Below are 219,456 nucleotides of genomic sequence, written 5' to 3'. Positions count from 1 at the left end.
CTTGAAGACTCGGTCGAAATACTCGAAGAGGGCAAATCAAACGACCTTGGCACCATCGTTGTCAGAGGGGACAACGTGGTGATCATTTCACCACCTCCAAAGTAGTTGCAGGGGTCGAGTTTGAGAAATGACGAAGGGCACTACTTCAATGGGCAAGTTCACCCGCAAAAAGACCCACATACGCTGCAGAAGGTGTGGTCACAACTCGTACCACAAGCGGGGCAAGAGATGCGCCAAGTGCGGCTACCCTGATCCTAGAATGCGCAAGTACGATTGGATTAAGCGGCAGGTTATTTGATACAAACGGAAAGCTTTTCTTTTAGCATCACCAAAGGCAATCCATCATAATGTCCGCGGAAATCGCCATTATCGCTGGCTCGTCTGTCGCAGGCGCGATATCGGCTGCATTCATTGAAAAGCTATCTCGTTTGTGGGGTGGCGACAAAAAGAAGCCCAGACCAACAAACGCCGTCAGGGCGGAGCTGCTCTCACTCTTGTTTGAGAAGAACCTTGCTGCGGAAGCGATAACCCGCGTCTATGAGGCATCACAAGAAGGCAGGATAGACCGGCTAGAGCGCGATAGACTATTGTTGAAATACAAGCAGCAGCTTGATTCCCTCAACCAAAAAATCGCTATTGTGCAGCCGGTAGCTGACTTTGCTGATATAACAGAACTTCGGAACAACCTTGTTTCACTGCTTGAAAACAAAATCTCTGCGCTGGATCAGAAACTGATGCAAATGAAACCTGGCATATCTCCTCCTGATGTCATTGATGCAAGGGTACAAAAGATAATCGCCGAGACTTCAAAGGTCCAGACGACTCCTGTAGATCAAAAGCCCTTCAAGGCAGAGGAAAAGAGCATCGATCAGCTGCAAAAGGAAATAGTGCAAGCGCTCCAGCGGCTTGAGCAAGTGGAGATAGACAAGGACTAGGTTACAATCGTTAGCGCTTTTGGGAACACCTGAAAAGTCGCCGGCAGAATGCCGATCGGCTCGCCGTCTACCGTGACTGTCACTTCTCTCTCCATCGACTTTATCAACACTTTCTTTGCCTTCGAATACAGTATGTTGTCTTCGCCAGCATAATTGCCTGCCTTGATGTTGGCCATCTCGTCAAGCATCTTCAAGCTGCCAGAATCCTTCAATACCAGAAGATCAAGCAGGCCATCAGACATGCTGGCCTCAGGCGCAGCCATAAAGCCGCCACCTAAGAATTTTCCATTCGCAACCACTGCCATAGTCATGTTTGTAGACTTTTTGCGCCCATCTATGAACAGGTCGCACGCATTGCTCTCATACGACGGCACAGTGCTGATTATGGCTGCCGCCGTTGATACAATCCTGCTCTTTATCTTGCTCCTTACCTTCTTGGACCTGTCAATAATTTCTGCCCCGACGCCTATTTCTGCCGCATTTAGAAAAATCCGCGGCCGGAGACGAAAGCCATTGTCAGGATTTGTCGCCGAGATTGCTATTACATCTATTTTTGTAGGATTGCCTCCAACAAAATTCTGGCAGCACTCTACCACGCCGGCTGGAAGTCCGAGCGACTTGACAAGCACATTCCTTGTGCCGCACGGCACAACACCCATTATAGCGTCTGGGTTTATCAGCCTTAATTTGTGGCCGCGCACCCCTGTTGTGTCTTCAAAAAAGCCGTTTGCAACCTCGTTTATTGTACCGTCGCCTCCGATGGCGATTACCTTGTCAAACCCTTTGCGAAGCATGTCTCTTGCAAGGACTGTCCCGTCGCCTGATTTCTTACTAAAGGCAACTTTTATCCTGCCTCCAAAAATTTTCTCCATCTTTGCATACAACTCGTCCCAGTTCTTGCCTGTCAGCCCGCTGCACGAGTTTGGATTGACGATCAGGGCGGTGTCAAATGCCCTTTGCTTGGCGCGCACTTGCACGCCGATATTCTTCAACAATGGAATATATGAAAAACATCACTCATAAGGGTATTGAAAAAATAGAGAGAGAAGGAGATTTACTTCTTTAGCCCCTGAGTGGTTGGAATTCCTTCCATCATGCCCTGCAGCGAGTTAGTGATATTGAGAAAGTGCAAACCCTTCTGTGTGGTCTTGTATGTCTGTTCACCCTTGTCGTATGCCAGCAATCCATTTTCTTCAAGCACTGTAAGGTACTCTTTCAGCTGGGCGTACGATAAGAACGCTTTGTACATTATCTTGGTCTTTGTAACGCCGCCAGTAGCCGACTCCAGAATTCGCGAAGCGATTTCGGTCCTACTTCTATATTTCATTCTTCTTATTCTTTCTAGGAGCCTCGGTCTATATAAGAAACCCGTGGGTAATCTACAGTAAGATTATTCAGTCTATGACTTATACATATAGAAAAGCAAAATAGTGCGTAAAAATCCACTCTAGTTGTTTGGTTGCACGAATTATTGATGGCAAAGTTGTATCGGCAGATGTCAAGGCTAGGGTGAAAAAAGCGGTAGAGCAGCTGAAAGACAACGGCGTCCAGCCGTGCCTTGCTACCGTGCTAGTGGGAGACGATCCTGCTTCTGCGACGTACGTTGGGAGCAAGCAGAGCGACGCCAAGGAGGTTGGCATCGCCACAAGGGACCACCGGCTTACATCCACCTTCAAGCAGAGTGAGCTGGTAGAGCTGATGCAGCTGCTGAACAATGACCATGAAGTTCATGGCATACTGGTGCAACTGCCGCTACCTAAGCACATTGACGAGTTTGAGGTAATTGCTGCACTGAGCCCGTTCAAGGATGTGGACGGCCTGACTCCCTATAACGCCGGCATGCTCCAGAGTGGCATGGGGGTCTTGAAGCCATGCACGCCTTCTGGCATCATTGAGCTCTTGGATTACTACAAGATAGACATAACCGGCATGGACGCGGTCGTAGTTAACCGCAGTAACCTAGTAGGCAAGCCCCTTGCGCTCTTGCTTCTAGAGCGCAATGCGACCGTGACAATATGCCACTCAAAGACCAAAGACCTGAATGCAAAACTGCACAATGCGGATCTGGTGGTGACTGCCGTCGGCAACCGCCAGCGCTTTACACTTACCGGTGACATGATAAAGGAAGGCGCGATCGTAATCGATGTCGGGATAGCCCGGCTCAACAACAAGCTGGTCGGAGATGCCGACTTTGAATCCGTGAAGCAAAAAGCGTCATGGGTGACTCCTGTCCCCGGCGGTGTAGGGCTCATGACGCGGGCGATGCTACTGAAGAACACGGTGACTGCCGCCTCTATTTCCAAAGAGATGAGCAGATAGCTGACAGGAAAGAAAGACGTCCGGCAGCAGATGCTTGAAAAACGCAACAGGCTTGATGCGCAGGAGATTGTAGAACGCAGCAAGCGCGTCCAGGAATTTTTGATAAACAGCAAGGAGTTCCAGTCAGCCAAGGTCGTAGGCGCGTACTATGCCTTTGGCTCTGAAGTAAGGACAGATCTTGTGATAGAGCAGACAAAAGCACTTGGGAAAAAGGTCGCGCTGCCAAGCGTCGAAGGCGAAAACCTCACATTCTACGAGCTGTCGTCGGGCAAGTACCTTGTTAAGGGCAGGTTTGGCATAATGGAACCCCTGCCTTATGGACCTGTGGACAGGATGGACTTGTTGGTTGTCCCCGGCATCGCGTTTGACAGGAAAGGCTACCGGCTTGGCTACGGCAAGGGCTACTATGACAAGTTCTTGGCCAAGAGAAAGGTGGTGTTCTCCATCGGGCTTGCCTACTCTTTCCAGCTGCTTGATAACAATCTTCCATTAGGCGAGCACGACAAGAGGCTGGACGCGATAGCCACCGAAGATCGCATCATTTACGTCTAGCGCACGATGGCTCTTCTTGCAATATCTGTCCTGTAATAGTGGCCGTTTTCTCCCCACCGTATCTTGCGAACGGCCGAGTACGCGTTTTCGATCGCCTGCCTTGCATTCTGCCCGAGTGCAGTCACGCCCAGAACACGGCCGCCGTTTGTCACTATCCTGTTCTGTGAATCCCTTGCAGTGCCTGCATGGAAGATCATAATGTCATTGCCAAATTTAGAGTCGAGACCCTCGATCACTTCGCCCTTATTGTAGCTGCCGGGGTAACCACGGGAGGCCATAACCACACACACCGCTGTCTGGTCCTTCCATTGGATCGGAGGCATCGAGCCGAGCCGCCCGTCGACAGCCGCGTCTACATATTCATACAGATCGGACTCCATCCGCATCATGATGGGTTGACACTCAGGATCGCCCATTCTTGCATTGAACTCGAGCACATGCGGGTTGCCATTTTGGTCGACCATTATGCCTGCGTAGAGGAATCCCTTGAACGGGGTGCCGCGCTTTTTCATGATGCTTGTCACTGGTTCCATCACCCGCTTTACAATCTTGTCATAAAGATCGTTATCGACTACTGGCGCCGGGGAATAGGCGCCCATGCCGCCGGTATTGGGGCCCTTGTCGCCATCAGAGACCCGCTTGTGGTCCTGGCTTGAGGCAAGGGACATTATCGTCATGCCATCGCAGAGCGCAATGAATGATGCCTCTTCGCCGGACAACCGTTCCTCGATCACAATCCTGCTGCCTGCAGCCCCGAACTCTTTTTTGGTCATCATGCTGTCGATTGCCGCAATCGCTTGATCGGCATTGTCGCACACCACCACCCCCTTGCCGGCTGCAAGCCCGTCGGCCTTGACTACCAGTGGCTTACTCTGTTTTGAGACATAGTCCTTGGCCTTATGTGCATCTGTAAAAATGGCAAATTCCGCGGTCGGGATGCCTGCTTCGCGCATAAGCTCTTTGGCAAATGCCTTGCTTGCTTCGAGCATGGCGGCCTGCCTTGTAGGACCGAAAATGCGTAGGTCTTCTTTTTCAAAGGCGTCAACGATACCAAGCGACAGCGGCTCCTCCGGACCCACGATAGTGAGCAGCTTCTTGCTCCTCTGCTTCTTGGCAAACGACACCAACTTGTCGATGTCATTCTGCTTGATATCTAGATTTTCAAAAGTGCCGCCGTTGCCAGGTGCGAAATAGATCTTATCTACATGCCTACTTTGCGAGATCTTCCAGCCGATGGCGTGTTCCCTGCCGCCTGAGCCGACGATAAGAACGTTCACAATGCTGTAAAAACAGTCGGATAATAAATTGTTTGATTAAGTTTCACTTACTTTTTTCGTGTCCCCTTTTAAGCGATATGCGTGTCTACTTTGCATGGGCTCGGAAGCTGACGCGGGACGCGCCCGCAGAGGACTTGCATCTGCCAACGAAGAAACAAGACAAAGAGTTGCTAGGAAAGGCGGCATTGCGCCGCACCAGAAAAGGGGGCTTGCAGCAGCAAACCCGGAAACAAGGATGCGAGTGGCCAAGGCGGGCGGCGAGGCGCGGGCCCAAGACAGGGAAGGGCTCTCTGTCGCCGGAAGGCGCGGGGGCGAAGTCGTGAAGGAGCGCTACGGCTCTGACTTTTACCGTGAGATCGGCGAAAAGGGAGGAGGCGCGGTGAAAGAGCGCTACGGGACCGAGTTTTACAGCGAGATTGGCAAGCGCGGGGGCGAGACTGTCAAGCAAGAGCGCGGCGCCGAATACTACTCTACTATCGGAAGAAAGGGCGGCGAGGCCCGGACGGTCGCGGAAAAGCCTGAGGAAGTACAGACTACCACAGACACGACTGGCGTGTCAACTGCGGCCTAGCAGGTTGACGTTGTCTTCAGCTATTGCCTGCAGGTACCCTACGTATTCAGAGTCGGCAAACTTGATTGTCGTAAACCGGTTCTCTTCTATCGCTTTTCTTACACTCTTCAAGTGGTAGCACTCGTCGCCGCCTGATAGGGTTGTAAAGTAAAAGTCCTTGCAGGAACAAAAGCCGAGATCCGGGTCTGTCCAGTACTCGTTATCCTTGCCGACCACTATCCATAGCCTCTTGCCGCTTGGCAGAAAGAGCATCTGCTTGACGCTGCCAGACGCCAGCGCGTCGTCGATCCGCGACACTGATTTATTTGCCCTTTGTGAGTATATAAAAAGCGTGAAGATACGGCCGCTCCACCCGCACGCCGCGCTGTTGCTGGAAGAAGATGATGATCGCAAATATGTGGCGGTGTCGGACCTGCACATCGGGCTAGAAGCCGAGCTTCTGGAGAAAGGGGTGACGATGCCAAGCCTAGCGTCGGGAATGGTAAGTGAGCTGTTGGAGCTGGTGGAGCGGGAGCATGTTAATGGTGTGGTGCTCCTGGGCGACATCAAGCACACTGTCGGGTCGATAAGCAAGCAAGAGTGGGACGAGATACCGGCGTTCTTAAAGCGGCTGGCGGCAAAGGCGGACGTCTACCTTGTGCCGGGCAACCACGACAGCAACATCCGGCACCTTGTGCCTACAAGCGTGAATGTGGTGAGCGCCAAGGGCATGACGCTTGGCGGCGACACACTCCTTGTGCATGGCCACTCGATGCCGTCGGACATCCGGTCAAACGTGGGCAGGATAGTGATGGGGCACGTGCACCCTGTCTTTGTAAAGAAGGGAAGCGTGATAAACGGCCAACGGGTCTGGATATACATACAGGGCAGGAAGGAAGCGCTCTTTCCTTCACAGGAAGGAACGATCGAGGTCGTGGTGGTACCCAGCTTTAATCCTCATTTGTACGCTACAGAGGAAAGATGGTATCACAAGCCGATATCCCCCATTATTACAAGGGTAGTGGAGGCCGGGGTCGAGAAGTGCATTGTCGCGACGCTGGACGGGTCGGTGGTAGGCGATGTTGATGTGCTGCCACACATATTGTAGGTGTTGGGGGGTGTGCGCGTTTCCAGTGGAGCATATGGAAAAATGCAGTAGCATGTAGCATTTTACGCACAAAAAATGCTACAATTTACGAAATGTGCTTCCATTGAAAAAATGGTGCATTTTCGAAATGTGTGCGTTTCTAGTTCAAGAATAATGCGGAATAATTCTTTCATATACTCTGGAATATTTTTATTCCATCTTTTACGCTTGCATCTGGAATAATATTCCAATTTCGGAATAATGAGCACAAGCTGGAATATTCCAAGCAGAAAATTATTTTATCTTGTTAGCTGCATTGATCTGCCGCTGGTTGATATTGAGTAATAATGACATTTTGTATTTTATTATTAAAGAACTAATTTGGGATTGAACTTGCACAATCTTTAGTATCTAGAACCTCGCAAATCCAGAAATACGAGCGTGAAAAGTGTCAATTCTGGACGCATGGCCGTCCAGAATTGTGTCCAGTAGTGAAAAAGACTCCTGACCCAAAATGTGGAGCTTTGCCTTTTTCAGTACTAATAGCGAATTGGTTCACAGCATTCAGATATAGAGCATAACACCCGAAACCCATATCTGACATATGCAGCATGGAATGTCATGTCCAAAGCCGATCTTTACCAGAGGCTGGATAGAGTGTCCGAAATAACACTCACCGTTAAAGGTAGAAAATCAGGCAGAGATATCCATAGGCCAGTCTGGTTTGTGCATGAAGGCAACACTCTATATTTGCTTCCAGTTCAAGGCACCGACACCAACTGGTACAAGAACTTCCAAGTCAATCCAACATTGAAGATTTCTGCAAATGGCGCAGAAACAACTGTCAGAGGTAAACCAATAACAGACAGTGATAGGGTTGACTATGTCGTAAGCAAATTCAAGTCCAAATATGGTGAAGGTGACGTGAAAAAGTATTATCCGAAAACTGATGTAGCCGTTGAAGTCCCGCTCTGACAAACCTTTCTAGGAAGTGACGTATGACCCGATGACTTTCTTATATGGCCGGGGCTTTCCTTGTCTTCCTGTTTTGGCATAAATTGTAAAATATAGTTCCAATATGTGCCCAGAAGTGTCTCGTTTATTGCGTTGAAATGATTCAAAGCCTATTGGGCTTTGTTAATTGTGCTGTATGACTTGCCAGCGTCTTTTAGATATAGTATGTAGTCGATGATAGAGTCACGCATCTCTTTGTTTATCTGGCCTGGATTGATTGGTCTGTCCGGGCTTGATAGTTTCTTATGTGCGACAAAGGCTTTGAGGGCCTTGTCATAGGCTTTGCAGTATCAGGAGATTTGTGTTCAAGGGCTTTGAGGAATTTTTGGTATGGTGTTAGTCCGTCGATAGTAGTTGTCAAATTGAATGATTATTCTTTTTGCAAGTGAGCTTTAGGCTTTTAGTAGCGACGTGGCATGGTTAAAGAACTTGGGCGACGGTCATTGAAACACTCGGAATCGACAAGCACATGAATGCTAGTCATAACATAGCTTGCACTACGTATGGAAATGGTATCTCATCATTCTGGCGGAATATAGCGTATCAGTCTATATGCACGATAGCAAAGGAATCCTATTGTACTCCACTCTGCAACACTCCATAAGATTACGATCACATTCCAGGTTGATATTGGCACAGGAATCGTAAAATGCTCCCCAAAAATCCAAAGGAATGTGAGAATAGTCGGAAAGTTCATTATTATTGAAATCACACTGAGGTCTGGATTATACCAAGTACTAGCAGAAACCCATATTACGCCAGCCGCAAATCCGTAGACTGCGAAAGGTATCAGAAGCCATTCATTTCCATACATTAGCATATAACGAATGGAGTTTGAAGGTTGTTTCTGCAAAGTCCAGTTTACCTAGGTTGAGGGAAGTTAAATAAGAGTATGCTTGGTCAGATTATCAAGCGCGGAAATATTCGCAGGTCTGTAGCCATTCAACAGGGGAGTCCTCATGAGCTTTTTGCCATGACCCTCTAGTCGCTTGGTTCTTTGTAAGGCGAGCTTTGAGGATTTGGTTCCATCGGGTTGTTCTAATACTAGGTTTATCTAGCAAAAATTGAAAATCATTAATCATGTCAGTCAAAATCAAAATCTTTGTTTTGATTGCAATGCTTTGTCTTTTACCAACCCTTACATATTCATCTGCCTACGCTCGATTAGGACCAACAGATGATAATAACGTCAGTGCTATTGCCACACCTGAGCAGCTAGAGGAATGCAAAACCTTGGGTATAAGTCCTGAAAAATGCTCAGACATTGAAATTCTAAAGCATCGCTGTCTAGATGGACCCAATTCCCCATGCAGCATGGGACGCCCACCATTACCACCTAAACTAGCTCCTTTCATCCTGTCCATTCTCACAGGATATGGAATAGCATTAGTGACAGGGGTTTATGCTGTAAGAAAAATAAGAAAGGTGAGGAAAAAGGCGACCACAGAATAATAATCAGTCACAAATGGATTCTCTGTCCTATCGAAGATCAGGCCATTTCCATTAAATGGCGTAATCTCTCAATTGTTCCCAATGGTAGCCACAACTATCAAAAGCGTAATGGTTGTAGATGACGCAAAGATGTTGTCACTGCGACTGTTTTGAGCCTGCAGCGGACGGGCTTTAGGGTCCATTCGTTTACTGATCCGCTTGAGGCCATCAATCACATTGCCAAAGATGGTTGTAAAGATTGTGAATTGCTAGTACCAGATATCAGAATGCTAGGAATGGATGGGTTTGAGCTCGTCAGAAGGGTCAAGATGCTGCGGCCGGAAATGAATGTAGTCATGATGATGGCTTTTGAAGTGAACAAGAGAGAATTTGAACAGGTGTTTCCTTCAACACCAGTTGAGAACGTGTTGAGCAAACCGTTTGTGCCGCACCTGCTTGCATAACTGGTAAAGTCAGCTTATAGAGAAGAGGCCAAGCAGAAAACCTAGAAGTGTCTATTTCATTGTCTTGCCAAATTGAACGATTGTTCTATTTGAAAATTGAGCTTTGAACATTTTGTAAAAATGTAAGTGGCATGGCGCGGCCTTAAGAAGACCTTGTTTTTTGCTACATTTGATTTTAATTCTGCTTGATTTGGTAGATTGGATGAAATGGCGCAGAACCCCTCTTCTTTTGATAAAGAAACACAAAAGGCTAAGAGACAACAGGCCAAAAAGAGTGTTGCAAAGTGGCTAGTTGTTCTAGGAACAGTCCTTGCCATAGTGCTTGCTAGCAGTACTTACCTGCTTGAACCAATACTCTCTAGCCAGCATGTCCGGTATTTGCAAGTCACAGAAGTTGCGATAATTGGTTTCTTTGCCATCCAGCTTATTACAAGTGTCTCTTACAACATCTATGTTCGCGATAGGATATAGGCAATTGCTTGATGATGAGCATGTAAAGGAGGTGCCAATTGTCTCATACCCTTGCAGTATTGCTTGGAAGAATGGGCGTTCACAAAAAGGAGAGAGGTAGGGATATAGGCTATTGGATTTGCCAGTTCTGTACTGGTCTGGCGCAAGAGATAGGCAAGAGGATAGCCTGCAGGTATATCGTTTTGCAAACTATCAAAATCAAGTCGGCGTATTATGAACACAAGTGCATGTTTCATCAAACAAAGAAGGCGAATCCTGAAGGAAAAATTTGGATGTACAGAAGGTTATCATAGACAGACTACTAGTTTCTGGCTTCGATGGAGCTCAGATGCCTAAACTTTAAAGCTCTGAATCATGAACCCTACTACATGACAAAATCAAATCCCTTAAGCTTTAACCTCACTGCTGTTCATAATGATTTGCAGTCCGTTTCAGAACCGCTATCGGCACGGAAATACCGGAGTCACATAGAAACAAGATCAGGAGAGTATACGAAACAACAAATAGCTTTAAAACCTGACCTATAAGAGCAGGTTTATATCTTCATCAGCCCATTTTTAGGCCATGGGCAATGGATCAAAAAGCATGGTTCCAGCACCAAAAAATGGTAGGGCCAGTAGGACTCGAACCCTGAATCAGTTGATTTTATTCTAGTTTTACATAATTTCGGAGCGGCGCAAGCGTCGGCGTATTGCTGCTCAACCATTGCAATGTTTTTGTAAATGAGCTCGCCGCTTCAATAGTAGTCAGCACCGGAATTCCCATCTCCACCGCCTTCCTTCGTATCTGATATTCGTCATACAGCATGCCTACGTACTTCTCTATCGTCGATGTAGCCGGTATATTGATGATAAAGTCGATCTTGCGCTCGTACAGCAGGTCGGCGATGTTGGGCTTTCTGTCCGGCTCGCTTATCTTGTAGACCAGCTGCACATCCTTGAAGTTGTTGTTCTCCATAAACTCTGCTGTGTGCTCTGTCGCCATTATCTTGTAGCCCATCGACGAAATGAGCGACACTATCGGAAGCAGCATCTCCTTGTTCTTCGGCCCTCCGACAGTCACAAGCGCAGACCCAGACAGCGGCAGCGAATACCCTGCCGCCATATACGCCTTTGACAGCGCGTCGTAGAAAGTATTGCCAAAGCACGCAACTTCGCCGGTAGACTGCATCTCTACGCCAAGCACGACGTCCGCGCCTTCCAGCTGCATAAACGAAAACTGTGGCACCTTGATCCCAAACCCTGTCGTCTTGAGCCACAAGTCCTTGGCAGCAGGCGGCAGTTTCCTGCCGGTCATCGCTTTAGCAGCCAAGTTGATCAAATTAAAGCCAACGAACTTGCTCACAAAGGGCATTGACCGGGAAGCCCTCACGTTTGCCTCTATCACCGACACCTCGCCGTTCTTGACCAGGTACTGGATGTTGAACGGCCCTTTGACGTTGAGCGCCTTGCCTATCTTGACCGAGTTGTCGACTATGGTGTCTATGGTCTCCCTCTCTAACCGCCAAGGCGGTATGCTCATCATTGCGTCGCCCGAGTGCACGCCAGCGTTGTCGATGTGCTCAATGACAGAGCCGATAATGACGTCATTGCCGTCAGATACCGCGTCCACTTCGACTTCCGCGGCGTCCTGCAGGAACTTGCTGATGACGACTGGATGATCAGGGCTTACGTTTGTCGCGTCGGTCAAGAATTGCTCTAATTGTTGCTCGCCCCATACCACTTTCATTGCCGCGCCAGATAGCACGTACGACGGCCTGACCAATACGGGAAAGCCTACAGTGTCTGCAAACTCTTTGGCTTCTGTCAGTGATGTGAACTTTCTCCAAGCCGGCTGCTTTATCCCTAATGTGTCAAGCAGTTGCCCGAACTTGGACCTGTCCTCTGCCCTATCAACATCCTCAGCGCTTGTGCCAATTATCTTGATGCCATTCTTTGCCAATTTCGGAGTCAGGTTGTTCGCTGTCTGGCCGCCCACGCACGTCACTACGCCAGTCGGGTTCTCCTTGCCGCAGATGTCGAGCACTCGCTCTAGCGTCAGCTCTTCAAAGTAAAGCCTGTCGCAGATGTCATAGTCGGTCGACACCGTTTCAGGGTTGCAATTAATGACTGAAATCTCTTTGACGCCGTTTTCCTTCAAGCCCCATACCATGTTGACAGTACCCCAGTCAAACTCGACGCTACTTCCAATCCTGTAGGGGCCGGCACCAAGCACTATCATCCTGCTGCTCTTGCCGTTGTTGCTTTCGACCTTGACGTCATCTTCGCTTCCGCCGTACGTCAGGTAGAGGTAGTTTGTTTTCGCGGGCCACTCTGCAGCCAGGGTGTCGATCTGTTTTACAACGGGCTTGATCCCGAACTTCTCGCGGAACGCCCGCACCTGCATCTCGTCAAGGTTCTGGCAGCGTGCAATCTGCCTGTCTGAAAATCCTAACTTTTTCGCCTTCCTGACAAGGTTCTCGTCAAAGGTGGTCTTGCGCAGCTGCGCCTCCATGTCGACGATGTTCTTTATCTTTACCAAGAACCACGGGTCTATGAACGACAGCTGGTAGATCCGCTCGATGGACAGGCCGGCCTTCATGGCCTGGACCACGTGGAAAATTATCTCGTCGTTTGGATGTATGAGCGCCTGCTCTATCCGCTCAATGTCCTCTGGAGCGGGTGGTGGCGGCGAGTTGGCGTTTGCCACAAGACCATCCTTTCCCATGTCGCACATCCTGATCGCCTTTTGCACCACTTCTTCAAACGTCCTGCCGATAGCCATCACTTCGCCTACCGACTTCATGGCGCTTCCGAGCTTGCGTTTGACCAGCTCGAACTTGGAAAAATCCCACCGCGGCATCTTTAATACGACATAATCAAGCGACGGCTCAAAGCATGCTGTTGTAGCTTTGGTTATCCTGTTTATCAGCTCGGGCAGCGTGTATCCTAATCCAATCTTGGCGGCCATGTATGCCAGCGGATATCCGGTAGCCTTGCTCGCAAGGGCTGACGACCTTGACAACCTTGCGTTTATCTCGATAGCGGTATACTCCTCCGACTGCGGGTCAAGGCCAAACTGGATGTTGCATTCCCCGACAATGCCGCAGTAGCTGGTCGCCCTGATCGCCGCAGACCTGAGCATGTGGTACTCATAATTGTTGAGCGTCTGCGACGGCGCGATTACGATGTTGTCGCCGGTGTGCACACGCATCGACAACACGTTTTCCATGTTGCACACGATGACGCTGTTGCCCTTGTAGTCGCGCATCACTTCATATTCGATCTGCTTCCAGTGCCCGACGTATCGCTCTATCAGTATCTGGTGTACCATACTGAGGTTGAGGCCGCGCTGCGCGATCTCTTGTAATTCATATTCATTGTACGCGACTCCGCCTCCCCTGCCACCGAGTGTGTACGCGACCCTGATTATGACTGGGTAGCCGATCTCTTTGGCCGCCTTGAATGCTTCTTGCAGCGAGTTGACTGCATAACTCTGCAGCACCGGCACGTCGCTCTTTATCATCGCGTCCTTGAACTTTTGTCTGTCCTCAGTGATCTCGATCCCATGGATCTGGGTGCCAAGCACGCGCATGCCGTACTTTTCCAAGATGCCCTGCTCGTGCAGCGCGACTCCGCAGTTGAGCGCTGTCTGGCCGCCAAACCCAAGCATGATCGAGTCCGGCTTTTCCATCTGGATCACCTTCTCGACAGTGGCAACGTTGATAGGCACAGGATACACCTTGTCTGCAAAGCGTGTGTCTGTCTGGATCGTGGCGATGTTAGGGTTTATGAGTACGCTCTTGACCCCTTCCTCGGCCAGCGCCTTGAGGCATTGAGAACCGGAGTAGTCGAATTTGCGGCCAGTTTACTGGCTTTCGCCCGCTTCTCCGATTTTTATTGCCCCGCTGCCCAGCACAAGGACTTTCTTTATCGACTCATCTCTTGGCGCCTCTTCTCACCTCTTTCTTTTTCTTCTTTTTCGCCGCTATTTTTGTTGTCTTCTTTTTAGGCCGCGCTTTTGCAGCCTTGGTTGTCGCCGCAGCAGCTACCGCTGGCTCTGGCTTGACTCCATTACCGATAATTTCCTTGAAGCGGTCAAAGACGTACATGCAGTCGTACGGCCCCGGCGACGCCTCGGGGTGGAACTGCACCGCGATTATGGGCTTGCTCTTATGCTCGATGCCCTCCACCGTGTCGTCGTCCGCGTTTTCAAACCACACCTTAAAGCCCGTTTTTCCAAGAGTCTTTGGATCGATGCCGTAGCCGTGGTTCTGGCTCGTGACATAGACCTGGTTGTTGCGCCTGTCAACGCATGGCTTGTTCTGCCCCCTGTGGCCGAACTTTAACTTGTAAGTGTTGGCGCCGCCTGCAAGGGCAAGTATCTGGTTCCCAAGGCAGATCCCAAGAGTCGGCGTAGACTCTTTTATCAATTTGGAAGCGGTCTTGATCGTGTCCGTGCAGACCTTGGGGTCGCCCGGCCCATTGCTTATCACCACACCCTTTGGGTTATACGACATCACCTGCTCGTACGTCGCATCCCATGGCAGCCTGACCACTCTATAGCCTGTGCGAATGATGTTGCGTATAATGCTGTACTTTACTCCAGTGTCAAGCACGACTATGCAGTCCTTGCTCTTGTCGCCGTACTCTTTTGGCTCGCTCGTGGACACTTCGGGCATAAAGTTCAACCCTTCGTATTTCGCGCTGGAAAGTGCCCTTTTCAGCCGCGCCTCATCTATGGCGTTTTCAGACACGACGACTGCGCCCATCATCACCCCATGCACCCGTAGCTTTTTGGTCAGCGCGCGTGTGTCTATGCCATATATGCCAGGAATTTTCTCTTCATACAGCCACTGGTCCAGCGTCCTTGTGCAGCTCCAGTGGCTTGCGATATCTGATAAATCGTGAATGAGCAGCGCCTTGACCTGTATCTTGTCCGATTCGAAGAATTTCGGCAACCCGTACTCGTCCTTGATGTTAAAGCTTGGGACGCCATAGTTGCCGACAAGCGGATAGGTCATGCACAATATCTGGCCCCTGTACGACGGGTCTGTCAGCGTCTCGGTATAGCCGACCATGCCGGTGTTGAACACAACTTCGCCGGCAACCTCTGATGGGTAACCAAAGCCGATGCCGTCAAAAACACTGTCGTCTTCTAAAATCAGCTTGGCCGCATAGCCCGTGTAGGTCTGTTGCAGTGTAGGAATTTTTTGAACCCTCACCAACTGTAAAAGTAAGCAAATTTAAATTTTGCTTTGTGCAACAACAGTAATATCCTTGGGTGACCCAAAGTCGTCATTGCAGAAACAAGATCGATGCACCATCTGCGGATCGCGCTTTGCAGAGAAAAAGTGCTACTACTGTGAAAGCAGGATATGCACTTCGTGCATGGTTCCGGTAGAAGTGTCTGGCTCGACTACAAAATGCCTGACGTGCGACAGGAACAAAGTTAACAGGCTCAGCCTCGTTCAGATGCTAAAGAGGAACTATTACCTCTTCGCCATAATTGTGGCCTTTTGGCTGTTCACTGTCTTTCCAATCCCGTTCCTACACCTTGCAGGCATCGAAGTGGACCCAAGCGCCTTCCAGCCTGTCCTCATTGCCACCGGCGCCATGACCATACCCTTTGTCTTCCTGTTCCTTGCATGGCAGAGGAAGGCACCCAGAGGCTCCTCATAGTGTGGGAGGCCGTTTGGATAATTCGTTAAATAAACAGACAGCCATTGCTATTCTTACTATGAATTACTTTTCTACAAACAAGCTTCAGGCGATAGCCATTATTTCGGCCATCGTCATTTCGGTAGGCACAGGCGCGTTTTTTGCCTTGGGCAGCCCAATTCCAAAGGCGTACAGCCAGACGTCGTCGTCTGCATCGCTGGCATCATCATCCAACCCGACCATCCGAGTCACGGGCGACGCGATGACCAGTCTGATGCCGGACCGGGCGACCCTTGTCATAAATGTCCAGTCGCAGCCTGACGACCTCTCAATGGTTCTAAACGAGCATGCGGACAAGATAGAGGAAATCAAGCAGGCAGTGATGGCAGCCGACGACAGCGCCAAGGTCACGGTGGGCCATCGGAACCTCTCCCCATACTACTCTGGCGGCGGAGTCCCGGCCTCAAACGATGTGACCTTTAACGTGTACGCGTCAGTCGCGATCCAGACCGACATCGACCACCTCTCGGATCTTGTCAGTGCGCTGGCACAAGCCGGCTTTGGGTTTGAAAGCGTATATATCGATCCTGTATACTACAGCCGGCTTGCGCAGGTGGCGGCAAGCACTGACGCCAAAGGGTCGGTGGAATCTGGCGAAAATGTAACTGACGGCGTAAAGAACCCGATAACGATAGGCGTGTCGCTTAACACAAAGCCTGACGTCCTGACAAGCGCAATAGCCGAGTATGAAGCAAAGTACAGGACCTTGCTGTCGATACTAGAAGAGCAGGACATCTCGGAAGATCAGATCAAGCAGAACAACTTTAACATCTATCCACAGTACTATGGATCCAGCCAGACTGCAACGTACCAGGCAAACACACAGATAATTGTCAAGACCGGCGTGGACAACATCCAGACGGTAAGCAGCGCAATAAGGCAGGTCGATGGCGTCTTTGTGGAGAATGTCATCATATCGGTATCTGACGAAGCGATCGACAACGCAAGGCAAGACCTGACCCAACAGGCAATAGCCAACGCGCAGCAAAGGGCTTCTGAAATGGTAGAGCCGCTTGGGCTAGAAGTAAAGGGCATCAAATCTATAGAAGCCGTTGGAAGCCAAGGTCAGAACCCGTACGGAGGCGACGTATTCTACAGGGGAGTCAAGATACTCCAGCCGTACTACTACCAGAGCATAAATGGGGACATCTCTGTTTCTGTCATGGTAGAGTTTGAGATAGGAGAAGAAACGAGCGAGGACTGAGCCCTTCCGGGCCTCTCCTCCATCTTTTCCCATACGTTGCATTCACGTTTGGGTAAAACTTTATTAGAATACTGCCAAGCTGGAAAGTACGCTTATTGCTTTCTGCCAAGCTTGCAATCGACATTATTTTCATAGGGCTAGTGGTGGTCGCCATCTTGATCACGGCCATCGTAGTGGCAAAGGCCATGACCGACAAGTTTTCTATCTACACCAATTCTGCGCAGCAGGCGCAAACCAACAACAACGACAACAACCTTGAAGAATCAGGCGACACAAAAGTGCGCCCCACCTTGCCCCACCTTGACGCCCAACCCAAGCAAGATCAAAGCTTTGAGCTGTCGATAACCGATGCGCAGACTGCCACTGCAAGCCCCACAGACCAGATAGCGGCAAGCATCTACGGGTCATCACCAATCATCCTGCCTATAACTTGGGGCACAGTGGCCGGCACACTGATATGGAGGGGAAAGGTCCGGTCGACTTGGAGCAAGCAGGGCTACGACTACGACACGTTCAAGCTCCTCACAAGGATGCGCGGGAGCCCAATGCGCATTAGGCTGCTCAATGCTATTAACAGCAGCCCAAAGAACAAGCTCCAGCTGGCAAAAGAGCTTGACGTTGATTGGAAGACAATAGACAACCACATCGAAATGCTCTTGCATAGCAGACTCGTTGAAGAAAGGACGGTGGTCGGCACTGCGAGATATTATGCGATAACACACGACGGGATAAAGGTGCTGTCGTTGCTGTCTAACAGCAGCGAGATGACCGACAGTGAAAACTAGTACATCGATTTTGCGACAAGCTCGGTAAACTCGGTTGTCGAGAGCCTACCGCCGATGTCCTTTGTCTTGCTCCCCTTCTTTAGCGCGCCGACTATGGAGTCCTCTATGCGCTTGCCTTCCATGATTACGTCCTTGTCGCCGTGCCTATCGCCGAGCCATTCAAGCATCATCTTTGCCGACAGCAGTATTGACGACGGGTTTGCAGCGTTCTTGCCGGCGATGTCAAAAGCGGCGCCGTGCACCGGCTCGAAAAGAGCAAACGAGTCGCCGATGTTGGCCGCTGGCCCCATGCCAAGCCCGCCGACCACCTGCGCCGCTTCGTCGGACAGGATATCGCCAAAGAGGTTGGTGGTGACAATGACATCAAACTCTTCCGGATTGCGAATAAGGTTCATAGAGCACGCGTCAACATATAGCTCGCTGTACTGTATCTTGGGGTACTTTTTTGCAACCTCTCTGCAGGTGGCTGCAAAGAGCCCATCGCCCTTGCGCAGCACGTTTGCCTTGTGTACCGCGACCACCCTGCGCTTGCTGTTTCGCAAGGTCGCCGTCTTGAACGCGTATTCTGCTATCCTTCTGCTGGCGCGCTCTGAAGTCACCCTGAGGGCCACGACCGTGTTCTCGTCGGCGTTGAACTCCCAGCCAAGGTAGACGTCCTCTGTGTTTTCCCTCACGGTGACGAGGTCGACCTTATCTGAGAGGCTTGGTATGTTCGGGTATGACTTGGCCGGCCTCACGTTTGCATAGAGGTCGAACATGCGCCTCAGAACTATTATCACGTCGGCTGCGCTCTCGCCCACCGGGCCCTTCAGGCACGCCTGCGACTTTTTGATCGTGTCCACCGACGACTCGGGCAGCGCCTTGCCTTGCTTAGCGAGCGCGCTGTCGCCGGCGTCAACTTCGCTTATCGTGAATTTAGTCGAAGAAGACTTGTCGCTTATCGTCTCCAAGATTTTCTTCGCCGCCTCCGCCTGCTCCGGGCCAATGCCATCGCCCCTGATGAGGGAAATGTTGTATCTTGTCAATCACATCAACAACAATCTAGCTTTTAGAATAGAGCACCTTTCTTAGCAGCACTTTGTTGATGGCGTCCATCATCGCCTGTACCGATGCGACGACAATGTCCTCGCCCGCCTTTTTGGCTGACACGATGTTGCCGTCCTTGTCCTCTACCTTGACAGTGACCACTGCCAGCGCGTCAGAGCCGCCTGTGATAGAGTCGAGCATAAAGTCCCTTATCTTGACGTTGGCAACTTCGCCGGCTATCTTTTGTATAGCCTTGAGGGCCGCGTCCACAGGCCCTACGCCCGTGTTAGACGCAATGAGGTCCTTGCCGTCGGCATTCAGCCTTACGACAGCCGTGGGTATGATGTTCATTCCTGTCACAATGTGGAAGTCGTATAGCTTGAACTTTTCTTCAAACTCGGTGCTGCCCATTATCTCGCCCGCTATAGCCAACAGCTCTGATGTCGTTATGGACTTGCCCTTGTCAGCAATATTCTTTTGCTTCTCCACTATCTGCTTGAGCTGCTCGTCTGTCGGCTTGATCCCGAAATCTTCAAGCATCGCCCTGATGCCGTGCGCGCCGGCGTGCTTGCCCGCCTGGAGCCACCTCTTCCTGCCCACAAGCTCGGGAGCTATGGGTTCGTAGGTGAGCGGGTTGTTGATGATGCCGTGGGTGTGGATGCCCGACTCGTGGCCGAACGCATTTTCGCCTATTATCGCCTTGTTAGGCTGGACGATTATGCCCATCGCGTTTGATACGAACTTGGACGTTTCATAGATCAGCTTTGTGTTGATGTTGTGCTTTTTGTTGTAGAGGATCTCAAGTGCCATTACAAACTCTTCAAGTGAGGCGTTGCCCGCCCGCTCTCCAAGCCCGTTTATCGTGACGTGTGCGCATGCGGCGCCTGCGTTGACGCCTGCAATAGCGTTTGCCACAGCAAGCCCAAAGTCATTGTGGCAGTGGACGCTTATCGGGAGGGCAGTGACGCTCTTGACATCCCTGACGATCTCGGCGATATAGTCCGGCGTCCTGTAGCCCACGGTGTCCGGTATGTCGATCCTGTCTGCGCCGGCATCAGTCACCGCCTTGAACACCTTGAGCAGGAACTGCCTATCAGACCTTGTCGCATCCTCTGCCGAGAACTCGACCTGCATACCGTGCTTTTTCGCATATTCTACCGCCTTGACAGCCTTGTCCATCACCTGTTCGGGCGTCATTTTCAGTTTGTACTGCATGTGGATGTCAGAAGTGGCAATGAAGGTGTGGACGTACTTCAAGTCACACTTTATCGCCGCGTTGATATCGGCTTCGGTTGCACGCGCAAGGCCGCATATCTCTGCCTTCAACCCCTGGTTTGCTATTGTCTTTACCGCCTGCATTTCGCCCTGCGAGACTATCGGAAAGCCTGCCTCTATGGCGTCGACCCCAAGCTCGTCGAGCTTGATGGCTATCTGGACTTTTTGATCTGGCGTGACGGTGACGCCGGGCGTCTGCTCGCCGTCCCTGAGGGTAGTATCAAAGATCCTTACTTTATTATTGTCGTTGTTGTTATTGCTGTTGGCCTTGCTCAAAGTTCAACCCCTCTTGGAAGCGCCGAGACCCCTGTCCTTGAAATCTGGGCGATCCCGTAGTGCTCTACCAAATTCTTGAACGCATCTATCTTGTCCGGCGTGCCCGTTATCTCGACTGTTATTGTTTCCTTGCCGATGTCGAGGATGTTGCCGCGAAATATCGTAGCATAGTTGATTATCTCACTCCTTGTCGTCGGGTCGACGGCCTTCATCTTTATCAGAGCAAGCTCGCGGTATACTGTTTTTTCAGTATCGAGCACCTTGACTTCGACAACGTCTATCAATTTCCGTAACTGCTTTACCAGCTGGTCGAGCGTCCGCTCGTCGCTGTTGGTGGTAATCGTCATCCTTGACAAGTCCTTCTGCTCTGTCGAGCCCACGGTGATGCTTTCAATGTTGAAATTGCGGGCGCGGAAGAGGTTGGTCACCCTGAAAAGGACACCGGGCTTGTTCTCCACAAGCGCGCTCACGATGTACCACGATCCGCCTTGAGTAGTAGCAGTAGTAGTTGTTGAAGAAGCCATTTTTCCCCACTTATGCTCCTGTTATCATGTCCTTGAGGCCGGTGCCCGGTGCCACGAACGGGTACACGTCCTCGTCTGGGTCTATCGGGATGTCTATCACAGTAGCAACGTCTGACTTTATCGCAGCCTTAATCGCCTTGTCAAGCTCCTGCATCGATCCCACCCTTATGCCCTGAGCGCCATACGCCTCTGCTATCTTGACATAATCCGGGCAGTTGTGCTGGTGCACGCCACTGTAGCGCCTATTGTAGAACGTGCGCTGCCACTGTGCCACCATACCAAGCATGTAGTTGTTCATGAGGAATACTATGACCGGCAGTTTTTCAAGCACCGACACTGCAAGCGAGTTTTCAGTCATGTTGAACGAGCCGTCGCCGGCAATGTCCACCACCGGGACCTTGGGCGCTGCTGCCTTGGCCCCTATCGATGCCGGGAATCCAAAGCCCATCGTGCCAAGTCCAGTCGAGCTGAAGAATGTGCCGGGCGCTATCACGTCAAAGTGGAGCGAAGCCCACATCTGGCACTGCCCCACCTCTGTGGTCACTATGGCGTTCGCCGGAAGCAATTCGCGGAGCTTTTTGAGCGATTTCTTGGCCGTGATCTCTCTTGGATAGTCCTTGAGGGTCTCGGCGTAATACTGTATGAGCTCTTTCCTGCGCTTGAGCCACGGGTTGTCAGCAGACCTCTTGGATATCTTTTTCGATAGCATCTTTACTAGAGTGCGCAACGACGACTTGACGTCGCCCACCAGCGCCACGTCGACTGACTTGTTCTTGCCGATCTCGGCCGGGTCGATGTCCATGTGGATTATGCTCATGCCCTTGCCAAACTCGTCAAACCGGCCCACCGACCTGTCTGAGAACCTCGCGCCAACCGCCACTATGCAGTCGGCCTCAAGTATTATCTTGTTTGCCTCTGCGTGGCCGTGCATGCCTATCGGCCCCATCGCAAGCGGGTGGTTCTCGGGGAACGCGCCCTTGCCCTTGAACGTTGTTACCACAGGTATCATGAGAAGCTCCGCCAGCGCCTGGAGCTCTGCAAATGCGCCAGAGAGGATCACGCCCCCGCCGGCCATTATTATCGGCCTCTCGGCCTTTACCAGAATGTCAACTGCCTTGCCCATCTCGCTGATGTCTGCGTCTACTGCCGGGCTGTAGCCCCTCACCTTGATGAGGTCTGGGAACTTCATGTCGGCAGTAGCCTGCTGCACATCCTTTGGGATGTCTACAAGAACGGGGCCCGGCCTCCCGCTCTCAGCTATGTAGAATGCTTTTTTGACCATCTCGGGGATCTCGCCAGGAGCCCTTGGCTGGAACGCGTATTTCGTGCACGGGTTTGCAACCCCGATAATGTCAGTTTCTTGGAAGGCGTCCTTGCCTATCATGGCAAGTGGCACTTGGCCGGTCACGGCCACTATGGGAGACGAGTCTGCATAAGCAGTAGCGATTCCTGTAATGAGGTTGGTTGCGCCAGGACCGGAGGTCGCAAAGCACACCCCTGCCTTTCTCTTTATTCTGGCGTAGCCATCGGCCATGTGGGCGGCAGACTGCTCGTGCCTTACCAAGATGTGCCTGAGGTTGGCCCCTACGAGGGCGTCGTATATCGGGAGGTTCGCTCCTCCAGGGAGTCCAAAGACTATGTCTGTGCCCTCCTTCTCAAGGGCCTGAATCAACGCCTTTGCGCCGGTCATTTCAACCAATTTTATTTTTCACCAAATTTTTCCCTCACATGCAAACGCCTGCTTGCTGGACAGGGTTTGCCCTAGGCAAGTTCCAGCAGAACCAGAACATGAACCTTATGTTCGCTGTCAGTCCTAGGCATTTTTGTTAATTTGCAGTGATATAATTTATAAAGATAACGCTTATCGGCAGCATAATTCTAGAAGCTTGCCTGCTCCTGAGCCGATAACCGCACCGATCCTTAGAGGATTTACAAAGACACCTGCGCTACAAAGATCAATTATGAAATCCCATGTTTGCTAAGGTCGGGTCTCTTAAAATACAAGCAACACTCCCATAACGAAATATGAAAATAATTCACGCAACGCCCGGCATGGGAGCGCCAATGAGCGAGGAAGAATTAAAGAACTTCCTGCCGACCAGCAAGCAAAATTGCCGGTTGGCAACTGTAGAGAAAGACGGCGACCCGAATGTGCACCCTGTCTGGTATCCTTACGAGCCACTGCATAACAAGATCTACATAAACAACGATTCAAGGAAGGCTATGAACATAAGGAGAAGAGATGCGGTCTATTTTTGCATCGATGATGAAGCCATGCCAGTAAAAGGCGTGAAAGGAAAGTGAACTGTAAGGATATCTGAGAACCCAAGTTATAACCTACCAATAGTTGAAAAGATAATGACAAAATACCTTGGCGGTATTGATCATCCGACCGCAAGATACATCCTTGATACTGTAAAGAGCGGCAAGTCAGTGCTACTGGAAATCACTCCGACCTTTTTTGCAACATTGGATTTCGGCAAGGGCTGATTGTATCTTGATACAGCGGCGACAGAACAGCAAGAACTATAAAGATTCGTACTTTAGTACCATCACTGACCTGATTGACTGCTACGGATTCCTCTAAAATACGAGACTTGATTTACAAATATTTTCAGCTCGCCAAGACCAAAGAGATTGAAAAGATCGAAGAATTCCTCTACACCAACTTCACAAAATTTGGCGACTCGCCGCCGTACGACCGGCGCGACTTTGAGCGGGCGCTGATGCTCGAGCAGCTGCAGTTCGCAAGCATCTCCGACTATGATTTCAAGATCGAAGATCTAAAGACAGAAGTCATGGGTGGCGGCGACGCAGCTATTGCCACCTTTGTACTGCAGGTCACTGGCATGATCGTCGACGATTACAGCTTCCGCGGCACGTCGATCAACAACAAGTCGCGGGCGACAGTTGTTTTGCATAAAGACAAAAAAGGCCAGTGGAAGATGGTCCACCAGCACCTGTCAAAACTTGCCAGCTAGTCAAACGAGCCTGACTGGCTGACTGCCTTCAAGACCTTGGTTTCTTTTTGGATCGGCTCCTTCTCCTTTTCCTTTAGGAAAATGCCGTATGCTTCCTTGGCATCGACATTCTTGTGCACGATTGCGCGCACTGCCTTTATCATGGCCACAGGGTAGTCTGACTGCCAGATGTTCCTTCCCATGTCCACACCCACCGCGCCATGTGTGATCGAATCATGAGCAAGTTTTAGTGCGTCAGGCTCGGGCAGTTTCTTGCCGCCTGCGATTATCAGGGGAACCGGGCAGCCTTCCACCACCTGCTCAAAGTTTTCGCAATAGTACGTCTTGACAACATGCGCGCCCTGCTCTGCGGCAACCCTGCACGCAAGCCCGAGGTAGCGCGCGTCGCGGCCCATTTCCTTGCCGACTGCCGTGACTGCCAAGACCGGGATCCCATACTTTTCGCCTTCATCAACCAGCTTGGCAAGGTTGGTAAGCGTCTGGTGCTCGTACTTGCTGCCGACAAATATTGAAAGCGCAAGGCACACCACGTTCAGCCTGATCGCCTCTTCAATCGATACCGTGATGGTCTCCTTTGACAGGTCTTCGCCAATGATGCTCGTCCCACCAGAGACACGGAGAACTATTGGCACATCGGTCGTAGGGTCAACTGATGTCCTCAGGACGCCGCGGGTGAGCATGAGCGAGTCGGCATAGGGCAAAAGCGGCTCTATAGTTTTCCTTGGAACCTCGAGGCGCTCTGTCGGTCCGAGAAAGTAGCCGTGGTCAACTGCAAGCATGAGGCAGCGGCCATCCTCTGGTCGGATTATTTTGGATAGCCTGTTTTTCATTCCCCAGTCCATAATATGATCAAGGTCAGACAGGCTATTTTTATTATATATAGTTTAATTGGTTCAATGCATCATATGGCAGGCTGATAGCTAGTTCCTATTTTCGGGAATCTTTACCTTATTATTACCATTAAATCTACGCACTCCAAAGTCGGGTGCTATGTATGGAAGAGCGCGAATACTTCAGAGAACTATGCATGGGGGTTTTACAGGCTGATAGGAACATCCGGTTTGCCGGAGTCATAGACGACACCGGCAAGCTGCTGGTCGGCGAGTACCGGAAGGACATCGAATCGCCTTTGATAAAGGCAAGCCGGTTAAAAGAAAACGTCGTCGACAGCAATGGGATAAGCAATAGCTCACTTGCCGGAATTACCAACGGCACTTTCCTTGCAAGCAGAATGATCTTTGCGCTGAACAAGCAGTTCGAAGGCGACTTGGGCCACCTTAACTACCAGCTGACCGAGTACGGCAAGGTAAAGCTCCTGACAATCGCGCTTTCAAACGAAAACAACTACTACCTCTGTGTTTCAATCGACCCTGTCAAGAACTGCCACCCTGTCGTGCTCAAAGTGCTCAAGAGCATCTAGATGAATGGTTTGTCCAAGACTAACCCGCTCAATTTCTGTTGGCTCCGTGATAGCATAAGGGATATAATTGGGAGCGCAACTTTGAGAGGAGTTTTAATTCTACTACGAAATTCGCCATACTCGTGTATAGATTGTGATAGCGCTTTCAGCTAGTGCAGAAGGCAGTGTAGAGGTCTACATTAAAGCTCATGTACGTCTATTCTGACAGTTTTAAAATCTTAAGTTAACCTGGGACCTCTTTTTTGGCATTTACCTCCCTCAAAGATTGCCCGTATTTCTGGCTGAAAGAGGGGTCGGTTATAGATTTCTATGTCATCAATAAGACCTTGAAAATATGACGACTCGTGTGGAATTGATGAGCCAATTCTTAGCGCGTTGTTGAAGGTCTCAGAATGCGGTACACTGCCCGAGGTGGGGATACTCGACTGCTCGTCTCCATTGACGTACACTTGAATTCCGCTTCCGTTGTAGACTAGTGCTATGTGTGACCATGTGTTTGGTTGAATAATGGTAATAGTATTTTGAGAGCCACCTGACACATCTTGCACAAACCGCACCTGACCGTCCTGCCAGTATTCTAAAGCGTCATAATTCAGATAGCGCGCCCCGAAACTGCCATTGTTCGTATAGTGGTTTGATATCAAGTGCTCGTACCTTGTAGACCACTCCGGATTGAGCCAAAAGTCAACTGTAAAAGTATCGGCGATGTCTGTGGATGGTATCTCGATATAGTCATCGACACCATCGAGCTTAAATGCCTGTCCGCCCCCGCCAACTGCACCCGGGCCAAACGACGCGCCATTTTGCAAAATACCATCGTTATTACTCCATATGTCGCCTGCGCTCCAGTCGCCGGGCCACCAACTGACCAATCCTGGAGGTGGGTCGATGCATGAAGTCTGTGGCGGCGGCCTATTTTGTGGGAGCGTTGTTGGTGTGGTAGTAGTAGTAGGAGGGAGTCATGATGTTCTGAATGAGGCTAATATTTCATTCATTATTGGAATTGCCTCACTAAACGATTCTGGCCTTGCTTGATATAGAAAATCATATACGTTGTTTTGATCTATTGTAATGGTTCTAATTGCGCTGGTATCACCATAAAGTCGATCAGTATACATATAAGCTATAGATATGGGTGGATTGCCATCAATTATAGGACCACCTATTTGATCTGAGAGCTGGATATCCTGTAAATCACTTGTGGTCTCATTGATTATTCCTGCAGCTACGTCAGATAGCGGGGTATCTGGTGATAGATAATAAGATAGGTAGCCCGTTGTATATACATAGATATCAAAGGCATGGTCAAATAAAGCTCTTGGCTCGATATTGATAAACCTAACAGTGTTGTCACCCAAAACTCTATCTCCACGTTCCACTTTGAAGGATACTGTATGCTGCTTATTCCAAGCCTGCTGTTTCTATATGTAGAATAGTCTATGCCTGTTGTACACGATAACCATTTACTATCCATGCATTAGGATAAGCAATAATAAGATAATGACAACACGTGAATCCTTTGAATTATAGTAAAGATTGGCTGAGAGGGTTCTAATTAATAATGGCTTCATGGCTAACTTAATTTTGCAAATATTTTTTTGAATATCTTAAAGGGTTTTGCCCGTACCTAGTTTTTCTTTTGGTATCAGAATGTTCACCTTCAAAAATCAATCTGGACACTATCTTGGACTCAGCTGTCCAGAATTGATGCCCTTTGTGCTCTCTTTTCTATAGCCAAACAGTTCTAGATCTACGAGTTGGCAGTCACGATCACCTTCATGGCGTCCTTGGCCTCGTGCGCGCACTTGACCGCATCGGCGGCCTTGGCGATGTCAAACCGGTGGGTGATAAGCGACGTCATGTCGACCTGCTTTTCTGCGATTATCTTGAGCGCCTCGTTTGTCTCGATCTCTGAAGCGGCGTAGCTTGGGATGATCGATTGTTCGTTTGAATAGAGCTTGCTCATGTCGTATGATATCTGCGAGCCTTTCGGGGGCACGCCAAAGAGCATGATGTTGCCTCCCTTTCGGGTCAGCTCAAACGACTGCAGAAGCGCCTTCATGCTGCCAGTTGCCACAATGCATACGTCAACGCCCCTTCCCTCAGTCGCGGGTCTGATTTTGGCTGCCAGATCCTGATCCGTCATAGGATTGAACGCTTGTACTCCGTACTTTTCTGCAAATTTCAGCCGGAAATCGTTAATATCTATTACAAATATCTTGCGCGCGCCATACGCCTGCGCTAATAGCACGTGCATCAAGCCGGCCGGGCCGGCTCCAATCACCGCGACGTCGTCGCCTTTTTGAAAGTTGCACTTGTTCCACGCCCTGATGCAACACGCAAGCGGCTCCACAAGCGATGCCTCGTCGTAGCTGACGCTGTCTGGCAGCTTTATGAGCCCGCCCCTTGACACGTTCCACTCTGGCACAAGGAACTGCTCTGCAAGGCCGCAGGGAGTGATGTTGCTCGTCTGGTAAGAGGGGCACATCGTGTGGTCGCCGTGCTTGCAGTAGTGGCACGAGTAACACGCAACATGGTGATGAATGAAGACGCGGTCGCCAGGCGCAAAGTCCTTGACGGATTTTCCGACAGCCATGACCTCTCCTGCCGGCTCGTGCCCAAGCCTGCCGGATGTCATGCCGTACTCGCCATAGACCTTTTCAAGGTCGGATCCGCACAGCCCGCAGGCGCGCATTTTTACAAGGACGTCGCCGGCGCTGGCAAGCTCGGGAACCTTGACATCGTCAACTGAAACGGCGCTGTGGCCCTTTACAAAGACTGCCTTCATCTCTTTTTCTCCCTCTGTTTGTGCCTGATATAAACAGTGGTAGGCAGTACTAAGAACCTTTATATAGTAAAAAATAAAAACCATTGTGCACCCTACATGCTACTTCCTTCAGAGATTGAAGCCAAGTCCCTTATTCCTGCAGTAAGGGCAATCCTTGCAAAAAAGTTGATCAAGGAATACTCTCTCAAGGAGGAGGATGTGGCCAAGGTTCTCGGGATCACACAAGCAGCGGTCAGCAACTATGTGAGGGGCACAAGGGGCGACATCGAGCTCATCTCAAAGCTCGAATCGGTCAGGGAGGTCATGCGCATGATAGACGACATCGCCAAAGATCTGTCGACCAACAAGGCATACACGCCAAGCACACTGGCCAAATTTGTGGGGCTGTGCAACTATATGCGCTACACGCTCATCATATGCGACGTGCACCACAGCATCGAGTCAAACATTGACGAAACGATATGCGAGCAGTGCAGGGGCACGCTTGTCCGCGAGCACTAGCATTTTAGCAAACAATCAAAGCTATTAATAATCCTGCACAAGACAGAAATTGTATATATGGCTGAAGGCGGCGGAAAGCAACGGATTAACGGCGAAACAATCACAGGCATTGCGCTTGTGTTCCTGGCCCTCCTGTTCATATGGGCCGGGACAATGAACCCTGTCTGGGCCTCGATTATGCTGGCAGACTATATCATTCTGGCCATAGGCGTGGGGTTCATAATAGTCGGAGTCATTGCCATCAGGAGAACGAATCGCCCTCATTCCGAGCACGCTAGCCACTACTAGTAGTAGTGGTAATAATAATAGGTGGAATGTTTAAAACAGTGGCCGGGTTGATGCAATACCATATGCCTCCTGCTGAAGAAGACGTCTTGGCGCCGTATGTCAACACAAAGGACACCTTTATCGAACTAGCTAGCGAGCAGAGGCTTGCCATAATGTTCCGGCTTAACGAAAAGCGGGCCAAGATATCGCAGCTGTCAAAGGACCTCGGGATAACCATGCAGGAGGTCCACCGCAATGTCAAGCGCCTTCAGGACGCCGGACTGATAGAGAAAGACCCTGAAGGCGTGTTCTCGCTGACGACCTTTGGCAACACGATAATCAAGCAGATCCCGACGCTCAACTACCTTGCAAAGCACAAAGACTACTTTTCAGAGCATGTGCTAGGCGAGCTTCCAATCAAGTTCATCATGAGGCTCGGCGCGCTTGACAAGTGTGAGTTTGTAAAGGGCGTGGTGGCGATACTAGAGCGCTGGAAGGACATTTACCGGCAGGCTGATGAATATATCTATGAGATCGTACCACAGGTGCCCATCGATCTGATCGAGCCGGCGGTCACCCGCGTAAAGGAAAAGGGGGTAAAGTACAGCTACATCTTTCCAAAGGACGTCATCATACCAAAGGGCAGAAAAGAACTTTTGAAAAAGCTTGGTCACAACGAGCTCTTGAACAAGGGTGCCATAGAGCGCAGGATGGTCGAAAGCGTGCAAGTGGCGGTGATCCTGAACGAAAAGCAGGCAGCAGTCCTCTTTCCAACCCAAAAGGGTGAGACTGACATGAACATCATATTCTACAGCTCCGATCCTGTATTCCACGAGTGGTGCCTTGACTACTTCCGCTACCGGTGGTACGGCTCTGAGATCTTTGACGAAAGCAAGCTGAAAGAAATCTAGCTAGCTATAGCTCTACTTCATCCAGTCGATGGGAATGTCCTGGTACACGCCGTTTGGCAGTATGCGCCTTATAGAAATCGGGAGCGCCTTGGCGTCTATCTCTTCCACTGCAAGCATGATCGAGCTCTTGGCCTGTTCGGGCACCTTGATAAGCGGCGGCGCACCAAGCGACAGCTGGAGCGACCGCGAACCGGTTATCCTAGCGCGCTCAAAGCGCGTGAGCCATGGCGGGCCAATGAGCACCTTGTTTCCTTGGGGTTCTATCTCCTTAAGCTCGTACTCGACTTCTGGATAAGTGACAACCTCGTCGGCAGGCCGCGACGACTTTTTCGATGCGATCAATTCCTGCACCTGCTTTCTGGAAGCAGCGCCTTTCTTGTTCTTCTTCAGCGGTCTTGGTGCACTTGCCTTCTTGGTTTTAGCCTTGGCAGTAGTAGCGGGCTTTTTGGGTGCAGCAGATTTTTTTGAAGAATGTTTCACTACCAAGAATAATGGGAAAAATAAATGATATCTAATTAAATGTTTGCCCTAATTCGTTAAAACCTACACTGGGGACTATATTATTCTGACATTATTATGATACAGGATCTTGTATTTATGTTTCGCTGTATGTCCTCATGCCGTCGCGCTTCTTTTCCCTGTACTTGCCGCTGCCTTTTATGCTGCCCTTCCTTGCTGCCTTGGCCAATTTCCTGCGCTCCCTATATGATTTGGCCCTCTTTGCTCTGACCATACGTTATATTCTAATGCAAGGTCATTGCTCTTAAACAGAAAGAAACATTTTCATAATATGCAAAGTGCATCAGCTGTGATATGCAGCAGCCACCGGCCGGGTCGGTTTCCCGGTTCAAGCTGACGATCGAAATAGCCAACAAGGGCTCTGCATCGGCCGAGCTCGTGCGCCACTTGGCCCCGCTCACTTCAAACGCGATACTAAAGGCCTTACCGCTGCAGGACAGGATCCACAGGTACGCGGACAAGTTTGCCTACATCGAGACTGGCCTTGTCATCGGGGCAGAAAAGCAAAAGACACAATTTCGCCGTGGCGACCTTGCATACCTCACGACAAATGGCTCGATATGCGTGTTCTTGCAGGATGCGACCGTCCAGCCCATGAACCCGCTTGGCATAATAACAGGAAATATTGAAGTTGTCGAGTCGAGCCAGCCCGGCGACGTGATGGTTGTAAAAAAAGCCTGAGTTCACTGCTTGACCAGCTGGTAGACCTTGTGGCCACTGTAGCCGCCCACTGCTCTTATCGTGCCCTTTTGCTCAAGTGACTTGATGAATGTGTTGGCGACAGAGATTTTCACTCCAATGTTCCTTGCAAGCGCCTGCGTGGTTATCGACTTCATACCCTGCAAAGCCTTCATGCCTGCTGGCTCCTCAACCATTACGGCGAGCTTTTGCTTCTGCTGGGGCTTTGGCGCCTTCTTCTTTTCCTCAGAAGCCTGCTTGATCTCTGCTCCTCCCGGCCCAACTTGGGCAGTCTTGTCGGAAGAGCCAACCGGCTTTTTCTTGTTACCTCCCATGTCTTTGTTCCCTAGCTTGCAGCCCTTTAATATTCATTCAGATAAACTTTAAGCGCACAGGAAATAGAGCTGGGATACCTTGGACTTTGCGCCCATAGTGGAGACATTTGAGCAGATGGAGCAGACCTCTAGCAGGCTTGCGCTCACCGAATACCTCGTCGCCCTGTTGAGGAAGACGCCTCCTGACATCATCGACAAGGTGACCTACCTCATACAGGGCAAGCTGTACCCCGACTATGAAGGCATTGAGCTGGGGGTGGCAGAAAGAATGGTCATAAGGGCGATAGCGAGCTCATCGGGCAAAGACCAACTGCAGATAGAAAAGTTATACCAAAAGACGGGCGACCTAGGGGATGCGGCCGGCGAGGCAATGAAGTCAAAAAGCCAGTCCACTCTCTTTTCAGAGCCCATGACAGTTGAGCGGGTGTATTCTACATTTGACAGGGTCGCGCGCACCACTGGCCCGGGCTCGCAGGAAACCAAGCTGCGCCTTATAAGCAGCCTGCTCAACGACGCTACTGCTGCAGAAGGCCGCTACATCATAAAATTCGTCATGGGTCAGCTGCGGCTCGGGATAGCGGACTATACCGTGCTTGACGCGCTGGCAGTCGCGTTCACTGGCGACAAGGCAAACAGGCAGGTGCTTGAAAACGCATACAACGTTTCAAGCGACCTTGGCACAGTCGCCAGGCTGCTTGCCACAAAGGGACTTGATGCCGTCAAATCGATCAAGATAACCCTGTTCAAGCCAATTCGGCCGATGCTTGCCGAGCGCATCAGGACCGCGGAAGAAGCACTTGAGCGCATGGAGGGCAAGGCTGCAGTCGAGTACAAGCTGGACGGTGAGCGCGTGCAACTACACAAGGGCAAGCAGAACGTGGAACTATTTTCAAGGAGGCTGGAAAAGATAACCAGCCACTACCCAGACGTTGCTGAAGCCATCAAGTCGATAAAATCCGAAGTGATACTGGAAGGCGAGGTGGTTGCGATAAACGCGGAGACTGGGGATTATCTACCCTTTCAGGAACTGATGCACCGCCGGCGCAAATACGGTGTAGAGGAGGCGATGGAGAACTATCCCGTCGTCATGAACTTTTTTGACGTGTTGTATGTCGACGGAAAGAGCAAGACGGAACTGACCTACATGGAAAGAAGGAAGCTTCTCAAAAAGATAATCGATGCAGTCAAGGATGATAACAAGGTCAGGCTGATAGAGCAGACGATTGCGACCAAGCCGGAAGAGATCGACCGGTTCATGGCGGCTGCGATAGAGGATGGCTGCGAGGGAGTCATGATAAAGCAGTTGTCAAGCACGTACCGGGCAGGCGCAAGGGAGTACGCGTGGGTCAAGCTAAAGCGTGAATACCGCAGCGACCTTGCAGACACACTTGATCTGGTGGTCGTCGGCGCGCTACACGGAAGGGGCAGGCGCACAGGCAAGTACGGCGCGCTCCTCTTGGCTGCATACGACCAAAAGACAGACATGTTCCAGAGCGTCACCAAAGTGGGCACCGGCTTTACGGACGTGCACCTTGAGCAGTTCTACAATGAGCTCGAAAAACACATCATCAACCAGCGTCACGCCCGCGTCCAGACAGGAATGGACATGGATGTGTGGTTTGAGCCCAACATGGTGATCGAGGTAATTGCTTCCGAGATCACGCTCAGCCCGTCGCACGCCGCGGCATTGAATGCACTGAGGCCTGGCTATGGTCTTGCGCTCCGCTTTCCAAAGTTCACTGGGAAAATCCGCGACGACAAAAAGCCGGAGGACGCCACTGCCACCGAGGAGATTGTAGAGATGTACAGGAGGCAGCTGAAGGTGGCCGGGCCGTCATATGCAGCAGAGGCAGAAGGGGAAGAAGGCGGCTAGGGGACCGGATCCCGCCAAATACCAAGATTATCAGGACGACTGCGATTATGGCAGCTATTATCAGGAGGATCAGACTGGATCCCCTCGTACGGCAGTATCTTCTCCATTGCAACAAGCGCGACAGCAGGATGACAAGGACGATTGTAGCGAGAGCACATACACATACACATACACATACACCTTCTCAAAGGGTGCCCGTTTTAATCGACTTGCGCGACATTGTATATGTTAGAAAAAGAAGAAGCATTGCAGACCGCGGGAGTTTGGGGTGTGGGAGAGAAGAAAGTTATGCGGTCTGCAATGGCTTATCTCTAGCACACCTTTTCTATAATTGACTAATAAAAGAAAGCGATGTCTTGTTCAGATAGATTTCATGCATTACTTCCTCTATAAAGAAACTACAGCGCCGTGCCCTTGCCCTCTTTTGCTCCGCCGACCTTTACTGGCTCGGTCGGGTCCTGCTTGTCCAGTGGCTGCTCGATGTTGTCTTCAGCGGTCTTTTTCGAGTCCTTGCTCCTGTCTTCTGGCCTTTCGCTCATGTATACTAGAACCGGCAACATAGATTAAGAAGGCTGCAAATCTGGAAATCATAGATGAAGATTTCAGAGCTGTGCAAAATGGTCGAGGACTCGATCCGCTCTGGCAGGTACCCGCTTGATACTGAGACCCAAAGGAAGCTTGCTCCTACGCTTCAGGTGATAAATAGGTCTGATGGGGAGGACCTAAAGAGAAGCAACAACATCGCTATAGAAACAAGGGTGCAGGACCTATACGTCGTCAGCAACTATGTCCACAACATACAGCACCTGCCCGGCGTCATCGAGCTGGATGTCATTGATTCGTTTAAGATGATATGCCGCAAGCTGGAAAGGCTCGATCATGGCATACAGATAAAGTGATCACGGCCGGTACAGCGAGTCGCCAGACCCTCTCATCCTGTCAAGCTCGCTGTCGATAGCGCCTGCGATCTCGTCGAGCTCTTCCATCCCCTTGAATTTCTGGTACGTCAGCTTTTCAAGCGAAACCAGCAGGCTCTTTGCCGACCTGTACTGCGGCACCTGCGGATCGTCGATCTCTGCGTACAGGCCGATCCCCTGCATGTTGTTCTTTTTCGCATAGCCAAGTATCAGGCCATTAAAGCCGGTTATCATCGACGAGCCGGGCGTGAGTTCTAGCCCAAGCCTTGCTATCTGGTCGGTCAGTTCACGAGAAGTGGTGGTTACAAGCGTCCTTGGGTTCTTGCCATAGTTTCTGTCGGTGTGGAATGCGCCCAGTGTGTAGACGAGCTGCACCGAGTACGACTTGGCAACGTCAATAACGTCCTGACAGAGCTCGTAGAGCTCCTGGTTTGTCTGGGGCTGGCCGACGCCACCGCCAAACACGATGATGCCGTTACCGTAGCGGTACTCCCACTGTTCCTGCTGAAAGTCGATATGGCCCCCCTTGTCCACGACGTAATTTGGGTACGGCGGCGAGACATAACGGAAGCACTTGGTATCGAGGCTTTTATTGATAAAATCAATCGCGATGCTGCCTACATTGCCCATGTCCTGCATGGCTGCAATCATTATCGGCTTGCTGACATCGAGCTCCTCGACCTTGACAAACTCCATGCACTTTCAATTGCATGACCGCGATAAAAAATGTTGATGTCTGTAAAGATTAAAAGCCGGCGTGCATGTTTTTCCATCTACCTTGCCTGAAGAAGAAATGATATCGGACGATCACAGGATTGCTATTGAAGGCTGGAAGGCGCGCAAGGACCAGCTGCACAAACAGCAGCTGTCGGTGATGGAAATAAATGACGAGGCTGAAAAAGTGAACCTTTTATCGCTTTCAAAGCAAAAAGGCGCAAAGTAAGTTGGACGGCAGAATTCTTCGGGTAATATCAAAACTTGACCGGCAGTCAAACATGGAGAGGAGCGGCAAGGCAAGGGTTCCAAGCGGCCAAGAAATGCTGGCAATCACGGCAGACACGGGCATGTTCTTTTCGATACTTCTTAAGGCGATCAAGGCCAAGCGCGTATTAGAAGTTGGCACGTCGGTCGGCTTTTCCACGCTCTGGTTTGCAGACGCCGTTGGCAAGAAAGGCAAAATCGTAACCATTGAAATGGATCCGCTGAAGGTGGCACGTGCAGAGAAAAACTTCAAGCAGGCTGGCATTGAAAAACTGATAGAGATAAAGCAAGGTGTTGCCCTTGACGTGCTGCGCACGCTCAAATGCAGATTTGACTTTGTCCTGCTTGACGCTGACAAGGAAAATATTATCAAGTATTTTGATCTCATCCTGCCACTTGTACGAGTTGGAGGAATAATTGCTGCAGATAACATGCTGTTCCCGCCACATTATCGACCCATGATGAAAAAGTATGCGCGCCACGTACAAAGCAGGCGCAATGTCCAGTCAGTCACAGTGCCAATAGGCATGGGAGAAGAGGTCACGATCAAGCTAGAAGATTAGTGCATTTGATTGGTCTGCAGATAAAACAACAACTAGTAAAGAACTGATGCTATCTGAGCCAAAGTTCAAGGGTTGTGCTGATTTTCTAACAGTAAACAGTTATTTGATCAATTCAATAAAGGCTAACTACGATCCTTTTTACTTGTACAAACTAGCGTAGATCATGGCATCAAAAGACGCAAAATATGACCTCATAATAATCGGTGGCGGAGCGGCGGCCTTTAGCGCAGCTATCAAGGCCGATATGCATAATGTCAAAACTGCTTTGGTGGAGCGCGCTGCTTTGGGAGAAACATGCGTCAATGTAGGCTGTGTTCCAAGTAAGAACCTGCTTGGCACTGCCGAGGTACTGCATTCTGTAAAAGAGCTGCCATATCCCTACATCCTCCCGTGTGACTCTGGCTTTGATTTTGCCAAGACTATATCCGACAAGGATCGCTTGGTCAGGTCTTTACGCAAGCAAAAATATCAAGACGTAGTTTCAGGGTTGAAAAATATAGAGTTAATCAAGGCAAGCGCAGCTTTTGTGTCAAAGAAAAGAATCAGGCTTGACAATGGCAGAACACTTGAAGCTGACAAGTTTATACTCGCTGCAGGGTCTTCGCCATCAGTTCCGCCATTCAAAGGTATAGACGAAGTTGACTATTTAACAAGTAATGAAGCATTATCGCTCAAAGCCGTCTTCAATGATCGTCATTGGCGGCAGGGCTTTGGGCTTGGAATTCGCACAAATGTATGCTAGGTTTGGTACTAAAGTTACTCTGCTACAGCGAAGCGACAGGATAATACCAGATCACGAACCAGAGATTTCAGATGCTTTGAGACATTTGATATCCACGGATGACCGAATTGATATTGTTACAGGCGTACAGGTAGATCAAGTGTACCAGAAAGACGGTTCAAAATATGTTAAAGCGTCAGTGGACACAGGAAAGAAAGTGCTGGTTTTTGAAGCTGAGCAGCTTTTAATGGCAACAGGGAGAAGGCCGAACACTGCTGTTGCATTTGGAAAATGCTGGCATCAAAACAAGAAAAGACGGGGTTGTCATAGTTAATTCAGAAATGCGTACGTCGGCGGAGCACATTTGGGCTGGTGGTGATGTAGTTGGTGAGCCAATGCTTGAGACATTGGCAGCAAAAGCAGGAGCAACTGCTGCCGAAAATGCTCTAGTGGGCAGCCACAAAAAGACAGGCCTGCTCACCGTGCCGTCGGCTATCTTTACCTCGCCCCGTTTGCCTTTGTTGGTCTGACGGAAGAAACTATGATGGCAAAGTACGGCTATTGTTCATGCAGAACTCTGCCAATGACAGAAGTGCCAAAAGCCTTGACAGTAAATGACACGAAAGGCTTGATAAAAATGGCAGTTGACCCAAAGAAAAACAACAGAATAGTCGGCGTGCACATTCTATCGGGTATTGCAGCCAACATGATTCATGAAGCAGTTATGGCTGTAAAATACCGGCTGACAATTGATTTGTGCTAAGAATAACAGAGCTGTAAAGGCTAACCGATGATATGACCGAATTAAACAGCTGGACCTTTGTTTCTGATCTCAGCTATCTCATGCAGCATCCTGTCAAGTTTTCTCTTTTGCCTGATCGCTTTGATCCCCTTCATCATGAGAGGGCTGGTTGCCATGCCGAGGAGCATGCCAACGATCATGTCAAACGAAATTATTCCAAGCATTATTGGCTCCATGCCTATGTTAGGGGTCAGATAGGATAAAAGATTTGTTCCAACTTGCGACGGCAAATGCTGGCTAGCCGCTGACCTGAGGGGCACTTATCGAGCTGCTGGTGACGAGCAGCTTGCCAAGGGATGTGAGCTTGGCCGATATCTTGCCCCTGTCACCCTTTTCCACTTCAAGCAGGCCCAGATCCGCAAGCCCTTTCGAGTCGCGCGAGCCCATCACGTGGTAGCTGAGCAGCGGCTTGCTGTAGCCGGATGCCTGTTCTAGCTGCTCCAAGCTTTCGATCGTCCCGCCCATGCCGTTGATCGCTTTCAGTATCCTTATCTTGGCTTCAGATATTATCTCGTTGTAGCTCAGCTTGAGCACCGGCATGAGGAGCGGCGCGCCCGACGCGTCCATGCCAAACGCCTTGATCCCGTTGATAAATGCAGCAGACAGTGCCGCGCAGCCGATCAGCTTGTCGCCGCAGCTCACGTTCATGAGCACCTGCTGGAACTCGCTTTTGTGGATGTTGATGATTTCACCGACTCTTTCCATAGTGTCCCTGATGACGTTTTCGCGGGCGATGACACTTATCATGACTGGCATCCCAAGGACCGTGCGGAGCTTTCTTGAAAATTCGTCGGCCTTTTGCTTGTCCGAGCTGTAGCATATGAGAACCAGCTTGTGCACCGGAAAGTTCCTGATGCCTGCAGCAATCCCTTCCTGACCCTCGCTTCCGAATGTTGCTATCTGGAGCGTAGTCATTTGCGTCATATCGAGGTGTAGTATCTTTATAATAATAAAATTAGCGTTCAACCGTTCAAGTTTTCCTTTAATAGAAAAATAAGGGGTGATTGAATCACTTGCTCATGTGTTCAAACACTGTTTGCTGGTCAAAGAACGGGCAGTTGACGACGTGCTTGCCCCCCATTGCCGGTTCGAGTGTTATCGATCCGGTGGCCAGTGCTTTGTTGATGTCCGCTTGGGTTTCTAACACGCGCGCCTGAAAGGGATCCTTCCACGTGATGAAGCTTATCTTCCACATTGGGCTATAGTTTGCGTCATCAGGGTTTGCACCGCCGATTCCTGCCTGAAATCCCATTGGGCCGGTTCCGTTGATCCCGTTCATGAACTGGAACAGGTCTACCGCAACCGGGGTTGCCGCCAGCTTTTCGTCTGCAGCCACGAACGGGACGCCCATCATGGTGCCTGGCATTTCTGGCGTCGCGTCAGTCACGATGTAGTAGATGGTCTTGCCATCAGGCCCCCATCCTCTGTGCGCCACGAACGTGACAGTCATGTTTTCAGTGTCGATCCCTGTCACCTGCCCGCCCATGTACGGCGAGTCGTCGCTGATGCTGTCCCTGTCTTCCCTTATTGTAAGCGAGCCTCCGTTCCATTGGATAGCAGGCTGGTTTGCTATCACGCCTGTCTGGTTGATGACAAGGTGCCCCATCTCTTCATGTTCCATTACTTCTTCAACTGATTTGAGCTCTGTAGTAGCCGATTCGTCGGTCCACCTGATCAAGTTGACCTGCTGCAGTGGACTGTATCCTTCGTCTCCCGGCTTTGCGTTTGTCACCGAAAGCTGGAACCCTAGCGGCCCATTCCCTTCGATTCCGTTTTCAAATATGTACACCTGCCCGCGTGCGTCTAGCGGCGTCTGCGCAAGCAGCGGCGCATGGTTTACCTTGAACCCTGTCATGTTTGTCAGCTGAGCCGCAAGGTCTTTGTCTGACACGTCAGTCCCAATGAAAAATATCTCGTTTCCGTTCTCGTACCCCTTGATCAGTGGTATGTCCATGAGCACGCTTGCGCTTGACAGCTTGAGCACAGAGCCCAGTTCCGCGTTTGAAATGTTTTGCAGACTTGTAGTGTTTGCCGGAGTTTGTGTAAAAGATGGAATTGCTACTGCAGTTCCGGCGATGATGATGGTCACGGCAGCGGCTACAAGAATCAGCACTGTCTTGTTTGTCATTGAACAGTCGTCATGTTCATGCAGATAAAAGAAATCTCTCCAATCATTCAAGATTTACTGTAACTGTTGGACCTGTTTGGGCTTTACAATTGTAAAGCCTTGTCCCTATATAAAAGGAGATCCAAGGGATCGGCATGGCAAAGGATCCGGTTTGCGGCATGTTTGTGGAGGAAAAGCCCGACGCCATACAGCACACTGTAGATGGTAGGGAGTACTTTTTCTGCAGCACACAATGCCTGAATGAATTCACTGCTCCAGAGAAGGAGCTCAGAAAGCTAAAGATGGTTACTGCAGCCAGCATCGCCCTTACAATTCCGGTCGTGATTCTGACTTACATCATGTTCCTGCCAATAGAGGTTAATAATTTCATTCTGCTTGCACTTGCAACGCCCATCCAGTTCTGGGCAGGCTGGCGCTTTTACAAAGGGACATGGGACGCGGTCAAGGCAAAGGCCTCCAACATGGACACCCTAATAGCGATAGGCACCACTGCAGCCTACCTCTACAGCACGGTGGTGACGTTCCTGCCAACAGCGTTCCCGTTTGAAGGCGTGTACTTTGAGACTGCCGCCATAATCATCACGCTGATACTCATAGGCAGGCTGCTAGAGACGAGGACGAAGGAAAAGGCATCAAGCGCAGTGAGGAAGCTACTTGACCTGCAGCCGAGGATGGCTCGGATAATCAAAGACGGAAAAGAGGAAGAGGTTCCAGTCGAGCAAGTGCATGAAGGCGACCTATTCGTTGTAAGGCCGGGGGAGAGGATACCGACCGACGGGACGGTAACAGAAGGCATATCGTCTGTCGATGAATCGGCTGTCACGGGCGAATCGATACCTGTGGACAAGTCGGCCGGCTCTGAAATTATTGGGGCAACGATAAACAAGAGCGGCCTGCTAAAGGCCAGAGCCACCAAAGTAGGCCAAGATACGGTCTTGTCGCAGATCATTGCGCTGGTTGAGGAGGCAAGGACCGGCAAGGCACCGATGCAAAAGATGGCCGATCATGTGGCAAAGTACTTTGTCCCTGCCGTGGTGGCGGTAGCAGTCTCTTCGGCGCTGGCATGGTATTTCATAGGCGGCATAGGACTGACGTTTTCGCTCTTGGCGTTTGTGTCAGTCATTATCATTGCGTGCCCGTGCGCCCTTGGGATAGCGACGCCGGCGGCCCTGATGATGGGGGCAGGCAAGGGGGCAGAGAACGGCATCCTATTCAAGGGCGGAGAGCACCTAGAGATGGCAAGAAAGGTGAGGACTGTTGTCTTTGACAAGACCGGCACGCTGACAAAAGGCCAACCAGAAGTCACCGACATCATTACACTGTCAGACGTGGGCGAGCAGGAGCTGCTCAGGCTGGCCGCCATCGCAGAGTCGGGCTCTGAGCACCCGCTTGGACAGGCCGTGGTGAGGAAGGCAAAAGAGCAGGGCATCGTGGTTGCAGGTCCAGAATCGTTTGAAGCCGTTTCGGGGCACGGGCTGAGGGCAGGCTATGCCGGCCACACCATAATGATAGGCAACAGAAAAATGATGGCTGACAGCGGGATGGTAGTGGCAGAGCAAGTCAGTTCTGCCATGGGCAGGCTGGAGATAGAGGGCAAGACTGCCACACTGGTGTCGATAGACGGCAGGCTATCTGGCGTCATTGCCATGGCGGACACTGTCAAGGAAAACGCCCGGGAAGCAATCGATGCCTTGAAGCAGATGGGAATCGAGGTGATAATGCTGACAGGCGACAACGAAAGGACCGCCAAGGCCATAGCGACCAAGCTGGGCATTGACAGGGTCATAGCGCAGGTGCTCCCGCAGCAAAAGGAAGAAGTAATTGCTAAACTAAAATCAGAAGGCAGAGTCGTGGCGATGGTGGGCGATGGGATAAACGATGCCCCCGCGCTTGCAAGGGCTGACCTTGGGATAGCCATAGGCTCCGGGACGGACGTGGCAAAGGAGACTGGTGGGATTATCCTGATAAAGAACGACCTGCGCGACGTGGTATCCGCCTTTGAGCTTGGCAGGAAAACAGTGTCCAAGATAAAGCAGAACCTCTTCTGGGCGTTTGCATACAACACAGGGCTCATACCGGTGGCGGCAGGTGCGCTAGTGCCCTTCTTTGGGGCAGAGATGTATGGGTGGCTCCCGTTCCTGGCGGCAGGTGCGATGGCGATGAGCTCCGTCTCTGTGGTGAGCAATTCGCTATTGCTTGGAAGGTACAGGCCAAGCTTTGCGGCAACAAAACCAAGGAACGAACAGATCTATACAGACAAGGAACTAAAAGAAGTCTATACAGAAGCTAGGTAGCCAGCCTTACAAACTGGTAGCCCGAGTTCTGCAGCCTCTCTTTTATCTCCTCTTTTGTTATCAGCGCAGGGTCGTATTCTACAATGACGCTGTCTGTCATAAAGTTGATTTCTACCTTTTTGATGGCTTGGTTGCCCTTCAGCTGGTTTTCTACTATGGGCTTGCAGGTGGTGCAATACATACCAACCACCTTAAAGCGCGCCTTTTGCGTGCTAGTCATTACAACCTACCACCGGATGTTTGAAAAAATGAAGAGGCAAGTCCATGCACCGGCCCGCTAGTAGCCATACTTTTTAGGATTTGCATCAAACTGGCTCTTGCAGGCTGCCGAGCAGAGATAGATCTTTTTGCCTCCCGATTCTGACACGAACTTGGCCTTCTTCTCGTCCACCATCATGTTGCATACCGGATCTTTGAACATACACACAAGCTAGGGGCTATTGTTAGATAAAGGATATACTTTACAATTGTAAAGTCACTGGGTTTCAGTCATGGCAGTCTTGCGCCTTGCCCTTCCGCGTTCCAGCCAAGCCACAAACCCAATAAGGCCGGTGATGTAAATGAGCGCGGTGCCAGCGTTGACAAGAATGTCAGTCAGCGGCGATTCAAACAAAGTATGGATCCTCAAGTCTCCGTTCTGGATAAGCCTAGTGTAACAAGCTTCTAGATTGGAGTTACGTTTCTGTCCTAACAAATTCCCTGACCGCTTGCGCCTGTTCCCTGTATGCCCTGATCTTATGGGTCGCGCCGTCAGGGCACACGACAGTGACTGTTATAATATTTACTTCTGCGTCAGACGCAAACACTGCAGGCTGCACCTTTTGCACCTTGCAGTTTTTTGCAGGCAGTTCTGCGAGCTGCGCAACAGGGTCGGACATGGCTGGAATTAGTAGGCCGCCAGAGATAAACCTAGTTGAAACTTTATTACCCGTCTGCCCTTTGTGATAGGGGATGGCGACCCTCTCGATGAACGACAAGCTGATCCTCGTGCAGTATGCGATAGACAAGTACGACTCTGAAAACGTGCTGAAGGAAAAACTCAAGGACACCCTGTCGCCAAAGGAGATCGAGCGGGCGATAGACACCCTGATAGGCACACAAAAGGTACGCAGGATAGGCGCAGACGTGCTGCAGAACAACGTCAGCCACACCGGCGAGCTCCCAGAGCTGCCCGACCATCTAAAGCCTATTATCGAGAGCCTCTAATCTTACAGAAAATTCTATCCTATTATTTTATAAGCATCATCCTCCACATTTGTGTCTGCATTGCCTAACGCCGGGGATAGGGGCGCGCCAGACATTATCAGGAGCCCTACAGACGCTCACCAGTTATATGTTGACCTTGTAAACTCGGCTGGCAGCGAGATCATGCTGCTGTTGCCTCCTCCTCTGCCCTCCTCAGACCGGGCGAGCATGCTACATTCAATCTTTCAATCGCTTGAAGATGCCGCCAAGCGCGGCGTGCAGGTGCGGGTGCTAACCACTGCCTCTGTCAAGCTGCTGACTGCAAACACCAACAATGTTGCGGTCAGGTACATCCACCGTGAGGGTAGGGCAGAGATGCAGGAGATTTTGATAGTAGACAGGAAGGCCACATTGGAATATGGAATAATGAGGGACGGGCACGATGCCGTAAGCATCTACTCTTCAAGCCCTTCGGCCGCCATGCCTCTTGTCACGATGTTTGACAACCTCTGGGACCAGGCTGCGGCCTATGAAAAGTTCAGAGAAGCCGACCGCATGAAGGACGAATACATACAGAAGCAGCGGGAGCTGTACGACAAGCTGCGCGAAGCGGACAGGCTGAAAGACGAGTTTATCAACATCGCCGCGCACGAGCTCCGGACGCCCATCATGCCGATTCTTGGAGGGCTTGAGCTGATAGAGTCAAAGCTGGGCAACAACAGCTCGATAAAGGAAGAACTTGCGATCATTAGCCGCAACGCCGAGCGGCTGCTGAAATTGTCGGAGGACATACTGCAGGCAAGCAGGATAGAGACAGGCCGGCTCAGGCTGTACGTCGAGCAGGCGAACCTGAACACGCTGATCTCTGAGGTGATAGCGGATGTGGAGCAGAAATACAGACAGCAGCTCGCCAAGGTGCCTGATATAGAGACCGCTGATATACACTCACTCATCATGCACATCGTAGGCGAGCGGGTTGATAAAGAGGCCAGAAAGCCCATAATATTGTTTGAGCCCGGCGAGCCCATACTCATGGTCGAGTGCGACAGGGGCAAGATCGGAGAGGTGCTGTTCAACATCATCGACAACGCCATGAAGTTCATCGACGAGCGTGAAGGCAGCATCGTCGTTTCCACACACCTTTCTGGATCCAACGTGATAGTCAGCGTGAAGGACAACGGCAGGGGCATTGATCCGTCGATAAAGGACAAGATGTTTCAAAAATTCACGACAAGGTCGGAAAAAGGATCAGGTCTTGGACTGTTCATTGCAAAGAGCATAATAGAGGCCCACGGGGGCACCATATGGGCCGGCAATAACAGTGATGGCAAGGGCGCCACATTTGCATTCAGCCTGCCGGTGCGCTTCCGCCGGTCAGAGCCGCCTACGCCGGACCAGCTGCCGCAGATAACCGACAACCAGAGGACGATAAACCAGCTAAGGCGCGACGCGCTGGAAAAGATAGGCGCCATGAAAACGAGCCTAACAGAGGCTCGTGAAGAAGCCCTGCGCAAGAGGAACGAAGCCTTGGAGCGCTACCAGAAGCAGGTCGAGGAATCGAGGAATCTGATAAGGGCGCGGCAGCAATTCATCAACCAACAGATAAGCTACAAGAGGATGCGCCGCGAAGTGGACAGCAGGATCGAAAAGGGACTCGAAGGTCTCCAGCGCCTGATAGATGGCCTGAGGGAAAATATCATCGGGGACGAGACCATAGAAAAGATAGAGCTCCACCCAACATTGATAGATGCCATCAAGTACGAAGCAGGCAAGGTGACTGAATCTGAATTCTTTAAATCTCTGAGGAGGCAGCTTGCTACAAAATGACGCTCAACATTGCGGTTCATTCATTCAAGGGAGGCACTGGCAAGAGCACGATCACCGCAAACTTGGCCGTGCTGCTTGCGCTTGAAGGCAGGCGCGTCGGGGTGCTTGACCTCGACCTAGCCGGGCCCGGCCTCCACGTGCTCTTTGAAATGACGCCTGACGAGATAAAGCACACCCTTAATGACTATTTGCTGGGCCTGTGCTCTTCAGAGGATATTGCGATAGACCTGACCGAAAAGATGAACTTGAAGCAGGGCAGCCTGGTGTTCGTCCCGGCCAGCTTCAAGGCAGAGGACATCATCAAGGTGCTTTCCAAGGGGTACGAGATCGGGATGTTCCGAGATGCGCTGGCCGTGATCTCGCGCCTGCACCGCCTTGACTACATGATAATAGACACACACCCCGGCATCGAAAAGTCGACGCTCGTGTCGATGGGCATCTGCGACATGAACATCATAATATCGAGGATGGACAGCCAGGACATTTTTGGGACCGGCGTCATGCTCGAAGTCACGCGGGTGCTTGAAAAGCCCCAGATCCTGATCGCAAACATGATACCTCCGGGCGTAGACAAGGAAAAGGTCAGGGCGAGGCTTGAAACGCTTTTTAACGCCAAGGTCATTACGGCGATTCCGTTCTACACCGAGATCCTGCGTGCCCTGTCGTCAGAAGTGTTTGTGCTGAAAAACCCCAATCACGACTTTTCAACAGCACTCCGGCCTGCGATAGAGGCTCTAGAGGTAAAGGCTAATCTGCCATAACAATCTTCTAGTACAAACTACTGTTTTGGCCAGAAGACTTATCTACTCAACTATTCTAGATTCCAAATAGTGAATAATTGAATGTCACAGCAGCAAAGTTTCAGGCCGATTCTCTCTATCTTCGACTTGCTTGACCGCGTGCTTGACAAGGGCCTTGTGATCGACGCGAACCTTTCAGTTTCGCTAGTAGGAATCGAGATACTCGTCGTAAGGGCAAGAATCGTCGTGGCAGGCGTGGACACGTTCCTCCGGTATGCAGCCGCGCTCGGATTGGCCGGACCGCCTGCACTGGTGGCAGCCCAAACATCGACTGGTAAATAACAAAGAAAAAACAGTTGATCGGGTTTGGCCGTCTGCATTGTATGTGGCAAGTATGAGGAAGTAGGCCTGAAAGGTGCGATGGGTAACGGGTGGGTCTTTACAAGGTGCCCTGAATGCCAGCGCGGGACGCCTTTTGACATCGCCGCCATGCACCTTACCAAGTCCATACCGGAGCACTACCTTGAGGGTTTCTGCCCAAAGCACTGGTTTAAGGACAGTGGCATCTGCTCATATTGCAAGATAAGGCGTGGGACGTTGGGGCTAGGTGAAGACCTTGCTTAGCAGCAATCGGCACGAGCTGCCAGCAAGGCAACTGAGCCTTTTCGACTTGCTTGACAGAATTCTTGACAAGGGCGTCGTGATCAACGGCGACATCACCGTCGCCTTTGCTGGCGTCGACCTGCTTTCGCTCAAAGTAAATCTTGTGATAGCGTCGCTTGAAACGGCCAAGCGCTACGGCATAGAGCTGCCGTGGGAAAAGTGGGCAAGGGAAAAGGCTGAGTTGGAAAAGAAAGAGAAAAAGATTGTTGGAGGAGGTGGCAAGAAAGAGCTTGGATACCAGTAGCGTTGATAGCAACAATAACAACAACATTTTGCTTGCACTTGAAAAAAAGCCTGAGGGGCCGGACGCTGAAAAGCTGCAGCACGGCTTGGCAAAGCTGGTGCTAACGCTTGTTCAGACTATGACTGATATCCTTGAGAGGCAGGCTGTCAGAAGGGTCGAATCCGGTACCCTGACAGCCGAGGAGGTGGAGAGGCTCGGGCTTGCGTTTATGCAGATAAGGGAGAGGACAGCCGACATTGCAGACAAGTTTGGAGTCAAGCCTGAGGAGCTTAGCATAAGGTTCCAACAGCAGTCGGAAAACCAAAGGCAGGTGACGATTGTTGACGTGGTTGACAAGCTCATAGATCAGGGGACTGTGATCGCCGGCGATGTGACTCTTGTGGTGGCCGGCGTCGACCTTGCAACCCTACGGCTGCTCGCCACGCTGACCGCAAAGAAATAGTGATGGAGAGATGGTGGACGGCAGATACATCTATTGCATCATAGATTGGGAAGAGAAAAGACCGATCGGCAACTTTGGCAACATCGGCATCGGGGAAAACACTGTCTACACCATCTACTACAAGGACATTGCAGCAGTGGTCAGCACAATCCCGTTCAAACAGATGGAATCTAACTTGAACGACATTGTTGCGCATCAGCGAGTGGTCGAGGCTGCGCGGGAAGCCAATACGGTGCTCCCAGTCAGGTTCGGGGTGATACTGAAAAACGAAGCAGGGATAAAGAAACTCCTTGCCAGCTCGTACAAGGACTACCATGCCAAGCTGACAAGCCTCCGGGGCAAGGACGAGATAGGGATCAAGGTGCTTCTCAACAAGTCGAGCCTGAAAAAGATCAGGGAGCAGGCCGAGCAGTCTTCTGAGGAGATAAGGAAGATAAAGCAAGAGATCTCATCTGCTAAGCCCGGCACGTCATACTTTTTGAAGCTGAGGCTGGAAGACGCCGTAAAAAATGAGACGCTGATGAAGATAGACAAGATGGTTGGCGAGATAAACGACTCGCTTGCAGAGGTGGCAGTCGACAAGCGACTACTGAAAAATGACGTTGCCGAGATCGTGCTAAACGCAGCATACCTTGTAGAAAGGAACAAAATACAGATCTTTGACGCCAAGGTAAAAGAGCTGAGAGAGAGGTTTGAAAAGGAGGGAATAATGACACTGCACCGGAGCGGGCCTTGGGCGCCGTACTCATTCTGTTGATGTGGCATGATACTGGAACTCATTATCATGAAACTGACGCTTGACGCAATATTGCAGCATTGCAATAGCCTAGCCTACGAGCAGGAGGTACGCGAGCAGGCGAGGGTGCTCAAGGCAAGGCTGCTAAAGCTGATGTCAGACTATGAAGCCGGTGTCATCGACCAAAAGATATACTCTACGCAAGAAGCCGAGATCATGGCGAGCCTGAGCAAGCTAACTCAACAGGTAAACAATAAGAGTAAAACCCAGTCGTTCAACACCGGGTTAGGTCTGTGATGATGACGACAGCGGCAGGCTGAATGCAAATGTGGCGCCCTTGCCATCGCTGTTGTTTGTACACCAGATTCTTCCATCATGCGCCTCTATTATGCTTCTTGAGATGAACAACCCAAGGCCGGTCCCCTTGTCCGACTTGCTGGCAAACTTGCTAAAGAGCCGCGGCATAATGTCGCTGTCGATACCACTGCCCGTGTCCTGAACGCTCACAACGGCCTGGCCGTTCTTGTTTTCAGTCGACACCGTAATCGTGCCCCGCTTGGTGAACTTGGCCGCGTTATCAAGCAAGTTTGATATGACCTGAGTTATCCTGCCCCTGTCGGCGTGCACGTAGATATCGGTCGGCTCGTACACGAACTCGATTCTGCCATCAGGCAGCTGGTTCTTGGCATCCTGTATTGCGCCAAGTATCACGTCTTTGAGGTTGAACCTTTCTTTGTCGATCTTGAATGCCTCGCTTTCTATCCTTGTAACATCCAGTATGTCGCTTGTCAGCCGCTGGAGCCGGACAGAGTTGCGGTATATTGCCCTGATCATCTCGTCCCTGTCCTCTGGGCTCATCTGCAGGAGCTCTGCATACCCCAGGATCGCCTGCGTCGGGGTCCGGAGCTCGTGCGCGGCGACATTGATGAATTCCTTTTGCAGCCTATCATGCACCTTGAGCTGCTCGTTGGCAGCGGCGAGGGAATCGTACGATCTCTTTAGTTCGTCGGTCTTTAATTTCAGCTCCGACGTTCTTGCGGCAACCACTCTTTCCAGCCTAGAGTTCCATGCCAGCACAAGCGCCGCTACGCCAATGGCTGCAACTCCAATCACGATCACCATGACGGAGCTAAAGTCCCTCTGTTGGTCTGCCAGAGCTCTGACGTTGTCGGCAAACTGGTGTGGCGTCACCACATAAAGAGTGCCAAACTGCTCACCCCCGATAATTATGGGCTCGTACGCTATGCTGTATGTGGCGTTTCCGACAGTAAAGTCCTGTATGCCCGATTGCCCCTGAAGCGACTCGGTCAGGAACCTGTTAAAAGAATCCTTCAGCCCCGGCAGCAGGAGCGACTGGAATTCTGGGCCAAAAACGTCTTTGCCTATTAACTCGCTTGACTCAGAATATAATATCATGCCGCTTCTGTCTGTCATGCCCACCGAGCTCTGCGTTTCTGGCGACAGCTGGTCCTGGAGCGACATCCCAAAGGTGTCAACCCTTATCCCTGCCACGGCTGCCCCTATGAATTCTCCACTCGTGCCAAGGATTGGATAGGATATGTATATTCTTGTAATGTTGTCATTAGAATCTATGGCGCTGCTGTAGTAAGCGCCGTCCTGCCTGTTCCTTGCTTCAATGAAATACGCTCTCTGGCTCAGGTCCGTTCCCCTGAACTGCTCGTAGGCTGTCTGGTTTATGTTGCTGAGCCATACGATCCTGCCTTCGCCGTCAAGCCACATGTAAAAATTTGTCAGGTTGGCGGTAGAATCCTGAGCAGCATTGAATAGCGCCTGTCCGCGCTCAAATTCGTTGCTCTGCACCGAGCGGGCCTTGGAGATCACTTCGAGATTTGACGTGACAGAATCCAGCCTGTGCACCAGCACGCTTTCAAGGTCGTTCACTTGGATCCTTGCGTTTGACCTGACATTGTCGCTGGCGATCTTTAGTATCTCGTTTGCGGTGAAATTCGAATACTGGAACGATGCCAACGACAGCGACACTGCAATCGCGCCCGTCAAAACCAGCAATGCGATGCTGTTTTTTGAAAATGTCCTCTTGCTGCTCACGTGCAATCATCAACCCCTGTAGACGTAAATAAATTCGACCTTATGCTTCTTTATAGAAGATTTTACTTAATCCTGTTTATATAGAACAGAGTCTTGTGCATAGAATGAAGTAATGGAGAAGCCAACGGTGCTAGTCTGCGATGACGAAGCAGACCTGCTCACCATGTATGCCGCAGCACTGAAAAAACATTACAACGTGCTGACTGCCAGCTCAGGCAGGGCATGCATAGAAAAATACACGGATCACATGCTGCGGAGCAAAAACATCAACGTTGTACTGCTTGATTATCGGCTTGGAGATAGCACTGGCGATGACATTGCCTGCAAGATACGCGATCTGGGCAACGCAAGAACGATCCTGCTGAGCGCGTATGATCTTGAGAGGGAGAAGGTGGATGAGCTAAAGTCAAATAACTGTATCGTGGATATCATGATCAAGCCGGTGAGCATGAGAGTATTGCTGGACAGAGTGCAGAAGGCTCTAAACTGACGCGATGCATTCTGACAGTATTCTTGCTGCAAGCGCGGCAGTCATGCCATTTACGTCATAATCTGGAGTAAGTTCTACGATGTCGATCCCGATGACGTTCCCGCCGCTTATGATGCTGTTAAGCAGGTAGATCAGGTCGATGGCTGCAAGCCCGGCAGGCGAGGGAACTGAAACCCCAGGGGCAGACGCCGGGTCGACACAGTCAAGGTCCACTGAAATGTATGTCTTGGATCCTGCAGTGCGCGTCTTTATCATCTGCGCTATTCTTTTTACCCCAAGCTCGACCACGTCCAGCGGGTTTACGATCTTTAACCCCGCGACCTTTGCATTTTCAATCTCTTCCGGCTCTGCTGCCCTGGTTCCTATCAGCACGCTCTTGCGCAGGTTGAGTGATTGCGCAGAATCAGTCAGTACCGACCCGTAATAGTTCCTTGTGGACGACACAAAGTCGGGATGGGCATCAAAATACAAAAGCGAGAGCTTTTTACCAAGGGCGCCTGACGCGGCATGCAGCGTTTCTGTGGTGAGCGAGTGGTCTCCTCCTATCATTACCGGCAGCTTGCCGCGTGAAACAATGTCTGAAACCATCTTGCGCAGCTCTTGCTTGCTTGCGACGTTTCCTGCATCAAATATGCGCTTGTGCTCAAACGTTCCACGCATTGGGAACGTCGGGATCCGCTTGCCACCGCGCTCGAAAAATTCAGACTCGTTTGAAGCTATCCTCAGAACGTCTGGCGCCCTGCTGGTGCCCTTGCGCTTGGCGTGCGACTTGGACTCGTCAGGTACGCCTATCACGATAATGTCTGCGTCTTCTATCTTGTCCGTATTGGACCGCTGGAGCCGAACCACGCATAGCAATCAGGGGTAGCCTGCTTTTAACCATAGCCTGCTTGTGACCAATAAGATTTTATTGAAAAGAATGCTGCCTACCCTCACCATGTCTACCATGAAGTACATTCAGCTTGAACCACAGGGCGACATTGCAATAGTGAGGATAAACAGGCCGGAGGCGCTGAACGCCATGAACGTCGATGTGATAGCCGAACTTTCAAAGACTATTGACATCCTTGTAGCTGACGAAAGCGTCAAGGTTGTCATTATCACCGGCGCCGGCGAGCGCTCTTTCTGCGCGGGCGCCGACATTTCCTACATGGTCAACATCGAGCCGATGCAGGCGGAACGGTACGCGACTTCAGCTCAGGCTGTGATTAACAAGATAGAACGGCTAGAAAAGCCAGTCATTGCGGCAGTCAATGGCTTTGCGCTTGGTGGAGGCTGCGAGCTTGCGATGGCGTGCGACATACGCATAGCGTCAAGCAACGCCAAAATCGGGCAGCCCGAAGTCACGATAGGCATCCCTCCTGGGTGGGGCGGAACCCAGCGCCTCATGCGGCTTGTGGGGCCGGCAAAGGCAAAGGAGATGATATTCACAGGGAAAATGATAACCGCAGACGAAGCCCACCAGATCGGGCTTGTCAACAAGGTCGTGAGTCTGGGACCTGACGACAAGGTGCCGCCAGAAGTAAAGGGTGATCCTGCCAAGGAGAAGGAAAGGGCCGCCGAAGTGGCAAAAATATTGAACAAGAAGCTGATGGACGAGTGCCTTGCTCTTGCAAAAGAGATAACAAAGAACAGCTTTGTAGCGGTCAAGGTAAGCAAGATGTTGATAAACAGGGGAATGGACTCAGACCTTGAGACGGGGCTGAGGCTGGAGATCTACGGCTGGGCGCTCTGCTTTGCCCACGAAGACCGGCAAAAAATGATGTCTGCATTTCTCAACAAGGGCAAAAAGTAACCGTACTACGCCAGACGGGCGCCACTGCTTGGCCGGCATACAAACGTCCTGCTCTTTACGCCGGCTTCCTCAAACCCTTTTGCCATTGCTGCGGCCACCATGTTTGCATTCTTGCAGGTCTTCAAGAAAGCGATCATTGAAGGTCCTGCCCCGCTTATGGTCACGGCAAGCGCGCCTGCAGACATCGCGTTCTGCTTCACACTGTCATAGCCGGGGATCAGGTGCTTCCTTACAGGCTCGACAATGACATCGTCGATACCCCTTGCTATCATTTCTACGTCCTTTAGCGCAAATCCTGCAACGATTGTGGCCGCGCCGGAAACGTTGTGTACGACGCTCTTGAGCGGCACGTCCTTTGGAAGGATGCTCCTTGCGACTTCGGTCTTTTTTTCAGGCACCTGCATGGAGAGCGGCACGGCCACCACAAGAAAGAGGTCTCTCGGCGGCTCGATCCTGATAAACTGGCCCTTGGATCCGATCACGAACCCTCCAAGCAACGAGGCAGAGACGTTGTCATAATGCTTTATGCCTGCGCTTGCAATCTCGCCTTCTGCCGCATATTCTACAAGCCTGTTCCTATCGATCTTCAAGTTGTAAAGCGCGTTGAATGCTATCGCGGCTGCAGCTGCCGAAGCTGCGCTTGAGCCTATGCCATAGCCGGCCGGCACGCCCTTTGTGACTTGTACCTCGATATCGTCGCCGATATGGAAATCGCGCATCATGCTCTTTACCACCAAGCCGGCAGAGTTGGATTCGGCTACGGCTGGGATCGCCTGATCGCTGCTCTTGATCGTTATTTTTCTATCGCCTGCTGTTGATGATGCCTTTATCACGACCTTGTCTTTGAGCGCGTCCAGCGCAAGGCCAAACACGTCGTAGCCGGGGCCGAGATTTGCAGTGGAGCAAGGCGCAACGGCTGTCCGGGACTTCGCAGCCATCCTAGCCATCCTCTCCAAGATTAAGAGTTCGCGCAAGCGCGGCTGCGAGGTTGATCATGCCATTCATCGTGAGGCTTGAAACCGCGACTAGGCCGGGGGCAAATCCTCCCTTGCTCATACTGCGCGCCAAGTCCTTGCTGAGAAGTGAGTACTCGGCGTCCTTCTCACCTTCAAGTGCATGCTCTAGCGCAGTATGCGAGCCGGCCCAGTCCATGATGTTCTTTAGCTTTTCAATCACAAGGTCGCGCTTTGTAAGTACATTTATCTGCGCGGTCTTTAGCCGCAGCTTGACCGACGAAGCAAGGAGCGATATGGACACAAAGTTGATCGGGGACGAAACGAGCATCCCGTCAAACGCAAATATCGTGGCTTTGTTGTCTGCGTGCATGCTGGCCACAAAATACGGGCCGCTTGCCCGAAATGCAAACAGCTCTATCTGACCAGGCGTGTCGACGATGACATAGTCGGGGTTCAGCTCGTCGATCTCGTTCTGGATCTCGTCGATCTTGGTGGCTATCATGTCGCTTGCCATGACAAGCGAGCCATTGGGGCCGAGGCCATAGCTTTCCATAATGGTGGCAATATCAATATGGTCGCGGACGTCCACGTCAGGGTCGTACGGCAGGCTGGCCGCACCGGGGTCAAGGTTGAGCGCGATCGGGTACGCATTGTTGTCCCTGTACCACTGGATCAGCCTCGACGTCAGGAGCGATTTTCCCGACCCGGCCGTGCCCGTGATGAATATCGCGTTCACTGTCATCAAAGGAGCATGAGGATGGCGTATATCTGCTTTACACTATTATAGTACCGCACCGCATGAAGATTCGTTATATTTGAACTGGCGACTTGTTGCCATCCCTGTGAGCATAGTGCCTTTCATTATACTCTTCCTTACTACCAATGTCTCGCCGCAGGATGTCTTTGCCGTGGGGCTCGTGCCTTTTGCGGCTTCGGCTGCGGCAGAGATCGCCCGGTTCATGCTCCAGGCTGTGCGCTTCAAGTACTTTATCAAGCGCTTCATCGGCTACGATGTCAGTTCCACGGGCAAGACCATATCTGCAAGGCTGGCTGGAGAATTTGTGACACAGACCACCCCGTCATACGTTGGAGGGGAATTCGTCAGGATAGCGTGGCTGTCAAGGAACGGCGTGCCTGCTGGCAAGGCGGCATGGGTGGCAACCATGGAGATAATCGCGGATGTCTTTGTAGGCTCGATGCTTGCATTTATCGCAGGCGCATTTGCGATCTACAAGGGCGGGAGCGTAGCAGGCATCGGGATCATTCTAGTAACGATCCCGACGTTTGCAGTGTGGCTTGCGGTGGTGCTGTTCTCGGCAAAGCGCAACCTGCGCCTACCTTCATTTTCGCAGAGGCTGGCAGAGAAATTCCTTTCAAAAGAGAAAGCCGAGAACCTAGTCAACACCACAAACACTGCCATAGCCGACCTGTGTAAGATGAGCCGGGAAAACTTTAACTCAAAAAAGGCGATCAGGACGTTTGCAATTGGAATGGCGATAACCTTCATGGCGTTCGTCTTCCACGGGCTGTCATTCATGGTGCTGGCAAACACTGCAGAAGACATCGGGTTTTTTGATTCGCTCATGGCTACATCGGCGTCAGTCGCCGTGGCCAGCCTTCCAATAACGATAGGAGGCTCGGGTCTTGCAGAGCTTGGGATCTGGGCCTATATTTCAAACCTCAGCGGGATACCGGAGCTGGGCGACGTGGTGAGTGACCCACGATTGAACGTGATAATCGCATGGCGCATTGCGACATACCACGTGCCGCTTGTCATCATGTGGGTCGCCATAATGCGGCTTGCTTTGGGTAAGGTTTCAACCACGAGCCTAGGTCAGCCGGCTGCCGGGAACAGTCCTGGCAGCAAGCCAGAAGATGGCAATGCGGCAAGATAAAAAAGGGACTACTATGCAGTGATTTATTAGATTTGTAGGCAGGCAGATGACGGCTATATCGTTAGTCTTCCTCGTCACCATCTTCAGACGAGGATGCGGCTGCTGGCAGGTCAGACTCGACATCCATCAGCTGGAGCTCCTGCAGCTCGAAACGGTAGATCGCCTTCATGTCAAGGTCAAACTTGGTCTTGAGTAGCTCAACTACCTTGGCGCTTAGAGGCGCAGTGAACACCTTTACCTTGAACTCGTATACAAAACCCTTCATGAAATCAGATATCTTCATGGACTTCGGAACATCGAGGCCTTCAACGATCGTCCTGCCATCGGGCATCGGCTCGTACACCTGTATGTCGACTTTAAAGTCGCTCTCGTAAATATCGAGGATATATCCTGTCCTTGTAATCGTCTCGGGCTTGCCGAACTGAGCAGACTTTATCTCGTCCTCTGCCCACTTTGGCAGGCCCTCTTCCTGAGAGCCGCCTTCGCTTTTCGCCGCCTTCGTCCTTCCCATTATACCTCTAGCGTGTATGTATTGCATTTAATAGCTTTTCCAATTTAGTTCTATAAGCAGCGAACGCATGTCTACAAAATATTACCACTTGGTTATTCAATTATGACATTTCTATTTAACGCCGTTTCCTTTTGCTAGTTGGCATGACGAGCTTCAGCAGCAACTGGGTAAAGGACAATAAGCCGAATATGTCTGAGAGGATCAAGCAGAACATCGGTCCTCAGCAACCACTGAAACCGAGAATCGAACTTGCAAAGAACAAGATACAAGCACAGAACCAAAAACTAGAGACGATTTTGGAAAAACTACGAAGCAAAGAAAAGTCACTCTTCAATCAAGTAGTTTCCGCTCTTCAGAGACATGACACTCAACATGGCAAGATGCTATCAAATGAGATCGCCCAAGTAAGAAAGACGATCAAAATGATCTCGCAACTAAAGATGGCACTGGAACAGATACAGCTCAGGTTGGAATCCACTATCGACCTTGGAGACGTGATGGTAGCAATAGGTCCGGCGATGGGCGCACTGACGAGAGTAAGGTCAGGACTTGCAGGCGTGATGCCAGAAGTAGACAGGGAACTGGGAGAGATCAACGGAGTGTTCAGCGATATCATGATGAGCGCAGGAAGCATGAGCAACACCTCGTTCGCCTTTGACGCAAGCGGCGAAGAAGTGGACAGGATACTCGCAGAGGCAGGCGCGGTGGCAGAACAGAGAATGACCGACAGCTTTCCAGACGTGCCTATCGGGTCCTCAAGCACCCGCACAGGAACTACTACTACAAGCGAGAACGCACAGTTCTAGAAAGCATCCTCATATCCTTTTTTCCTTTATTTTCATTCTAGCAATTTTCCTAACGACTGGTATACTGCATCCTTGCTTTTTCATGGCCGAATCGATCCTTACATCCCAGAAACTTCTTAGCTTTTCCGGAGGATGGACGCACCTGACAATCTTGCAGCAGACATCTTCCGCAGAGGCAGTGGAACGCCTGCTCCGGGCTGTCGTGGAAAAGCCTGTAGCCGTACGTCGCCTCTTCTCCTCTGGCAAACTATTATGTCAAATCCGCGGCCAAAGTATGTTGGCGTTGCACGAATGGTTAAAGTAGATAATTTCGTCGCAGGGAACAAGGTACGAGCCGTCAGCTTTTGTATATCCGTATTTTTGCACAAAGGCCTTCTCTTCTTCTGCCAGCAAGTCGTCCTTTGAAATCCTCTTGCACTGCTTGCATTCAAAAAAGACTATGGTGCCTTTTGGCACCAGTTCTTTTGCAAAAAGCCCTTTGCCTTTGTCTCTGGTTTCCCCGACTTCAAAAAATCTGGCTAGCATCCATCACACGGTCTTGCTCTTTTGCCTATCTTACCGTAACAGACTTTGCCAAGTTCCTCGGGTAGTCTGGGTCCGCGTTCTTGGCAAGCGCCAGCTGGTAAGCCAGTATCTGCAGCGGTATCACTTCGACTATCGGGTAGTATGCCTCCTCCTTGAGGTGCGGTATCTCGATCCAATAGTCATAGACATCGTCCTTGCGGTCTGAGATGCCAATGACCGTTGCGCCTCTGGCCTTTATTTCGTGCGCGTTTGAAATCGTGTCGTTGAATGTGGCGTCGCGCGGGTTTATCATTATGACAAACGTGTTCTTTTCCATGAGCGCAAGCGGCCCGTGCTTTAGCTCGCCTGCCGCGATGCCTTCAGCATGGACATAGGCAAGCTCTTTGAGCTTGAGCGCGCCTTCAAGTGCGATTGGGTAATGGAGCGATCTGCCAAGCAGGTAAATGTCAGACGCGTCCTTCATCTGCTCTGCAACCTTTATGATGCTTGCTTGGTTGGCGATAATGTTCTCGACCGCCACTGCAAACTCGGCCTTTTCAGTCTCTAGGCAGTTCTTGCATAGCCTGTCTGTGACGTTGTAGATGAGCGCCAACTGGCCTGTAAAGCTCTTTGTTGCTGCAACTCCGATCTCTGGCCCGCAGTTTGTCGACAGATACGCATCGCTTGCCCTTGCAAGCGAAGACGTTGTAACATTAACTATTGAAAGTACATTGGCCCCTTGGTTCTTTGCGAGCCTGACAGAATCCAAAACGTCCGCGGTTTCGCCACTCTGCGAAATCGCTACCAGCACCGAATTGCTGTCCATAGACGCAAGCGCGTACTGCGATTCGCTCGACATCACAGTTTCAGCCCTTATCTTGCCAAAGCGTGCCAGCATATGTTTGAAGATGAGCGCAGAGTGGTAGCTCGTGCCGCTGCCCGTGATATAGATGTCCTTTGCACTAGCAAGGATATTGCAGAACTTTTCCATTGTCGCCTCGTCCTGCCTGCCGGCGTGCACAACAGTCAGCCTCTGGTCGTTTATCTCCTTGAGGGTATAGTGCGCGTACTTGCCCTTGTCGATGTCGCCCAACTCCCACGCCACCTGCGTTATTGGATGCGCGATGGGCCTGCCTTCAAAATCAAAGATCTCTAGTTTTGAATTGTCGACGATGCAAATGTCGCCATTTTCAAGGAATATCGCCTTGTCAGTATACTGCAGAAAGCCCAACACGTCGCTCGAGACAAAGTAGCCGTCGTTTGCGACGCCGATGACAAGCGGCTCTTCGTACCTTGCCCCGCATATGGTGCCGTCCTGAAAGACCGCGACAAAGGCATAGTTGCCCTTGAGCCTCTTACAGGTATCGATCATTGCCTGCTTGATGTTGTTGCCACTGCTAAAGTGGATTTCAAGAAGGTGGGCGATCACTTCACTGTCGGTTTCACTTGCAAAAGTGTGGCCCACCTCGATCAACTCCTGTTTGAGCTCTTTATAATTTTCAATAATGCCATTGTGGACAACTGCAATGTTGTTCTTGCAGGCAGAATGCGGGTGGGCGTTTTTGTCAGTCACTCCGCCGTGCGTGGCCCACCGGGTGTGCCCGATGCCAATCTTGCCGGACATCTGGTCGATGTTCAGGTTTCTGTTAACTTCGATAACCTTGCCCGTGCCCTTGCGAACCAGAATGTTGCCGCTGTCAAACGTGGCGACCCCGACGCTATCATAACCTCTGTATTCCATCCTCTTGAGGCTGTCAACCAGTATTGGGGCGGCAGCGTTCTTGCCTTTGTATCCTATAATCGAGCACATCGAACAAAAGCAGCCCGGTCGTGCTTTTAAGTACTATTGAACTTGGAAAACTACCATTCAATAATATTTTATAATGGTCCATGCACGCTCAACCAAATATAGCTTTGTACCGCTACATAACGTTATATAGTGGTATGCAGGAATTGATAGCTGTTGGAAAAGAAGCTCATTTCAGAAAGCGACGGGCAGGCGTTGGCCAAAAAGATCGTAGTGTTCCGAGACGTGGAGCGGATGCGTGTGCTCTCAAACCCTGTGGCGTGGCGCATAATGGAGCTGCTTTCAAGAGGACCGATGTACCCGGCGCAGGTTGCAAAAGAATTAAAGATCTATGAGCAGAGCGCATATTACTACATACGCAAGCTGGTCAGCATCGGCGCCGTCCAAGAGGTCGGCAGAAACTTTGTCAGGGGAGGAACCGCCCGGCTCTATCAGGCGTCAAGCCCATCGTTTGGGATAGAGATGGACTGGGGCGAAACAAAACTTGGATCGATGCCGGCAGGCGGGCACCCTAGCACTTCAAGATTCTTTGAAAACTTTGTTGCAGGCAGGGAGTTCAAAGGGCTCATTGTGGTGGGCGCGCCCGACCCGCACGGTCCGTACAAGTCCTCTGCAAGGGACGGGCACTATGCGGTGCACCTTGCCTTCTTTCTGGGCCACATCACAAGCGCTGTCCCCTCAGAGTTTGTGGTCAAGCTGGACGTCGATGCCAAGGCAGAAAAGATGCTGACTGGCAACAACCTGATAACGATCGGGGGCCCAGGAACAAATATCTTGACAGCGGAATTCAACCGTTACCTGCCGGTAAGGTTCGACGAGAAGAATTTCTGGTCTGGCCTCATCGACGGATCAGGCAACCGCTACGGCCTTGACAACCATGGCCTGATTGCCAAGATAAAGAACCCGTACGACAGCAACTCGAGCATAGTTGTGGTCGCCGGCGTGCGGTCGGCTGGCACCAAGTCTGCTGTGATTGCGCTTACCAACTACAGCGAAGAGGTGTTAAAAAAGTACAACGGGGAGGACTACTGGGCGCTTGTGGTTCAGGGCTTTGATATGAACTCTGACGGCAAAATAGACCACGTGGACATCGTAAGCGGCCTATGACGCTGACGGCTGCGCTGCAGCGGCGGCGCTTGGCAGCTCGATATGGAGCAGGATCTGCGGCTCTTCTTCTGTCCTGACAAGGTAGCCAGGGATGTTGACCTTGCGGCTGCCTATCGAGACGTGGCCGTGGCTCACCATCTGCCTTGCCTGGTAAGGCGACTTGGTGCCTGACTTTTTCATGACAATCGTCTGCAGCCTGCGCTCAAGCAGGTCCTCGACCTTCAGGTTCAAAATGTCATCAAGGGTCGCTCCCTCTTTTGCAAGACCAAGCCTGTTCAAAAAGTTAAGCAGCCTCTTTTCCTTCTCTGCCCTTGCTTCCGCAGACAGCGCCAAAAGTGCGCGGGCTTGATTCCTGATCCTTGCGACCTCAGTCTGTGCCTTCCATAACTCGCGCTTGTTCCGAAGGCCGTACGAACCCATGATGTAGAGCTCGGCATTCAGCTGGTCTGTGGTCCAGATCATCCTTGGTCTGCGGTATAGTTTCTTTGATTTACGAGGATCTCCCATCTAGCACCACGCACCTCTATTTCTTTGCCTGCTCCTTTGCCGGTGCTGCTTGCTTGGCACCACCACCCGCTGCTGGAGCTGCGCCTGCTGCTGGTTTTGCTGCACCCGCTGCCGAGGCTGCTGCACCAGCCGCTGGCTTGGCACTGCCAGCTGCCGCCGGTGCCGCTGGAGCTGCTGCGCCGGCTGCCGCCGGTGCTGCGCCAGGCATCGCCTTGACCTTCTTTACTCCAACTGCGCCGCCCTTCCTGCCGGTTGTCCTTGTGCGCTGGCCCCTTACTCTCAGGCCAAACATGTGCCTGTAGCCGCGCCAGCTCATCACCATCTTTTCGCGCTCGATATCGTTTGAAGAAGCAAAATCAAGATCAGATGTTATCATGTGGTGGTTCGATCCAGTGTCCATGTTCTTTCTCCGGTTAAGGTACCATGCTGGGACGCCTGCCTTGTCCGGGTGGGCGATCGCCTGCTCGAGCTCGCCAAGCTCGCTATCTGTCAAAAACCCGACACGTTTGTCTGGGTTGATGTTGAGGGTCTGCGTCAAAACCTGAGCAAAATTGTAACCTATGCCTTTAATTTCACTGACAGCAACAATTACTTTCTTGCTGCCCTCAATGTCCTTGCCGGCAATTCTGAGGATATGTTTGTACTCGGATGCGGACAAATTCATTAATCACGAAACAAAATCGGCAATAAAAACCAATCTGGGTACCGCACGCACAAAAGCTGGAATATTTACAACAAAGGCGCCTGCACAAGGGCCTGCAATACCTAATATTGAAAGCTCAGGGCAATTTTATCAAATTTTTTGGTTGTATGGTGCGTTTTGATTCATGTAAAGCATTATAAGCTGATTGTGGGCAGAGACACTGGAAGAATGACTACGAAGAAACAGGCCGGCGTCCAGAAACTTGTCGCGTCAAAAAAGACCGCAGAAGAGCTTGCCATTGAAGAGTACCAGAGGCAGCTGGAACTGGCGATCGAGAACCACTGATTATTTCTAACAATCTTTAAATTTGTGCAGAGACCGCGAAGTCCCGTCTCGAGAATGAGTGCGAAAATAGAGGAAATGGTCCACCGCTCTTATACCACCAAGCCAAAATACACTGAAATTATGCCCGGTGTCCCCGAAGACTACAAGCAGGTAAAGACGCTCGGCGATCTTTTGAAGATAAACTACAAGCATGTCACAGTTGAAGAGCAGATGCGCGGCAACCTTATTGCCAAGTTGAAGAAGGGCGAGCACCCGTACCCAGGCATCATTGGTTATGACGATGATGTCATTCCTGCGGTCAACAGGGCCATTTTATCAGGTCATGATCTCTTGCTTGTCGGCCAGATCGGTCAGGCAAAGACCAAGATCGCAGAGGCCATAGCGAAGAACCTCTTGTCGCCAATCCCAGTTGTGAGGGGGACTGTGACGAATGACATCCCGACCTCGATCCCTGAAGACCAGCTGACCGCCCTTTTGTCAGACTCTGAGGTCGTGCGCACCCAGCCCGAGTTCACCGTTTCGCCAGAGTGCGAAGACATTATCAGATCAAACAAGCTGGAAACAAAGATAGACTGGATAAGCGGCGCGGACAGGTACAAGTACATTCTATCGACACCGGACATTTCCGTTAAAGATCTTGTAGGCCAGATTGATGCCATCAAGATAGCGAAGAAAGGCGTCGAGCTCTATAGCATGGAATCGTATTCCGCCGGCCAGCTGTTGCAGGCAAGGCATGGCATTTTGTGCATCGACGAGCTGCCAGTGCTCGACCCGCGCAAGCAGGTGTCCCTGCTAAGTGTCCTGCAGGAAGGCAAGTTCACCACCGGCGCTTATCCTGCCGTCTTCAAGCCGGATGTCAAGATAATCGCGACGGCAAACCCGATCGACTATACCCACTCGGGCAAGATAATTGAGCCCTTGTTTGACAGGCTCAGGAGCCACGTTGACACCCATTACCCGAGGACTGTGGAAGACGAGATGCTCATAACAGTGCAGGAGTCGAGGATTGCTGACGCCAAGAACGTGATGCTGCCTGTCTTTATCGTAAGGACGATAGCCAAGATAACGCAGATGACACGTGCCCATCACGATGTCAACCACAACAAGGGCGTGAGCGTCAGGATGTCGGTGCATTCGATGGAGATGATGATAGGGGAAGCCGAGCGCACCCGCTCTATCACTTTTGGCGTCAAAGCAATCCCGCGCTTTTGCGACATACACTGCATACACCAGTCAAGCAAGTTCGAGCTTGCAGAGATGGAGGACACGCGGGAGAATAGGAAAAATGTGCTCGATTCGATCATAGAGAGCGCGCTCAAGGAAGTGGCGCTTGAATACATACAAAAGCTTGCCCCAGAGCAACTGATAAAGGTAAAGAACGACTTTGCAAAGAACAAAGCGTTCCAAGTGTCGCAGGCACTGGTTGGCAGCGGCGGCATCAGCAAGAGCCCTGACTATGAATCGCAACTGGCCAAGTTCCCCGGGCTCAAGGCTGCAGTCAACGAGACGATCGGCACTGTAAAGGACGAGCAAAAGCAGCTGGTCGAGAGAGCCAAGCAGCTTGGCATCAGGACTGACAGCATTTTATTTACACCCGATCTGAACGGCGAGTTCACCGCTGCAGTGACCGAAGTAATACTAGAGGGGCTGCGCCACACGCAGCCGCCGATCCTGGATAGAAAGGACAACAGCTATGGACTCGCACAGTAGCGTCCCGGGCAGCAAGAAATTCGTATATTTTCCACTTGACAAAGAGGGGCAAGAGCAAAAGCAGCAGAGCCAGGGCGAGCGCGAGCTTCCACGCGACGTGCTTGACAAACTACTGAAGGCATTGGGCAGGGAAGCGCTCAGGGAAAAGACACCCAGCCTGCAGGAGCTGGAGCAGGCGCTGCAGGGAGCCCTGTTGCAGCAACAAGGGCAAGAATGGGAGCAACAACAGCAGCCCGGCTCGCAGACAGGATCGGAAGGTGAAACGGACAGCGACAATTCCGGCATACCCCTTGTAAGGCAGCTGATGAACAAGGGCTACCTAAAGGACTCGCCCAAGTGGCTCAGCTCAAAGGGATTTAACGAGATAGGCAACAGGATGCTGAGCGACGTGATGAAGGCGCTCAAGGCCGGCGAGTACGGCATGCACGAAACGCGCGACATTGGAAGCGGCTCGCTCGTTCTTGACACCAGCAAAAAGTACGAACCGGGCGACGACATCCGGCTTCTCAACGTGCCCAAGTCACTGTTGAACACCATCCAGCGCATGTCAAAGGATGGGGGCAAGCTAAAGCTGCCGCTGCAGATCGATGTGGAGGACTTTGAAGAGTACGAGACAATGCAGGATGTGCGTGTCGCAGTCGTCTACTGCATCGACCTGAGCTCGACCATGCGCTACTCCTCGATGTACGGCGATATGAGCAGGATAGAGGCCGCAAAGAGGGCGCTCTGGAGTCTCTATCTTTTGAACAGAAAGTTCTTCCCCTCAGACTCAGTCTACATCGTGGGCTTTGGCGCGCTTGCGTCAAAGGTTGCGCCAAACGACATTCCTTACTTAAAGACGTTTGAGCCGGGCTCGGACTTTCTCCACTATACCAACTACCAAGCCGCGTTCAGGCTTGCAAGCAAGATGCTGCAAAAGGACGGCGCGCTGAACAAGAGGATCGTTCTTGTGACAGACGGCCACCCAAGCGCCTGCTTTATCGACGACAAGAGCGAGCAGGACAAGATACTTTCGCAGAGGCCATATTCACATTTTTATACGCCAGACAGGCAGACGCTTGACACTGTCAAGCAGGAAAACAGCATGAATTTGGACATAGCGTCTGGCGAGCTTGTTTACCTGTGCTATCGCTATCGGCAGGTAGACCAGTACATAGGCGAGCGCACGATAGTGGAAGCGAAAAAAGTGCACTCGCAGAACATTGACATTGACACAATAATGGTAAGTGAAGAAGATTCCCTGCTTGGATACGTCAACGAAATGGAAAAGTACGTCAAGGGCAGGTCATACTACATCAACCCTGCAGACATTGACAAGGTGCTACTGACCGACTACCTTAACAATAAGAAGCAGCAGACTATACGGGCGCATTCCCAGTGGTAGAGAACAATCATGGAGAACCTTAATATACAGACGAGAAAGTTGCTTTGCTTAAGTACAACAGAATGCTGATTATCTTTGATGTAGAAGGCGTTTTGCTCAACGCCGAGTACCTTCCAGTTCTGGCACAGGTGATGGGTCCGAAAAAAGAAAAGGAGATCTGGGATATCACTAATGCTGGTATAAGGGGCGAAATCAACTGGGAGGAGGGGCTCAAGCGCAGGGTGCATGCACTGAGGGGCATCAAGTACGAAGACGCCAAGAGACTGGCTGAAGGCCTACCACTGATGCCCGGCGCAAAGGAGCTTTGCTCTGCGCTGAAAAAGGCAGGATGGAAAATGATCGCAGTATCTGGCGGCTTTACGATAATCACTGACAGGCTAAAGACCGATCTCGGGATCGACAAAATATTCTCCAACGAGCTGGTGTTCAAGGACGGCAAGCTTGATGACGTGATAATGCACGTTACGTCCGACAAGGCAGCAGCGGTGAGAGGCACGATAAAGGAATGGGGCATCAGAAAGGAGGACATTGTCGTGGTGGTGGACGGGGCCAACGACTTGAAGCTGTTCGCCCTTGCAGGGTTCACGGTGGGGTTCTGCCCTGTTGACGTAGTAAGGGAGAAAGCCAACGAAACCATTGACAAGCGTGACCTTGGGCTCCTATTGCACCTGCTAAAAAAAAATTTTGGTGAAGCCGTGCTGATAAACGCAGCAAGCAGAAGGCAATAGAGGAAAAAGCCCGATCTGTTTATTATTACAATTCTCCTAAAGTCTAAGAATGTACTAATAGAACATCAAGACGAGAAATCACGAATCATTTCCTCTTTATTATGTTTGACACCTTGTAAATAAGAGATCAGTGGAACTTGTAGTGGTTATTCGAGTAGCACATGGCATAACAATCGCATTATTATGCCGGTATTGAGGAAAGGACCAAAATCTTTTTGGAAACCCTCCGGGAGCAAAGTGGTCAGCCAATCTATACACTACCACCGCGTGAAGCTCGTGCAGTCTTGTCTAAAGCGCAGGCAGGTTCAGTTACAAAGCTTCCTGCAGAAATTGAGAACCGTACATCCCGGAGGTCCAAACGATCAGATATCCATTCAGATTGTCCGACCCCAAGGCAACAAAGAGAAACTTCCTGTTACAATGTACTTCCATGGAGGCGGATGGGTGCTTTGGAGGTTTTGATACTCGTGAAAGATTGGCAAGAGAGCTCGCAAATAAAGCGAATGTGACCATCGTCTTTGTCGACTATATGATGACTCTATCTCCTGAAGCCCACTATCCAATTCCGATAGAAGAAGCCTATGCAGCCACAAAATGGGTCGCGAAAATGGTAGTAATTCCATCAATGTTGATGCGTCGCGTCTAGCCGTCGTCGGGGATAGTGTAGGCGGCAATATGGCTGCTGCAGTAACATTACTTGCCAAAGAGCGTGGAGGACCCAACATCTCCTACCAAGTGTAATTCTATCCTGTTACAAATGCCAATTTCGAGTCCCAGTCGTATAACACATACCAAGAGGGCTACTGGCTTACACGCGAAGCAATGAAATGGTTTTGGAATAACTATGCACCCGATGATGCAATTCGGAAAAACCCCTTGCTTCGCCATTGCAGGCTTCAATCGATCAGCTCAAAGGGCTACCACCGGCACTCGTCATTACTGACGAAAATGATGTATTGCGCGACGAAGGTGAGGATTACTCTCACAAACTTATGCAGGCAGGTGTTACTGTCACAGCAACTCGGTATCTTGGTACCATACATGACTTATAATGTTAAATGCCACAGCTGATACTCCAGCGGCGCCCGGGGCTATAGATCAAGCGTCTGAACTGGTGAAAAAGGAGTTATCGTCGGCTCAACAGTAATAACTCACTAGTCCTGATTTTATCTTCTGCCATGTCGCCTGCAAGCACATCCGTGCAGCTATTTTCAGGAAACGGCATACCTGCTGTTATAATTTAGCTAATCTTCGTGCTGGATTCCCAGAGTTTTAACGTATCGCATAAAAAAGTCATGATCTTCTGTCTTAAGATAGCCCATGATCTCTGTCATGGCTTTCTCGTCAATTTTAATGACTCTTGTTATGTTGTCGTTTTATGCGGCCATCATCTGATATAGCTCAGTCAGTAGTTATAATGATTCTGTTAACTTACCACCGGTTAGATTTCTGTCTGGGATCTGAAGACTGGTTGTGCTAGTATTACCATCATCATTTCGTACGATAGTAAGAGAAGACAAGTGCTTTGTATATAACTAACATACACAACAGCTGATTTGGCGACACTTTGAGATATAATACATGAATCTTATCTGTGAAAAGGCCGAAGGCTAGCAGCAGACCGACCCTTTTTAACTCCCCTCTTTCAATAACAGCTGCCGTTGATACAGGTAATCCCCGTCAGGATTTCTGCAGACATCAAGCCACACGACGAGCTTGACGCCATTATACTTGGAGCGGCAGGACAAGAGATCCAAAATGGGGACGTGCTTGTCGTTGCGCACAAGATAGTGTCAAAGGCAGAAGGGCGTCTGGTCAGCCTTGCAGACGTCAAGCCTTCAGACAAGGCTCTCAGGATGGCAAAAGAGCACGGCAAAGACTCTAGAATAATGGAATTGATACTGAGGGAGTCTGCGCAAATCCTGAGGGCAAAAGATGGCATTATCATATCGGAAACAAAGCATGGCTTTGTGTGCGCAAATGCCGGCGTGGACCAGAGCAATGTGGAAGGCGATTCAGCTGTATTGTTGCCAATCGACCCTGACAGGTCTGCAAGCAGGCTCCGGGACGCAGTAAAGAAAAAAGCAGGAAAAGAAATTGCAGTCGTTATCACCGATACTTTTGGCCGGCCTTTCCGGGAGGGCCAGACTAACATCGCAATTGGAGTCGCTGGCTTGGACCCCATCAAGAGCTACGTCGGGTCGCGCGATATGTACGGCAGGAAGCTCAGGGTGAGCGAGATCGCGGTGGCAGACGAAATGGCATCGGCGGCAGAGCTTGTAATGGGCAAGGCTGAAGGCGTGCCTGTAGCAATAATTCGTGGGTATAAATTTGAAAAATCAGCAAGCTCCTCTGCCAAGGCATTACAGAGGCCAAGAGAGCGGGATCTTTTTAGGTAACAGAATTCGTTATTCTATAATTTTTTCTAGAACAAGGTATCGTGACATATTATTAACGTGTGTTGTCCATACAAAAAGAAGACAGACTTGACATCATCTATTACTACTACAACTTCGAGTATCTTGATAAATCCGCCTGCCAAGAAGCATATATTGTCCTGCTTTTTGACGACGTAAACAACCTTGATGCGTTAGTAGCAGACTATATCAACGAGGGATTGAAGAGAGGGCAATTCTGTGTTTATGCATCTGTTTATCTACGGGATGGTCGCCATCATATGGAAAAGCTCTCTATCTTGATTGACGATTACAAAGAAAATGTGCGTAAAGAAAATTTGCTGGTCGTTGACCTTGCTCCACTGTGCTCTGATTGGAGACGTGGGGCCATTTGAAGAAGCAAAGAAACTATTTGTAGAAAAGGCAAAAGGGCGAGCAGACAAGCATGTGCGCTTTGTAGGCGATGCAACAGGGTTTCTATTCAGGAACTGCATTTTGACGAATGCGCAATGATTGAGGAATGGTGGCAAGAAAAGCCTTTTGAAGGGTCGTACATCTGTCCATTTCAAAAAGCGCTGTTCCAATCTCATCCTCATGCCCGTCATGCAAAACACACGGTTATGGCAACACATGATGTTGTCGTAGACTTGTCTGAAACGCTAACCGGATAAAGCGTACCTGCACCAGAAATCAGCAGCTGCAGCAGAAAACGGGAGCAAACCGGCTCGTGGAGAGGAGGAGCAATGATGAAGAAGACAAGCAACAATAATCTTTTGCATGCATCGGATAGGCAACACCTGATGCTATTGTATGACAATGAAAGCGAGCGCCATGCTGCAGAGATAGCCTGCATCAATGAAGCGTTAAAGCTAGGCGAATACTGCATGTATGCTTCGGTCGATTTGCACGACAGGAACTTTGCATCCAAACTAGCTTCCAAGATCCACGACTATGATAGGCACATCAAAGAAGGCAACCTCTGGCTTGTAGACTTTATGCCTTTCTACGAGTCTGCGCTGAACGCCGACCTGATGCTTTTCAACGAGCTTAAGAAACAGATCGAGGCCAAACTGAAAGGCAGAATTGCCTCTAGAAAAAGCAGCAAGGTGCTGATCGTAGCTGATGCAGCTTGCAACTTAACCAAGCACATGCAGTTTGATGAATGCATTGCATTGGAAAGCTGGTGGCAGGAGACCTACATAGAATGGGCGAGAAGGAATCTCGACATCACCATAATTTGCGCCCACCCATCTCTTGTACTGGAACAGGATTATCACAGCAAAAACCATATATCGCAATCACACTCGCTGACCATTGACCTGCAACAATTCTCAAAACCAATAATAATCGGGAATCGCACAAGAGGTGTTTACAAACCAAAAGCCAGCTCGATCCGCATACTTGTCGCAGAGCCCGAGCCTGATATGCAGACGGTATACAAGGAATATCTTGGCTCGTTGCCTATAGATGCTGTAATTGCGCGGAATGGGAGGGAGTGCCTCGAACGTATCCTGACGCCGGGTAGCAAAGAGCGTTTTGACATGATCATTATCGACAGCCATCTGAAAGACATTAACTGAATAGAAGTAGCAAAGAAAATACTCGAGAAGATGCCTGATCAGGACGTTGTCCTTACAACTACGCATGACCCAGATGCTGTCCGTGCGCATTTGCAGTCTGACCTGTTTGACTCGAGTGCCGCTCCCCACATACTGGTCAAGCCCTTCAGGTTCTCACAGTTGCTTGCGCTGATAAGGCCGTCAGAATCACGACTCAATTAACCCCATCCAATCCCTAACATTTAATATCATGATCCTACAATTTTACCACGTTCGCAGAATATGAGTGCCTCACCTACAACAAAGTCAATTGATGTCAGGGGGCTTTACTGCCCAGAGCCTGTATTCCGCACGAAAATGGAGATCGAGCGGCTCAAGATAGGCGACACCCTCAAGGTGATCGCAGACGACCCCGAGTCCGAGGAGGACATTTCAAGGTGGGTCAACCGCAACGGGCACCAGCTCGTATCGCTCACCAAATCAGACAAGGACCTTGAATTCGTGATAAAGAAGGCGAAATAAGAAAATGACAGCAGTCGCAAGACCAGACATCGTAGAGCGGATCGGGCAGACGCCGCTGGTGGAGCTAAAGTCATTTTCAACCAAGAATGTAAAATTCTTTGCAAAGCTAGAATGGCACAACCCGTTTGGCTCTGTCAAGGACAGAGCTGCGTACTGGATGATAAAGGACGCAGAAAAGCGCGGCGTCCTAAAAAAAGACAAGAGCATCATCATCGAGCCGACGTCTGGCAACACAGGTATTGCACTGACCGGCATTGCAAGCGCTCTTGGCTACAAGGTGGAAATAGTCATCCCAGAAAAGGTGAGCGAAGAAACAAAGAACATCTTGCGCCACTTGGGAGCAACGCTGCATGAAACCTCTGACGACCTGTGCCCGCGCGTGGGCGCCGGCACCGACCAGAGCATCGCGCTGGCAAAGGCAATCTCAAAGCCAAGGCCCGATATCTATTATATGCCAAACCAGTACGAGAATGACGCTAACTTTCTTGCCCACTATGAAAGCACCGGACCCGAGATCTGGAAGCAGACAAATGGCACTGTCACGCATTTCCTGACAGGATGCGGAACCGGGGGTACGATAACCGGTGCTGCCACATACCTGAAGGAAAAGAACAAGAACGTCCACATCATTGCGGTGCAGGCGCAAAAGAACCACCTTTTGCAGGGCCTGCGCAACTTTGAAGAGTCGTCTATGCCAGAGCTGTTCAAGCGCCGCGAAAAAGTTGTCGACGAGTGGATGACTGCAACCAACAAAGACTCATTTGATGCTGTCAGGCAGCTGGTGGAAAAGGAGAGTATGCTGGTAGGCCCGTCGTCAGGCTCTGTCATGACGTCGATGCTAAAGGCTGCCCAGAACCTTAAGAGCGGAGTTATTGTCGGCATTTTCGCTGACGATGGCAGGAAGTTCAAAAGCCTTTACACCCAAGAGAACGTCCTGAGCGAGCAGGAGTACGATCGGGCGCTCAAGAACGCCAAACACATGTCAAAGCTGGCCTATAGCCTATAATTAATTTTCAGTATTATATGTGTAGAAAAGCAATGTCTGCTCGTACAGGGCAGGCAGAGTACATGTCAGAAGTTCCAGACGCAGACATAAATACCGAGCCGGCCATCGAAGGCAGGCCGCTTGATATCCCAGCAGCAACAAGTACAGCAGTTGACAATTCTTATGTCTGGGATGAGATCTTGATATCGCTGATAATAATGGCCGGCACTGTCGCCGTCTACTATATTGTGCGGTATTTCATCAACAGGGCAGCGGAATCGCTAGCCATAGAGAGGGGCCAACTAAAAGGCATCTATTCTATAACAAAATTAATCCTGCTCGTCATAGCAATCACGATAATAATCTTTCAGTTCTCGTCCTTGAGCGGCGTTGCAGCCGGGGCAATCAGCATCGTGGCAGGCACAATCATCTGTTTTTCCTCAAGAAACACCATAAGCAATGCATTGCCGGAATACTGCTCCTTGCATCAAAGCCCTTCAAGATTGGTGACAGGATACGCACATCTGATGATGAACGGTATATCGGCGACGTCATTGAAATCATGATACTGTACACAAAGATCAAAACGATAAGGAACGAGCTTGTGACGATACCGAACCAGACGCTCCTGCAAAGAGAAATAATAAACTACAGCGGGATGGACGTGCTGGCGATATCTGTAGAAATAGCTCTGACCTATGACAATAACTGGACCGCCATGGAAAAGCTCTTGGTAGATTCGGCGGCCGGAACCGACGGGATAATAAAGAGCCGCCGCCTTCTGTCATGCTCAAGAGGTTTGACCAGTATGCCGCGGTCTATGAGCTGAGGGCTTTTACGAACAGGCCCAATGAGCATCTGCAGCTCCAGTCCGAGATCCGAAAGAATGTATATGATGCATTCAAGTGTCGCGGCCTTGACATAACCGTGCCGCAGGCGCAGCTGAACAAGGATGCTGATGCTGCTAAAAGCATGCAGTTCAAAGACAGCCTGACATAGAGGCTAACTACTTCTACTTTTTGATGTGTTTTCTCTCCGACAACCATCTCTCGACGTCAATCGCGGCCATGCAGCCAAAACCTGCCGCGGTCACAGCTTGCCTATACCTGTGGTCATGGACGTCGCCGGCCGCAAATACCCCGTCAACGCTCGTCTTTGTATGTTCCTTCAGGATGACGTAGCCCTTGTCGTCCAGCTCTAGCTGTCCCTTAAAGATCGAGGTGTTAGGCTCATGCCCGATCGCCACGAACAGGCCGCCAGCCTTGATGGTCGTTTCCTTGCCGCTGGCAACGTTCTTGACCATGACAGTTGCGACTTTGCTATCGCCCTTGATGTCATACACGACATTGTTCCAGATGAACTCGATCTTGGGATTCTCCATCGCCTTTTCCTGCAGGATTTTGCTTGCGCGCAGAGTATCGCGCCTGTGCACTATCTTGACGGACTTGCCAAACTTTGTGAGGAATGTTGCCTCTTCAAGAGCCGTGTCGCCCCCGCCCACGACTACAATGTCTTCTCCCTTGAAGAACGGACCATCGCATGTTGCGCAGTACGACACTCCTCTCCCGCTGAACTGCTGCTCTGCCGGGATGCCAAGCTTGCGCGGCGAAGCGCCGGTGCACACAATGACTGCTTCGGCAGTATAGGTTTCAGAATGGGTCGTGATCGTGAACGGCCTTTTCTTAAAGTCGACCTTGATGACTTCGTCATCGACGATTACCCCGCCGAACCTCTCTGCCTGCTGGCGCATGTTCATCATGAGCTCGGGGCCAAAAATGCCATTTGGAAAGCCAGGATAGTTTTCAACTTCACTCGTGGTCATGAGCTGGCCGCCGGGCAGGGTGCCAGATATGATCAGAGTTGAGAGTTTGGCCCTTGAAGTATAGACTCCTGCAGTGTATCCTGCCGGGCCGGAGCCGATTATCAATACGTCGCAATGCTTCCGGTTGCCGCCAGAGCCTGACTCGTTTTCGGACAACAGGGTGACAATTCCATGACCTCTTAATAATCCGTTCGGAATAGCTTCGAACTGCATGAATTGCAAGGAGGTTGTGAACAACACACAAAAATTCTGCGCGCCGATTCATGCAGCTAAAAACTTTCCTTGACCGATCTGTTGTTCTTGTTAAATTTACTAGCCATCTGTCTATGGTGAGCGCAGAGTGCTCCTTTTTCAATCAAATATATCAGTTCTTCCTGCCAGTGGGCGTTGTAGAGCATGCAGCTTTTCTCCTTGCAGAAAAGCTCCCCGTCGGTGACAAAAAAGAACAGCGCCTGCAACGTGTATATCGCGGCGGCTGCAGTCATCATCTTGTCGTCGCCATAGTCTATAAACCTGCCGGCAAAACGCTTTTTCAAATTTGTATCCACCGCCACCCCTCCAAGTTGAGCGAGGTAAAATTCTCTTGGTTTTGCCGGCCCTTCTACAATGCCTGCCGTAGAAATGAGCGAAGGCGAGCCGCAGATAACTGTGCGCGCGTGGTAGCGCCAGTCGTCTTCACTAAAAGTGCATGCCAAAAGGCTGGTGAATATGAGATGCATGTGATCTGCTTCTGCGGCAGAGATCGTCTCTGCAAATATCCTCTGCAGAGCAAAACCGTCGTATATCGGCGGCATCATCGCCGTGTCGCTAGTTTTTTGTCTTGGCTGTTTTTCGAACGGCTGCTTGATGTCCGCTATCCTTGCCAGCTCGATTCTTCGCTCGTCGTACTTGAATGCCGGCCTCACGTCTACTTTGCAGCTTGGAAAGATCTTTGTAATTTCGCCAGCTACTGCCTTGGCGTCAATCGAGACATCATCTGAATAGACATGGATAAAGCGAAAATTCAAACAAGAAAAAAGGAAAGGATGAAGATAAAAGGTTATTACTTGACCTTCAGCTTGGGCGGATTTTTGGCAGTCTATTTTTCTGTTGAAAACTTGTAAATTCTCCTAGCCGTTTCAATTTTTCAACTCTCCCATTATGTTCAATAGTTTATAACTTACAAGAGTATAGATGATCTTATCGGCAACTTCAATGTCATTGGAAAAGATGACCTATTGCACTAAATGCAAAGACACTGTTGTCATTAGCAATGCAAAATACACTCGGCTGGCTAACAACAGAGCTATCATTGAAGGCTTTTGTTCAAGGTGCGGCGATCATCTAATTAAGGCAAGCATCATGCCAAAAAGCTTTACGCTAAAAGTAGGAAGGAAATGAAAAAAGCAGCAAGATAATAAAAGGTCGCGGCTTGGCACCATTTTAAGCTGATGCAGCCGCCGCAGGCACATCTTTTATCTCTAGTCTTGCTAGTATATCTTCCATAGTTTGTTCATCTTCAAGTTCATCTTTCAATAATTTCAACGCCAATTCATAGGTGCCATGATCCTTGTCTTTTGTTGCATTGGCTAAGTCATTGTACAATCCAATTGCCACTCTTTCAAATTCCAATGCCTTTTCAATTGCACTCCTAAGTGAAAGGAATCTTTTCGGTTGAAGTCTTCCAACTCCATTTTCCTGCTCCCATCTAGCGGGATCGTCAGTTGGGTTTGTCCCAAGTTCCATTAGTCTCTCATTCACTTCCTCTGCATGCCCCAGCTCTTCCTTTGCTCTTTCTTCAAAGAAATCCTCAAACAAGACTCCAATGCCCTCAATGTTGTTAGCCACATATTGAAAGTAATGAAATGTTGACATCTCAAAGGCATATGCTTTGTGGAGCATTGCCACAGTACCATCTGCACCTGGTCCAGCTATTTCTAATGATTTTTTTCCCATGCTATGCGTCTGGCATTTTTTGCTTTTTACGCTTATCGATATTTTCTAATAGTTTTACAGTTCATTTTAAAATAATAACATTCTGAGAGCATAGACAGTGATCCGTTCTCGTTCCGACTAGCTATTGGATCTTTATTCCTCAGCGGATGATGTAGTAGTCTGCTCTACAGATGTTTCAACAGATTGTTTTCTTCTAGGAAGCTCTAGACCAATAACACCCATCATAGAATCTCCAATTGGTTCAAAAATTGTTCGAAGAGAGTTTTCGTCATAGAAGCGAGTGATTTCATTCAGCTTTGCTTCAATTTTTTTTTGCTCAATCCTAAGTAATACATATCTTGCAACAAGCGCTTTTACTTCATCCGCTTTATCTTGGGGAATTATATGCTTAGATTCCATATCTTTGATCTATCCTCCTCACTAAGGTGCATCCTTGAGGACAACTATTCCGCCATACTTAAGTTGCACTTCGTTTAAAGCAAACTTCATCTGATCCATGGGATCAAGAATAGCATCAGTATTGTCGCAAATAAAAACAGGCAGCATTAGTTCGGGCTCTTCCAAATCGATTTCTTTCTCAACGATCAACGATCTATCAGTAGTTTGTTTAAACACCCTGGGGTTATTTTGTTCCAATTAGGCTCGCCTAATTAGGACAGACGAATTGTATTTAAACAATTTGAAAATAGAAGTCTGATATTATACTATGCAATGATCTATATTTGCTACTACTACCCGTAAAGAAATAATAGAACAGGAACAAGGCTATTTGCTACAATTGAGAATTATTGCCACAAATAGTGGCATCTGTAGTAACTGCAAACACTACAAGATTGCCTTATTTCCAATATTTAAGGAAGTAAACAAGTATGAATACATATGCCAAGATTGCTTGATGAAGAAGTAGTGATGAACGTCATCAAGCATTTTTTCATCGACATCTGTCATTTTAATTTTTGACAAATTCCCTAGCCATGATAATAGCTTTTGAAAAAGAAATAGAATAATACGTCTCATGACGTATTATTCTAGAGCTTACTTCTAGAGGTTAATTTTGGTGGATTTGACATCTCCTTCAGCTTGCCAAGCGCCACTTCGGCGGCCTTCTTTCCTGACAGAAGCATCGCGCCAAACGTCGGGCCCATCCTTGGCAGGCCGTGCGTCTCGGTGACTGACATGCCAGCCGCTATCAATCCTGGGAAGACCTCGCCGGTATAGTTGACCACTGCGTCCTCGCTTCCTTCAACCCACATCGGATCCATGCCCTTCCACTTGACGTAGCCGCGGTCCATCAGGCGCCTGACTGCTACCGAGTCGTGGCCTGAAGCGTCGATCACAAGCTTGCTTTCCAACGCCACCGGATCGACGCAGGTGATGTTCCTTGGAAGTGCCGACACCGGCATCCAGTTCACCACTACTCCGCTGACGCGCTTGTTCTTTAGCACAAGGTCGTCAAACTTGGTCAGCTGCAAGAATCGCACGCCTGCGTCGCATGCCGCGCTTATGGACTTGCTGCACGCGTTAGGGCCCCATGTGGCGTAAAGCCCCTCACTTATTTTTCTGTACGGCACGCCCAGCTCGTCCCATACCTTTTGAGCCGGCGCCCTTACGGTCACCGGGTTCATCATGTAGCCGCCGACCCAGTACCCTCCGCCGATGTAGTTGTTCTGTTCTATGATAAGCGTCCTGACGCCAGCCTTTGCCAGGTCCCTGCCTGCTGTAAGGCCGGCCGGGCCGGCGCCGATGATTATAACGTCAGAATCGGTATACTCTCTCATGGTCTCGTTGAACATGTCTGCAATGGTTCTCGTGATTTCTTTCTCGCTCACGTCAGCGAATATCTTTGCCATATGAGGTATTGTCTTATGATGGGTATTAATAGATTATCAGCTAGGCGAAAACATGCTGACGAAATTAGCGTAGGCTTCCCTTATCTTGAACTGCTTTGGTGGGTTCTTGAAGCCATAGGCGCTGATCACTTCAGACGCCTTGCTTACTTTGGCCTTCTTGGCTGTTGTTGCTGCCCTGACGACATCCAAAAGCACGTTGCCGGCGTTCGCTCCGTCGCTTGTTCGCAGTGTCAGATCCATAACGATGCTGCTGCCAAGGAACCCTTCGCTTGACATCCAGTAGTAGCTGTTGCGCGAGTCACCCAGAAAATCTGTGTATTCGGTCGTCCCCGCCACCGACTCGAACTTGTAAGGCGCCTCCATGCCTATCGAGCCGGTCTTCATGCCGCGCTTGAGCATCCTGATCCGCTCATCCATCGTGTTCTTTGTCTCTGCGCTCCCGCCTACGTCTAGCTGGTAGCTCTTCTTTATGTGAACGCCGCGCTCTACCATAAAGTCGATCATGCCCTTGTGAAACGCGGTTCCTCCAAACTGGCTCAGAAGGTCGTCACCTGCAAGCACAAGCCTGCTTGATGCAAATTTCTTTGCCAGCGCCGGGTTGGTCGCGATCTTTGCCGGTGTCGCATTGACAAACGATACCCGCGCCGCAAGCGCGGCTTTTGCGTATTCCAGCGATGTCTTGTCCATGCCAGACGAGATGAGGTTTAGGGCAACCTGCGCGCCGGACTTTTTCAACTCTTTTGCAAATTCGTCCGGCGATGTCTTGACCGGCCTTTCGATCTTGTCATTGCTGCTGTCAGCTAAGATGCCGGGGCTGATGGTGATCTTCAAATCCTTTATATCATGATATTTTCTTGTGCTCTCGACCGCTACTTGAGAGAGATTCTTGCCGACCTTGGCCGGGTCGATGTCAAAAGCTGCAACCACCTTAACGTTTGACGGCTTTAGCCCTGCCACCTTCTGGTGCCAGAGCCCGATGGTGTTCTTGCCGTTGCTGTAATAATCAACCCCTTGTACAAAAGTTGCGCCGACGTTGCCAACTCCGATGACGGCGACCATGATATCCCCTGCCATACTAGGCTATGCAATAAAATGTGTAGATTTAATCTTTTGCCGGGGGCTTGGCAACGCCGCTTCCGACGCTGTGGTCGATCTTTGTTATTAGGTCGATGAGATCCGACTTGTGCGCGTTGAGGTATTCTTGGCCTTTGTCCTGCAGCCTTATCTTGTAAAGCCTGAGGTCCCTGTGCGCATCAAAGAACTGCTCCATCATGGCACTTCCGTGCTTTGCAGGGCTGATGAGCTCGTCAAAGTATTGTAGTGTGCTTGCAAGGTCGCCTTTTTCAATTGACTCTTTTGCTTTGCCAAGAACTTCCTTGATATCTTTGAGCTGCTGCACCGGGGCGGAGACCTGCTTGCTGCTGAAAAGCCCTGTGCGCTTGGTCACGCCGACCTTGTCTGCAATCTCCTTTGGAAGCTCATAGTATTCTTCCTTGCCGGTAAAGCTCTTCCTCTCATGCTTTATCACGAGGCCCTTCATGGCAAGGCGCATGAGCGCGTCTTCGATCTCTACTTTGTCCATGCCAGTGACCCAGACTATCTTGCCGACATAGTCGTAACCCTGCCTTATGGACTCGAGCACTACCACTTCGACAATCCTGCGGAAGCCCTCCTCTGCACGCGCATTTTCAAAGTCCCTGTCGCGCACGGCCTTCCGCGCGTTCTGGATGTCTATTTCTATCGAGCGCTTGAGCGCGTCCAGACCCTCGTCCACCTTGCCGCTGAGCGTAAGGTAACATGCCTTGTTATACCATGACATGCCGTCGTTTGGGTTGATGTCGATGGCCTTTTCGCAGCACTCAATGGCCTTTTCATAGTTCTTCATTTTGTAGTAAGCGAGGCCCTTGAGGTTCCATGCCTCGGCGTTATTGACATCAGTCTCTAGCGCCCTGTCGTAAGAGCGGATGGCAACAGTGTATTCACCTAAGTGAAAATGGGCATACCCTCTCTTGATCCACGCGTCGACGTACTGCGAGTCGAGTCTCAGTGCAAGATCAAAGCTCCTGATAGCGTCTAGGAACTTTTCGTTAGACATGTGGTTTAGGCCCTTCTTGTAGAGGTCCCGCTTTTGAAAATCATTGTCGTTATAATCGGGTTCCCTCCTGCCTTCGGAAGGGGCATCATCATCCTTCTTGTCGTCCCTTCCAAACAATCTGCCCATCAATTATAATGTGTCTCGATTCGCAGATAAATAGATTATGATATGTCATGAGGCTTTTATAGCCTGCATGCCATGATCTCTCTGCACACACATATGAGCGAGAGCAAACCCGACAAGATAGAGTTCAAGATGCTTGACTATTCAACGATCGACGGCGACACCGTATCGTTCAAGCTTGAAGACGGCACGATTGTGAAGGTGAAGGTAGGAATAGAGAGGGTCGGAGTGGCCACCAATTACCGGAACCCTGACGGCTCGCTGCACTACGCAGTAAACACTTCTGTCAAGGTATATGTGATCCCGCATGACAAAAGGTTCACGCTGCCAAGAAGCCAAGTGAAAGGCCAAGCGCCGCTGCAGCAGGACGATAGTAGTAGCGGCAAGCGCCCACCGAGCCATTTCGCATAAATCTACTTACATTCCATAATTATAGAGGCTAAATAAACTCCTTTTTTATCTGATGTTGCGCCGGCTTGCGACCATATATGATGGCCAAGCATATAACAGCAATCCTGCTGGCCGCACTCGTTGCCGCTTCCGGCGCTGCCGGGTTGTTTTACTTTGCAGGCGCTCAGGAACAAGCAGAAATCACAGTTGTTGACAATCAACCCCAGCCGGGATCTCAAATTGATGTCGCCGGCAGCAACAACTTGGCTAATTCCGATGTTTCGATTTACTCTATTTCTACAACAGCGACAGTCCAGAACCAGAGCAACCAGACCTTGCCAGAAAGCAACAACATCACTGCAACAACTCAAAACCAGACGGAGGACGATGACAACAACAACCAGACTGCGACAAACGGAGGGGCAAGCGTGCGAGTTGAAGAAGCAGAGGCAGAGCCGGGCGAACCACTTGCAATCAGCGGAGACGGCTTCCAGCCAAATGTGCTCGTTCAGATCTTCATAAACAACGTCCAGATTACAAACATAATAACAAACGTAGAAGGATCTTTTAACACCTTAGTCGTTGTGCCTACGACAGTGACTGCCGGCAGCGCACAAGTGACGGTCAGGACGGAGCAGACTAACATTTTCAAAAATGTGAACATCGTGCAGCCTGACGAACGGGACAAAGAGCCTGCGACTGTGCGCTTTACCTCGGTGTCTGCCACCGACAACGCGCGGGCGCTTAGGGGCGCGCCTGTCGCCGTGTTTGATGCAGGCAGCGACCAGATGGTAGATTCCGGCGAGACTCCTATGAGCCTTGAGCTTGAGGAAGGCACGTACTCTGTGTTCTACTCTGACTTTGGCAGCTTTGATTTCCAGTCTGCACAGCCGGGTAGGTGGACAGACACGCCTGACGGCGGCTCCGGGCTGATAACCGTCAGGGAAGGCAGGAACGCTACGGTGACTGCGATGTACAGCGAACTGCCGTCGCCTCCGCCGCCTCCAAGGGAAACCGTGAACTCGATCACACTTCGAGCGCAGGACACCGACGGAAATGTCCTAAATGGTATGTTTGCCACGGTCTATGACGATAACGGCACCAAGGTAAAACAGGAGTTCACTCAGCTTCAAGTCGGGAACCTTCCCCCGGGTACGTATCGTATATTCTATGCTAACTTTAACGATCTAGTGTTTGTGAGCGCATCGCCGGGCAGCTGGGTCCAGACCCCGTTTGGTGGGACAGGGGTTGTGATCATACCTGACGACGGCAAAGACCACCACGTGGTAGTGACTGCAACGTACGACAGGATGATCACCAATGCACATGAGCAATTCAACATTCGCGCTCCGCTTGACATTGGGGGCGACATATTCACTATAACGTCGAACAAGACGCACCCTGAAGGTCCGTTTATCATGTCCGGCTCATTTGGGCTCAGGGTAACCGACGAAGACCCACTGCGCGCAAGCTTATCAGCACACATTGTGTCTGTAAGGGGAGACTCGAACGAAAATGTGAACTTGCCGTCGCAGAAAAGCAGAGACCATGATACCCTTCAGATAGTAGACCTAGATCCGCAGGTGGCAAGGCCCGTCGGAGCCAACAGCTACATCGTTTCAGGGACTGCAGACCTGCTGCTAAACGGCAACATGTACTCTGACGACGAAAGGATTCAGGTCATGGTGAGGGGAGGCGATGACCTGACGCCGACCAACATCGAAATAGAGTTCCAAGGTGAGCATAACAATTCAGCGGCCCACAGGCTTGAAACGCTGTACGGCGCGGTGACCTCTGGCTTCCAGTAGGATATATCCAAGGCGGGTCCTGCCCGCACCTCAATTTTCATATCAAACTTTAAATCCGCTCTAAAAAGTACGCTTGTTATTGCAAAAACTTGCCCTGATAAAGCTGGGTGGCTCGGTAGTCACGTTCAAGGACAAGCCGCTTGCCGCCAACACTGGCGCTATAGACGGCATCTCGCGGGTTCTGGCACAGCTGAGCACGCCGGCCATAATAGTTCATGGCGGAGGCTCGTTTGGTCACTACTGGTCAGTAAAATATGATATGCACACCAAGCCGGCTGGCTACGACCCGCACGGCGTTTCTGTGGTGCACGAATCCATGATCGCACTCAACCAGATAATCATAAATTCAATGATACGGGCGGGGCTCAACCCCTACGGCATGCCTCCGTCTGTGTTTGCGGCAGGCCACAAACCAGTCGCTGCAAAGATAAAGCAGATCTACACAATGGCAAAGTCAGAGGTGATGCCGGTGACGTTTGGCGATGTCGTGCACATGGAAGGCAATAAATACTCCATACTGTCTGGCGACGCGCTCATGACCATGCTGGCAAAGGTTCTGCGGCCATCAAGGGTGGTCTTTGCGACCAATGTCGATGGAATCTATAAAGACATGGCAAGCAGAGAGCTCATGAGAGAGATAAGGGTGACAACAGGCAGGAAGAAGAGATCGATCGAATTCTCCAAGGCATCAGGTGCCGATGTGACTGGCGGTATGCAGAGAAAGGTCGCAGAAGCATTTAAGATTGCATCCCGCGGAATGGACGTATTGATGGTAAACGGGCTGATGCCAGAGCGCATCGCAGAGGCAGTGGTAGAAGGCACAAGACTGCAGGTGGGTACGGTGGTAAAGGGGAGCAGGAGATAGTAGTAGTTTGCCAGACGCCTCTGATGTGCCTTCAGACATTGAAATTATCAAGCAGCGCAAAAAGGACGGAATAGACATACCGCTCCAGAAAGATGTGCAAGCCAAGACCACCTCGACTTACCTAGAATACGTCAGACTGGTGCACAACGCGTTGCCCGAGCTTGACTATGACGACATCGACACTTCGACAACGTTCCTTGGCAAAAAGTTCTCTGCGCCAATCATTATCGATTCCATGACTGGCGGGACTGACGAAGCCACGGTCATCAACGGCAGGCTGGGCGAGCTTGCGGAAAAATATGGCTTTGGCATGGGGCTTGGAAGCCAGAGGGCCGGCCTCAAGAGCGAAGAGCTTGCTGCCACCTATTCGATAGCAAGAAAGAACGCACCAAATGCATTTCTGATAGCAAACATTGGCGGCGCGCAGCTGGCCAAGGGGCTCACGATAGATGAAGCCAGGAAGATTGTGAAGATGATAAAGGCAAACGCGCTGGTGGTGCACCTGAACCCGCTGCAAGAGCTGGTACAGCCGGAAGGCGAACCGCGCTACAAAGGCGTCCTTGGCAAGATTTCCGACCTTGCAAAGACGATAGATGTGCCGGTGATTGTCAAGGAGGTTGGAGCCGGCATTTCACGGGAAGTTGCGATAAAACTAGAGATGGCAGGCGTTGCCGCAATAAATGTTGCCGGAGCGGGCGGCACCAGCTGGGCCGGCATTGAGAAGATGAGGGCGGAAGCAATGAAGGATGACCTCAAGCGCCATCTTGGCGAGATGTTCTGGGACTGGGGCATACCCACTGCAGCCAGCCTGATAGAGACGCGCAGGGCGGTCAAGCTGCCGCTCATTGCATCCGGTGGCCTGAGAAACGGGCTTGAAGTCGCAAAATGTGTCGCGCTTGGCGCAAGCATGGCGGCCATGGCATACCCGTTCCTCCGAGCTGCGTCGCAGTCGCGTGAAAGCCTGTTTGCATTTGCCGATACGATCCTTGCAGAGCTTAGAAGTACAATGTTTCTTGTTGGTGCCAGAAACATCAATGCACTTGCCAGCTCAAGATATATATTGACAGGAGCGTTAGCACAGGAGGTTAGTAGCCGTACATGAAGGCAAGCAGCATCAAAAGCGAGCTGGAATCTTATGCTTCTACCGTAAACGAATTCCTCCTCCGCTCACTTGAGGGCAAGCCAAAGGAGCTCTATCAGGCATCATCGCACCTGATACGCACAGGCGGCAAGCGTCTCCGGCCGTTCATGGTGATCAAGAGCTGCGAAATGCTTGGAGGCACGGTGAAGAGGGCGCTACCGGCAGCAGCCGCAGTAGAGCTCGTACACAATTTCACTCTGGTACACGACGACATTATGGACAACGACGAGATGCGGCACGGCACTGAAACCGTACACCGCTATTACGGCCTGCCGCTTGCGATACTTGCCGGCGACATTCTGTTTTCAAAGTCATTCCAGCTTATCACGTTTAACGGCAAAAAGGTTGGAATCCCTGAAAGCGACATCACCAACATGGTGGCTCAGCTTTCCCGGGCGTGCACTGAAATCTGCGAGGGTCAGGCTACCGACATTGGATTTGCATCGAGCACCAAGTTTCCTGGCGTGCAGCAGTACATTGACATGATTGAGAAAAAGACTGCAGCGCTCTTTGAAGTGTCGTGCGCGCTAGGCGCACTGTCAGCCCCAAGCCACATCACCCGTGACATCGAGAACCTATCGTCATTTGGCCGCAACATCGGGATCGCGTTTCAGCTGGTTGATGACCTGATAGGCGTAGTGGGCGATCCCAAACTGACGGGCAAGGCAGCCGGCAACGATATCAGGGAGGGAAAAAAGACATATCCCATCCTACTTGCGCTGAACAGCACCAAAGGTGAAAAGCGGGACAAGATCCTGAAAGTGTTTGGAGCAAAGGACAAGGCGTCAAGCTCTGATATCAAGGAGGCAGTCAGGATCATTTCCGATGTTGGGATAGACCAAGACGTAAGAAACGAGGCAAGGAAGTACATGAACGACGCGATAAAGGCAATAGAAGGCTATGGCGACTCTGACGCCAAAAGATCGCTCCAGTTTTCGGCAGATTTTGTAGTTGGCAGGAGTCTGTAGTATCTGTGCAGGTTGATGCGAACACCGAGAAGTTCATCAAAGTTATCGCGCTAAAGAACTCTATCGAGCATGAGGGCAAGGCGCAGGCTGACGCGGTAATCGCCAAGTTCGTCGGCTCAAGGCCAGAGCTTCGGAGTCAGATAAAGGCGCTGATTCCGGAGATCAAGGCGGTGGTGCAAAAAATAAACGCGATGCCGCTGGCGGCCCAAAAGTTGCTGCTAGAAGAGCTTGCGCCGGGAGAAACAGCAGCCGCCAAAAAGCAGGCAGGAGAGCAGCAGCTGCAATTGCCTCCGCTTGAAGGGGCAGTGCAGGGTCAGGTCGTCACACGGTTTCCGCCGGAGCCAAACGGCTACCCTCACATAGGGCATGCAAAGGCGGCAATAATTGACGAAGAGTACGCCCGCATGTATGGAGGCAAGCTGATCCTTCGCTTTGACGACACAAACCCGCTCAAGGAAAAGCTGGAATATTATGACGCCATAGCCGAGGGGCTTGAGTGGCTCGGAGTCAAGCCAGACATTGTCAAGAACACTTCCGACGATATTGACCTCTTACACAGCTACGGTAGGAAACTGATCGAGCTTGACGGCGCGTATGTGTGCACCTGCAGTCAGGACACCATACACGACCTGCGTGCAAAGGGAATTCCATGTGAGTGCAGGCGAGACCTTGCAACCGCGCTTGAAAGAGCGGAGAAAATGTTTGGCGGCTCGTACGACCAGAATGAAGCCATAGTGCGCTTCAAGGGAGACATGGCCGACCAGAATACTGCAATGCGCGACCCAACATTGTTTAGAATAATAGAAGGCGACCATCCAAAGTTGGGCAGCAGGGTGCGCGTCTGGCCGACATACGATTTTGCAGCACCTATAGAGGACAGCATTGATGGGGTGACGCATGCCATGAGGACAAAAGAGTACGAGCTACGCAACGCGTTATACTTTGCAATACTTGAAAGGCTAAAGCTAAGGAAGCCATACCTTATCGAGTTTTCAAGGCTCGAGTTTGAAGGGATGCCAGTTTCAAAGCGAAAGATAAGGCCGCTAATAGACAACGGCACGATAAAGAGCTGGGACGATCCGCGGCTCCCGACGCTTGCCGCCTTTCGCAAAAGGGGATTCATGCCAGAGGCAATACGCAAGTTTGTGCTATCTCTGGGCTTTACACTTGCAGAAACCAAGCCGCCTTTTGAAACGCTCGAAGCGTTCAACAGGAAGATAATTGACCCAATATCTCCAAGGCTGTTTTTCGTGAAAAACCCGATCGAAGTGCATGTGGAGGGCGCCCAAGAGACAGAAGTGGTACTCAAGAACCACCCGACTGACGCCAGTCTCGGGACAAGGAAGGTAAGGGTCAGGGACAGGCTCTACATTGCCGGCGACGACGCAGTCGGTCTCAAGACAGGCGACGAGATCCGGCTCATCGAGCTGTACAACATCAAGATAACCGGCGTCAGCTCGAAGAATGGCGGACGGGCTATAACAGCCAAGGTTGGAGGCGACGAGATTCGCCAGTTGATGCCTAAGATACAGTGGATTGCAAAGAATGATATAGTTGAGTACAAGGTAATGATTCCCAAGGCACTCTATATAGGTGAAGAGTACAACATGAACAGCCTCGAAATTGCGCGGGGTTTTGCAGAATCTTTCGTGTCCGGCCTAAAGCCGGATACACGAGTCCAGTTCGTGAGATTTGGGTTCTGCAGGATCGACGACAATCAAACCGCAATAATGACGCACAGGTAAAATGGCAAAATGAAGGTAGCAAGAATAAGGGACAGCAAGGTAAAGGAGACGTACGGCATTATTTCCGATGACGGCAAGTCCATTGTGACAAAGGCGGAAATACAGCAGCAGACAGGCATACCTGTACCGCCGAACATCAAGGATTTTATGTTCAGGGGATGGCTTGACGAAGTCAGGCAGCACAAGAACAAGCTGAAATACAACCACAAGGTGACCGATGTCGAGCTCTTGGTGCCGATACCAAACCCGCCAAAAATAATCTGCCTTGCATTCAACTATTATGATCATGCCCGCGACGCGGGGCTCACGCCATCGGACGAGCCGGTGATATTCATGAAGCCCCGGACTGCACTTAACGAGCCCTTCAAAGACGTCATATGCCCGTCGTTTGTGACACGCCTTGACTATGAAGCCGAGCTTGCAGTCATAATTGGCAAAGAAACAAAAAAAGTCACAGAGGAAGCTGCACTTGATTATGTCTTTGGCTACATGATCATGCATGATGTTTCTGCCCGGGACATCCAGTTTAAGGACAAGCAGTTCACGCGCGGCAAAGGCATCGATACATTCGCGCCCTGTGGCCCTTGGATAACCACCAAGGACGAGGTGGCGGACCCGCAGAACCTTCAGATAATTACCAAGGTAAACGACGAGATGCGGCAGAACTCGTCCAGCTCGAATATGGTTCTCCCGATAAGGAGGATAATTTCTGCTCTGAGCCGGACCATGACGCTAGAGCCGGGGGACATCATCTCGACAGGCACGCCTGCAGGTGTAGCGATGTCGATGAAAGAGCCCAAATACCTCAAGGACGGCGACGTGGTCGAAATCACGATAGAAAAGCTGGGCACGATCAGAAACCGTATAGTGTTCCAGTAACTTTAAAGCAAGTTTGGTCGCAGCCAAGATCGATTTACTACTTGACAAGGATGGTTTCGGCAAGGACGTTCTTTGCCCGCATGAACGAGGGCCGGAGCGGCTGGATGACAGAAGGGCAGCTGATAAAGGGGTGCAGAGAGTTCTTTGTGTCAAACGGCTACGACCAGCTGGAAGAAAACAAGATCTTTAATCGGGGCGAGCGGATCTTTAACTCGCTTTTGGTAGGCTCCAAGACGGCCGGCGACGACAATGACAAGGAGACCATTGTAGCCTATTTCCAGCCAAGAATGGACCGACACGACACCCGACTGCTGGGCCACCTTGAATCTATGCTCTACGATCTCCTTGACAACTATGAAAACACGAACCTGATGCTGGTCACGGACTCGTTGTCGTACACTCCAATTGTAAAGGTGGAGGAGCTGGGCGTGGCTATTGAGAACCTTATGGATGAGGGAATGTTCCTGCTTTTCCTTAACGAGAGGTCGGGCTATGCGCTCTTTGACGAGTTCCAGAAGCTGACGATGCCGATACCGGTGCCTGACTGATTGACTAGGGCCTTTTGCTCAACCTTGTTATTTCGCGCTCAAGCATCCTTGCATAGTACTCGTACGACTCGGCCAGCTTGCCCCTGACGTTGGCAAGCTGCATCGATAGGTTGAGCGCGTCAAGGCAGGTTTCAAGCGACCGCTCAGTCGCAAAGTTGTTCATGGCCTTGTTGAACTGGGCCATGATCTTTCTCTGCTCGTCGCTGTGCTCGTTTATGGTCTTTGTAAGCTGGTCTATTTCATCGCCCGAGCTTCCAAACCCTCTGTTCTTGAACCAGTCCGCCATATGTGTATGTGCAGAATTGGAGCTAAAATCCCATTAAAACCTGCCTATTATTGTCCTCCATCTGAACGGTTATTGTTACGCACCAACAATTAACAATGTAGTTTTTCACGAATAACGGCAGTAGTAACAGCTGAAACGACGAGTTTCGTCTTTTGACCGAAAATGCAGAAACGAGGAGGCGGCGGGAGCAGCTGCGAGACCAAGATATGTTTTCAGTCATTAAGGAACCTTATACAAAATTAGAGTCAGTAAGTTTGCTTCGCTAAACAAGTGCTTACAAATAGGATTTTTTGACAACTGGCAGATTGAAGGACAGTCATTTGATATTGCATTTAACCTCTACTATGTAATGCAAAAGCATGGCGCAGCCGTCTATACTCTAATAATATATCTTGAGGATGAAGAAGAGACGTTCGCTGGTTCCACTTATCTTTAAGAAAGATGCGATTCATTAGTGTTGATCTGGAGCGTCTTATAAGATAGTTAGGACAAAAATCTCCGATATTACGGTTTTTGCAGCTCTATGCGCATACCTTTAGAATGGTCAAAAATAGGTAACAAATGCTGCAAGGAGTGCCGACCATTGCTAGTCATTAATGGTAAAAATACCAAATCATTGTTTTTTCTGAAGCACACTCGCCAAGACGCATACTTTCATCTAAGGCAATAGGCATCGCGGATTCTATGTTATATCCGCAGCTTGCACATTGCATAGTTGAAGAAGACGCTGGAATTGGTTTAAGGTAAGAGGCGCACCAAAAGCAGCTGTCACAAATCACAAAGTAAACTTTGTCAGAGATTCTCTTTCTTCTGTCCGCTTCTTTCTTCTTGAGAGAATCAGCAATAATGAGAGAAGATTTGGACTCTACTATCTTGAGATTTGAAACATTATCTTGTCTAACTTTTGAGAGAATAACTTCAGCGGCTTGATTACCTATTATTTCGCAAAGGTAGTGTCCAAACTCTTCTTTATATTTTGCGAGTAAAACTGGGTCAAGACCGTATTTATGACGAATGCAATGTAAAATTAGCTTCCTTGATTCTTCTCCATATGGCTTTAGCGCTTCATCAATTGTTGCTATTATATTCTCAGATGAAGATAAGGTAGCACCATTATTATTGTCCAAGACGCCGTTTGCATAGAAATTTTTATCATTAACAAGGAACGTTGATTTTGCGTCATTATCTACGATAACGTCTCTTTTATTGGGGATAATCGACATTTCCTTTTTGCACTAACCTTCTTAATCATTTAAGGATTTGTATGATGTATTCGTATAATAAGAACATGAAAATTTCAACAGTTGCTTCTAACGACAGCTGCTATAACAATTGCCGACAACATATGTGCCCATGCACACACCCTCCGTTGCATATATAGAAACACACACGTTTTTCTTTATTTGGTCATTTCACAGTACGTATTAAACCTTGGTGTTTGAATATGCGTCTGGTGGGCAGGCAAACTAAAAGAAAAGGTTGCTCCTTTGCCATTTGAGTTATTCTCTGCCCATATCCTGCCCCCATGGGCTTCAACTATACTTTTGGAGATAAATAGTCCAAGACCTGTTCCGCTAAGCGACTTCGAAGCAAATTTAGTAAAAAGCCGGGGTAATATCTCAGTATCAATTCCAGTTCCCGTGTCTTTTACACTAACAAGAACGGCATCTTGTTCTTTTTCATCCTTTTTCTTTTCTACGGTGACCAATATGGCTCCTTCCTTGGTAAAGCTGATGGCATTGGTCAAAAGGTTAGAGAGGACTTGAGTTATTCTCGCTTTGTCTCCCTCTACATAAATTTCATTGCCATCACTACTACTACCATCATCTTGGTCACTTTCAAACTGGCAATGTAATTTCACTTTGTCCTTGTCAACGATATGTTCCTTGTAATCATTTACTAGTTGTAAAGTTACTTGTTTGAGGCTAAAGCGCCCCAAATTGAGCTTTAGTGTTTGACTTTCAATCCTTGCAACATCTAGTATATCGCTTGTTAATTGCTGCAGTCTGGCGGCATTTCTTGCAATAATGCTTACACGCTCATTCTCTGGCAATTTTCGCATGAGTGCTTCTGAATTCATCAGTATTGGTTGTATAGGCGTTCTAAGTTCGTGTGCTGCGATATTGATAAATTCACGCTGTATCTTTTCATGAGCTTGGAGCAATTCATATTGTTGACGAATTGTTGCTTCTCTTTCCTTGAGTTTCACATTATACTGGATATTCGAAGATGCAAGCGATAGTACATTTATGGAATAAGCGATGACCTTTAGGATATGGGCTATATTGTGTGCAGTATCAAATGATGCTGCAGAATATGACATTATAATTTGGCTAAATATGTCAACAATCAAAGATAGTATCAAGCCCTTATAGAAAACATCATTTGCCCGGTATGCTCTTTTCTTGTAAAAGAAAAGCAGTGCAATAGAGAACAGTACAATAGCTGGGATTTCATAAGGTCTGTGAAAAAGATCATTGCTAATTGTGACGAATGGAAGAATTGTGAATAAAGATAGTATGAATACTATTGAAGATGTGAATACGAGTAGCAGTATAGCAAAGACAATCGAACGAAGAGAAGGTGAAGGGAAAGAATGAGAAGAGAAGGCACTATCGCTATTGGCATAAGCATTTGACTCTTTCTTTTCCTCAAATGGCGGTAGTGGTAGTACCTGTCTTTTATTATTATGATCATTATGATGGGGACTTGCTGTCCTAGATGTATTTGGTGATGATGGCGGGCGTAGAGAATTATTATATGAATATTTTACTATAGCTATAACCATCATTGCACTTATGAACGTCCTTCCCGCAAACCATGTTTGCGGTATGAAGTGTTGTAGAAATTGGTGGTTTCCTGCAGAGCTAAACGCGACTATGGCATGAAATAAGTCAAAGGAAGTACTGGCGAGAAAGCCTAGTCCAAAAAAGAGATAGAATCTGTCATCAAGTTTGTAAGCCCTCAAAAGACAGTAAAACGCGAATATTGCAGCCAGTACAACAGCAAACATTTCAAAATAAAAGTGATGGACATCTGAGGTCTTCCAAGCATTCAAGTCAAGGGCAAAAATTGCTACGATTGATAGCAAAATAGAAGGTATGATCGTATACTTTAGCAGTATCCTTTTGGTATCAGATGTCGTCATTGTCGTCCTCGTTGTTGTTGTAACGTTCATATCATCAGACATATGTGCATTGTTCACTATCGACTGTGCAGTAATCTTTCACCTTTTCAGAAAGTTCTGCCCTTCTGAAGTGTTCGCAATGCTTCAAGCAGCTTTTGAATGTACTCGTGGGGAGGACTTACCATCTTGAATGCTTCAACATCTACATCCAATTTTCTTAGTTCTTCATAGATTTGGTTGTCTTCAATTGTATCAATCAGTGCTTGTTCGCCAAATGGCTTCTGCATTAGTTCTACAACTTGCTTTAACTCCTTGACAGACTTTTCTAACGTCTCTTTGACATAAGCGGATGCAAAAATTATCCTTTGGCGTGGATTTACAGCAAGAATCTCTCTTGCTACCTCAATTCCATCAATCTTGGGCATCCTATAGTCTAGAACTACTGCATGAAATGGATGTGATGAGAAGATAGGGTCTCCTTCTGATTTAGCTCTTTCAAGCGCATCATGATACCCGATAAGACACTCCTCGCCATCATACGTCAGTACTACCTTGTGACCCCTTTCCTCAAGAGATAATCTATATGTGCGGGCGATATCGAGCTCATCCTCGGCAATTAAAATTCTCATAGGAGTAGTACGGGTATGGGACATATCTCTTCTTACATCCACTTCTGATCTTCTCCTCTTACTGCCATCATTGTCTTTATGGTTTTCTCTATCTGTCTTACTAGTAGCTCTGAAATTATTTTCGCTTGCTGACTTCCAAGCAATCTCTTTAGCCGATCTTCAAATTGTATGGGATTAGAAATGATGGACTGTTCATCCATTTTGTACACGAGCTTGAATGTTTTGAAAATTAGTTTTGAGGTCTCATTTCCAAGCACAGCCTCTATAGCCGATTTGAGCAGTTCTTCTGTTCTATGGCGACGCCACTCTAGGTATTGAGGCTTCTCTCCGTATAAAGAGTATGTGCATTCAGAATCCCGATAATTGAGCTGAGATCAAGTTTGGTGAGCCACTTTGTTGGGTAACAGCAAATCAATTCTATTGGGAGGCTGGCAATCCCTCTATCGACCATCTCTTCAAATTTTAAAAGTTTCGCCTGCTCAAAATCTTCTGTTCTACATATGATAAGTAATCTGTTCTTTGCTTTTGCTTGCTTGATTGTCTTGCAAATAGTTTGATACCATGGATCCATAGATTCTAAATTGATTTGCGCCTTCAATTGTTTTGCAGTTTGAGCATCGATAATTTTCAATATCCCCTTCTCTATAAAATTCTCAGCTTCAATACCTGCATTGACCATTTTTCTTATTACAGAATTTGCATCCGCTTCTGCTGCATAAATGACTGGATGATCCTTTGACAGACTCTCCTTTACTTTTAGGTACAGCATTTCATACCTACTTTCACTATCCGTAATAAGGCAGAGAGAGTGGACATGTGCACACACACGCTTCATGAAATATATCACTATAAAAACGCTATGTACTGTTACAAAATCTTATTGAAGAGGTGAGAAAAATTTACTATAACAATAGCTGTTTAGAGAAAATATGAATTTTTATGCCTTTTATTGTCTGTCTCTGTTGCATCTATATATTCTTGTGACATCGACCTCCATTACAACAATTGTAGCTCTCTATAACTCCTCGCATTTAACCGAAGAGCATTGGAAAAAGCGTCGCAACACCCTGCATTTGCACATCCCGGCTGTTACCAAAATCTCAATTTGGTAGATGATATATATCACAAAAGTGACAGACTGATCAGGCAGCCTTCATCCTGCTTATTCCTTATAAAGTGTTATTGCATTGCATGTTCACCAGCTTTTCCCTAGCTTTGCAGTACACCAGCAGTTCTTGCTCCTAGAGAACCTCTTTCTAAAAGTAAGCACACAAATAATGAGGCAATTCTATCCTACACTTGAGCGATTCAGCGAACTGGACAAAAACTGGATGGTGAGCAAGAGTAAAAAACCATCTCCACTCTTTGTGAAATCAACTATTTTTCGATTCTAAGTAGCTGAAGAATCACAACGCCAAATTCATCCATATCAAGCAAGCTACAACTGTCATTGTAAGCTTACCTGTGTCGCTTGAAAAGTAAAATGCAGCTAGCTATGGGCATTTTTCATTTTTTGTATTTTGACATGGCGATGTCGTCATCATCATCCTATCTAATCGAACAAACAAATGCCGCCAAGACGCCACAAGACTTTGTTAAATGCCATACTGCGGTACAACCATTTGCCTACATCTTACGCAAGAAACAAATCGTGATCTGGGCTGCGGACAAACTTGCTGCGGATAAAACCTTTGCAGAACTTCAGCTGGAATATATCGAGCGAGTACAGGCTTAGGGCTTGATTTGCTTCCATATCTTTTTTGATGGATACTCGAGTAGCCACAAAGGCTCATTACATCTTGCCAACAGACGGAAATGTTCATTAGCCCCAAACTAGCAAATCATATTCAACACTGGTTGTGAATCCTACTAGTTTTTTCGCACTGATGATAGCAACGCAGTTCCTTTCATTGGTACCATTTCAAGCTCATGCATCTGGTTCTACCAATAATGATGATATTGCCTTTGACTTGCAGAAAGCACAGTCTTACATACTATCGCAATACGACCCGTCACTTGGGCTGGTCAGAGAAAACGAGCATATCGAAAAATACTGGCTTTGGTCTGATAACGAGCTTGCTGCCGCTGCGCTAAGAGGCTACACTCCCAACATATCAGAAAACATTACCAAGTCTATACTGAACTACATGGGGGATTACGGTGCGTTCAGGTCAGCGTACGGGGCAATACTGGGAAAGGACACGTCATTTCTAGCTCCGTTAAACAAAAACGTCACTGATAAGGTGTGGTATACTGACTTTTCGACAGGTAATACCGAACTTCAGTGTGCAGACTATGCCGATATTGCATTTCTAAAAGCCATTCATTATTACAAGATTGGCGATTATGCGCAAAGCACCGAGTGCTATCTTGCTGGTCAGAGGATGTTTGATGGCACTGGATTCAAAGACAGGGCTTATGCGGCTGATGATAACCGCTATAGCACATACAAAGTAGCATTATGGAAGATAGCTGCAGAGCTGGCAAGGGGTGGCGACGAGGACGTTATTGTTGCAGGTAAGGCAGATGAAATACTGACAAAGTTGCAGGATGCAGAAACCGGTGGAGTTTACACGCATTACAGGTCAGGTTTTGTGCAGGATAGCCAGACAAATGTCGAAACGACATCGCTGGCTATCTTTGCCTTTGATACTTCGTTGCTCCAACCGAAGCTGGCACCGCCCACGCCCGAGATGCTAGAGGAGTGCAAAGAGCTGGGGATAGAGGAAGAAAAGTGTTCAGAGCAGGCTATAATGACAGAGCAGAGTAGGAGGGTAAATACGCCGTCAGGGACGCAAATAGAGTTACTTGGAAATCCTTCGATGTTGGTAATGTTTGGACTTTTGGCAGCGGGAATTGGAAGCGGTGCGGTTGTGTTTTATGTAAAGTCAAGAAATGCGAAGGAAAAGAGTAGAGGACGAAATCGCTAGGCAGATTGCTTGAGCTGCTTCCACTACTTTCCTTCTCTTCGATAAAGCCCGGATAATTAGCGCAGGTATTATGACAATGGCATTGAGATGTATCCAGAGTGTAAAGCCATCACAGAACTGAGGACCTAGAAGGTGTTAAATCCATGTCAAAGGTAGCACACCATTATCTAAGGTCCGACTGCAAGCAGACTTGCAGAGTCCTACCTGACGGACCGAAACGAAAAGCACTACTGAGCACTGGACTACTACTCTTAGCGGTGCTGCTTTTCTTTTTTCTATACAACACTGTGCTTATAGCTGACCGTATGTTCTCTATTAATGTCAAAGTATATGTCTGCAGTAAACAAGCAAAAGTAGCAGCCAGCGTATATCAAAATTGCGGTCTATTCTTTCCTACTGTATGTCATTGCAGGAATAGCATTGTTTACACCCATCCACGAAATAGGCCATCGTCTAGTCTGCATCTCTGAAGGCTATCAATCAGTCATAGCCTTTGACATCAGAGGGGGACATCAGATGTGCAGTGGCGAAGTTGCTAACCAATTGCTTTACAACTTTGCAGGGGGACTGTCTGAATTGATAGCATCTGTGGGTCTAGTTTTGACAGGACTGTTGCTGCTGAAAAAAAGCGGTCCTGTCAGTGATAGGTTAGCCTTTGCAGTAGACATTGTCATGAAAATAGTAGCAGAGGGCTTTTTGACAGAGATGTATTCACCGGGTGTTTTTGACATTCTAATTACAGCGATTCAACTTGCTAGCCTATTTGGATTCGTAATTTACTTTGCAGAGAAAGACATGGACTGAAAGTCGCAAAGACCAGCTAGCATTCGGTCCTGCTTTTCTAATTTTTTCAATCATGACCATGCAGAGAATTTTTCGTCTGTCGGATATCATAACATGCATTTGCATGTTCTGGACATCGCTCTCAAAAAGTATTAAAATGATAATGTCCGCGGCAACTCAATGAAAAACAATAATAGGACCAAAAAGAGAAACATCGTCAATCGAATTATAGATGACAACGGTGTGAATCTCTTGGTGCATTGGCAGTGTGACATCTGTAATTCTCTAGAATCTTCGAAGAGCTTGGTCACACAAGATAGAGATACATGTATACTAGCGCATAAATGAAAAGAAGCAGGGGGAAAGCTAGATGGTTCTCTTTCCTTTACTTTCTCCTTTTGTAATTATCTGCAATGACATAGGTTATTGCATATAGCGCATTTTGGTCCTGTAGTGTGGACGCATTTGTGGTTTAGTCTTTGCTGATGTTTGTATCTGTTAATCATAATGATATCTCTACAGTCAAACTATGGCATTTTGAACTTATAAAACTGAGTAACAGAGTCAGGGATGGAAGCCCATGCGGAGACAGAAATTAAGCCTGCGCTGCTCCTGACAAGTCCACTTTACCATGCTTAACTTCAATCAAGAATCTTATCCACTTGTCAATCTCGTTGATTTTTGCGTCATCTATCTGTTAAGCATGGTTTTGCACAGGTCCAAACAATGCTTTGTGTTTTTCAATTTCTTTCTTGTATATGCGTAATTGATTATAAGGTCTAGGATTTGCTCTGTAGACATGATAGTAATTAAAATGGAGTCAACCTGACCTAAAAGCATGCATAAAAAGCCAAAGAAGTCAGTCCGTATGTAAGTTGCATTAAATGAGTGAAATGCAAAAACTTTCGGATGAAGCAAGTAATCTCGGTTCGTATTCTAGGTCCGTCCATGAGCAGTGATTTTGGCGGCTTTGCATGTTACGCCTATGTTATCAGAGATAAAGAAGGTCACTTGCCGCATGAAGCATTTGGACTTGCTGAAAAAGCAAATTCACAAGCATCAATAGCTAGCAGTAGTATTGCTACATACACTGCTTTGATAAGGGCTTTACAATGGCTTATCCATCATGGTTATCAAGATGAAATAATTATTGTAAAAAGCAGTTCAAAGTCTGTGGTTTCCCAGCTAGATGAAGCATATCCATCATCACATCAAGTCACGGAAAGCCGAATGCCAAAGAGCGTCATACCGTTACACGAAAAGGCATCTAGGCTAAAATCAAAATTTTACAAAATATCGTTTGAATCAGTCAAAAGCAAAAGTGGCAAACAATCCAGCAGCGACAGTAATGAGGACCCTGCTGATGTAGAAGAAAGGAAGGAGATTGAAGAGCTATTAGTTATGGCATATGTAGAAGCTGAAGAAAAAATTATGAGACAAAATAGGATGCTTGCTGACCAGAACTCACCCTTTGTCACCGTTGCACAGTTAATGAAGTATGATAATAACAAAAAGCAAGTTCAGACTTCATAATTCAAATACCCGCAGACCCTAAGGGCGGGCAAACAAACTCACGTCAAGCCTTTACTTAATTGACTTTCCCTGACCCCAACCACTTTTGATGTCTGCGGGCATTACACATTGCTACACAAAAATACTTTAGCAAAACTTTCAGAGTTTTGATTCTGTCAGTAGTCGCAGTCAATAATGTGACTCTGCCAAGCCTATCTGATGCGTAAAGGCAAAGGAAAACTAAGAAAGTATTTCCAGAGAATCAATCGGTCAAAGTCCACTACAGTCAAAGGCAGGTGTCCCCGCTGCTATCTTGTTGCTAGATTCAAAATGACGGGTGACTTTGCAGACCCGCTTTACATTTGCAAGGTATGTGGTCCAGTATATTAGACTGAATGAATTTGACAGGATAGCACCTGCACCGCTGTTGTAGTCATGACCCAAAGTATCTGTCTCTAGAGCCAATCTTCAGAACTCATTTATCATTACTTTCTCAGCGAAAAGCAGAGTCATGGTAGTGTGTCTAGAGCTTAATGCATGATTCTGTCTCTGACAGTAGTGGACATGAAAGAGTCAGACGGTTAGAGCATTCTCTAATGGCTAATGGCATCATTTACGACAGGCTAGATTTTGATGATGACCTTAATACCTGTCTTATTTTTTTCAATACAAAAAATGTGAGTGCGATAGATATTCCTCCATTGGAAAAAGCAGCGCAAGAAGTCAATGCCGAGCTTTCAGCAGTAATCGATAGCTCAAAGGACCAATTATGTTTCTTTGTAGTTTTTAGGTAGTCGATATAGCACAGTCACAGGTCTAAAGGCGAAAGGCGTCCATTCCGCATTTGAGGACCCTAACTTTCATCTGGAAATTTCCATTCAACTATGAGAAAATTATCTTCCTGCAGACCTGTCATCAAACTAGCTTCAAGCCATCTAGTTTGACCCCTCCTGAATCTTGTCTTTTTTGCAATGTTTGGATTCGATAAATAATGTTCTACCTTCTTTATTCTATACAAGGACATCCTAACATCCTGAATAAGGTTTGGTTTTCTTTTTGGGATTCTTGACATTGGCAAGAGTCTTGGCATGGACAATTGCACAATTCTTATCAATTTTGGACATCGGGTCTATATGAAACGGGCTGTCTAGTGGAACAGATATCTGATGGAATCCAGATGGTGTATCATTCCAATCAACTAGATAGTAAGGTTCTTTCTTTTTCAAATAATAAACTTCCACCCACCTAGCAGACCATCCTGCCTTTACTACCATCTTCATGATAGCTAGCTCTGCAAACATCCAACTGCCATCATATTCGACAATTGGCTTACATCCGAAAGTATTGTAGACGTGCCTACCCGTCCAACGATTGAATGTCAAATTATTAACTAGAGGTATTGAAACTTCTTTACCGCTAGGTAGTGTCAATACTTGGTGTCTGCCATTAGGGATAAAGTCTGCAGGATAGCGCTTAGAACTTGTCTCAATACTGTTGGAGGACATACCATCTGGAAAAATTCCACATATTAATAAATGAAAACAGTAGGTATCGCTTCTGTCGGAAGGATGGGTCAGTTAATAGCAGGGTTATCAGAAAATAACATTGCAATCATTCTAGAAGTCTCTATCGCATTGATTTTCATGCGTTGGGTGCAAATGGAGTTGACGAAGACCGAGCAAATGATCGCCGACGCCGCAGTGATCAAGGCTGTCAAAGAAATCGAGCCAGTCTTAGCTGCAGAGATATAAAAAGTGGTGAAGGAAGCGACCTCGCCTCTCCTGACCCACATCAAAAGCATGCCACCCTGCAGGGTAGGGTGCTAGCCCTCGACCCTGAGTGCGGCTATTGCAAAAAGTTTGCAGACTTGCTCCTTACCGCGTCATGTTCTCAGGCTTGAAGTCGCTGTCCAGCTCTCATCTCATCACTTCTTCGACCATCTTCTTTGCCTCTGCCTTTACCTTATCAGCGATGTAGATGTCAATGTTCTCCAGCTTTTCCTTCAGCTTCTCGTTCTCCTATGCGAGAAGCGTTGTATTATTGATGGTCAGATACGATATCATCTGCACATAGCCCCTGACAGCCTCGTTTCCTTCCAGAATGTAGCCGTCGTCTTTTGGTCGGTAGTAGTTTGTTTTCAAGCCCTTTGACCTGTGACCCTGCAAAAGGCGCATGTAGGTCTCTGAGAGTCCCCAGTCGGTGCAGGTCGTCTCGAAGAACTTGCGAAAGCCGTGATCCAGCTTTCTCGTGCCGAATAGACCCTGCGTATGTGCCGTTCTCCAGGTCTGACGGGATATTTACCCGCAGACCACACCCCTGCAGTATCCTTATCATCATATGGCTTATCATGTTCTCGTTTGCAGGAACCACGTTCTTGACACTGTCCGGCTCCTCGGGGTTGTATGCGTCCCGTATCACCGGGCTGTCAAGCGAAACAGGCTCGCCGTCCCTTATCCTCTGCTCCCAGTATATCTCGATGAGTCGCCTAGTCTCGGGAGTTGTGAACGTGTGATACTCAGTGTCTGCATGCACCCGCACCTTGAAAATGCAGTACCTGTCCAGCCTGGGTGACGTTACAAGATGCCGAAAGTTCAGCCCTACAAAGCCACCACGCCGCATCCCAGATCCTGACATAAGTCCAATGGTCACTTTGCCACGTATCTTGGCAAATTCAAACGCCAGCCGCACCTGGTCGATGTAATACGCTTCGTCGTCGGCAGTGCTGTTGTATTCAGGAGTGACCCTGCCTATGCGCTCCCAGTCGATGTCCTTTCTCTTGTTCTGATTTAACAAAAGTCGGAGGAGTTTTGTGTAGTTGTAGATGCCATTCCCGGTGATAGATGGCGACTTGGCGACCCTTCTCGCAATGAAATTGATAACTTCCTGCTCGATCTTTGATGCCGGGGCTGTCGCAAGGTACTCGTAACTTGTAATCCCGGCGTCCTTCATGAGGTTATGCAGCCCCTTGTGATACAGTTCGAGGGTCTTGACAGTCTTGATCGAGTTCAAAAAGTTGTTGAAAACGACACTGTCAGCTGCACTCGGCAGAGCCTTGTGCTTGAACTTTGTTTTCCATTCATGTCGCACCTTGGCTCCTTCCTGGATGGCAATGTTGATACCCCTATCCTTTGCCGGAGCTCCGGCTGACAAGAGCTGTCTGAGCTCTTACTGGGACTTGCCAACGACCTTGATGTCTTTACCCGTACTGTCAAACCACTGCGTCGCACCCCACATGCGAATTAGCGTATAAAAGCCCGTTGACCGCCAGTTTCGTTACACCGGCTGGCACATCGTCACCTGTGGTATTTAAGAAACATGATTGTTACTTTGCTGATTTGCAGTAGTAACAATGTATTTATTTGCCATTTTCTGAACTTCTCAGGCATATGGTAGTTGACAACAAGGCCAAGATATCATACATCCAGATAATCAAGGAAGACCTTGGCATTTTCCACATTACGCCTGAGAACGGCCCGATCCCTGACTTTAAGGCGGGCCAGTTCGTCACCCTCGGCCTGCACGTCCCAAGTGAGGGCAAGATCATCCGCAGGGCTTATTCCATTGCGTCGCCCCCGGAGCAAAAGAAGCGCTTTGAACTTTACATCCGCTGGGTCCGCAAGCCGGTGCCCGGCAGGCTCACGACAGAGCTATTCAACAAGAAGGAAGGCGACGAGATCCTGTGGGTCAAGCCGACAGGCATTTTCACCATAAACGAAAAGATGCACGACGGCAGGCCAGACAACAGGAGGATGGTGCTTATCGGCGGAGGAACTGGACTTGCGCCTTTTGTGTCATACTCTTTGCACCTGAAGGCCATAGGGAGCAAGCGCGAAATAGTGGTGCTGCACGGCGCCAGCTATGTAGACGAGCTTGGCTACAAGGACCTGCTGACCTCGCTTGAAGAGGAGAGCCTTGACAAGGGAAGAGACAAGTGGAACTTCCGCTACCGCGCAAGCATCAGCAGACCGCAGGAATGGTTCAACAGGACCTGGAACGGCCAGAAGGGTAGGGTCGAGTCGTTCCTAAGGCCAAAGGCCGGCAAGGACTTGTCTCCGCTTGAAGAGCTGGTGGGCGAGAAGGTGACGCCGGAGAACACATCGTTCTACATCTGCGGCTGGCAGGGAACGGTGGATGGTGCGCTGGACTACCTGATCCCGAAGGGCTTTGTCACCGAGCGCAACAAGCGCAAGGATGGAAGCTACGACGTCAAATTCGAATCATACGGCTAGATTTTTTAAAGCCTTATATTTTCGTCAATTAAGCTACACACTAATGAAGTTTGAATTCGAAGAGTTTGCGACTATCGAGGACGTTTTCCTCTATCTTGTCTCTGTCGCGCCATACATGAAGCAGGTGATGCCCATCAGCTCGTACAAGGGCTATGTCTTTTCCATCGTGCCGCTAACCCCGCTTTCAGGCGAAGTCCTGATGATGATATACACAAAGGGCAAGCTTGAGCCGGGTCTCGTAGAGTTTGACGTCTCGACAAAAAAGTTTAGGCCAGTGTCGGCAGTCGAGCGTGCAGACAGGAATTACTTTATCGTCCTAACGCCTAAAGTTGCGACGCTTGCTGACGAAGCGATCAAGGCTATGAAAGGTTAGAGCCGCGGCGACGCTGCTGCCGTCACGGATTTCTTGCGCGAATACCTTTCGACAATGTCTTCTGGAACCTGGCCGTTGAACAGCTCCTTTGATAGGCCGCGGAGGTAGCGCATGATAGCCCACGTGCCTGCCTTGATGAGCGCAGCCATGAACACCTTCATTGCCGGGCCATAGGTCTTGTTCCTGATGATTATCGGTATGATGTCGTTTATCACGCGCAGGTTGTGCTCCCAGCACCTCCAGAATAGCGTGAACTGCGCCTCGTTGAGGTTGCCAAAGTGCATCGAGTTCTTTTCTGAGAAGTCCTGGTAGAGCAGCGGTGCCACAAGGCCTCTCATGTTCGTCTGCTTAAAGTCGTCAATCAGGTCAATCGTGTACTGGGTCTCGTCAGGCGTCTCGTCCGGCCACCCAATTATGAGCGTGAGCGCCGGGAACCAGTTGTTCTGGTTAAGAATCTTGCAGCCTTCTCTTACCACCGCGCCCCATTCCTCTGGCTGGAATGGCTTTGTCTTGACGCCGAGGTGCTTCTTGACCATTCTTGGCGCGACCGTCTCGACTCCAAGGTTGGTTGCAAGCCACCTGCCGCCGGCGACATGCATTTCATTTATCTCTGACATCTTTTTGATAAGGTCGGGAGAAGACGCAACGGCAGAAAGCGTCATGTGGGTCGTGCCTACAAAGCGCGCGCCTGTTGACTTTAGACCGCTCCAGAGGTGGAGAATGGCGTCGGCGTTTGGCACAAAGTCCTTGTTGTCACAGCCATAGAGCAACATTTCGTCTGACTGGAGCCATATCGAGTCAAAGCCATAGTCCAGGTTGAGCTTGGCCTCTTTTTGCAGCCTCTCGAGCGGAAAGTCCTTTTTGGAGCGCTTGTTGACATCGCAAAAGTCGCAGCCGCGTCCGCAGCCGCGCATTGCTTCAATGAGCGAGTTGACAGTTGGCCCCTGCATCATCGGCACGTTCTCGATGTTGCGGACAAACGTGTGCAGTAGCTCTGGTGCATCGCCGGCCTCAAGGTCATGGAACAGGTCAAGCGCAAGCTCGTCAGCCTCTCCAATGACCACCGTGTCAATGCCGTGTATCTTCATCCTGTCGGGCTTGGCAAGCTCCCACGAGCCATTGCCTCCGACGACCACCTTGAAATTATGTTTCTTTTTCAACTGGATAATGGAAGCACACATTTTCTTGAACTTCATGGCGACGTACGACAATTTTTCTGGTGACATTGTAGTCGTCACAGGAGCCATGCCAAGCGGGTCCATCACGTTGATGCCCACAACTTTTGTGTCGGGGCCCACACACTTATCCAGCATCTCTGGATGTGCAAGGAAGACCTCGTCGCGCTTGTACTCCTTCAGCAGCGCACCTTCAATTCTTCTCAGGCCGCACTGCGCGACCTTGACTTCACCGGTGTTCGGGTCGGTCTCGACGCTCGGGCAGAACAGCTTGTCAAAAACAAATTCTGGAACAAGTTCATATGGGCCGCAGGCAATGAAGCCGTAGAGGAAATTGCCCCTGTAGTTTGTCATTAAACTGCGGTCAGCAGTCAAAACTATTCGTTTGCCGCCTGATTCTACCATGCTACGTGTATCAGTTATTCGATGGCATATGGCTATAAATCTATTTCTTACTCTTTAAGACGGTGATTATACGTTTTTCAATTGTCACCAAAAAATCGAAAAAGACATTAACACTTTCTCTAGAGATAACTCTATGACTTAACTTTTAGTGCTTGCAAATGTTTGCAAATTCCTCTCGTTCAAGCACAACGGCATGTGCTAAAGGTGGACACAAGTTTTTGACTGTTTGACGGGGGAAGCTATGGAATTACTTGCGTGATTCTTTCATCTTTCTTCCTCTGCTGCCCTTGCGCCCGAGCTTTGCATTCGCTACTGCATAAGGATTCTTTGCACCACCTTTACGTTTTATCTTGCGTACTGCTCTTTCGAACTTTTTCTCGCTAACTCCCTTCTTTACCCCTCTGGGCATATGTGTTGATACAAAAACATAGCATATTAAAAGAACTGCAGATTGTTCTCTATCTTAGCCGGCGAGTAATGCTTTGTCTCTGCGGTCAGACAGATAAAAGATAAGTAGTGAAATGATGATGTGATATGTGTGATTGATGTTGTCAGAGTCGCATGAAGCTTCGGAGAATGTGTTATATCTGAGCTTCTGTGAGTTAAAGAAGCGACAACGATCTGACAAGAAAGACATCGCATACAGGTGCGAGTAGTATTATTTTTTCTCAGTATTTTCGGCTGGAACTGATCTTGCGGCCGTCACTTAATTTTTGCTGCCCTTTCTGCTTTTTCCATGATATCGCCTGTAACTCCTTCTTTGTCTTCTCTCTCTATTGTTTCTTCTGGATATAGTAGGTCAGAGCGTGGATCAAAGTTTGCTTTCGAAGACATGCTCGAGGCTGCATTGCAAATGAGATAAGGGTTTACCGACAAATTTCTATGTCTTGTAACCAACTTGCAATGCTGTTGTAATGATATTTTTCTCTATTGTATGATTCCCCTAGTATAGGCCCTTTCTATGACCCTTTGACAGTATGAGCTTTAGCTTGGCGTGGTCTAGCATGTTGAGAGCGTCGGCAAGCGTCACCCAGCGAAAGTCAGCGTGCTCCTCAGAGATCCTGACCTCCCTTGTGGGCGTCGTTGCAAAGTAGAATGTGACCTCTTTCTCTGATTTCATCCCGTCGCCCTTGAAATAAGAGTAATTTATCTTGCCAATGTAGGAATGGATATCAAGCTCCTTGATGCCCGTCTCTTCTAGCACTTCGCGGATAAGCGTCTGGATTTCGCTCTCGCCTTTTTCCTTGTGACCCTGAGGAAAGCCCCAAAAGCCTCTCCTGTTCTTCAATAGTAGAAATTCGGAAGAGGCACCACCATCTTCAAGCGAATTCCTGTACTTGATCACTGCACCTATAGATTGTTCAAGAGCCACGTTATACCTACATCAGGAACCAATGGCAATTATAATATTGTTTTTCTGGTCAATGGTCAAACGTATCATTTTAATATCGTTCTACAACCTGAAGTGTGAGGGGCCGGTCGTCTAGTCCGGTAGGATACGGCATTGGCATTGCTGAGGTCGTGGGTTCAAATCCCACCCGGTCCACTCATCTTGTCTTTCTAGCACTGATGTGAACTCCTATTTGCATTCTTGCTAGTCCTCATTGGTTTTGCAAGCTTTTGCTGCATGAGTTCAACGCATCTACTACTGCTATGTTTCAGTTTATTTACTTCTGAAAGTTCTTGATAGCCGGAACGATATCGTTAGATCGAGTATTATTTTCGTCAGGTGCCACGCGAGTCATCAGATCGTAATGCCCGCCGATTCTTGCGTCTTTAAAGGTCTTTGCACTTTCTACATCTGATAATTTCCTGTCAAGTGCAATAACTTGGCTTTCGACACGCGCAAAATTGCGGTTAATCTCGCTTGAGCTCTTTTGGTAGTACAGGCGCGCAAATAACCATGTAGCGATGATACCTGCAAAGAAAAGGGCTATCTCTTCTGGTGTCAATGGCTGTCTGTATGCTTGCTGCATATAAAAGTTCGGCTAATTATTCTTCTAGTAAAATCTTTTCAAATACATGCCTTAGCTACGATACACACGCAAGTTTTTGAGATAATTAGATCAGAGGTATTTGACACTGTAAAATTTTCAGTCAGTATTTGGTAAACTCGCCTACTAACTCTTCCCTGATCTCAAAGGCAACTTTTTTCCTGCAAATGATCTGATACTTCCTGAAAACCGACTTACTTACCGGGTCATATCCGACCTGCACTATCTTTCTGAATGTTTCAAGACCGTGAGTTGCGATTATCGTGCCAATACCTGATTCCTTGCGCTTTATCTGGCTCACAACTTTTGCCGGCAGGTTACGTTTGAAAACCTTGCTGTGAGCCTTGATGAGCACCCTGCCCGCATCGTTCGTGATAATAGATTGCCGGGTGATTGTCCTTGCATTTTCTTTTTGTTCTAGCACCTTGACCCTGATCGTCGAATTGGTCAGTATGCTCAGGACCTGCTCAACCGTCCCTGTTTCTGCCAACAAGATTTTCTGGGCCAGCCCAAGCTGGATGCCCGACCTCGCCTCAAGCTCGGCAATTTTCTGCAGCATAAAACTGCCAAAGTCGCCCTTTCCCAGAATCATGTGCCTGCCAGTGTGTGTATATGTATCCACAGGCATCATGAAAAGATTATCATCCTGTATGCAACCAGTGCCAAGGCGAACGCTATGGTGGCAAGGCTGATGATTTTGAGCCCGTTTTCAAGCTTTTTCGCCTGCTCTGGATTGTTGCCGTTCTGCTTTAGCTTCTTGTAGGGCCGGGACATCCTGATCTCGGCATAGCTGACAAGTCCTGTAAGGCCCGACACTGCCAATGCTAGAATGTTGTTGATTGAATCTGTCTGCATGACGTATCCTGCCAGCGCGGGCAGGGTTCCCCACGATACGGCAAACCAAAAGTTGTTGTGGAAGCGGCCGCCAAACGCTTCAAAGTTGTATGCAAATAAAAAGAACCCCTCGAGTGCCGCAATTACTGCCAAGAGCGGGACAAAGAACGCAATGTAATAGATGCCAATGGCATAGGCCGCTGCCAGAGTGGCCACCATCAGCGCCAGAAGCTGAGCCCTTGTAAAGTAGCTGCCCCACGGCTTTGTCTTTTTTGACCCTAGGCTATCTGCCACGTGCGCAGAGACCCCTAAGGCGAGGGCGTAAATGAGCGCGATCGCGCCGACCCTATCCCAAGCTATTTCGCCGGCAAGCATCGAGCCAATGATCGTGAATGAAATGCACATGCCAGTATAAGGCAGGAACAGCAGGCCCACAAAGACGCGGAACCTTATAGGGCCAAACTTGGGCACAAACCATTCATTGATGCGCGTCTCATTTGCTGCTGTCATGGCTTTTCAGCAGATACTATGGCAGCTGTGCCTGCAGTATAATATTTGCAATCAACATTCTGGAACCCTCTGATATATAGAACGTCTGATGTCTTGTTGACCCAGTCCGAGTTTTTGATTACGCTGTCAAGTTGATCAAAGACCGTCCTCCACGATGTAACGAGCCTTCCTGCTAGCCGCAACACCGCAAAGTGCGCATTCCACAGGCTGCGCATAATGCCACTTGGATAGGTAAAATCATGAAATATTATAATGCCGCCTGGCTTGAGCACCCGCCAGCATTCGTCGATCACCTTCTCGATGTCGACATATTTTGCCAGGTACGACGACGCAACTGCGTCAAATGACTCATTTCTGTAAGGCAAGACTTCGGCCGTGCCCTGTGCAACTGCAGCCATCTGCGGCTTGCGCCTTGAAGCGCGCAGGTACTCAAAGGTAAGGTCGATGCCAACCACGCTTCTGCCTGCGCCCAAAAACATTGATGACAGGACGCCAGTCCCGCAGGCAAGTTCGAGCACAGACTTGCGGCTGCCCACTGCCTTTACGACTTTACGCTTCCACACAGAATCTTGGCCAAAGGTCGCCAGCCGGACGACAGAATCATAACTGCCTGCATTGGCCGGAGTAAAGAACCTCCTTGCGCTTGCGTGGCCTTCATGGACCAACAGCATATAGGTAGTACTGATATAACCATACTTGCTATTATGCATTGAATAAAAGTAAATCAATGGCCTAGCGCCAATATTACTTGGCTTGTATTTCGTAAACTGGCAGCGCAAAGTGTCAGTGGAGGAATTGAACGGTCAGAAAGTGGTGGTAAAGCGGAACAAGCCTACAAAAGAGTTCCATGAATTCCTGCTTATTTATGTGTATTCTTTGATCTCGATGATCCTTATTCATCCCTCGGCACCACCGACGTTTAGCGAGATCATGAGAAATGAGGGCCGCGACATGCGAAAGCAATTGGAAAAAATAGGGATATCGACGCCAAAGCTGATTTCAATTTCAGATATCGACTTGATTGAAGAATACATCGAAGGCGGCAACCTCTATGTTGCCCTTGCTTCGGGCCAGCCTGCTGCGCTGGCTTTTGGAGCCGGATGCCTGACAGGCAGGCTGCATAAGGCCGGCTATGCGTTTGTTGACAACAAGGCACAGAACTACCTCGTCAGGGGCGACTCAGTAGTCAGGACCGACCTCGGGTTCATACAAAAAAGCAGCTCGCATTATGCAAGGAGCATGGACATCGGCTCGTTCCTTGCAAGCGTCATGGATCTGGGCAGGTACCGGGAAATTGAAAAGGCGTTTTTTGACGGGTATGTTTCAGAGTCAGGGTGCAAATTTTCCTATCTTTCGATAATCCTTCGCAACATCATCTCGCTAGGTTTTTCATCCGACAGCAAGATGATGTTCAAGAACATGGTTCTTGACGCTACGATGCTGATAGACGCTTAGATGGGAGGGAGCTCGGCCTTCTTGTCAAAGCCGCCCGAGCCGAACTTGCAGTAAAAGCACTGGTCGGATTGCATGTACGTCAGCTTTTGTATCGATATGGCCCCCAGCTTGAGCGCGACCTTAGTCATGAAGCGGTACTTTAGCGGCATAGATGGTACGACTTCGTTAAAATATACGTCATAGTGATCAGGGCAGAACTTGAGCGTGACCTGAGCCCGCTGCCGGAACTCTGGCGAAACGTCCTTGTTGTTTTCGCTCACGGTTTTTGCAACATTGATCTGTTCCCTGATGTATTCATGCTTTGGGCAGGGGCAGTCCTTGCCACCCGGATGCTTGTAGGCTGGGGTGTTTTTCCAGTCAAAGTCTGGAAAATCCCGTTCAAAATCATCCATCGGCAGCATTTACGTACTCTGATCTTATAAAGATGTGGGACGATTGCAATTGTTGCACCATTGCAAAATGGATGCTCATTACCGATATGCAGGGCTATAGAATAACAAAAAATATATTTTTGATGTTATAACAGTCCGTAAGCGACGTGGTACGAGACAGTGACAGTGGTGGCAGCGCAATATTGACAGCAACAACGGCTAACAACAACCCTGACGATCCCAATCTCAAGACTCTTCTTGATTTCAAAAAGGCGGTTCTGGAAGAGCAAAAGGCAGGCGAGAAGAAGATTGAGGATATAAACAACCAGCTGGAAAGCGTCAAGAAGCAGATAGATGAAGAGAGGATCCAACTGGACGAGCTCAGGTCAAAGCTAAAGCAGGTCAACGAGGAAAAGGACGCCGAATATCCCAAGTTCATGGAGCTTCGCAACAGCCTCATCGAGGCCAAGAACCAGATGAGGAGCCTTGACGACAAGGTCAGCCCTGCGGCGGCCAAGTCCAGAAAGGAACGCAGCGACATGCACAACCTGCAAAAGACGCTTGAGCAGATAGAGCGCGATATACAGACAAAAAAACTGTCAAAAGACGAAGAGCGCAAATTGGTCGCAAGATCCAAGGAGATCGCGACAAAGCTGCACGCACTGAAAATGATGCACAAAAAGGAGGATCAGTATCGTACGATGTCGACGCAGTACGACCAACTGAAGGATCAGGTCAACAGGATTTTCAAGCTAAAGGAGGAATATGGCAATAAGATAGGCAAGCTGAAGGCGAGCCTCGATACCCTGATAAACCAGAGGGAGAGCCTTTATGAAGAGCGCAGAAAGTTCATCCACACTGTGAGGGAGGCCAACGCAAAGCTGGAAATGATAGAGACCCAGCTGAACGCCATTGCGTTCAAGAAATCGCGCATGCAGGCCGCAGAGCACCGGCACAGGAAGCAGAAGGAAATGGACGAGCGGCGCGTGGCAAGGCAGGAGGCAATTCAAGAGCGCGCCAAGAGGGACAAGGAATATCAGGAAAGGTGGAACGCGCTAAAGGAAGCGGCGCTCAAAAAGATGTCAAGCGGCGAAAAGCTGACGTTTGACGAAATGAAGCTGATATTCGGCGACTCGGCCTCTGATTGACTGACTGAGATACGTTTTTGTGCCAGACATATGTACAACTGCTCCAGATGGAAGAAGACAGGATAGAATACACTGGCAAGGTCTACGTCTATAGCAGCGGCATGCCTGCAGACCACGTCCAGCTTGCAAAGGAAAAGCTGGGCGAATACGGCGTCAATGAAGGGGACATTGAGGTTATCGAAGTGCCCGAGGGCGTGCCGGAAGGGTGCATAATGGTTACTGTGTGGCCGCACTACCTATCAGTCGCAAAGGTCAAGCGGGTGAGGCAAGGTTCCATCTACGCACCTCAGCTGTTCAACATCCAGATGTGATCCAAAACATTAAATCTTCTGTACACATACAAGTTCATTGCGGATGCTGACGTTCTTTTGCAAACGTGAACGGCACGGCGACTGCCCCGGCGAGTGGCCAGTGGGCGAAGCGTGTGGGCTGGACCATGACTGCTCGTTTGACATGAAGATGGTCAAGTGCCAGTGCGCGTGCCATAAAGGAAAGTAACCTTTAATTGAGCTTATAGGCCAATCCGATCTTGGATAAAGGCATCAAATGTTAGGTTTCTCCCCATTTCTATCTCAACTTGGCGGCCTGCTTGGTGGCGATGGTTCAGAATTTGATCCTAACAGCCCATGGATGTGGGTATACATCATCTCTATCGCAATAATCCCCTTTTTCATGATGTATGCGCAAAAATTCCAGTCCCGTGTCATTTTGGGAGAAATATCAAAGTCGCTTGTCAAGCTAAAAACAATGAAGGAGGGTGCAAGGAAGGAAGCGGTCGACTACATCAAAACTACTGTAAAGACGACGACATCGCCGTCAAGCGACCCTGCTGCAGGGGTCGACAGGTTTTTGGAATATTTCGCGATAATGCCGGTGGACCTTGACCCAAACGGCATAGTGCGCAAGCTGGACCATATCATGAGGGTCAGGGACGACCGCCTGCGCGCCGAGGTCAGAAAACTGTGCGCTGGCGCAAGTGACCAGGAAGTTTCAAAGATCGAGAACATTCTGGAAGCGGCGACCGCTCTTAACATGATCTACAAGATCGTCAGGCACTTTTACCTGATGGGCAAGCGCACCACCAGCATGTTTGTCCTCGTACAGCTCCAGATGGTGATGCCGCTCCTGCTTGAAGAAGCCGAAGCGCTGCAGAAAGCGATAAATGCATTCAAGCGCGGCCAGCCAATAGGCGACGGCATCGGCCCGATGGTGGTCGGCAAGATGATGCTTGGCAAGGAAAAAAAGCTGGCCGCAAGGGAAACGGTCTATAGCGAAGACGAATACAAGGGAAGGAAACTGTACCTGCTCAAGGCCGAAGGGCCCGCAGGGACCGTGGGAAGGCCAGGCGAAGCGATAACGAGGCTCGCCGGCGACATGGGCATCAAGATAGACGCTATAATTATGATTGACGCGGCGCTCAAGCTTGAAGGCGAAAGGACAGGCGAGGTGGCAGAGGGCATCGGCGCCGCCATAGGAGGCATCGGTGTTGAAAAGTACCAGATAGAGGAGGTGGCCACCAGATTGGACATACCCGTGTATGCAGTCATTGTCAAGCAATCGGTGCAGGACGCGATTACCATCATGCGGAAAGAAATAGCCGACGCGTTTGACAAGGTAACAAATACTGTATATTCTGTCATCGAGGACAAGACATCTGAAGGGCAGTCTGTCATGGTAATAGGCGTTGGAAACACGATGGGGGTCGGGCAGTAAAAAATATGCTGTTTGGCAAGAAAAAAGAGATCAAGCCTGAAATCTACTCGGAAGACACATGTCAGTCGTGCGGCGAGAACACAAAGCGCCAGTTTGAGGAAGGCGATTATGTGTACGGGACTGGATTGCAGTGCAAGAAGTGCTCGTCTTCAAACACGCTTGTCACTGCCATCTATGGCGAGTACCCTCCAGACGACAAAAGCTCTTCTACTAGAGCGTGATGACGTTAACGCCTGACTCGGTTGGGATGAGCGTGTGCTCTGCCTGAGCGACTATTCTACTGTGTCCCTCTACAAGTATAGGGTACGCGTGCACGTTTCTTTTCTTGATCAGGACGTCGACCAGCCGGCGCAGATCTTTTTCATCGTACTTGTCGGTGAGCCACCGCAGGGCAAACGGCAACGTCCGGAACCTGCTCCAGATGAGCTCCAGAAGATTGTCTGCCTCCTTGTCCTTGACAGGCTTTCTTGACGTTATCCCAAAGATGTTTTTGATCTTTCCCTCGTGGACCGCTCCCTGCCCGTCCTTTGTCGTGACAAAGGGCTCTATGGCGTACGCTTCGTTCGGGACCAGCGTAAATGAAGACCCTATGGTCCAGATGTTTGGTATCGACTTGCCCGCATGGATGGTATATTGCTGGAGCGAGTGGCCGCTCAGGTTCTGGATCGGCCTGAGCCCAAACTTTGTTATCGTGCTTTCTATGACCCTTCCAATGTCGCTTGCCTTGGTGTTGGCCCTTGCCATCCGCACGGCCTCTCCAAGCGCCGCCTCGGCGGCCTTGACAAGCGCTTCATACTTTGGGTCATAGCACACGGTGACGGCCGTGTCTGCGATGTAGCCGTCAATATGAACCCCGATGTCTATCTTGAGCACATCGCCCTCCTTCACCACTGTGGCGTCGTTTGGCTCGGCTGTGTAGTGAGCGGCAATCTCATTGAGGCTGGTGTTGACGGGGAAGGCCGGCTGGCCGTTCATACTGCGGATCTGCGCTTCGACCGACTCACAAATCTCAAAAAGGGTCGAGCCCACATGGTACTTTTTGCGGGCACTCTCCCTCACTTCGGCTGCTATCCTGCCGGCCTGAAGATAGCGCTCAACAAAATTCATCCTGTGTTTTTTTGTGCTCATGCTCATTATATAGAGATTGTGCGGCGCAAGGCTGGATCTAAATAATTGTTCGATATACTTTCCACTGGTATAATCTCTACAGTCGTTATAAGCTAGCAGAGTCATTTCATCTATGCCGATGTTGAACCATAAACAAGTGAGCATTATGAAGCTGTTAGAGGAATGCAAAGTCGAGCCCGATCTTGACAGGAAAATCCAGATGCTCTATGCGATAAACTCGATGCTCCCAAAATCACGGCGGCTAAAGATACCGTCGCTTATCACCAACGATTATGTGTACCAGGCACTGTACCGTATAGAGGAAATGCTGCTGGTCGCCTAGCAGCTAGCTAACATTTTTTGCGGATTCAATCAAAGCCGTCGTCGCCGTACACGCCTACCAGTGCATCAAGCTCAAGCGTGGTTATTGGCAGCTGGTCGTCCTGTTCCCAGTAGTCAAACTGCGGCGACATCAGGTACCCCTTTTGCGACTGCATGTGCCCAAGCCCTAGCACGTGTCCCACTTCGTGCACCGCCGAGTTCCTAAAGGCGTACGTGGGAAGGTCGATCTCTGTTTTGCCGTCGCCGTGTAGCACGAACGGCGAAAGGTAGACTCTTGCGTCAAGACCGCTCTCGCCCTCGCTAAACCTCACAGAAGTGTATGCGCCTGACTGGGCGGGATAGTCGGGAAAGTCCTTGTACGTGTCATAGATGTAGAACTTGACATCACATGACACAAGTGCCGCTTCTGACCTAACGTAGCGGGCTGTAAAGCTCCATGCTTCCAGATTGGAGGTGTATTCGCGGAGGGCCTGCCGCCACTTTTGCACGGCAAGCTTTGTCCACACGTAGTACGAGTTGTCAATGCCGTCTTCCTTGTATATGCAGCCCTCTATGGTGCCCTGATCCCAGCTGTACCTTGTCACCGGGACAGAAGTCTCTGTAAAGTCAGTCTGGTCTTCGTAGTACCTGGCCGCCAGAGCAGGAGAAAAATTAAAGGCTGCGACAAGAAACGCCGCTGCCAGTGCAAAAAGCGACAGTTTCCTATACATTTTTTCAAATGATTACTTTTTCGCCCTTGTCAAGCGTAGCGATGTTGAATGCCTGTTCTATTGTGCTTACAAACACCACGCCGTCGCCGTGCTCGCCGGTTCTTGCAGATTCGATCACCGTCTGCACAACCTTGTCGGTCTGTTCGTCCGGAACCACTATCTCAAACTTGACCCTTGGCAAAAGATCATACGCAACGGGCTGGCCGCGCCACTGCAGGTGAAGCTCTCGCTGCTTGCTCCATCCAGATACTGTAGAAATCGTCATGCCCCCGATCCCCATCTGCCTCAGCTTTTCCTTCACTATAGGCATCCTTTCGGCCCTGACAATGGCTTCTACCTTCTTCATTCGGCTAATATTGCGCATCATCACCCATAAATTGTTATTGTCTCCTCCCTCCCCAAACAGAGCTGCTAGAGCCCTTTGGGAGCTGCTATTGAAAAAAATACCGTCTGAACGAGCTTTGGCATTCAGTATGCTATTATCCGGCCAGCAGCTTTCCACATACTGCGCACTTTATGTGGAATTTCGGTAGGGCTATCTTGCGCTCATCAGTAACTTCAATGCACCCTTTCCGCCTTCTCTGCAAAGATGGCAGTACTGTTTTGGCATCAGGTATATTGAGCACCATGGCGAATAAAGAGCATAGGCTGTAAAAATAAAAAATACAACAATACAGGCGCAGCGAGAGAAGCTCAATATAGTTAATTAATTCTATTTTGCATGTCGTCTCTTGTCCGGGCAAGCTCGCAACCTTGTTGACAACAACACATCTTTGACTGCCTTTTGTTATTGAAGAGCAGCAGTTAGTTTTATTAAAAATGCTTTTTAAATTGTTGTGGCGGAGCTAGTATTATAGTTGAGCAACAAGAAATTCGTCCTTGACACCAGCATAATCATTGACGGCGAAATAACAAAGATGCTTGAAGCAGGCGACCTAGAGGAGGGGAGCGAGATCATAATCCCGCTGGCGGTGCTTGATGAGCTCCAGTCGCAGGCGTCAACCAACAAGGAGCACGGCTTTGTGGGCCTTGAAGAAATAAAGAAGATGCGCGAGCTTGCCCTGGCAAAAAGGATAGGGCTCAAGTTTGTGGGCCAACGCCCAGATCTAGACGACATCCGGCTGGCAAAGCATGGCAGGATAGACGCGATAATCAAGGACGTCGCGATGCACGAATCGGCTACGCTCATTACGGCCGATTATGTGCAGGCACTTGTTGCAGAGGCGCAGGGGATAAAGGCGATGCATATACGCGCGCCAACCAAGACGACCGACCTAGAGTTTGAAAAATACTTTGACGACACCACTATGAGCGTGCACCTGAAAGAGGGCACGTTCCCCATGGCAAAGAGGGGCAAGCCCGGCGAGTTCCAGCTTGTGAAGATAGGTGAGGAGAGGAGCACATACGCCCAGCTGTCAAACATAATAAAGGAGGTGTCCGAAGCCAGCAGGGTCACCGGCACAGGCTCTGTCGAAATAAGCCGGAGCGGCGCGACTGTCATCCAGTTTGGCAACTTTAGGATCGCAATAACAAGGCCGCCGTTTTCTGACGGGCTTGAAGTGACAATCGTCCGGCCAATCGTCCGGCTGATTCTTGCAGACTACAATGCAAGCAAAAAACTGATGGAGCGGCTGTCTGGCAAGGCAGAAGGGATCATTATCGCCGGGCCGCCGGGGTCGGGTAAGAGCACGCTTGCAAGCAGTCTGGCGCAGTTTTATTCTGAAAGGGGCAAGATAGTCAAGACATTCGAATCGCCCCGGGATCTTCAGGTGCCCGAAGAGGTGACCCAGTACAGCCCCCTTGAAGGCAGCTTTGAAAAGGCTGTCGACATCCTGCTTTTAGTGAGGCCAGACTATACAATATTTGATGAGGTCAGAAGGCGGCAGGATTTTGAAGTGTTTGCCGACATGAGGCTCGCCGGTGTAGGGATGGTGGGGGTCGTGCACGCAAGCAGCCCTCTTGACGCAATCCAGCGCTTCATGGGCCGCGTAGAGCTTGGCATGATACCGCACATCCTGGACACGATAATCTTTGTCCGTGACGGCGGCATCAAAAAGGTCTATGAACTGAGCCTGACAGTCAAGGTGCCGACTGGCATGACGGAAGAGGATCTGGCAAGGCCGCTGGTCGAAGTGCGCGACTTTGAAACAGGCGCGATAGAATACGAGATCTATACGTTTGGAGAGGAGAACGTGGTGGTGCCAGTGTCCAAGATCGCCGAGGCCGGCGGCCAGCCGGACAGCGGCGTGCGCAAGCTGGCGCAGTCCAAGATAATGGACATCGTGCGCAGGTTCGACCCGCACGCCGAAGTGAACGTCATTTCAGACAACAAGGTGCAGGTGCGGGTAAGCAAGGAAGCCGCGCCCCGGATAATAGGCAAGGGCGGTGCCACCGTTTCAGAACTTGAGGAAATGCTGGGCGTCAAGATAGACATCGAGGCCAAGATCCCGACCCTTGGAAAAGAGATCGAGTTTGACATCAGCGAAACTGGATCATCGGTCAACATCCTGCTTGACGACGACGTAATCGGCCGCACGGTCGACGTCTACGTCGAAGACGAATACATCCTCAGCAGCCAGGTCGGCAAGAAGGCGAGAGTAAAGATAGACAAGCGCAGCGAATCTGGAAGAAAGATAGTGAACGCCATAATCTCCGGCCAGGAAGTAAGAGTGTTCCTCAGCCGGCGTTGAGGCCACCAAGCCCCTGGCTCTTTACAAGCCTGATAAACTCTTCAAGCTTTTTCAGCGTCTCTGGGTGTAGATGGTGCTCGATGCCCTCTGCGTCGCGGTTGGCAGTGTCCTCGTCGACCCCTATTATCCTGAGAAACTCGGCCAGAACCCCGTGCCTGTCATGGATGTTCTTTGCCACCGCCGTCCCTGATTCTGTAAGGCTGATGCCCCTGTACTTTTCATAGTTGACATGACCGCTCTCGTTCAGCCTCTGCAACATCTTGGTGACGCTGGGTGAGCTGACATTGAGATAGCTGGAAATGTCGACCGTGGTGGCGTAGCCCTTCTGGTTAATGAGCTCGTAAATGACTTCGAGATAGTCCTCCATGCGGGTCGTCCTGCCCATCTTTTGCGCATTGTGGGCGTCCCGGATAGACTCGAGGCGGTTTCCATGCTGTGCGTCGGGCCTAGCCTTTACTTTCTTTGCCAATCGCAATAGCTCCGCGGTTCATAGCAATAAAGTTTACAACCGATTAGTAAAGGTATCTTCCTTATTTTTATTGCGCGGTATGTATGTGCATCTTCTTCTACATTGTTTGGAACATTCGAATTGGATTTTTGCCACTGTTGGCATTACATTGCGCGTGACCGGGGGCAATAGGAGGTGTAGAAACATAGAAGATTCATAGAAGGCAAAGCCCGATATCCGAGGACTCCGCCATGCATCGTAAGACCTGCTTTTCAGCCTATGCATATATAGCTGCAAGTGCGGTTAATTACTGACAGCTCTTATTTAGAAAGATACTAGCACTTTAATTTCTAAGCAATTGACACCTGATGATAAGTAGCCATCAAGAGACCACACTTGTCAGGGTGTTGTCAGTAATCGAGAGCTTAGAACAAGGCTTGATAAAACCAAGATTGGATGTTCTACAGAAGCGAATTAACATTGCCTGATCGCATACTGCCTGTCTCATAGCGATCTTTATCGATAAGGGATATATCTATAGAATTTCGAGTAATGAATAGTATTTACTGGATCAGTTCGGTGTCACTTCCCAAGGCAGTAATTTTTCTCGACCGTTATAGAGACCATGCAAAAGAATTCGCAGACCATGCCAAGAGTCTGAGCAAAAACAAGCAAGAAAGCAAGCTATGTGATTTAATCTCTGAAAAGAGCAATTTGCTTTGGTTTGCTTATTACGAAGGAGTGTTGACAAGGCAAGATTTGAAAAAGTTTACGAGCCTTCTGGACATGGAAATGAAGCATTTCTTTTATGGCAACAAGTCCGAGATTTGGGCCGACTTGTTTAACCTCGGTTATTGAGTTAGTTAGCTGGCTAGGTCTTTCTATCAAGTACTCGGGTGAAGCGTCAAAGCAATAAATATTATAATACAGTTAAAAAAATCTTGCAGCATCTTGAGCCTCGTAATGTCAGCCCCGGAACTGCGCCGGATGCTTGGGAACAGGAACCTCCTTCTCGTGGATACGAGGCCATTCTCAAGCTATGCCGATTCGCACATACCCGGCGCGGTCAACATAGACCTCATGCAATTCCACTGGATAGACACGTCAAAGCAGGGCATGGCGCAGTTCAACAAGCAGGCCACGCTTCTGCTCTCAAACATCGGGGTTTCAAAGGACAAGATGGTGGTGTTTTACGATGACGTTTCAGGCTCATCTGCCGCAAGGGGAGTGTGGCTTTTACTGTACTTTTCGCATGACAAGGTTGCAATGCTGGATGGTGGGTTCAACAAGTGGAAGGCAGAAGGGTTCAAGACAGAAACTAAGACCCATCCGTTTGTGCACTCCAACTTTAACGGCAAGCCCGATCCACGCATTCTGGCCGATTTTTCGCACATCAAGTCTGCGATAAAAAAGAAAAAGACAGTCATCATTATCGATGCCCGCTCAAAGGAAGAATACGATGGTTCGGCCGTCAGGGCAGCGCACGCCGGCCATATCCCGACAGCCATCAACATCGACTGGAAAGACAACTTGGAGCAGGACGCCTTCAAGAGCTTGGACAAGCTGGAACAGATGTACAAAATTCCAAAGGACGTCGAAGTGATAACATACTGCCAGGGCGGCTACCGCGCGGCCAACAGCTTTGTCGTGCTAAAGATGCTTGGGTTCAAGAACGCAAGAATGTATCTTGGATCATGGGGCGAGTGGGGCAACAGGCTGGACCTGCCAGTGGAAACATCTAGCCGTAAATAAAGTCAGAGCTTGTCCTGAGCAGTCTTTTGTTGTTCAAAAAGTAGCAACTGGTCATCCTGCGCCTCTGCGCCAGCCTTAGCACCAACAGTTGCATAAAGAAGGTTGATTGCAGCAGCAATTCAATGCCTGTACCTTTGAAATCTACATGAACTGAAGAAAACCCTTCTTGCATAAGCCGATCACTCAGCCGCTTGCCGTCGCTTCCCATCACTATCATCTGGTCGCCATTTTTTGCGCTGAATAAAGGAGAATGGCAAAACTCCTCGGCCTGATATGGCATAGCCTTTGCACCGAAAACTTCGTTGAACTTGAGCGCGCCATAAATCGCGATTGGATGCAGCACGCCATTGCCAAGAATGAAATAGTTACTCTTTTTGGTGCCGATCTCGCCGGCTATTTGTCCTGCCTGCTTTTCTGCATGCCTGTAGATTTTTGTAAGATCTGGCAGCGTCACTTTTGTGACAAGTGAGATGCAGGTGAGCATGCTGGATGTAAAGCTGATGGTTCCTGAGGTAGTGACGCCCGTACTTTTGTATTTCAGCTCTATCGTGCGGTCGCATGCTCTGGCAAGTGGGCTCGCCAGCCTTGCGGTGATTGCAGTAGTGCAAACACCTCGCCTTTTGGCAACCTTGGCTGCAAGTATGTTGGCCTTTGTGCTGCCAGAAATAGAAACGATGTACACGCTGCGGCCACTTGCAACTGACAACGGATTCTGGATCAAATCAGTCGGGTAGCAGCAAATGGCGCGGCCGCCAGAAACATGCTGCGCTACAAGCCCTGCGACGTACGAGTCGCCAGAGCCAACAAACAGGCAATTCTCGTCACGCCGCGGCAGCAGCTCCTGCCTTGACAGGCCTTCCACCTGGCATCCTATCTCTTCCTGCATTGCCTCTATGGCATTCACGATATATCACAAAAATCAGAAGGCCCTTAAAAGTTTGAAAAATTTATGCACCTAGAACTTTTCCTTAGAGATCTTTTTTGCCTTGATATAGTCTACAAAGTAGAACAGGTACGCCCGCTCGTTCACCTTAAGGACCCAAGGGATGAACGACTCAGTCTTGCTGCTCTTCTCGCCTATCTCAAAGCCCGAGTTCTCGATAAGCTTGCGGAAGGACTGGCCGTCGTAGATCTTTTTCGCTGGAGGGTCGCGGTTATAGTCGTATGGGTCGGCAATTATCACGTCGCTGTGCGGCTTGAGCAGCCTGTGCACCGACGCCAGCAGTTTATCATGGTCTACAAGCTCAAGCAGGTTGAGAGCAAGTATCAGGTCAAACTTGCCGGGGTTGAACGGAGCATTGAGCGAGTCTGCAACGCAGAACTCTATGTTTCCACGCTTGCCCTCGTACATCTTTTTTCTGGCTTCTTTGATGAATGAAAATGAAAGATCGATGCCGATTGCAAAGGCGTACTTTTGCGCAAGGAGCATGGTACTGTAGCCCATCGAGCAGGCCATGTCCAGCGCGACCCCGTCCATCTTTGGGTTAATGCCGTGCACGACGCGGTTGTAAACCTCATTGGGCTTTAGGCGCCACCTGAGCGATTTTAGCAACCTGTCCTCTGGCGAGTGGTCGTACTGCGTCCACCTATAGGGAACAAACCAGCTGCCTCCCTCCTCGTACCTGTCGTTTGCGGCAGTGCTTGGCGAGAGTTTCGATCCACTTTTCTTCAGGAACTCCTTCATTTCCTTTGTTTTGCTGTCCAGCAGCCATTTTCCATACATCTGCGACCTGCCTGCAGCATAGGAAGCAAAGTCCTTGACCACTATTGCCACGCCCTGAATTATCGGGTAGGTTGCGTCGCACTCTTTGCACTTTAGGAACCCTTCGGCACACTCATTTGCCCCCTCCATGGCGAGGCTTTCGAGGTTGAGGCGCAGCTGCTTGTCGGTGTGATGCAGGCAGACAAGGTGGTGCGCAAACTGGACCTTCATGCTTGCATATCAGTGGATAACCTCATATAAATATCAGAGAAGTCCGTCTTCGTGCAGTTTATCCAGCAGAGGCGATAAAAAGTCGCGCACTTCTTTTTCGCCCAGCCTTATTGTCGTAACGATACCAAGCGCAATTGAAAGCATATTGCGGTCTTCCCTTGCCGTGTATACCGCCGCGCCGACTATCTTGAACGACTTGGCGTTATCGTGCAGCCACTTTTTCCAGACAATAGTGCGTTCTGCGTTTGCTTCAAGTGACAAAATGACGTAGTCGATATCTAGCCCTTCCTGCTTGTCAAGAAGGTCAAGCTTGACCATGGGGAGCAAAAGTGTCGCTTCCGGGACCTCCGAGTGCGTCTTGTTCAGCTCGTCAATGATTTCATCTTCCTGTTCTTTTGGCTCGATGTCGCCGTACTGCGGAAACAGGTATCCTGCCAGATTGCCGTCCCAGTCGTAAATCTTGTAGAGCGTGTCGTCATATTCCGCCTTCCACTTGCTGCCGCTCTTACCAAACAACTAGCATGATCGTTTTGTCTCCCGGCATATTTGTATATGTAAATAGGTATCGCCAGTGATAGCAGCCAGAAACTGAGACACGGATAATTGATGCTTTATTGACCGTTGACTTAAATTATCCCTGAGGGCTTAACCAATTCATGTCAGAACCACAACCATCACAAGAACAGACATCCCAACAAAAAGAGGGTCCCCATGACACAATATACATTGGCAAAAAGCCGCTGATGACATACGTGACGTCAACGCTGATCCAACTAGCCAACCAACCAACAGTTACAATCAAGGCAAGAGGCCTGAGCATTGGACGGGCAGTCGACGTGTCACAGATCACGCTGAAGAGGATGGAAAGCGCCGGCTACAAGATAGGCGACGTAAGGATAGGCTCCGAGACCGTGCAGTCGGAGGACGGCAGGACAAGGAACGTTTCCACGATTGAAATTGAGATAAAGAAGAGCTAAGCCTGCTGCTTCTTTTACTTTTTCTTATTAGGTTCTATCAAGTCCTCGCTTGATGGGGGTATTTTAGATACTATTCATCATAAATAGTGGTTGGAAATCTGGAAGGTGGTAATCTGCTGCCTGTTTCGACTGACAAAGAGAAAACAGGCATTACTTGATGAGGTTTTTATGCTGCATGGCAAGACATGATAAAGGTCAAGAAGCCTTCTTATATGCAGAAAACCGCAAGATGCATCAAGAGGTTTTTATTCGATGTATATATATATATGCAGCAATGGTGTCAAGAGCTGAGCCAAACGACCCACTCTACCTAAATGAGCAGGTTTTGGCATCGTTGAAACGAATTACAAAAATTTGCCAGATATTTCCTTGACATCAGGATTGCAAAAGGAATTATTATAGGATATTTTTACTGCCTCCGCTGCTGCTGCAAACCAAGCAGAGACCATTGAAGGCAAGATAATAATAATAATAAATGATTCCAAACTCGTCAAGCGTGATGGGCATTACAAGCTCCACCTTTCCGTATCGAAAGAAGTGGAGATTTTAAAACACCCATCCCTCTGTGCCATAATAGCTGTGGACATGGGCAAAAGAGGAAAAAACATTGCGACTGCTGTGCTGATCGCAAGTCTTAGTTCTTCCGAACTTACAAAAGTAGTAGGTAGACAGACCCCAATGTTTATCATGGGTAGAGGGAGAGAGGTAAGAAAGAGGATTGAGACATCACTATGCGTACCTTCGCAAAGTGCTCGGTGAAAAGAAAGAAACTCTGCTCCAGATGATAAGGAAGGTCGGCAATACTGAACAGCGCAAGGTGAATGACATACTCTACACAAGATCAGCAGAGCGAGAGAGAGAGAAAAAGAAAGAGAAAAAGAAAGAGAGAAAGAGAGAGCTGGTCAACATAGCAAAGCAGAACAACACCTGTATATTCTGCTTGGTGACCTAACAGGTATTAGAGACAGGTCAAGAGGTAGAAGGATGAACAGGATAGTTGCAAACATGCCCTTCTTCAAACTGATGCAGTACGTCACGTACAAAGCATCATGGGAAAGCGTACCTGTTCTGACCACGAAAGAATGGTACAGCTCCAAATTTGCCACAGATGCTGCAGTGATAATACGTCAAGGCCACATCAGGGCTTGTTCGTGTGTCATGCCTGTGGTTACTCTTGCAACGCTGACTACAATGGAGCAGTCAATCTTGGAAATAGGTTGATGGGGCACATCTTCATCAACGGCATTGTAGGGTTCCAGTGCGAAAATCGGACAGATTTTTACGATCCGATAAGTCAGGTTGTTCATCAACCGAAGCCTTGACAGAACCTCTTATTATAGCCCTGCATACAATGTAGGCATACATGACCACCGCGGCAATCTACCTTGCGCACCTGAACCCCATGACAAGGGCGCACGAGTCGATAATCTCTATGCTCAAGCAGGAGCACCGCGTCTATGTTTTCCCGGTGCGCTTTATCAAGGACGGGCGCGAGATAAACACAAAGAGCTTTCCGTTTTCGTACGAGCTGCGCAAGTCAATGGTCGAGTCTGTCTTTGGGGATTCCGTGTCGGTGCTTCCTGATTATACCTTCTACGCGCCATACATCAAGTACATGCCGCCGCTCCTATCATCACGTTCGTGGAAACTGCGCAACCAGATAATAGCACAGATAAAAGAAGAAAAATTTGTATCGTACACCGGCGACAAGGCGGAGCGGCTCATGCTAAAGGCATACAGGCTCAATCCGCTCAAGGCCGACAGGCTTGAAATTTCCGCATCGTCGGTCAAGGAAGAACTCTACCGGCAAGCCATCGAAGGCGGCAACGACGAAAAATGGCGCGACAAGGTGCCAGAGCCTGTGGCAGAGATCATAAAGAAGAACTGGGATGTCATTGAAAAGTTTGCCAGAATGGAAGACGGCACAATGAGGAAGGTGGGCATGAAGTTCCCGAAGGAAGGCTACAAGTAGTTACTTTCTTCTTGTTATCAGAAATTCACAATATTTCGAGCCAGTAGCCATGCACTTTGTCTCGATGCAGTTATGACCTTCTCCAAGAAGTCCTTCTGTTATGCCTGCAAGCAAGCCGGAGATCAAAAAGCACCTAGGTGTTTCCCACTTTTTCTTGCCCATGGTTGCAAAAAAACTGTTTTCTACTTTTACGGTGACACTGTCTGTAAGGTGACCCATTGACAATGAGAAAGGAGATGTAGTAAACTTGCCCCAGCCTGAAAACAAGCCATAAGTTTCCAAGAACTTGACTGCTTGATGTACATCAGGTATGGCCTCCTTGGCCTTTGAGCCGACCTCAACGCCATACCTCAATCCCATCTGGAACAAGATCACAGCTCCAGCTTCTTTCAGAAGAACGTCAAGTCCATCCTGTATTGCATTCCAGAATTGCTCATTTGTCAGAATAGCCTTGCACTTGAATACCAGGTCCTCTGTTATGTTTGCTTTAGGGTCAAAATGAAAGTATGGATTAAGATACACAGTAGAATCGTGTTCTGAGGCTTCTTTTCTTGGCACGTTTGATGATTCCGCCATTAGAGAATTTTGAGTATAGAATTCTTTTATATAAGATTTTCCTACTTTTAGTTTAATTATTAGTAGGCTTGAAGCCAAATGACGCGATGCATGGCTCATCCCTCCAACAACCACAGCGATGTTGTTGCAGCGTAAGGCTTTATCAGATTTTGACCACTATTTGAGCAATCTAGACAATGATGGATTTTATGACAGACTTTTGACAAGACTATTTATCCTTAAATCTTCCCAATTGGGTGCAGTCGCTAAACATCTGCACTTGAGTACAGTGTGACTTGCTATTGGTTAACCAAAGATTAGTTCAAGATTTTTATAAGCCAGAGAGGGATTCTGCATTCGTATATATATGAAAGAGAAGGGCGGCGAGTTTGTATGGTTCGACGGCAAGTTTGTCAAATGGGAAGACGCAAAAGTGCCCGTATTTACGCACGCTCTCCACTATGGGACCGCTGTCTTTGAAGGTATCCGCGGGTATGCAGCCAAGAACAACCTCTACATTTTCAGGCTGCAGGATCACATGGAGAGGCTCCACAGGTCAGCCGGCGTCTACTCGATCTCGCTCAACTACTCTGCTAAAGAGCTTGCAAGCGCCACAGTCGAGCTCTTGCAAAAGAACAAGATGAAAGAGTCGTGCTACATTCGCCCGCTGACGTTCGTGGGTCTGCATGGCATAGACCTGAACGTGACCAAGAGCTCGCCAACCCACACTGTCATTATCACTTTTCCATTTGCAAAGTATTTCAAGGGCGAAGGCATCAAAGTATGCGTCTCTTCGTGGAGGCGCATCAACGACAGCACGACCCCGCCGCTTGCCAAGGCAGCAGGCAACTACCTCAATTCAATCATGGCCACGCAGGAAAGCAAGCGCAACGGCTACGACGAATCGATCCTGCTTGACCTGTCAGGCAACGTGAGTGAGGCTTCAGGCGAGAACATATTCCTTGTAAGACGCGGCAAGATCTACACGCCGCATCTTGCCGATTCTGCGCTTGAGGGCATTACACGTGAAAGCGCGATCAAGATAGCAAAGGACCTTGGATACGAAGTCACAGAGCGCCCTATCTCACGGACAGAGCTGTACATGGCGGACGAGATATTCCTTACCGGCACTGCGGCAGAAATCGTCTCGGTGAGCAGCGTCGACGGCCATGTAGTGGGCAACAACGGGAAGGAAGGCCCGGTTACAAAGGGAATTCGCGAAATGTATGAAAAGATAGTTTCTGCCGGTGCCAAGGAATACATGAACTGGTTGACCCCTGTATGGCAGACACAACAAAAATAGCAGTCATTGGAGTTGGCGGGTGGGGCAAGAATCATGCAAGGGTGTTAAAAGATCTTGGCTGCCTTGCCGCGATCTGCGACCTTGACGCAGCTAGGGCAAAAGAGATAGCCGGCAAGCACGGCGCGCAGGCGTATTCGTCTATAGACGAGATGCTTAGCAAGGAGCGGCTCGACGGCTGTCTCGTGTGCACTCCGACAAAGACCCATGCCGCCATTGCAAAGAAAATGATGGAGCACAACATCAATACATTTGTTGAAAAGCCGATGTCGTTTTCGTCCAAGGAATGCGAAGAGATGATGCAGATGGCAGAAAAGAAAAAGGTCGTCCTGACGTCAGGCTACGTCGAGCGGTTCAACCCTGCTGTAAGCGACGCTCGCAAGCTCATAGAGGGTGGCATGTACGGCGACCCGATGATGATCGAATTTCATAGAGAAAACAGGATGCCACTGCACATCAAGGACGTGGGCGTGATATACGACACGTCAGTACATGACATCGACGCGGCGATGTTCCTTTTTGGCAGCCGGCCAAACGTCGTCTTTGCCCGCGCCGGCAAGCGCTTTCATGCATTTGAAGACTTTGCGACGATCATGCTCGGGTTTGATGGGCACAAGGTCGCCATCATTGCGTCCAACTGGCTCACTCCAAAGAAGGTCAGAACTTTTAGCGCCGTATGCACAGACGGCATAATCACGGGCGACTTTTTAACACAGGAGATCAGGATAGACCATGCCGAGGCGACAATAACGCCCCGCAGGCAGTTCCAAGAGCCGCTTACGCTAGAGTTGCAGAATTTCGTAGCCGCAATAGAAGGCAAGGCCAAGATAGTGGTGACGGCAGCCGACGCGACCAACGTGACAAGGGTGGCCGAAGCGGCGATATTGTCAAGTAATACTGGCTCGCCTGTATATCTAGATCTAAAATGAAGAAATCAATGCTCGACATACTAGCATGTCCCATAGACAAGCACTACCCGCTGGAATTGTTCGAGATTGTCTCGGAAGGCCAGACCGTCAAGGAGGGCGTGCTCTTTTGCACAAAATGCAGCCGCTACTACCCGATAATCGACGAGATACCCGTCATGCTGCCTGACGAACTGCGGGAGAAGGACAAGAACAGGGACCTCGACTTCCTGAAGAAATGGCAGAGCAAGATCCCTGACAAAGTTATAAAGCAAGGAAATCCATGGCATCTGTGAATCAATGAGCAACAACAATAACTATACTGCTCCACCCGGCGTGACAAACTATGTCGCCAAGAATGCCAAGATAGGCAAGAACGTCAAGATATGGCATTTTGCGTATGTTGGAAGCGAAGCGGAGATAGGCGACAATGTCATGATAGGTTCGCTGACACACGTCGACTACAAGGTCAAGATAGGTGACAACACCAGAATCGAGGGGTCAGTCTATATCCCTCCACTCACGGTGATTGGCAAGAACGTGTTCATTGGGCCGGCGGCAGCGTTTACAAACGACCCGTACCCGATGAGCCCCAAGATGGTCGGAGTTGTGGTAGAGGACGGCGCGATAATAGGCGGGAGGTCTGTATTCAAGCCCGGCGTCCGGGTCGGCAAGAACAGCGTCGTCGCAATGGCCGCGGTCGTCACAAGGGATGTCCCACCAGACACCGTCGTAATGGGCCATCCCGCAAGACGAGTTTACAGCCGCGCGGAATACAATAGGAAGAAAAAAGAGTGGGAGTCAAAGAAGTAGTTGTGATAATAGAGGACGAAACCCCCGAGTTTCTTGAAAAACTAAAGACTACAAAGATTTCTCTGGCAAAGGACCTGATGACTGAAGAACTGCTGGCCGAGATAGAAAAAAGCTGGACTGCAAGGCGTGGATAGATGAGACGGGCCAGTGGCACCTGAGGACAAACAAGAGATCGTCATAGCGGCCGCACGCTCTTTACTTCCGGGTTGACCAAGAATCTGGGATCAGGCTCTTTTCCAGCCAGAACGTCCAACAGGTTCCTGGCTGCCACTTCTGCCATCTTGGAGCGGGTCTGGTACGTCGCGCTCCCGATGTGAGGCAGCAGCACCACATTTTTCATCTTCAAGAGTGGGCTTGTTCTCGACAGGGGCTCATTTTCAAACACGTCAAGGGCCGCGCCGGCGATCCGGCTGCCCTTTAGCGCTCTGACAAGGTCGGCTTCTTTCACCACCTGCCCTCGAGCCGTGTTTACAAGAAATGCAGTCTTTTTCATCAGCGAGAGCTTACTACTGTCTATCAGGTGGCGGCTCGTACTATTCAGACTGGTGTGTATCGACACAAAGTCACTCTGGGCCAGCAGATCGTCAAGATCTACATATCTGGCACCAAGCTCCGACCCTAGCTGCTGGTTCCTGCTGCGATTATGATAGAGTATTTTCATGTTGAATCCTTTCGCCCTCCGCGCCACTGCGGCTCCTATCCTGCCAAGGCCGATTATGCCAAGGGTGGCTCCGTGCACGTTGTAGCCGAGCATCAGGTCCGGGGACCATCCCACCTTCCATTTGTTTTCCCTGACATACCTGTCTGCCTTGACAATGTTGCGTGCGCAGGCAAGGATGAGCGCAAACGTCAGGTCTGCCGTCGCCTCGGCCAGAATGTTTGCCGTGTAGGTGACATAAATTCCCCTTGCCGTCGCTTCTCTGATGTCAATGTGCTCAAAGCCTGTGCTGTACGAGCTGACGACCTTCAGGCTCGGCCCGGCAGCATCCATCACCTGCGAGTCAATCCTGTCAGAGAGCATGCAGAGGATGCCGTCCTTGCCGGCGACGTTTTTCAATACCTCTGCCCTGCTTGGAGGGTTGGGCTTTTTGTTCAGGGTTACTTGGCATTCCTTCGAGAGCATGGGCAGGGCCGGATCCAGAATCTTCCTTGTCACGTAGACCTTGTTGCTCACAAAAGTCCTGCATTTACATTGCTATTTATTATAATTGATCGTCCTGTCGCGCCTATCGACAGAGAGTTGCGGAGAAAGATTACCGCGATAGTTCGGTTCAAAATGGCCGTGTGTTTTTTGGTAAAAAGACTGGCATGCATCAAAACCGCTAGTATAAAAGAACTGATTCTAATTTCCACATGCTCCATTGGAAACGCGCATATATACGCGCACATGTTTCTGCAATGGTTAAATATGGTATCCGCAGCAACTCTACATCGTATATGAGTCAGGAAGAGCAGCTGCAGCAGACTCGCAGGAAGATCTTTGACGAGCTGACTAAGATAGTCGACCCTGAAATCGGAGTCTCCATAATGGAGCTAGAGCTGGTGGACAAGGTCGACATCAATTCAGGCAAGGTTAACGTGGACCTGCACCTGACAAGCCCCTTCTGTCCTGCAGTCTTTGGATTCAAGATAGCCCAGGACGTCCGGGACAATATCTACAAGCTGCCCGGAATAAATGAGGTCAAGGTCAACGTCAGCAACCACTTTATGGCTGACGCGATAAACAAGCAGGTCAACGAGAGCAAGTACCCTGCCAAGCCGGCAGAGAGCAACAAGCCGTCGTCAACGACGACCTAGTCTTTTTTCAGCCTTTCCTGCAGATCCGCTATTTTCTTTTCGTTGTTTGAGAATCCCAGCAGATGCCCTCTCAACAGCTGGATGCCAAGCGCCGGGTCGACGCCCTTGGGGCAGACCGAGCTGCACGAGCCGGCAAAGTGGCACCGCCATATGCCGTGCCTGTCGTCAACGATGTTCATCCTCTGCTTGCTTCCAGTGTCTCTGTTGTCTATGAAATAGCGATAGGCTTGTGAAAGCGCTTGGGGCCCGGGGAACTTTGTGTCAGTCGCAACTGTTGGGCACGCAGAATAGCACAGGCCGCATTTGATACAATATGAAAACTGCAGGAACTTGTCCAGATCTTCTGGGCTCTGCATGAACTCTGACAGCTTTTTCATGTCCTTGATATCTGCCTGATCGTTTTGTATGTATGGCTGCACGCTGCGGTGGTGGGCAAAGAATTGGGAAAAGTCTGTGACCAGATCACGTATATGTGGAAAGTTGGCAAGCGGCTCGACCGTTATAGTGGAGCCTTCCAGCTCTGACACCTTGGTGTAACAGGCAAGCCGCGGGATCCCGTTTATCTTCATGCCGCACGAGCCGCAGGATGCCATCCTACACGAATAGCGTATGCCGATGCTTGGATCCTTGTATGCCTTGGCGTACAGCAGCGCATCAAGGACTGTTGTCCATCGCTGCACCGGCACCTCAATGCTGTCATAGTGCGCGGATTCGCCGGCGCGCCGGTTCGCCCTATATACCTTGAGGACAACCGAGCTCCTGATAATCTCTTTCTCCTTCTTTTCATGTTTTTTCTCCATCTTTTCTATTTTTTCTATTACCTGTTCAGTCATTTTATTCAAACCCCAGCCCATTTGCGACAATGATAGTGCGCGTCCCGTACGCTATCACGGCCATCATTGCAGCTATCGTCAGTATTGTCACGCCATCCTCCCACGACTTGCTCTGGCGCAGTTCAAGCAGGATTATGCGAAGCCCATTAAAGCCGTGGATGGCAATCAGCACCAATATTGACTCGAGCAATATGGCATACGGCAAGTTATGGTAGTTGGCTATCACGTTCTCGTACTCGAGGCTCATGTTATACGGCATTATCAGGCGCATCATGATGTGCACTGCTACTACAAAAAGCGCGGCGATGCCTGTAATGTAGTGTATCTTCATTATCTGGCTTTCACGAAGCATTGACATCTTCTATTCGCCTCCAAAGAGCACCGAAGCGCCATATAGCATTGCTACAGCCGCAAGTATCAGCGCTATCCAGATGCCCGATTTCTGCCTGTAATTGAGTGAAACCGCGTCATATGGATAGTCCGGCCTGCCAGGTTTGCCAAGCCCTTTGCCACCGTGCGTGAATATGAGTCTGATGCCGTTGGCAGAGTGAAAAGTGCTCATGCCAATTACCAGTATCAATATCAAGTGGCCCATCGGGGTCTGCGTCAGCTCGAGCATTGCAGCCCACGCGTCCGGACCATGTGTAAGCGAGCTTGTCTCGTAGATGTGAGCTACAAAATACGCAAGAAGCCCGACGCCTGTCAGTCTTTGCAGCCAGTAGGACACCCGCTCCCATCCGTAGCGGCCAGGATTAAGCCATCCCTTCATCCCTTCGCGGTTGTTGCGATCAGCTACTTCCATCAGTACTTCCTCTCCACTGGCGCATAGCGCGTAAATGTCACCGGATACCAAGTCATCTTGGGTCCGCCGTTGCCGGTAAAGTATGCTAGCGTATGCTTCAAAAAGTTGGCGTCGTCACGGTAGGGGTAGTCTGTCCTGGCGTGCGCGCCCCTTGACTCGCGCCTGTTGAGTGCTCCTACAAGCACCACTTCGGCAGTCCTAAGCATCGAGTCTATCTCCATCACGTTTACAAAGTTGGTGTTGTATTCCTTGGCCTTATCGTCAACATGCTTCCACATTGCGGCCTTGAGCTCCCTTGTCTTCTTCAAGGCTTCTGTCAGTCCCTGCTCATTCCTGAAAACGTATGCCTTGGCGTCCATCGTATCGGTCAGCTGTTTCCTCACCTCGTAGGGGTTCACGTCGCCCCTGCCGCGAAAGATCCCGTCGTAGATGCGCTTTTCCTCATCAAGCACCTGCTGCTCCTGCACAGAACCCGCCTTGCGTTCTTGAGCGTGCTTTGCAGCCAGCTCGCCGGTAATCCTTCCCCATACTATGCACTCTGATGTAGAATTGGCACCAAGCCTGTTTGCGCCATGAGTGCTGTTGCACGCGGCTTCGCCGGCCGCCCAGAGGCCCACCATCTCTGTCGCGCCGTCAACGTTGGCATGAATGCCTCCCATCATGTAGTGGCACACTGGCCTCACTTCTATGGGCTCGTCGATGATGTCGATTCCGGAGAATTTGATACCGATTTCGCGGATGCCTGCAAGCACCTCCTTTATGCGCTCTGCTCCAAGGTGCGTCAGGTCAAGCTTTAGGCAATCAACGCCTGTTTCATGCTTGAACCCTCTGCCTTCTTGAATCTCTTTTATCATGGAGCGGGATACCACGTCTCTCGGCGCAAGCTCGAGCTTGCCGGGCGCGTATTTCTGCATAAAGCGCTCGCCATTGCTGTTTATCAAGTAACCGCCTTCACCCCTTGCACCCTCTGTTATGAGTATGCCTGAGGGTAGTATGCCTGTCGGGTGGAACTGCACAAATTCCATGTCCTTGAGCGCAAGGCCGGCGCGATACGCCATGTCCAACCCGTCTGGCGTGGATGAATACGCGTATGTGGAAAAGCTATAGATCCTGCCAGCCCCTCCGGTACATATTATTCCTGCCGGCGCCTTGAATACTGTAAAGTTGCCTGTCTTCAACTCAATTGCAGTGATGCCTTGGAACGTGTTGTTCTCATGCAGTATCGAGGTGCAGAACCACTCGTTGTAAAAGTGGATGTTGTCATACTTCTGGCACGTATCGTAGAGGGTCTGCATCAGGTAGAACCCTACCTTATCCTGAGCAAAAGTGGCACGCGGGAACGAGTACCCGCCGAACTTACGCTGGGCAATCCTTCCGTCCTTGCGCCTTGACCACGGCATGCCCCAGTGGTCCATCTGGTAGATCTCATAGGGCATGTTCTGCACGAGGCGCTCTGCGACGTCTTGGTCTGCAAGAAAGTCGCTCCCCTTGATTGTATCGTAGATGTGAGACTCTTGGTTATCGCCCTCTTCCTCATAGAGAACCGCCGCCGTCCCACCTTCTGCAGACACCGAGTGGGATCGCATGACCTGAACCTTGGAAATGACCGCAATGCTGAGCTTCTTGTCGATAGCAGCCGCAGAGATTGCCGCGCGGAGGCCGGCAAGACCGGAACCTATTATCAAAACATCATGAGAGATCACGTCAGCCAATTATTAAAGCACCCCTTTCACTTGGGAAGGGCGAATCATTCTCATAAATATCTTTCACGTATTGTTGCTTGCAATTCGCATGCTTAACTTTTCATAACGCTGCATGATGATTTTACACAGTCATGCTGATGTGGAACATCTGTATTAAACAGGACACCAAAAGGCTTATCTTTGTTGCAACCTGCATTAAAACGTAGATGTTGCTAGAGGGTGTTTTAGCCATATTCGCCCAGTCTTTTGGGCTCACATATTCATGGCTAAACGAAAACCTGATCGCTCCTTTCATGGCGTTTACTCGAGGCTTTGAGTTCGCCGTAGTATTTATGGCTGCAGCACTCTTTTTTGCAATAAGCGTCTTCCTTCTGCTAAAGCAGGCCAAAAAACTGCCAAAGTCTTATGCCATCGAAATCATAGACCTGTACGGGGAACAGGTTTCGATAGATGGCGTGCGGCAGACCTTTGCAACGCACGACGCGGCTGAAAGCTATGCTAGAATGTACCGGGACAATTTTGGGTACCAGTATCGGTTCAAAGTTGTCGGGATCACAGACCCGGGCAAAAGTTAATAGCCTTTTGGCTTGGCGACAACCCTGATGGTCGACCTGTCGCCGTACCTTGCAAGCGCTTCAAGGATCTTTCTGGCTCCCAACACGTCCGATCAAGAGCTTGTAGACAGGGCGAAAAAGAGGCTTGCAGAAAACGGCATACAACAGGACAGAATAGAGATCAACTATGACATGCAGATGCTGGGCACTGGCGACTTGTACATTAGCTATGACCCGCCAGACCTTGTTGTCAGAGTAGTCTATGAAAAAAAGCCAAGTGGCATAGTCAAGATGAAGAGCGCTGCTATGATCCGGCTCTGAGCATTTTGTGAAGCATCTCTGCAAGGTTGCTTGCCGGGTACTTGTTTTCTGTTCCATCTCTCATTGACCTGACGATAACTTGGCCGGCCGCGATTTCATTTGACGCGACAATGATTGCAAGCGCGGCGCCTTTCATCGATGCATCGTCCAGCTGCTTTCTAAGGGCCCTGCCAAGTATGTCATAGTCGGTAGTAATGTCGGCCGATCGCAATGCTGAGGCAATCTCTACAGCTTTATTTCGGACATCGTCTGAAGCGTACACCACGTATACAAGCGCCTTTGCCTGCTGCTTTAGTATACTGTGCCTCTGGAGCGCCATAACTATCCGCTCCACTCCTCCTGCGACGCCAGTTGCGCCAATGTCTTTTCTGCCAAACACCTCGGTGAGTCTATCGTACCTGCCGCCGCCGACGAGCGCGCCAGAATCGGACGACGGGTCAAACGCTTCAAAGACCACGCCAGAATAATAATCCAGGCCGCGGACGATGCCAAGGTTGACACGCGCCTCTTCGACCTTCCTTGTCTTGAGCGAGTCCATCAAGCCGGCAAATTTCTGCCAACTTTCAAGCCCTCTGACATCTTCTGCCTTGCCTGCCACCTCGTCGGCAGTGCCCTTTACTTTGGAAAGCTCTATCAGCGCTTGCAGCTTGGCAGGTTCTATCCTGTCCTTGTATTCTTGCAAGACTGCCTGTGCGCCCTTTTTTGGCACCTTGTCCACCGCGCGGAACATTTCAAGCATGGCCTCTTCGTTTGTGATTCTAAGTTTTGTCTTGATGTACTGCTCGATCAGTTGCCTGTCGTTCACCTCTATCACAACCTTTAGGCCCAGCCTTTTGAAAAATATGGATACAAACTCAATCACTTCAGCGTCCGATTCTTGGCTGAAGGGACCATACACTTCAACATCCCACTGGTGGAAGTAGCGGTAGCGCCCGGCCTGCGGCTCGTCATACCGCCATACGCCGGCAAAAGCCGCCATCTTGACCGGCATCTTTAGGTCGCGCCTTGAGGCAACATAGCGCGTCAGACCAATAGTGAGGTCAAAGCGCAGGGCAACGTCCCTGCCTCCCTTGTCCTTGAAAGCGTAAATTTCGTTTGAAATCGCGGCGCCACTTTTAGCTTCTAGCGTTGCAAGCATTTCAAGGGGCGACGGCTCTGCAAGCTGGAAATTGAACAGCCGCGCAGTTTCAAAGAACTTGTCCCGGACATAACTGATGTTGGCAAACTCGTCTGCTTCCAGATCCCTCATGCCACGGGGAAGCTCTAGCTTGACCACACCAGTAGCCAGCAGTGCGTTAGCATTTAGATTTTGCGATGAACGTATAATAACAGTCTGCTGGCTTAGAGCAAGCATTGGCAGGCGGCTACTGTTTTCTTGACCACATGACAGACGCCGTCATTGAAGCATACGGCGAAACGCTAGAGGAAGCCTTTGAAAATGCAGCAAAGGGCCTCAACGATACTATGGTCGACCTAAAGACTGTCATGCCAAATGAGGATCTCAAGATTACCGCGCAAGGACATGATCTCTACTCGCTCCTTTTTGACTGGCTGGACAAGGTCCTGCTCCTGCTTGTAGCCGATGGCATCGTGATGTCCGAGTTTTCAGTCAAGATCCGGCAGCATGATGATAATGGCGATGGCTATTCGCTAACAGGCATTGCAAAGGGTGAAAAACTGAACCTTGACCGGCACCACTACAAGGTGGAGATCAAGGCAGTAACATACCACGAGATGGAGATCCGGCAGGAAAAGGGAAAAGCCACGGTAAAATTCCTTCTCGACCTCTGAGAAAAGTTATTAGCGCAGTAAGAAACGCATAGAACATTATGACAGAAGAAAAGCCGAATGTTGTAGGAGTGAACGTTCTAAAGCAGAATGGTGCTAACGTTGACGAAATACTAAATGGGTTGATATACAACGCGTCGGTGGAATTTACAGCATACTATTATTTTACCAATCTGCGCACACATTGCACCGGCCTTGAAGGCGAGGGGGCCAAGGGAGTCATTGAAGATGCGCGCCTGGAGGACCTGAGCCACTTTGAATCGTGCATACAGAGGATCCACGAGCTTGGCGGCAGCCTGCCAAACGACGCGATAGAGTTTGTCCGGATGTCTGGCTGCACGTTTTTGCAGCTGCCGACGCCTTCCACAAACCTAAAAGAGATCTTGAAGAAGTGCTTGATTGCAGAGCAGGGTGCGATTGTGAACTGGAATAAGATGTGCAACCTTACAATAGGCAAAGATCCGGCGACCTATGACATTGCAAAGGATATCCTAAAGGAAGAGATCGAGCACGAGTCGTGGTTCTTGGAACTGCTCTACGGCAGGCCGTCAGGGCACATGAGGAGAAAGTTCCCCGGCGAGCGCCCGCATACACAAAAACATTCCCGAGCGCTCGGCTAGGCTGCCGTCTTCTTTTCTTCTTTTTCTGCCTTTTTGACGTAGACGTACTGCATTATCAGGCCAGCGATTATCGCGCCGACTATTGGGCCGACCCAGTATATCCAGTGAAAGTCCCAGTAGCCTGAAACGATTGCCGGACCGAGGGTCCTGGCTGGGTTCATGCTAGCGCCTGTAAGCGGCACGCCAACAAGGTGGAGCAGGAATATCATGCCACCGATTGCGATGCCTGCCATACCTGCAGTGGCCTTTCTATGGACTGCCGCCATGAATATCGTAGTGACCAAGAAGAACGTGAGGATTATCTCTACTCCGACGCCAGAAGCCGCGCTGAAATTGAGAAGCTCGCTTGGGCCGCCCTGAGTACCAAAGTTCACCTGTTTACCGGCTTCGGGCAAGATTGCCATGTGGGCAACCGCCGCGGCTATTGCGCCAATAATCTGAAAGCCAATGTATGCCGCGCCGTCCTTGATATTGATATTCCTCGTTACCATCATTGCTATCGTGACAGCAGGATTGATGTGCGCGCCAGAGATGTGGCCAAAAGTATAGATCATGATGCCGATGGCTGCGCCGTGGCCAAGCGAGATCATGATGATGCCTTCGAGCGACAACCCTGTGCCAAACAACACCGCCGCCATTGTCACCGAAAGAGGGCCAAAGAACACAAGTGCAAAAGTAGCTATCGATTCAGCAAGCCAAGCTCGTGGATTTACCAATATATGCCCATTAGCCTTAGGATTTGTATATAAAAGCATCGAATATGCTGCTACTAGCCGAACCACTGCTCAAGGGACTGACTGCGGTTTGCTATCGACTTTTGCAGTTTATCCAGTGTGCTGCTTACTCTGTCTGCTGAGAAGCTCTTATCTACACAGAGAAAGTCGAGCACCTTCTCGCGGTTGACCTCGCCAAAGTCTATCCTGTCTACTTTTGGGACCTCTGGCTTGAGAAAGATGTCACGTATTTCCTGGTATGGCATCTTGGGAAGCAGGTGCTTGATCTTTTCAACATTCTCAAGCTTACCATTCTCCTTTATCAGCTTGAGTGCTGTCTTGGGCCCGATGCCCGGAAAACCACCGGGGTTGAAATCGGTGCCAATCAGTATGCCGACATCTATCAGCTGTTCGTGCGTAAGCCCTATCTCTTGCAACACTTTATCATGCTCGAATATCTCCGGCTCGACATCGATGTAGACATTGCGGTTTGGCACCTTGCGCTTGCCGCTTATTGCCAGATTGCGCACTAGCTTTTTCGCTCCAAATAGTATCGAATCATAATCCTGACTTGCGGCTGCAAAAGCAAGTTCGCGCCTTGTCAGATATGCGGCAGCCGCTTCGCCGTCGGACGGTGCCTGTATGTAGGGAATGCCAAGGTACGAGAGCAGCTTTTTCGACTCCTCGACCATCTTGTCGGTCAGAACGGCAGTGCGGATGCCGTACTTGCGCGCATCTTCAATCCTGCCCTCTTCTACAGCCAGCTGGTACTTTTCAGTCGCCTCTTTCTTTAGCTGGCTCCTCCTCTGTATCTCTGCCATCTTGAGCTCGTTTGCCTTGCCGTCAAAAACATAGACTAGCTTGATGTTGTCGCCCAGCAGGTTGGCATTCCGGTAGAAAAGGCCGCTCAGGTGGCTGGTTATCTCGCCCTTGCTGTTTGCCAGTGGCTCGCCAGTCGGCCCCCTGATAATGCTGAGGAACTGGTATATCGTATTGTAGGCGTCAATTGCAACCACCTTGCCTGTAAGCTCTGGCAGCTTTAGCGAGGCGGGCGTGACGAGAGGCTTGAGGTCTAGGCCCACGCTATAGGTGGCACCACAAAAACTTTTAACTCTTGCTTATTATTATTGCTTGTAGGTCTTGAGCGTCTGGGCTATCCACTCGACGTCCTGCTTTGTCTTTGCCAGCCGCCCAATCTTGATGCAGTCCCGTATATCTTTTGACTTTAACCTCATCCACACCGCTTCAGCTATGGCGATAGCTATATCTGGTGCGACTCCTTCGCGGCCAAGGATGTGCATGCATACTTTTTGAAACGAGCCAAAGGAGTACTGCTTGAAGTGGAGCACCACGAACCTTGACAAAAGTGGGGTCAGCATCCTGTCAGTGCCGTTGCTTGTAGCAAATACCCACGTCTTCAGCTGCGTGTTGCGCGTCTTTTGGAACTTTGTTTCCGAAACGATTCCAGTCTCCATGAGACTTAGGAGCGCGGTCTGATCCTTCATAGGCATATGCTCTATTTCGTCGACGATGAGGTAGCGCGGTCTCTTTTCAAATAGGTAATCGATCATGCCTGATTTTGTGCTGTGGCTTCCAAGGGTGAAATAAGAGCGCTCTAGCTTCATGCATTCGAGCATGAACAGGGTCTTGGCAGACGCTGGCGGCCCAACCAGCAGGATGTGGACTGGCTTGTCGGAGGACAGCGACATCTGGAAGAGCCTTTTCACATCGTCATAGCCGACAATGCTATCAAAGAGAGGCTCCTGCTTGCTCAGTTTCTCTGCTACTGGCTCGCTAACGCGCTCTCCATGCACGCCAACTGGCAGCTCATCTTCTTCTGCAGACACCACTACGTTGTGGCTGCCACATTTGGGTTTTAGATGTTCCTGCTAAATTGTGATGCCCATGAGCTGAAACTTTCTAGACTCTAGTTGGAAAATGACCGTATGGCGGCTATCACGTCGCCGCTCAGCTTGAGCGTATAAGCTGCCGCATCGTCCGACGGTATCTTTGAGAGCTGGTCGAGGAACTGTGCCTTGTCCTTGCCCCGCTCGTACATACCTCCAGACTCTTTGATGCAGAGGGGGAACTTTTGCATTTTGACGCCCTTTGCATTGAGATGACTTATAAAGCGCCGATAGGCGTCGATGTCATACCAGTTCCGGTTGCGCTCTGCGCAGTACATTATCCATACATCTATGGTGTTCTGAAAGAACGCCTTCTGGCGCAGCTCTTCAAGCGTCATGTGCCTAGAAATCTACCCTGCGCATCTTGCTTCCGCAGCGGGGGCATGCCCCGCCCTTGAACCTGTGGCCGCAGGCGATGCAGACGTAGTTGACTCCTCCCCCGCCACCTCCGCCCAGCATGCCTCCAAATCCGCCACCTCCGCCCATTCCCATGCGGGCCATCGCGCGCTTGCGCATGTAATAGGAAATAAACAAGAAAATCCCAATTGCCGGGATGATGCCGTACCAGCCGAGAAAGTAAGTTAGAACCAGGCTTATGGCAAGTGATACCATAATCCACGCCATCTGTTGACCTATCCAGTTCAAACAATGCTTATTGGGATTGTTCTTTTATTAAGTTTTCCAACTTCAGCACCATAAAATGTAATTAACTACTACACAATAACAATACGCGTATTGCTAAAATCCTCCGTCTTGCCATCAATCTTCATGTTGTGCGAGACATGCTACTGGTGCGCTACGTATCTTGACAAGACCAAGGTCGTCGACAAGTGCCCGCTATGCTCTGCAACCGTCATGTCCAGCTTTCCGATAATGCCTGACGAGTCGTTTGTCTTTAGCTACGATGCAAAGCGAGGAATCGAGCTGGATTTTGGCCGCCGGAAATGAGATCATACTGAATCGACGATCTTGATTTCCAAGCTGTTGCCGCTTCTGTCGTATGCCCCTATATTCTCGTCTTCATAAGGGTGGCTGATGATTATGGACACATAGCCGGAAAAGTGGTTGAGGTCCTCAAGCGACGGTCTGTTCGAGCCGCCAGGGTGCGAGTGCGCCGTGCCGACGTTGGGTATCGTATATGGCAGGTCATGCACCGAAAACCCTGAGAAAAACGGGCCGCTTTGAGCAAAGGGCGGGATCACAAGCCCGTCAACAATCACTGCGTCCCTTGTATTCCGGCCCTGCAGGATGAGTATCGCCTCGTTTGGGTGGTGCGTCTTGGACCATGTAATTATGCCGTCTGCCGCCTGCCTTGTGATGATGACGTGCCTCTGCACCTTCTCCCGCTTTTTGAACACTAGCAAAAATAATTCTACCCGCGGCTTTTATTTTAACATTGGTGGGCGCGTCAACGTTCTACTAAATTATGTTATAGCAATTTACAGATATGGATAATAACCGGCTGGTGCATAGGAGGGGCAGCTTAATAATGAAGATGATGACGACGACATGTTATTAAAGAAAGAGAGCAGCAGCGACAAGATAATTCTTCGGAGGGGCTCGGTTGGCAACGACCAAGACGGCACACCACTCTTGATAAACGACAGGGGTGAGGCCTACCGGGTGAACGATACCGCCGTGTCGCTCTGGAACATGTGCAACGGCATCACGTTTGATGACTTGTTTTTAGAAGTGCTCCGCATTTCAAGCGACAGCGAAAGCGAAGTGAAAAAGTCGCTTGAGCAGATGATAAAGCAGTTCCAAAAGATATCTGTCATTGAACTGCGCGACTAACTAATAACTAGCGCTGCCCGCAGATCTGAAACGCAAACATGGCATAGCCTGCTATCCTGCCGTTGCGCCTGTACGGATAAAAGTTGTTCGTCTCCTTTGGCATCAGCTCGTGCTTGAGCGCAAACGCATCTTCCTTTGAGATCGACACCTTGGCAAGCCGCTCGCCAAGGATGCTGGACCACGGCAGCTGCGGAAGATTATTCTCTTTCTTGTTGACAAACATCGCCACCACCCTGTTCAGATTCTCCCTGTCAAGCACCACAAAGTAGGTGCAGTCGTCCTTGTCGCCAAACGGGTCTGGCAGGCAGTACGGGTCAATGTGCACATGTTCGCGGAGCCTGTCGCGCAGTTCGTCTGCAAGCCCCGCTGCAATCGCAATGTCTGCCATTGATAATTTTCTTATCGCTTCTATGGATGGTGTCCCTGTTGTAGCCAGCACGGGTGTTATTGCGCCGGCATGATTATATAATTTTTGAGTATTGCGTATGTGTATGTGTGTGCGTTTCTAGTGGAGCATGTACGTGTGGAGAAAAAATGATGCAGCATGTAGCATTTTACGCATGAAAAATGCTACAATTTGGGAATGTTTACAGGCGTGCTTCCCGTGAAAAAATGATGCAATTTCAAACATGCGCGCTTCCAGTCCAAGAATGATTAGTTCTTTTATACAAGTTGCTCGCGCAGCTGATAAAGGCATAAATTGCATTATCTGTTCACAAAGTAGAGCGCCGGGGTACCCAAGCTAGGTAAGTCATGGTAGACCCTAAAAGGGGTCAGCCTCGAGATCACACAGGTGCAGGGTGGACGCGCTAGCTGATGTCCTTCGGGACTCGAGGGTTCGAGTCCCTCTCCCGGCGCTTTATTTCATAAACTTATCTTGATATCGCCACATTGACCTGCGGCACTTCTATCTTCTTTGAGCCCATGATCGCGCCAACGATGCCGGCAAGCACGCTTGGGGCTGCTGTCACGGCTGTGACCTGCGAAAGGGTGGCGTATATGCTTGGCAAAATGTCACCAATGGTTTCATTGGGCTGGCCCAGCAGCTCTGCAAACGCCATCGGGAGCATTGGAAAGTTAAAGATATGGAATGTAACGCCGATCAAGGCCCCTGCGACTATCATGCCGGCTCGTGGCCCTGTCCTGTGAATCGCGATATCAGCGCCAACAATGGCTGGAATGACTGCGAGCAGCTGCCAAGGAAGTAACGCCCCTAGAAATTGGTACGCCGGGACAATGTTTGCAAGCACGTTCATGCCGATCACAACTCCAGCCGCCGTGCTTGCCGCGCCCTGCTTGCCTACCGCTCTGGCTGAAACGAGGAATATCAATGCGCTCATGAATGGGAGAGCTGTAGTGGCGATTACCACCGCTGCCGCCGGGTCAGGGTTGAACCTAAAGTTCTCGCCATTTGAGAGCGGAAGCACGAACATAGATGTACCAGATGACTGAAAACCAGAGGACTGCAAACGCCGGAACTAGCGCAGTTCGGACAAGTATCTGGCTCTACTCCGACGACTGCATGTGCGGCAATATCCTTGCAAGCCCTACTACGACAGCGACGGCGTTGACCAAAATGCCTGTGGCAAGCGCCAAGTGGGGTGGGCTCATTAGGCCATCGACGCCAAACACCGAATGCCACATAAAGTCGCCCGGCCCTGAAACGAGCTGAATGGCCGCGCCTATTATCAATAACTTGAAAGCAGTGTAAAACGACTTGGTCTGGATCTCCTGCCTGTTTTTCAGGGAGACAAACACGCCAATTGCTGCTGCAATTGTTGTCAGGCCGACGCCTGTATAAAGCATGGTGTGAGAGGGAGTGAAGAACGTCTCTGGCTACCTCAGGATGTGCGACGTGACGTCCCAGCTCGCGCCGCCTATCTGCAGGATCCCGCCTGCAGTGGCTACGAGCAATGCAGCAAGCAACAAGCCCGAGTTCAAGGACAGTAAAAGTAGACGACCCAGTATCTAATAAATATAACTGACTTGCCAGTCAGTTTTATCATGATCCATTATGAACAATAATATATGCAGGCGCTTGCGCTGGTGTGTCATGAGATCGTGTCCACAATTTTAATAAGCACAAAAAGGCGATTTGTAAGAAGCTTGAGCCACGACGAAGACAGCGACGATGATGAAATGGAGCTCAAAAGACTGCTTGGGGTTGTCTCTGACAAAGGATTGAAAACCCTGGATGTGGTTGAGCTGGAAAGGCTGCGGGTATTGCTGCAGGCAAAGGACTATGGAGACAACAAGAAGGCCAACAAATCAAAAGCAAAGCTGCTCAAGCAGATCAATTCCGCGTTCTACGACCTGCACAGGCCGCGGCGATTTCTGTAGCCTGATGCCACTTTTGCAGAAGCTCTAAAATGAAGGAGCAGGTCACCTCTAGCCACGGTGTGCATGAGGGTTGTATTATACACACAATGGCCATAGGTTAGTCGATTCGCGTAGCATGGTGGACTGTATCCTCCGAGGCTGATCTGCTCCCTATGATCATTAGCAGCCGTGAGATATCTAGCTTTAGTGACATTCGAATATAGAAATCCCTGTGCAGGTTAGTGGCCGGTGCGCAAGCCGAAACCTGCGTATACCTGCAACTTTTCCCACACAGGGACTGTTATATGGACAACATACTACTTAACAGCTACTACTGCTACTACCAGTGGACGATTGATCAACGAGCCTTTTATCCTTGCCACTTGCTAATTCGATTGGGTCGTAAAGACCCAAGGGTAAAAACGTCTGACCATACATACGCCCTGCCAACAGTTTCAGTGCTAGAGCCATTTTTCTGGCAGGGCGATTCTTTCAGTTATAAGCGATAATCTACATTATCTGGCCTGGTCAACAATAATCCACACAAGATGCCAAACCAAGGCCTTGGCAGGGAGATGGGCAAGGAGGAAGAAGAAGGGAGCGCCGACGATGTAAACGTGCAAGAGATAGCGTCCGACCCTCACACTGGAAACACGGGCATTGAAACAAGCTTTTCGCATGTAAGAAAGACAAAGCAGGAATAGTGCATCTACTAGAAGTATCTGCTAAAGTCTAGAATTACTGCACGCGACCAAAGTATGCGTATGGTACTTGGCGCAATAGCGGCCATACTCATAGCCGTGATCGTGCTCGTCGTGTTCTTTGCAATAGCTGGCTTTTTGATCCAGCTCTTGGCGCCAGTTATCGCAGCGATAATAATACTGATCATAATTGTGGTCGGCGGCGGGTGGCTTTACGCAAAGTACCGGTCGCGCTAGCTAAGAATTTTCTACCATTGCAATACATCGTGTTTATAACATTGTATTGTCCGATATTGGACACTTAAATGGGCCAGACGCCTAAACTCGATAAGCTGTACTGCTGTGAAAGGTGCCGTGCAACGTTTCTTTTCCAGTCCGATGTAGAGGACCATTTCAGAATGTACGGGCACCGGCAGATCCACGAAATAGACCTTTCCTAGAGCCTTATCACATTTTTGGCTGCGAACCTAATGTCTTCTGGTTTTATTGTCTTTCTGCCTGCATGCACCGACAGGTCGACTGCCTGCTTTGCAATCCTCTCTGCAACCTCTTCAAGCACTTTTCTCAGCTCGTCTGCGGCGTCGTCGCTTACCCGTTCTGCGCCGGACTTTTTCATGACACGGTACATTGCGGCAAGGCCAAACTCGGGACCGGAAGAAGACATATGCAGTGTTACCTGCCAGACACCATGTTAAAAGTTTATTTTCTGTCCTGCAGTGTCCACAGTAAGTATATACATCTTGCTGTTCGATGCCCACATACACCTCACGGATAATGAATATTCAGGCTACATAGAGCACGTATTAACGAGCCTCCGGGCAATGAAGATAGTAGCGTGCTCTGTTACGGTCGACAGCGAAACCGCGTTCAGAAGCTTCCGCCTTTTCAATTCACACCACGACATCGTCAGGCAGTTCGTAGGGATACACCCTGAAGCGGCGGCAAGGGAGGATCTGGACAAGTTCAAAGAGATCTTTGATTCCAACCTTCAATCGATAGACGGCGTAGGCGAGATCGGGCTTGACGGCACTTATGATGTTCCATACGACAGGCAAAAGCAGGTCTTTGGCTCAATGCTCGCCCTTGCCGAATCAGCGAAAAAGCCGGTGTCGATCCACTCTAGAAAGGCCCTTGATGATGTATTGCAGATGCTGCCATCCTACAGGATCAAGGGCGCGCTCTTGCACTGGTTTGCAGGCAGCAAGAAGCAACTGGCAAAGTCGATGGACATGGGGCTTTACGTATCGTACGGCCCGGCGCTCGTGTATTTAGAGGACAAGCAGGTGCTCCTGAAAAACACGGACAGGAACCGGTTCCTTGTGGAGACAGATGGCCCTGTGAGATACTCGCGGTGCTTCGGGAACCTACCTGCTGTCTCTACCGGGTTCCTCGTGAGCGTCGTCGCGTCCGCAGCCCGCACCCTTGGCATGACCTACGACGAAGCCGCTGGCCTGCTTGAGCAGAACTCAAAAGCCTACCTTTCAGGTGGTGCATAACAAAGATAAAATATCCTTGAAATCGCCTTCCATTCTAGATGAATAGGATAAAGCGCATCTCTACGGAGCTCTTGCAAAAGTACCCAGACAGGTTTGGGCTAGAGTTTGATGCTAATAAGAAGGCTCTCAACGATCTGGCAGTTGTCAGGTCTAAAGTGCTGAGGAACGAGCTGGCAGGATACATCACCGCTCACTTGCGCAAGCAGGAGGCGCAGGCAAAGGCTTCGATGGCAGCCGCTGCCGGGGAAACTGAAGAAGAGCAAGAGTCAGAAGAAGAAGCGGAAGAATGATAACTATAAGGCTGCTCGGGGGAGCCAAAAAGGCAGTAGGCAAGCCCGCAGTCGACCTTGACAGGCAGAGCGCGTCTGTCGCGGAAATTCTCCAGTTTTTGACAGGCATTTCAACTGACGCACGCCTTTTGCAACCAAACAACCTGATAGTAGCGGTGAACGGCGTCGATTCGGCAGCGCTGCAGGGGCAGGGCACAGTGGCAAAGAGCGGCGACACAGTAACCATTGTTACCGTAGTCCATGGCGGCACGGACTACTACATGATCGATAGCAACCACCGCGTGTCGATCATTGGAATCCGCAGGATCACAGAGGATGCCGGGAAACTCGTGGACAGGCTGCGCTCAGAACACCCTGGCGTGTCGATACAGGCCGTAAACGCAGACGCAGTCTATGGCATTGATCACCTGCTTGGAGTGCTGAGGGTAACGCTTGAAGCCGAGAAAAGAAAAGTGATGCTTGCAAACAGGCGCGAAACAGAGCTTCTGCTGAGGCTTGCGCGCACGGACCAGATCTCTGACGCCATGAAAAAAGCAGGTTTGAAAAATGGATCTGCAGGCTGCCTTATTGCTATTTCACAGGAAAATGAAGAGCTTCGCCACTTTTCTGAAAGCATAAAGAACAGATTTGAGGTTGACGACTCGGTGTTGGAGCCAAGCAGGCAAAAGAGGGACCTGCTTACTGGCATGCTCGAGCTGAAAGCAAAATTTGACGATCATGAATTCCTGCAGTACCTTCTCGAAAGGGCAGCCATACTTGTAAAATAACTATTACTAAACAAGTTCGATCGCGATAACTGTGGACGCTCCTCTTATCATGCCAGCTAACCTTGCCTGCAGGCCGTACTTTTTCTTGCGCAGCTGTATTGCGCGCTCGGCTTCGGCACCTTCTGCAAATCTTGCCTTGCCCTCGATCCATTCGCCTTTGGGCTCTCCCCTAAAGCCGCTTGGCATTATCCGGACAGCAGGATTATTGCGCAAACGCTTTGCCTTGCCAGTATCTGCAGAAGTTACGACATAAACCAAGCCGTTATCGATCATGAACCATACCGGCGTGCTGACTGGCTGCCCATTCTTCCTGTACGTCTCTAGGTTGATGTACTTGTGCTTTGCAAGCTCTTCAAGCCTGTTGTTGTCTGCACTCATATACGTTATAACTAACTGTCGGCAAGCTTGTATCTTAACCTTGTCACTTGCGCTTTTCGATAACAGAGCTGAAAATCTGTTCGGGCCTGAGCACCGACAGGCCTGCCTCGCCTCCGATTATCTCGACAAGGACGATCCAGCTGGGGTTTTCAAGATCCACCTTGCTTTCGATCTCGCCTGCGATCGCCTTTATCACCTCTATCGATTCTAGCGCACTGTGCCTCTTTTCGACGGTTATCCTGAAACTTTCATTATTGCCTATCTTGGCTACTGCCAGATCTCTTGCCGCCTGCCTGATCGCGTCAAGCTCAGTGGGAACGACTCGCTCCACCGGAAGAACACGCAGGATGTAGCGCACCTCCCACGGCTCTGAAGCTATCAATTCTTTTAGTTTTTCAATGACTTCAAATGGATCGAGCGCGGTCTGCGCAAGCAAGAGTCCTTTGATTTCTGTGATCTCAGACTCTGCATCCGGGTCGCCAAACATGTCAAGCAGATCCAGAATTTCGTCCTGCGCCTCTTCCTCACTGAACCGGGATGTAGAGACTATGAGGTTAAAGTTCGCCAAGGGCCTCCAGGACCTCACTTGACCTTATCGCTCCCTCGCGCAGGATCTTAGGACTGCTGCCCGTAACGTCGACTATGGTGGATTCGATTCCCCTTTCAACCAGGCCTCCGTCCATCAGTGCGTCATAGCCATGAAGTGGCGATTCGAGTACTTCCTGCGCGCTCTTTAGCGGCCTGCCGCCAGATGGGTTTGCGCTCGTGCCCACAAGGTACTTACATTGCTCAAGGAGCGACAGGACGCATTTGTTTGCCGGGACGCGCACGGCAAGGCTGCCACTTCCTGCGGTGACTCTACGAGATATCCTGCTGTCAGTAATCGGGGCAACTATTGTAAGGGCGCCGGGCCAGTATTTTTTTGCAAGGGTTCTGCCGGCCTTGCCAAGCGACACTATTTTCTCTGCATCTGACATGCTGTGTGCAAGAACCGGGAGCGGCTTTTTTTCATCCCTGCCTTTTATCGCAAATATCCGCTTGACTGCACGGTCGTTGTAAGGGTCGCAGCCGATGCCGTAGATGGTATCTGTTGGGAACACTACCACTCCACCACTCTTGATCACAGACGCACACCTTGCCACCGCGTCGCCAGTGCACTTGAAAACAATCTTCTGCCTGTTCTTCTTCATATGCTAGCCAAGCCTTACTATTGCGGCAACATCTCTGGTGGCGGACTTTTTCAGTTCGTCGCGGACTGCCTTTGAAACGTGCTCTGGCGCTGTGAGGCTTGAAAAGTCCATCAGCTTTACACCATCGAGGATGTGCACCTGCGGCGCAAGGTCGTTTCCGCTGGCCGAGTGCTGCTTCAAGAGTTTTTCAATCTCCTCTGCGACCTGCTCAGGCGAGCCGTTAAAGATGGCCGCATTGTCTACGGAAAGCCTGACCCTGCCGTACTTGTCAAGCACGAGCACTGGCTGCTTCTTGGATTTCAAGAACAGCTTTTTCTTGCTCAGCTCGCACGCAAAGATGTGGTAGTTCTTCATATCAAAGATGCGCTGCACGCCCTCGTTTATGCCAAAGAGCTCGCACGCAAGCACGTGGGCCTCCTCTTCGTTTATCTCCTGCGCGTTTGCAGTGCCTATATCAAGCGAAACATTGCCCATCGCAGTCACACGCAAAAGCGACCGCTCGCTGACATACTCTGACTGGATGGTTATCGACTCGGGCAGCGCGCCGCGGTCAAGCGCCGCCTTTTTCACCTGCTCTGCCAGAGTGGAGATGTCTTCGGGCTTGGGGTTGTTGATTGTCTTCTCTGCCTCTTCGTGTATCATTGCCGCCGCAACCCCGATGGACGAGATGACTTCGGCGTGCTCGGCTATCTTCCACTGCAGCTGCAGTTTTCTCGCAATATGAGGCACGAGCACCGATGCGCCGCCCCCGCCCCCGATGAACACTATTCTCTCTTTTTTAAGCTTGTACTCCTTTATCATGGGCTCGACTATTTCAAGCACCTTTTTGGCAGAAATGTCCAGAACCATCGTGGCGGCCTGCTCCATCGTCGTGCCAAGCCTGTTTGCAAGGATTGAAAGCGCCATCTTGGCAGAAGCCTGGTTCGCCCTTGCATAATCGCCTTCGGGTACAAGCCCAAGGGCGTTGGCGGCGCACGTGTTTGTAATAGCAAAGCGCTTGCCGCCGGCGGACTCTATCGCTACATAGTCTATCGGGTCACCATCCTTTGGCTTGAACGTGATTATCTGGCCGCCCTCAAGCTCTTCAGGCGCGGCAAAGCAGGAATAGGGTAGGCCGGCTATGTGCGCGGACCGGGGACCAACATCTGTTATCTTTCTGCCCGACCACCTGACAAGAGACCCGCCTGCGACCCCTGCGACCCTGACATCAAGCGACCGTATGCACGTTGGATGCTGCATTATCGTGACGTAGCGGACCTCCGGCCTTCCGTCCTTTATCACGCAGACGTTGGTAGAGGTGCCTCCAACCTCGATAAAGACGCCGTCGATCACCCGCAGATGCAAAAGGGCTCCTGCCACGCTTGCCGCCGGCCCCGACAGTACTGTGATGATGGGCTTGCTCTGGAAAGTGCCCATGTCAGTCACACCTCCGTCGCCTTTCATAATCAGGACCGGAGCGGCGATCTTTTCGTTGCGCACGGCAGACTCGACGAACCTTGCCGTGCTGGTTGCCTTGGGCAGGATGCCAGCGTTGATAGCTGCAGTGAGCGTCCTTATTTCAAGGCCATAGATGCCGGTCAGCTCGTGGCCGGCTGTTGCGGGTATGTCCGATTTTTCCATCACAAATTTTTCGTTGCTTGGGTCGTCTACGCCATAAGCCTCGCTGACGACTATAACCTCTGCGCCTTCCTCTTTGAGCTCGCCTATTGCCTGCTCTACTTCTTTGTCATCAAGATATTTAGATGTGTCAAGGAATCGGTAGCACGTGTGCAGATACTTGTTTGGCGCAAGCTCGACGTCCTTGACGTTCGTGCGCTTGATAACATTAGATTTTTCAAGCCCAACTCCCATGCCAATGATCCCAACCTTGGCAGTGTCGCCTTCAAGCAGCGCGTTGACCGCCTGGGTGGTGCTGTGCGATATCAGCTCGATCTCAGAGTTCTGGATCGAATGCTTTTCCATCAGCGACTTGAGCGCCTGAACGATGCCGGTCGACACACCCTCGCTTGAAGAGTGGGTGGTTGGAACGGTGACCTTGCCTATTATCTTGCCCTGCACCATGTCTATCGCGACGGCCTTGGTGAATGTGCCGCCAACATCGATCCCGACCCTGATTCTCCTCATTTGCAAAACCGTTAGGCAAACCTAACTGACGCTGAACATCTAATTTAAACCATAGTTTCAGATGCTGTTGTAACTGCGTTTGATTTTCTGCAAGCTGCTGCATTGTGTTCGGTAGCTTTTTTCACCTTTTTGTGAGCAAAATTGACATACTTTCCTTTAATAGGACCAATAGCAAGCATATGCAATCGCAAGCAATTGCGTTGTTCATTCAGGCCCGAAAGCCTGCAAAAGGGTAAGTAGGGCTTGTTTCTCATTATTATATGCTATTCCTGTCAGATAGCTAGTGGATGCTGGCGTATGGGCTCTTCACCATCCTTCTTTCTTATAACTATGATAAAAAACAATGGGGCATCTTCTTTTCAACTGGATCTTATGTGCTCTACCGACAGTTACGGTATGGTTCAGCTCAACTGCCTTTGATCCTCTTCATCACAACATCAAAGTTGTTGAGCGGCACTATCTTGACGGTGTTGAAGGCAGAGATGCCGGCTTCGATGCACATGGTCTCTATGTCGTGTGCGTTGTTCGCCTCCACAATGATCACCCATTGGTGCTCAAGGACTGACATGTAAAAGCCGACTATGTTTGTGATATTGTGCTTTGCAGTTGCCGCCTTGAGTTTTTCGTCTATTTGCACAAACGTGTCCCTGCTCTGCTTGTTGTTGAGCGGACATGACTCTGGGCTATGAGTTGCGAATATTCCAAATAGGGCCATGCCCTAGGAAAACGAAAATAGGATATTAAAAGGTAGTTGTAGGCTATCCCTTTGACTCTACCAGCTCGGCATCCCTGAGCTCGCTCTTGGGGTGCTCGCTTTTGTAATGATGCTCATATTCATTTTTGCTGTAAAAGGCAAGGAAGCACTTTGGACAACCAAACCAGAGTTTGTTGTTACTCATGATTCATAATGAGCCAAGGAATTATAAATAAAATCCAGAGTACTCTTTTTTATTTGCTATTGCGACCTTGCCTTGAGCCACTGCCCCACTTTTGGCAGCACATTGTTCTGCGAGTAGAGGCTCGCTATCAGCCCCACGTGACCGGTGTGGAACCTCATGAGGCGCTTGTCTGTGCTTGACACCACGTCGTTGAGAGGCGCGCTGCACTGAGGCGACACAAGGTGGTCCTCGTCCGCCACGATGTTGAGCAGCGGGACCTTGATCTTTGACAGATCGATCAGCTCGTTGCCTAGCTTTAGCTCGTTCTTTACGAACAGGTTCTTTTGGTAAATGTCGGCTATCCACTGCCTAAATGTTTCGCCCGCTATCGGAGGCGTGTCGTATAGCCACTTTTCGAGCCGCAAAAAGTTGCCAACAAATTGATCGTTGTCGATGTTCTGGACCAAGTTGAAATATTTGTTGACGCCTTGCTTGAATGGCTTGAGGGCAGAGTAGCACGCGTACAACTGCTCGACAGGCAGGTTTCCGATGACGCTTACCATCTTGTCCACGTCTATGTTCTTTGCAAGGTTGCCAATGACCGTCGTGTCCTTCTCGGTGTCCACGACAGGGGCAATGACTGCAAGGTTCCTCACCTTTTCTTGGTGCAAAGTCGTATACATCGTCGACATGGTCGCGCCCATGCAGTAGCCATGCAGCGTCAGCTTGTCTGCCTTGGTCTTTTTCAGCACAATATTGACGCAGTCATCAATGTAGCAGTTGACATAGTCGTCGAATGTCACGTACTTGTCCACAGCAGTTGGAGCCTTCCAGTCGATCAGGTAGACATCAAAGCCTTGGCTCAGCAGGCTCCTGATCCAGCTCTTGTCAGGCTGGAGGTCAAGGACATAAGACTTGTTGATCAGCGCATAAACGACAAGTATAGGCGTCTTGGCAGTCTTGCTGACCATCTGCTGGTAGTGCAGCAGCCTGTAGGTCCTTGTCTCTGCAAGAATCTCATGGGGAGTCTGGCCAACTTCAATGTTGCCGGCAGTGTGAAGGATGTTCTTTGCCTTTTCGAGCTTGCGGTACGCTTCCTCGAATTCTTCGAGGACCGTCGGCTCTTTCTTTTTTGCTTCTTTCGCCTTCTCCGCTGCAGCAGCAGGCGGCTGGACCTCTGGTTTTTGATCAGGTCGTAGCTCTTGCTTGGCCATTCCTTATCTCCAAACTCCTTTTCAAATCTCGGACGCTCCTTTTTAGCTCGGCAATGTCCTTCAGGATCTCGTCGACTTCGCTCCTTGTAGGCAGGTTGAGCGTCTTGGAATTCTTTTCTGCAATGCCCTGGATCGCCCTTGACACGTCCAGCTGGCTGCTGAACAGCTTGCCATAGACTGAAGAGAATTCCGGCGACGCAAAGAGGTCGGTGAACGCGTCTTCAAACGCCTCTATCGCCGCGCGCCTGTAATTTTCAAAATCGTCCTTTGAGATCAGCTGTTTTGGGGCCCGCTCCATCGTTTCCTTCATCGCCCTTGTGAATGTGGTGCTCAAGAGCGACCAGTAGCTGTCCATGTTTGTCTTGAGCTCGGCCATCACCCTGCCTAAAGTGACAAAGTCGTTGGCATACGAGCTGACATCCTTTGAAAAAGCGTACATCGGTCCGATCGTCGGCAGCTTCATGACATCGGTCCAAAAGCTAAACATCTTGTTCATCTGTTCCTGGGTAAAACCCTGTAAGTCCTTGTTGTTATTTTCAGCCATCAAATTTCACTTGATAACACCAGTAAAATTTCGTCGACTGGCTATTATAGTTTCTTGGTATGGAATTTACATTAATCATGCAACATTAGTACAGATTTTGCATTCATGATTGAATAATTAACATCTCTTGTATGTGGAAATTGGGATAACGAATAGGTGCAGTCAACAATTGGCTGTCTGCCCGGAAGAGCCATATCCAATAAACATTTTATAAAGGATCGGGTCGCCTTTCTGCTGCCCATGCAAACTGTCTGTCAGCAAGACAGTTTCCTGAGCGGGCTCGTAGCTCAGCATGGATAGAGCGCCTGCCTTCTAAATTCTATTGAAGAGAGCCGGAAGTCGTGGGATCGAAGCCCACCGGGCCCGCTACCTTTTGGTATCGGAACCACCCTGCTTTTTGGCGCATTGTTGGCTGCCATGGGTAAAAAGAGGCCTGTTCAAATATAAAAATACAACGTTAATAGACACTGTTAAGTTGGCTGCTGATTTTCAGGTTTCCAGCCGGGCGTTAACTTGCGGCTGATTTTCTGACGTGGAAAAGTGGGTGTTAGGATAGGGGTGATACAGATATGGTTAAGAGCCACTACTTAGGCTATTACTTCTATGCCAGAAGCATCTCTCCCGCCTGAGTTGTACTTGCAGATGTTCATAGATGATAGGATCAACAGAATGAAATGGAGACTTCACGATGCTGGATTTACTAGCGAGCAGATAAAGAAGATAGAGCAAATAGCCAGAAATGAATTTCACAAATAGAGGAAAAGGGTTCTCTGCATCCTGATCTAATAGTATTTCATCGCTCTTTATTCTTGTATATCTTGGAATCTTCCTTGAACAAGTCCTCTAACATATCGATCAGCTGCGGCGTATTCCAAACGCCGCCAATAGATTCTACCTTGAGGAACTCTATCGTTTCTCTCGATCTTCTGACTACTTCCTTGTCTGATACAACCATGCCAAGAATCACCTGCATCTAGGAAATGAGTTTTATCCAGCATGAGTCCTTGCCATTTGACAGCCACGCAAAGCCGTTTATCCTGCGAATGTCGTTTATCTCGCGCCAAGTCTGCTTTTCAACCCATCCCTTGCAGTAGACCTTGATGCAGTCCTTTTCATTTGATATGCTGACCTTACAACAGTTTACCAATACTGGCAAAAATGGAGACCACCTTGGTGAAAAGAATGGCAGCATCAACAAAAAATCATGTTGAGGACGAGCTGAAAAAAATCAAGGTCAAAATACTGGAAGAGAAACTACCCATCTGGCTGGACTCGTCGTTTACGTTAACTCAGAGATTAGATGAAAGACTGGATAACAACTATTGGTCTGCTTCATACTTCAATGCCTTAAAGACACTGAAGGCACTACAAGATAGAGATGTGGTTGAGGTCAAACGCTTTTCAGAACTATGTTCACTTAGAGTAACTGGAGCTTCGCCAACTGAAGATGGCGATGTACCGTTGATTGAGGGCAACAACATCAGACCAAATGTAGTCTATCCGCTATTTGAGAAATTTACTTCAATGTCAGAAAATGAAGGAGCCTGATGATTTTATAGTTATTGAAAATGATATTCTTTTGACCAAAGATGGTATGCCAGCAGCTTATTGTTACATCTCGAAGGTGCTTATTGATACACTTAGAGATGAATTTAAACACGAAAAAGTTGCATGTTCTTCTCATGTTTATCGCATACAGCTCAACAAGGAGTATGCTGAATACGCACCGTACATTGTACAGGTTATGAACTCTCGATTAGGTCAGGCTTTGACAAGGCGATTCATATCTGGGTCTGTTACGCCAACAATTCGATCAGAAGACATAGATAATGTTCTTGTTCCACTTCCCAAGCAGGATAAGGATGTTATTCTAAAGAAAGCAAAGCAACAGGTCGAAACATTGCAATCTCATGTTATGGAAATAATGAAGAATGTCCAACCATCAAATGATCTGACAAAAGTAATCTATGACCTTGCAAGTCTGAGCGAACCATCCATTCCTAACCTGCCTGTAAACTGGAGCGGTGGCGGCAGGCGTGACTTGCACGGCTACTATAAAGACTGAGCCGACAATCAACTTTTCATCCCTATCTTAACACCCATTTCTGCCCGTCAAAATATCACCCGTAACTTAACATCTGTCAGGAAAGGTGAAAATCCGCAGCCAACTTAACAGCGTCTATGAGCATCATCTATTTGCTTTTGGACATCGCGCATGAATTTCTCATAAGCTTCCTTACTGAGCAAGAACCTGCCAGCTCCACAATCGTGGAGGGAGTTTGATATAAGTATTATGGAACAATTCTCTATTACGTTTCATAAATGGAAATGACGGGACTGGTCATCCTAAACTGAAATTAAGCCTCTTCTAGGAGAGGTATTCAAGTATGCCCATCCCATTACGCAAGAAGATATACCAGATGTTTTTCTTATCAGGCAGCTTCTATATCTTCCAGCGTAGAAATGATAACATTGGGAGCCTTTGCTAGCAGCCTTCTTTCCATCTGTTCAATTGCCGGATGGCACTCATAGCAATAGCCGCAGGTCAAACAGACCATGCTTTTTCTTTCGCCACAATACAGGCATTCCTTATAGACCGGCTCAAGTGGATGTAAAAACTCGTGAACTTCTCTTTTTCCCATCCTCATACGTGAGAACTAAATGTATTGCAAGATAATAACTTCAGGTGTGCGGTGCACCGCACTGCGATCTAGTCTTTTGGAGCTTATTGGGTGCTTAGCTAAAATAGACGGCGTTTTACTTCGTCGACGACTGACCGGCTGCAGGCGTAGGCGACGCTGCAAGAATGTCATCTATCCTCAGCAGCATTGCAGCTGCTTCTGTAGCCGATTTTAGTACCTGCTCCTTGACGGCAAGAGGTTCTATCACGTTCTTCTTACGCATGTCCGTGACTTTCATTTCTTTTACGTCAACGCCCATCCAGAGGCTCGTTGCTGATTGTTTCGAACGTATCTGGGTAATCGTATCGATTGTATCCATTCCTGCATTTTCAATTAGCGTAACGGGTATTGACTCGATGGCATCTGCAAATGCAAGAATGGCAAAATGTTCTCTGCCGGAGACTGACGGAGCCCATTCCCTTAATCTTTGAGCCACATAAGCTTCAGGCGAGCCTCCTCCAACCACTATTGCTGGTTTTTGGACAACATCTTTTACCACCATTAATGCATCATGGATTGACCGCTCAGCTTCATCAACAATCCTTTGCGAGCCGCCACGTATCAGTACTGACACTGCCTTGGGATTCCTGCATTTCTCTACAAAGACCCATTTGTCCAGCTCGACCTTCTTTTCCTCAACAAGCTGCGCGTACCCAAGATCGTCTGGCGAGAGATCGTCAATGTTCGTGACTACCCTTGCGCCCGTGGCTTTTGCCAATGCATCAAGGTCAGATTCTTTTACTCTTCTTACAGCGGAAATGTTTGCCTTTGTAAGATAGTGTAGGCCAATGTCGTCTATTCCTTTCTGGCAGAACACTACATTTGCTTTTACTGCAGCAATCTTATCCACCATTGCCTTTATCATCCTAGTCTCTTCCTCTAGAAACATTTTCATCTGCTCGGGCCTGTCGATGCTTATCTTTGCGTCAAACTCTGTTTTTTCAATCTCCAGACCAGAATTCAGAAGCAGGATCCGTGCATTTTCGATCCTTTTTGGCATTTCCGAATGGGTGATTTCCTTGTCCACAATTATGCCTTCAATCAAGCTGGATTCACCCATCGATTCTCCCGCCTTTTTCTGGACTTTCACATTATCCAGATCTGCCACCATGTAATTATCTCCGTTAGCACCATCTGCCTTTTCGGCCACTGTCAAAATAGCTTTGACAGCAAGGTCTGCCAAGACATCACTGTCAACAGAGACAATTTTTGACTCCATGCTTGTCTTTGCTATATCCTTCAGGACAGCATGATCGTTAATGTTCACATCCTCGGCTATCTTGTTCAGAATCTCTATCGACATTCTCATCGCCTTGCGGTAGCCATCAACAATAATTGTAGGGTGTATCCCCTTTTTGATCAGCAGCTCCTCAGCTTTTTCCAGCATTGCCCCGGCAATTATCACAGAGGAAGTGGTCCCGTCGCCGACCTCTTCATCCACAGTTTTTGCTATCTCGACCATGATCTTGGCTGCAGGATGTTGCACATCCATTTCCTTCAAAATCGTAGCGCCATCGTTTGTTATTGTAACATCTCCGAGGGAGTCTACAAGCATCTTGTCCATGCCACGCGGGCCAAGGACAGGCTTTAGGATAGCGGCAACGAGCTTTGCGGCCTCGACATTATTTCTTATTGCATCCCTTCCCTTTGTCTGGGATGTCCCCTCTTTCAATAGCAGTATTGGAATACCTTCTTTAGTGGTTCCTGCAACCGATAGTGTTGACATCAGAGCAATTATCTTGTAACCACTATTTCTGTTGGGAGGATACTCTGCCATGCACTGCAAACAATATTGATATTTATCCTGCTGCTCTAGTAGCGATAGATGAACCCTAGACCGAATAGGAAGAATAGCAACAATCTGCCTGTCGTCTCAGATGGATACACAAAGGTCTTGCCCGTTACAAACCAAAAAATCGTGCTTGAAAGACCTGTGCTGATAGCAGGCTTTCCCGACAGTGGAATGATAGGGTCAGTTACAATTAACCACATCATAGAACAGCTAAAGATGCATCAGATTGGATACATAGAATCCCAACATGTAATGCCGGCTGCAATTTTCATAGGAAAGAGGTTCAGGCATGCGTTCAGGATTTACGCCAATGATTCAGGGACGGTATGCGCACTGATTTGTGAAGTACCGGTGACTGCAAGGGGGACCTATTCCATAATTAACACAATCGTTGACTGGTGCATGAACGCAAAGGTCAGTGAAATAGTAGTGCTTGGCGGCATACTGCCAGCCAATTTCAGCCCCCCGTACCTGCTTGAAAGAAAGGCGATGCTATTGCGAAATGAACTTGCAGAAAAGCCATCTGCCCAAAGCCCCAATCCGGCCGATAGTCTTGGAATGGCAGTTCCGGATGATGCGATTATTGTTGGTCTTTCCGGCTCGCTCTTATCCGTATGCGCCGCACGCGGTCTCGGCTGCACCGCCTTGATGATCCCAACAATGGTAGAATCGCCTGATCCTGAAGGAGCCGCCATCGTGCTAGAAGCGTTGCCCAAGATTCTACCCGGCTTGAAGGTCGATACTTCTTCGCTGAGGCAAAAAGTGGAAATGATAAAGAAACATTTGGAAGAATTTCTGAAAATGCACCGACAACAACTGCAGGACTATGAGCGCTCGGCAAGCCGCGAGGCTGAAAGAATATACAAATAAAAAATGACTTAGAGCGCCGAATCCCCTTCTTCCTTTGTTCCTAGGTCATACGCTTCTTTTACGTCATAGACAAAAATCTTGCCGATAGCAGACGAGCCAGTACCAAGTAACTTTAGCACATCGGCAATGATGGACTTTGCCAAAGCATCAGAGACCACCACCTCTATTTTTGTACGGTAGCCAAACTCTGGCACATACGTCATAACTCCTCTGCCGACCGAAACTGGCTCTTGCTTTGCTCTCCCTCTACCTTTGATGTCGTAAAATGACATGCCGCCTACCCCGTGCTTGTGTAGTATCCTATTGACATCCACCAGGTTCTCGTGCGGAATTATGATATCGAGTTTCTTCATCCGACAGTTCAAACCGTCCTAGTGTAATAAGTAATAGGATTGTTGTGTACTGCACTGCACTCTTTTACAATTTGGCTTCTTTCAATAGTTTCAGAGACTGACCGATGGATCCTTTCACCTCGCCCAGAATCTCCATTACAACCGCTTCGCCGTCGCCTTTCTCCCTTTGTTCAAGCTCGTTGTTATAATATTTCATCCAAGAGTATGTATGCTGGAGGTTTTCAAATAGCTCAAAGGGGAGAACTGTTTGCTTGCCGCCCAAGATGATGGCATCCCACATGTCCGTGAAGAATGGCTTGAAATCCTTGTACTGCACCGAGTCATCTATGAACCGGATTTTTTTCTTGAGGTCGTTGGCAACAAACTCAATAGTCCGTCTGCCATCTTCCTTTTCTTTCAGATGCATTTTTCTCTTTGCAATCCAGTTTTCCACAAATATTGCACTGTAGATTATTGTGCCAAGCATTGCCATTTCTGTAACCAAGACATCCCATTCTATTGGCATTACATCCAAGAATTGGTTTGAATATGTTATATTTTGGTCGAATGCCTTGCAATGCACTGCAATCCTAGATGCTTTATCCTAGTATGCTGCAAAGGCACTCATGGTCAGAGAATCATCCATACAAAAAATATTGGTAGGGGTAGATGGATCGCCGTCATCCGATAAGGCGGTTGAAGATGCTATCAATTTAGCCAAGATGACAAGCGCAGAGCTGGTGTTTGTGCACGTAATAGAGGACATAAAGATGGGTGGCGTAATAGGAGCGCGAGCAAGGTACGGTGATGTCAAGTTGGTGGAAGGGTACAACAGGGCAAGGAAAGAATCGGCTCTGCAGTGGATGAAGCGTTATGAGGAACAAGCAAGTAAGGCGAATCTTGAGGCAAGGAGAGAGATCTTGTACGACACCGGCAAGTCAGTGACTGGAATGATAGTAGAGTATGCAGAGAAAAATGCTGTTGATCTCATAGTTGTAGGAACTAGAGGGCTGTCAAGTTTCAAGCGGCTGCTCCTAGGCAGCGTTGCCAGTGGAGTGTCGAACCATGCACCCTGCCCTGTTCTTGTGGCAAGATGATAGGATGTGGGGAAACACGCTAGCACAGTTACTGCGAACACATGAAATAGACTGCTTAATTTCCTAACCTTATAATTTTGGCCGTACGCCTAGACGGGGTGACTGTTATTATATCGCCTCGCCTGACAGCAACTCCTTTTGAATGCATGGTTGTGCCATATAGGCGTGCATTGGCATCTCGAAGTAGTTTTATCTCGATAATTGACTGACGCGGTACGGTATACCTGACTCGGCTGTTTTGACGAGTTGTTCCATTTCTTTTCCTTACCAAGTACGTCGGTATTATATGGCATATGCCAATCCTGTTATCACCAAAACTCGCAGGACCTATGCTTGCCTGTCGGTATGGCAACAGCCTATTAGGATATGAAAAATACCCTCCGGCTCCAAATGATGTGCTGACGATGACTCCGTTGCCAATCGCATAATCGCCAAAGTGGATGAATTTGCTTCTATCAGAAGGTTTGACCATTGTCGCATATCTGAGGCATCCTGCAAACTTGCCGCGTTCAAGATAAACATCCGTCAACACGTCAACTGAATGCCCATTCAAGCACACAGAAATCATTTTCTTCTCTTCAACTGAGTATCTGCCATCTTCGATATCATGCAAGGCTCTGGCAAGGTCGTCATAGAATATCTCGGCTAGCCTTGCCCTGCTGCCTGCGATACTATTGTCTCGTACTCCAACAAACAACATCGGAATAGAAAGCGTTCTTCCATAGTATCCAAATGTGCCGTCCCCTCCTACAACTATGGCGACATCCGGGTCTTTTCGAGAGCACGATGCGCCTGCAGACTCTATATGCTTTAGTATCTTGTCAACAGGAACTTTGGGGCGTTTTGGATGAACGAATATCCCAAACTTCAATGAAGCCTCTACTTTGTTCCTCTGGATATAGCCTGTAATACAGACAGCGCCAGGCCCGGCCTTCTTGAAGGTGATAGGAACACGGCTAGGTCTGTAATCGTCACTATGCCCAGAAGCTTTTCTCCGTCAACCACTGGCAGTTTGTGTATCTGATTTTTCATCATGATCTGGGCGGCTTCTTCAACGCTTGTCCCGCGGCCTACTTTTATTAGCGGTACAGACGCAATGCCTTCCAGTTTAGAATCTAGCAGCTTTGGCCACTTGCCAGCCCATCTCACGATGTCGCTTTGTGTAACGATGCCAAAGGGTTTGCCATTCTTTGTCACCACGACGCTTCCAACTTGATTTTCAGCCATTAGCGCCGCCGCTTCTCTAGGTGTCTTGGAAACATCTAGGCTAATAACAATGGGCGACATTATTTTTTCAACTTTGGTTATGCTCTGCTCTATCAACACTTCCAGCGCATCTTCCCTTGTCAGGTTATCAATAATTTGCTGGACAGCACTTGCATCCATATCGACCTGTTGTGCTATAGCTTCAACTGAAAGGTCAGAGTAGCGATAAAGGTTGGTGATGGTACTTTTCTTTTTCTCGTCGACCATCAAGCTTCTCAAGTAATGTCTACCTCGGGTTCTAACTCTGAACTACGATGTATTTGAATATCTATAGGTCATAAGGAAGCCTGTTCCACCTGCCACGACACTGGCGACGATCACCAATATTGCTACCGATATTGGCTCTACGAAAGGCGCTAGTATTTCATGCGCTTGTCCTGCGTTAAAGCCCTGCCCTCCTACATTCTCGGGCAACATCGAGGATCCACCAAGATATCCTGCATACATGAGCAATCCCATTGCTGCGGCTGTCCCGACATTCATCAACACAAGATGGGTCCAAGCAAGTGCCTTGGCGCTTCTGCGAATGCGCCTTCCAAGCACGTTTTCAAGGTAATGGTAGAAAAGTGCAGAAACTGCCACTCCCATCACCCCGACGATGATATACATCATGTAGCCAAAAGTAAACCATGTCCCTGCGCCGCCTGCCGCCATGACCCTTGATACTTCAGGCTTTATGAAAGATATTTGACCAAGCACTAGAAATACAGTTAGTCCTGCAACAACAGCGCCCTGCACAACTGCCGCCGCCATGAACCTCTTGGTCCAAGTGCCTTTGGATTGGTAGTTTAACCCTGATCTATTCATATGATTAATGCGTGATTGCATGTTATTATCGACAAAGAGTACAGTGCGTGGCTCTGCAAACATAGTGATTAAGAGTCAAAGGAGACCAATTCCAGCTGATGATGGAAGAACTGGCGAAATCACCCACAGATGGGGTGGAGGAAAATGAAATTGGGGAAACATTCATTGAGTGGTACACCTCTACATTGATCGATTATATCTACAAGATGACCATTGCATCAGTGCTATTTTTCATAACCTATCCTTGGGCTGCATTTTTCTGGCCGCCGTACTATTTCATGGGCAGGCGAAAAGAATGAGCGCAGTAAGTGAAATCGTGTCGCCAAGAAAGATCGTCGCCCTGAGGGTCGACCGTACCCCGTCAGCCTTGGATGCAGCCAAGCTCATGGTAAAGAACAAGGTTGGTTCTGTTGTAGTTGTAGACTTCGAAGAAAAGCCAGTTGGCATAGTTACTGAAAGAGACATTCTCAAGAAGGTTACTGCCTTGAATAAATCTCCAAGAGAGATTGCAGTTCAAGATATCATGTCATTTCCGGTTATTACTATCAAGACATATGATTCTATTGAAACTGCTGCCGCTGTGATGGCAAAGAACAAGATAAAGAGGCTTGTTGTGCTAGAGCAGGACGGCTCTCTGGTAGGCGTGCTATCAATCACAGACATCACAAGAAAACTGGCCAAAATACTTGCAAATGATTACAAACGTTACGGTCATTTCAAAGCCATACTCGACTTTTAGTCGATTAAATTTTGTTGCATAACGAAAGGCTATCGGACTAGGTTCGGCTAAGAATGCTGTTATTCCAACAGTCCTTTGTACAACCTTGCGAGAAGCATGTTTTGAGAAGCGAGCTCAACATGTCCGTTCTCTTTTGCTTCTTTGGCAAACTCTTGATAATACGTGATATTTGCTTTAGTGTTATTCCGCAATGCCTCTTTGATAATTTTTAGAGCTTCATCACCTTTCTCCCGTCCCAGCTGATTTAGCCACTTGTCCAAAATAACAAACGTCTGGGTACAGTAACTGGACACTTGCTCATCATAGTCAATCGTATCAAAGCACCAAACAACAGAAAGAACACCAGCAATTAAGCTAACAGGGTGCAATCTCCTAGAACATATGTGTATCATCTATCGAGCCAGTTAAAACCTAAGAAAAATTAGCCGACTGCCAATAAAAAGGGGGAGACATCAGAAGTGTTTTTCTTCAGGTGCGCCTTTGTGGCAGGTGTAGCATGCCCCGCACCATTCGCACACGCGCGGAGTGGCTGTCCCGCACTTTGTGCAAAAGGTTTCAGGGTTGAACGCCTTTACCTCGTGGTAGTTGTGGGACATCCGCATCCTAGTCATTTACTTTACCTCGACCTTTGTTGCCTCTTCTTTGGATTTGGTAGGATTCTTCTTTGGAAGCTTGACAACGAGTATGCCGTTGTTCATCTTGGCGTCGATCTTTGAAGGCACTATTTCTTCTGGCACAGGTATCTTGCGGTAGAAGGATCTGTGGGACCTTTCGCTGTATACGTAATCTTTTCTCTTTTCCTCCGTCTTTTCTGATTGCTCTGCTGATATCTCTACAGAGTTGCCCGTGGCCTTGACGTTTACCTTGTCCTTCTCGATTCCAGGCACCTCTACCTGCAGCTCGTATCTGTCTCCTCTGTCTGCCATGTCGCATAGTGGCACTCTGGTTTCTCCATCGAACAGCGATGGAAACCTGAACCCGGCATGCCATGGTTTCAAGGCGCTCTCAACTTCCCTTCTAAAATTCTCAAAAATGTCGTCTAGGTATCCTAGTTGCTTATCCTCTCTTTTGGCAATCTTACCTGATTTTGTCATACTGAGAATACCGGTTTATTTCTATTTGAAAAGTAGGTATGCAGTGCAATGCACAATAATCTTGTCCAAAAATGAGAAAGGAAGTTCTCGACATTGGTGTGTCAAAAATAGTGGTGGCGTGTGACGCACCACCCGGTTATTCTACGTGCACTATCCCTTCCATCCACGGATGCACTATGCAATAGTAGTCGTACTCGCCCTCTTCAGCGAATTGGTATTGCCATTCTTGACCCGCAGCGATTATGGAAGAGTCGAAAAGACCTTGCTGCTTGCTAGTCACAGTATGTACGACGCCATCTTCATTTATCCAGTTTATTACAGCTCCTTCCTCAACCGTTATCTCTGCCGGCTCATAGTAGTCTCTTTGGTTCTTATCCCATGCCCCTTTAACGATCTTTACTGTCGTCCCACCATGAGCCGAACTACTGTGCGACTGTGCGGATGCAGAGCCTGACAAGTTGTCGTAATCAATTACTGTCGGTTTTTGAAGTTCTTTCTGCAATTCATATTGCCAATCGATCATTGATACGCTTTCTGACAACTGCTCACCAGAGCCGTCTGACAACACACGCACCGCACCCATGTTGCCGCGCTCTTCCAAAAAGCCGTGGCTATGGAACATGTATGTCCCCGGCGACTTCCAGACAGCTTCTACGATCGCAGCATTTCCCGGACCAATCTCGATAGTCTGGGCATCTATCGGATCATTTGACGGCAATCCAGATGCGTAAACCTTGAACACTGTGCTGTGAAGATGGAATGAATATGGTATTGTCGTGCCGATATTGATGACATAGAGTCTTACAAGCTCGTTCTGCTTTATTTTCAATGCGTTTTCTCCCATATACTGGTCAATGTAGCCATTTACGGGATAGTATTTTGCGACAAAGTTGTCCTGATTATCAGGATCAAACTCGCTCAATACCAGCGCAAACTCTTTTGCAGGCTTCAAAACCTCGGAATCCTTCGGGTCTACGATAATCGAGCCGTACATTCCCATCCGTATGTGAAGCGAGGTTGGATACGCATGACAGTGATACATAAATGCCCCAGCCGGATCGGCAATGAAATTGTATGTATAGTTCTCGGCGGGTATTATCTGTGGAAGTACTCCATCGTTTTTTTCGTCATGATTTCCGTGAAAATGCACCGTGTGAATCAGCGGCGTCTTGTTGATGAAGTGGATTGTAACATTGTCGCCTTCAGTAAACCGTAGCGTGGGGCCCGGCATAGTGCCGTTGAACGTCCATGGCTTTACTACTTCTCCCGGAGCTATTTCTAATTCTGCATCTTCTGCCACCAGCGTGTATTCTCTGTGTACAGGGCTTGCAGCTGCTGACGCACCTACTTTGTCGCCGAAATTCATATTGGAAACCGAAAGCAATGCCCCTGTTACCGCGGAAGCAACTAGTATGCCCCACAAAACAAAAGCGCCTGCTCGTTTCTTTTCAAAATTATCTTTCATCTTGGCTGCAACTTTTCATTGCAGAGAATTAACTGCCGCGTATGCAGTGCATTGCAATACACTCGTGGCTGATAAATAGATGTACCACTGTCATTGCCTTACAGGCACTGAATAACGTGGTCATAAAATACTACAGATGCTTTGCTTGCAACTTGACGTTCAAGATCCTAGCATCGGCAATAGAACACAAGACCGCCACGCTCCATGACGACATCAAAGAGGAGTATTTTCTATCGCGCTTTGAGCCATTTCCTCCAATTCAGCTTAGCAAGCCTGCAGATTCGCTTCCTGAGATATTGCCGTTTGAGGATATCGCAATTGGGGAGCCGGTTGAACCAGTGGAGAAAAGGGAATTCTATGTATGCCTTAGCTGCAGGCTGACTTTTAAAGACCGTAGAGCTGCGGCAGAACATAAGGCAAATTCTGGGCACAAGGTAGTAAGAGAAAACTATCCAATCGGTCCATCTTATCCTGCAAACTTTGAAAAACTGAGCGATGTACGAGGATCAAACATTGACTATGATGCCTTCTTCCAAAGGACAATAGACGACGTGCCAAATGAAAATTAGTTGCTTATCCGTGCATAGTCACCGCAGAGGAAGCCTGCGGTCAAAATTCAACGTAATGCCGCGCTTCTCGTCTTCTTCTATCAAACAAATTTCATCAATATCCATTGGAATCTGCGATACTTCTTCTCCACACACCGGGCATACTTTGATAACACCTCTTGCATTTATGCATGAATAGCACCAGTGGCAATTGTCACATATGCCAAGAGCAAGAGTAGGGAATGTCTCCCCGGTTATGTGAAACTGTCTTGTGCTAATATCTTCGTAGGGAGAGACAAGGTTTTCCGGCGAATCTGAGCTTCTTTGATAGCTTTTCTTCGCACGTACCATGTTCACGTTAGAACGGACAGATAATTAAGCAGCAAGAATGCAGTGCAATGCAATACAACCCTCAAACGTAAATATCATGTATTCCGTGTCAAGGCTATGGCAAAACCAATACTGGTGCCGCATGACGGAACCGAAATGTCAGATAGAGCTCTTGACAAGGCAATAGAATTCGCGAGGGTCTTAAAGTCTGAGATAATAATTGTGCACATCGTTGACAGCAGGTTCGTCCCTCCAAGCGCAACCCTTGGTCTGATAAGCGAAAAGACTACACTTGAAAATGCCAAGACGCAACTTATCAGAATCCTAAAGACAGGGGCAGAGATCATGCTGAAGGACAGGATTCAAAAAGCAAGAGAAGGCGGAGTGAGCGCCAGATTCCTACTTGGTGTAGGGTCGCCTGCTGAAGAAATTGTATCGATAGCAAATGCTGAAAAAGCAGAAATGATAATTATCGGCAGCAGGCAGTTGAAGGCGACAAAAATGATCACCTTGGGTAGCATAGCGAGAAGGGTATCAGAAACGGCCAGCTGTCCTGTCATGATTATCAGATAACAAATCGCATTGTCAAATTGCTGCTCTAAACTAGGCAGGCTTACAACGGGAACCTGATTACTAGCCTCAGAATCTACTCCACCTTTAGCCAACACTTCAAAGCGGATAGCTGCAAATCACCCTTCTTCGTTATAGAATTACAAAAACCTAAAGAAATTCGATGTTCAGTGACTTGATCTTTTTTGCGCCGGCCGTGTCGTTTTCGAATTCAAATGTGAACCGGCCCTTAACCTTGTCTCCTTTTTCAAATGTTATCAGCGCCGTTATCTTGTTGGCATCAGGCTTGCTTGGTTTTTCGATCTTGATCGTGCGCTGCAGGCTGGAGTTGGCCATCATTGCCACCTTGAGGAATGGCTCTATCGAGGACCTGCCTTTCAATCCTTCTGGTATGTTGCTGAACGGCTCATGAATCACAGCATCATAGTCAAAAAGGTCGAGAATACCATTTAGATCCTTGCTATCAATACATTTGAAGTATCGATATACAATTTCCTCGCCTGTAAGTGGCATTCGTTCTTTACTTCTAACCTTCAAAGATATTATTCACTCTTTTGATACTCTATGTACAGGCTCAACATAGATAACTGGTAGGATTGCACTGCAATGCAGTGTTATCTTAGCACGACTTCAGCCACGGTTGTGTTTGGAGTCGTGTTGATGTCAGCCCTGACATTGGCCAGATTCTGGAATATAAGGTTCAGCAGCTCTTTTGTAAATAGAGACCAATTTTCACCAAGCTCATGTTGTATTATAAAGACGTGCTTCCTAGAGCCTTCCAGCTTGTGGTCGGCTTTAATGCCTGAAACCTTCATGTATTCTTCAAGCACTGCCAGCACCACCCACAGGTTGTACTGCCTCTTCATGAAGAGCACCGAGTCCTTCATCAAGCCAAACGCAATCTGTGCAGCCTGTTTTATGATTTCGTCCCTGTAGCGGTCGACATCCTTGATCCCGCTGCTCTTTGCCACGGAAATGGCCTTGTCTATTAGGCTGGACAGGATTACTTTTGGGACTGGCATCATGCCAATCTTGTTTTCAAATCTTTCCCATTCTGAATACCTCTTTAGGATCTGGTTGACAAGCACATTGAGAGAAATCTCTCTGTTGTCCGCTTCTGCTTGGAGCTCATCAATTACCGAGGAATCTAGTCTGAATGTAACGCTACGAGTCTTCTTTGATTGGGGCACGTTCTCAGATATGCTGGGATCGTCTGGCATTTGGCGCTCTTTATACTCAATATTGCATTATTATAAAACGTTTTGTGATCGTCTGCGGGTAACTACTGTTAGTTGATACGCTTCACCACTGGCGCAGGTCCCCTTCTAGAAGACCACTTCCAAGATGCAGCCTATCGATGTGCTTTGACAGGTCCTGCTTGTTCTCAAACCTTGATCCGCAGTAGGGGCATGCAACCTTGCTTATCGTAGCGGGCAATTCCACATCTATCAACTCTATGCTCTTTTCGCGTGAATCTCCTACGACCGACTTGAGAGTCAGCATTCCTACAACCTTGCCTTCCTTTGTTACAGGCATCCTTCTAATACCGTTCTTTCTCATTAGCACGATTGCATCCTTGACAGTTGCAGATTCGTCAACGACTATCAGGGGAGAGCTCATTACATCTTTAAGAACCGTCTTGAATGGGCTTCTATGCTCTGCCACCAGCCGGTAAAGGATGTCTCTTTCTGTGATTATTCCGATTGGCTCCATGGCCGCTTTCCTGCTCACAAGGACGCTTGATACACCCTTTTGCCGCATGGCCCTTGCAGCATCGGCAACATAGGCAGATTCGTCCATCACTAAAATGTCCCTTTCTGCAATATCGCCAGCTTTTTTGTCAGCGTATTCCTGATACATAGGTCGACTTTGGCGACCCGGCGATATATTGTGGATGTTTGCAGTGCAATGCACAACATTCCTAGACGTAAAATACCATGAAGCCGAACAATCCAGCATGAGCATAGAATCGATAACCGTTTCCAGCGTCATGGTCAGGGACGTAAAGACGGCCAAGGAAAGCCAGACCGTCAAGGCGGTTGCCAAGATCATGGCTGACAACAACATTGGAAGCGTAGTTATTGTAAAAAATGCTGATCCAAACAGGCCAGTGGGCATAATAACAGAGAGGGACATTGTCCGCATAGCAGGGGCCGAAAAGGCATTGATGCTTCAGATGTCTGCGCGCGATATAATGAGCAAGCCTGTTATCACCATAGACGCAATGGGTTCAATCAGGGATGCACTTCAGACTATGGAACTGAACAACATCCGCAGGCTTCCGGTGATCGACAAAGAGAAAAAGATAGTTGGGATAGTCACTGACAAGGACATATTCAGGGCGCTTATGAGAAGCCAGTCGCTTGTAGCGAGCTTTTGCGAAAGCCTCTTGGTAGAATACAGGCCAGTCTACGAGAGGCTTGGCGAATTCATGCTTGGGGAAGTGCCATTTCCAGGAGGCAGCCCCAAATGAAATTTTTTAACAACATTACAATCCTATGTGGATGCGGCATCGGACTTATTTTGGAAGTAAGGGCAGCGTAAAGAAGCAAGGTAGTTCACTGCCCTGCACTGCATTCCTATATTTCATAATAGTGATAAGGAGAGTTACTTTGTGTTGAAAGTCGGAGAGCAGAAAGAGCCGGGCCTGAAGCGGAACATCAACCTCTTTCAGGCAGTGATGTACGGCGTAGGGCTGATACTTGGTGCTGGCATTTACGTCCTGATAGGAGATGTGGCAGGGATTGCCGGCAACGCGATGTGGATATCTTTTGTGATCGCCGCTGTCATTGCCACCTTTACTGGGCTCAGCTATGCTGAGCTATCCTCCATGTTCCCAAAGAGCGCGGCAGAATACGTCTTTGCCAAGAACGCCTTCAAAAACAACTTGGTGGCGTTCATCACCGGGTGGCTGATAACCTTTGTAGCAGTGGCGTCTGCTGCCGCAGTAGCCATCGGCTTTTCCGGATACCTGGCAAGCTTTCTCCCTCAGTTTGATCCGGTGCTTTCTGCTGTCGCGCTGTTAGCGGCACTGTCGGCCATCAACTTCATAGGCATCAGGGAATCGGTGTGGATGAACACCACGTTTACGCTCATAGAACTGGCAGGTCTTGCAATAGTTGTTCTGGCGGCGGTGCTGCTGGGCTCGTTTGCAGGGGTTGACTATTACGAGCTGCCGCCAGCAGCTTCGACGCTTTCGCTGTCCGTAGGTGCTATAATAGGCGCTGCCGGACTCGTATTCTTTGCATATTATGGATTTGAAAATCTTGCCAACATTTCTGAAGAAACTAAAAATGCGCCAAGGACAATCCCAAAGGCTCTCATCATTTCAATTGCCGTCACAACAGGAGTTTACATTCTGATTGCCGTGTCTGCTATAGCGCTGGTAGGATGGGAAGCGCTATCCTCTACAGGAGCGCCGCTTGCGCTGGCGGCAGAGAAAGCCTTTGGAAGACCGGGCGTGACTGTTCTTTCTGCAATAGCGCTGTTTGCCACGTCCAATACAGTCCTGATGATGCTGATCGCCGGGTCTAGGATAATGTATGGGATGTCAAGAGAGCGCGCCCTGCCTGCTGTGCTGGGTAGGGTCCACCCTGCGACAAAGACACCGTGGATTGCAGTCGTTTTGATGATGCTGCTCACCTCGGCCATGGTTGTCTTTTCCCGGGGGAGCATTTCTGCAGTGGCCAACATTGCAGTATTTGCGATATTCATGGTATATGCGCTTGTCAATCTGGCGCTGATCTGGCTCAGGCACAAGCAACCAGAGCTTGAAAGGCCGTTTAGGTCCCCAGTAAGAATTGGCTGGTTCCCGGTGCTGGCAGGGCTTGGATTCATAACGTCGCTGGCTATGCTGTCGCAGTTTGACAGCGGAACGATGATTGCTGGGGCCGCTACCGTAGCAATCGGGTTGGCAAGCTATGCAGCAATAGAGAGGTACAGGAGCAAACGGTACTCATGAGATGGTCCCTCGGAGACTTTGTCTATGGCGCAACCGATGGCGCAGTTACCACCTTTGCGGTGGTTGCAGGAGTCATCGGCGCGTCACTGTCGCCTTCAATAGTGCTCATACTTGGGTTTGCAAACCTACTTGCAGACGGGTTTTCAATGGCTGTCGGCAATTACTTGGCGACAAAAGCCCAGCGCGAATACATTGAAAAGGCAAGGAAAAGAGAAGAATGGGAAATTGACAACCTTGTGGAGCAGGAGAAGCAAGAGATCCGGGACATTTACGCAAAGAAGGGGTTCAAAGACGAGCTGCTAAACGAGGTGGTAAGGGTCATCATATCATGTCGGAAAGTCTGGATAGACACTATGATGAGGGAAGAGCTTGGCCTTATCGAGGACAGCAAGCGGCCCCGTGACGCTGCGGTCACAACATTTGCGGCATTCAACGCGGTAGGCTTGATCCCGCTGCTTCCATTCGTGGTGATGTTTGTTGTTGGCTCCTCTGCATCGCCCAATGATGCTTTCATCTATTCTGTAATATTCACTGCAGCTGCATTCTTTCTAGTAGGGGGCGTAAAGGGAAGAATCGTGCAAAAGCCTTTGCTCAGGTCAGGGCTTAGCACACTCTTAGTTGGAGGGATTGCTGCTGCCGTCGCATACGTCGTGGGTTATCTCCTCAATCTGGTTGTATAAAAAAGAGGGCTAGGTCAGGCCCGTCCTTTCCTTTTCTGTCAAGCGCTTTCGTTTCCTTTCATAGAGTACCATTAGCGCTGAAAGTCCAATGAATGTACTTTGCAGTATTTCTATCGCAATGTCAGTTGTCACTGGTGGAATGGCAATTCCGGTTACAGGGTTTGGAAACAGCGTCATAAGGAAGAACCCTATCAGCGCTCCATTCCATGCGATGCCTGCGATGTACCACTTTGTGCCCAGTTGTTTGATTGTAGGAATGATCCAAGCTATTTGTGGAATGCCAAATGCAATGAAAATGCCAGCTGCAAATATGCTTGTAGGCATTACTTCAAAAGCAATTTCTAGATGCAATATCCCTGCTGCCGCTATTATTCCTGCGGATAAAGCGGCCAATACAAATCCTATTCTCTTGTAGTTTTTCATTCTCGCTCAATGATTATGAGGGTATTGAATAATTAACGTGCATGTATGCAGTGCATTGCAGTATAATCCTGCATCTTTATCTAGAGTCACGGCGAGCTTTATCCTATGTTCAAAAGGATACTTGTTCCATACGACGGTTCTGAACCGGCTGGCCGTGCGCTTGATCAAGCAGTAAACATTGCAAAAGCACATGGAATAATAAAGCCGGAAGTGATATTGTTGCATGTAATTGCAGAATTTCCTAACTATCATTTTATTGATCGGCCTGCCCGGTCTATCAAGACAGGCGAGAAGATAATGCTTTCACAATATCTCAAAGAGGTTTATGAGTTGATGGAAAAGAACGCTGTTGACGCGCTGGCTAAGAAAAAGGACGAAGTCAAGAAGTTTAGCGATTTTGAAATAACTACCAAGATCCTAGCAGGCCACGTATCAGATATGATTATAGAATTTGCCAAAAAAGAAAAGGTTGACCTGATAGTGATAGGAAATGTCGGCCGGTCGGGGATATCCAAGATAAGAACGCTGGGCAGCGTTTCAAGAAGCGTCAGTGAAAGAGCACCATGCCCGGTAATGATCGTTCACTGACTGCAGGATACTGCTGAAAAATCAAAAAGATAAGGCTGTTGAAAACAGTTCAGAAAACAAAAGATAAGGAGATGAGCCTCTAATGTGCATGTGGGGGCGGCGCGCTTCCTTTCGCTAATGCCTCATTGAATGTTCCTGCAGCCTTTTCATGGAATTCTAGGTTTGACTGGTCAACCTTGATTGCTTGGGTAGGACACACCGACACACAAGCCATGCACCAGATGCAATCGTGCTCCCTTATTGGGTCTGACTTGTCAGTGTAGTCTTTGCGGCCATCCCTAGAGTGGTCTTCACCAGTGCCTGCGCTCGTTGCATTCTGCATTTCTATTCCCGGCACATCCTGCTCGCTTCTGTACCATTGATAGACTTGAACAGGACATGCTTCTATGCAAGCTCCATCGGCGATGCAAGAATCCCAATCAAGAGCGACCATCGTACCGTGCACTCCAAGTGGTACAAGCTGCTCACCTCTTGCTTCGTAGGCTTTCTTGACTTCCTCGTTTTCCGCAGCTTCAGCATACCTTCCCGGTCCCCATACGAAATGAAAATGCTCGCCGTCAGAATGCTGGTGTTTTCCAATCACTTGATGGTTCTTTGGAAAATCTGCGTCAATTGGCATGGTGGTTTAAAGAACACATTGCGTATAGAGCTTGTTCACATTCGATTACAACAATTATCAATGCTTTTATCTGATGATACTCATTAGTCGATTGTCACAGTAAATCCACTGCCGGAGGAATGAAGTGTCTGTTTGAGCCATAAAATCAACTTTGATGAGCCAATACCTGATCTGGTAGAAAGGCTGAAAAAAGAACACCGCCAATTTGAATTGAAGTTAGCCGAATTAGAAACTATCGCCACCGTTAACAATCAATCCATGGGGATACTGGAGGAACTAAGTGAACCTATTTTACGTCATGCGGTAGAGGAAGAAGCAATAATAATGCGCGTCATCATGCACAAAGCAAGGGAGCAAGCGGAAGAATCTATCAAGATCGCACAAGAACACAACTGGATTATGGAGTTCTTCAAACACAAACTCCCTCAAATGACAACAACTATGCCACAACAGCAAGCAAAACAGGAGCTGACGCAATTTATCCAGAATCTGAGGACTCATTTCTCAGAGGAAGAAGAAATAATGTTTCCTCTTGCTATAAAGGCAAGTTCTCTGCAGCGACAATAAGCCTTGTCCCGGTAGCTGAACATTAAGTTACGTCCTTGTATAGATCTTAAATAGTAATTCGAGATATTGCTATGTGAGGCTTCCATCATGGTGATTGAAACGCGAAGAATCTACAGCATGAAGAAGCATGCCACTGTCGGAAGTTTCAATATATTTGTAGACAGGCTTTGGGCTAGGGGCATGAAAAAGGAAGAAGCAGACATAGACTTGTGGTTAAGGGACATAGCTCCGAGCGATGAGCTCAGAAAGTGGTTTGGGCATGACCCCCGCAAGTGGAATGAATTCAAGGAGCGGTATTTCAAAGAGCTAGACGGCAAGAAAGAATTGGTTGAGCCAATTCTGCAAAAGTTCATTCTGACACTTCGGTATTACTGCTTTATGGTGCCAAGGATGAGAAATTCAACAATGCAGTGGCACTCAAGGAATATCTGCTTGAAAAGCTGGCGAAATAAGGTACTTTCAAATCTCCATCTGGTGGATAGTCATAGGAGAACTTGATCCTACGCTAAATTGACAATACATATGCAGAGAATTAGAATTGCAATTATCGTTCTAATTTCTTCATCTGTAAGTTCAATTTGGCGAGAAATACTATGTTCAAGCTTTTCACGTTGCCATGATGTGAGTGCGTTGCACGACAGTGTATTCGTGGTACATATCTACTACAAGTGCAGAGTTACAATGTGAGTGACTCGACAATACCACTTGACCATGATGCCTTATCTGGATTGCTGAGCGATCCGGTAATGATTAGAGTTGTCACTGTGGTGAACTTGGCAAGCCTGTCGATCCTTGAGCTACTAGAATATGGCTTTACGCGGAAAGATGTCAACAGGGCGATGGCCAAAGGAGTCATCGAGTTTGATAAGCCGGCCACGCTATCTGCACCAGAGACCATGAGTAAGAGCGGTGTTGTTCAACACGTTCTTGAAACCGGGGATTACTACTTTGGAGTTCTAAGCAGTAAGGTGAAATTGACCAAGCTTGGACTTTACATGCTGGAAATCATTGAAGCAGATACGCAATCTGCCATAGCAGAAGGCAGTCTAGATGAACCAGAACAAGAGGCGAGAAGCCAATTCAGCAAGCTGGTTTCTCATCGGTAGCTTATTAAATTATGAATGCAGTGCAGTGCACAACATTCCACCAGCATATGTCATTTGATGTTAAACATAACGATGAAATGTCACAGAAAAATAGTGGAGCAACAGTTGCAGATTACATGACCACCAAGATGATCACAATGGGATGGAAGGACAGCGTATTTGATGCTGCAAAAAGAATGATGGAGCGCAACATAAGCTCGATAGCGATAACTGATGACAAAGACAGGATTATTGGGATACTGACAGAGCGCGATGTTGTAAAGATCGTTGCAAACAGTGTGCCTCCAAGTGGCATCACCGCCGGCTCATTGATGTCATACCAAGTAGTGTCTATAGAGAAAGGTTCGTCTGTCGAAGATGCCGCGCGGGTAATGGGACAGAAAAAACTAAGGCATCTCTTGGTCGAGGATGCGAACAATCAAGATATTATGGGCATCATTACAGTTACTGACTTGGCAAGGTATCTCAAGAGAAATCTGGCCGACGAGGATCTTGCAGCGTCAGAAGTCTGGGAGCTTTTTTTCTAGGGTTATGATGCGGCGAACAAAAAGCATGTGACTTCATCTTGAGAGAAGCCATTTTGCCACTTCGGGCCAGAGCTTTCTGTGCGCGTTGCTGCTAATACATAACGCAACGTGGCCGCCAGGGTTATTCAGAACTGATTTGTCTTGGCTTGAGATATAGTCATTTATAGCGGCAGAGGATGCAGGAGAAACGAGGTCATCCTTTTCTGCAATTATAGATAGTACCGGCACGGATATTTTTTTGAGATTAACTTTTTGCTTTTTGCCATCTTTGGCAATCTCCATGCCGCCTGATACCAGCAGGTTATTCTTGTAACAATCGTTGATGATTTGCCGGTGTAGGACACCAGGTATCGGAGGAGTGTCGTACAGCCACCTTTCGACATCTATGAAGGTGTCGACAAATTCGCTGTCATAGGTTTTCTGGAAGAGTTTTAAGTATTTGTCAAAGCCATATCTAGGCGGGTTACGCATCAGAAAACCTAGATCAAGTGCCTGACCGTCCATGTGACCAAATTCATCCATCATAGCATCAACATCAATCACCTTTGACCATCTTGCAAGTATAGTGTCGTCCTTGCTGAAATCTATCGGAACTGCCATGAGGACCAGGTTCCTGACCTCTTCTGGATTCAGGGCAGCATGGATAAGTGCAAATATTCCACCCCAGCAATACCCAAGAATTGATATCTTGTTTTCTTTGGTTTGATCCTTTACCACTATAACAGCATCATTCACGTATCCAAGGTAGTCTTCTAGCGACAGGTGGTTATCATTCCAGTCGGGGTAGCCCCAATCAAGCAGGTAGATGTCGAGGCCATCAGATGTCAAAAGGTCTCTAACTACACTTCGCCTAGGATTCAGGTCCAGTATATGAAAGGTGTTGATTGGAGCATAAATTATTAGAAGTGGTTGTTTTTTCGCAGTTGGTGCTTCTTGTCCAAATGCGCGATAGTGGAGCAATCTCGCCTTTCCTTTTCTGTATACCACATCATATGGTGCCAGATGGGATTCTTTTGGAATGAGCGAGAAAACTAAGTGGCTTCTCACGTACCAATCAAACAGACGGTCAAGATAGTCGACAGGATAACCAGCTTTTCTGAAAATTGAACGCTGCTCCAGCAGCAATCGCGTGTATCTTGAGAGTAGGCTTGTAAAATGTTCAGATTTCAATTCTGCCTCTAGTTCTTCGTCTACATTCTTTAGCCACTTGTTGTATATTGATTCTACCGTATTGTAAGAAATTGTTCCTTTACCTCCGCCTCCCATCGCAGCTTCAATTACACCTTTTCTTTCTTCTGTAACCGCTTTTTGAAACGCTCGCAAATAGACTGAATTGTATATATTCGACAGTTTGAGGCCGTACAGGCAAGCGTCAAGAAATGTTGATGTTAGTTGGTTCATGTCCATCCTATCTCTAATTCCTCGGCTTTATCGATTCTCTATCACAAATAAACCTTCAAGACTCATATGCCCTGTAAATCGGAGAATGCTATTTGTGCTATAGGAATTCAAAGCAATGCACTGCAAACGCGCAATGTAAATATCTCCATCCCAACAACTCTGCTCATGAACGTAGTCTATCCGCAATCAGATATAGTGATAGCAAAGACCTGTGGTTGCAGCAGCGGCAAGCAAAGAGTTACCTATGCGTTTTCTGCAGACTTTCACAGCCTATGCATGGACAAGAAGGATTTGCTGTCCGCAGAGATCGCAGCATGCGAAAAGCTCTCAAAATATGCTACAGCCGAATCTGAAAGTGAAGTAATTGCAAAAGAAATAGCAGAATTAAAGATGGCACTTGACCTCATGACATAACAAGAGGTCGCGAAGAAAGGGTCTCACGGCTAGGTTCTATTCAAAGACCGCCAGCTGACCACTTTCGGATGATGAAATGTGCAGATATAATCAATCAACTTCAACAAGTTTTCTAACTGTGCTTCGGTGCGGGAATTGATGATATTCTTCTAGGTGCGGAACAGTCGGCAGACATCATTTTGGCTCATAGTCTTTAGCCAATCTATATGTGCTTTGTTGCTTATCCTGCTGCCATCTACCATAGTCTTTTTAGCATTAGACAATCCGTTGCCTGCAACAATTTCCTCTCTTATTACCGAGGAACGATCTGGAGACAGCTCCGCGACTATCCCAAAAAAGTGCTTTCGGTTGTCATAGATGTTAACAAGGTCGTAGTTTGTTAGTATGTGATTATTGTTACTGTCTGTATTGCTGGCTATTTCTTTATAGATTAACCTTGACTTTGAAGGCATTTCTGACCTTTCTAATTCTCTCAATAGAGGCTCGTTTTTCTTCCAAAATGGCGAAATGTCGATGCTGGCTATTTGTTCTGACGAAATGCCAGATGACGGAGACATTCAATTGTCTTGTAGAATTAATTTGATTTAAGTGGTGTGAAGGAGGATTCTATTTCCATAGCATGAATGCACTGCAATGCACAAAATTCCAAGTCCTTATCACACTGTTTCGCAGTCGTACCTCGTGGTAATCGTGATAGGAAACGCAACAAATATTGACGCAGCGCTACTGAAGCGGCTGTCAAGAATGTATGAAGCTGGGATTTCAATAAAGGATATCTCTGATCAGTTGAGAATGGATCAGATGACAGTGAAAAAGCTCCTCAAGCTGCTAGGCTATGCAGCTTCTGATTAGGAGGGAACTGATATGCAGCTTGCAGAAACAGAGCGGCCGATATTTGACATAGTTCCTCACATCTTCAAACGGCCACTTCTCTCAGCCAGCCCGTCAGATCCGCTACTGCAAGTTGCCACATTCTTGGCTATAGGTCCCCAGATCTATGTTGATGGAGTAGTGGTTCTTGATAACCACAAGGTTGTAGGAGCAATAGGGGGCAGGCACATCATCGAACACATCTTGTACCACCCAAAGGGTTGGCTGCAGGGAACAGCATCGATGGTGATGAGCCGATTTGAACACGCGGTGCAGGTCGACTACCCTCTAAGTGTCGCGCTAGATATTTTTAGCAAGACCGGATTTGCATTTGTACCCATAACAGTCAAGCAAAGTGTTGTTACTTCTCTGTCTATACGTGATGTATTAAGAGTCGCAATGGCTTCAAAGCTAGATACACCAATCGATCGATTGTCATCCCCATTAGTCGCAGTAAAGAGTAACACAAGTATAGGAGACGCTTTAGAAATAATGTTAGAGCAAGGAATTCGAAACTTGATCGTTAAAGACAATAACTCCAATACAGGAGTCCTAAATGATCGCAAGATGCTCGAATATCTCCTGAGCTATGGGGGCAGAGAGACTGTCTTGTCGCGAGGCTTGGACGGGCTTTTCGAGACTCAAGTCAACATCCTTGATCTGGCTGCAGCTAAATCTGTTAATCGAGATACGCCCGCAGGTTTGGCGGCTGAACTCTTGCTCGATCTCAACGCCCCTTGCCTGCTACTAGATAATGGCTCGATTGTAACCCCTTGGGATGTTGTGATGAAAGGTCTCAGAAAATCAAAATCATAAGCTCATGCGTGTGCAATGCACGCCAGTGCATACTGTTTGTTAAAATATGAAGCAAGTCCCTACTGTTGGCATGCAAATGCTCTCTGCGCGCATTCACCAATACCAAAGACCACTTGTAGTTGAAAGAGTTCCAAAGCCTAGCAACGTTCATGGCGAAGCTGTCCTTGTCAGGGTAGGCGCAGCCGGCCTCTGCCACAGTGACCTTCATCTGATAAACGGAGAATGGAAAGATGCAATCCCGCTGGCGCTGCCCAAGATTCCCGGTCACGAAAACGCCGGCTGGGTCGAAGAGATTGGCAATACGGTGCCGGAAGGGCTGTTCAGCAAGGGCGAGCTTGTTGCAATTTTCGGTGGATGGGGCTGCGGCATATGCACGTTCTGCAAAAGGGGTGACGAGCAGCTCTGTGTTGCTCCGCAGTGGCCCGGCCTGTCGCAGCGCGATGGCGGATACTCCGAATACATACTTGTGCCTTCGTACAGGTTCCTTGTCAAGGTTCCAAAAAAGGGCAGATTGACTCCTGAAGAGCTTGCGCCGCTGACAGACGCAGGACTCACCCCGTACAGGGCAGTCAAAAAGGTGACGCATATGCTTGGTCCCGGGACAAACATCGCAATAGTCGGAATGGGCGGCCTTGGTGCGTATGGCATCCAGTACGCCAGGCTCCTTGCGCCACACTCGACTGTCATTGCAGTGGACCGGAAAGACAAAAAGCTCAGCCTTGCCGAGAATTTTGGTGCCGATCGCACAGTAAACTCGGCAACCACACGGAACATACGTGATGAGGTGTTAGAGCTGACAGACGGCAGAGGGATCGATGTGGTAGTTGACACCGTTGGTGCAGAGAATACGATAGCCGATTCGGTCAGGATGCTGGCAAAGGGCGGTGCGCTGGTGGTAGTAGGCCTGTTTGGCAGCCAGATAAAAATCCCGCTCTTGCCAGCGATAGTAAACGAGTACCAAGTGATCGCATCGTTGTGGGGAAACTATAACGAGCTGAAAGAAGTGATAGAGCTAGCCAGCCAGCGCAAAATAAAGCATGCCTACCAGAGCTTTTCATTGAAGGAGATCAACCAAGCAATAGACCAGCTAAGACAGGGGCAGATCATAGGAAGGGCGGTAATCGTCCCATAGCGTTTTTGTGCATTGCACTGCAATCTCCCTCTTTAAATAAAATTTGAAGCCAAGTTTATGCATGAAGCAGCAGGCTGAAGAACGACAACTGAAGGTCGGCGACTTTATGAGCTCGCCAGTAGTAACGGTGCGGCCAAACACGAACTTTGTGGATGCCGTGCAGGTGATGATACTGAAGGGCATAGGCAACCTGGTAGTAGTTGAAGGCGAAAGAGTAGACGGCATCATAACGGAAAGAGAGTTACTGCAGCACCTTGTTTTGAACAAGACAGTGACAAACAAACAAGTCAGGTACGTCCTGACTCAAAAGTTCACAAAGATAAATCGCGAGACCAGCATACTTGAGGCGGCAAAGACCATGATCTCTAAAAAGGCAAGGCTTCTGGTGTTTGAGAAAGAAAGGCGGACGGGGGCAGACCAGTTGGTCGGCATAATAACCGCTTCCGACATTGTCAGAGCGTTCCTCCAGACAGACAGGAACCCGTCAATAGAAAGCGCGATGACAAACCGGATCTTTACAATCAAGCCGGATAACACAATTCTTGCAGCAGCCAAAATGATGCTCAAGAAAGGAATCGGAAGTGTAGTTGTAACTACAAATGGCTCGCCATACGCGATATTTACTGAAAGAGATCTGCTCAGGGTTCTGGGACAGCGCATCGATATTGAAGAAAGAGTGGGTGCCTACTGCACGTATCCAGTGGTGACTGCAAAGCTTGGAATCGGTGCCAAGGACGCAGCCAAGATAATGTTTTCCCGCAAGATCAAGAGGCTTCCTCTGACTAAGGGTGATGAGATCGTGGCCATGGTCACCGCCAGAGACTTGGTAGAGGCATTTCAGAGGGGCAGATAGAGGATGCCAAGCGCCATACTGCCAAAGCGAATACTTGTGCCGTTGGATGGCTCTGACCCTTCTTTTCAGGCTGCCAAGTATGCGATAAAGCTGGCCAAGATGGCCAAGGCTGAAATTATTTTCATGCATGCAGTGGTCAACCCACCATATGTCGAATACAAGGCCGCTGGGCTTGTGATCGTGCGGTACATAGAGGAAGCCAAGCGCCATTCAGAAATGTGGTACAAGAACCTAGGTGAATTGGCTGCAAAGGAAGGAGTCAAGGCTTCGTCTGAGACCATACTTGACATAGCTTCGGCCGCAGATTCCATCATCAAGTACGCCGAGAGCAAAAATGTAGACCTGATAGTCATGGGTACGCATGGAAGAACAGGCATAAAGCGCTTCCTGATTGGAAGCGTTGCAAATGGAGTTGTAACTCATGCCAAGTGCTCTGTGCTCGTAGTCAGGTAATAACCTCTTATTTTATTCAACTTAATGCTTGCGTTGGATTCTTTGCATTGCAATGCAATACCTAGACATTATCAACGTGATGAACTGCTATTACATAGATGGCAACAGACGTAACTGATGGACTGACTTGGTACTTGGAATTGCTAGCAGGATCTATTGTCATCTATACGCTAATTGTCCTCTTTGTCCTGTTTCTCCTGTATTATTATAAAACGATACCCGACAATATCTACAAAAGATATGTAGGCTACTTGAGCAGGAGGAAAACAGCTTATTTTGGATCTTGATACATCTCATCTTGTGTTTCCTCCTGACCAAAGTCTAAAGCTACAAGAATAGACGATTTGCTACTTTGCTATTACTTTCTTTGAACATGCCGCACAGAACATTTTTGGGTTTCTTCCTTCAATTGTGGCATCTCTTGCCAGGTATCCCATTATTGCCCCGCAATTGTCACATCTCAATTCTGTAATACATTTATCGTGGTATGGCTTGCCATCAACAGTTATACCCCTGCTGGTTTCGGTGAACTTTAGACCACAAACTGGGCAGAGCTTGTCTGTCATATGCTCTATAGCGTACGTCATTTTAAAAAAGCCTTACTGCAAAGGCGCTATCGATCTGAAAACAAAAGGCGTTAGTTCTCCCTTGAGGCATTTAACTTAAGACTCACTGCTTTGCAAGTTGTAATTCTGAAACCAACTTTATTGACGCTTTTTGACAAGCCCCTCTCTCTGTATGACTGGCAATATCTTTTTCAATATTATGTCTTCGTGGTCGGCTTGCTTGTCAAATGATACCATCAATAGTGCATAATCCCGGTGTTCCAACGGAATTGATGCCCTCTTGATTTTTCATAAAGAGTAAATGTGTATATGGCTCTACCAAGTTTTGCTTCATAATCTTCTCGTGTCCTCATTCGGAGGACCGATTTGATGGCAGAGCTCTCTACTTCTTCAAATGAAGGCAGGGGAGTCACATCTTTTCTAAATTCCTGAGCTACCACCTTTCCCATTATGTTTGCAATGCCCGCAAAGCGTATTGATTTATCCAGCGATAGTATTTCGCTACATGTATCTTTCAGATTGGCGGCCATGTCACCTGTTCTGTCAGACAAGAGCGATTATCTAAGATAAAGATACTACATTATATTGTAGAGGAAATCTACTTTCCTGCAAGTTCCTATTTTCTATCTATTATGCAGCTTCCGTCTCATCACGTCGTGAAGTTGGACTAGTTTCTGCGAAACGCTGTGCCCTCCTATATGCGATGAGAAAGCCTGCGCCACCAGCGATAACTCCAACTAGAATTGCCAAGATAGACCCTGCGATTGGCTCTACAAATGGTGCCATGATAGAGTGCGCTTGCTGTGCGTCAAAACCTCTTCCGCCTATAGCAGTTGGCAACATCGCAGCTCCTCCCTGATAGCCAGCATACATCATCATGCCTGCAGTCGCGCTGGTTCCGACATTCATTAGGATCAAGTGAACCCATGCTAGTGCATTCGCACTGCGCTTGAAGTTGCCTGCCAGATAATGATAGAATGCCGAGGATACAGCGACTCCGATTACTCCTACAAGTATGTATGACAAATAGCCAAATGTAAACCAAGTCCCGGCACCGCCGGATGCTATCACTCTTGAAACTTCTGGATTTAGGATTGATATCTGTCCTAGGACAAGAAAGACGGTCAGTCCAACAACAATTGCACCCTGTATGATTGCCGCAGCCATGAATCTCCTAGCCCAAGTATTGCCCTTTGAGGCAATCCCAAACTCGCCCCCTCTTGTAGGACCTGCTTTCATAGTAACCGCTAGCGCGCTATGTTTTATTACAGTTCAATAGAAAGATCGGCAGAAAAAGGTGCAAAAATCTTCGGTAGAGCCTTGCTGCCTGCACTGCACGGCAAAGTGTTCCTGAGCTTCTAATAGTCATTTGCTGCAACAACACCCGTATGACTTCGGAATTTGATCGTGGAACTTCGCCTTCAGACAGGCGAACAGAATTAACACTAGCGAGATGGAGCACTAGGTTCTGGGCATGGCTTGTAGATTTCATCATAGTCAATGTTGCGTTAGGAGTACTGTTTGCGATAGTGGCAATGCCAATCTGGCTCACAGAATTTATGAATCCAAGCATGATATCAAACGGCCAATGGTGGAACAACATTGGCGGACCATTCAGCTTTGCAATCAACAGCCTAGTATTCTTTGGATATTGGACATACATGGAATCCAAGTACAATGGTCAGTCAATTGGTAAAATGCTACTGCATATCAAGACAACGAACCTTGATGGGAAACCGGCAGACACAAAGAGCATTGCCATATCGAGTTTTGGCAAGGCATTCATTCTACCATTAGATGTACTTCTGGGCTGGATATTCACTAATGACAAGAGGCAGAGATTACTTAGCAGAGCGGCAAATACAATAGTAATCAAAGCAAGGGAAGAGACCGGCGATACCGCAAATGTGAGGTATACAAAGGGGCGATTCGGTGAAATGCAGAGGGGTCACACAATCCTTATTGCCGGTACAGTGCTCCTAGTGGCAGGAATAGCCATAACAGCAGTATGGAGGACTTCACTCGCCAGCTCGTTTTTGGCAGACAACACTATTGTGCAAACAACATCGATACAGCCGGGCCAGTAGGTAGACGCGCAGATAAAGGTCGACGCTCTGGACAGGCCGCTTTCGCTATCGCTCGGAGTAGAGCGGCAGGATTCTTCAGGCGACATCAGGTTGAAGGAAACAGTAACTGACCCAAGCGGAGAAACAGTGAGCAACGGCGAATTTGACGAGTCGTTCTTTACGACCATCAAGCCTGAGGGGACTGGAACATACACTGTCATTGTTACGAACATCGGCACACAGACCGCAATGGTCAGCGGATCGTTTGGGTACATGCCATTTGCTTCAGCGGACGGCCAGCCTAATTTTGACGACATGATGTCTGGTGGACTTGACATGCTAATTCTGGGCGGAAGCCTGGCCGCGGCAGGAGTCGTGACTTTGATCGTGGGAGGCGTAATTACAATCGCAGACGGCAGAAGGCACGAGACAACAACTACCAGCGAGAGCGGAGTCACGTACAGGAAGGATTAGAAATGAAGGCAATAGTGCTTTTTGACACGCTCTTTGGAAACACGGAGAAAATAACCCGCCGGCTGGCAGCCGGCCTGTAGGAAACCGGCGTAGAAGCCGAATCAACCAACATCAAGCAAGCGCGGGTAGACGGGTTCGCCGGCTATGACCTTCTGGCTCTTGGAGCGCCGACCCAGTACTTTACCGCATCAAAACCCCTGAAGATATTTTTAGAGCAACTGAAGGGCTTGGACCTTAAAGGTAGGCGCGGCTTTGCGTTTGACACAAGACTGGATTCACGTTTGTCGGGCAGCGCGGACAGGTTCGTCGAAAAAAGGTTGCAAGAACTTGGAACCGACATTATCCGGCCTCGCGCTTCGGCACTGGTTGTCTGTGAGAAGGGGGCCAAGCCTGAAGACACCATGCTCAAGGAGGGATGGAAGACCTCTTCGAATCGATTGGAAAAGAGCTTGGGACACTCTTGAAAAAGATGCAACAGGTGGGGGCGGCATGACAGAGCGGCAGCATCTAGGGTAGGCACAGAAAGAAGCAAGCAGAGATCGCATGACTCTTTCCGAAAGAGGAGGAGAAATAGCTGCCATCATCGGCATCATCCTTGTTGCATTTTTCTTCTATACACATCAGGCGTGGTGTACAGGATTCTTTACATCTGCCTCTGCTTCAACGGAAGCATTCCTCCTTTATGGTTCGATCCTGACTGGTATGGCAGAACCTGTTGCCCGGCTAGCGACAGGAAGGAGAAATATTTCGCGGCTTCCAGAGCTTGCAACATCGATATTCTGGATAGTAAGCTCAGTATGGTTGTTTTACGTATTTCCATTCAACTTTGCACATTTTGCTGACGTGGTTCCAGAGTTTCTGCGCTTTTTGGTAAGCTGGATCACAAATGACATTGCAAGGATTCTCTTCATACTCGGAATTCTTGGAGGAGTGGCCTTCATATCGGTTAACGTCATGCTCTATTTGAAGGTCCGCAGACTGCTCCACCAGCAGGCTGTGCCGAGTTCGTAATCATTTACGCGGGAGATAGATTTTCCTGTCATCCTACCTTTCTTAGTTCAAGCATGTGAGGCTAATGCCTTGACTACATCGGTTTTTGTAACTATTCCTGCCACTGCTTGCTTTGAGTCAACAACAGGCAGGCCGCTTATCCTGTTCCTAAGCATGATGTATCCTGCATCAGCCAGATCGGAATCCGCAGTTGTCGTGACAGGGTTTGGTGTCATGACATCTGACACCAGCATGGCCGCCTTTATCCCTGCAGGAATGAACGGCTGCCATTTCTTTACATTCCAGGGTTGACGCCTTTCTACCATCGCTCCAAGCGGCAGCAAATCCCGTCCCGTTATCATGCCGACAAGCCGTCCGTTCCTTGTGACCACAATTCTTGATATTTTGTTGACGATCATTAGCATGATTGCAGAATGCACCGGCTCGTCGGGCGCTACCGTTATGACCTTTTTTGTCATGAATTCCCGCACCCTATGCTCCATCGCATAATATTCCACATAGGCGGTTGTAAGGTCGGTCTTGGTGAATATGCCCTTCAGGTTCTTCTTACCGTCTACCACTACAAGCGAGCTGACCCCCTTCGCCAGCATTACCTTGGCACAGGCTCTCAGGTCCGTCTCTTCACCTACTGTCACGAGACTCCTGCTCATAACCTCGTCCAGCCTGATCTCATCAAGCTGCCTTGGCGGCACCTGCTCGTACAGGAACCGTGCAATGTCCTTTTCTGTGACTATGCCAAGTGGCTTGTGGTTCTTTGCAATTACGACTCTGCTGATGCCGTATCTCAAAAGGATGTCCCTTGCGTCAAGAACGGTCTCGTCCGGTCCAAGCGTTACTGGTTTCCACATTGCTCCCTTTGCGTCTAGTCCCACGATGTACATCGTATACGCGACATTGCACAATGGTATTATTCAGTTTGTCTACAGTGAATTGCACTGCATACCTCCTGTCTATATGCAGGGAGCCTCCATACGAATATCGGGTAGAAGAAAATGGAAAGTGTTTCGAAAGCTAGTAGCATGAGACCGTCCTCAATACTGTCCATAATAGGCGGGGCACTAATGATCATCGGCGGAACACTGGGACTCTCTATGTTTGCAGTCTGGAGCCAAGCAGGAATGCCGGGATGGGGCGGCGGAGGAATGATGAGCGGCGGCTGGGGCATGATGATGTCAGGCGGATTTATGTGGGCCGCTGTTGGAACAATGGCCGCAATTTCAGTAGGCGCTGGAACAGTTTCTATTTTAGGCGGATATTCGATATACAAGAGGCCTGAAAGTTCAGGCGCATGGGGTGTAGCAATACTGATCTCAGGTATCGTAGGACTCGTCGGCATGAGTGGCTTTTTCATAGGTCCGATACTAGGCATCATAGGCGGAATACTGGCCCTGACAAAGAAGTAATTGACAGGCACAGATTTCCACCATTTTTTAATTATGTGTGCAGGGTATGGTCAGATGGATATGAAGGAACAATTCTTCTGGCTTCTGAAGCAGAGGAGGTCAGTAAGAGCTTTCGACAGAGAAAGGAAGTTGGACGATTCCGTGCTGGACGCGATTCTTGAGGGTTGTGACCTCGCACCCTCGTCAGGAGGGCTCCAGAGCTTTGAAATATACATGGTGGAGAATGATGAGAAGAAGAGGCGGCTGGTAGCGGCTGCCAGAGACCAAGGATTTGTCGCAGAAGCTCCACTGTTGCTTGTATTCTGCGCCAATCCGTCCCGGTCCATTCATAAGTTTGGTGAACGCTCGCAACTGTTTTCTGTTCAGGATGCCACCATAGCAGCCGCTTACGCGCAGCTAACAGTCTATGCTCTTGGGTTGACTACGGTATGGACGGGAGCCTTTGATGAGAAGAGAGTGTCTGAAATACTAGGCCTGCCAGAAGGGCACAGGCCGGTAGCAATGCTGCCCATCGGTTATCCTAGTGAAGCGCCAAAAGAAAAAACTACCCGCGGATCACAAGATCTGTTTCATAAGATTTGTTGAGTTCTCTGCTTACGGGCATTCTAGGAGAATTCAAGAGCTTTTTCTGTGCTTTAGCGGTATAATCTCCCCACCTGTTCCGGGGCCTGGTCCGAAGGAGTGTATTGCAGCACGGACACCTTGCTCCACTCCAGCGCAGGAAAACCTCGCAGTTTGTGCAGCGCTTGCGTTCCCCCTGATATCGTCGTACGCCAGCTGCGGGAAGCCGGTTCTTGTATTTCAAGCAGATGCCAAGGCAAGACATTTTGAAAACCAGTTATGACAACCTGTAATGCTCTTTTGCTGGCGGCATTGTTTCATTGCGGGCAGTCCTGTAGCCTAGGAAAACAAGTGCTACTCCTGCCGCAACAAGAATGTAATAGGCCGGATAGAGCTTGCCAAATACTGCATTTACCTGCCCCGCGGCCATAAGAAGGGCTGAAAAGAATAGAAACGCAGTTCCGGCTATGTTTTCGCCATTGAGTTTTATCATGTTTTGTCATTCTTGCGGCAGATATTTACCTTGTAGGTTTGCACTGCATTGCAAAACACCATAGCATATTATTATAGCAAGTACTGATTATCTGCTGTATGTTTTCAGAAGATATGTGTCCTGCCCTGACACATGTCAATATTTCTTGGGGTTATGTAGAATCCTCGTTTCCTTCAGGGCAGGATTGGCTTCCGTTCAGCACGAAGCCGTTGGTGGGGTTTCTGGGATTCTAACCTCGAGAGCAAGATGCTTACTTTTATCGATTACGTCTGCACTGCATTGCAACCTGATTTCCTTATTCACATGCCTGACACACCGTTTGCGTGAAAGCAATAAGTATTGGAAGCTAGCAAAGACCGCTTAAGCAAGGATACCAGCCAAACATATGTTGTGTTTGGTACTACTGGTTCACTAGGTGCTGCGACAGTAAGAAGACTGGTTGCACTGGGCATATCAACTAGGGCTGTCGTGCGCTCATCGGATCGCGCCGGGCAAGTGCTCCCAAAGCATTCAAGGATTGCAATAGAGGCAGATGATGCGATGAACGCCGAAAGTGTTCGCGCTTTGTGTCATGATGCCGACACGATCTATCATTGCGTGAATGTGCCGTACTAACAATGGTTCAGAGATCATGCCAAGAGTAACAGATAATATTTTGGGAGGTGCGAAAGAGGCCAAGGCGACTCTGGTGTTTACGGTTTCGGTAGGTTCCAACAAATGTCAGCAACTGAAAATCATCCTCTGGCAGCCACAAGCAAGAAAGGCAAGCTTCGGAATTTCATAGAGGGAAAACTTATGGATGCACAAAAGTCAGGTCAGGTAAGTGTCGTTATCCCACGCTTTCCAGATTATTATGGGTCAAACGTAGTTAACAGGTTGATGGCACCAATCTTTTTTAGGATACAGGAATACTTTAGTGAATCGTTTGTACAGCAAGAAATTTGTAAATTTGTCGAGAATTCCTAAGGTTATATTGAAGGTACTGGCGATTTTTGGAAATTGTCTATACTCGAGCGAATTTTTTGAGCTACGCTCTGGAAAGTGACCTGAACCAGCTAAAGGACCTACTCCCTTCCCCTAAGGTGTCTCCAGCTTTATCTATTGGCAGACGAGCTGGCAGCCATGCATGGGTTCCTATGTCCTATCAGACCATCATATCATGAATGCAAGGGTTGCGGCAAGCGAAAATCTCTCTTCTGCACCAGATGCGGTTTATGCTTTACATGTCATTCTATGGCTGAAAGGCGTCGCGTGTCAGTGGTGGCATGATCCACAAATGGGAGTCGAGTAAATCGCCATGACTAACAATATTGTTCAAGACATACTTCAAAAGCACACCGTATTCAAAGACGAATCGGTGCTAGACGTGGAGTATACTCCAGACAGCCTGATGCACAGAGGCAGAGAGTTAGGCTCACTAGCATTGTTTTTTAGGCCCCTCTTGGAAACACCTGGCAAAGCTTCGCCTGTTGCCTTGATCTACAGCAGGTCGGGAACCGGCAAGACATCCATAACAAAGACTTTTGGCGGCATCGCCGCAGACATGCTCAAGTCAAAAGGCATCGACCTGAAATATGTACACATCAACTGCAAGTTTGTCACAAACATGCATGCGCTGATGCAGCAGATAGTCCGCTCGACTACGGGCGCAGATGTCAAGGGCCTGAGCCCCGACCTGATGTTCAGGGAGATGTACAGGCAGCTAGATGCCAACAACAAGTACCTTTTACTTACTCTGGACGAAGTCGATTGGTTCATCAAGAGGACTGGTGAAGACCTCATCGAGCAGCTGACCAGATACAGGGAAGAACTTTCAAGACCCAAAAGGCTGGCAATAATTTTCGTTATTAGGGATAGCAACATTGACACCATGGCAGAGCTAGAGCGCAGCAAGCTCCACAGAACCTTCGGTGCGAGAATGCTAAAGTTGGAGCCTTACACCAAAGAGCAGCTTGTAGACATCATTGGCCAAAGAGTACAGATGGCATTCAGAACAGACGGATCGGTTCCCGATAACATAATCGACTTCATCGCTGAAATGGCGTGTTCGATAGGTGATGCATACTATGCGATACAGATACTGTGGAAGGCTGGCAAGTGCGCCGATAACTTTGGGATGGACAGGGTTATACCGGAGCATGTCAGGATGGCCAAATCTATGACTGACCCCAAGGTTAGGAGCGAGGACTTACTCTCCCTGCCAAGGGATGAGAAAGTCGTACTGCAGGCTGTGGCGAACCTATTAAGAAAAGAATCCAACATCTATGTGAATCTATCAGATATAACAGAGACATACCATGTCCTCTGCGAAACATACAGATCTAAACCGGCCGATAATCGAAGTGTCAGGGAATATCTGCTCGACCTGTCGAGGATAGGGTTCCTAGATATCAAAAATGCAAAATCCAAACTAGAAGCAAGCATCCATGACGTCCCTATCGGGATTTTGCTTGAAGTGCTTGAACCCATGGTGGCAAAAGAGCATTCTGACTAGCTAAAGAGGAAATTCAAATGAAAGGGACTTTAGACAGCATTACCGCAAGCTCCAAATGGATAGAGCAGACCCTGTCTTCCAAGGTCAGGATAAGAATACTCGTTTTCCTGGCAGCTAATCGCGGTCGTGCATTTAGCAGATACAAGATATCGTCTGCAACCAACGTCTCTGCCAAGGAAGTTTCAAAGCATATGAAAATACTTGTTGAGGCTAAACTTGTGAAAACTGTTAGCGGCGGAGTTATGTTGTATTCTTTTGATGAAGGTGAACTGGCATTACTTTTCGCCGAATTTCTCCGGCGTTGTGTCTCCTAACCTACGCTTAATTAATTAATCTTTCGATTTTGTTGCATACCGAGATGCAGTCAGACCGGGAGTAATAGAATATGCAACATATTATGGCTATGGATGACCAAAGGCTCATGCTATACAGTGGTGTGCTAACTAATAATCGTGTTGTCAGGACTACAAACCTAGCGCTTGATTATGATCACACCATAATACTGACCATCATAGTTTACAACATGACTGTTACTCTGTCTGAGACGCTCAGCACCTAAGGGGTTATTCTCAGAGATGGTCTTTATAACATTGTAATCAAAAATGCTGATCTGAGAGGCAACGGAAGAGCCATACGGACTATCTTTTATCTTGAGAGATCCGTTCATAAGCTCTCTTAGTTTTGGAGCTTGGCTCAGGGTTGCATCATCTATAGTAATGGCACCATTCAGAATATCAGAATGGTTTTCTGAAAGATCTTGTACGTAAAAATCCTGATACACAGAAACAACTGCATCACCATATATTGTAAGCCGTTGAAATAGAAAAGCTGCCACTATAGTAGCTACCGCAATACCTACAAAAGCTAGAGAGTGCCTGCCTTTTCGTAGTATGATATTCTGTGACCACACTAAATAACCGATTGTTTTGTCTGGCCGCCGAAATAGTAGGCGGGTACCTTATTTACTACGCAAGCGATCAGCAGCTATAGTTCATGCGCCCTTGGAGAATCGCTATCGGTGGATTATTTCTTGCAGCGGGATTGGTGTTTATGTTCCCCCATGCAAGCGGTATTGGCAATGTTTGTTATCCTGCATCTGGTGCCGTCCATTCGCCGTTTCCGGAATACTTTGAGGGTTGTAATCTGTGGCTTAGAACGAACCCCACCTATCCGATTTTCATACCGCTGATGGTGATTGGTTTGTCATTTCTGATACTGGAATTACGAGATAGTCGTCCTGCGTCGCTGGAAAAGGCAGTCTAATCGATAACACCCAGTTGCAGCACTATGCCGGTGTGTGCATCGATCTTAAAATCATACTCGGGTTTTGTGGTATTTCCGAGGTTCAGAATAACTTTCCAGTAATAATGGTCTCTTTGAATATTGTCAACAACAAAGAACGTGCTCTCCCCCAGCGTTCCGTCATTTTTGTCAACTGCAAAACTATTCCCATCCTTACTTACGTAGATAAGCTCAGTTGTACCGAGGGCTCCGCCTCTTACGGCACCCTTTTCGTAGCCGTTCATTTGGTAACTTTCATCCACAGCGTTCCTAGCCGCCCTTTCAGCGTCACCCTCGGAGATTATGTCGGATATTCTTGTAGGATCGTAGTCCAATGGTTTTGGAGGTTTGGGAAGATTGGATATAAAGGCAATCACCAAGATGGTTATTCCTATTCCTGCAAGTGGCACTATAATCAAGCCCTTTATGCGTTTCATAGACGCCGAATAAGTCAGTTAGGAATCACAGATATAAAATAGGTAGGCGATAAGGTGCGAGGATCATTCAACCCTTATGCAGGATGTCTGCAAAAACTACAAGAGTAGCCAAGTGTATAACTAGACGCAGTGAACAAGACCACAGTATTAGTTGGCATTTCTTTCATCGTTGCGGCGGTAGTGCTAGTCACAATGGGGTTTTTGGAGTGGTTTGCTCATGAGAATTGTATGGAAATTATAAGAGCATTTGAAAGGGGAGAGTCCAATGTTCTCCCTGCGTGCCCACCAGAACCCTCAGGCAAATTTCTCATTGCTGCATTACCAGTGGGCATCGGTGGCGCTGTCATTTTGGTCATGGGAGTAAAGAATAGGTCGCTTTTGTCGTCGCCCAAACCACAGTCAAAATGAAGTCATATTCGACGGTATTGCTTACATTTGGTCTTGGTTCACATTCTATAAGATACTTCAATAAGCGTCGGCGACGGTGCATTTCGGAGCAGATATGTCGCATTGGAGACGGGCGCATCGATGAGGCTAGTGTCAATTCGCGGATATCTTGTTCCGTTATGGAAGAGATGCTGCTTGAATAAAGCTATGCCATGCATGTACAAACTCGACAAAAGCTCAAAAGTAACCTGTATCTATTCCATTAGCAACTTTACACATTGACCAAGATTCATTACGGCAGCAAATTCATTATTTTCTTGCTGACGTTATCATTTATCGCAGGAAATGACGCCATCTTTACTAACGGAGCCGCATCAGCGCAAACTGATAGCCCCGCGCCTACCCTCAACCCCGCTCGCCTAGAGCCTCAAAGAGTGTTGGTATTCGAAAAACCTTTTCCTAACTTGTCTGATGCTGCAATCAATCCCAACACGGGCAAACTGTACTTGGTTAACATGTCAGACGCAGTTGGGGAATCGTCAGGTGGACACGTTGCGGTCTTTCATACCACTCTTAATGGAGCTATTGCGCACAGCACAAACATTCCAGTGAGCTTCTACCCATCGAATCTTGTCATCAATCCTAATACTAACACTATATACTTGCTTCATAACTTTAATTGTCCAGAAGGCAGCACCGTTACGGTGATCGACGGCAACACAGACAACGTTACTGGAAACATTGAAGATAACATGGTGATGCGCAATTGGGCTCATGGCATTTATGACATCCTTGTAAACCCCGTTATCAACAGAATCTATGTTTCAAATGGCACTGCCATGTCAATCATCGATGGCAATAGAAATGAGGTGTTAGACACTATTGCGATCGTTGCTGGTGGCAGTAGCAATCTCGAAGATATCAAACACGAGAACGATAAGTTTGTAAGATTGATGGCGATAAGCCCCGAGAATAATCTCATTTATGGAGTACGTGAAGGCAACAGAACGTTAGCTATATTGGATTTGCGCTCAAACAGTATCATTAACACAGATACCCGCCTCAATGCTGTTCTGCGTGAAAATGCCATAGATAGTTACCCCGTTGACATGATAATCAACTCGGAAACCAGCATTTTGTACATCATGAATCAAGCGATCATACCACAGCATCCTGATGCAGGCATCAGTATACCTACTGCAGACATCATCGCAGTCAATGCTTCGACTGGTGAGATAATCTCGGAGAGCATGGCAGAAGTGCAGAGCTTTCACTTCGACTTGACTCTTGATGCCAAGCAAAACAGGCTATACGCACTCTCTGGGAGCAATAGCTTTGTGGCAATAGATACGTCTAACAATAAAGTAATTGGCAAGTTCTATTTTGAAACAGGCGAGCTGCCAAACTTTTATCCAAGAATGGTTCTTAATCCTGAGACAGGAATACTGTACTTTGTGGGATCCGATGCCATTATTGCAATATCGACCGAAACTCTCACAAGTTCTACTAACAAAGACTCCGTCCCTGTACCAGAAATAATTACTGATGATGGTGCAGATTTATCATTGGCGCTTGCTATTAGCATCGGGGCAGGCATAACTGGAATTGTTGCATATTTGGCATTTAGAAAGAAAAGGCAACCATAACCACAGCTATCCCTGAAAGATATGTGAACCATAATTGCGCAATACTCAAGAACGAGCTTCGGTGGATTCAAATAATAATCGATGCTGTCCAGCGCCCATTGTATAGCAATAGATGGATGATTGGTTGTTATCATGCTAGAGTTGGCAACTATCTTGTTTTTCAGAGCGAGAATGAACAAGAATAGCGACTATCAAGAACTAAGCTCTTGGCCACGGCTCCTCTTAAACTGGTTGATGCCTATCACAGCGCCACCGCTCGCTGCTAGGACCAGCATTCCAATGGCAAAGGTCTCGTTCATTAGAGGGTCAAGATAGGATGGTCTGGTTCCAAATTCTCTGCATTGTGATTGTCCATAGCCGTAAGCATAGTCTACGCACTGTGTGACAGCAGGATATGCCATGCCCACAAAGGCAACTAGCAGAAATAGGGACACGCCTGAGACAAGCATAGCCAATCCTGTAATGCTGATTATGCGGCTATGCGTGGCACTAGTCAACAATTCTTGTGAATAATACGCCTGTTCTATATTTATGCAAATATCCAAACGGGATTGCATGACTCCCTAGCTTCCAGATAACTTCTAGATATGGACCACTCTGACCGTGGTGCTCAAATCAAGGGTATCAAACCTTACATGGATTGATTTTGCTACCTGCGCCTTGATGTGCTCTGGAATTCCGCCGTAGCACTTATTCAGCACTTCAGTGTTTTCCCATCCGCCCAAGCCTGCCACATAAGCTAATGACCAATTAGTTGCCGCCAGATAATATTGAGCCATTGTATGTCTAAACAGGTGCAGTGGGTGCCCGCTAAAGTACACCCCATCGCCAAGCGCATACACTCTCGTCTTTTCATTGAGCCAACTATCTCTGTCAAGCTCCAAGAATATCTTTTTGAATCTGACTGCCATCCTCGACATAAGGTAAGAAGCCTGCAGTGCGTTTGCCCTGTCACTCTTCACATCTTCAAAGAACAGGAATCTCCTTCCCTTTGGCAACCTTTCACGCGCAGTCTCTACAACAGTCCTACACTCTTCAGTCGGGTACTTGACCCACCACTTGCCCTCTTTTGTCAGGCACCAGTCGCCGCGCTTGACCTTGGGTTCAAACTGTTCGACTCTAAATAAAGGTGAAAAAGCGATTCTTTCCCAGCTCATGGATGCCATTGCAAAAGCTCTTGCACCCGTATGCAGGTCAATATTCATGAAGCTCCAAGCTTCCCAGTCTCCCTCATTTTCAAGTCTTCTGTTTATCTTCTCTATCTGTTCAGGCGTCAGCATGATCTCCTTGTATTCGCCCAATCTTTCCGGCGTCGTTGACAACCCATAGCGCCGACCTTCACCGTGTGCAAAATTGATGTTATGCGCCGCTAGAAAGCTGCGATAAGTGTTGATGGTATTTGTCTTCTGCATCTGCGGGTACGCGGTATTGAAACATGCAAGGAAATTGCGCCAGTACTCTATAGCTATTTCCTTGCGTTTTGCAGAATCTAAAGATACACCGTAGCTCACGATGATCTCTGGCATCAGCTTCAGTTGGTCAGATATCCCATGTACCACGTTTACAAGATACTGCATACGTCTTGGTGGGATTCCACCTGACCGCAAAAATGTTATCCACTTCTGTATGGACGGAAGCTGGTTAAATGGCTCATTTTCTAATCGACGATATTCTTGTGCTAGACTTTCAGACCCTTAACCCGCAGGCGGCTCTTTCTTCGTACAAATGTCTGAGCCATTAATCCTCTGCTTCTCCTTTTGTAATGGCATCTAGAACTGCCAGAAGCAGTGACGTGGTAGGGGGATAGATATACCAGATAACAAATAATAAAGTCGGAAAAATTGTTAGTGATGCTTGATTAACGCTGAAGTAGAAGTTTAGTGTCTGTACATTCGCGCCTGTGCAACGGATTATGCAACGCTTTTGTTGCATTGGACGCTCGAAGGGAGCGATTTTCTCACATAATTATTCATATCAGCCGCATAAATTATAGAATTTTGTAGTTCCACTTTCATTTAGTTAGCGTTTCTGTATGCTACTTACGTATGCTTTTGATATGTAAAAAGATCCATAACTTTTGGACATTTTATGAAAAAGCTGCAGGTGGGTAGGGGGAGGGGCTGGGTATACTACAGTGCTTAAAACCTCGTCCCTTGCCCACAGCCCTGAGCGATAGTTGTCTGCAGCAGCTGGTGGTGGTGACGATGATGGGATGGCGTACCTTGCCGTCTACTCTGAAAGGCTTGTGCAGATGGTAGAACACAAGCTTGAGGACAGCATGCAAAGGCTCCTTATGCCGGCCGCACATTCTGCAGACATTGTACAGGAAGTAAAGGCGCTCTGTTCTCTAGGCGGTTGTAAGGGAGGAACCATCATGAAGATTGTGACGTACCTACTTGAAAGAGATGCAAAGACAAAGGAAATCGCAGATACATTTGGCATAAACATAAGCACTGCCCACCGTTCACTGGAAAGACTGGAACAGCATGGCTTTGCTTCAAAGGAAGAACGCAGCAGGCTATGGACTTTGAACAAAAGGAGGTTCCCGCTGCTTTATTCGCTCTCCCGCACCAGCACGGTCATTTTGTCGACCCGGAAAAGTTAGTTACGCACAAAAATTGCACGTGATGCAATAAAAGTTTAACCGCTTTTGCAGGTATATAGTACTGCTTGAAGACACATGGTCTACATCATAAAAGACTGGGACGTTTTCAAGCAAGCCGCACTACTGAATAGTAGCTGCTGCAACCACAACGACCTGGGATGCTACCGAATCATAGACAGGGGAAGAGAACAGGAAGTAAAGGTTCTGGTAGGAAAGTTCGGTTATACTGGCAGATTTGTTAGCGATGACCCCGAGTTTGAAGAGATCATCAGTTTTTGCCAGAAACAGTCCTTTGCAGAAATAACAGGCGGCCACATAGAAGCTGGCTCATTTTTTTCAGGGCGGTGAAAAAGGAGAGAGAAATGTCCGCATATCCATACCGTTTAATGCAAAGCGAGAACTCTGCACAACCACAAGGCTTTACACCACAAGCTCAAGATGAAAATCCGCCAGAAAGGGTTGGTTGTGAAGAAGATTATTATCCCTATGACAAAAACTATGCCAGTTTACCACCTACGCCTGTCGGCGAACAACGCGGACAACAGTCTGTCAATACGTGCAGGGTATGCCGCAGCGGAATGTTAGTCTATGATGGAGGCGATGTAGTCTGCACAGCCTGCGGCGCCGTGGACGACGAGCAGAGGACCGGCCTGCAGGATGAAGAGGGTTGCTACCCTTCGTACCACCCACACGTGCACGGTGCGGTAATGAACAACATCTGGTCGATTACAAGGTCCGGCAATGGTACTGCCTTGCTGACAAGGGGAGAGAAAGAGAAACTCGGGCTGAAGACAGGCGCTTACAGGCATACACTCAGGTCGTCAGAAGAGAAGGTTGTAAAGATTATCGACAGGGTCTGTGACAGAAACAACCTGGCGCTCCCAGAAAGCCTTGTCAAAGAAGCAGTGTACTGGGCAACCAAGGTCACGAACGAGCTGGCATCAAAAAGGAAAGAAGACCAAGTCAGGATAAAGGTCTCTCCTGCAGAGATTTCCATATTCTCAATAAGAAAGGCCTGCAAAACATCCGGTATATCTTGCTCAACACAAAAGCTAGTGGAGGCTCACAGAAAGATAGGATACAGCAACATCGAAGATAAGAAAATCCTCAGAAATCTGAGGAGGATCAGCTTTGTAACAGGGATAAAATACGAAACCCTTGCTCCAAGAGACTATGTCTTCAATCTCACAAACTGTTTGATCTCTGACGAAGGAACAAGATCCCGGCTCGCAAATATCGCAAACCCTCTGGACTATATTGAAAGGAGAATCTACAGTAGGTCGCTGGAGATACTTGCAGACGTCCGCGGAGAAGGCAGAAACAACGTCATGGTGGCCGCGGCTGCTATCTGCGTTGCGGACAGAATCGAAGGTGGAGTGCTGGGATCCAGCATAATAGCAAAGACGCTTCACCTAGACAAATACAAGGTTTCTCTTGCAATAGAACGTATCCTGAACCAGATGCGCGAAGGAGGAAAAGTAGTGAAATTTAGGGTCAATCCGGCTGCGGAGTACAGGTCGCAGGTTTTTGGCGAATTCGCAAGATTCGGGCAGCGATGGCGGCCGGATGAAGGAGAGTCACGAGGGGATACTTCAATTTGAAATCTTCTGCCACTCTATCAAAAAACAGCATACAGGCGATATCCCTCGACCATCTAAAAAAGAACGGATGGAACTGCAACACCATGACAAAAGAAGAGTTTGAATCGCTTAAAACCAGCATGAAAATTGAAGGTCAGGTAAATCCGGTCCTAGTCACTCCACGCGCTGACTATTTCCTCATAATAGACGGTGAAAAGAGGTTCGATGCAGCTATTGACCTTGGATGGAAGTCCCTGCAGGCCATAGTCGAAGACAGCATTAACGACGACCAGGTAAAAGTCAGGTGCTTTACATCGCACTACAACAGGGGGTTCCTGGACCCGATAAAGACGTTCAAGCTGTTCTATGGGGAATGGATGAGAGAAAGCAGCAAGGCCTATGATGATGGCGAAGATGAAGGCGGTAGCGGCAAAGAGAAGGTGACGACAAGACAGCTAGAACAAAAATACGGTGTTGACCAGTCATGGATTTCCCGGATTCTTACGATAAGAGAAATACCAGAGCCAGTGCGCAACTATATAAGTTCTTTGATGCGTGACGCATCAAAACGGTTCTCCATAACACACGCCATAGTGCTTGCAGAAAAGGCACAGGCCATCCCGGAAGTGGAGCTAAAGAAGGTAGTTGACTATTTCTTCAGCCCTCAGAACAAGAAGGTGGAAAGCTACACGGACTTGAGATTTCTTTTGGAAACCGTGGTACAGGAATTACATAGTAAAACTCCCAACGACGACGATGATGATGTTGCTGACGGCTCCAATCGCCAAGACTCTGATGATGACGATGATAACGAACACAACGAAGCGCCAAGTAAAACTGGAAAAGGGTTTGCTTGTAGCCGCAACGGCGGCAGTTTTCCAACATCAAGATCAAAATCAAGGCATGTTGTTGAAGGGAATTTTGACTGCGAAGGCTGCGACAGCCACTACATGATTGACTGGAACAATAAGAGAGTGCTAAAGCTCACCCCAGAAGACACGTTCGTAAGGGCCTCAGAGGTCCAAGCCCTGCCCACCAAAGTTACTGACGGGTGCCCCAGGTGTGGCAATCAGATATCCATTGATTTTGAGGGTAGAACTTTCAGGTGGATCTAGCCGTTCACTTTCGCCATCCGCCAAAACGGCTTGCCTCTGTCCAGGTTCCCTCTTTTAAACTCTCGAAAACCTTGCTTTTGGTGCATAAACCAAAGTGAATCACCTTTTAGGCAAGCTGAAATCAGACAGGAGAGCAATCAGTCCAATACTGGCAACAATAGTCCTTATAGCCATAACAGTGGCTGGAGGACTGCTCGTCTACAACGTCTTCTTTGCAACCGCAGGAGCAGTAGCAGCCAGAACACAGATAGAGATAGAATCCGTCAACATGGTAAAGACAACCAGCGGAGCAACGGTCTTTAGCATCACGCTGCAGAACACGGGCAACAAATTCCTCAACTCTGTCACATACACAGTCACCGGAGACACAGGAACGCTGACTGCCACGCTGAACAACCTGCAGCCAGGACAGTCATTGAGCGACACAAAGACAAACCCGGCAGGGTTCTCTGTAACGCCGGGCAAGACGTACCCTGTATCAATAACTGCTACTGCAAGCGACGGAAGCACAGCCCAGTACACATCGTCGGTACTTGCCAGCTCTGGTTGAGTCTACAACAAAGAAGGCTCTCAACCCCCATTTTTTCGTCTTTTAAAGATTCACCGGCCGATTTTGTGGGAATTGAATGATGGGAGATTCTAGTGATCTGCAATACCGCAACACTCCGCCTGAAGGTCCGAGGAAGAGAGTAAGGTCCAGAAGGGGCTCAAGCGAGGTGCTTGGGGCAGTACTGGTTGCTGTTATCACCATGGGTGCCTTCTCTGTTTATGCCAGTTATGCACTAAACCAGACAAGCAACGAAGCCCAGTCTGTCGTTCAATCGCTAAGGAAAGGAACGCTAAAGCAAGGCCAGCTTCTCAGCGTTGTTTACCACTGGGAAAAGGTCCAGGGAACAAGTACTCAGGTAAAGATCAGCCTGTACAACTATGGCTATTCAGATGTCAATGTAAAATACGTATTCATCGATGGTGTTCCGCAGAACAGCTTCAACCTCCTCGCGCTGGACGGAAAGCAGGTTAGCGCGGTAAAGGTAGGCTCGGTAACCAACCTTGTCATCGACGTTCCATACGCTGTCAATCCAATAGTTTCCGGTCAGAGTTACGAGGCAGTCCTTGTGACTGATGACAATCTTGTCTATTCATGGGGGCTTTGAGCGATGACAAATGATAATAATAAACGCAATAACAATCATTCTCGACGAAACAAAGGGATCTCGCCAGTCCTAGGCACGATAATCTTTGTGCTTGTTGCAGTGGCAGCTATAGGCACCACATCTTTCATATTCATGGCCCAGGACAACTACAACACCGCTGTAAAGAAGACCACAGAATTAGTTGGCAACAAGGGAAAGGAGCAGATAACTGCAGTACAGCTGGAAGAAGCAAAATTACAGATAGCAAACGATGGTCCTGCAACATCCAGAATAATTGGGCTGGTGTCGGCAGATGATTCAACAGGGAACCTCAGTCTGAAACCTCTCAATCTGGCTTTACCCTCTGCACAGAAACTGGATTACACGATACCTGACAGTACTACAGGAGGAGGCCTTGGCAGCGGCAAGATGGGTCTCCTTACATCTTTGGGAAATATCTTCTGGGTAGATTCTGAACCACTGCAGAACAAACCTCTTCCAGATTTTGCAATAGCCGTTGCACCGGATTCGCTGATAGTAGAACAAGGCAAGACAGGTACCGCGTCGATAACTGTGAGTCCCTTAAATGACTTCTCAGACGCCGTGTTTCTGTCTGCATCTGGTCTTCCTCACGGTACAAGTTACCTGATCAAGCCGTCAAGTGGAAATCTCCCGTACACAAGCACTTTGACAGTGCAGGTAGGCTCGGCCACGCCTACAGGAGTTTACACCATCACAATTACAGGTGATGACAAGAATGGCGGGGTGCATTCTGCCACCCTGACTCTGCAGGTCAATGCCGCATCCAACCAAGATTTCACACTGTCAGTGTCATCAAAGACTGTAACTTTGCAACGGGGTTCTTCTGCTGCAACAAATTCGGTTACTGTGTCGCCGGTAAACGGCTATGACAAGACAGTAACGCTGGAAACATCAGGTTTTCCTGCAGGGGTTACCTACAGCTACAACCCTCTCGGTGCAAAACCGCTGTTCACAAGTACACTGACTATGGGTTCAGCAGCAAACACGCCGGCTGGAACCTACGTAATCACGGTGAAAGGAAGCGACGACACAGGCAAGGTCCATTCAGATACTTTTACACTGCAAATAACCGCTCAGCCAGACTTTGATTTATCAGTCAACCCGTCATCATTGAATCTGCAGAGCGGAGGTTCAGGCTCCTCGTTAGTGTCTGTAACATCTCTGAACGGATACCCCGGGCAGGTCAGCCTGTCGTTATCAGGACTGCCAAGCGGTGCTACTGCAACTTTTAGCAAGCCTTCTGGAAATCCATCATTTACAAGCGTCCTTGACATCAACGCAGGCACGGCAAACCCGGGAACATACAACCTCATAGTGACAGGTACTGGAAGTATCGACGGCAAGACAAAATCCGCCCAGCTGACGCTTGCCATCCAAGAGACATCGTTTGACTTTTCGCTGGTGCTGGATTCGAGTAACGTAGATGTCCAGCAAGGCGGAAGCGGTTCTAACACTGTTACAATCTCTCCTATCAACGGCTACAACAAGATCGTGAGCCTGTCAGCATCTGGAATTCCATCCGGCGTATCTGCCTCTTTCAGTCCACAGAGTGGTGTCCCTGCGTTCACAAGCACAATGTCCATATCTGCATCAACGTCTGCGGCGCCAGGCTCGTACCCTGTAACAGTGCAGGCGCAGGGAGAGGACGGGAAAACCCATTCAACAACCTTTACGCTGAAAGTGCAGGCAAAATACCAGCTGACAATATCAGTCCAGACAGCCGGACCGTCTGTCGCGCCAACCACTTTCATCTCAGACACTTTTGGCACAGGTCTTGATGGATGGTCATACTGGGGAGACAGCGGCTATTCGCTGACCCGAGACACCGGAACTGGCAGTCCGGCCCCCTCGGCAAAGATCAGTGGAGACGCGTTTGCCACAGTACACGGGATGCAGAAGGTGGTTGACCTTTCTTCGTGGTCAAAGGCAGGGACCCTGACGCTATCTTTCAATTACAGGGCTGCATCAGATTATGCTGGCAGCACGGTAACCAACGCCTTCGTCCGCATCTACAACGCCGACACAGACCAGATACTTTACGAAGAAACGCTCGTAGCCGGGGGAACACAGGACACCGGCTGGAAATCCTACAGCAAAGACATTACCTGCAGCGTGCTATCCTCATCGTCAGGGAGCAATATCAACAACAAGATCAGGATTGTCCTGTTTCTGGGAGACGGGTGGAGCGCAAACTGGAACCAGAAGAACTGGTATGACAATATAAAGCTGGAAAGTTCGGCGTCAGCTGCAACCTGTGGAGGCACTACGAGCCCAGCTCCCGGCACGTACTCCTACCTCGAAGATGAAAGCGTGCAGGTAACTGCCCTGCCCAACGCAGGATGGAAATTATCGTACTGGACTCTTGACGGAGTAAGCATCGGGTCCCAGAACCCTGCCTCAGTCACAATGAACAAGGATCATGCGCTGGCTGCGGTATTTGCACAGGGTCAATCAGGCAGCGATTTTGTGGTCTCTGCAAACCCCTCCTCTTTAAGCATTGCAAAAGGTTCTTCAGGTTCATCGACTGTCACCGTAAACTCGATAAACGGCTATTCCTCGGGGGTGAGCCTGAGCCTGTCAGGTCTTCCTGTAGGGGCATCCTACTCCTTCCTCCCATGGTCGTCAAATGCTCCATTTACCAGTACACTGACGATAAATGCCGGCACAGCGAACGCCGGGACATACACGCTTTCTGTCACAGGAACAGGTGTGGTTGACGGCAAGATCAGAACCACCACTATAACGCTTACGATAGCGCCTCAGTTTGACTTCTCGCTGTCGCTGAATCCGTCTTCCGGGACGGTGCAGCAGGGAGGAACCTCTCAGACTACGGTGACAACAACCTTGCTGAGTGGTACATCATCTACAGTGAGCCTCTCTGCAAGTGGAGGACCGCTTGGAATGACCTTTACTTTCGGTCCTGCTTCAGGAAATCCAACATTTGCCAGTACCCTGACAATCAGCATTCCAAGCAACGCTGCTACTGGCATATACCAAATAACTGTTGCAGGAAGTGGCGGAGGCGTCTCAAGGACAGCAACATATCAGCTGACGATAAGCTCGCAGACAACGCAACAGCCATTCAACTATGCCATGTCCATCAGTCCCTCAAGCTTGTCGATTGCCAAAGGTTCGTCTGCGCAGACTACAGTCTCTGTAGACCTACTCGCGGGATCCTCTGCGCAGGCCGTCGTGCTGTCGTCGACAGGACAGCCTTCCGGCGTTGCTGTCTCTTTCAATCCATCGACTGGAAATCCCACATTCAAAAGTACCATGAGCATAAGCGTGTCTTCCGCAGCTAATGCCGGCACCTATACCCTGACAATAACCGGAACTGCAGGTGCCCTTGCAAAATCCACAACGTTAACCCTGACAATAGTCAATACAGCAGATTTTACGCTATCTGCGACTCCTGGCACTCTCACAGTACAGCAAGGTTCCACTGGTTCAACCACAATCAAGATAGATGCACTGAATGGATATAGCAACATAGTATCGCTGTCGGCCACAGGTCTGCCTTCCGGCGTTACCTATGCATTCATCCCGTCAAGCGGCAAGCCGACTTTTTCAAGTACGCTAACACTCTCCGTGTCCCAGTCAGCCGCTACTGGAACATTCACAGTAACGATCAATGGTGCAGGTGCCGATGGCAAAACAAGGACTACGACTCTGACGCTTACAATACCCAAGCAGACAACTTATCAACTTACAGTAGGTGTCAAGGATCAGTTCAACGCGCCGGTGAAGGGAATCACTGTTACGATAGACTCCTCCTCATACACGACCGATACAAGTGGTCAGGTAACAGTACAGGTCTCACAAGGAACCCACACCATAGCAGTTCCCTCTTCTTATCTCCAGTCGTCAGGCACAAGATATTTGTTTGAAAAATGGAGCGATGGCGGAGGAGTAACAGCAAATCCAAGGACTGTGACGGTCAACTCTGCAGTGACTTTTACTGCCATGGAGAAGAAGCAGCATTACCTGACGATGCAGGTATCGCCTTCTTCATCAGCTGGTACCGTATCGCCTTCCAGTGACTGGTACGACTCTGGTAAACAGGTGACGATTTCAGCATCGGCATCGTCAGGCTACAAGTTCGATACATGGTCAGGTTCTGGTTCAGGCTCGTATTCGGGAACAGGCAACCCTGTCACGATAACGATTAACGCACCAATAACAGAAACAGCAAGCTTCCAGAAGGTATACACCGTCAGCGTGAAAACTCTGGCAACCTATGGAAGTCTTTCAACGTCACCGTTATCCGGCCTGAAGGTAAAGATAGGAACCGCCACGGTCCAGACAGATTCCAATGGCGTGGCATCCTTTGCGCTTCCTGCTGGCACCTATGACATAAGCCTTGTCGATACATCCGTGACAAAGTCGATAACCAGCGTTGATGTTAGAGGCTTTGTGTTCAAGTGGTGGGACAACCTCTCAACGTCAAATCCTAGGACGATCAATGTAAACGGACCTTCAACACTGATAGCCTACTATCCAATCACGTGGCAGCAGTACACTTTGAATCCAAATACATACACTGCAGAAGTGGCTGACCCCTCGAAGACCGACTCTCTTGGAAACCCTGTCCTGAGGTCAGTATCCCTGCCATATGCAAAGTCTGCCAGCAATTGGCTTCTTGGGTGGGAGTGGAGTATGGATGTGAGGACAGACAACAAGGGAGCACACTATGGCGCCCATGATTATGCCGCATGGGGGTATACCAAGGCCTTTACAACAAAGTGGAACTCAAAGCTGACACCTGCAACCCACTCGTATGCGATAGACAAACTGGCGATAAGCTATTCCGGTTACTTGAATGTGAAAGGCATAACCTCGGATTCAGACCAGGGGCTTTACTTCAGATACAGAGACACCTACAACAACAAGGGAGACACAAGCCCGTCTGTTGACTGGACAAATACAAAATCGTACAATGGAGTGGTTGGAGCGGCCAGGGTATTTACTCCAAAGCAGGTGATAGTGGGAGACTTGCTTGTATCGACCTATCAGTGGACAAGAGGCTCCAACTTTGACTTGAGGTTTGGCAATGGGTATGGGTGGACCACAAACAACATGGTCGCCACGCTTTACTTTACATCGACAAATCCATAATCAGTACCTGGCAATTAGCCACCATCAATTATAACTGACCTGCTGTTTTTGATCTGTACCGAGTACACCGCGCCGTATTTCTGCTCCAGTCCCAGCCGCAGAAAAAGCAGCATATGAAAGTACGTAAATTCTGCATCGTATCTTCTCCCGTACCTTCCGCGCGTCGCCTTGCTGAGGTACTGCCACTTGATGTACACCCACTCATTCTGTATAACAAGCGATGCCAGAACATAGAGGAAGCGCAGTGCTGGACTCCTGGATGACGTCCTGGCCCTGCTCTTTCCCATCGCCCTGTATGACGATTCTATGCCAAATCTCCTCCGGTACTCGTCAAACATCCGCCCTACCGGGATATTGACAAGGCCTGCGGCATAGTACATGTACTGGACGCCGCGTTTCTTCCTGTACCTTTTCTTCCGGTATTTGGCAACGGCATACAGCCTGAATGTGCATTTCTCGCCGGTGGCAGAATCTGTCATTTCGCAGTCCGGTACGACGAAACTATCCCTTCTTTTCCGGGTCAGTCTGGATAACGTGCCGCCTTTCCTGCCTCTTGGAAAAGCGGCTATGATGTACGGGATACGCATGGAATTGAGGTAGCTCATTACAGCTGCTGTAAAGAACCCCTTGTCAAGGAACAGGCATTTTATCACGATGCTCGCCTTCTGTACCTCTGCAAGCAGGTACCTGACTACTCCAACCAGTGCTTCCCCCTCCCGGATGTACCTGGTGGCCAAGGTGAACCTCCTTCCATGGAGCATCACGTAGGCGCTGGCGTACGTGAAAAAGTGGGTCGTGCCGCTCCTGGCCCTGCCGCGTCTGACATCCCCCTCATTCTCAGGCTCGCCGTGGTAGGGAACGTCTGTCATGTCGATGGCTATGTCGACAGCTCGATTGTGCAGGGTCTCCGCCACCCTTTTCTGCAGCAGCCTGTTGGCGGCCGACTGAATCCACGAAATGTCAATCTTGGACACGTGGTACTGGACATCCCTCCTGGACGGGGTGCTGGCCAGAGTACAGCAGGCTTGTGTTATGGATGTCCCACCGGTACAGGCATAGACCACAGAATTTGCTATATCGACTACTGAATACCGCCTTTTTCTGAAATCGGCTGGCCTGAAGACTGGCAGCAGTACGTTTACTGCATTACCAAGTACTCTCTCATGTGTCAAAAAATGTTTGTCGGTAGGTTCTTGGGTAAATGTACCGCACTGGATTGGCAGGGTTCTCACAAACCATGCGTCTCTGGTGGCAGCTTTAGCTGTTGCCAGGGACGCCCTTCAACAATCGACTAAAAAGCTGCTCACAAACTCGTTATTGCCAAGTACTGATAATGTGTAGATGACGTAGTTCCGCCGCCGACCCCGACCCCAATTTTTCCTCTTTTTAATTTCAGGCCACATCATGATTGATGAACATGCCAAGAATAATTCCAAGATCCCTGCCTCAAGTATTCGTTTTTATGGCTAGGGCCCCCAAGCCGCTAAATCAAAGTCCAAAGTTCAGAGCAGAGCCGCTGGTAGCTGTCGTAAGCGGAGAGATACTTGACAGGTATGCAGTAGAGCAGGCGGCGGTTTATGTCGTTTTGGATAAGAACGATGGGGGTGGCAAAGCAAGATACATAGTCACTGAACCCACTTTGGACGAAGAAGAGCAGAGGGTTTACTCGCTCATAATGGAAGGCCTGTACTTCTCGCTAAAGCCTATTGCCAAGGCCGAAGACCCGCTGCAGTACATAGAGGGCTACATATGGGAAGTTGCAGAAAATCTAGGACTGGTTCAGCATTTAGAAAAGGCGTATCAAAAGTACAGATACTTTATCGCAAGAGATGCCATCGGATACGGACCAATAGACATACTGATGAAGGATAACGACGTAGAGGAGATATCATCAGAAGGCTATGACAAGCCTGTTGCAGTAATGCACCGGCGCTTCACAGAATACGACTGGATAGACACCAATGTCAGGTTTGCTAGCGAAGATAGCCTTCGTAAATATGTCCAGAGGTTGGCTCAGAAAACAGGCAAGAGCGTCACCGTAGCCGTACCTTTTGCCGACTCGATGACTTCTGATGGCCACAGGGTTGCAGTGACTTTTGCCGGCGAGGTCACGCTGCCAGGAAGCTCGTTTGACATCAGAAAATTCCCCAAAGAACCGCTGAGCATTGCCCATCTCATAAAATCAAACACAATGTCTGCTCTGATGGCAGCATACTATTGGCTTCTTGTTGAATCAAAGGGATTTGTTATGATTTTAGGTACGATGGGTTCTGGCAAGACCACGACACTCAACTCGCTGTCGACAATGATAAATCCTTCTTCAAAGATTGCCACGATAGAAGATACTCCTGAGCTGCGATTGCCGCATACCCACTGGCAGCGGTTCAAGACTAGGAGGACCTATTCTATTACAGAGTCTAGGTTTGATGTCGACTTGATGGATCTTGTGATCCTTTCTCTAAGGTACAGGCCGGATTACGTCATCCTTGGAGAAGTAAGGGGCGCAGAGATCAGGGCGCTGATACAGGCGGCAGCGATAGGACACTCTGCGCTGTGCACAATGCATGCAGAAAGCCCTGAGGCAGCTCTTGTCAGGATGAGCTCTCCTCCCATGGACGTAAGCCTTGGAGGCAGGATGCTGGTCTGGAACTTTCTCATGCTAAACAGGGTCAAAGACAGGCAGGGAGGAAAGGTCATCAGAAGAACAATATCTTCTACTGAGGTCATTCCGAGGGAGAACCTTGTGGAATTGAAACAGGTGTTTGCGTGGAATCCAAGGACAGACAGGTTCGTTCCCGATGGAGACAATGCCGCGAAACATCTGGTAGAAACAAGTTACAGGTTAAAGGAAATTGCAAAGCTCAGGGGCTGGACAGACGACGAACTGGTGGCTCAGCTGGAAGAGAGGCGCGTCCTGCTTGCAAGTCTTGTAGAAGAGGACAGGTTATCGTACTCTGATGTGTCTGAAGCTATCCAATCATACTACCATCGCAATAACGTTCGGACAGCATAGTCTAATGCAGCGATTCCTGTCGTTTCACTTTTCTTCCTTTTTACTGCTTGGCCGATACAATCCTGTATGGTCAAGGCAGATTCTAGAATTACCTACCTGATAATCATAGCGCTCTTGATAGCATGTTCGTACATTGGGCTGCACGTCTTTATCCAGTACTCTGCCTCAGGCTTTGTTTACACACAGATAGCCGGAATCATGCTTACGGGGATTGGCGTGGGAGGAGTACTGGTGTTGTTGACATACGCCATAGAATTATGGAAAAAGCCAGAGTATCTGGAATTGAGGCTTTCGTGGCAGCCAAATCCTATTCTGGTATCTTACATAGCGTCAGCTGTTGTCCTTTATTTTGGCATAGGAGTGGTGTTGTCTGCACTGACTCCCGTAAATGAAAACTATACAGATACACTTGGTCCTGTTCTGATTGGAATCGGTATTACCTCACTGACGATAACTGCAATTTTCCATTACCGGAGCGCTGCCAAAGCCAGAGGCTCTGGAAAGGGATCAGGTAAAGAAGTCACAGTAAAGCCGTTTGAGAATGACCTTGGACTGAGGGTGGTCTCCAGAAACAACATACTATCGGCTATCGCAAGAACTATGAGCACACGCCTGCTGACACCAGAAGTCATCAAGTCCGGGATGCTGGCAAACCCGCAGGTCCTATCAAGCAAGTATGTGTTCTTCTCCTTGCTTGCTCTTGTCGCAAGTGTCCCGCTGACAGCCTTTGCCCTTATTTCTTTGCAACAGTATGATGCTCCTCTATTTCCGGCCTTTTTGTTTCTGCTTGCTCCATTGGCGATGCTAGTGATGCCTTACCTGAAACTAAAAAGCATGGCTGGAGACAGAAAGCGCGGCATAGAAGACGAGCTGCCGTTTTTTTGCACATATGCATCAGTGATGCAGAGCGTAGGTCTATCGCTTTACAACAGTTTTGAAAACATTGCCTCCAGAAACGTCTTTGCAAATCTTGAGAAAGAAGCGCTGATGATACAGAGGAATGTGCAGTTCTTTTTCAAGAACCAGGTAGAGGCCCTGGAGCAGGCGGGGAGGGTACATCCAAATGAAAAGTTCAGGGGCCTGCTTCTTGGATATACAAGCGAATGGAGAAGTGGCGGAGATACGGTGCATTACTTGGACGCAAAATCAAAGGAGCTTCTGAACGACATGCGTTTCAGGTGGCAGCGCTACACTGCAATGGTTTCTGACATAGGTGAAGTCATGGTAAGCCTGTTCTTCATAATGCCGGTACTCATACTTACAACAGCATTCGTGTTTCCATTGCAAACCACGGTCATTACAGGAGCAGTTGTGGCAGTGCTGATTCCCCTGCTTACCACAGTCGTTTTTATGATGATAAGCAACATGCAACCAAAGACCTATGATCTAATCGAGGGCAAAACTACTTTCAGTGTAGTAGCTGCGATAGCAAGTTTTGTAGTAGCATATTTCCTTTCCCATTCAACGGTCTGGATAGCTCTTGCAACATCCATCATATCCACAGGCGTGTTTTACGGCACCTCGGTCATAGCACAGAGAAGGGAAATAGCGCTCGTCGAAAAGGCATTGCCGCAATTCCTGAGGGATATTACAGAGTACAAAAAGATGGGCTACGACATAAACAAATCTGTCTTCAAAATTGCCGAAGAAAATTCGTACAATACAACATTTGACGCACTGCTCAAAAACACAGCAAAGCAGATGCGGATGGGCCTGAGGTTGAGCGACGCAGAAATCAAAGTGAGGAGCTGGCTTGGCCGGCTGACGTTCTTTCTTTTGGGTGAAATAGTCAATAGCGGAGGAGGTACAGCATCTGCACTTGAGACTCTAACCAACTTTGTGAGCAATGTGAATCAGATAAAGAAAGAAGCCAAGAGTACGATGCAGCTGTACGAAGTTCTCACTTACCTTACACCGATAGGTCTGGCATTTACCGTGGCGCTTATGGCAAGTTTGATGACTGCCTTTAGCTCTACTGTGGCATCAGCTTCGGAAGTCGGAATCTTGAAACAGATATCGTCAGTCCCGGACGAATTGATCCAGACAACAAACATGATGATTGTGGCGGCATCTGCAAGCATGGCTTTTGTGGCTGGAAAAGCAATCGACCTGACTTCAAAGAATACCCTCAGAATAGCCGTGACCGCGGCAATTGCAGCTATATCGATTTCCCTGTCAACAGAGTTTGTTTCAGGCATAATTCGAATGGTGACAGGATAGGCTGCACAGGATGAAGTTGTGTAGATTACGACCTTTTCTTTTCATTTGGAATGAATAGTCGCCCAATTCCCGAGCCTGCAATAATTCAGCCTTTTAAGAACACAGGTCAGCTTTCTGATGAATACTAGTGTTGTTGGATCCAGCACAGGCAATCCTCGCATTCCTGATGGTCGTTGTTACTGCTGCCAGTGGCATCGTTGTTGACAGCAATAGTGCCGACAGTACTTCACAATCTGACTCCTCGCCACCAGTGCCGATAGCACCGGACCCTGTGTCGATCATGGCAGATGCCTTCGGGCAGATGTTTGGTCTGACAGTAAAGGCGTTCACAGACGGCCTAGCTGGAGCTTTTGGCTGGATCCTTGACAGCGTCGGTGGCGAACAGGGCGTCTATTATTTTCTTGTGAAACTGCCTGTAGCTGACCCATCAGTTAACAACGGCGGCGTCGAGACTGCGATACTTGAGGTATATCCTTTGATCCAGAACGTTGCCCTTTTCTTCTTTGTGTTTGTGCTTTTGATGGCAGGCCTGAGCTATGCTGTAGAGAACTTTGGAATATTGAAGGAAGGAACTGCATCGCATATCCTTTCCAGCAGCCTGTTTACGCTGGTTGTGCTTTTCCTGATTCTCCCAATCTACAATACAACTGCCACTATGTTCAACGTGATAACCGACCCGTCTTCTGGGATGATACTGAAGAATGGGGAGATAACAGGGCTTTTGAAGGCAGCAATTAGCCCCGAGTTTGTCAACGTTCCTCAGGGCATTGTGCAGACGATATTATCTGTGTTTGTCTTCATACTTGTTCTTGTAGAGCTGCTTGCCGTGGCGATTCTTGGAACCCTCCGGATATTCTTTGTAGGCGCCATCCTGGTCATGATGCCTCTGATTCTGATTTTGAGGCTGATTCCCCTTACCAAAGGCGTAGCGGACTCGCTGATAGAGATGGAGGTAGGTCTGATACTTGCAAGCCTTATAGCGGCGATATTCCTAAAGTTCGGCTATGAAGTCGCAACGGAGTGGGGTGGTCTGCTATCCGTCCTTGCAGCATTTGGAACTCTGGTTGCAACCGCTCTGATGCCAACCGTTCTTGCACCCAAAGTTGGCAGTGTGTTTTCAAGCACCGTCAGCATGGTCACAACTGCTGGAACTGGAGCTGCGGTTATCGGTGCGATGGCAGGAGGAGGTGCTTTAGCTGCCGGTACGTCGGTTATGCAGACTGCGGGCGGCTTTGGCAAGGTGTTTGGCCCATCCACCAAATTTGCTGGCGGAAGCACTTTTGCAGACATTGGCAACAGGGTTGTAGGATTCACAGACGGTCTGAGGATAATGGCTCCTGCCATGACCCTTGGTGGAACAAAGGGCTATGGTAAAGGTCTGCTGGAAGCTACCAAAGGCATTAGCATAGGTCCAAATGCGTTGCCGGACAAGATCCAGGTTTCAAGACAGTCGATGCAGGGTCTCGATTCCATCAGAAGCAGCGCTCCATACAAAACAGCTTTGCTGCATATGCAGGGCACGATATCTGATATGGCGTTCAAGCCAATAGAAGGAGAAAGTGCAAAGCATGGGTGGCAATACATTAACGACATCATGGATTTAGACGATAAACAACTATCTGACATACTGGCTAGGTCGTTAGGACAACCTTCACTCTCTACAAAACCAGAAGAGACTGCAGAAAAGTTCAGAAATGACCTGAATCTGATGAAACAGAATCCAATACTTGCAAGCAGGATATCATTAAACCTAAGGAAAGTTGAGGAGAAAGGACAATTACCAAAACACACGATATCGAATCTACTTGGATTAAGACAAGAATTCCCATCTAAGCTCAGGAATAGTGTGGAGACACTACGACAAGAGAAGAGATTGAAAGAACGAAAAATGAATTACTCTGATACAATAGTTTCCTTGTCGAGCCTGTTCCCAGATTCCTAGCAGTTATATGACTCGGTTCATTCTGAGAACTGCTCACGAGTTATACTTTTGAATGGAATTACTTTTCTTCCAGTAAGTTCCAGATTGATTATCTGCATTTCTTCTCCGATCTCTGCACACCTCTGTTTATCTCCGCGTTTCTTTGCGTTCAGATATTCATGCTTCAGTTTGAAGAGCCGATCATCCAAAGCAAATGATTCTTGTTTGAATGCATGCCATTCTTCATTTGTCATGCTATCGAGTCTTTTGGTACCTTGCCAGATATGCTCATCAGGAAACTTCCTCCAGCCTTCAATCTTTTTCCACGAAAGTGTTTTTGAATTTACATCTACAACTACGTCATTTACGTTCTGTCTGTCGTCCTGTAAAGATTCTATTCTATTTTCTCTGCCTTCAGTTGTAGATTTCGAATAGACCGAATTTGCGCCAGATAACATGGAAGTATTGCATATGTTTCGGAAATCTTCAATCCAGTCTTCACACTTCTCTCCATCCATAATCTTATATCTGTCCGTGAATATTCCGGTACTGTCATCGTTCATGTATGAAACGGTGAATTCGTGTTTCTTGACTGGAACTACAGATTGGATAGAGTGTAAAACAATAAGCCGTTGCACCATACCATTTTCCGTTTCAAACATCATTCTTATGTTTGTGAGATAGAGCGTACCCTTTCCGAACTTCTTTTCGTCGCTGAATAGCTCGGCACCATCTTTCCTGATGAGTTGTTCTCCATTTTGCAGTATTATCATTTGTCAATAATCACTCCTTGAAGAATCCGCTTCCTCCGGTCTCTTCGATCTGTTTAACCAGTTGCTGATAACGTTCTTTGTCTTTTTTCCCGATGCATTCAAGGTGTTCTTTCATTACAGCCCTGAAGACCTCGTCCTCCGGCACGCTCCATCTGCCTCTCTGCTTCTTTATCATATCCATCTTTACGTCAAGCATGATACTCTCGATTACTGAAATGGTCTCAGAAGATAGCCTCAGGCTCCACGTTCTCTTGTCTTTACCGACCATATATCTATATGTAATTATCATCTATAAATCTTTATTGTATGTCGCAGTCTTGGGTGCGTACAGATGCCATCTGAAAACCCATTGTCGGTCATAACTACGGCACTTAACGAAGCGTGTCAAGTCTTGGTCGGGAATCTCTTACCTTGAAAGCTACCTTGCAACCCGGGTTTCCAGACGACCTGGTTACAAAGTAAGGTTTATCTAAGATGTTGTTCCAGAACAACACGTCGATAACATGGCAACCACCGATCTTAAGGTTCCTGTTCTGGAGGGCAAGGATGCCGAAGAGTTTCTGAAATACATGTCCAGGCCTCTTTCTAGCAAAGAGAAGGAATCTTTAAGAGATGCTCACCAGTTCTACAAAAAGCACTGCAGGACTTGATCAATCCAGACGACCTTGATTTTTCCCATTTTACGCCTAAAGACGATTTCTCAAACAATGACTTCACCGAAGATGATGGGTCCGATCCTCTTGGAGTAGACGAATTCATACGCAAGAAAGCCAGACTCTATGAAGACAGCAACTTAAGCAGAGTTTACACTGTCCGATACGATGGCAAGGTCGTCGCCTTCTGTGCAGTATCCATGTCTGCAATAGAAGTGAAGAAACTTGCTGACGGTCACGCAGTCGAAGGTGCGACTACAAAATACTATCCCGCTATGCTACTGGGTCAAATGGGCGTAGACAAGAAGTATCGTAACAAAAGAATCGGGCTATCGATATGCAAATACTGCCTAGGGCTTGCAATAGAAGTGGGCCAGAAGGTCGGGTGTGCGGTACTCTGTCTTGAAACAAACAGGGAAAAGGCAGGATACTACAAAAAGTGGGGATTCGTTCATGCGGGACGGGAAAGCACAGGCAGCAAGGTCTGGATGTATGTAAGAACCGCTCAGGCACAGTGAACCACCAAGCCCTGAAGGCCACCGGCTTCCTGGAGAGGTTGCCCCCGTTTCTCCGGTCATAGTTCTGTCGCGTACTCGAGTGCGTATGTCGCTAACATCACCATAATGGTGATGTTGTATGCATACGAACTTGAAAGTTGTTCGTTATGCTTTTTCCTCCTCGAACCTAGCCTCCCTGAGCAGTTGCTTTGTTGTTCTGCCTGCAAAGAGCTTCTTCAGGGAGCCTTTCTCTGTCAGAGGATCTAGAATGGACTTTATCAGAACTCCTTCCTTGGTGTCAACAAGGAGCGCCTTGCCCTCGATGTGATGTTTCTCTCTGAACGCTTTTGGTATCATGACACAACCTTTCCTAGTGACCTCCACAAACACCTCATTCATGGTCATGAATGACAAATGGCTGCGCCTGTAAATAACCGCATTGTTGAAGCCGTGTTTGTCGCCTGTGATTTTGCATTACAGAACAACGAAACACCGGAATCTTGACGACGAAAAACTTTTTCCACATCCTCGACAGGTCGATACTAACCTAGATGAACGGTGTCTACGTCCTCCTGATGCATATTGGCAGGCCTGTTACCGCAAGAACCGGTTCCCTCGGTAGACTGCGCTTTGAGAAAGGCGTCTACGCCTATGTCGGTTCAGCCCTCAATGGCCTTGAGCCAAGGATATCCAGACACCTGTCAAAAAGGAAGGAGAACATGCATTGGCATATAGACTATCTGACAAGCTCTCCTTACGCCTCTATAGAATATGCGATAATGGGAGAGACGAGTAAGAGAGTCGAATGTAAAGTCAGCAAAGCGATTGCATCTAAGACATTCTCCAATAGGGTTCCGGCTTTTGGCTCAAGCGACTGTAACTGCAACTCACATCTCTATAGGATTGATATGTCAATTGATGAGTCGTTACAAGAGATGAAAGAGATATTCTCTGTGTTGGGATTATCTCCTATCACGTTGCATGTCTGATACGGATTTCTGCGTTTTAAGTCCTCGCAGTTTATGCTGCTGTATACATGCCTGAAGTAATAAGGTCGCTATGGTTTGAAGAGATAGGCTTCCTTCATGAAAAGTTCTTTGACACGCCCATCGGCAAATTGACTGTAAGGCAGGTTGCCATAGTCTTTGTGTTTGGCATCTCTGCATGGGCGGCCTTTAACAGCGTAGGTGATGACATGCTAAAGGTTGCCGTAACAAGCCTTCTTGTAATACTTGGTCTCGCATTTGCATTTCAGAGAATAAAGACACTGACGCCCGAGCAATCCATGGTGTTTGCGCTATTTGCTCCGAAAACCGGTGCAGGAGGTACTGGACGAACTAAAAAGAACAAGATTCCTATTTTGACGCTGCCTGTCAATTCAGTGCATGGAGGTTCAGAAACCATTGACATTTCTATGCTGGATGCCGGCGACGATGTCCATGATGCTCAGATGCAGAAGCTGGTGGTTCTTGTCAGGGACCCACAAACAGGTAGTCCACTGCCCAACAGGGGGTGCGAGATACTGGTTGAGGGCAAGAGTATAGGAAGAAGGCTGACAGACGAGGAGGGATTTCTGACCATTCCTCTTGTACCAAAACTAGGCATTAACACAATCGAAGTAAAACCTGATGGTTATGCCGCAATTGTAAAGAACGTAACCGTCGACGTGCATATGCGACAGCAGGCAGAACGACCGCATTCGGCGACCAAGACTGCACAGGGGGCGCGGAATTGAACATCCCTGCAGCAGGCTTTCTGGCTGAATTATCGAGTAAAGACCGTCTCAAATACATCTATGAAGTACAGCCGCTGAACTTTGTGATGCTGCCAAATTCAAAGCAGCAGGAACTTATCGAGAGGTTCAGACAGTTTCTCAATTCACTGAATAGCGGAATCCGACTTGTAGCCAAGAGGAGCAGCAAGGGAATTCCTATCGGCGACGATTTCTATGATATGCAGTTCTACCGGTATTTTGTTGAAAGTGAGGAAAACATCGACGACAGGCTGTCAAGTTTTGGCCTGCTATACAACAGAATTTCGGAAATTCCATCGTATACAACAATCATCAGAAAGATGAGTGACAGGATGATACTCCCTGAAGGAAAGATGGTCAGGACATTTACCCTGTACAAGCTGTCGAGCACTCTTGTTGAAGGCTTTGTTAGCGAGACTTATGGGATCGCCGATGAGGTATCGATAGTAATTGTCCCAATAATGCAGGAGCAGGCTACAGCAAAGATGAACAAATATGCAAAGTTCCTCAGCGGAATGATCCTTGCAGACCAGCAAAAACGCAGGACATCACCCTACGAACTTGTCCAGAGGTATACGATGGCACATCAGACTCTGGAGCTTCTAACAAACGGCCAGACAAGATTGTTTAAGATAATGGTGAATTTCGTTGTTGGCGGAAAAGATAGGAAGGACCTGAACAGGAATGTGAAACTGCTAAAAAATACGCTACAGGCCAGGCTGCTCTACATTGACAGCCCAAGGTTTGTTCAAGGGCATTTGCTTGCAGGGAACCTGGGAAAGAGGCTTGTTGTAGATACAACTACTGCTGCAACACTCTTTCCATTCGTATCCGCCGACATAGTCGAACTGCCAGATGGCGTATTCATAGGGGCAAACAAGCTCACTGGTGCTCCAGTCATTTACGACGTGTTTATGCACGACAACTACAACATATCGACTCTTGGCACAAGCGGCAGCGGCAAGTCGTTTTCAACGAAGATAATTGTGAGTAGGATGCTGCAGAGAAATCCAGATGCTGCCCTCTTTGTCTTTGACCCAGAAAACGAATACATGAAAGTTGGAAAAGTACTGGAAGCTAATGTTGTTGAATTTGATCCGCATTCGGATATGGGTCTAGACCCGCTGAAAATCTATTCCCCGATAGACGCTTCAGAGATAATCGCATCCATAACCAGCCTGCCGCAAGACTACCATGCGACGCTTCGAACCATCGCAAATAAGGCAGACAACATAGAGGCACTCTACAACAACTCTCCCGAGGAAATGCGGGGCTACCTGAAAGATCTTGTTGGTGATGGCACATTGGCTCACGTCTTTAGAGGCAAGCCGGTAGAATTCACAAACCGGATGGTATTTTCCATGAAAGACATTGAGAGCAGCATCGAAAAGAACCTACTTTCCTTGCTGCTCTTCGGAAAGGTATGGAACATGATAAACGACGAATCACATCTGCCAAGAGCAGTGCAGAAGGTAGTCGTTGTGGATGAAGCATGGCTGTATCTGGCGATTCCTGCGGCAGCCAGATTTCTGGAGAGGACTGCAAGGCTTGGAAGAAAGAGAAATGTCTGCTTCATAATCAACACACAGAGGGCAGCTGATGTCCTGGGAGAGTCTGACGAAAAGCCGGGACTTGGAAGATCGATAATTGAAAACAGCGCGACCAAGATCCTGCTCAGGCAAGACGAGTTGTCTGCCGATGTAGTTGCAAGGGCCTTTGGCCTGTCTGAACGAGAAAGGGAGCATCTTGTGGAGCTGGAGTCGGGAAACGGATTTCTGATAGCGCAGAACGTGCACGTGCCAATCAAGTTCGTAGCTTCTGAGGAGGAAGAGCAGATATTTACGACAAAACCCTCTGACCAAGTGTGAGCCTTCGTCAGGTTTTGTCAAAATAATAGGCCGTCAATGAGCTTCGGAGGAACTTGGTTCTACAGTGACAGTCGTCTACGGAAGACTGCAGAAGTCATCACGGTGGCTGCATTATGTTTACAATACTTTTCTTGATTGTTGCAAACTCTTCAGTGCTTTACAAGAACATTCCTTGACCACGGCCCCCTTTCTTGAAGATGCCCATTGCAGCAACGGGATGATTGCACGATGTAAATCAATGCCGTCCTTGGTAAGGCCATACTCTACTCTTGGAGGAGTCTCGTTAAATGCTTGCCGAACAACCAACTCATTTTCCCGCAGGTCGTCCAGCGTGTTGGTGAGCGTCTTTGACGTTATCCCTCTCAATTCGCTCTTTAGTTCACTAAACCTGATTCGTTTGTGGTTGCCTATCTCGTTTATTATCAAAAGAGCCCACTTTTTGCTTACTATGTCAATGACTCCTTGCAGTGGGCAAAACAATGCTGCTCCATTGCTTTCCTTGGGCATATCTAGTATCTCCGGATATACTCCATGTTTTAAATAGTTTCTTTTGGATACTAATGGTGTAATGGTTGACAAGACCAACAAACCTCAATTATTGTCAGCTGTTCTGAGGCGACCGTTCTACGCGTTGCTGTCTGCTGTTGTCGCCGCCGGACTGGGGCTGCTGTACTATTACCTGACAGTATCCGCGGTTCCTGTCTCCAGTGCGTTGGAGATGCTGGGGCCACTGTATGTTACGACGTCGATAGCATTAACCTTTGCCGCTGCTGCATTGGCAGGAATCAACATATCTCTTGCAATATTCAGGATAAAAAATGCAAAATTGATTGCCATAAGGCGGAGCGGTTCTTCAGCAGCGTTTGGCAGCACGTTGATGGCCTTTGCGCCAGGATGTCCAGCCTGCACCACACCTCTGCTAGCAGTCCTTGGAACCGCAGGAGGCCTCACATTGTTTCCGCTACAGGGTCTGGAATTCAAGATGATATCAGTTGCGGCCCTGACGCTTTCAACTTATTGGATGGCAAAAATGCCGCCGCATCAAAATGTCTGTGGCGTGGGCGATAAGGTAGCCGGTGATTGACCTTGGCCTCAAATGCGATCGTCGCATCTATTGGAATTGCAATAGGCATAGCAATAGGTGTAGGAGCTGGCCTTGCGATTTTAGCAAGCGTTGCCCCGGGTCTTGAAAAACAAGTCCAAGAGCAAAACTCGAGGATAACTGCGCTGGAGTCAGAATTACAGCTTGCAAATGAAAAGAACGCGGCCTTAGAGAACGGACTGGACCGGGGCCGGAGCATGCAGTCAATGAATTCCGCCGCCTCTGTCACCGTGCCACCCGTCATGGGATTCTACAGCGGGCAAGAGATCTTGTTCATACACACTGAAGCGTCCGATCAGAGCGTCGCCTCGATGCTAACTATGATGATGGGCTCCCCCGTAATCTTTGTCCCAAGCCTCAAAGATGTCCCTCTGTCGTCTCTTGGTGAGGTGTATGTATTTACAAACGGCGTTGCAGGAAACGGGCCATTCGGATTCCAGCCGGACGTGTTCAGCTCAGTGCCCACAGACAGGGATTATACTCCTCTTCGGACAGTTAAGCTCGTTAGCTGGAATGACCCATCAGCTGCAAGGGAACTCCACTCTGTTGAAGAGGTAAAGGATGCAGAGGCCAAAGGTGAGATGACCGTATCAAACCCCGGAGTAGTGGTCAATATGCCTATAGTCAAGTGGCAAGGGGGCCGGAGGTAACTCGCATCTTTTTCCCTCGCAATCGGAAAAGCGGTAGGGGTGGCTGTCAAACAGTGACCAGAGATGAATCCTGAGTAAAATGGACCTTGCAGGAGCATATAACATCTAGTTCGATCTCCTGCGATTCGCGTAAAACCCATCGTAACGGTTCTGTAAGTACAGCTGCGATCCCGCCTCCTGTAACAATATATTTCTTGGAATTGTTAGTGGATCTATCCATACATCCATTCTGCACTATCTGGAGTCATCGCAAGGGCCGCCGACGCTATTGGCTAATTCCTAGCTGGCATTTCAACCATTCAACTTTTTCTTTGAGCATTTGAGGATATTGTTTTATTGGTTGCCGGTCAAACACCAAACATGGAATTATTTGGAAAAAAGGTCGAATGCAAAGCGTGTGGAGCCAAATTCAAGTCTGAAGAGGAACTTATGGAGCACGGCAAGATGCACATGGGTGAGACGCACGACCACTCTGACCACGAGCATTTCGCCTGCAAGGCATGCGGCGTGACTTTTCACAGCGAAGTCGAGTTAAAGGAGCATGGGCAAAAACACCACATGTAACTTTATTTTTGTCCTTGGAAATATGCCATTATTGTTCAACGATTTTGGGATTCCATAATTTTTCACCTGCAATATATGTTATCTATTGTGACCGTCAGTCATGATGCAGCTTTTTGTGAGCCTGTTATGTACAGAATAGTAAGACCACAACAACAATCCAATTGAGATGAGGCGAAGAGGTATTTGATGCACTGACAGGAATGTTGAAGCAGCTGCACCTGCCCCTCCAAACGTCGTTACAAGAAGGAACCCAAAAGACGAGCAGCCTGCACATGCACTTGATACCACACCTGCTGTTGAGCCCGAAAACAAAGATGTTCCAAGTTTCAGCCTTGAATGTCTGAGCACATACACATTCATACTTACAACTATGCCAGCGGTTCCCGCCATAATGTTGGAAAGAGTAAAGTTAATTGTTGCATCTGATGGCAAATAGAATACCACCACAGGTGAGAAGAATAGCAATTGATCAAATGTGGCAAGAACGATCCAGAATGACCCTGCTATCGCGGCAGCCAGGGCTACATATGCCTTGTTTGAAAATACCATTCTAAAAGAGCGGGCTAGCACGACAACTGACATTTCCGACGACCTGACCTTTACCCCACCCTCTTGTCTATTGTTGCCTTGAATGTAGCAAATGGGTACGCTCCTGTAAGTACTTCAGGATTGGAGCCGTCGCCATTGATTATCAGGAAGGAAGGCGTTCCGCGCAAACCATAGTCCCGGGCAAAGTTAAAGTCACTCTCGACAAACCCTTTGTATTTCCCACCATCAAGACAGGAATCAAATTTCTCCCTATCCAAACCTATCTTTGATGCAAAGGCTTTCATGTTATTCGCATTTGCCCAACCGCTGTTCTCTGCTCCCTGATTGTTATACAGGGCGTCGTGGAACTCCCAGAACTTGCCCTGTTCATTTGCACATTGTGATGCCATGGCCGCTGTAACTGAGTCCGGGCCTATGACCGGAAAGTGTCGGAATACCATGTTTATCTTTCCTGTGTCTATATAGGCTTCCTTGATCTGCGGTTCTGTTACCCTGGCAAACCGTCCACAATTAGGGCATTGAAAATCGCCAAATTCTACCAGGGTGATTGGTGCCGAAGGGTTGCCTAATAGAGGGCTTCCTTCCCCCTTGATGTTTGAAGTTGAAAGTGCAGATTTATCAGTTGAAGTTGCGATGGATAATCCCTGCACTTCGCTATAACCTGTGGTTTGCTTGCTTTCGGAGGAATTTGAATACATAAAAACAACTGTCAACATGGCCAGAGCAGCCACGCCGCCAGCTGCAGCAATAATCACCTTTTTAGTGGCAGTATTTTGCGATCTCCTGTAGCTCAAATCCGCGTGGTAGTTTTCAGATTACTTCCTTTAAAGCAATACCTGCAACAAATAAAGAATATCTTGAATAATTTAAGCGACTTTGCAGGCAAGATGATAATGATAATATCAGGATCTAACAAAAAGATTTTGAATTGTTGTAGCATCCCTCAAATTGTAGATAACCCTTGGGCGTTCAAGAAATGGTGTAAGAAAAAATTCCGGTTCATATTTTTGGGTTTTTGTGTCTCCAATAATACATGGGTTCTGGCGAGTCGGACAGGCTCAATCGTCTTGGAATTACAGATTATTGTTATTGAAATCAGAGTCAAAAAAAGGTGGGAGGGAGGGTGGCTTTGGCTTTGGTCAGCCTGTTACAGTAACTGTTCCCCGCATCTGCGGGTGGATCATGCAGAAGTAGTTATACGTTCCAGCCTTGTCAAACTTTATCTGCTTTGATTCTCCGTGACCGAGTATCCCTGTGTCGAAAGTGTCGTTTGGTGCAGGCGCTACATTACCAGGGGCCGCGTCGGTTCCTGTAGCTGTATGGACGACAAAGTCGCTATTTGTGAAAGTCACGGTAGTGCCGGCCTTGACGGTCAGGCTCTGAGGTCCAAAATATGGCGCTGCCTGTCCAAGTATCGCTACTTGGTTTGGCGCGGTGGTAGTAGCTGTTGTTGCAGATGCAGCCTTTGAGCTCCCAGCTGA

Annotated in this window: 285 protein-coding genes, 2 tRNA genes and 4 pseudogenes (2 of these 291 cut by a window edge); 159 read left to right on the top strand and 132 right to left on the bottom strand. The window is 48.8% G+C overall.

Features of this window, described 5'->3' with window-relative positions:
- The 3 genes in view from NGAR_RS10585 to NGAR_RS10575 are tightly spaced (at most 49 nt apart) and all read left to right on the top strand, a layout consistent with a single transcriptional unit that may run on beyond the window.
- A protein-coding gene (locus NGAR_RS10585) for an LSM domain-containing protein (RefSeq protein WP_015019730.1) crosses the window boundary here: on the top strand, positions 1-105 show its end. Its footprint begins 126 nt before the window's first position; the window shows 105 of its 231 coding nt (coding positions 127-231); its start codon lies off the left edge, out of view; its stop codon occupies positions 103-105.
- A gap of 22 nt (positions 106-127) precedes the next feature.
- Positions 128-298, top strand: a complete 171-nt coding sequence (locus NGAR_RS10580) for a 50S ribosomal protein L37e (protein ID WP_015019729.1) — start codon at positions 128-130, stop codon at positions 296-298.
- Positions 299-347: 49 nt separating this feature from the next.
- Positions 348-935, top strand: coding sequence for a hypothetical protein (locus tag NGAR_RS10575; protein WP_015019728.1), 588 nt, complete (start codon positions 348-350; stop codon positions 933-935).
- Here NGAR_RS10575 and NGAR_RS10570 read toward each other — a convergent pair.
- Together NGAR_RS10570 and NGAR_RS10565 are read right to left on the bottom strand one after the other, a co-directional pair.
- Entirely contained in the window at positions 932-1,906 is a 975-nt protein-coding gene (locus NGAR_RS10570) for a diacylglycerol/lipid kinase family protein (protein WP_228369156.1), read from the bottom strand. The two genes, NGAR_RS10575 and NGAR_RS10570, sit on opposite strands and share 4 nt — an antisense overlap.
- 83 nt (positions 1,907-1,989) lie before the next feature.
- Complete coding sequence (locus tag NGAR_RS10565; RefSeq protein ID WP_015019726.1) at positions 1,990-2,262, bottom strand: winged helix-turn-helix domain-containing protein; 273 nt, start codon at positions 2,260-2,262, stop codon at positions 1,990-1,992.
- 128 nt (positions 2,263-2,390) lie between these two features.
- Here NGAR_RS10565 and NGAR_RS10560 point away from each other — a divergent pair, with 128 nt between their 5' ends.
- On the top strand, positions 2,391-3,254 hold the full coding sequence (locus NGAR_RS10560) for a bifunctional 5,10-methylenetetrahydrofolate dehydrogenase/5,10-methenyltetrahydrofolate cyclohydrolase (RefSeq protein ID WP_015019725.1): 864 nt from the start codon (positions 2,391-2,393) through the stop codon (positions 3,252-3,254).
- Entirely contained in the window at positions 3,255-3,806 is a 552-nt protein-coding gene (locus NGAR_RS10555) for a 5-formyltetrahydrofolate cyclo-ligase (RefSeq protein ID WP_228369355.1), read from the top strand.
- On the opposite strand, the gene purD is transcribed toward NGAR_RS10555, so the two are convergent.
- Positions 3,803-5,086, bottom strand: coding sequence for a phosphoribosylamine--glycine ligase (purD, locus tag NGAR_RS10550; RefSeq protein ID WP_148681310.1), 1,284 nt, complete (start codon positions 5,084-5,086; stop codon positions 3,803-3,805). The two genes, NGAR_RS10555 and purD, sit on opposite strands and share 4 nt — an antisense overlap.
- A gap of 91 nt (positions 5,087-5,177) precedes the next feature.
- On the opposite strand from purD, the gene NGAR_RS10545 reads away from it, so the two are divergent.
- Positions 5,178-5,654: a general stress protein GsiB gene (locus tag NGAR_RS10545; protein WP_015019722.1), complete on the top strand. Its 477-nt coding sequence runs from the start codon at positions 5,178-5,180 to the stop codon at positions 5,652-5,654.
- On the opposite strand, the gene NGAR_RS17625 is transcribed toward NGAR_RS10545, so the two are convergent.
- The gene (locus NGAR_RS17625) at positions 5,640-5,951 is read right to left on the bottom strand and encodes a hypothetical protein (protein WP_187147468.1); all 312 of its coding nucleotides are present in this window, start codon (positions 5,949-5,951) and stop codon (positions 5,640-5,642) included. The two genes, NGAR_RS10545 and NGAR_RS17625, sit on opposite strands and share 15 nt — an antisense overlap.
- Before the next feature lie 34 nt (positions 5,952-5,985).
- Here NGAR_RS17625 and NGAR_RS10540 point away from each other — a divergent pair, with 34 nt between their 5' ends.
- From NGAR_RS10540 to NGAR_RS10520, 5 genes are all read left to right on the top strand, one after another.
- A complete protein-coding gene (locus NGAR_RS10540) occupies positions 5,986-6,741 on the top strand; it encodes a metallophosphoesterase (RefSeq protein ID WP_187147467.1) in 756 nt (251 codons plus the stop codon).
- A gap of 600 nt (positions 6,742-7,341) precedes the next feature.
- Positions 7,342-7,695, top strand: a complete 354-nt coding sequence (locus tag NGAR_RS10535) for a nitroreductase/quinone reductase family protein (RefSeq protein ID WP_015019719.1) — start codon at positions 7,342-7,344, stop codon at positions 7,693-7,695.
- A gap of 1,119 nt (positions 7,696-8,814) precedes the next feature.
- Positions 8,815-9,186 carry a hypothetical protein gene (locus tag NGAR_RS10530; protein ID WP_148681308.1) on the top strand — a complete coding sequence of 124 codons (372 nt, stop codon included), beginning with the start codon at positions 8,815-8,817 and terminating at the stop codon, positions 9,184-9,186.
- A 149-nt stretch (positions 9,187-9,335) separates the two neighbouring features.
- Positions 9,336-9,629, top strand: a complete 294-nt coding sequence (locus NGAR_RS10525; protein ID WP_015019716.1) for a response regulator — start codon at positions 9,336-9,338, stop codon at positions 9,627-9,629.
- A 207-nt stretch (positions 9,630-9,836) separates the two neighbouring features.
- Positions 9,837-10,100 carry a hypothetical protein gene (locus NGAR_RS10520; RefSeq protein WP_148681307.1) on the top strand — a complete coding sequence of 88 codons (264 nt, stop codon included), beginning with the start codon at positions 9,837-9,839 and terminating at the stop codon, positions 10,098-10,100.
- Between the two features lie 645 nt (positions 10,101-10,745).
- Here the strand turns inward: NGAR_RS10520 and carB are convergent.
- Together carB and carA are read right to left on the bottom strand one after the other, a co-directional pair.
- A pseudogene (gene carB, locus NGAR_RS10515) lies at positions 10,746-14,012 on the bottom strand (carbamoyl-phosphate synthase (glutamine-hydrolyzing) large subunit).
- A gap of 4 nt (positions 14,013-14,016) precedes the next feature.
- On the bottom strand, positions 14,017-15,303 hold the full coding sequence (gene carA / locus NGAR_RS10510; RefSeq protein ID WP_015019712.1) for a glutamine-hydrolyzing carbamoyl-phosphate synthase small subunit: 1,287 nt from the start codon (positions 15,301-15,303) through the stop codon (positions 14,017-14,019).
- 76 nt (positions 15,304-15,379) lie between these two features.
- Between carA and NGAR_RS10505 the strand changes: the two genes are divergently transcribed.
- The 3 genes from NGAR_RS10505 (at position 15,380) to NGAR_RS10495 (ending at position 17,788) form a co-directional block, all read left to right on the top strand.
- Entirely contained in the window at positions 15,380-15,760 is a 381-nt protein-coding gene (locus tag NGAR_RS10505) for a B-box zinc finger protein (RefSeq protein WP_148681305.1), read from the top strand.
- A 58-nt stretch (positions 15,761-15,818) separates the two neighbouring features.
- Positions 15,819-17,003, top strand: a complete 1,185-nt coding sequence (locus tag NGAR_RS10500) for an SIMPL domain-containing protein (RefSeq protein WP_015019710.1) — start codon at positions 15,819-15,821, stop codon at positions 17,001-17,003.
- 95 nt (positions 17,004-17,098) lie between these two features.
- Positions 17,099-17,788 (top strand): ArsR/SmtB family transcription factor, encoded by a 690-nt coding sequence (locus tag NGAR_RS10495; RefSeq protein ID WP_015019709.1) that lies wholly within the window; start codon positions 17,099-17,101, stop codon positions 17,786-17,788.
- Here NGAR_RS10495 and NGAR_RS10490 read toward each other — a convergent pair.
- Genes NGAR_RS10490 through ilvB form a run of 4 tightly spaced genes read right to left on the bottom strand, consistent with a single transcriptional unit; the run spans position 17,785 to position 22,579 of the window.
- A complete protein-coding gene (locus NGAR_RS10490; protein ID WP_015019708.1) occupies positions 17,785-18,813 on the bottom strand; it encodes an isocitrate/isopropylmalate dehydrogenase family protein in 1,029 nt (342 codons plus the stop codon). The genes NGAR_RS10495 and NGAR_RS10490 overlap by 4 nt on opposite strands.
- Before the next feature lie 16 nt (positions 18,814-18,829).
- Positions 18,830-20,365 (bottom strand): 2-isopropylmalate synthase, encoded by a 1,536-nt coding sequence (locus tag NGAR_RS10485; RefSeq protein ID WP_015019707.1) that lies wholly within the window; start codon positions 20,363-20,365, stop codon positions 18,830-18,832.
- Complete coding sequence (gene ilvN, locus NGAR_RS10480) at positions 20,362-20,889, bottom strand: acetolactate synthase small subunit (protein WP_148681304.1); 528 nt, start codon at positions 20,887-20,889, stop codon at positions 20,362-20,364. Before ilvN ends, NGAR_RS10485 begins: the two co-directional genes overlap by 4 nt.
- A gap of 10 nt (positions 20,890-20,899) precedes the next feature.
- Entirely contained in the window at positions 20,900-22,579 is a 1,680-nt protein-coding gene (ilvB, locus tag NGAR_RS10475) for a biosynthetic-type acetolactate synthase large subunit (RefSeq protein WP_148681825.1), read from the bottom strand.
- A 335-nt stretch (positions 22,580-22,914) separates the two neighbouring features.
- Between ilvB and NGAR_RS10470 the strand changes: the two genes are divergently transcribed.
- The 3 genes from NGAR_RS10470 to NGAR_RS10465 all read left to right on the top strand — a co-directional run bounded on the left by NGAR_RS10470 (position 22,915) and on the right by NGAR_RS10465 (position 23,870).
- Positions 22,915-23,193, top strand: a complete 279-nt coding sequence (locus NGAR_RS10470; protein WP_015019704.1) for a pyridoxamine 5'-phosphate oxidase family protein — start codon at positions 22,915-22,917, stop codon at positions 23,191-23,193.
- Positions 23,194-23,247: 54 nt separating this feature from the next.
- A complete protein-coding gene (locus NGAR_RS18835) occupies positions 23,248-23,379 on the top strand; it encodes a hypothetical protein (RefSeq protein WP_266190242.1) in 132 nt (43 codons plus the stop codon).
- A 107-nt stretch (positions 23,380-23,486) separates the two neighbouring features.
- Complete coding sequence (locus NGAR_RS10465; RefSeq protein ID WP_015019703.1) at positions 23,487-23,870, top strand: YybH family protein; 384 nt, start codon at positions 23,487-23,489, stop codon at positions 23,868-23,870.
- Here NGAR_RS10465 and lsrF read toward each other — a convergent pair.
- On the bottom strand, positions 23,867-24,712 hold the full coding sequence (lsrF, locus tag NGAR_RS10460) for a 3-hydroxy-5-phosphonooxypentane-2,4-dione thiolase (RefSeq protein WP_148681302.1): 846 nt from the start codon (positions 24,710-24,712) through the stop codon (positions 23,867-23,869). The genes NGAR_RS10465 and lsrF overlap by 4 nt on opposite strands.
- Positions 24,713-24,864: 152 nt before the next feature.
- On the opposite strand from lsrF, the gene NGAR_RS10455 reads away from it, so the two are divergent.
- Positions 24,865-25,290: a hypothetical protein gene (locus NGAR_RS10455; protein WP_015019701.1), complete on the top strand. Its 426-nt coding sequence runs from the start codon at positions 24,865-24,867 to the stop codon at positions 25,288-25,290.
- Between the two features lie 218 nt (positions 25,291-25,508).
- On the opposite strand, the gene NGAR_RS10450 is transcribed toward NGAR_RS10455, so the two are convergent.
- The 3 genes from NGAR_RS10450 to NGAR_RS10440 all read right to left on the bottom strand — a co-directional run bounded on the left by NGAR_RS10450 (position 25,509) and on the right by NGAR_RS10440 (position 28,078).
- Positions 25,509-26,162: a LamG domain-containing protein gene (locus tag NGAR_RS10450; RefSeq protein WP_015019700.1), complete on the bottom strand. Its 654-nt coding sequence runs from the start codon at positions 26,160-26,162 to the stop codon at positions 25,509-25,511.
- 87 nt (positions 26,163-26,249) lie between these two features.
- Complete coding sequence (locus NGAR_RS10445) at positions 26,250-26,669, bottom strand: hypothetical protein (protein ID WP_015019699.1); 420 nt, start codon at positions 26,667-26,669, stop codon at positions 26,250-26,252.
- A 371-nt stretch (positions 26,670-27,040) separates the two neighbouring features.
- Complete coding sequence (locus NGAR_RS10440) at positions 27,041-28,078, bottom strand: zinc-dependent dehydrogenase (RefSeq protein ID WP_148681299.1); 1,038 nt, start codon at positions 28,076-28,078, stop codon at positions 27,041-27,043.
- Positions 28,079-28,174: 96 nt separating this feature from the next.
- On the opposite strand from NGAR_RS10440, the gene NGAR_RS10435 reads away from it, so the two are divergent.
- From NGAR_RS10435 to NGAR_RS10425, 3 genes are all read left to right on the top strand, one after another.
- Positions 28,175-28,579 carry a transcriptional regulator gene (locus NGAR_RS10435; protein WP_015019697.1) on the top strand — a complete coding sequence of 135 codons (405 nt, stop codon included), beginning with the start codon at positions 28,175-28,177 and terminating at the stop codon, positions 28,577-28,579.
- A 57-nt stretch (positions 28,580-28,636) separates the two neighbouring features.
- On the top strand, positions 28,637-28,867 hold the full coding sequence (locus NGAR_RS10430; RefSeq protein ID WP_015019696.1) for a hypothetical protein: 231 nt from the start codon (positions 28,637-28,639) through the stop codon (positions 28,865-28,867).
- A 62-nt stretch (positions 28,868-28,929) separates the two neighbouring features.
- The gene (locus NGAR_RS10425; protein ID WP_015019695.1) at positions 28,930-29,757 is read left to right on the top strand and encodes a helix-turn-helix transcriptional regulator; all 828 of its coding nucleotides are present in this window, start codon (positions 28,930-28,932) and stop codon (positions 29,755-29,757) included.
- A 12-nt stretch (positions 29,758-29,769) separates the two neighbouring features.
- Here NGAR_RS10425 and NGAR_RS18475 read toward each other — a convergent pair whose 3' ends face one another.
- A complete protein-coding gene (locus tag NGAR_RS18475) occupies positions 29,770-30,237 on the bottom strand; it encodes a DNA-directed RNA polymerase subunit K (protein WP_228369354.1) in 468 nt (155 codons plus the stop codon).
- 115 nt (positions 30,238-30,352) lie between these two features.
- Positions 30,353-30,490 (bottom strand): hypothetical protein, encoded by a 138-nt coding sequence (locus tag NGAR_RS17620; protein WP_187147466.1) that lies wholly within the window; start codon positions 30,488-30,490, stop codon positions 30,353-30,355.
- Positions 30,491-30,570: 80 nt separating this feature from the next.
- Between NGAR_RS17620 and NGAR_RS10415 the strand changes: the two genes are divergently transcribed.
- Positions 30,571-30,957, top strand: coding sequence for a cyclophilin-like fold protein (locus NGAR_RS10415; protein WP_015019693.1), 387 nt, complete (start codon positions 30,571-30,573; stop codon positions 30,955-30,957).
- A gap of 2 nt (positions 30,958-30,959) precedes the next feature.
- Here the strand turns inward: NGAR_RS10415 and NGAR_RS10410 are convergent, their stop codons facing one another.
- On the bottom strand, positions 30,960-31,289 hold the full coding sequence (locus NGAR_RS10410) for a 30S ribosomal protein S25 (protein WP_015019692.1): 330 nt from the start codon (positions 31,287-31,289) through the stop codon (positions 30,960-30,962).
- A 79-nt stretch (positions 31,290-31,368) separates the two neighbouring features.
- Between NGAR_RS10410 and NGAR_RS10405 the strand changes: the two genes are divergently transcribed.
- Positions 31,369-33,162 carry an ATP-dependent DNA ligase gene (locus NGAR_RS10405; RefSeq protein ID WP_015019691.1) on the top strand — a complete coding sequence of 598 codons (1,794 nt, stop codon included), beginning with the start codon at positions 31,369-31,371 and terminating at the stop codon, positions 33,160-33,162.
- Positions 33,163-33,560: 398 nt separating this feature from the next.
- Here the strand turns inward: NGAR_RS10405 and NGAR_RS17615 are convergent, their stop codons facing one another.
- A complete protein-coding gene (locus NGAR_RS17615; RefSeq protein ID WP_187147465.1) occupies positions 33,561-33,701 on the bottom strand; it encodes a hypothetical protein in 141 nt (46 codons plus the stop codon).
- Positions 33,702-33,755: 54 nt separating this feature from the next.
- Between NGAR_RS17615 and NGAR_RS10400 the strand changes: the two genes are divergently transcribed.
- On the top strand, positions 33,756-34,061 hold the full coding sequence (locus NGAR_RS10400; protein WP_015019689.1) for a hypothetical protein: 306 nt from the start codon (positions 33,756-33,758) through the stop codon (positions 34,059-34,061).
- Here NGAR_RS10400 and NGAR_RS10395 read toward each other — a convergent pair whose 3' ends face one another.
- Positions 34,062-34,775 carry a PAC2 family protein gene (locus NGAR_RS10395; RefSeq protein ID WP_148681298.1) on the bottom strand — a complete coding sequence of 238 codons (714 nt, stop codon included), beginning with the start codon at positions 34,773-34,775 and terminating at the stop codon, positions 34,062-34,064. It abuts the gene before it with no gap.
- An 82-nt stretch (positions 34,776-34,857) separates the two neighbouring features.
- Between NGAR_RS10395 and NGAR_RS17610 the strand changes: the two genes are divergently transcribed.
- From NGAR_RS17610 to NGAR_RS18470, 5 genes and pseudogenes are all read left to right on the top strand, one after another.
- On the top strand, positions 34,858-35,022 hold the full coding sequence (locus tag NGAR_RS17610) for a hypothetical protein (RefSeq protein ID WP_015019687.1): 165 nt from the start codon (positions 34,858-34,860) through the stop codon (positions 35,020-35,022).
- 1 nt (position 35,023) lies between these two features.
- The gene (locus tag NGAR_RS10390; RefSeq protein WP_015019686.1) at positions 35,024-35,623 is read left to right on the top strand and encodes an O-methyltransferase; all 600 of its coding nucleotides are present in this window, start codon (positions 35,024-35,026) and stop codon (positions 35,621-35,623) included.
- A gap of 163 nt (positions 35,624-35,786) precedes the next feature.
- Positions 35,787-36,709, top strand: a pseudogene (locus tag NGAR_RS19370) (FAD-dependent oxidoreductase); the annotation flags it as partial.
- Positions 36,710-36,739: 30 nt separating this feature from the next.
- Positions 36,740-36,874, top strand: a complete 135-nt coding sequence (locus NGAR_RS18820; RefSeq protein ID WP_266190421.1) for a hypothetical protein — start codon at positions 36,740-36,742, stop codon at positions 36,872-36,874.
- An 11-nt stretch (positions 36,875-36,885) separates the two neighbouring features.
- On the top strand, positions 36,886-37,107 hold the full coding sequence (locus NGAR_RS18470) for a hypothetical protein (RefSeq protein WP_323444714.1): 222 nt from the start codon (positions 36,886-36,888) through the stop codon (positions 37,105-37,107).
- Positions 37,108-37,148: 41 nt separating this feature from the next.
- Here NGAR_RS18470 and NGAR_RS17605 read toward each other — a convergent pair whose 3' ends face one another.
- The 3 genes from NGAR_RS17605 to NGAR_RS10375 all read right to left on the bottom strand — a co-directional run bounded on the left by NGAR_RS17605 (position 37,149) and on the right by NGAR_RS10375 (position 39,274).
- A complete protein-coding gene (locus tag NGAR_RS17605; RefSeq protein ID WP_015019681.1) occupies positions 37,149-37,322 on the bottom strand; it encodes a hypothetical protein in 174 nt (57 codons plus the stop codon).
- A 61-nt stretch (positions 37,323-37,383) separates the two neighbouring features.
- A complete protein-coding gene (locus NGAR_RS10380) occupies positions 37,384-38,061 on the bottom strand; it encodes an HFX_2341 family transcriptional regulator domain-containing protein (RefSeq protein ID WP_228369155.1) in 678 nt (225 codons plus the stop codon).
- Positions 38,062-38,155: 94 nt separating this feature from the next.
- On the bottom strand, positions 38,156-39,274 hold the full coding sequence (locus NGAR_RS10375; RefSeq protein WP_015019679.1) for a DUF7482 domain-containing protein: 1,119 nt from the start codon (positions 39,272-39,274) through the stop codon (positions 38,156-38,158).
- A 134-nt stretch (positions 39,275-39,408) separates the two neighbouring features.
- On the opposite strand from NGAR_RS10375, the gene NGAR_RS10370 reads away from it, so the two are divergent.
- The gene (locus tag NGAR_RS10370; RefSeq protein ID WP_015019678.1) at positions 39,409-41,568 is read left to right on the top strand and encodes a heavy metal translocating P-type ATPase; all 2,160 of its coding nucleotides are present in this window, start codon (positions 39,409-39,411) and stop codon (positions 41,566-41,568) included.
- Here the strand turns inward: NGAR_RS10370 and NGAR_RS10365 are convergent.
- From NGAR_RS10365 to NGAR_RS10355, 4 genes are all read right to left on the bottom strand, one after another.
- Positions 41,561-41,788, bottom strand: a complete 228-nt coding sequence (locus NGAR_RS10365) for a heavy-metal-associated domain-containing protein (protein ID WP_015019677.1) — start codon at positions 41,786-41,788, stop codon at positions 41,561-41,563. The two genes, NGAR_RS10370 and NGAR_RS10365, sit on opposite strands and share 8 nt — an antisense overlap.
- Positions 41,789-41,845: 57 nt before the next feature.
- Positions 41,846-41,989 (bottom strand): YHS domain-containing protein, encoded by a 144-nt coding sequence (locus NGAR_RS10360; protein ID WP_148681297.1) that lies wholly within the window; start codon positions 41,987-41,989, stop codon positions 41,846-41,848.
- A 54-nt stretch (positions 41,990-42,043) separates the two neighbouring features.
- Positions 42,044-42,181: a hypothetical protein gene (locus tag NGAR_RS17600; protein ID WP_187147464.1), complete on the bottom strand. Its 138-nt coding sequence runs from the start codon at positions 42,179-42,181 to the stop codon at positions 42,044-42,046.
- A gap of 61 nt (positions 42,182-42,242) precedes the next feature.
- Entirely contained in the window at positions 42,243-42,446 is a 204-nt protein-coding gene (locus NGAR_RS10355; RefSeq protein WP_015019676.1) for a hypothetical protein, read from the bottom strand.
- Positions 42,447-42,519: 73 nt separating this feature from the next.
- On the opposite strand from NGAR_RS10355, the gene NGAR_RS10350 reads away from it, so the two are divergent.
- The 9 genes from NGAR_RS10350 to NGAR_RS10310 all read left to right on the top strand — a co-directional run bounded on the left by NGAR_RS10350 (position 42,520) and on the right by NGAR_RS10310 (position 47,702).
- On the top strand, positions 42,520-42,774 hold the full coding sequence (locus tag NGAR_RS10350; RefSeq protein ID WP_015019675.1) for a hypothetical protein: 255 nt from the start codon (positions 42,520-42,522) through the stop codon (positions 42,772-42,774).
- A gap of 60 nt (positions 42,775-42,834) precedes the next feature.
- Positions 42,835-44,580, top strand: a complete 1,746-nt coding sequence (locus NGAR_RS10345; protein ID WP_148681296.1) for an ATP-binding protein — start codon at positions 42,835-42,837, stop codon at positions 44,578-44,580.
- A complete protein-coding gene (locus NGAR_RS10340) occupies positions 44,577-45,341 on the top strand; it encodes a MinD/ParA family ATP-binding protein (protein WP_015019673.1) in 765 nt (254 codons plus the stop codon). Before NGAR_RS10345 ends, NGAR_RS10340 begins: the two co-directional genes overlap by 4 nt.
- An 81-nt stretch (positions 45,342-45,422) precedes the next feature.
- Positions 45,423-45,662, top strand: coding sequence for a gas vesicle protein GvpJ (gene gvpJ, locus NGAR_RS10335; RefSeq protein ID WP_015019672.1), 240 nt, complete (start codon positions 45,423-45,425; stop codon positions 45,660-45,662).
- Positions 45,663-45,686: 24 nt separating this feature from the next.
- Entirely contained in the window at positions 45,687-45,944 is a 258-nt protein-coding gene (locus NGAR_RS10330) for a hypothetical protein (RefSeq protein ID WP_015019671.1), read from the top strand.
- On the top strand, positions 45,937-46,227 hold the full coding sequence (locus NGAR_RS10325) for a gas vesicle protein (protein WP_015019670.1): 291 nt from the start codon (positions 45,937-45,939) through the stop codon (positions 46,225-46,227). Before NGAR_RS10330 ends, NGAR_RS10325 begins: the two co-directional genes overlap by 8 nt.
- Entirely contained in the window at positions 46,214-46,669 is a 456-nt protein-coding gene (locus NGAR_RS10320; RefSeq protein ID WP_015019669.1) for a gas vesicle protein K, read from the top strand. Before NGAR_RS10325 ends, NGAR_RS10320 begins: the two co-directional genes overlap by 14 nt.
- Before the next feature lie 10 nt (positions 46,670-46,679).
- The gene (locus tag NGAR_RS10315) at positions 46,680-47,426 is read left to right on the top strand and encodes a GvpL/GvpF family gas vesicle protein (protein WP_015019668.1); all 747 of its coding nucleotides are present in this window, start codon (positions 46,680-46,682) and stop codon (positions 47,424-47,426) included.
- Positions 47,427-47,432: 6 nt separating this feature from the next.
- On the top strand, positions 47,433-47,702 hold the full coding sequence (locus NGAR_RS10310) for a hypothetical protein (protein ID WP_148681295.1): 270 nt from the start codon (positions 47,433-47,435) through the stop codon (positions 47,700-47,702).
- Here NGAR_RS10310 and NGAR_RS10305 read toward each other — a convergent pair.
- A complete protein-coding gene (locus NGAR_RS10305) occupies positions 47,691-49,472 on the bottom strand; it encodes a sensor histidine kinase (protein WP_187147463.1) in 1,782 nt (593 codons plus the stop codon). The two genes, NGAR_RS10310 and NGAR_RS10305, sit on opposite strands and share 12 nt — an antisense overlap.
- Before the next feature lie 112 nt (positions 49,473-49,584).
- Between NGAR_RS10305 and NGAR_RS10300 the strand changes: the two genes are divergently transcribed.
- The gene (locus NGAR_RS10300; RefSeq protein WP_015019665.1) at positions 49,585-49,962 is read left to right on the top strand and encodes a response regulator; all 378 of its coding nucleotides are present in this window, start codon (positions 49,585-49,587) and stop codon (positions 49,960-49,962) included.
- Here NGAR_RS10300 and NGAR_RS10295 read toward each other — a convergent pair.
- Complete coding sequence (locus tag NGAR_RS10295) at positions 49,954-50,811, bottom strand: arginase family protein (RefSeq protein ID WP_015019664.1); 858 nt, start codon at positions 50,809-50,811, stop codon at positions 49,954-49,956. The genes NGAR_RS10300 and NGAR_RS10295 overlap by 9 nt on opposite strands.
- A 97-nt stretch (positions 50,812-50,908) precedes the next feature.
- On the opposite strand from NGAR_RS10295, the gene NGAR_RS10290 reads away from it, so the two are divergent.
- Positions 50,909-51,757: an enoyl-CoA hydratase/isomerase family protein gene (locus NGAR_RS10290; RefSeq protein ID WP_015019663.1), complete on the top strand. Its 849-nt coding sequence runs from the start codon at positions 50,909-50,911 to the stop codon at positions 51,755-51,757.
- A 5-nt stretch (positions 51,758-51,762) separates the two neighbouring features.
- Here the strand turns inward: NGAR_RS10290 and NGAR_RS10285 are convergent, their stop codons facing one another.
- Together NGAR_RS10285 and NGAR_RS10280 are read right to left on the bottom strand one after the other, a co-directional pair.
- A complete protein-coding gene (locus NGAR_RS10285; RefSeq protein ID WP_148681293.1) occupies positions 51,763-52,695 on the bottom strand; it encodes a homoserine kinase in 933 nt (310 codons plus the stop codon).
- A gap of 1 nt (position 52,696) precedes the next feature.
- Complete coding sequence (locus NGAR_RS10280) at positions 52,697-53,455, bottom strand: ATP/GTP-binding protein (protein ID WP_015019661.1); 759 nt, start codon at positions 53,453-53,455, stop codon at positions 52,697-52,699.
- 73 nt (positions 53,456-53,528) lie between these two features.
- Here NGAR_RS10280 and NGAR_RS10275 point away from each other — a divergent pair, with 73 nt between their 5' ends.
- Positions 53,529-54,608: a lysylphosphatidylglycerol synthase transmembrane domain-containing protein gene (locus tag NGAR_RS10275; RefSeq protein WP_015019660.1), complete on the top strand. Its 1,080-nt coding sequence runs from the start codon at positions 53,529-53,531 to the stop codon at positions 54,606-54,608.
- Positions 54,609-54,669: 61 nt separating this feature from the next.
- Here NGAR_RS10275 and NGAR_RS10270 read toward each other — a convergent pair whose 3' ends face one another.
- On the bottom strand, positions 54,670-55,119 hold the full coding sequence (locus tag NGAR_RS10270; protein WP_015019659.1) for a hypothetical protein: 450 nt from the start codon (positions 55,117-55,119) through the stop codon (positions 54,670-54,672).
- Positions 55,120-55,262: 143 nt separating this feature from the next.
- On the opposite strand from NGAR_RS10270, the gene NGAR_RS10265 reads away from it, so the two are divergent.
- A complete protein-coding gene (locus NGAR_RS10265) occupies positions 55,263-55,925 on the top strand; it encodes a Snf7 family protein (RefSeq protein ID WP_148681292.1) in 663 nt (220 codons plus the stop codon).
- A gap of 9 nt (positions 55,926-55,934) precedes the next feature.
- On the opposite strand, the gene NGAR_RS17595 is transcribed toward NGAR_RS10265, so the two are convergent.
- The 3 genes from NGAR_RS17595 to glmS are packed head-to-tail and all read right to left on the bottom strand — an operon-like array spanning position 55,935 to position 58,239.
- Entirely contained in the window at positions 55,935-56,171 is a 237-nt protein-coding gene (locus tag NGAR_RS17595; RefSeq protein WP_015019657.1) for a hypothetical protein, read from the bottom strand.
- Positions 56,172-56,180: 9 nt separating this feature from the next.
- Positions 56,181-56,450, bottom strand: a complete 270-nt coding sequence (locus NGAR_RS10260) for an SET domain-containing protein-lysine N-methyltransferase (protein ID WP_015019656.1) — start codon at positions 56,448-56,450, stop codon at positions 56,181-56,183.
- Positions 56,451-56,475: 25 nt separating this feature from the next.
- On the bottom strand, positions 56,476-58,239 hold the full coding sequence (glmS, locus tag NGAR_RS10255; protein WP_015019655.1) for a glutamine--fructose-6-phosphate transaminase (isomerizing): 1,764 nt from the start codon (positions 58,237-58,239) through the stop codon (positions 56,476-56,478).
- A gap of 153 nt (positions 58,240-58,392) precedes the next feature.
- Between glmS and NGAR_RS10250 the strand changes: the two genes are divergently transcribed.
- On the top strand, positions 58,393-59,343 hold the full coding sequence (locus NGAR_RS10250) for an ArsR family transcriptional regulator (RefSeq protein WP_015019654.1): 951 nt from the start codon (positions 58,393-58,395) through the stop codon (positions 59,341-59,343).
- On the opposite strand, the gene NGAR_RS10245 is transcribed toward NGAR_RS10250, so the two are convergent.
- The gene (locus NGAR_RS10245) at positions 59,338-59,850 is read right to left on the bottom strand and encodes a 30S ribosomal protein S4 (RefSeq protein ID WP_148681291.1); all 513 of its coding nucleotides are present in this window, start codon (positions 59,848-59,850) and stop codon (positions 59,338-59,340) included. The two genes, NGAR_RS10250 and NGAR_RS10245, sit on opposite strands and share 6 nt — an antisense overlap.
- Before the next feature lie 16 nt (positions 59,851-59,866).
- Positions 59,867-60,514, bottom strand: coding sequence for a 30S ribosomal protein S13 (locus NGAR_RS10240; RefSeq protein ID WP_015019652.1), 648 nt, complete (start codon positions 60,512-60,514; stop codon positions 59,867-59,869).
- A gap of 378 nt (positions 60,515-60,892) precedes the next feature.
- On the opposite strand from NGAR_RS10240, the gene NGAR_RS10235 reads away from it, so the two are divergent.
- From NGAR_RS10235 to NGAR_RS19090, 13 genes and pseudogenes are all read left to right on the top strand, one after another.
- Complete coding sequence (locus NGAR_RS10235; protein WP_148681290.1) at positions 60,893-62,548, top strand: AAA family ATPase; 1,656 nt, start codon at positions 60,893-60,895, stop codon at positions 62,546-62,548.
- Positions 62,532-63,932, top strand: a complete 1,401-nt coding sequence (locus NGAR_RS10230) for a VWA domain-containing protein (protein WP_015019649.1) — start codon at positions 62,532-62,534, stop codon at positions 63,930-63,932. Before NGAR_RS10235 ends, NGAR_RS10230 begins: the two co-directional genes overlap by 17 nt.
- Before the next feature lie 44 nt (positions 63,933-63,976).
- Positions 63,977-64,660: a phosphoserine phosphatase SerB gene (gene serB / locus NGAR_RS10225; protein WP_015019648.1), complete on the top strand. Its 684-nt coding sequence runs from the start codon at positions 63,977-63,979 to the stop codon at positions 64,658-64,660.
- Between the two features lie 191 nt (positions 64,661-64,851).
- A pseudogene (locus NGAR_RS19365) lies at positions 64,852-65,807 on the top strand (alpha/beta hydrolase).
- Positions 65,808-66,324: 517 nt separating this feature from the next.
- Positions 66,325-67,059 (top strand): coenzyme F420-0:L-glutamate ligase, encoded by a 735-nt coding sequence (gene cofE, locus NGAR_RS10215; protein WP_148681818.1) that lies wholly within the window; start codon positions 66,325-66,327, stop codon positions 67,057-67,059.
- 59 nt (positions 67,060-67,118) lie between these two features.
- Complete coding sequence (locus NGAR_RS10210; RefSeq protein ID WP_148681289.1) at positions 67,119-67,451, top strand: DEAD/DEAH box helicase family protein; 333 nt, start codon at positions 67,119-67,121, stop codon at positions 67,449-67,451.
- Positions 67,452-67,799: 348 nt separating this feature from the next.
- Positions 67,800-68,636, top strand: a complete 837-nt coding sequence (locus NGAR_RS10205; protein WP_148681288.1) for an MEDS domain-containing protein — start codon at positions 67,800-67,802, stop codon at positions 68,634-68,636.
- A 30-nt stretch (positions 68,637-68,666) separates the two neighbouring features.
- Positions 68,667-68,837 (top strand): hypothetical protein, encoded by a 171-nt coding sequence (locus tag NGAR_RS17590; protein ID WP_015019642.1) that lies wholly within the window; start codon positions 68,667-68,669, stop codon positions 68,835-68,837.
- Positions 68,838-68,897: 60 nt separating this feature from the next.
- On the top strand, positions 68,898-69,137 hold the full coding sequence (locus NGAR_RS10200; RefSeq protein ID WP_015019641.1) for a sulfurtransferase TusA family protein: 240 nt from the start codon (positions 68,898-68,900) through the stop codon (positions 69,135-69,137).
- A 4-nt stretch (positions 69,138-69,141) separates the two neighbouring features.
- Positions 69,142-70,143 carry a PLP-dependent cysteine synthase family protein gene (locus NGAR_RS10195; RefSeq protein ID WP_015019640.1) on the top strand — a complete coding sequence of 334 codons (1,002 nt, stop codon included), beginning with the start codon at positions 69,142-69,144 and terminating at the stop codon, positions 70,141-70,143.
- A 32-nt stretch (positions 70,144-70,175) separates the two neighbouring features.
- Positions 70,176-70,688, top strand: a complete 513-nt coding sequence (locus NGAR_RS18465) for a hypothetical protein (protein WP_015019639.1) — start codon at positions 70,176-70,178, stop codon at positions 70,686-70,688.
- A complete protein-coding gene (locus tag NGAR_RS19095) occupies positions 70,586-70,951 on the top strand; it encodes a mechanosensitive ion channel domain-containing protein (RefSeq protein WP_323444722.1) in 366 nt (121 codons plus the stop codon). Before NGAR_RS18465 ends, NGAR_RS19095 begins: the two co-directional genes overlap by 103 nt.
- Complete coding sequence (locus NGAR_RS19090) at positions 70,909-71,121, top strand: hypothetical protein (RefSeq protein ID WP_148681286.1); 213 nt, start codon at positions 70,909-70,911, stop codon at positions 71,119-71,121. Before NGAR_RS19095 ends, NGAR_RS19090 begins: the two co-directional genes overlap by 43 nt.
- A gap of 13 nt (positions 71,122-71,134) precedes the next feature.
- On the opposite strand, the gene trxB is transcribed toward NGAR_RS19090, so the two are convergent.
- Positions 71,135-72,184 carry a thioredoxin-disulfide reductase gene (gene trxB / locus NGAR_RS10180; protein WP_015019638.1) on the bottom strand — a complete coding sequence of 350 codons (1,050 nt, stop codon included), beginning with the start codon at positions 72,182-72,184 and terminating at the stop codon, positions 71,135-71,137.
- Positions 72,185-72,213: 29 nt separating this feature from the next.
- The gene (locus tag NGAR_RS10175) at positions 72,214-72,951 is read right to left on the bottom strand and encodes a DUF6775 family putative metallopeptidase (protein ID WP_015019637.1); all 738 of its coding nucleotides are present in this window, start codon (positions 72,949-72,951) and stop codon (positions 72,214-72,216) included.
- Between the two features lie 166 nt (positions 72,952-73,117).
- On the opposite strand from NGAR_RS10175, the gene NGAR_RS19360 reads away from it, so the two are divergent.
- A complete protein-coding gene (locus tag NGAR_RS19360) occupies positions 73,118-73,324 on the top strand; it encodes a DUF5679 domain-containing protein (RefSeq protein ID WP_407637176.1) in 207 nt (68 codons plus the stop codon).
- A 42-nt stretch (positions 73,325-73,366) separates the two neighbouring features.
- On the opposite strand, the gene NGAR_RS10170 is transcribed toward NGAR_RS19360, so the two are convergent.
- The 6 genes from NGAR_RS10170 to NGAR_RS10145 all read right to left on the bottom strand — a co-directional run bounded on the left by NGAR_RS10170 (position 73,367) and on the right by NGAR_RS10145 (position 77,950).
- Positions 73,367-73,879, bottom strand: a complete 513-nt coding sequence (locus NGAR_RS10170) for a ferritin-like domain-containing protein (protein WP_015019635.1) — start codon at positions 73,877-73,879, stop codon at positions 73,367-73,369.
- Positions 73,880-74,011: 132 nt separating this feature from the next.
- Positions 74,012-74,278 (bottom strand): hypothetical protein, encoded by a 267-nt coding sequence (locus NGAR_RS10165; RefSeq protein ID WP_015019634.1) that lies wholly within the window; start codon positions 74,276-74,278, stop codon positions 74,012-74,014.
- A 21-nt stretch (positions 74,279-74,299) separates the two neighbouring features.
- The gene (locus tag NGAR_RS10160) at positions 74,300-74,515 is read right to left on the bottom strand and encodes a hypothetical protein (RefSeq protein WP_015019633.1); all 216 of its coding nucleotides are present in this window, start codon (positions 74,513-74,515) and stop codon (positions 74,300-74,302) included.
- Between the two features lie 392 nt (positions 74,516-74,907).
- Complete coding sequence (locus tag NGAR_RS10155) at positions 74,908-75,729, bottom strand: sulfide-dependent adenosine diphosphate thiazole synthase (protein ID WP_015019631.1); 822 nt, start codon at positions 75,727-75,729, stop codon at positions 74,908-74,910.
- Positions 75,730-75,765: 36 nt separating this feature from the next.
- A complete protein-coding gene (locus NGAR_RS10150; RefSeq protein WP_015019630.1) occupies positions 75,766-76,803 on the bottom strand; it encodes a myo-inositol-1-phosphate synthase in 1,038 nt (345 codons plus the stop codon).
- 28 nt (positions 76,804-76,831) lie between these two features.
- On the bottom strand, positions 76,832-77,950 hold the full coding sequence (locus NGAR_RS10145) for a tetratricopeptide repeat protein (protein ID WP_228369352.1): 1,119 nt from the start codon (positions 77,948-77,950) through the stop codon (positions 76,832-76,834).
- Positions 77,951-78,043: 93 nt separating this feature from the next.
- Here NGAR_RS10145 and NGAR_RS10140 point away from each other — a divergent pair, with 93 nt between their 5' ends.
- From NGAR_RS10140 to NGAR_RS10105, 8 genes are all read left to right on the top strand, one after another.
- A complete protein-coding gene (locus tag NGAR_RS10140) occupies positions 78,044-78,358 on the top strand; it encodes a hypothetical protein (RefSeq protein ID WP_015019628.1) in 315 nt (104 codons plus the stop codon).
- A 77-nt stretch (positions 78,359-78,435) separates the two neighbouring features.
- Positions 78,436-80,145: a hypothetical protein gene (locus tag NGAR_RS10135; protein ID WP_015019627.1), complete on the top strand. Its 1,710-nt coding sequence runs from the start codon at positions 78,436-78,438 to the stop codon at positions 80,143-80,145.
- A 79-nt stretch (positions 80,146-80,224) separates the two neighbouring features.
- On the top strand, positions 80,225-81,010 hold the full coding sequence (locus tag NGAR_RS10130) for an isopentenyl phosphate kinase (protein WP_015019626.1): 786 nt from the start codon (positions 80,225-80,227) through the stop codon (positions 81,008-81,010).
- Between the two features lie 7 nt (positions 81,011-81,017).
- Complete coding sequence (gene fni / locus NGAR_RS10125) at positions 81,018-82,112, top strand: type 2 isopentenyl-diphosphate Delta-isomerase (RefSeq protein ID WP_228369152.1); 1,095 nt, start codon at positions 81,018-81,020, stop codon at positions 82,110-82,112.
- Positions 82,109-83,119 carry a polyprenyl synthetase family protein gene (locus NGAR_RS10120; RefSeq protein WP_015019624.1) on the top strand — a complete coding sequence of 337 codons (1,011 nt, stop codon included), beginning with the start codon at positions 82,109-82,111 and terminating at the stop codon, positions 83,117-83,119. The genes fni and NGAR_RS10120 overlap by 4 nt, the downstream gene beginning before the upstream one ends.
- A gap of 5 nt (positions 83,120-83,124) precedes the next feature.
- Entirely contained in the window at positions 83,125-84,864 is a 1,740-nt protein-coding gene (locus tag NGAR_RS10115) for a glutamate--tRNA ligase (RefSeq protein ID WP_015019623.1), read from the top strand.
- 9 nt (positions 84,865-84,873) lie between these two features.
- Positions 84,874-85,743, top strand: a complete 870-nt coding sequence (locus NGAR_RS10110; protein ID WP_148681284.1) for a fumarylacetoacetate hydrolase family protein — start codon at positions 84,874-84,876, stop codon at positions 85,741-85,743.
- Positions 85,744-85,784: 41 nt separating this feature from the next.
- On the top strand, positions 85,785-86,291 hold the full coding sequence (locus tag NGAR_RS10105; protein ID WP_015019621.1) for a hypothetical protein: 507 nt from the start codon (positions 85,785-85,787) through the stop codon (positions 86,289-86,291).
- 4 nt (positions 86,292-86,295) lie between these two features.
- On the opposite strand, the gene NGAR_RS10100 is transcribed toward NGAR_RS10105, so the two are convergent.
- The 6 genes from NGAR_RS10100 to NGAR_RS10080 all read right to left on the bottom strand — a co-directional run bounded on the left by NGAR_RS10100 (position 86,296) and on the right by NGAR_RS10080 (position 91,168).
- Positions 86,296-86,577, bottom strand: a complete 282-nt coding sequence (locus tag NGAR_RS10100; RefSeq protein ID WP_015019620.1) for a hypothetical protein — start codon at positions 86,575-86,577, stop codon at positions 86,296-86,298.
- Positions 86,578-87,170: 593 nt separating this feature from the next.
- A complete protein-coding gene (locus NGAR_RS10095; protein ID WP_015019619.1) occupies positions 87,171-87,800 on the bottom strand; it encodes a hypothetical protein in 630 nt (209 codons plus the stop codon).
- A 176-nt stretch (positions 87,801-87,976) separates the two neighbouring features.
- Positions 87,977-89,767 (bottom strand): sensor histidine kinase, encoded by a 1,791-nt coding sequence (locus NGAR_RS10090; RefSeq protein WP_015019618.1) that lies wholly within the window; start codon positions 89,765-89,767, stop codon positions 87,977-87,979.
- 44 nt (positions 89,768-89,811) lie between these two features.
- The gene (locus NGAR_RS10085; RefSeq protein ID WP_015019617.1) at positions 89,812-90,375 is read right to left on the bottom strand and encodes a response regulator; all 564 of its coding nucleotides are present in this window, start codon (positions 90,373-90,375) and stop codon (positions 89,812-89,814) included.
- A complete protein-coding gene (locus tag NGAR_RS18455) occupies positions 90,366-90,533 on the bottom strand; it encodes a hypothetical protein (protein ID WP_228369151.1) in 168 nt (55 codons plus the stop codon). The genes NGAR_RS10085 and NGAR_RS18455 overlap by 10 nt, the downstream gene beginning before the upstream one ends.
- A gap of 107 nt (positions 90,534-90,640) precedes the next feature.
- Positions 90,641-91,168, bottom strand: a complete 528-nt coding sequence (locus NGAR_RS10080; RefSeq protein WP_228369351.1) for an MEDS domain-containing protein — start codon at positions 91,166-91,168, stop codon at positions 90,641-90,643.
- A gap of 636 nt (positions 91,169-91,804) precedes the next feature.
- Between NGAR_RS10080 and NGAR_RS10075 the strand changes: the two genes are divergently transcribed.
- The 5 genes from NGAR_RS10075 (at position 91,805) to NGAR_RS10055 (ending at position 96,352) form a co-directional block, all read left to right on the top strand.
- Entirely contained in the window at positions 91,805-92,068 is a 264-nt protein-coding gene (locus NGAR_RS10075; protein ID WP_015019614.1) for a hypothetical protein, read from the top strand.
- 235 nt (positions 92,069-92,303) lie between these two features.
- A complete protein-coding gene (locus tag NGAR_RS10070) occupies positions 92,304-93,263 on the top strand; it encodes a hypothetical protein (protein WP_148681282.1) in 960 nt (319 codons plus the stop codon).
- Between the two features lie 420 nt (positions 93,264-93,683).
- A complete protein-coding gene (locus NGAR_RS10065; RefSeq protein ID WP_015019612.1) occupies positions 93,684-94,067 on the top strand; it encodes a hypothetical protein in 384 nt (127 codons plus the stop codon).
- Positions 94,068-94,955: 888 nt separating this feature from the next.
- Complete coding sequence (locus tag NGAR_RS10060) at positions 94,956-95,579, top strand: reverse transcriptase-like protein (RefSeq protein ID WP_015019611.1); 624 nt, start codon at positions 94,956-94,958, stop codon at positions 95,577-95,579.
- A gap of 575 nt (positions 95,580-96,154) precedes the next feature.
- Complete coding sequence (locus NGAR_RS10055; protein ID WP_015019609.1) at positions 96,155-96,352, top strand: hypothetical protein; 198 nt, start codon at positions 96,155-96,157, stop codon at positions 96,350-96,352.
- Positions 96,353-96,411: 59 nt separating this feature from the next.
- Here the strand turns inward: NGAR_RS10055 and NGAR_RS17585 are convergent, their stop codons facing one another.
- Positions 96,412-96,576, bottom strand: a complete 165-nt coding sequence (locus NGAR_RS17585; RefSeq protein ID WP_187147461.1) for a hypothetical protein — start codon at positions 96,574-96,576, stop codon at positions 96,412-96,414.
- Positions 96,577-96,583: 7 nt separating this feature from the next.
- Complete coding sequence (locus NGAR_RS10050; RefSeq protein WP_015019607.1) at positions 96,584-96,988, bottom strand: hypothetical protein; 405 nt, start codon at positions 96,986-96,988, stop codon at positions 96,584-96,586.
- A gap of 105 nt (positions 96,989-97,093) precedes the next feature.
- On the opposite strand from NGAR_RS10050, the gene NGAR_RS10045 reads away from it, so the two are divergent.
- A complete protein-coding gene (locus NGAR_RS10045) occupies positions 97,094-97,309 on the top strand; it encodes a hypothetical protein (protein ID WP_015019606.1) in 216 nt (71 codons plus the stop codon).
- Positions 97,310-97,595: 286 nt separating this feature from the next.
- Here the strand turns inward: NGAR_RS10045 and NGAR_RS10040 are convergent, their stop codons facing one another.
- Positions 97,596-98,708 carry a hypothetical protein gene (locus NGAR_RS10040; RefSeq protein WP_015019605.1) on the bottom strand — a complete coding sequence of 371 codons (1,113 nt, stop codon included), beginning with the start codon at positions 98,706-98,708 and terminating at the stop codon, positions 97,596-97,598.
- A 236-nt stretch (positions 98,709-98,944) separates the two neighbouring features.
- Here NGAR_RS10040 and NGAR_RS10035 point away from each other — a divergent pair, with 236 nt between their 5' ends.
- Both NGAR_RS10035 and NGAR_RS10030 read left to right on the top strand, forming a co-directional pair.
- Complete coding sequence (locus NGAR_RS10035) at positions 98,945-99,787, top strand: FAD-binding oxidoreductase (protein ID WP_015019604.1); 843 nt, start codon at positions 98,945-98,947, stop codon at positions 99,785-99,787.
- Positions 99,788-99,830: 43 nt separating this feature from the next.
- Positions 99,831-100,160 carry a hypothetical protein gene (locus NGAR_RS10030; protein WP_015019603.1) on the top strand — a complete coding sequence of 110 codons (330 nt, stop codon included), beginning with the start codon at positions 99,831-99,833 and terminating at the stop codon, positions 100,158-100,160.
- Here NGAR_RS10030 and NGAR_RS10025 read toward each other — a convergent pair.
- The 4 genes from NGAR_RS10025 to NGAR_RS10020 all read right to left on the bottom strand — a co-directional run bounded on the left by NGAR_RS10025 (position 100,157) and on the right by NGAR_RS10020 (position 103,112).
- On the bottom strand, positions 100,157-101,689 hold the full coding sequence (locus NGAR_RS10025; RefSeq protein WP_015019602.1) for a B12-binding domain-containing radical SAM protein: 1,533 nt from the start codon (positions 101,687-101,689) through the stop codon (positions 100,157-100,159). The genes NGAR_RS10030 and NGAR_RS10025 overlap by 4 nt on opposite strands.
- Positions 101,690-101,987: 298 nt before the next feature.
- Positions 101,988-102,149, bottom strand: a complete 162-nt coding sequence (locus NGAR_RS17580; protein ID WP_015019601.1) for a hypothetical protein — start codon at positions 102,147-102,149, stop codon at positions 101,988-101,990.
- Between the two features lie 293 nt (positions 102,150-102,442).
- Positions 102,443-102,574 carry a hypothetical protein gene (locus NGAR_RS18810; RefSeq protein ID WP_266190239.1) on the bottom strand — a complete coding sequence of 44 codons (132 nt, stop codon included), beginning with the start codon at positions 102,572-102,574 and terminating at the stop codon, positions 102,443-102,445.
- 109 nt (positions 102,575-102,683) lie between these two features.
- Positions 102,684-103,112, bottom strand: a complete 429-nt coding sequence (locus NGAR_RS10020) for a bis(5'-nucleosyl)-tetraphosphatase (RefSeq protein WP_015019600.1) — start codon at positions 103,110-103,112, stop codon at positions 102,684-102,686.
- A 100-nt stretch (positions 103,113-103,212) separates the two neighbouring features.
- Here NGAR_RS10020 and NGAR_RS10015 point away from each other — a divergent pair.
- Positions 103,213-103,286 (top strand) — tRNA-Ala (locus NGAR_RS10015).
- Between the two features lie 121 nt (positions 103,287-103,407).
- Here the strand turns inward: NGAR_RS10015 and NGAR_RS10010 are convergent.
- From NGAR_RS10010 to NGAR_RS09995, 4 genes are all read right to left on the bottom strand, one after another.
- Positions 103,408-103,692, bottom strand: a complete 285-nt coding sequence (locus tag NGAR_RS10010; protein ID WP_015019599.1) for a hypothetical protein — start codon at positions 103,690-103,692, stop codon at positions 103,408-103,410.
- A gap of 145 nt (positions 103,693-103,837) precedes the next feature.
- Positions 103,838-104,365 carry a hypothetical protein gene (locus NGAR_RS10005; RefSeq protein ID WP_015019598.1) on the bottom strand — a complete coding sequence of 176 codons (528 nt, stop codon included), beginning with the start codon at positions 104,363-104,365 and terminating at the stop codon, positions 103,838-103,840.
- On the bottom strand, positions 104,362-105,078 hold the full coding sequence (locus NGAR_RS10000; protein WP_015019597.1) for a hypothetical protein: 717 nt from the start codon (positions 105,076-105,078) through the stop codon (positions 104,362-104,364). The genes NGAR_RS10005 and NGAR_RS10000 overlap by 4 nt, the downstream gene beginning before the upstream one ends.
- Positions 105,075-105,749, bottom strand: coding sequence for a class I SAM-dependent methyltransferase (locus tag NGAR_RS09995; RefSeq protein WP_187147460.1), 675 nt, complete (start codon positions 105,747-105,749; stop codon positions 105,075-105,077). Before NGAR_RS09995 ends, NGAR_RS10000 begins: the two co-directional genes overlap by 4 nt.
- Before the next feature lie 124 nt (positions 105,750-105,873).
- Between NGAR_RS09995 and NGAR_RS09990 the strand changes: the two genes are divergently transcribed.
- Positions 105,874-106,533: a BUD32 family EKC/KEOPS complex subunit gene (locus tag NGAR_RS09990; protein WP_148681280.1), complete on the top strand. Its 660-nt coding sequence runs from the start codon at positions 105,874-105,876 to the stop codon at positions 106,531-106,533.
- Here the strand turns inward: NGAR_RS09990 and NGAR_RS09985 are convergent.
- Positions 106,530-106,925: a hypothetical protein gene (locus NGAR_RS09985; RefSeq protein WP_015019594.1), complete on the bottom strand. Its 396-nt coding sequence runs from the start codon at positions 106,923-106,925 to the stop codon at positions 106,530-106,532. The genes NGAR_RS09990 and NGAR_RS09985 overlap by 4 nt on opposite strands.
- A 146-nt stretch (positions 106,926-107,071) precedes the next feature.
- Between NGAR_RS09985 and NGAR_RS09980 the strand changes: the two genes are divergently transcribed.
- The 5 genes from NGAR_RS09980 to NGAR_RS09965 are packed head-to-tail and all read left to right on the top strand — an operon-like array spanning position 107,072 to position 109,986.
- The gene (locus NGAR_RS09980) at positions 107,072-108,052 is read left to right on the top strand and encodes a coiled-coil protein (RefSeq protein WP_148681279.1); all 981 of its coding nucleotides are present in this window, start codon (positions 107,072-107,074) and stop codon (positions 108,050-108,052) included.
- A 47-nt stretch (positions 108,053-108,099) separates the two neighbouring features.
- Complete coding sequence (locus NGAR_RS09975; RefSeq protein ID WP_015019592.1) at positions 108,100-108,363, top strand: hypothetical protein; 264 nt, start codon at positions 108,100-108,102, stop codon at positions 108,361-108,363.
- Between the two features lie 37 nt (positions 108,364-108,400).
- Complete coding sequence (locus tag NGAR_RS17575; protein WP_228369150.1) at positions 108,401-108,550, top strand: hypothetical protein; 150 nt, start codon at positions 108,401-108,403, stop codon at positions 108,548-108,550.
- 48 nt (positions 108,551-108,598) lie between these two features.
- Complete coding sequence (locus NGAR_RS09970) at positions 108,599-109,765, top strand: DUF1512 domain-containing protein (RefSeq protein WP_228369149.1); 1,167 nt, start codon at positions 108,599-108,601, stop codon at positions 109,763-109,765.
- Positions 109,766-109,770: 5 nt separating this feature from the next.
- On the top strand, positions 109,771-109,986 hold the full coding sequence (locus tag NGAR_RS09965) for a hypothetical protein (RefSeq protein ID WP_015019590.1): 216 nt from the start codon (positions 109,771-109,773) through the stop codon (positions 109,984-109,986).
- Here the strand turns inward: NGAR_RS09965 and map are convergent.
- Positions 109,976-110,899 carry a type II methionyl aminopeptidase gene (gene map, locus NGAR_RS09960; RefSeq protein WP_228369148.1) on the bottom strand — a complete coding sequence of 308 codons (924 nt, stop codon included), beginning with the start codon at positions 110,897-110,899 and terminating at the stop codon, positions 109,976-109,978. The genes NGAR_RS09965 and map overlap by 11 nt on opposite strands.
- A gap of 139 nt (positions 110,900-111,038) precedes the next feature.
- Between map and NGAR_RS17570 the strand changes: the two genes are divergently transcribed.
- On the top strand, positions 111,039-111,215 hold the full coding sequence (locus NGAR_RS17570; protein ID WP_187147458.1) for a hypothetical protein: 177 nt from the start codon (positions 111,039-111,041) through the stop codon (positions 111,213-111,215).
- 25 nt (positions 111,216-111,240) lie between these two features.
- Here NGAR_RS17570 and NGAR_RS09955 read toward each other — a convergent pair whose 3' ends face one another.
- Positions 111,241-111,924, bottom strand: coding sequence for a matrixin family metalloprotease (locus tag NGAR_RS09955; RefSeq protein WP_015019588.1), 684 nt, complete (start codon positions 111,922-111,924; stop codon positions 111,241-111,243).
- A 4-nt stretch (positions 111,925-111,928) separates the two neighbouring features.
- Positions 111,929-112,270 carry a P-II family nitrogen regulator gene (locus tag NGAR_RS09950; protein WP_187147457.1) on the bottom strand — a complete coding sequence of 114 codons (342 nt, stop codon included), beginning with the start codon at positions 112,268-112,270 and terminating at the stop codon, positions 111,929-111,931.
- Between the two features lie 511 nt (positions 112,271-112,781).
- Here NGAR_RS09950 and NGAR_RS09945 point away from each other — a divergent pair.
- Complete coding sequence (locus tag NGAR_RS09945; RefSeq protein WP_015019585.1) at positions 112,782-114,614, top strand: PINc/VapC family ATPase; 1,833 nt, start codon at positions 112,782-112,784, stop codon at positions 114,612-114,614.
- On the opposite strand, the gene mntR is transcribed toward NGAR_RS09945, so the two are convergent.
- Positions 114,601-115,083 (bottom strand): transcriptional regulator MntR, encoded by a 483-nt coding sequence (mntR, locus tag NGAR_RS09940; RefSeq protein ID WP_015019584.1) that lies wholly within the window; start codon positions 115,081-115,083, stop codon positions 114,601-114,603. The genes NGAR_RS09945 and mntR overlap by 14 nt on opposite strands.
- Before the next feature lie 558 nt (positions 115,084-115,641).
- Between mntR and NGAR_RS18450 the strand changes: the two genes are divergently transcribed.
- Both NGAR_RS18450 and NGAR_RS09930 read left to right on the top strand, forming a co-directional pair.
- The gene (locus tag NGAR_RS18450; RefSeq protein ID WP_148681277.1) at positions 115,642-115,920 is read left to right on the top strand and encodes a hypothetical protein; all 279 of its coding nucleotides are present in this window, start codon (positions 115,642-115,644) and stop codon (positions 115,918-115,920) included.
- A gap of 105 nt (positions 115,921-116,025) precedes the next feature.
- On the top strand, positions 116,026-116,814 hold the full coding sequence (locus NGAR_RS09930; protein WP_148681276.1) for a sulfurtransferase: 789 nt from the start codon (positions 116,026-116,028) through the stop codon (positions 116,812-116,814).
- Here the strand turns inward: NGAR_RS09930 and NGAR_RS09925 are convergent.
- Genes NGAR_RS09925 through NGAR_RS09915 form a run of 3 tightly spaced genes read right to left on the bottom strand, consistent with a single transcriptional unit; the run spans position 116,801 to position 119,263 of the window.
- Positions 116,801-117,718, bottom strand: a complete 918-nt coding sequence (locus NGAR_RS09925; RefSeq protein WP_015019581.1) for an SIS domain-containing protein — start codon at positions 117,716-117,718, stop codon at positions 116,801-116,803. The genes NGAR_RS09930 and NGAR_RS09925 overlap by 14 nt on opposite strands.
- 51 nt (positions 117,719-117,769) lie before the next feature.
- Positions 117,770-118,747, bottom strand: a complete 978-nt coding sequence (locus NGAR_RS09920; RefSeq protein WP_015019580.1) for a class I SAM-dependent methyltransferase — start codon at positions 118,745-118,747, stop codon at positions 117,770-117,772.
- A gap of 33 nt (positions 118,748-118,780) precedes the next feature.
- The gene (locus tag NGAR_RS09915; RefSeq protein WP_015019579.1) at positions 118,781-119,263 is read right to left on the bottom strand and encodes a hypothetical protein; all 483 of its coding nucleotides are present in this window, start codon (positions 119,261-119,263) and stop codon (positions 118,781-118,783) included.
- Between the two features lie 140 nt (positions 119,264-119,403).
- On the opposite strand from NGAR_RS09915, the gene NGAR_RS09910 reads away from it, so the two are divergent.
- The 4 genes from NGAR_RS09910 to NGAR_RS09890 all read left to right on the top strand — a co-directional run bounded on the left by NGAR_RS09910 (position 119,404) and on the right by NGAR_RS09890 (position 121,696).
- Entirely contained in the window at positions 119,404-119,724 is a 321-nt protein-coding gene (locus NGAR_RS09910) for an AlbA family DNA/RNA-binding protein (RefSeq protein WP_015019578.1), read from the top strand.
- Positions 119,725-120,442: 718 nt separating this feature from the next.
- Positions 120,443-120,676, top strand: a complete 234-nt coding sequence (locus tag NGAR_RS09905; protein ID WP_015019577.1) for a hypothetical protein — start codon at positions 120,443-120,445, stop codon at positions 120,674-120,676.
- 32 nt (positions 120,677-120,708) lie between these two features.
- Positions 120,709-120,945 (top strand): hypothetical protein, encoded by a 237-nt coding sequence (locus tag NGAR_RS18445; RefSeq protein ID WP_015019576.1) that lies wholly within the window; start codon positions 120,709-120,711, stop codon positions 120,943-120,945.
- A 142-nt stretch (positions 120,946-121,087) separates the two neighbouring features.
- Positions 121,088-121,696, top strand: coding sequence for a hypothetical protein (locus tag NGAR_RS09890; protein WP_015019575.1), 609 nt, complete (start codon positions 121,088-121,090; stop codon positions 121,694-121,696).
- Here NGAR_RS09890 and NGAR_RS09885 read toward each other — a convergent pair whose 3' ends face one another.
- On the bottom strand, positions 121,697-122,386 hold the full coding sequence (locus NGAR_RS09885) for a V4R domain-containing protein (protein ID WP_015019574.1): 690 nt from the start codon (positions 122,384-122,386) through the stop codon (positions 121,697-121,699).
- A gap of 232 nt (positions 122,387-122,618) precedes the next feature.
- On the opposite strand from NGAR_RS09885, the gene NGAR_RS09880 reads away from it, so the two are divergent.
- Genes NGAR_RS09880 through NGAR_RS17565 form a run of 5 tightly spaced genes read left to right on the top strand, consistent with a single transcriptional unit; the run spans position 122,619 to position 125,403 of the window.
- The gene (locus NGAR_RS09880) at positions 122,619-123,554 is read left to right on the top strand and encodes a branched-chain amino acid transaminase (RefSeq protein WP_015019573.1); all 936 of its coding nucleotides are present in this window, start codon (positions 122,619-122,621) and stop codon (positions 123,552-123,554) included.
- Entirely contained in the window at positions 123,533-124,480 is a 948-nt protein-coding gene (locus tag NGAR_RS09875) for a Gfo/Idh/MocA family protein (RefSeq protein ID WP_015019572.1), read from the top strand. The genes NGAR_RS09880 and NGAR_RS09875 overlap by 22 nt, the downstream gene beginning before the upstream one ends.
- Positions 124,477-124,752, top strand: coding sequence for a Trm112 family protein (locus NGAR_RS09870; protein ID WP_015019571.1), 276 nt, complete (start codon positions 124,477-124,479; stop codon positions 124,750-124,752). The genes NGAR_RS09875 and NGAR_RS09870 overlap by 4 nt, the downstream gene beginning before the upstream one ends.
- A 4-nt stretch (positions 124,753-124,756) precedes the next feature.
- Positions 124,757-125,269, top strand: coding sequence for an acyltransferase (locus NGAR_RS09865; protein ID WP_015019570.1), 513 nt, complete (start codon positions 124,757-124,759; stop codon positions 125,267-125,269).
- Entirely contained in the window at positions 125,251-125,403 is a 153-nt protein-coding gene (locus NGAR_RS17565) for a hypothetical protein (RefSeq protein ID WP_187147455.1), read from the top strand. The genes NGAR_RS09865 and NGAR_RS17565 overlap by 19 nt, the downstream gene beginning before the upstream one ends.
- Before the next feature lie 41 nt (positions 125,404-125,444).
- On the opposite strand, the gene NGAR_RS09860 is transcribed toward NGAR_RS17565, so the two are convergent.
- Positions 125,445-126,443: a 2-hydroxyacid dehydrogenase gene (locus NGAR_RS09860; RefSeq protein ID WP_015019569.1), complete on the bottom strand. Its 999-nt coding sequence runs from the start codon at positions 126,441-126,443 to the stop codon at positions 125,445-125,447.
- A gap of 263 nt (positions 126,444-126,706) precedes the next feature.
- On the opposite strand from NGAR_RS09860, the gene NGAR_RS09855 reads away from it, so the two are divergent.
- Complete coding sequence (locus NGAR_RS09855; protein WP_015019567.1) at positions 126,707-127,066, top strand: metal-sulfur cluster assembly factor; 360 nt, start codon at positions 126,707-126,709, stop codon at positions 127,064-127,066.
- Here NGAR_RS09855 and NGAR_RS09850 read toward each other — a convergent pair.
- From NGAR_RS09850 to NGAR_RS09835, 4 genes are read right to left on the bottom strand one after another with little or no spacing between them, the layout of a single operon-like run.
- Positions 127,063-127,899: a succinate dehydrogenase/fumarate reductase iron-sulfur subunit gene (locus NGAR_RS09850; protein WP_015019566.1), complete on the bottom strand. Its 837-nt coding sequence runs from the start codon at positions 127,897-127,899 to the stop codon at positions 127,063-127,065. The genes NGAR_RS09855 and NGAR_RS09850 overlap by 4 nt on opposite strands.
- Position 127,900: 1 nt before the next feature.
- The gene (locus NGAR_RS09845; RefSeq protein ID WP_015019565.1) at positions 127,901-128,257 is read right to left on the bottom strand and encodes a succinate dehydrogenase/fumarate reductase; all 357 of its coding nucleotides are present in this window, start codon (positions 128,255-128,257) and stop codon (positions 127,901-127,903) included.
- Between the two features lie 3 nt (positions 128,258-128,260).
- A complete protein-coding gene (locus NGAR_RS09840; RefSeq protein ID WP_015019564.1) occupies positions 128,261-128,701 on the bottom strand; it encodes a succinate dehydrogenase in 441 nt (146 codons plus the stop codon).
- Positions 128,701-130,413, bottom strand: coding sequence for a succinate dehydrogenase/fumarate reductase flavoprotein subunit (locus NGAR_RS09835; RefSeq protein WP_148681274.1), 1,713 nt, complete (start codon positions 130,411-130,413; stop codon positions 128,701-128,703). The genes NGAR_RS09840 and NGAR_RS09835 overlap by 1 nt, the downstream gene beginning before the upstream one ends.
- A 197-nt stretch (positions 130,414-130,610) precedes the next feature.
- On the opposite strand from NGAR_RS09835, the gene NGAR_RS09830 reads away from it, so the two are divergent.
- Positions 130,611-130,979: a hypothetical protein gene (locus NGAR_RS09830; RefSeq protein ID WP_015019562.1), complete on the top strand. Its 369-nt coding sequence runs from the start codon at positions 130,611-130,613 to the stop codon at positions 130,977-130,979.
- 12 nt (positions 130,980-130,991) lie between these two features.
- Positions 130,992-131,279: a hypothetical protein gene (locus NGAR_RS09825; RefSeq protein WP_015019561.1), complete on the top strand. Its 288-nt coding sequence runs from the start codon at positions 130,992-130,994 to the stop codon at positions 131,277-131,279.
- Here the strand turns inward: NGAR_RS09825 and hisS are convergent.
- Positions 131,263-132,555, bottom strand: coding sequence for a histidine--tRNA ligase (gene hisS, locus NGAR_RS09820; protein ID WP_228369147.1), 1,293 nt, complete (start codon positions 132,553-132,555; stop codon positions 131,263-131,265). The genes NGAR_RS09825 and hisS overlap by 17 nt on opposite strands.
- Positions 132,556-132,632: 77 nt before the next feature.
- Here hisS and NGAR_RS09815 point away from each other — a divergent pair, with 77 nt between their 5' ends.
- Positions 132,633-133,070: an archease gene (locus tag NGAR_RS09815; RefSeq protein WP_015019559.1), complete on the top strand. Its 438-nt coding sequence runs from the start codon at positions 132,633-132,635 to the stop codon at positions 133,068-133,070.
- Positions 133,071-133,108: 38 nt separating this feature from the next.
- Positions 133,109-133,687 carry a DNA protection during starvation protein gene (gene dps / locus NGAR_RS09810; RefSeq protein WP_148681273.1) on the top strand — a complete coding sequence of 193 codons (579 nt, stop codon included), beginning with the start codon at positions 133,109-133,111 and terminating at the stop codon, positions 133,685-133,687.
- Here dps and NGAR_RS09805 read toward each other — a convergent pair.
- The 5 genes from NGAR_RS09805 to NGAR_RS09785 form a co-directional block, all read right to left on the bottom strand.
- Positions 133,684-134,403: an MIP/aquaporin family protein gene (locus tag NGAR_RS09805; RefSeq protein WP_015019557.1), complete on the bottom strand. Its 720-nt coding sequence runs from the start codon at positions 134,401-134,403 to the stop codon at positions 133,684-133,686. The two genes, dps and NGAR_RS09805, sit on opposite strands and share 4 nt — an antisense overlap.
- A 53-nt stretch (positions 134,404-134,456) precedes the next feature.
- On the bottom strand, positions 134,457-135,482 hold the full coding sequence (fen, locus tag NGAR_RS09800; protein ID WP_015019556.1) for a flap endonuclease-1: 1,026 nt from the start codon (positions 135,480-135,482) through the stop codon (positions 134,457-134,459).
- Between the two features lie 42 nt (positions 135,483-135,524).
- Positions 135,525-136,250: a sigma 54-interacting transcriptional regulator gene (locus NGAR_RS09795; protein WP_015019555.1), complete on the bottom strand. Its 726-nt coding sequence runs from the start codon at positions 136,248-136,250 to the stop codon at positions 135,525-135,527.
- A gap of 77 nt (positions 136,251-136,327) precedes the next feature.
- The gene (locus NGAR_RS09790) at positions 136,328-136,645 is read right to left on the bottom strand and encodes a hypothetical protein (RefSeq protein WP_015019554.1); all 318 of its coding nucleotides are present in this window, start codon (positions 136,643-136,645) and stop codon (positions 136,328-136,330) included.
- A 4-nt stretch (positions 136,646-136,649) separates the two neighbouring features.
- Positions 136,650-136,952, bottom strand: a complete 303-nt coding sequence (locus NGAR_RS09785) for a hypothetical protein (RefSeq protein ID WP_015019553.1) — start codon at positions 136,950-136,952, stop codon at positions 136,650-136,652.
- 123 nt (positions 136,953-137,075) lie between these two features.
- On the opposite strand from NGAR_RS09785, the gene NGAR_RS09780 reads away from it, so the two are divergent.
- Entirely contained in the window at positions 137,076-137,255 is a 180-nt protein-coding gene (locus NGAR_RS09780) for a hypothetical protein (protein WP_015019552.1), read from the top strand.
- A gap of 2 nt (positions 137,256-137,257) precedes the next feature.
- On the opposite strand, the gene NGAR_RS09775 is transcribed toward NGAR_RS09780, so the two are convergent.
- Complete coding sequence (locus tag NGAR_RS09775; RefSeq protein ID WP_187147454.1) at positions 137,258-137,665, bottom strand: Mov34/MPN/PAD-1 family protein; 408 nt, start codon at positions 137,663-137,665, stop codon at positions 137,258-137,260.
- Between the two features lie 151 nt (positions 137,666-137,816).
- Between NGAR_RS09775 and NGAR_RS09770 the strand changes: the two genes are divergently transcribed.
- Positions 137,817-138,101 (top strand): PqqD family protein, encoded by a 285-nt coding sequence (locus tag NGAR_RS09770; RefSeq protein ID WP_015019550.1) that lies wholly within the window; start codon positions 137,817-137,819, stop codon positions 138,099-138,101.
- 7 nt (positions 138,102-138,108) lie between these two features.
- Here NGAR_RS09770 and NGAR_RS09765 read toward each other — a convergent pair whose 3' ends face one another.
- Positions 138,109-138,540, bottom strand: coding sequence for a hypothetical protein (locus NGAR_RS09765; RefSeq protein ID WP_148681272.1), 432 nt, complete (start codon positions 138,538-138,540; stop codon positions 138,109-138,111).
- A gap of 288 nt (positions 138,541-138,828) precedes the next feature.
- Here NGAR_RS09765 and NGAR_RS09760 point away from each other — a divergent pair.
- Positions 138,829-138,958, top strand: a tRNA-Ser gene (locus NGAR_RS09760).
- A 15-nt stretch (positions 138,959-138,973) separates the two neighbouring features.
- Here NGAR_RS09760 and NGAR_RS09755 read toward each other — a convergent pair.
- Both NGAR_RS09755 and NGAR_RS09750 read right to left on the bottom strand, forming a co-directional pair.
- The gene (locus tag NGAR_RS09755; RefSeq protein ID WP_015019548.1) at positions 138,974-139,534 is read right to left on the bottom strand and encodes a hypothetical protein; all 561 of its coding nucleotides are present in this window, start codon (positions 139,532-139,534) and stop codon (positions 138,974-138,976) included.
- A gap of 73 nt (positions 139,535-139,607) precedes the next feature.
- The gene (locus tag NGAR_RS09750; protein WP_015019547.1) at positions 139,608-139,907 is read right to left on the bottom strand and encodes a hypothetical protein; all 300 of its coding nucleotides are present in this window, start codon (positions 139,905-139,907) and stop codon (positions 139,608-139,610) included.
- 300 nt (positions 139,908-140,207) lie between these two features.
- Between NGAR_RS09750 and NGAR_RS09745 the strand changes: the two genes are divergently transcribed.
- The 3 genes from NGAR_RS09745 to NGAR_RS17555 all read left to right on the top strand — a co-directional run bounded on the left by NGAR_RS09745 (position 140,208) and on the right by NGAR_RS17555 (position 141,358).
- Positions 140,208-140,441: a hypothetical protein gene (locus NGAR_RS09745; RefSeq protein WP_228369146.1), complete on the top strand. Its 234-nt coding sequence runs from the start codon at positions 140,208-140,210 to the stop codon at positions 140,439-140,441.
- Between the two features lie 527 nt (positions 140,442-140,968).
- Positions 140,969-141,124: a hypothetical protein gene (locus tag NGAR_RS17560; protein WP_015019545.1), complete on the top strand. Its 156-nt coding sequence runs from the start codon at positions 140,969-140,971 to the stop codon at positions 141,122-141,124.
- A 60-nt stretch (positions 141,125-141,184) separates the two neighbouring features.
- Complete coding sequence (locus tag NGAR_RS17555; protein ID WP_187147453.1) at positions 141,185-141,358, top strand: hypothetical protein; 174 nt, start codon at positions 141,185-141,187, stop codon at positions 141,356-141,358.
- A gap of 199 nt (positions 141,359-141,557) precedes the next feature.
- Here NGAR_RS17555 and NGAR_RS09740 read toward each other — a convergent pair whose 3' ends face one another.
- Complete coding sequence (locus tag NGAR_RS09740) at positions 141,558-141,785, bottom strand: histone family protein (protein ID WP_015019544.1); 228 nt, start codon at positions 141,783-141,785, stop codon at positions 141,558-141,560.
- A gap of 76 nt (positions 141,786-141,861) precedes the next feature.
- Here NGAR_RS09740 and NGAR_RS09735 point away from each other — a divergent pair, with 76 nt between their 5' ends.
- The 3 genes from NGAR_RS09735 to cgi121 are packed head-to-tail and all read left to right on the top strand — an operon-like array spanning position 141,862 to position 143,674.
- Positions 141,862-142,617 carry a TatD family hydrolase gene (locus NGAR_RS09735; protein ID WP_015019543.1) on the top strand — a complete coding sequence of 252 codons (756 nt, stop codon included), beginning with the start codon at positions 141,862-141,864 and terminating at the stop codon, positions 142,615-142,617.
- A gap of 38 nt (positions 142,618-142,655) precedes the next feature.
- On the top strand, positions 142,656-142,907 hold the full coding sequence (locus tag NGAR_RS09730) for a 30S ribosomal protein S17e (protein ID WP_015019542.1): 252 nt from the start codon (positions 142,656-142,658) through the stop codon (positions 142,905-142,907).
- Entirely contained in the window at positions 142,904-143,674 is a 771-nt protein-coding gene (gene cgi121, locus NGAR_RS09725; protein WP_015019541.1) for a KEOPS complex subunit Cgi121, read from the top strand. Before NGAR_RS09730 ends, cgi121 begins: the two co-directional genes overlap by 4 nt.
- 6 nt (positions 143,675-143,680) lie before the next feature.
- Here cgi121 and NGAR_RS09720 read toward each other — a convergent pair whose 3' ends face one another.
- The 9 genes from NGAR_RS09720 to NGAR_RS18805 all read right to left on the bottom strand — a co-directional run bounded on the left by NGAR_RS09720 (position 143,681) and on the right by NGAR_RS18805 (position 150,421).
- Complete coding sequence (locus NGAR_RS09720; RefSeq protein WP_015019540.1) at positions 143,681-144,052, bottom strand: PPOX class F420-dependent oxidoreductase; 372 nt, start codon at positions 144,050-144,052, stop codon at positions 143,681-143,683.
- Positions 144,053-144,095: 43 nt separating this feature from the next.
- On the bottom strand, positions 144,096-144,620 hold the full coding sequence (locus NGAR_RS09715; protein ID WP_015019539.1) for a THUMP domain-containing protein: 525 nt from the start codon (positions 144,618-144,620) through the stop codon (positions 144,096-144,098).
- Positions 144,607-145,242, bottom strand: coding sequence for an L-threonylcarbamoyladenylate synthase (locus NGAR_RS09710; protein ID WP_015019538.1), 636 nt, complete (start codon positions 145,240-145,242; stop codon positions 144,607-144,609). Before NGAR_RS09710 ends, NGAR_RS09715 begins: the two co-directional genes overlap by 14 nt.
- Before the next feature lie 3 nt (positions 145,243-145,245).
- On the bottom strand, positions 145,246-147,366 hold the full coding sequence (locus tag NGAR_RS09705) for a hydantoinase/oxoprolinase family protein (RefSeq protein ID WP_015019537.1): 2,121 nt from the start codon (positions 147,364-147,366) through the stop codon (positions 145,246-145,248).
- A gap of 406 nt (positions 147,367-147,772) precedes the next feature.
- Positions 147,773-148,081, bottom strand: coding sequence for a hypothetical protein (locus NGAR_RS09700; protein ID WP_015019535.1), 309 nt, complete (start codon positions 148,079-148,081; stop codon positions 147,773-147,775).
- 43 nt (positions 148,082-148,124) lie between these two features.
- Entirely contained in the window at positions 148,125-148,265 is a 141-nt protein-coding gene (locus tag NGAR_RS17550; RefSeq protein WP_187147452.1) for a hypothetical protein, read from the bottom strand.
- 56 nt (positions 148,266-148,321) lie between these two features.
- Positions 148,322-149,458, bottom strand: a complete 1,137-nt coding sequence (phaC, locus tag NGAR_RS09695; RefSeq protein ID WP_015019534.1) for a class III poly(R)-hydroxyalkanoic acid synthase subunit PhaC — start codon at positions 149,456-149,458, stop codon at positions 148,322-148,324.
- Positions 149,433-150,002, bottom strand: a complete 570-nt coding sequence (locus tag NGAR_RS09690) for a poly(R)-hydroxyalkanoic acid synthase subunit PhaE (RefSeq protein WP_015019533.1) — start codon at positions 150,000-150,002, stop codon at positions 149,433-149,435. The genes phaC and NGAR_RS09690 overlap by 26 nt, the downstream gene beginning before the upstream one ends.
- Before the next feature lie 287 nt (positions 150,003-150,289).
- On the bottom strand, positions 150,290-150,421 hold the full coding sequence (locus NGAR_RS18805; protein ID WP_266190235.1) for a hypothetical protein: 132 nt from the start codon (positions 150,419-150,421) through the stop codon (positions 150,290-150,292).
- A gap of 184 nt (positions 150,422-150,605) precedes the next feature.
- Between NGAR_RS18805 and NGAR_RS18440 the strand changes: the two genes are divergently transcribed.
- Positions 150,606-150,758, top strand: coding sequence for a hypothetical protein (locus NGAR_RS18440; RefSeq protein WP_228369145.1), 153 nt, complete (start codon positions 150,606-150,608; stop codon positions 150,756-150,758).
- Between the two features lie 37 nt (positions 150,759-150,795).
- Here the strand turns inward: NGAR_RS18440 and NGAR_RS17545 are convergent, their stop codons facing one another.
- Positions 150,796-150,957 (bottom strand): hypothetical protein, encoded by a 162-nt coding sequence (locus NGAR_RS17545; protein ID WP_187147451.1) that lies wholly within the window; start codon positions 150,955-150,957, stop codon positions 150,796-150,798.
- 18 nt (positions 150,958-150,975) lie between these two features.
- On the bottom strand, positions 150,976-151,149 hold the full coding sequence (locus NGAR_RS17540) for a hypothetical protein (RefSeq protein WP_015019531.1): 174 nt from the start codon (positions 151,147-151,149) through the stop codon (positions 150,976-150,978).
- A gap of 35 nt (positions 151,150-151,184) precedes the next feature.
- Between NGAR_RS17540 and NGAR_RS09685 the strand changes: the two genes are divergently transcribed.
- Together NGAR_RS09685 and NGAR_RS09680 are read left to right on the top strand one after the other, a co-directional pair.
- Positions 151,185-151,550 (top strand): hypothetical protein, encoded by a 366-nt coding sequence (locus NGAR_RS09685; protein WP_148681269.1) that lies wholly within the window; start codon positions 151,185-151,187, stop codon positions 151,548-151,550.
- Entirely contained in the window at positions 151,537-152,067 is a 531-nt protein-coding gene (locus tag NGAR_RS09680) for a restriction endonuclease subunit S domain-containing protein (RefSeq protein WP_015019529.1), read from the top strand. The genes NGAR_RS09685 and NGAR_RS09680 overlap by 14 nt, the downstream gene beginning before the upstream one ends.
- A 367-nt stretch (positions 152,068-152,434) precedes the next feature.
- Here NGAR_RS09680 and NGAR_RS09675 read toward each other — a convergent pair whose 3' ends face one another.
- Positions 152,435-152,650 (bottom strand): hypothetical protein, encoded by a 216-nt coding sequence (locus NGAR_RS09675; RefSeq protein WP_015019528.1) that lies wholly within the window; start codon positions 152,648-152,650, stop codon positions 152,435-152,437.
- A 109-nt stretch (positions 152,651-152,759) separates the two neighbouring features.
- Positions 152,760-154,409, bottom strand: coding sequence for a thermosome subunit beta (gene thsB, locus NGAR_RS09670; RefSeq protein ID WP_148681808.1), 1,650 nt, complete (start codon positions 154,407-154,409; stop codon positions 152,760-152,762).
- A 99-nt stretch (positions 154,410-154,508) separates the two neighbouring features.
- On the opposite strand from thsB, the gene NGAR_RS09665 reads away from it, so the two are divergent.
- Positions 154,509-155,345, top strand: coding sequence for a proteasome assembly chaperone family protein (locus NGAR_RS09665; protein WP_015019526.1), 837 nt, complete (start codon positions 154,509-154,511; stop codon positions 155,343-155,345).
- Between the two features lie 8 nt (positions 155,346-155,353).
- Here NGAR_RS09665 and NGAR_RS09660 read toward each other — a convergent pair whose 3' ends face one another.
- Both NGAR_RS09660 and NGAR_RS09655 read right to left on the bottom strand, forming a co-directional pair.
- Positions 155,354-155,698, bottom strand: a complete 345-nt coding sequence (locus NGAR_RS09660; RefSeq protein ID WP_015019525.1) for a P-II family nitrogen regulator — start codon at positions 155,696-155,698, stop codon at positions 155,354-155,356.
- Between the two features lie 64 nt (positions 155,699-155,762).
- The gene (locus tag NGAR_RS09655) at positions 155,763-156,203 is read right to left on the bottom strand and encodes a hypothetical protein (protein WP_148681268.1); all 441 of its coding nucleotides are present in this window, start codon (positions 156,201-156,203) and stop codon (positions 155,763-155,765) included.
- Between the two features lie 100 nt (positions 156,204-156,303).
- Here NGAR_RS09655 and NGAR_RS09650 point away from each other — a divergent pair, with 100 nt between their 5' ends.
- On the top strand, positions 156,304-156,774 hold the full coding sequence (locus tag NGAR_RS09650; RefSeq protein WP_015019523.1) for a universal stress protein: 471 nt from the start codon (positions 156,304-156,306) through the stop codon (positions 156,772-156,774).
- A gap of 55 nt (positions 156,775-156,829) precedes the next feature.
- Here NGAR_RS09650 and NGAR_RS09645 read toward each other — a convergent pair whose 3' ends face one another.
- Genes NGAR_RS09645 through NGAR_RS09635 form a run of 3 tightly spaced genes read right to left on the bottom strand, consistent with a single transcriptional unit; the run spans position 156,830 to position 158,847 of the window.
- Positions 156,830-157,645 (bottom strand): NAD(+)/NADH kinase, encoded by an 816-nt coding sequence (locus tag NGAR_RS09645; RefSeq protein WP_015019522.1) that lies wholly within the window; start codon positions 157,643-157,645, stop codon positions 156,830-156,832.
- Positions 157,646-157,653: 8 nt separating this feature from the next.
- Positions 157,654-158,247, bottom strand: a complete 594-nt coding sequence (locus NGAR_RS09640; protein WP_015019521.1) for a CBS domain-containing protein — start codon at positions 158,245-158,247, stop codon at positions 157,654-157,656.
- A 42-nt stretch (positions 158,248-158,289) separates the two neighbouring features.
- Entirely contained in the window at positions 158,290-158,847 is a 558-nt protein-coding gene (locus NGAR_RS09635; RefSeq protein WP_148681266.1) for a hypothetical protein, read from the bottom strand.
- 98 nt (positions 158,848-158,945) lie between these two features.
- On the opposite strand from NGAR_RS09635, the gene NGAR_RS09630 reads away from it, so the two are divergent.
- Positions 158,946-159,146: a hypothetical protein gene (locus NGAR_RS09630; protein WP_015019519.1), complete on the top strand. Its 201-nt coding sequence runs from the start codon at positions 158,946-158,948 to the stop codon at positions 159,144-159,146.
- Complete coding sequence (locus NGAR_RS09625; protein ID WP_015019518.1) at positions 159,143-159,586, top strand: CBS domain-containing protein; 444 nt, start codon at positions 159,143-159,145, stop codon at positions 159,584-159,586. The genes NGAR_RS09630 and NGAR_RS09625 overlap by 4 nt, the downstream gene beginning before the upstream one ends.
- A 59-nt stretch (positions 159,587-159,645) precedes the next feature.
- On the opposite strand, the gene NGAR_RS09620 is transcribed toward NGAR_RS09625, so the two are convergent.
- The 4 genes from NGAR_RS09620 to NGAR_RS09610 all read right to left on the bottom strand — a co-directional run bounded on the left by NGAR_RS09620 (position 159,646) and on the right by NGAR_RS09610 (position 162,145).
- Positions 159,646-159,954 (bottom strand): hypothetical protein, encoded by a 309-nt coding sequence (locus NGAR_RS09620; RefSeq protein WP_015019517.1) that lies wholly within the window; start codon positions 159,952-159,954, stop codon positions 159,646-159,648.
- A gap of 84 nt (positions 159,955-160,038) precedes the next feature.
- Positions 160,039-160,197: a hypothetical protein gene (locus NGAR_RS17535; protein ID WP_015019516.1), complete on the bottom strand. Its 159-nt coding sequence runs from the start codon at positions 160,195-160,197 to the stop codon at positions 160,039-160,041.
- Positions 160,198-160,680, bottom strand: a complete 483-nt coding sequence (locus NGAR_RS09615; RefSeq protein WP_015019515.1) for an Hsp20/alpha crystallin family protein — start codon at positions 160,678-160,680, stop codon at positions 160,198-160,200.
- A gap of 136 nt (positions 160,681-160,816) precedes the next feature.
- On the bottom strand, positions 160,817-162,145 hold the full coding sequence (locus NGAR_RS09610; protein WP_148681265.1) for a multicopper oxidase domain-containing protein: 1,329 nt from the start codon (positions 162,143-162,145) through the stop codon (positions 160,817-160,819).
- A 152-nt stretch (positions 162,146-162,297) separates the two neighbouring features.
- Here NGAR_RS09610 and NGAR_RS09605 point away from each other — a divergent pair, with 152 nt between their 5' ends.
- Complete coding sequence (locus tag NGAR_RS09605; RefSeq protein WP_148681264.1) at positions 162,298-162,714, top strand: hypothetical protein; 417 nt, start codon at positions 162,298-162,300, stop codon at positions 162,712-162,714.
- 18 nt (positions 162,715-162,732) lie between these two features.
- Here the strand turns inward: NGAR_RS09605 and NGAR_RS18435 are convergent, their stop codons facing one another.
- The gene (locus tag NGAR_RS18435; RefSeq protein ID WP_148681263.1) at positions 162,733-163,044 is read right to left on the bottom strand and encodes a hypothetical protein; all 312 of its coding nucleotides are present in this window, start codon (positions 163,042-163,044) and stop codon (positions 162,733-162,735) included.
- A gap of 96 nt (positions 163,045-163,140) precedes the next feature.
- Here NGAR_RS18435 and NGAR_RS09595 point away from each other — a divergent pair, with 96 nt between their 5' ends.
- Positions 163,141-163,596 (top strand): universal stress protein, encoded by a 456-nt coding sequence (locus NGAR_RS09595; RefSeq protein ID WP_015019511.1) that lies wholly within the window; start codon positions 163,141-163,143, stop codon positions 163,594-163,596.
- A 147-nt stretch (positions 163,597-163,743) separates the two neighbouring features.
- On the opposite strand, the gene NGAR_RS09590 is transcribed toward NGAR_RS09595, so the two are convergent.
- The 3 genes from NGAR_RS09590 to NGAR_RS09580 form a co-directional block, all read right to left on the bottom strand.
- Complete coding sequence (locus NGAR_RS09590) at positions 163,744-164,106, bottom strand: nuclear transport factor 2 family protein (RefSeq protein ID WP_015019510.1); 363 nt, start codon at positions 164,104-164,106, stop codon at positions 163,744-163,746.
- A 101-nt stretch (positions 164,107-164,207) separates the two neighbouring features.
- Positions 164,208-164,813, bottom strand: a complete 606-nt coding sequence (locus NGAR_RS09585; RefSeq protein WP_015019509.1) for a hypothetical protein — start codon at positions 164,811-164,813, stop codon at positions 164,208-164,210.
- An 82-nt stretch (positions 164,814-164,895) separates the two neighbouring features.
- Positions 164,896-165,453, bottom strand: a complete 558-nt coding sequence (locus tag NGAR_RS09580) for a CBS domain-containing protein (RefSeq protein WP_187147450.1) — start codon at positions 165,451-165,453, stop codon at positions 164,896-164,898.
- Between the two features lie 97 nt (positions 165,454-165,550).
- On the opposite strand from NGAR_RS09580, the gene NGAR_RS09575 reads away from it, so the two are divergent.
- From NGAR_RS09575 to NGAR_RS09565, 3 genes are all read left to right on the top strand, one after another.
- On the top strand, positions 165,551-166,066 hold the full coding sequence (locus NGAR_RS09575) for a CBS domain-containing protein (protein ID WP_187147449.1): 516 nt from the start codon (positions 165,551-165,553) through the stop codon (positions 166,064-166,066).
- 141 nt (positions 166,067-166,207) lie between these two features.
- Positions 166,208-167,554 (top strand): APC family permease, encoded by a 1,347-nt coding sequence (locus NGAR_RS09570; RefSeq protein WP_148681260.1) that lies wholly within the window; start codon positions 166,208-166,210, stop codon positions 167,552-167,554.
- Positions 167,551-168,234 carry a VIT1/CCC1 transporter family protein gene (locus NGAR_RS09565; protein WP_015019505.1) on the top strand — a complete coding sequence of 228 codons (684 nt, stop codon included), beginning with the start codon at positions 167,551-167,553 and terminating at the stop codon, positions 168,232-168,234. The genes NGAR_RS09570 and NGAR_RS09565 overlap by 4 nt, the downstream gene beginning before the upstream one ends.
- A gap of 9 nt (positions 168,235-168,243) precedes the next feature.
- On the opposite strand, the gene NGAR_RS09560 is transcribed toward NGAR_RS09565, so the two are convergent.
- Positions 168,244-168,657, bottom strand: a complete 414-nt coding sequence (locus NGAR_RS09560) for a hypothetical protein (RefSeq protein ID WP_015019504.1) — start codon at positions 168,655-168,657, stop codon at positions 168,244-168,246.
- A gap of 105 nt (positions 168,658-168,762) precedes the next feature.
- Between NGAR_RS09560 and NGAR_RS09555 the strand changes: the two genes are divergently transcribed.
- Positions 168,763-169,245: a universal stress protein gene (locus tag NGAR_RS09555; RefSeq protein WP_015019503.1), complete on the top strand. Its 483-nt coding sequence runs from the start codon at positions 168,763-168,765 to the stop codon at positions 169,243-169,245.
- Between the two features lie 79 nt (positions 169,246-169,324).
- Here the strand turns inward: NGAR_RS09555 and NGAR_RS19085 are convergent, their stop codons facing one another.
- Positions 169,325-169,864, bottom strand: coding sequence for a 4Fe-4S dicluster domain-containing protein (locus tag NGAR_RS19085; protein ID WP_015019502.1), 540 nt, complete (start codon positions 169,862-169,864; stop codon positions 169,325-169,327).
- 132 nt (positions 169,865-169,996) lie between these two features.
- Between NGAR_RS19085 and NGAR_RS09545 the strand changes: the two genes are divergently transcribed.
- The 4 genes and pseudogenes from NGAR_RS09545 (at position 169,997) to NGAR_RS09530 (ending at position 172,064) form a co-directional block, all read left to right on the top strand.
- Positions 169,997-170,431 (top strand): hemerythrin domain-containing protein, encoded by a 435-nt coding sequence (locus NGAR_RS09545; protein WP_015019501.1) that lies wholly within the window; start codon positions 169,997-169,999, stop codon positions 170,429-170,431.
- A 117-nt stretch (positions 170,432-170,548) separates the two neighbouring features.
- Positions 170,549-170,883 (top strand): annotated as a pseudogene (locus NGAR_RS09540) (DUF488 domain-containing protein).
- A gap of 231 nt (positions 170,884-171,114) precedes the next feature.
- Complete coding sequence (locus NGAR_RS09535) at positions 171,115-171,537, top strand: hypothetical protein (RefSeq protein WP_015019499.1); 423 nt, start codon at positions 171,115-171,117, stop codon at positions 171,535-171,537.
- A 47-nt stretch (positions 171,538-171,584) separates the two neighbouring features.
- The gene (locus NGAR_RS09530; protein WP_015019498.1) at positions 171,585-172,064 is read left to right on the top strand and encodes a CBS domain-containing protein; all 480 of its coding nucleotides are present in this window, start codon (positions 171,585-171,587) and stop codon (positions 172,062-172,064) included.
- Between the two features lie 33 nt (positions 172,065-172,097).
- Here NGAR_RS09530 and NGAR_RS09525 read toward each other — a convergent pair whose 3' ends face one another.
- The gene (locus NGAR_RS09525; RefSeq protein ID WP_228369142.1) at positions 172,098-173,330 is read right to left on the bottom strand and encodes an alpha/beta fold hydrolase; all 1,233 of its coding nucleotides are present in this window, start codon (positions 173,328-173,330) and stop codon (positions 172,098-172,100) included.
- A gap of 300 nt (positions 173,331-173,630) precedes the next feature.
- Here NGAR_RS09525 and NGAR_RS09520 point away from each other — a divergent pair, with 300 nt between their 5' ends.
- Entirely contained in the window at positions 173,631-173,879 is a 249-nt protein-coding gene (locus NGAR_RS09520; RefSeq protein ID WP_015019496.1) for a hypothetical protein, read from the top strand.
- A gap of 149 nt (positions 173,880-174,028) precedes the next feature.
- Here NGAR_RS09520 and NGAR_RS09515 read toward each other — a convergent pair whose 3' ends face one another.
- Positions 174,029-174,436 (bottom strand): hypothetical protein, encoded by a 408-nt coding sequence (locus tag NGAR_RS09515; RefSeq protein WP_015019495.1) that lies wholly within the window; start codon positions 174,434-174,436, stop codon positions 174,029-174,031.
- 76 nt (positions 174,437-174,512) lie between these two features.
- On the opposite strand from NGAR_RS09515, the gene NGAR_RS09510 reads away from it, so the two are divergent.
- From NGAR_RS09510 to NGAR_RS09490, 5 genes are all read left to right on the top strand, one after another.
- A complete protein-coding gene (locus NGAR_RS09510) occupies positions 174,513-174,731 on the top strand; it encodes a hypothetical protein (protein ID WP_015019494.1) in 219 nt (72 codons plus the stop codon).
- 12 nt (positions 174,732-174,743) lie between these two features.
- Positions 174,744-175,565 (top strand): CBS domain-containing protein, encoded by an 822-nt coding sequence (locus NGAR_RS09505; protein ID WP_015019493.1) that lies wholly within the window; start codon positions 174,744-174,746, stop codon positions 175,563-175,565.
- 70 nt (positions 175,566-175,635) lie between these two features.
- Positions 175,636-176,697, top strand: a complete 1,062-nt coding sequence (locus tag NGAR_RS09500) for an NAD(P)-dependent alcohol dehydrogenase (protein WP_015019492.1) — start codon at positions 175,636-175,638, stop codon at positions 176,695-176,697.
- A gap of 61 nt (positions 176,698-176,758) precedes the next feature.
- A complete protein-coding gene (locus NGAR_RS09495; RefSeq protein WP_015019491.1) occupies positions 176,759-177,550 on the top strand; it encodes a CBS domain-containing protein in 792 nt (263 codons plus the stop codon).
- Positions 177,551-177,553: 3 nt separating this feature from the next.
- Positions 177,554-178,003: a universal stress protein gene (locus tag NGAR_RS09490; protein WP_015019490.1), complete on the top strand. Its 450-nt coding sequence runs from the start codon at positions 177,554-177,556 to the stop codon at positions 178,001-178,003.
- A gap of 347 nt (positions 178,004-178,350) precedes the next feature.
- Here the strand turns inward: NGAR_RS09490 and NGAR_RS09485 are convergent, their stop codons facing one another.
- From NGAR_RS09485 to NGAR_RS09475, 3 genes are all read right to left on the bottom strand, one after another.
- Positions 178,351-178,569, bottom strand: coding sequence for a hypothetical protein (locus NGAR_RS09485; protein WP_148681257.1), 219 nt, complete (start codon positions 178,567-178,569; stop codon positions 178,351-178,353).
- Positions 178,570-178,805: 236 nt separating this feature from the next.
- The gene (locus NGAR_RS09480) at positions 178,806-179,120 is read right to left on the bottom strand and encodes a hypothetical protein (RefSeq protein WP_148681256.1); all 315 of its coding nucleotides are present in this window, start codon (positions 179,118-179,120) and stop codon (positions 178,806-178,808) included.
- A 79-nt stretch (positions 179,121-179,199) separates the two neighbouring features.
- Positions 179,200-179,808: a hypothetical protein gene (locus tag NGAR_RS09475; RefSeq protein WP_015019487.1), complete on the bottom strand. Its 609-nt coding sequence runs from the start codon at positions 179,806-179,808 to the stop codon at positions 179,200-179,202.
- A 149-nt stretch (positions 179,809-179,957) separates the two neighbouring features.
- On the opposite strand from NGAR_RS09475, the gene NGAR_RS09470 reads away from it, so the two are divergent.
- The 4 genes from NGAR_RS09470 (at position 179,958) to NGAR_RS09455 (ending at position 182,120) form a co-directional block, all read left to right on the top strand.
- On the top strand, positions 179,958-180,656 hold the full coding sequence (locus NGAR_RS09470) for an RDD family protein (RefSeq protein WP_015019486.1): 699 nt from the start codon (positions 179,958-179,960) through the stop codon (positions 180,654-180,656).
- Positions 180,657-180,746: 90 nt separating this feature from the next.
- Positions 180,747-181,109 carry a hypothetical protein gene (locus tag NGAR_RS09465; protein ID WP_015019485.1) on the top strand — a complete coding sequence of 121 codons (363 nt, stop codon included), beginning with the start codon at positions 180,747-180,749 and terminating at the stop codon, positions 181,107-181,109.
- Positions 181,110-181,336: 227 nt separating this feature from the next.
- A complete protein-coding gene (locus NGAR_RS09460; protein ID WP_015019484.1) occupies positions 181,337-181,573 on the top strand; it encodes a hypothetical protein in 237 nt (78 codons plus the stop codon).
- Between the two features lie 79 nt (positions 181,574-181,652).
- On the top strand, positions 181,653-182,120 hold the full coding sequence (locus NGAR_RS09455; protein ID WP_015019483.1) for a hypothetical protein: 468 nt from the start codon (positions 181,653-181,655) through the stop codon (positions 182,118-182,120).
- 47 nt (positions 182,121-182,167) lie between these two features.
- On the opposite strand, the gene NGAR_RS09450 is transcribed toward NGAR_RS09455, so the two are convergent.
- The gene (locus NGAR_RS09450) at positions 182,168-183,001 is read right to left on the bottom strand and encodes a CBS domain-containing protein (protein WP_148681255.1); all 834 of its coding nucleotides are present in this window, start codon (positions 182,999-183,001) and stop codon (positions 182,168-182,170) included.
- 180 nt (positions 183,002-183,181) lie between these two features.
- Here NGAR_RS09450 and NGAR_RS09445 point away from each other — a divergent pair, with 180 nt between their 5' ends.
- Positions 183,182-183,523: a hypothetical protein gene (locus NGAR_RS09445; protein ID WP_015019481.1), complete on the top strand. Its 342-nt coding sequence runs from the start codon at positions 183,182-183,184 to the stop codon at positions 183,521-183,523.
- 54 nt (positions 183,524-183,577) lie between these two features.
- Positions 183,578-184,108 carry a nitroreductase family protein gene (locus NGAR_RS09440; RefSeq protein ID WP_228369141.1) on the top strand — a complete coding sequence of 177 codons (531 nt, stop codon included), beginning with the start codon at positions 183,578-183,580 and terminating at the stop codon, positions 184,106-184,108.
- A gap of 253 nt (positions 184,109-184,361) precedes the next feature.
- Here the strand turns inward: NGAR_RS09440 and NGAR_RS09435 are convergent, their stop codons facing one another.
- Complete coding sequence (locus NGAR_RS09435; protein ID WP_015019479.1) at positions 184,362-184,577, bottom strand: hypothetical protein; 216 nt, start codon at positions 184,575-184,577, stop codon at positions 184,362-184,364.
- 339 nt (positions 184,578-184,916) lie between these two features.
- On the opposite strand from NGAR_RS09435, the gene NGAR_RS19350 reads away from it, so the two are divergent.
- From NGAR_RS19350 to NGAR_RS09420, 3 genes are all read left to right on the top strand, one after another.
- Positions 184,917-185,192 carry an NAD(P)H-binding protein gene (locus NGAR_RS19350; protein WP_148681254.1) on the top strand — a complete coding sequence of 92 codons (276 nt, stop codon included), beginning with the start codon at positions 184,917-184,919 and terminating at the stop codon, positions 185,190-185,192.
- 682 nt (positions 185,193-185,874) lie between these two features.
- Entirely contained in the window at positions 185,875-187,071 is a 1,197-nt protein-coding gene (locus NGAR_RS09425; RefSeq protein WP_015019477.1) for a Cdc6/Cdc18 family protein, read from the top strand.
- Positions 187,072-187,088: 17 nt separating this feature from the next.
- Positions 187,089-187,385 carry a winged helix-turn-helix domain-containing protein gene (locus NGAR_RS09420; RefSeq protein WP_015019476.1) on the top strand — a complete coding sequence of 99 codons (297 nt, stop codon included), beginning with the start codon at positions 187,089-187,091 and terminating at the stop codon, positions 187,383-187,385.
- A gap of 158 nt (positions 187,386-187,543) precedes the next feature.
- Here the strand turns inward: NGAR_RS09420 and NGAR_RS09415 are convergent, their stop codons facing one another.
- Both NGAR_RS09415 and NGAR_RS09410 read right to left on the bottom strand, forming a co-directional pair.
- Positions 187,544-187,906 carry a hypothetical protein gene (locus tag NGAR_RS09415; protein WP_148681253.1) on the bottom strand — a complete coding sequence of 121 codons (363 nt, stop codon included), beginning with the start codon at positions 187,904-187,906 and terminating at the stop codon, positions 187,544-187,546.
- A gap of 424 nt (positions 187,907-188,330) precedes the next feature.
- Positions 188,331-188,789, bottom strand: coding sequence for a hypothetical protein (locus NGAR_RS09410; RefSeq protein ID WP_015019473.1), 459 nt, complete (start codon positions 188,787-188,789; stop codon positions 188,331-188,333).
- Between the two features lie 129 nt (positions 188,790-188,918).
- Here NGAR_RS09410 and NGAR_RS09405 point away from each other — a divergent pair, with 129 nt between their 5' ends.
- Positions 188,919-189,197: a hypothetical protein gene (locus tag NGAR_RS09405; protein WP_015019472.1), complete on the top strand. Its 279-nt coding sequence runs from the start codon at positions 188,919-188,921 to the stop codon at positions 189,195-189,197.
- Positions 189,198-189,454: 257 nt separating this feature from the next.
- Complete coding sequence (locus tag NGAR_RS09400; protein WP_015019471.1) at positions 189,455-190,822, top strand: YncE family protein; 1,368 nt, start codon at positions 189,455-189,457, stop codon at positions 190,820-190,822.
- A gap of 581 nt (positions 190,823-191,403) precedes the next feature.
- Here the strand turns inward: NGAR_RS09400 and NGAR_RS18430 are convergent.
- The gene (locus NGAR_RS18430) at positions 191,404-192,429 is read right to left on the bottom strand and encodes a hypothetical protein (protein WP_228369140.1); all 1,026 of its coding nucleotides are present in this window, start codon (positions 192,427-192,429) and stop codon (positions 191,404-191,406) included.
- 569 nt (positions 192,430-192,998) lie between these two features.
- Here NGAR_RS18430 and NGAR_RS09385 point away from each other — a divergent pair.
- The 7 genes from NGAR_RS09385 (at position 192,999) to NGAR_RS09355 (ending at position 202,412) form a co-directional block, all read left to right on the top strand.
- Positions 192,999-193,427, top strand: coding sequence for a helix-turn-helix domain-containing protein (locus tag NGAR_RS09385; protein ID WP_148681252.1), 429 nt, complete (start codon positions 192,999-193,001; stop codon positions 193,425-193,427).
- A 75-nt stretch (positions 193,428-193,502) separates the two neighbouring features.
- Positions 193,503-193,775: a hypothetical protein gene (locus NGAR_RS09380; protein WP_015019467.1), complete on the top strand. Its 273-nt coding sequence runs from the start codon at positions 193,503-193,505 to the stop codon at positions 193,773-193,775.
- Between the two features lie 230 nt (positions 193,776-194,005).
- Entirely contained in the window at positions 194,006-195,028 is a 1,023-nt protein-coding gene (locus NGAR_RS09375) for a transcription initiation factor IIB family protein (RefSeq protein WP_015019466.1), read from the top strand.
- Entirely contained in the window at positions 195,025-196,122 is a 1,098-nt protein-coding gene (locus NGAR_RS09370; RefSeq protein WP_015019465.1) for a ParB/RepB/Spo0J family partition protein, read from the top strand. Before NGAR_RS09375 ends, NGAR_RS09370 begins: the two co-directional genes overlap by 4 nt.
- A 94-nt stretch (positions 196,123-196,216) precedes the next feature.
- The gene (locus tag NGAR_RS09365; protein ID WP_015019464.1) at positions 196,217-196,672 is read left to right on the top strand and encodes an archaellin/type IV pilin N-terminal domain-containing protein; all 456 of its coding nucleotides are present in this window, start codon (positions 196,217-196,219) and stop codon (positions 196,670-196,672) included.
- Between the two features lie 76 nt (positions 196,673-196,748).
- Complete coding sequence (locus tag NGAR_RS09360; protein ID WP_015019463.1) at positions 196,749-197,276, top strand: hypothetical protein; 528 nt, start codon at positions 196,749-196,751, stop codon at positions 197,274-197,276.
- A gap of 3 nt (positions 197,277-197,279) precedes the next feature.
- A complete protein-coding gene (locus NGAR_RS09355; RefSeq protein WP_148681251.1) occupies positions 197,280-202,412 on the top strand; it encodes an InlB B-repeat-containing protein in 5,133 nt (1,710 codons plus the stop codon).
- A 14-nt stretch (positions 202,413-202,426) separates the two neighbouring features.
- Here NGAR_RS09355 and NGAR_RS09350 read toward each other — a convergent pair whose 3' ends face one another.
- Entirely contained in the window at positions 202,427-203,644 is a 1,218-nt protein-coding gene (locus NGAR_RS09350; RefSeq protein WP_015017779.1) for a hypothetical protein, read from the bottom strand.
- A gap of 230 nt (positions 203,645-203,874) precedes the next feature.
- Between NGAR_RS09350 and NGAR_RS09345 the strand changes: the two genes are divergently transcribed.
- The 3 genes from NGAR_RS09345 (at position 203,875) to NGAR_RS17530 (ending at position 209,587) form a co-directional block, all read left to right on the top strand.
- Positions 203,875-205,425: a type II/IV secretion system ATPase subunit gene (locus NGAR_RS09345; RefSeq protein WP_015019461.1), complete on the top strand. Its 1,551-nt coding sequence runs from the start codon at positions 203,875-203,877 to the stop codon at positions 205,423-205,425.
- 66 nt (positions 205,426-205,491) lie between these two features.
- Entirely contained in the window at positions 205,492-207,645 is a 2,154-nt protein-coding gene (gene upsF / locus NGAR_RS09340) for a membrane pilin protein UpsF (RefSeq protein WP_015019460.1), read from the top strand.
- A gap of 133 nt (positions 207,646-207,778) precedes the next feature.
- Positions 207,779-209,587, top strand: coding sequence for a hypothetical protein (locus NGAR_RS17530; RefSeq protein WP_015019459.1), 1,809 nt, complete (start codon positions 207,779-207,781; stop codon positions 209,585-209,587).
- 17 nt (positions 209,588-209,604) lie between these two features.
- Here NGAR_RS17530 and NGAR_RS09330 read toward each other — a convergent pair whose 3' ends face one another.
- Both NGAR_RS09330 and NGAR_RS09325 read right to left on the bottom strand, forming a co-directional pair.
- Positions 209,605-210,339, bottom strand: a complete 735-nt coding sequence (locus NGAR_RS09330) for a hypothetical protein (RefSeq protein WP_015019458.1) — start codon at positions 210,337-210,339, stop codon at positions 209,605-209,607.
- 10 nt (positions 210,340-210,349) lie between these two features.
- Positions 210,350-210,607, bottom strand: a complete 258-nt coding sequence (locus tag NGAR_RS09325) for a hypothetical protein (protein WP_015019457.1) — start codon at positions 210,605-210,607, stop codon at positions 210,350-210,352.
- A gap of 378 nt (positions 210,608-210,985) precedes the next feature.
- Between NGAR_RS09325 and NGAR_RS09320 the strand changes: the two genes are divergently transcribed.
- On the top strand, positions 210,986-211,510 hold the full coding sequence (locus NGAR_RS09320) for a GNAT family N-acetyltransferase (protein WP_015019456.1): 525 nt from the start codon (positions 210,986-210,988) through the stop codon (positions 211,508-211,510).
- A gap of 144 nt (positions 211,511-211,654) precedes the next feature.
- Here the strand turns inward: NGAR_RS09320 and NGAR_RS09315 are convergent, their stop codons facing one another.
- Positions 211,655-211,894 carry an AbrB/MazE/SpoVT family DNA-binding domain-containing protein gene (locus tag NGAR_RS09315; protein ID WP_148681248.1) on the bottom strand — a complete coding sequence of 80 codons (240 nt, stop codon included), beginning with the start codon at positions 211,892-211,894 and terminating at the stop codon, positions 211,655-211,657.
- 146 nt (positions 211,895-212,040) lie between these two features.
- Here NGAR_RS09315 and NGAR_RS09310 point away from each other — a divergent pair, with 146 nt between their 5' ends.
- From NGAR_RS09310 to NGAR_RS09300, 3 genes are read left to right on the top strand one after another with little or no spacing between them, the layout of a single operon-like run.
- Positions 212,041-212,478, top strand: a complete 438-nt coding sequence (locus tag NGAR_RS09310) for a GIY-YIG nuclease family protein (protein ID WP_015019454.1) — start codon at positions 212,041-212,043, stop codon at positions 212,476-212,478.
- Between the two features lie 47 nt (positions 212,479-212,525).
- Positions 212,526-213,224: a hypothetical protein gene (locus NGAR_RS09305; RefSeq protein ID WP_015019453.1), complete on the top strand. Its 699-nt coding sequence runs from the start codon at positions 212,526-212,528 to the stop codon at positions 213,222-213,224.
- Positions 213,221-215,110, top strand: coding sequence for a VirB4 family type IV secretion system protein (locus NGAR_RS09300; RefSeq protein WP_148681247.1), 1,890 nt, complete (start codon positions 213,221-213,223; stop codon positions 215,108-215,110). The genes NGAR_RS09305 and NGAR_RS09300 overlap by 4 nt, the downstream gene beginning before the upstream one ends.
- A gap of 117 nt (positions 215,111-215,227) precedes the next feature.
- Here NGAR_RS09300 and NGAR_RS09295 read toward each other — a convergent pair whose 3' ends face one another.
- Complete coding sequence (locus tag NGAR_RS09295) at positions 215,228-215,617, bottom strand: winged helix-turn-helix transcriptional regulator (RefSeq protein WP_015019451.1); 390 nt, start codon at positions 215,615-215,617, stop codon at positions 215,228-215,230.
- Between the two features lie 61 nt (positions 215,618-215,678).
- Here NGAR_RS09295 and NGAR_RS09290 point away from each other — a divergent pair, with 61 nt between their 5' ends.
- The 3 genes from NGAR_RS09290 to NGAR_RS09280 all read left to right on the top strand — a co-directional run bounded on the left by NGAR_RS09290 (position 215,679) and on the right by NGAR_RS09280 (position 217,426).
- Entirely contained in the window at positions 215,679-216,194 is a 516-nt protein-coding gene (locus NGAR_RS09290; protein WP_148681246.1) for a hypothetical protein, read from the top strand.
- A 2-nt stretch (positions 216,195-216,196) separates the two neighbouring features.
- Positions 216,197-216,862 carry a DUF7482 domain-containing protein gene (locus tag NGAR_RS09285; protein WP_015019449.1) on the top strand — a complete coding sequence of 222 codons (666 nt, stop codon included), beginning with the start codon at positions 216,197-216,199 and terminating at the stop codon, positions 216,860-216,862.
- Between the two features lie 360 nt (positions 216,863-217,222).
- Positions 217,223-217,426 carry a C2H2-type zinc finger protein gene (locus tag NGAR_RS09280; protein ID WP_148681245.1) on the top strand — a complete coding sequence of 68 codons (204 nt, stop codon included), beginning with the start codon at positions 217,223-217,225 and terminating at the stop codon, positions 217,424-217,426.
- Positions 217,427-217,504: 78 nt separating this feature from the next.
- Here NGAR_RS09280 and NGAR_RS09275 read toward each other — a convergent pair whose 3' ends face one another.
- From NGAR_RS09275 to NGAR_RS09265, 3 genes are all read right to left on the bottom strand, one after another.
- On the bottom strand, positions 217,505-218,008 hold the full coding sequence (locus tag NGAR_RS09275; protein WP_148681244.1) for a hypothetical protein: 504 nt from the start codon (positions 218,006-218,008) through the stop codon (positions 217,505-217,507).
- Positions 218,009-218,025: 17 nt separating this feature from the next.
- Complete coding sequence (locus NGAR_RS09270; RefSeq protein ID WP_015019446.1) at positions 218,026-218,769, bottom strand: DsbA family protein; 744 nt, start codon at positions 218,767-218,769, stop codon at positions 218,026-218,028.
- A 345-nt stretch (positions 218,770-219,114) separates the two neighbouring features.
- Positions 219,115-219,456: the end of a cupredoxin domain-containing protein gene (locus tag NGAR_RS09265; protein WP_015019445.1), read on the bottom strand. 999 nt of this gene lie beyond the right edge of the window; only the last 342 of its 1,341 coding nucleotides appear in the window; its start codon lies off the right edge, out of view; the stop codon is at positions 219,115-219,117.

It is taken from the genome of Candidatus Nitrososphaera gargensis Ga9.2 (assembly GCF_000303155.1).
GTDB classification, from domain to species: Archaea; Thermoproteota; Nitrososphaeria; order Nitrososphaerales; family Nitrososphaeraceae; genus Nitrososphaera; species Nitrososphaera gargensis.
Note: the sequence above shows the minus strand (reverse complement) of the source record. Positions and strands in the feature narration are given on the sequence as shown.

Bases quoted from the DNA above. Each gene is read 5' to 3' on its own strand.
- NGAR_RS10580 (WP_015019729.1), top strand. From the start codon at position 128: ATGACGAAGGGCACTACTTCAATGGGCAAGTTCACCCGCAAAAAGACC.
- NGAR_RS10575 (WP_015019728.1), top strand. From the start codon at position 348: ATGTCCGCGGAAATCGCCATTATCGCTGGCTCGTCTGTCGCAGGCGCG.
- NGAR_RS10565 (WP_015019726.1), bottom strand. From the start codon at position 2,262: ATGAAATATAGAAGTAGGACCGAAATCGCTTCGCGAATTCTGGAGTCG.
- NGAR_RS10545 (WP_015019722.1), top strand. From the start codon at position 5,178: ATGGGCTCGGAAGCTGACGCGGGACGCGCCCGCAGAGGACTTGCATCT.
- NGAR_RS10535 (WP_015019719.1), top strand. From the start codon at position 7,342: ATGTCCAAAGCCGATCTTTACCAGAGGCTGGATAGAGTGTCCGAAATA.
- NGAR_RS10530 (WP_148681308.1), top strand. From the start codon at position 8,815: ATGTCAGTCAAAATCAAAATCTTTGTTTTGATTGCAATGCTTTGTCTT.
- NGAR_RS10520 (WP_148681307.1), top strand. From the start codon at position 9,837: ATGGCGCAGAACCCCTCTTCTTTTGATAAAGAAACACAAAAGGCTAAG.
- NGAR_RS10500 (WP_015019710.1), top strand. From the start codon at position 15,819: ATGAATTACTTTTCTACAAACAAGCTTCAGGCGATAGCCATTATTTCG.
- ilvN (WP_148681304.1), bottom strand. From the start codon at position 20,889: ATGGCTTCTTCAACAACTACTACTGCTACTACTCAAGGCGGATCGTGG.
- ilvB (WP_148681825.1), bottom strand. From the start codon at position 22,579: ATGACCGGCGCAAAGGCGTTGATTCAGGCCCTTGAGAAGGAGGGCACA.
- NGAR_RS10470 (WP_015019704.1), top strand. From the start codon at position 22,915: ATGAAAATAATTCACGCAACGCCCGGCATGGGAGCGCCAATGAGCGAG.
- NGAR_RS18835 (WP_266190242.1), top strand. From the start codon at position 23,248: ATGACAAAATACCTTGGCGGTATTGATCATCCGACCGCAAGATACATC.
- lsrF (WP_148681302.1), bottom strand. From the start codon at position 24,712: ATGGACTGGGGAATGAAAAACAGGCTATCCAAAATAATCCGACCAGAG.
- NGAR_RS10455 (WP_015019701.1), top strand. From the start codon at position 24,865: ATGGAAGAGCGCGAATACTTCAGAGAACTATGCATGGGGGTTTTACAG.
- NGAR_RS10440 (WP_148681299.1), bottom strand. From the start codon at position 28,078: ATGAAGGCAGTCTTTGTAAAGGGCCACAGCGCCGTTTCAGTTGACGAT.
- NGAR_RS10435 (WP_015019697.1), top strand. From the start codon at position 28,175: ATGCTACTTCCTTCAGAGATTGAAGCCAAGTCCCTTATTCCTGCAGTA.
- NGAR_RS10430 (WP_015019696.1), top strand. From the start codon at position 28,637: ATGGCTGAAGGCGGCGGAAAGCAACGGATTAACGGCGAAACAATCACA.
- NGAR_RS10425 (WP_015019695.1), top strand. From the start codon at position 28,930: ATGCCTCCTGCTGAAGAAGACGTCTTGGCGCCGTATGTCAACACAAAG.
- NGAR_RS17620 (WP_187147466.1), bottom strand. From the start codon at position 30,490: ATGGTCAGAGCAAAGAGGGCCAAATCATATAGGGAGCGCAGGAAATTG.
- NGAR_RS10415 (WP_015019693.1), top strand. From the start codon at position 30,571: ATGCAGCAGCCACCGGCCGGGTCGGTTTCCCGGTTCAAGCTGACGATC.
- NGAR_RS10410 (WP_015019692.1), bottom strand. From the start codon at position 31,289: ATGGGAGGTAACAAGAAAAAGCCGGTTGGCTCTTCCGACAAGACTGCC.
- NGAR_RS17615 (WP_187147465.1), bottom strand. From the start codon at position 33,701: ATGAGCGAAAGGCCAGAAGACAGGAGCAAGGACTCGAAAAAGACCGCT.
- NGAR_RS10400 (WP_015019689.1), top strand. From the start codon at position 33,756: ATGAAGATTTCAGAGCTGTGCAAAATGGTCGAGGACTCGATCCGCTCT.
- NGAR_RS10395 (WP_148681298.1), bottom strand. From the start codon at position 34,775: ATGGAGTTTGTCAAGGTCGAGGAGCTCGATGTCAGCAAGCCGATAATG.
- NGAR_RS18820 (WP_266190421.1), top strand. From the start codon at position 36,740: ATGCTTGAGACATTGGCAGCAAAAGCAGGAGCAACTGCTGCCGAAAAT.
- NGAR_RS18470 (WP_323444714.1), top strand. From the start codon at position 36,886: ATGATGGCAAAGTACGGCTATTGTTCATGCAGAACTCTGCCAATGACA.
- NGAR_RS17605 (WP_015019681.1), bottom strand. From the start codon at position 37,322: ATGGAGCCAATAATGCTTGGAATAATTTCGTTTGACATGATCGTTGGC.
- NGAR_RS10380 (WP_228369155.1), bottom strand. From the start codon at position 38,061: ATGACTACGCTCCAGATAGCAACATTCGGAAGCGAGGGTCAGGAAGGG.
- NGAR_RS10375 (WP_015019679.1), bottom strand. From the start codon at position 39,274: ATGACAAACAAGACAGTGCTGATTCTTGTAGCCGCTGCCGTGACCATC.
- NGAR_RS10370 (WP_015019678.1), top strand. From the start codon at position 39,409: ATGGCAAAGGATCCGGTTTGCGGCATGTTTGTGGAGGAAAAGCCCGAC.
- NGAR_RS10365 (WP_015019677.1), bottom strand. From the start codon at position 41,788: ATGACTAGCACGCAAAAGGCGCGCTTTAAGGTGGTTGGTATGTATTGC.
- NGAR_RS10360 (WP_148681297.1), bottom strand. From the start codon at position 41,989: ATGTTCAAAGATCCGGTATGCAACATGATGGTGGACGAGAAGAAGGCC.
- NGAR_RS10355 (WP_015019676.1), bottom strand. From the start codon at position 42,446: ATGTCCGACCCTGTTGCGCAGCTCGCAGAACTGCCTGCAAAAAACTGC.
- NGAR_RS10350 (WP_015019675.1), top strand. From the start codon at position 42,520: ATGGCGACCCTCTCGATGAACGACAAGCTGATCCTCGTGCAGTATGCG.
- NGAR_RS10340 (WP_015019673.1), top strand. From the start codon at position 44,577: ATGACGCTCAACATTGCGGTTCATTCATTCAAGGGAGGCACTGGCAAG.
- gvpJ (WP_015019672.1), top strand. From the start codon at position 45,423: ATGTCACAGCAGCAAAGTTTCAGGCCGATTCTCTCTATCTTCGACTTG.
- NGAR_RS10315 (WP_015019668.1), top strand. From the start codon at position 46,680: ATGGTGGACGGCAGATACATCTATTGCATCATAGATTGGGAAGAGAAA.
- NGAR_RS10310 (WP_148681295.1), top strand. From the start codon at position 47,433: ATGATACTGGAACTCATTATCATGAAACTGACGCTTGACGCAATATTG.
- NGAR_RS10300 (WP_015019665.1), top strand. From the start codon at position 49,585: ATGGAGAAGCCAACGGTGCTAGTCTGCGATGACGAAGCAGACCTGCTC.
- NGAR_RS10290 (WP_015019663.1), top strand. From the start codon at position 50,909: ATGAAGTACATTCAGCTTGAACCACAGGGCGACATTGCAATAGTGAGG.
- NGAR_RS10285 (WP_148681293.1), bottom strand. From the start codon at position 52,695: ATGGCTGCGAAGTCCCGGACAGCCGTTGCGCCTTGCTCCACTGCAAAT.
- NGAR_RS10280 (WP_015019661.1), bottom strand. From the start codon at position 53,455: ATGACAGTGAACGCGATATTCATCACGGGCACGGCCGGGTCGGGAAAA.
- NGAR_RS10270 (WP_015019659.1), bottom strand. From the start codon at position 55,119: ATGGGAAGGACGAAGGCGGCGAAAAGCGAAGGCGGCTCTCAGGAAGAG.
- NGAR_RS10265 (WP_148681292.1), top strand. From the start codon at position 55,263: ATGACGAGCTTCAGCAGCAACTGGGTAAAGGACAATAAGCCGAATATG.
- NGAR_RS10260 (WP_015019656.1), bottom strand. From the start codon at position 56,450: ATGCTAGCCAGATTTTTTGAAGTCGGGGAAACCAGAGACAAAGGCAAA.
- glmS (WP_015019655.1), bottom strand. From the start codon at position 58,239: ATGTGCTCGATTATAGGATACAAAGGCAAGAACGCTGCCGCCCCAATA.
- NGAR_RS10245 (WP_148681291.1), bottom strand. From the start codon at position 59,850: ATGGGAGATCCTCGTAAATCAAAGAAACTATACCGCAGACCAAGGATG.
- NGAR_RS10240 (WP_015019652.1), bottom strand. From the start codon at position 60,514: ATGAATTTGTCCGCATCCGAGTACAAACATATCCTCAGAATTGCCGGC.
- NGAR_RS10235 (WP_148681290.1), top strand. From the start codon at position 60,893: ATGAGTGCGAAAATAGAGGAAATGGTCCACCGCTCTTATACCACCAAG.
- NGAR_RS10230 (WP_015019649.1), top strand. From the start codon at position 62,532: ATGGACTCGCACAGTAGCGTCCCGGGCAGCAAGAAATTCGTATATTTT.
- NGAR_RS10205 (WP_148681288.1), top strand. From the start codon at position 67,800: ATGATGAAGAAGACAAGCAACAATAATCTTTTGCATGCATCGGATAGG.
- NGAR_RS17590 (WP_015019642.1), top strand. From the start codon at position 68,667: ATGCCTGATCAGGACGTTGTCCTTACAACTACGCATGACCCAGATGCT.
- NGAR_RS10200 (WP_015019641.1), top strand. From the start codon at position 68,898: ATGAGTGCCTCACCTACAACAAAGTCAATTGATGTCAGGGGGCTTTAC.
- NGAR_RS10195 (WP_015019640.1), top strand. From the start codon at position 69,142: ATGACAGCAGTCGCAAGACCAGACATCGTAGAGCGGATCGGGCAGACG.
- NGAR_RS18465 (WP_015019639.1), top strand. From the start codon at position 70,176: ATGTCTGCTCGTACAGGGCAGGCAGAGTACATGTCAGAAGTTCCAGAC.
- NGAR_RS19090 (WP_148681286.1), top strand. From the start codon at position 70,909: ATGCTCAAGAGGTTTGACCAGTATGCCGCGGTCTATGAGCTGAGGGCT.
- NGAR_RS19360 (WP_407637176.1), top strand. From the start codon at position 73,118: ATGATCTTATCGGCAACTTCAATGTCATTGGAAAAGATGACCTATTGC.
- NGAR_RS10170 (WP_015019635.1), bottom strand. From the start codon at position 73,879: ATGGGAAAAAAATCATTAGAAATAGCTGGACCAGGTGCAGATGGTACT.
- NGAR_RS10165 (WP_015019634.1), bottom strand. From the start codon at position 74,278: ATGGAATCTAAGCATATAATTCCCCAAGATAAAGCGGATGAAGTAAAA.
- NGAR_RS10155 (WP_015019631.1), bottom strand. From the start codon at position 75,729: ATGGCAAAGATATTCGCTGACGTGAGCGAGAAAGAAATCACGAGAACC.
- NGAR_RS10150 (WP_015019630.1), bottom strand. From the start codon at position 76,803: ATGGCAGGGGATATCATGGTCGCCGTCATCGGAGTTGGCAACGTCGGC.
- NGAR_RS10145 (WP_228369352.1), bottom strand. From the start codon at position 77,950: ATGGGCAGATTGTTTGGAAGGGACGACAAGAAGGATGATGATGCCCCT.
- NGAR_RS10140 (WP_015019628.1), top strand. From the start codon at position 78,044: ATGAGCGAGAGCAAACCCGACAAGATAGAGTTCAAGATGCTTGACTAT.
- NGAR_RS10135 (WP_015019627.1), top strand. From the start codon at position 78,436: ATGATGGCCAAGCATATAACAGCAATCCTGCTGGCCGCACTCGTTGCC.
- NGAR_RS10120 (WP_015019624.1), top strand. From the start codon at position 82,109: ATGAAGGCAAGCAGCATCAAAAGCGAGCTGGAATCTTATGCTTCTACC.
- NGAR_RS10110 (WP_148681284.1), top strand. From the start codon at position 84,874: ATGAAGGTAGCAAGAATAAGGGACAGCAAGGTAAAGGAGACGTACGGC.
- NGAR_RS10100 (WP_015019620.1), bottom strand. From the start codon at position 86,577: ATGGCGGACTGGTTCAAGAACAGAGGGTTTGGAAGCTCGGGCGATGAA.
- NGAR_RS10095 (WP_015019619.1), bottom strand. From the start codon at position 87,800: ATGTCGATTATCCCCAATAAAAGAGACGTTATCGTAGATAATGACGCA.
- NGAR_RS10090 (WP_015019618.1), bottom strand. From the start codon at position 89,767: ATGTCTGATGATATGAACGTTACAACAACAACGAGGACGACAATGACG.
- NGAR_RS18455 (WP_228369151.1), bottom strand. From the start codon at position 90,533: ATGGATGAACAGTCCATCATTTCTAATCCCATACAATTTGAAGATCGG.
- NGAR_RS10080 (WP_228369351.1), bottom strand. From the start codon at position 91,168: ATGAAGCGTGTGTGTGCACATGTCCACTCTCTCTGCCTTATTACGGAT.
- NGAR_RS10060 (WP_015019611.1), top strand. From the start codon at position 94,956: ATGAAGCAAGTAATCTCGGTTCGTATTCTAGGTCCGTCCATGAGCAGT.
- NGAR_RS10055 (WP_015019609.1), top strand. From the start codon at position 96,155: ATGGCTAATGGCATCATTTACGACAGGCTAGATTTTGATGATGACCTT.
- NGAR_RS10045 (WP_015019606.1), top strand. From the start codon at position 97,094: ATGAAAACAGTAGGTATCGCTTCTGTCGGAAGGATGGGTCAGTTAATA.
- NGAR_RS10035 (WP_015019604.1), top strand. From the start codon at position 98,945: ATGGTAGTTGACAACAAGGCCAAGATATCATACATCCAGATAATCAAG.
- NGAR_RS10030 (WP_015019603.1), top strand. From the start codon at position 99,831: ATGAAGTTTGAATTCGAAGAGTTTGCGACTATCGAGGACGTTTTCCTC.
- NGAR_RS10025 (WP_015019602.1), bottom strand. From the start codon at position 101,689: ATGACAAACTACAGGGGCAATTTCCTCTACGGCTTCATTGCCTGCGGC.
- NGAR_RS17580 (WP_015019601.1), bottom strand. From the start codon at position 102,149: ATGCCCAGAGGGGTAAAGAAGGGAGTTAGCGAGAAAAAGTTCGAAAGA.
- NGAR_RS18810 (WP_266190239.1), bottom strand. From the start codon at position 102,574: ATGTCTTCGAAAGCAAACTTTGATCCACGCTCTGACCTACTATATCCA.
- NGAR_RS10005 (WP_015019598.1), bottom strand. From the start codon at position 104,365: ATGATGCCTGTGGATACATATACACACACTGGCAGGCACATGATTCTG.
- NGAR_RS10000 (WP_015019597.1), bottom strand. From the start codon at position 105,078: ATGACAGCAGCAAATGAGACGCGCATCAATGAATGGTTTGTGCCCAAG.
- NGAR_RS09995 (WP_187147460.1), bottom strand. From the start codon at position 105,749: ATGCTGTTGGTCCATGAAGGCCACGCAAGCGCAAGGAGGTTCTTTACT.
- NGAR_RS09985 (WP_015019594.1), bottom strand. From the start codon at position 106,925: ATGGATGATTTTGAACGGGATTTTCCAGACTTTGACTGGAAAAACACC.
- NGAR_RS09975 (WP_015019592.1), top strand. From the start codon at position 108,100: ATGGAAGAAGACAGGATAGAATACACTGGCAAGGTCTACGTCTATAGC.
- NGAR_RS09970 (WP_228369149.1), top strand. From the start codon at position 108,599: ATGTTAGGTTTCTCCCCATTTCTATCTCAACTTGGCGGCCTGCTTGGT.
- NGAR_RS09965 (WP_015019590.1), top strand. From the start codon at position 109,771: ATGCTGTTTGGCAAGAAAAAAGAGATCAAGCCTGAAATCTACTCGGAA.
- map (WP_228369148.1), bottom strand. From the start codon at position 110,899: ATGAGCATGAGCACAAAAAAACACAGGATGAATTTTGTTGAGCGCTAT.
- NGAR_RS17570 (WP_187147458.1), top strand. From the start codon at position 111,039: ATGAAGCTGTTAGAGGAATGCAAAGTCGAGCCCGATCTTGACAGGAAA.
- NGAR_RS09955 (WP_015019588.1), bottom strand. From the start codon at position 111,924: ATGTATAGGAAACTGTCGCTTTTTGCACTGGCAGCGGCGTTTCTTGTC.
- NGAR_RS09950 (WP_187147457.1), bottom strand. From the start codon at position 112,270: ATGAAGAAGGTAGAAGCCATTGTCAGGGCCGAAAGGATGCCTATAGTG.
- NGAR_RS09930 (WP_148681276.1), top strand. From the start codon at position 116,026: ATGTCAGCCCCGGAACTGCGCCGGATGCTTGGGAACAGGAACCTCCTT.
- NGAR_RS09920 (WP_015019580.1), bottom strand. From the start codon at position 118,747: ATGAAGGTCCAGTTTGCGCACCACCTTGTCTGCCTGCATCACACCGAC.
- NGAR_RS09910 (WP_015019578.1), top strand. From the start codon at position 119,404: ATGTCAGAACCACAACCATCACAAGAACAGACATCCCAACAAAAAGAG.
- NGAR_RS18445 (WP_015019576.1), top strand. From the start codon at position 120,709: ATGAACAGGATAGTTGCAAACATGCCCTTCTTCAAACTGATGCAGTAC.
- NGAR_RS09890 (WP_015019575.1), top strand. From the start codon at position 121,088: ATGACCACCGCGGCAATCTACCTTGCGCACCTGAACCCCATGACAAGG.
- NGAR_RS09880 (WP_015019573.1), top strand. From the start codon at position 122,619: ATGAAAGAGAAGGGCGGCGAGTTTGTATGGTTCGACGGCAAGTTTGTC.
- NGAR_RS09875 (WP_015019572.1), top strand. From the start codon at position 123,533: ATGGCAGACACAACAAAAATAGCAGTCATTGGAGTTGGCGGGTGGGGC.
- NGAR_RS09870 (WP_015019571.1), top strand. From the start codon at position 124,477: ATGAAGAAATCAATGCTCGACATACTAGCATGTCCCATAGACAAGCAC.
- NGAR_RS09865 (WP_015019570.1), top strand. From the start codon at position 124,757: ATGAGCAACAACAATAACTATACTGCTCCACCCGGCGTGACAAACTAT.
- NGAR_RS09855 (WP_015019567.1), top strand. From the start codon at position 126,707: ATGAGTCAGGAAGAGCAGCTGCAGCAGACTCGCAGGAAGATCTTTGAC.
- NGAR_RS09850 (WP_015019566.1), bottom strand. From the start codon at position 127,899: ATGACTGAACAGGTAATAGAAAAAATAGAAAAGATGGAGAAAAAACAT.
- NGAR_RS09845 (WP_015019565.1), bottom strand. From the start codon at position 128,257: ATGTCAATGCTTCGTGAAAGCCAGATAATGAAGATACACTACATTACA.
- NGAR_RS09840 (WP_015019564.1), bottom strand. From the start codon at position 128,701: ATGGAAGTAGCTGATCGCAACAACCGCGAAGGGATGAAGGGATGGCTT.
- NGAR_RS09830 (WP_015019562.1), top strand. From the start codon at position 130,611: ATGTTGCTAGAGGGTGTTTTAGCCATATTCGCCCAGTCTTTTGGGCTC.
- dps (WP_148681273.1), top strand. From the start codon at position 133,109: ATGACAGAAGAAAAGCCGAATGTTGTAGGAGTGAACGTTCTAAAGCAG.
- NGAR_RS09790 (WP_015019554.1), bottom strand. From the start codon at position 136,645: ATGACGCTTGAAGAGCTGCGCCAGAAGGCGTTCTTTCAGAACACCATA.
- NGAR_RS09780 (WP_015019552.1), top strand. From the start codon at position 137,076: ATGTTGTGCGAGACATGCTACTGGTGCGCTACGTATCTTGACAAGACC.
- NGAR_RS09770 (WP_015019550.1), top strand. From the start codon at position 137,817: ATGTTATTAAAGAAAGAGAGCAGCAGCGACAAGATAATTCTTCGGAGG.
- NGAR_RS09755 (WP_015019548.1), bottom strand. From the start codon at position 139,534: ATGTTCGTGCTTCCGCTCTCAAATGGCGAGAACTTTAGGTTCAACCCT.
- NGAR_RS09750 (WP_015019547.1), bottom strand. From the start codon at position 139,907: ATGCTTTATACAGGCGTCGGCCTGACAACAATTGCAGCAGCAATTGGC.
- NGAR_RS17560 (WP_015019545.1), top strand. From the start codon at position 140,969: ATGCCAAACCAAGGCCTTGGCAGGGAGATGGGCAAGGAGGAAGAAGAA.
- NGAR_RS17555 (WP_187147453.1), top strand. From the start codon at position 141,185: ATGGTACTTGGCGCAATAGCGGCCATACTCATAGCCGTGATCGTGCTC.
- NGAR_RS09740 (WP_015019544.1), bottom strand. From the start codon at position 141,785: ATGTCTTCTTCCGGTCCCGAGTTTGGCCTTGCCGCAATGTACCGTGTC.
- NGAR_RS09730 (WP_015019542.1), top strand. From the start codon at position 142,656: ATGAATAGGATAAAGCGCATCTCTACGGAGCTCTTGCAAAAGTACCCA.
- cgi121 (WP_015019541.1), top strand. From the start codon at position 142,904: ATGATAACTATAAGGCTGCTCGGGGGAGCCAAAAAGGCAGTAGGCAAG.
- NGAR_RS09720 (WP_015019540.1), bottom strand. From the start codon at position 144,052: ATGAGTGCAGACAACAACAGGCTTGAAGAGCTTGCAAAGCACAAGTAC.
- NGAR_RS09710 (WP_015019538.1), bottom strand. From the start codon at position 145,242: ATGAAGAAGAACAGGCAGAAGATTGTTTTCAAGTGCACTGGCGACGCG.
- NGAR_RS09705 (WP_015019537.1), bottom strand. From the start codon at position 147,366: ATGAGGAGAATCAGGGTCGGGATCGATGTTGGCGGCACATTCACCAAG.
- NGAR_RS09700 (WP_015019535.1), bottom strand. From the start codon at position 148,081: ATGGCCCTATTTGGAATATTCGCAACTCATAGCCCAGAGTCATGTCCG.
- NGAR_RS17550 (WP_187147452.1), bottom strand. From the start codon at position 148,265: ATGAGTAACAACAAACTCTGGTTTGGTTGTCCAAAGTGCTTCCTTGCC.
- phaC (WP_015019534.1), bottom strand. From the start codon at position 149,458: ATGGCCAAGCAAGAGCTACGACCTGATCAAAAACCAGAGGTCCAGCCG.
- NGAR_RS09690 (WP_015019533.1), bottom strand. From the start codon at position 150,002: ATGGCTGAAAATAACAACAAGGACTTACAGGGTTTTACCCAGGAACAG.
- NGAR_RS18805 (WP_266190235.1), bottom strand. From the start codon at position 150,421: ATGGCAGCCAACAATGCGCCAAAAAGCAGGGTGGTTCCGATACCAAAA.
- NGAR_RS18440 (WP_228369145.1), top strand. From the start codon at position 150,606: ATGCCAGAAGCATCTCTCCCGCCTGAGTTGTACTTGCAGATGTTCATA.
- NGAR_RS17545 (WP_187147451.1), bottom strand. From the start codon at position 150,957: ATGGTTGTATCAGACAAGGAAGTAGTCAGAAGATCGAGAGAAACGATA.
- NGAR_RS09685 (WP_148681269.1), top strand. From the start codon at position 151,185: ATGGCAGCATCAACAAAAAATCATGTTGAGGACGAGCTGAAAAAAATC.
- NGAR_RS09680 (WP_015019529.1), top strand. From the start codon at position 151,537: ATGAAGGAGCCTGATGATTTTATAGTTATTGAAAATGATATTCTTTTG.
- NGAR_RS09675 (WP_015019528.1), bottom strand. From the start codon at position 152,650: ATGAGGATGGGAAAAAGAGAAGTTCACGAGTTTTTACATCCACTTGAG.
- thsB (WP_148681808.1), bottom strand. From the start codon at position 154,409: ATGTCAACACTATCGGTTGCAGGAACCACTAAAGAAGGTATTCCAATA.
- NGAR_RS09665 (WP_015019526.1), top strand. From the start codon at position 154,509: ATGAACCCTAGACCGAATAGGAAGAATAGCAACAATCTGCCTGTCGTC.
- NGAR_RS09660 (WP_015019525.1), bottom strand. From the start codon at position 155,698: ATGAAGAAACTCGATATCATAATTCCGCACGAGAACCTGGTGGATGTC.
- NGAR_RS09655 (WP_148681268.1), bottom strand. From the start codon at position 156,203: ATGCCAATAGAATGGGATGTCTTGGTTACAGAAATGGCAATGCTTGGC.
- NGAR_RS09650 (WP_015019523.1), top strand. From the start codon at position 156,304: ATGGTCAGAGAATCATCCATACAAAAAATATTGGTAGGGGTAGATGGA.
- NGAR_RS09640 (WP_015019521.1), bottom strand. From the start codon at position 158,247: ATGGTCGACGAGAAAAAGAAAAGTACCATCACCAACCTTTATCGCTAC.
- NGAR_RS09635 (WP_148681266.1), bottom strand. From the start codon at position 158,847: ATGAATAGATCAGGGTTAAACTACCAATCCAAAGGCACTTGGACCAAG.
- NGAR_RS09630 (WP_015019519.1), top strand. From the start codon at position 158,946: ATGATGGAAGAACTGGCGAAATCACCCACAGATGGGGTGGAGGAAAAT.
- NGAR_RS09625 (WP_015019518.1), top strand. From the start codon at position 159,143: ATGAGCGCAGTAAGTGAAATCGTGTCGCCAAGAAAGATCGTCGCCCTG.
- NGAR_RS17535 (WP_015019516.1), bottom strand. From the start codon at position 160,197: ATGACTAGGATGCGGATGTCCCACAACTACCACGAGGTAAAGGCGTTC.
- NGAR_RS09615 (WP_015019515.1), bottom strand. From the start codon at position 160,680: ATGACAAAATCAGGTAAGATTGCCAAAAGAGAGGATAAGCAACTAGGA.
- NGAR_RS09610 (WP_148681265.1), bottom strand. From the start codon at position 162,145: ATGAAAGATAATTTTGAAAAGAAACGAGCAGGCGCTTTTGTTTTGTGG.
- NGAR_RS18435 (WP_148681263.1), bottom strand. From the start codon at position 163,044: ATGGTACGTGCGAAGAAAAGCTATCAAAGAAGCTCAGATTCGCCGGAA.
- NGAR_RS09595 (WP_015019511.1), top strand. From the start codon at position 163,141: ATGGCAAAACCAATACTGGTGCCGCATGACGGAACCGAAATGTCAGAT.
- NGAR_RS09590 (WP_015019510.1), bottom strand. From the start codon at position 164,106: ATGCCACTTACAGGCGAGGAAATTGTATATCGATACTTCAAATGTATT.
- NGAR_RS09585 (WP_015019509.1), bottom strand. From the start codon at position 164,813: ATGCCAGACGATCCCAGCATATCTGAGAACGTGCCCCAATCAAAGAAG.
- NGAR_RS09580 (WP_187147450.1), bottom strand. From the start codon at position 165,453: ATGTATCAGGAATACGCTGACAAAAAAGCTGGCGATATTGCAGAAAGG.
- NGAR_RS09575 (WP_187147449.1), top strand. From the start codon at position 165,551: ATGAGCATAGAATCGATAACCGTTTCCAGCGTCATGGTCAGGGACGTA.
- NGAR_RS09565 (WP_015019505.1), top strand. From the start codon at position 167,551: ATGAGATGGTCCCTCGGAGACTTTGTCTATGGCGCAACCGATGGCGCA.
- NGAR_RS09560 (WP_015019504.1), bottom strand. From the start codon at position 168,657: ATGAAAAACTACAAGAGAATAGGATTTGTATTGGCCGCTTTATCCGCA.
- NGAR_RS09555 (WP_015019503.1), top strand. From the start codon at position 168,763: ATGTTCAAAAGGATACTTGTTCCATACGACGGTTCTGAACCGGCTGGC.
- NGAR_RS19085 (WP_015019502.1), bottom strand. From the start codon at position 169,864: ATGCCAATTGACGCAGATTTTCCAAAGAACCATCAAGTGATTGGAAAA.
- NGAR_RS09530 (WP_015019498.1), top strand. From the start codon at position 171,585: ATGTCATTTGATGTTAAACATAACGATGAAATGTCACAGAAAAATAGT.
- NGAR_RS09525 (WP_228369142.1), bottom strand. From the start codon at position 173,330: ATGGGAGGCGGAGGTAAAGGAACAATTTCTTACAATACGGTAGAATCA.
- NGAR_RS09520 (WP_015019496.1), top strand. From the start codon at position 173,631: ATGAACGTAGTCTATCCGCAATCAGATATAGTGATAGCAAAGACCTGT.
- NGAR_RS09515 (WP_015019495.1), bottom strand. From the start codon at position 174,436: ATGTCTCCGTCATCTGGCATTTCGTCAGAACAAATAGCCAGCATCGAC.
- NGAR_RS09510 (WP_015019494.1), top strand. From the start codon at position 174,513: ATGCACAAAATTCCAAGTCCTTATCACACTGTTTCGCAGTCGTACCTC.
- NGAR_RS09505 (WP_015019493.1), top strand. From the start codon at position 174,744: ATGCAGCTTGCAGAAACAGAGCGGCCGATATTTGACATAGTTCCTCAC.
- NGAR_RS09500 (WP_015019492.1), top strand. From the start codon at position 175,636: ATGCAAATGCTCTCTGCGCGCATTCACCAATACCAAAGACCACTTGTA.
- NGAR_RS09495 (WP_015019491.1), top strand. From the start codon at position 176,759: ATGAAGCAGCAGGCTGAAGAACGACAACTGAAGGTCGGCGACTTTATG.
- NGAR_RS09490 (WP_015019490.1), top strand. From the start codon at position 177,554: ATGCCAAGCGCCATACTGCCAAAGCGAATACTTGTGCCGTTGGATGGC.
- NGAR_RS09485 (WP_148681257.1), bottom strand. From the start codon at position 178,569: ATGACAGACAAGCTCTGCCCAGTTTGTGGTCTAAAGTTCACCGAAACC.
- NGAR_RS09475 (WP_015019487.1), bottom strand. From the start codon at position 179,808: ATGAAAGCAGGTCCTACAAGAGGGGGCGAGTTTGGGATTGCCTCAAAG.
- NGAR_RS09470 (WP_015019486.1), top strand. From the start codon at position 179,958: ATGACTTCGGAATTTGATCGTGGAACTTCGCCTTCAGACAGGCGAACA.
- NGAR_RS09455 (WP_015019483.1), top strand. From the start codon at position 181,653: ATGACTCTTTCCGAAAGAGGAGGAGAAATAGCTGCCATCATCGGCATC.
- NGAR_RS09450 (WP_148681255.1), bottom strand. From the start codon at position 183,001: ATGTACATCGTGGGACTAGACGCAAAGGGAGCAATGTGGAAACCAGTA.
- NGAR_RS09445 (WP_015019481.1), top strand. From the start codon at position 183,182: ATGATCATCGGCGGAACACTGGGACTCTCTATGTTTGCAGTCTGGAGC.
- NGAR_RS09440 (WP_228369141.1), top strand. From the start codon at position 183,578: ATGGATATGAAGGAACAATTCTTCTGGCTTCTGAAGCAGAGGAGGTCA.
- NGAR_RS09435 (WP_015019479.1), bottom strand. From the start codon at position 184,577: ATGATAAAACTCAATGGCGAAAACATAGCCGGAACTGCGTTTCTATTC.
- NGAR_RS09425 (WP_015019477.1), top strand. From the start codon at position 185,875: ATGACTAACAATATTGTTCAAGACATACTTCAAAAGCACACCGTATTC.
- NGAR_RS09420 (WP_015019476.1), top strand. From the start codon at position 187,089: ATGAAAGGGACTTTAGACAGCATTACCGCAAGCTCCAAATGGATAGAG.
- NGAR_RS09410 (WP_015019473.1), bottom strand. From the start codon at position 188,789: ATGAAACGCATAAAGGGCTTGATTATAGTGCCACTTGCAGGAATAGGA.
- NGAR_RS09380 (WP_015019467.1), top strand. From the start codon at position 193,503: ATGGTCTACATCATAAAAGACTGGGACGTTTTCAAGCAAGCCGCACTA.
- NGAR_RS09375 (WP_015019466.1), top strand. From the start codon at position 194,006: ATGTTAGTCTATGATGGAGGCGATGTAGTCTGCACAGCCTGCGGCGCC.
- NGAR_RS09360 (WP_015019463.1), top strand. From the start codon at position 196,749: ATGATGGGAGATTCTAGTGATCTGCAATACCGCAACACTCCGCCTGAA.
- NGAR_RS09355 (WP_148681251.1), top strand. From the start codon at position 197,280: ATGACAAATGATAATAATAAACGCAATAACAATCATTCTCGACGAAAC.
- NGAR_RS09345 (WP_015019461.1), top strand. From the start codon at position 203,875: ATGGCTAGGGCCCCCAAGCCGCTAAATCAAAGTCCAAAGTTCAGAGCA.
- upsF (WP_015019460.1), top strand. From the start codon at position 205,492: ATGGTCAAGGCAGATTCTAGAATTACCTACCTGATAATCATAGCGCTC.
- NGAR_RS09330 (WP_015019458.1), bottom strand. From the start codon at position 210,339: ATGATAATACTGCAAAATGGAGAACAACTCATCAGGAAAGATGGTGCC.
- NGAR_RS09325 (WP_015019457.1), bottom strand. From the start codon at position 210,607: ATGGTCGGTAAAGACAAGAGAACGTGGAGCCTGAGGCTATCTTCTGAG.
- NGAR_RS09315 (WP_148681248.1), bottom strand. From the start codon at position 211,894: ATGACCATGAATGAGGTGTTTGTGGAGGTCACTAGGAAAGGTTGTGTC.
- NGAR_RS09310 (WP_015019454.1), top strand. From the start codon at position 212,041: ATGAACGGTGTCTACGTCCTCCTGATGCATATTGGCAGGCCTGTTACC.
- NGAR_RS09305 (WP_015019453.1), top strand. From the start codon at position 212,526: ATGCCTGAAGTAATAAGGTCGCTATGGTTTGAAGAGATAGGCTTCCTT.
- NGAR_RS09295 (WP_015019451.1), bottom strand. From the start codon at position 215,617: ATGCCCAAGGAAAGCAATGGAGCAGCATTGTTTTGCCCACTGCAAGGA.
- NGAR_RS09290 (WP_148681246.1), top strand. From the start codon at position 215,679: ATGGTTGACAAGACCAACAAACCTCAATTATTGTCAGCTGTTCTGAGG.
- NGAR_RS09280 (WP_148681245.1), top strand. From the start codon at position 217,223: ATGGAATTATTTGGAAAAAAGGTCGAATGCAAAGCGTGTGGAGCCAAA.
- NGAR_RS09275 (WP_148681244.1), bottom strand. From the start codon at position 218,008: ATGTCAGTTGTCGTGCTAGCCCGCTCTTTTAGAATGGTATTTTCAAAC.